Genomic DNA, 228372 nt, shown 5'->3' with positions numbered 1-228372 from the left:
CGGGCCCGCGAGCCGCGCGCCGAGCGCACCGCTGCCGGCCGCGAGCAGCACGCCATCGTTCGGGTCGGGCCACTGGCGCGTGTGATTGCGCCAGGCATAGATCGCGTCCTCGAAGTTGCCGACGATCGCGAAGCCGAGCGCGGTCAGGCGCGCCGGCACCCAATCGATCACGAAGAACGCGCGCTGCGCGAACGTCGAGAACGCCGCGGTGCGGTCGTCCGCCGGCACCGACCAGCTGCGCGACAGATATTCGGCGATCCGATACAGCACCGCGCCGGCCGGGCCGACCGGCAGCACGAACCAGAAAAACACGCCGAACACGTGCCGATGCGACGCGACGACCGCATGGATCAGCGTGTGGCGAACGATTTCGCTGACCGGCATGTCGACCGTGTCGATGCCCGTCCATTCTCGCAGGATGTCGCGCGCGCGCGGCACGTCGTCGTTGTTGAGCGCGAGATGGATATCGGTGAAGTAATGGCTGAACTGCCTGAACCCGAGCGTGAAGTACACGACGGCGATGTTCCAGAGGAACGCGAGCACGAAGCTCACCTTGTACAACAGGAAGTAGACGAGCCCGACGCCGAGCACCCAGGGCAGCACGACGACGAGCCACGCGAGCACGCCGTGCTTCTTTTTGCCGGCGTCGAAGCCGTGCGCAGCCGATTCCGCATGAGACTGAAACAGCGCGAACACCGGATTGCTCGGCGACAGCGCGCGGACCTGTTCGATGATGAGGGCAAGGAGAACCGAGAAGAAAGTCATGCGAAGGGCCGTGCCGTTCTGGGATGATTGATTTTTCGCGTAAAGATAGCACAGCGGGCGCGCCGGATGGCTCCGGCTTGCGCCGACTGTGGCGCCCGCCACTAGGCCGCGAGAAAGCGATACAGGTTGCGCAGCATGCCGGCCGTCGCGCCCCAGATGAAATACTGGCCGCCGACCGGTCCGCGCGGATACGGCATCGCGAAGAAACGCCGCTCGCCGCCCTCCCAGCGGAACACCCTCACCTGATGATGGGCGGGGTTCATCAGGAAATCGAACGGCACCTCGAAGATCTCGGCCACTTCGAGCGTATCCGCCTCCACCGTAAATGGCGGATGGACAAGCGCCACGACAGGCGTCACGCAAAAGCCCGTGCCCGTCAGATAGTCGGGCAGCGCGCCGAGCAATTCGACGCGCTCGTGCGAAAGCGCGATCTCCTCGCGCGCCTCGCGCAGCGCAGTGGCGTTCGCGTCGCGGTCGTCGGGCTCGCGGCGTCCGCCCGGAAAGCTGACCTGGCCGGCATGGTCGTTCAGGTGGTCCGCACGCTGCGTGAGCAGGACCGTCAGGCCGCGCTCGCGCACGACGAGCGGCACGAGCACGGCCGCGCTGCGCGGATCGATGCCGTCGGCAAGTTGTGCCTCGGCGGGCTCCTGAGTCCATACGGGCGGCTGCGCGAAACGATCGCGCAGCCCGTCCGGCGTCAGCAACGACGGCGGGACAGGAGCCAGGCCAGCGCCGGTCGTCTCGATCGGCAGCACTTCAGGGTCGATGATGGGGCGGCGGGTCAAGGGTCGCTCTGCTCGGAATGGATATGGCCATATTGTCGCGCCGAAAAGAAAAAAACGCCCGCCGGGGCCGCTCGCCGGACGGCCCCGCCGCCGGGGACCGCAGCATTTTACGTGTTCGCTCCGGCACGCTCGTCGGCCTGGATGCGTTGCGAGAGGGGCGAGCGCGATATCGGCAGTGGCTCGCCGGTCGAATGCATGCAAGCCGTCACGCACAACATCGCGCGAAATGCAATTGGCCGGATTCGGCGATTTGCTGCGGGCGGCGGCTCGGGGCGAGATCGGGGACTGGGGCGCGGCGGCGCAGACACGACCGAAATGTCGACCGTGGCTCGAATTTGCGGCGAGCGGCCGACGCCCCATTTGGGCATTCACGCGTGGCCCCTCGCGCATCGGACGATGCGTCATGCCGTTTGAATCACCCGTTCTCCGGTTGCAACGACTCACTGGAGCAGCACAGGTCGGCGGATGCGCGCCCGCCCCGGCCATCCACGCACCTCACCTCGACGCGATGTCGCTCTACGCGTCGACGTCGACGAGTGGCGAGGTCGTCAGCTACGCGGCGGTCGCGCGCAAGACGATCTCGTACGCGGGCAAGCGCTTTTCGATCGGCGGTTTGCGCTGGGTTGCGACCGATCCCGCGCACCGGCGCGCGGGTCTCGGCGCGCGCACGATCCCGGCGGCGACGCGCGAACGCCGCACCGCGACGCCTGGCGGCCATACGGAAGGAACGCGTGGAACGGTCAAGTCCATCTCCCGCGCCGGCCGGACGCAAAAAGGCCGCTGCCTCGCAGCGGCCCTCGACAGCCGGTCGAAAAAAAAGCGCCGTGCGGAAGCTTCCCGCACGGCGCCTTTCCACGCCAGGCGAAACGCGCACCGATCGATTTCCAGTGCGCGTTCCCGGCTGCGCTTACTGCTGCGCGGCAGCGGCGCGATCCTTCGACACCAGCTTTTCCTTGATTCGAGCCGACTTGCCCGAACGCTCGCGCAGGTAGTACAGCTTCGCGCGACGCACGTCGCCGCGGCGCTTCACGACGATGCTCGCGAGCAGCGGCGAGTACGTCTGGAACGTACGCTCGACGCCTTCGCCCGACGAGATCTTGCGGACGATGAACGACGAGTTCAGGCCGCGGTTGCGCTTCGCGATCACGACGCCTTCGTAAGCCTGAACGCGCTTGCGGTTACCTTCCACCACGTTCACGTTCACGATCACCGTGTCGCCCGGGGCGAATTCGGGGATCGTCTTGCCTGCGAGCGCGCGCTCGATCTCTTCCTGCTCAAGTTTTGCGATCAGATTCATCACTGACTCCTAAAACCATCTTGTCGGCGTTCGCGCCCGCCTGCTTCCAGGCTCGGCCCCGATAGAGGATGGATTCACATCAGGTGCCGCACACGCATGCTCGGCACCGCCAAATTCGCAAACAGAAAGCGCCGCCGCCTCAGGAGGCCTGCTTCGCTTCTTTCGCGAGACTTGCGAGCCACGCCTCGTCGGCCCGGCTCAGCAACTTTTCGCGACGCGCCCGCGCAATCAGGTCGGGGCGCTTCGCGACGGTGTTTCTCAACGCTTCCTGCCGGCGCCAGCGCTCGATCTCGGCATGATGCCCGCCGAGCAGCACGTCCGGCACGCGCACGCCCTCGTACTCCTCGGGACGCGTGTAATGCGGACAGTCGAGCAGCCCGTCGGCGAAGCTGTCCTGCACTGCCGATTGCGCATCGTTCAGCACGCCCGGCAGCAGTCGCACGACGGCGTCCATCAGCGCCATCGCCGGCAACTCGCCGCCCGACAACACAAAATCGCCAAGGCTCAGCTCCTCGTCGACGCAACGGTCGATCAGGCGCTGGTCGATCGCCTCGTAACGCCCGCACAGCAACACGACGCCCGGCTCCGCAGCCATCCGAGCGACGCGCTCGTGCGTGAGCGGCGCGCCCTGCGGCGACATCATCACCACGCGCGACGTCGCAACGCCTTGCGCCGCCTGTGCGGCCTTCGCCGCACCGATCGCCGCCTCGAGCGGCTTCGCGAGCATCACCATGCCGGGACCGCCGCCGTACGGACGATCGTCGACGGTGCGGTAGTTGTCGCTCGTGAAATCGCGCGGATTCCACGTGCGCAAGCCGAACCGCCCCTGCTTCACCGCGCGGCTCGTGATGCCCCAGTCGGTCAACGCACGAAACATCTCCGGAAAGAGTGTGACGACGTCGAACTGGATCGCGCGCTGCGTGGCTTCGTCCATTTCAGTAATCGGCTTCCCAGTCGACGACGATGCGTCCCGCCGCCTGCTCGACCGCCTTCACGTACACGCCGACGAACGGAATCAGCCGCTCGCCGGTCGTCGGCCGGCCATCCTTGCCGGTCGCCGGATATTCGACGCGCATGATCGAATGCACGCCGTTGTCAATCATATCGGCAACCTTGCCGAGCGCGACGCCAGCCTCGTTGACCACGTCGAGGCCAATCAGATCGACCCAGTAGAACTCGTCGGCGGCGAGCGCCGGGAAATCGCCGCGGCGCACGAATACGCGAAAGCCGCGCAGCGCAAGCGCCGTATCGCGATCGACAGAGCCGGCCGGATGCGCGACGACCGCGTCGCTGTGCAGCTTCGCCTGCGTGACGCGCGCGAACTTCCGCTCGCCCCCCTTTTGCAGCCACCAGTCGCGAGCCTTGAGCAGCGCATCGCCGCCCCGCCCCGCCCCGGCATGGGCCACGAGCTTGACCCAGCCCTTGAGGCCGTACGCATCGACCACCGCGCCGACCTCGACCGCATCGTCCGGCCACGGCTGCGCCGCATCGATGCGAATTGCTTCCGAATCAGCCGCGCCGTCGCCCGCCCCTTTCGTGGGCGCGCGCTCGACCGGCTTGCGGACGAATACGCCGAACGACGGCGACCGCCCGCGCTTCGCGCTACCGGAATCGTGACCAGCCATCAACGAACCTCACAGCCGGCAGTTCCGGCACGCCGCGCCATGTTAGGCAGCCGGCTGCGCCTTTTGCGCCTGCTTCACGAGACGCTCGACGGTCGGCGACAGTTGCGCGCCCACGCCTTGCCAGTACGTCAGACGGTCTTGAGCGATGCGCAGCGCTTCGCCCTTCGTCGCGACCGGGTTGTAGAAGCCGACGCGCTCGATGAAGCGGCCGTCGCGACGGTTGCGCGAATCGGTAGCGACGATGTTGTAGAACGGGCGCTTCTTCGAGCCGCCGCGAGCCAGACGGATGATGACCATATGAAATCCTTCGGGAAAACCGGGTTCGAAAACTACTGAAACGTGCGATTATAGCCCGAAACCGGTGGCACAACAAACACTTACCTGCCAAAAAACCCGCCCTCCGGCTGCGGAGGCCTACAATCGGCCTGTTGCGCGCCCCGCGCCCGCCCTGCCTTCGTCCGCCATGCGCCGCCTCATCGCCCTGTCTCGCATCGTTTCGTCCGGCCTGCCGACGTCGCTGCGCGCGGCGCCCGCCGCGTGTCTCCTTCTTGCCACAATAGCCGCCCCCGCCGCGTCGGCCGCACTGCCGATCGACGAACTCGGCGTGCCGCCCGGATTTCGGGTCCAGGTGCTCGCCGACGACGTGCCCACGGCGCGCGAAATGGCGTGGTCGCCCCGCGGCATCCTCTACGTCGGCAGCATGGACGGACGCGTCCATGCGCTCGTCGTGCGCGACGGCCACGTTCGCGAGCACCGCGTGATCGCATCGGGGCTGGAGATGCCGGTTGGGGTCGCGTATCGCAACGGCGCGCTCTTCGTGTCGGCCGTGTCGCGGATTCTACGCTTCGACCGAATCGACGAGCGAATCGCCACTCCGCCGAAACCCGCCGTCGTCACGAACACGCTGCCGGCCGACCGCCATCACGGCTGGAAATTCATCGCGTTCGGCCCCGACGGCAAGCTCTATGTGCCGACGGGCGCGCCATGCAACATCTGCATCGCCGATCGCGACCGCTACGCGATGATCGGCCGGATGAATGCCGACGGCAGCGGCTACGAGGTCTACGCACGAGGCGTCCGCAACACCGTCGGTTTCGCGTGGCATCCGGCGACGCACGAACTCTGGTTCACCGACAACGGCCGCGACCTGATGGGCGACGACCGCCCCGACGACAAGCTGAACCGCGCGCCGCGCGCGGGACTCGACTTCGGCTATCCGTTCTGCCACGGCGGCGACGTGCTCGATCCGCAGTTCGGGCGCGGTCACACATGTGCGAGCTACGCGCCGCCCGTGCTCAAGCTGGGCGCGCACGTCGCCGCGCTCGGCATGCGCTTCTATACGGGCGGCATGTTCCCTCCCGAATACCGCGACAACATCTTCATCGCCGAGCACGGCTCGTGGAACCGCAGCCGCAAGGTCGGCTACCGGGTCGTGCGCGTGATCGCGTCGCCCGACGGTCGCGCCGCGCGCCAGGAAACGTTCATCGACGGGTGGCGGCGGCCCGACGAAAGCGTGTGGGGGCGCCCCGCCGACGTATTGCCGCTGCCGGACGGCTCGCTCCTCGTCAGCGACGACTACGCGGGCGCGATCTACCGGATCACCTATGATGCGACGCATTGACGCAGTCTTGGCGTGACCACGCCGCGCCCCGCATCGTAGAATGCGAGCCGACCACCGCGCCCGGGCCTCGCCCGAGCGTCCACGAAGAAGACCCATTGCCCCCCGACATGTCCAGCAGCACGTCCACGCCGCCCCGCTTTCGCTCGAAGACGCTTACCGCACTGCTCGCCTTCCTGTTCGGCTCGCTCGGCGCGCACCGCTTCTATCTGTATGGCTGGAAGGACCTCGCCGGCTGGGCGCACCTGCTGGCGACGATCGTCGGCATTCCCGGCTTCCTGTTGCTCGCCGCATCGGGACGGGCCGCCGCGCTCGGCTGGTGGCTTGCCGTGCCCGGCGCGATATCGCTGCTCGCCGCGTTTCTCGCGGCGCTCGTCTACGGGCTGCGCGCCGACGACAAGTGGGACGCGCAATTCAATGCCGAGACGGGCCGCCACAGCCGCTCCGGCTGGGGTGTCGTGTTCGTCGTCATCTTTTCGCTGCTGATCGGCGCATTTCTGCTGATGACGGGGCTCGCGCTTGCGTTCCAGACGTATTTCGAATCGCAGGTCGAAGCCGCCAAGCAAATTTCGCAATGACGCATCCGCCGGCTCAGCCAGCGTGACACGACGCGCCGCCCGTGTCGCTCAGAACAGGCTGAGTTGCGGATGGTCTTTCGTTTGCGCCGCCTCGCGCGGCTGTGGGTGCGACCTCATCGGCGTCGATCGCTGCGGCGCGCAAAATTGCGAGAAATCGAGAATCCCTCGCGCGCGTTCGTTCAGCCCGCAACGCTTGACCGCCATCCGGAAGCGCTGCTTGAGCAGATCGGCCCACATCCCTTCGCCCTTCATCCGGCGGCTGAAATCCGCGTCGTAATCCTTGCCGCCGCGCATGTCCCGCACGCGCGCCATCACCCGCTCCGCGCGATCGGGGAAATGCGCGGCGAGCCATTCGGTGAAAAGCGGCGCGACTTCCCACGGCAGCCGCAGCACGATGTAGCTCGCGTGCGTCGCGCCCGCGTCCGCGCACGCCTCGAGCACGCGTTCGAGATCGGGTTCGGTGACGAACGGGATCATCGGCGCGACGCTCACGCCGACCGGCACCCCGGCGTCGCGCAACGCGCGGATCGTCCGAAGCCTGCGCGCCGGCGTCGCGGCGCGCGGCTCGAGCGCACGCGCGAGCTCGGGATCGAGCGTCGTGATCGTCACGGCCGCCATCACCTGCCGTCGCTCGGCCATCGGCACGAGCAGATCGAGATCGCGCTCGATCAGCGACGACTTCGTGATCGCGGCGAACGGCTGACCGTGGTCGCGCATCACCTGGATCAGTTGCCGCGTGATCCGCAGTTCTCGCTCGACCGGCTGATACGCGTCCGTATTCACGCCCAGTGCGATCGGCTCGGGCACGTAGCGCGGCCTCGCGAGCTCGCGCTCGAGCAACTCCGCGGCGTTCATCTTCGCGTAGATCCGGCTCTCGAAATCCAGCCCCGGCGACAGCCCGAGATAGCTGTGCGTCGGCCGCGCGAAGCAGTAAATGCAGCCGTGTTCGCAGCCGCGATAAGGGTTCAGCGACACGTTGAACGGAATATCCGGCGACGCATTGCGCGTGAGGATCGTCCTCGCTCGCTCCTCGAACACCTGCGTGCGCAACGGCACGGGCGGCTCGCCATCGTCGTCGCGCGCCCAGCCGTCGTCTACCGTCTCGCGCTCGACGGTCTCGTAGCGCCCCTGCAGGTTGCCCACCGCGCCGCGCCCCTTGCGGGGCGCGGGCGGCGCCACCGGATATTCGACGTCGGATCGTTCGCTCATCGTGCCTCTGGTACGCGGCCCGGGCCGCCAATGACAAAACCGCCAATTACTGTATAAACATACAGTAATTGGCGGTTTGTGCCAAGCGCTTCGGGCAGGCGTTCGCGCGCTCACTCGTCGACCGCGATCATCAGCGTCTCCTTGATCTCCTCCATCACGACATAGCTCTTCGATTGTACGGCGCCCGGCAACTGAAGCAGGATGTCGCCGAGCAGCTTCCGGTAATCGGCCATCTCGCCGATCCGCGCCTTGATCAGGTAGTCGAAGTCGCCCGACACCAAATGGCATTCGAGCACTTCGTCGATCTTCATCACCTCGCGGCGAAACTGCTCGAACATGTTGCCGTTCTTGTGATCGAGCGTGATCTCGACGAACACGAGCAGCGAGGCGCCAAGCTGCGAAGGATCGACACGCGCGTGGTAGCCGGTGATCACGCCGTCGCGCTCCATCCGCCGCACCCGTTCGATGCACGGCGTGACCGTCAGGCCGACGCGCTCGGCGAGGTCCTTCATCGCCATGCGCCCGTCCTCTTGCAGCAACTTCAGAATGCGCCGATCGAGCTTGTCGAGCGCGCGTACCGGCTGACGTTGAGTTCTCATCTCTTTTTACTGAAAATCAAAAAAATACAATAACAAAACCTGGTTGATCAACCATAACATAGCGCAAAAAACTAGGTCGAACGGAAATCGCAGAGCGCATCGGATGCGCCGCGCGCCGTCCGGCGTTTTCTCTATCCGGAGCAGCTATGCGTGTGGTTATTTTGGGCAGTGGCGTGGTTGGCGTGGCAAGCGCCTATTATCTGGCGCGCGCGGGCCATGAAGTCACGGTGATCGACCGCGAGGCCGGCCCCGCCCTTGACACGAGCTTTGCGAACGCGGGCCAGATCTCGCCCGGCTACGCGGCGCCGTGGGCCGCGCCCGGCGTGCCGCTGAAGGCCGTCAAGTGGATGTTCGAGAAGCACGCGCCGCTCGCGATCCGCCTCGACGGCACGCGCTTCCAACTGCAATGGATGTGGCAGATGCTGCGCAACTGCACGACCGAGCGCTATGCGCTGAACAAGGGCCGGATGGTGCGCCTTGCCGAATACAGCCGCGATTGCCTGCAGGCGCTGCGCGCGGAGACGGACATCCAGTATGAAGGCCGCACGGGCGGCACGCTGCAGGTCTTCCGCACGCAGCAGCAACTCGACGGCGCCGCGAAGGACATCGCCGTGCTGCGGGAAGCGAACGTGCCGTTCGAGCTGCTGTCGAGCGACGAACTGAAGAAAGCCGAGCCGGCGCTCGCCGCGGTGTCGCACAAGTTGACGGGCGGCCTGCGCCTGCCGGGCGACGAAACGGGCGACTGCCAGCTCTTCACGACGCGTCTCGCCGCGCTCGCCGAGCAGCTCGGCGTGAAGTTCCGCTTCAACACGCGCATCGATGCGCTCGCCGTCGCGGGCGGCAAGATCGCGGGCGTCCAGTGCGGCGGCGAAATGGTGCGCGCCGACGCCTACGTGGTCGCGCTCGGCGCGTTCTCGACGAACCTCGTCGCGAATCTCGTGAAGATTCCGGTGTATCCGCTGAAAGGCTATTCGATCACCGCGCCGATCGTCGACGCGGCGAAAGCGCCCGTGTCGACCGTGCTCGACGAGACCTACAAGATCGCGATCACGCGTTTCGACGAGCGGATTCGCGTCGGCGGAATGGCGGAGATCGTCGGCTTCGACAAGCGACTGCGCCAGGCGCGCCGCGACACGCTCGAAATGTGCGTGAACGACCTGTTCCCGGGCGGCGGCGACACGGCGAACGCGTCGTTCTGGACCGGCCTGCGGCCGATGACGCCGGACGGCACGCCGATCGTCGGCCGCACGCCCGTGCCGAATCTGTTCCTGAACACGGGCCACGGCACGCTCGGCTGGACGATGTCGTGCGGCTCCGGCCAGTTGCTCGCCGATCTGATGTCCGGCAAGAAGCCCGCGATCCGCGCGGACGATCTGTCGGTGCATCGCTACCTGAGCGAGACGGACGGCGAGCATCGCCCCGCGTACGCATGACGCGCTGACGCGCGACCGAGGCGGCCCGTGTGCAGCGGCCGCCTCTCCAAAAAGAACGGTGCCCGAGGGCGCCGTTCCGCGTTGCGGCGCCTGGCGGCCGCCCCGACGCTCAGAACTGGTCTTCCGTCAGCGCGAACACGCCCTGCCCGCCCTTCGCGCCGACGATCGCAGCTTCGAACCCGCTTGCCTGCGCGAGGATGTGCTCCGCATAGAATTGGGCGATCGCGATCTTCGCGTCGTAGAACTTCGGATCATCGGCGCGCTTTTGCTGCGCGACGAGCAGCGCACGCGCCATTTGCCAGCCGCAGAGCACGACGCCCGCCAGCTTCAGATACGGCACGCTGCCGGCGAACACCGCGTTCGGATCGCCCTTCACGTTCGCGACGACGAAGTCGACGACGGCCGATAGCGCACGCGCGCCGTTCTCCAGTTGCGCCTTCATTGCGGCGAACGCCGGGCCATCGTGCGCGCCGAGCGCTTCGGCCGTCTGACGGATCTCGCCGACGAGCGCCTTCGCGACCGCGCCGCCGTCGCGCACCGTCTTCCGGCCGACGAGGTCGTTCGCCTGGATCGCGGTCGTACCCTCGTAGATCGCGAGAATGCGCGCGTCGCGGTAGTACTGCGCGGCGCCCGTTTCCTCGATGAAGCCCATCCCGCCATGCACCTGGATGCCGAGGCTCGCGACCTCGTTGACCATCTCGGTGCTCCAGCCCTTCACGATCGGCACCAGATATTCGTAGATCGCCTGATGCTTCGCACGCACGCCTTCGTCGGCCGCGCGGTGCGCGTGATCGCTATGCGCGGCGGCCACGTAGGACAGCGCACGCGCGCCTTCCGTCAGCGCGCGCATCGTCGCGAGCATCCGGCGCACGTCCGGATGATGGATGATCGTCACCGACTGCTTCGCGGAGCCGTCGACGGGACGGCTTTGCACGCGCTCCTTCGCGAACTCGGCGGCCTTCTGGTACGCGCGCTCGGCGACGCCGATGCCCTGCATCCCGACGCCGAAGCGCGCCGCGTTCATCATGATGAACATGTACTCGAGGCCGCGGTTTTCTTCGCCGACGAGATAGCCGATCGCGCCGCCGTGGTCGCCGTACTGCAGCACCGCGGTCGGGCTCGCCTTGATGCCGAGCTTGTGCTCGATCGACACGCAGTGCACGTCGTTGCGCGCGCCGAGGCTGCCGTCGTCGTTGACGAGGAACTTCGGCACGATGAACAGCGAGATGCCCTTCACGCCTTCGGGTGCGTTCGGCGTGCGCGCGAGCACGAGGTGGACGATGTTGTCCGCCATGTCGTGTTCGCCCCACGTGATGAAGATCTTGGTGCCGAACACCTTGTACGAGCCGTCGGGCTGCGGCTCCGCGCGCGAGCGCACGAGCGCCAGATCGGAGCCCGCCTGCGGCTCCGTCAGGTTCATCGTGCCCGTCCATTCGCCGGAAATGAGCTTCGGCACGTAGCGGGATTTCTGTGCTTCGGTGCCGGCCGTGAGAAGCGCCTCGATCGCGCCGTCGGTGAGCAGCGGGCACAGCGCGAACGACAGGTTCGATGCGTTCAGCATCTCGATGCACGGCGTCGCGATCAGCTTCGGCAGGCCCTGACCGTCGTATTCGGTCGGATGCTGCAGCCCCTGCCAGCCACCCTCGACGAACTGGCGGAACGCCTCCTTGAAGCCGGGCGTCGCCGTGACGGCGCCGTCTTTCCAACTGCTCGGGTTCCTGTCGCCTTCGACGTTCAGCGGCGCGAGCACCTCGCCGCAGAACTTCGCCGATTCGTCGAGCACGGCCTGCGCCGTGTCGAAGCCGGCGTCCTCGTAGCCGGGCAGCTTCGCGACCGCGTCGATGCCGGCCAGCTCCTTCATCACGAACAGCATGTCCTTGACGGGTGCGGTATAGCTCATGTTGCTCCTCTCCTAGTCTGCTTATGGTGTGAAAAGGGGCGCTCGCCGCGCCCCTTTGTTCATGTTCGACTGGCTCGTGCGCTGAACGCGACGCGCGCCGGCTGCTGAACGTGTCAGCCGAGCTCGTTCACAAGTTCCGGCACGAGCGTGAACAGATCGCCGACGAGGCCGTAATCGGCCACGCTGAAGATCGGCGCTTCCGGGTCCTTGTTGATCGCGACGATCACCTTCGAATCCTTCATCCCCGCCAGGTGCTGAATCGCGCCCGAGATGCCCACCGCGATGTACAGCTGCGGCGCGACGATCTTGCCCGTCTGGCCCACTTGATAATCGTTCGGCACGTAGCCCGCGTCCACCGCCGCGCGCGATGCGCCCAGCGCCGCCTGCAGCTTGTCCGCCAGCGGCTCCAGCACCTTCGTGTAGTTCTCGCCGCTGCCGAGGCCCCGGCCGCCCGACACGATGATGCTCGCGCTCGTCAGTTCCGGACGATCGAGCTTCGTCACTTCGCGGCTCACGAACTGCGAGATGCCCGCGTCCGCCGCCGCGTCGATCTTCTCGACCGACGCGCCGCCGCCTTGCGCCGCGACCGGATCGAAGCCCGTCGCGCGCACCGTGATCACCTTGATCGGATCGCTCGACTGCACCGTCGCGATCGCGTTGCCCGCGTAGATCGGGCGCTCGAACGTGTCGGCCGAATCGACCGCCGTGATGTCCGAGATCTGCGCGACGTCCAGCTTCGCCGCGATGCGCGGCGCGATGTTCTTGCCGTACGCGGTCGCCGGCGCGAGGATGTGCGAGTAGTCCTTCGCGACGTTCAGCGCGGTCGCCTCGACGTTTTCCGCAAGACCGTCCGCCAGTTGCGGCGCGTCGGCCAGCAGCACCTTCGACACGCCCGCAATCTTCGCCGCCGCGTCCGCCGCGCCCTGCGCATTGTGGCCCGCCACCAGCACGTGAATGTCGCCGCCGATCTTCGTTGCCGCGGCCACCGTGTTCAGCGTGGCGGCCTTGATCGACGCGTTGTCATGTTCCGCAATAACCAGAATCGTCATCTCTTTGCGCTCCCCTTACAGCACCTTGGCTTCGGTCTTCAGCTTCTCGACCAGCGTCTTCACGTCCGCGACCTTCACGCCCGCCGCGCGCTTGGGCGGCTCGACCACCTTCAGCGTCTTCAGACGCGGCGCGACGTCCACGCCCAGGTCCTCCGGCTTCACCGTCTCCAACGGCTTCTTCTTCGCCTTCATGATGTTCGGCAGCGTCACGTAGCGCGGCTCGTTCAGGCGCAAGTCCGTCGTCACGACGGCCGGCAGCGTCAGCGACAGCGTTTCCGCGCCGCCGTCCACTTCACGGGCGACGGTCGCCTTGCCGTCCGCAACCGTCACCTTCGACGCGAACGTCGCTTGCGGCAGATTCGCGAGCGCGGCGAGCATCTGGCCCGTCTGGTTCGAGTCGTCGTCGATCGCCTGCTTGCCGAGAATCACGAGCTGCGGCTGCTCCTTGTCGACCAGCGCCTTCAGGATCTTCGCGACGGAAAGCGGCTGCACCTCGTCATTCGATTCGACGAGAATCGCGCGGTCCGCGCCGATCGCGAGCGCCGTGCGAAGCGTTTCCTGAGCCTGCGCGACGCCCACCGACACCGCGATCACCTCGGTCGCCACGCCCGCTTCCTTCAGGCGCACCGCTTCCTCAACGGCGATCTCGTCGAACGGGTTCATCGACATCTTCACGTTCGCGATATCGACGCCCGTGCCATCCGACTTCACGCGGACCTTCACGTTGTAATCGACCACTCTTTTCACTGGCACCAGGATTTTCATGCACACGCTCCAAAGTTACGAATACGACCAGCGGCCATTCTATAGCGTGGCTCGCCCACGCGGCGGCGACGCCGGTCATTCAATTTGCGGCTACGCCGAGGATAGCGCTCCGTTGCGGCATGCCGATAATAGCGAACGGTCGTTCTATTTTAAAAGAGAAAAAACCCGGACGCCAAGCCCGGGCTTTCGATCTCCACCTCTAATCAGCGGCGCGCCCTCTTGTTCGCCCTACCAGGCGGCGATCACCGCGCCGCCGAATTGGCGCGCGATGAAGCGCTTCACCTCGGGCGACCGGTATGCGGCAACGAGCTTCGCGACCCACGGCTTGTCCTTGTCCTCGGCGCGCACCGCGAGAATGTTCGCGTACGGACCGTTCGGACCCTCGATTGCGATCGCGTCCTGTTTCGGCTTCAGGCCGGCTTCCATCGCGTAGTTCGTGTTGATCGCGGCCGCGTCGACGTCGGCGAGCGAGCGCGGGATCTGCGCGGCATCGAGCTCGACGAGCTTCAACTGCTTCGGGTTGTCGACGACGTCGAAGCGCGTCGCCTTCAGGCCCGCGCCGTCGCGCAGCTTCAGCAGGCCCTGCTTCTGCAGCAGCAACAGCGCGCGGCCGCCGTTCGTCGGATCGTTCGGGATCGCAATCCGCGCCCCCGGCCGCAAATCCGCAAGCGACTTCACGCGCTTCGAATAGATGCCCATCGGGAACGTGACCGTATCCGCGACCTTGACGATCTTGTAGCCGCGATCCTTCACCTGCGCTTCGAGATACGGGCCATGCTGGTAGCTGTTCGCGTCGAGGTCGCCCGCCGCGAGCGCCGCGTTCGGCTGCACGTAGTCGGAGAATTCGACGATGCGGATGTCGAGCCCGCTCTTCGCCGCGACCTTCTTCACTTCCTCCATCACCTGCGCATGCGGGCCGCCCGTCACGCCGACCTTGATCGTCTGCGCCTGCGCCTGCGCGTGCGCGCTCGCGACGCACGCGGCCGCGCCGAGCACGGCGGCGAGCTTCAGCATCGTTCTTCGTTGCATCTTCGGATCTCCTCTGCGGTTGTGGCGCCGTCGCATGTCGAGACGCGCGGCGCTCGTTCGTCTTCGATTGTCGATTGCGTCACTTGTGGCTCAGGCGCCGCACGAGCCAGTCGCCGAACGACTGCACGATCTGCACGAACACGATCAGGATCGCGACGACCGTCCACATTACTTCGGGCAAATAGCGCTGATAGCCGTAGCGGATGCCGAGGTCGCCCAGGCCGCCGCCGCCGATCGCGCCCGCCATCGCCGAATAGCCGACGAGCGACACGAACGTGATCGTGAGCCCCGCGACGATGCCCGGCAGCGATTCGGGCAGCAGCACCTTGAACACGATCTGGCCCGTCGTCGCGCCCATCGCCTGCGCGGCCTCGATGAGGCCGCGGTCGACTTCGCGCAGCGCCGTCTCGACGAGCCGCGCGATGAACGGCGCCGCCGCGATCGTGAGCGGCACCACGGCCGCGGCCGTGCCGATCGACGAGCCGACGGCCAGACGCGTGAACGGAATCACCGCGACGAGCAGGATGATGAACGGCGTCGAGCGCACCGCGTTGACGACGCCGCCCAGCACGCGGTTCACCGCGAGGTTCTGCAGCACGCCCTGGCGGTCGGTCAGATAGAGCAGCACGCCGAGCGGCAGGCCGACGAGCGCGCCGACCGCTCCGGAGATGCCGACCATGATCAGCGTCTCCCAGAACGACTGCACGAACATATCGAACATTTCACTCAACATACGAAAGCTCCTCGACGACCACGCCCTGCTCGCGCAGATACGCGAACGCCTGCCCCACCTTGCCCGGCTCGCCCGTGGCGAGCACCGCGAGCGAACCGAACGCGCGGCCCTGAATCTCGTCGATCTGGCCGTGCAGGATGTTGAAGTCCAGCTCGTAGCGCCGGATCGTCTCCGACAGGATCGGCTGGTCGACGCCCGAGCCCGTGAACGCGAGGCGCAGCAGATGGCCCGAGCCCGTCTTCAGGCGCTCGGCGACGCGCGCCTTCATCGCGGGCGGCAGCTCCTGCGCGATCACGTCGCCGATCAGCGCGCGCGTGACTTCGTGATGCGGGCGCATGAACACGTCGATCACGTTGCCTTCCTCGACGACGCGCCCCGCGTCGAGCACCGCGACGCGATCGCACACGTCCTTGATCACTTCCATTTGGTGCGTGATGAGAACGATCGTGAGGCCGAGTTCGCGGTTGATGCGACGAAGCAAGTCGAGGATCGCGCGCGTCGTCTCGGGGTCGAGCGCGGACGTCGCTTCGTCCGACAGCAGCACCTTCGGCTTGCTCGCGAGCGCGCGCGCGATGCCGACGCGCTGTTTCTGCCCGCCGCTGATCTGCGCCGGATAGCGATCCTTCTGCGCGGCGAGGCCGACGAGATCGAGAAGCGGCAGCACGGTCGCCTCGATTTCCGCGCGCTTTACGCCGGCGAGCTCGAGCGGCAGCGCAACGTTGCCGAACACCGTGCGCGACGACAGCAGGTTGAAGTGCTGGAAGATCATCCCGATGTCGCGCCGCGCGCCGCGCAGCTCGCCCGCCGACAATTGCGTCAGGTCGCGCCCGTCGACGAACACGTTACCTTCGGACGGCCGCGTGAGCAGGTTGATCGTGCGCACGAGCGTGCTCTTGCCCGCGCCGCTGCGGCCGATGATGCCGAATACCTCGCCCTGCGGAATCGTCAGATTGACGTTGTGCAACGCTTCGATCCAGCCGCGAGGCCCCTCGAAACGCTGCGAAAGGTTGCGAATTTCGATCATGTAAAAAACGGCGGAACGGCGCAGCCGGATGTGCCGGGCTTCGCTGTCGGCCGCCGCCGCATCTAGGAAATAGCCCGCGAGTTTACCGCATTCGTCACATTTCCCTTAATAATCGATTTCCACCTTTTCATAACCAAAGGCGATTAGAGGACGACGCCCGCACGGGCGGTCACGGACGGCGTCTATGATCGAGCCCATCCTTCATCATGACACTCCGGAGACGCCCGTCATGGATGCCGCCGCTTCGACTTCGCCCGGTCTAGCCGCCGATCCCGGCTCCGCCCCTCGGCGCGGGCGCCTGCGCACCGCCGACGGGCTCGAGCTCGCGTCCTATCGTTGGCCCGCAGCCGGGCTCTCGCCCGCGGCGCCGCGGGCGACCGTCGCGCTCGTGCACGGGCTCGCCGAGCACGCGGGACGCTACCAGGCGCTCGCCGAGCGGCTGAATGCGGCGGGCATCGAGGTTGTCGCGATCGATTTGCGCGGGCACGGGCATTCGCCCGGCGAACGCGCGTGGGTCGAGCGCTTCGATCAATATCTGGAGGACGCGGACGCGCTCGTCGCAAGCGTCGCGCGCGACGACACGCCGCTCTTCCTGATGGGACACAGCATGGGCGGCGCGGTCGCCGCGCTCTATGCGGTCGAGCGCGCGGCCGTGCGTCGTCCGGGCTTGACGGGCCTGATCCTGTCGAGCCCCGCGCTCGCGCCGGGACGCGACGTGCCGAGGTGGATGCTCGCGATGAGCCGCTTCATCAGCCGCGTGTGGCCCCGCTTTCCGGCGATCAAGATCGACGCCGCGCTGCTGTCGCGCGATCCGGCCGTGGTCGCCGCGAATCGCGCCGACCCGCTCGTCCATCACGGCCCGGTGCCGGCGCGCACGGGCGCCGAGATTCTCGACGCGATGCGACGAATCGAGGCCGGCCGCGCGGCGCTGCGCGTGCCCGTCCTCGTCTATCACGGCACCGCCGACAAGCTGACCGAACCCGACGGCAGCCGCGACTTCGGCCGGCATGTCGGCTCGCCCGACCGCACGCTCACGCTGTACGAAGGCAACTATCACGAGACAATGAACGATCTGGAACGTGAGCGCGTGATCGGCGCGCAGATCGACTGGATCGCCGCGCGCGCGCCGGCGCGCGGTTGAGGCAGGGCCCGGGCCGGATGCGTCACGCGGAAACGAAGGCGAGGACGGAAAGAGATGCCGAGAAAGTCGCCGAACAGCGCGCCGACCGTTTCACGCGAAGGGAGGACGCGCACGGCGACCGCGCCATCGCGCCATCGCGCCGCCGCGTTGGCGGCCGTTCGGACACCCGCGCGTTCGAGCGCGGCGGCATGGAGGAAACGGGCACCGACGTGCGTCCCCGATGCTCGGCGACGCACGTCGGTCATGCGCCAACCTATGCTGACGCACGCCTACGCTCGGCGCCCGGCGTCGAACGTCGGCGCCGATGCCATCCGCGATGCGCGTCCGGGGGGCGCTCACACGCCTGCGAGCACGCGCAGATGCGCGACCACGCTGCGCCCGAGCGCGGACAGGTTGTAACCGCCTTCGAGGCAGCTCACGATCCGGCCTTGCGCATGCCGACGCGCGACTTCGCAGACCTGCTGCGTGAGCCACTCGTAGTCGGCCTCGACGAGCCCCATCCCGCCGATGTCGTCTTCGCGATGCGCGTCGAACCCCGCCGACACGAACAGCATCTGCGGCTTGAACGCATCGAGCCGCGGAAGCCACATCAGGTCGACCGCCTCGCGCACCGCCATCCCGTTCGTGCGCGCGGCCATCGGCAGATTGACCATGTTCGGCGCCTGATGGTCGACGCCCGAAAACGGATACAGCGGATGCTGAAAGAAGCTGCACATCAGCACCCGCTCGTCGTTCGCGAACGCGGCCTCGGTGCCGTTGCCGTGATGGACGTCGAAATCGATGATCGCCACACGCTCGAGACCGTGGATCTCGAGCGCATGGCGCGCGGCGATCGCGACGTTGTTGAAGAAACAGAAGCCCATCGCGCGCGCGGGCTCCGCATGATGGCCGGGCGGGCGCACGCTGCAGAACGCGTTGTCGTAGCGGCCTTCGAGCACCGCGTCCGTCGCCTCGACGGCCGCGCCCGCCGCGCGCAGCGCCGCGCGCCACGTGTAGCGGTTCAGCGACGTGTCGGGATCGATCTCGACGTACCCTTCCTTCGGAATCCGGCTGCGGATGTAGTCGATGTGCGCCTGCGTATGCACGCGGGCCAGCGCCGTCTCGCTCGCGAACGGCGCCGTCTCGTGGACGATCAGGTCGTCGATGCGGCTCGCGATCAGTTGATCCTGGATCGCCGACAGCCGCGCCGGCGACTCGGGATGCCACTCCCCCATCTCGTGCAGCAGGCAGTCGGGGTGCGTGTAAAAGGCCGTTGGCATAAGCTCGTTCCGCGACGCGGCCGGTGCGCGCCGCAGGTCTCCGTCAAGGATGTCCGCGATATCGTCTGGTGCGAAGTTCGCCGCTAACTTACCACATCGCGCCCCGCGCCGGGCCGGTGCGACGGGCGTGTCGGTTATACTGACCCGAAATCATCCGCCTCGTCCGCTTCGCCTCGACATGACCTTCAACCAGCCTGCCGCACCCGTCTCGCTCGCTTTCCGTCTTCGCTTCCCGCTCGCCGCGCTGTCGCTCGCCGCGACGCTCTTCGCGTCAGCCGCCGTCGCGCAAACGCAGCCCGCCGCGACCATCGTCGCGCAAGGGCAGCCGCAGCCGAGCGTGCCGCAAGGGCAAACGTTCGAAGAGGAAATCGTTCCGCAGCGCTACGCGAACAATGCGAAGATCGACGCGTTCATCGCCGACATGGTCGCGCGCCACGGCTTCGACGCAAACGCGCTGCATGCGCTGTTCGCGCGCGTGAGCTACTCGGCGACCGCCGCGAAGCTCGTGATGCCCGCGCCGTCGCCCGCCGTCAAGAATTGGCGCGTCTACCAGTCGCGCTTTCTCGACGCGGTGCGCGTGAACGCCGGCGTGAAGTTCTGGCGCGCGAACCAGGGCACGCTGCAGCGTGCGTCCACGGAGTTCGGCGTGCCGCCCGAGGTGATCGTCGGCATCATCGGCGTCGAGACGATCTACGGCCGCTACATGGGCAACTTCCGCACGCTCGATGCGCTGACGACGCTCGCCTTCGACTACCCGAACACGCCGAATCGCGACGCGCGGCAGGCGACGTTCCGCAAGAATCTCGAAGACTTTCTCGTCTGGACGCGCGACAGCCAGCTCGACCCGACGAGCGTGCTCGGCTCGTACACGGGCGCGGTCGGCATTCCGCAGTTCCTGCCGAGCAGCATCCGCGATTACGCGGTCGATTACGACGGCAATGGCCACATCGATCTGCGCGCGAGCGAGGCCGACGCGATCGGCAGCGTCGCGAACTACCTGAAGCAGCACGGCTGGGAAACCAGCCGGCCTGTGGTATGGAACATCGCGCCCGACACGGGCAGCCAGGGCGTCGCGCAAGCGGCGGCCGACGGCCGGCCCGAGCCGCACTGGGCGCTTTCACAGTTGCTGCGCGCGGGCCTCGTGCTCGACGAGGCGTCCGTCAACATCGCCTCGGAGGCGAGCACGCCCGTCACCGTGATCGATCTGCCGACGCCCGGCCGCGCAACCGAATACAAGCTCGGACTGCAGAACTTCTATGTGCTGACCCGCTACAACCGCAGCTTCTTCTATGCGCTTGCGGTCTACCAACTGGGCGAGCGCGTGAAGGCGCAAATGGAGGCAAGCGGCGAGCTGATGTCGGCGCCCGCCGACGCCGCCGCTGCGGCACCCGCGCCCGCCGCGCAGCCGCCGTCCGAATGACGCCGGCACGGCGCGAAGCGCGCAATGGCCCGAATGAGAAAAGCGCCGTAGATGCGGCGCTTTTTTTCGGGTGCCTGCGAGACGGCGCCGCGCGTTACGCGGGAAACACCCCCGTCGACAGATAACGGTCGCCGCGGTCGCAGACGACGAACACGATCGTCGCATTCTCGACCTGCCGCGCGACGCGCAGCGCGACTTCGCATGCGCCGCCCGACGAGATGCCACAGAAGATGCCTTCGACGGCCGCGAGCTTGCGCGCCATCGCTTCGGACGCGGCCTGGCTCACGTTCTCGACGCGGTCGATGCGGCTACGATCGAAAATCTTCGGCAGATACGCTTCCGGCCACTTGCGGATGCCCGGAATCCGCGAGCCCTCTTCAGGCTGCGCGCCGACGATCTCGACGGCCGGATTCCGCTCCTTCAGATACTGCGACGTACCCATGATCGTGCCCGTCGTGCCCATCGCGGACACGAAGTGCGTGATGCGGCCCTCGGTCTCGCGCCAGATTTCGGGGCCGGTGCCCTCGTAATGCGCAAGCGGATTATCCGGATTCGCGAACTGATCGAGGATCACGCCCTTGCCTTCGCGCTGCATCTGGTCGGCGAGATCGCGCGCGAATTCCATGCCGCCCTTCACCGGCGTCAGCACGATTTCCGCGCCGTACGCAGCCATGCTCTGACGACGCTCGACGGACAGATCCTCCGGCATGATCAGCACCATCTTGTAGCCGCGGATCGCCGCCACCATCGCAAGCGCGATCCCGGTGTTGCCGCTCGTCGCCTCGATCAGCGTATCGCCCGGCTTGATCCTGCCTCGCTCTTCCGCCTTGCGGATCATCGACAGCGCGGGACGGTCCTTCACCGAGCCCGCCGGATTGTTGCCTTCCAGCTTCGCGAGAATCACGTTGTTGCGGGCGCGAATCTCGTCGTCCGGCAAGCGGACGATTTGCACGAGCGGCGTATTGCCGATCGTGTCTTCGATAGTTTTGTAAGCCATGAACGTCACGTTTATCCGATGCCGATGAATTGATCGATTGTAAACCAGCGGAGAAACGTGCGCGCACGACGGCCGTCAAGCACGCCGCCGAGGAGGCCCGGCCTTCCGACACTCGGTGCACTCGGTGCGCGCGAGCCGCCCGGCATCGCGATCGCCGCCCCGGCGGAGCGCCGCGCGACGTCCGCGCGCGGGTATGCTGCGTTGCGCCCATGCAAAAAGCCCGCGGCATGCGCCGCGGGAATTCGCCGCCGAAGCGGCGCCTGAAGGAGGCATCACCCTGCCGCCGGCCGCTCGATTGCAGGGCCGCCGGCACCGGAATCGTCAGCAGCCCGGATTATTTCTTGCCGGCAGCCGCCGCTTTCCGCGGCGCCGCGGCTGCGGCCGGCGCGCGGGCCGCGCCGATCGCGAGGCCCTCGGCCTGCAGGCGCTCGACCGTCTTGCCGCCCATGCCCTTCACTCTGCGCGAGAGATCGGCCGCGTCCTTGAACGGGCCGTGCGCGCTCCGCTCGTCGACGATCGCTTTGGCCTTCGCCGGGCCGATGCCCCTGATGCCGCGAAGCGCATCGTCGTTCGCGACGTTGACGTCGACGGCAGCCCATCCGTGCGCGGCCGCGGCGCACAGCGCGACCGTCGCGAAAAGTTTCTTCAGCATCTGGATCTCCGTGGGAAAGCGGCCGGCGGCTGCCGACCGTGAGACCCAGTCTAAGGAGGCGGGCGCGCCGCTTACAGCTGGCCGAACAGCCAACGAACGTAGCGATCGACGCCTTCCTGCACCGTCAGGAACGGCGCATCGTAGCCGGCCGCGCGCAGCTTCGTCTGGTCGGCCTGCGTGAAGCACTGGTACTTGCCGCGCAGCGCGTCCGGGAACGGCACGTATTCGACGAGCCCCTGCTCGACCTGCTCGGCAAGCGTGAGCGCCGGCTGGCCTTCGAGCGCGCGCAGCGTGTTGACGACCGTCGCCGCGATGTCGTTGAACGGCTGTGCGCGACCGGTGCCGAGATTGAAAATGCCCGATTTCTCCGGATGATCGAAGAAATACAGGTTCACCTTCGCGACGTCCTCGACCGACACGAAATCGCGCGTCTGCTCGCCCGGGCCATAGCCGCTGTACTCGCCGAACAGCTTGACCTTGCCCTCGGCGCGGAACTGGTTGAAGTTGTGGAACGCGACCGACGCCATGCGCCCTTTGTGCGACTCGCGCGGCCCGTACACGTTGAAGTAGCGAAAGCCCGCGATCTGGCTTTTCGCGCCCGGCATCACGCGGCGGATCACCTGATCGAACAGGAACTTCGAATAGCCGTACACGTTGAGCGGCGCCTCGACCTCGCGCTCCTCGACGAAGCGGCTCGAGCCGCCGTAGATCGCGGCCGACGACGCATACAGGAACTGCGCGCCCTGCGCGAGGCACGCATCAAGCACCGCGCGGCTGTAGCGGAAGTTGTTGTCCATCATGTAGCGGCCGTCGGTTTCCATCGTGTCCGAGCAGGCGCCTTCGTGGAACACCGCGCGCACCTTGCCGAAATCGCCGCGTGCGAAGCGCTCGACGAATTCGGTCTTGTCGAGATAGTCGTCGATCTCGCAATCGACGAGATTCTTGAACTTGTCCGCGCGCGTCAGGTTGTCGACCGCGATGATGCGCGTCTCGCCGCGCTCGTTCAGCGCCTTGACGAGGTTCGCGCCGATGAAGCCGGCCGCGCCGGTAACGATGAGGGTCATGATCGTTCTGCCGATAAGAGTGTGCGCACGGCGCGCGGCGGTGCGCGCCGTCGCCGTTCAATGAAACAGTTCGCCGTACTCGACGGTCGCGGTGCCGAGCTTGCCGACAACGATGCCCGCCGCGCGATTCGCGAGCACCACCGCTTCGACGAGCGGCAGCCCCGCGCCGAGCATCGTCGCGACGGTCGCGATCACCGTGTCGCCCGCGCCCGACACATCGTACACTTCGCGCGCGAGCGCGCTCACGTGCAGTTCGCCGTCGTTCGAGAAGAGCGTCATCCCCTCTTCCGAGCGCGTGAGCAGCAGCGCGTCGAGCGCGAGTTCTTCGCGCAGCTTCGTGACGCGCGCGCGCAGATCGTCCTCGGACGTCCACTGCCCAACGACCTCGCGCAACTCCGCGCGATTCGGCGTGATCAGCGACGCGCCGCGATAGCGCGCCCAATCGGCGCCCTTCGGATCGACGAGCACGGGCTTGCCCGCCGCGCGCGCTTTCGCAATCATCGTCGTCACGTGCGTGAGGCCGCCCTTCGCGTAGTCGGACATCAGCACGACGTCGTACGACGGCAGCAGCGCATCGAAGCGCGCAAGCCCCGCGAGCAACACCTCGTGCGTCGGCGACGCCTCGAAGTCGACGCGCAGCAATTGCTGCTGCTGCGCGAGCACGCGCAGCTTGATCGTGGTCGGCAGCGCCGGATCTCGCTCGAGATACGGCGTCACGCCGCTCTCGCCGAGCAGCTCGACGATCCGCTCGCCGGGCTCGTCGCGCCCGACCACGCACAGCAGGCCTGCCTGGCCGCCGAGCGTCACCGCGTTGCGCGCGACGTTCGCCGCACCGCCCAAGCGCTCCTCCTGCCGCTGCACATGCACGACGGGCACGGGCGCTTCGGGCGAGATCCGGTTGACGTTGCCGAACCAGTAGCGATCGAGCATCACGTCGCCGACGACGAGCACGCGCGACTTCGCGATCTGCTCGCGCGGCACGGCCCGCGCGGTCGCGGCGAGCGCCGTGCGCTTATTCGCGCTCGGAAGAGAAGGGCACGACATAGGGGCGTCCAATAGCGTGGTAATCGATGCCGAGCTCGGCCATCGCGTCGGGTTCGTACAGGTTGCGGCCGTCGAAGATCACGGGCGCTTTCAGCACCGATTTCAGATGCGCGAAGTCCGGGCTCTTGAATTCCTTCCACTCCGTGACGATGACGAGCGCGTCCGCGCCCGCGAGCGCGTCGTCGGCCGAATCGACGAAGGCGAGCCGCGCGAGCGCGTCGGGCCCGTCATGCAGATCGAGCGCGAAAACACGCCGCGCCTCGTCGAGCGCGACGGGATCGTACGCGCGCACCGTCGCGCCGCGCGCGAGCAGCGACGCGATCAGGCGCCGGCTCGGCGCTTCGCGCATGTCGTCGGTGTTCGGCTTGAACGCGAGCCCCCAGACGGCGAACGTGCGGCCCGCCAGATCGGCGCCGTAACGCTGTTCGATCTTGTCGAGCAGCACGTTCTTCTGCGCGTGGTTCACGTCCTCGACCGCCTCGAGAATCTTGAGCGGCTGACCGTTCTCGCTCGCGGTGCGAATGAGCGCCTGCACGTCCTTCGGAAAGCACGAGCCGCCGTAGCCGACGCCTGCATACAGGAAGTGATAGCCGATCCGCGGATCGGAGCCGATCCCGCGCCGCACCGCCTCGATATCGGCGCCGACGCGATCCGCGAGATTCGACATTTCGTTCATGAACGAAATGCGCGTCGCGAGCATCGCGTTCGCCGCGTATTTCGAGAACTCGGCCGAACGCACATCCATGTAGATCGTGCGCTCGTGATTGCGGTTGAACGGCGCGTAGAGCTTCTTCATCTTCTCGCGGGCGATCGCGCCCGCCGCGTCGTCGTCGACGCCGATGATGATCCGGTCGGGCCGCATGAAATCGTCGACGGCCGCGCCCTCCTTCAGGAACTCGGGATTCGACACGACCGAGAAGCGATGCTCGGCGCTGCCCTCGAGGCCGCGCGCGGCGAGCACCTCGTCGACCACAGCGCGCACGCGCTGCGCGGTGCCGACGGGCACCGTCGACTTGTCGACGATCACCTTGTAGCCCGTCATGTGGCGGCCGATGTTGCGCGCCGCCTCGAGCACGTATTGCAGGTCCGCCGAACCGTCCTCGTCGGGCGGCGTGCCGACCGCGATGAACTGGATCTCGCCATGCGCGACGCTCGCCGCGACGTCGGTCGAGAACGTGATGCGCCCGGCCGCGCGGGTGCGCGCGATGATTTCCTGCAGTCCGGGTTCGTGAATCGGCATGCCGCCGTTGTTCAGGATGTCGATCTTGCGGGGATCGACGTCGAGACAGAACACGTCGTGGCCGATCTCGGCGAGACACGCGCCGGTGACGAGGCCCACGTAGCCCGTGCCGATGATGGTGATCTTCATAAATATTCCGATGATTCGCTCGAGCGGACGACGTCCGCCCGGTTCAGGCCGCGGGCGGTGTCGCGCCGGCCCGCGTGGCCTGCCCCATTACTGCCTCGTTACTGCCTCGTTACTGCCTCATTACGCAACGGCGGGTTCGACGCGCCGCGGCGCATAGGTTTCCCATCCGCTGCATCCGGGGCACTGCCAATAGAAGAGGCGCGCCCGGAAACCGCAATTCTGGCACGTATATCGTGGCAGATTCTTGGTGCGCTGCTTGACGAGCGCGCGCATCATCTCGAGCTCCGCGCGGCGCGGCTCGTCGGCCGCGGCGATCTGCGCGTCGAGCAGGTGCAGCATGCCGGAGAGGTTCGGCGCCTTTTCCATCTGCGAGCGCGCGAGCGCATGCGCGACGTCGTTGCCGCGCAGCTGCGCGACGTACTGATAGACGACGTCGAGCAGATCGTTCGACGGATAGCGCTGCGCATACCCCGTCAGCAGTTCGGCGCCTTCGGCCGCCCGATCGAGCGCCGTATACGACTTCATCAGCTTGTCGGCGACGAGCGGCAGGTATGCGGGATTCTGCGTTTCGATCCGCCGCCAGTGCTCGATCGCCGCGCGATGGTCGCCCGCCGCCGCGGCCGCATCGCCCGACAGGATCGCCGCGCGCGCATTCTGCGGATTCACCGCGAGCGCGTCGCGCAGATGCTCGGCCGCGAGTTCGGCGCTCTTGCGCTGCAGCGCGTCCTGCGCAAGCTCGCAATGGAACTGCGAGATCTCCGTCGCAAGACGCGGCGCGCCCATCGATTCAATCCGCGTCGCGGTGTCGATCGATTTGATCCAGTCCTTCTCGATCTCGTAGATCGTGAGAAGCGCGCGCTGCGCGTCGAGCGCGTAGTCGCCTTCGGAGAGCTTGTGGAACGCCTCTTCCGCGCGGTCGAGCAGGCCCGCCTTCAGGAAGTCCTGCCCGAGTTCGAAGAGCGCGTGGTCGCGCTCGTTCACGGGCAGATCGTTGCGGCTCAGGAGGTTCTGATGGACGCGGATCGCGCGGTCCGTCTCGCCGCGGCGGCGAAACAGGTTGCCGAGCGCGAAGTGCAGCTCCACCGTTTCGGGATCGAGCTTCGCGACTTCGATGAACGCGTCGATCGCTTTGTCCGGCTGTTCGTTCAGCAGGAAATTCAGGCCGCGGAAATAAGAGCGCGGCAGGTTCGCGCTCTCGGACAGCAGCTTGTTGAGGTCGTAGCGCGACGCCATCCAGCCGAGCGCGAACGCGACGGGAATGGCGAGCAGCCACCAAAAATCAAGATCCATGCGACGTGTCGAAAAAAACCTGGGCCGCGCATCGTGCGCGGCGTCGGCATCGTTAAATGACGGGCGGCATCGGCGGCTGGTCGACGACGGCCGGGTTCTCGCGCACGGCGCGCAAGTCGCGCTTCAGGCGGCCGTTCTCCATCCGCATCCGGAAGATCGCGGGCAGCGCCGACAGCAAACCCGCGATCAGCCCGACGCCGAAAAACGCGAGACCGATCAGGATCAGCGGAGCCTGCCAGTTGTAGCCGGCGAGGAAATTCAGCGTCGCGCTTTGCGTATTGGCCAACGCAAGCACGAGCAACAGCACGAACACCAGCACACGGATCAACCAGACGATGAACTTCATGACTCCCTCTCTTTGACTGAGATTGTTCGGCGGCGCATGCGACTCCCCTTCGCAGCGCCACGGGCGCCCCGTATTGTAAAGGAAGCGTTTCGCGCTTCGTGAATCGCTTGCGCCGGCACTTGACGCGCTTCGCGAAACGCACGCGGCGCACGCCAAAGAAAAAGCGCCCGCAAGGGGCGCTTTCTTTCAGCCATGCTGGTTCGACCTCGGCTGCGACGGAACCGTCACTGGCCGTCTTCCGGCTCGTCGTTCTTCAACGGTTCGCCGGCGCGGCCGTCGACACGCTCACGCAATTCCTTGCCGGGCTTGAAGTGCGGCACGTGCTTCTCGGGCACCTGCACCTTCTCCCCCGACTTCGGATTGCGCCCGACGCGCGCCGGGCGACGGTTCAGACCGAAGCTGCCGAAGCCGCGAATTTCGATGCGATGCCCTTTCGACAACGCGTCGGACATCGCATCGAGCATCGTTTTCACCGCGAAATCCGCATCCTTCAACACGAGCTGCGGAAATCGCGATGCCAGCTGGGCGACCAACTCGGATTTGGTCATACTTCAGCAGACCTCGCGAGGCTTACTGGTTCTGGCCGTCGAGCTTCGCCTTCAGCAGCGCGCCGAGGTTGGTCGTGCCCGTCGCAGCGGCGCTCGAATCGGCTTGCAGGCCGCGCATCGCTTCCTGCTGCTCGGCCGAATCCTTCGCCTTGATCGACAGGTTGATGCCGCGCGACTTGCGATCGATGTTGATCACCATCGCGTTGACCTTCTCGCCTTCCTTCAGCACGTTGCGCGCGTCTTCGACGCGATCCTGCGAGATTTCCGACGCACGCAGGTAGCCTTCGACGTCCGGCGTCAGCGTGATGACCGCGCCCTTCGCATCGACCGACTTCACGACGCCGTCGACGATCGAACCCTTGTCGTTCATCGCGACGTAGTTGCTGAACGGATCGCCTTCGAGCTGCTTGATGCCGAGCGAAATGCGTTCCTTCTCGACGTCGATGCCGAGCACGATCGCCTCGACTTCATCGCCCTTCTTGTACTTGCGAACGGCTTCCTCGCCGGCTTCGCTCCACGACAGGTCCGACAGGTGGACGAGGCCGTCGATGCCGCCCGGCAGGCCGATGAACACGCCGAAGTCGGTGATCGACTTGATCGCGCCCGTGATCTTGTCGCCCTTCTTGAAGTTGCGGCTGAAGTCGTCCCACGGATTCGGCTTGCACTGCTTCATGCCGAGGCTGATACGACGACGGTCTTCGTCGATCTCGAGCACCATGACTTCGACTTCGTCACCGAGCTGAACGACCTTCGACGGAGCGACGTTCTTGTTCGTCCAGTCCATTTCCGACACGTGGACGAGGCCTTCGATGCCCGATTCCACTTCGACGAACGCGCCGTAGTCGGTGATGTTCGTGACCTTGCCGAACAGGCGCGTGCCCGACGGGTAGCGGCGCGAGATGCCTTCCCACGGATCGTCGCCCAGTTGCTTGATGCCGAGCGACACGCGGTTCTTCTCTTGGTCGAACTTGAGGATCTTCGCGGTGACTTCCTGGCCGACCGAGAGGACTTCGCTCGGGTGACGCACGCGGCGCCATGCGATGTCGGTGATGTGCAGCAGGCCGTCGATGCCGCCCAGATCCACGAACGCGCCGTAATCGGTGATGTTCTTGACCACGCCGTTGACGATCGCGCCTTCCTTGAGCGTCTCGAGCAGCTTCGCGCGCTCTTCGCCTTGCGTGGCTTCGATCACCGCGCGGCGCGACAGCACGACGTTGTTGCGCTTGCGGTCGAGCTTGATCACGCGGAACTCGAGCGTCTTGCCTTCGTACGGGGTCGTGTCCTTGACGGGACGCGTGTCGACGAGCGAGCCCGGCAGGAACGCGCGGATGCCGTTGACCATCACCGTCATGCCGCCCTTCACCTTGCCGGTGATCGTGCCCGTGACGAGTTCGTTGTTGTCGAGCGCCTTTTCCAGCGACAGCCACGAAGCCAGACGCTTCGCCTTGTCGCGCGACAGGATCGTGTCGCCGTAGCCGTTTTCCAGCGCGTCGATCGCGACGGAAACGAAATCGCCCGCCTGAACCTCAACCTCGCCCTGATCGTTCAGGAATTCCTCGATCGGAATGTAGGCCTCGGACTTCAGGCCGGCATTGACGACCACGAAGTTGTGGTCGACACGCACGACTTCGGCGGAGATCACTTCGCCGGCGCGCATGTCTTGGCGGGTCAGCGACTCTTCGAACAGAGCCGCAAAGGATTCGGTATTCGGGTTGGAGGTTTGCAGGTCGGACATAAAAATCGGTTTGTGCGTGGTTTCGCTCTACCGCCCGCGCCGGCCGCAACGGCTGGCGACGCGCCCGCGAATCCACACGGGGTTAAGGGTTTAACACACGCCTCGCGCGACGCGCGAAGCACCTACTGCGCTTTTGCCCCCGATCAGGCGGGCTGGCCGAGTTCCCGGTACCACGCGAGCACCTGTTCGACCGATTGCTCGATCGTCAAGGCTGATGTGTCGAGGGGCTTGGCGTCTGCCGCAGGCTTGAGCGGCGCGGCCGCGCGATTGCTGTCGCGCGCGTCGCGCTCCCGCAAATCCTGGAGCAAGTTATCCATATTAGCAGAAAAACCTTTTTGCATCAATTGCTTATGCCGACGCGCGGCGCGCGCCTCGACGCTCGCCGTCAGGAACACCTTCAGCACCGCGTCGGGAAAGATCACCGTCCCCATGTCGCGACCGTCCGCGACGAGCCCGGGCGTCTTGCGGAACGCGCGCTGCCGCGCGACGAGCGCCGCGCGCACCGGCGCGTGGACGGCGATCGCCGACGCCCGGTTGCCGACCGCCTCGGCGCGGATCTCGTCGGACACGTCGACGCCGTCGAGCTGCGCGCAGCCCTCGCGGAACGTGATGTGCAGGCCGTCGACCAGCTTCGCGAGCGCGTCCGCGTCGTTCGGCTCGACCTGATAGCGGATACTCGCGAGTGCCGCAAGCCGGTACAGCGCGCCGCTGTCGAGCAGGTGAAAGCCGAGGTGCGCGGCGACGAGCGCCGCGACGGTGCCCTTGCCGGACGCCGTCGGGCCGTCGATCGTGATAACTGGGGTCGGGTGAAAAGGTCGGGTCGATTTCATCGGATCAGTACGGCGTCACGCGTTCGCGAGCGCCAGGAAACGGTCGAAATAGTCGGGAAACGTCTTGCCGACGCACTTCGGATCGTTGATGCGCACGGGCACGCCGCCCAGGCTCACGAGCGAGAAGCACATCGCCATCCGGTGATCGTCGTAGGTGTCGATCGATGCGTTCGGCGTGAGTCGCGCGGGCGGCGTGACGACGAGATAGTCGGCGCCCTCCTCGACCGTCGCGCCGATCTTGCGCAGCTCGGTCGCCATCGCGGCGATCCGGTCGGTCTCCTTCACGCGCCAGCTGCCGATGTTGCGCAGCGTGCTCGTGCCGTCGGCGAACAGCGCGGCGACTGCGATCGTCATCGCGGCGTCCGGAATCAGGTTGAAATCCATGTCGATCGGCGCGAGCTTGCCGTGATCGTGACCGATGCCGCGCACTTCGATCCAGTCGTCGCCCATCGTCACGTTCGCGCCCATCTGCATCAGCGCGTTCGCGAAGCCGACGTCGCCCTGGATGCTCGCGCGGCCGACGCCCTCGACGCGCAGCGGTCCGCCGCCCAACGCGCCCGCCGCGAGAAAGTAAGACGCCGACGACGCGTCGCCCTCGACCATGATCGTGCCGGGCGACCGGTAGCGCACGCCCGCCGGCACCGTGAAGCGCTGCCAGCCGTCGCGCTCCACCGTCACGCCGAAGCGCGCCATCAGCTTGATCGTGATCTCGATATACGGTTTCGAGATCAGCTCGCCGTCGATCTCGACGACGCTCGCGCCGTCCTTCGCCTTCACGAGCGGCAGCGTCATCAGGAGCGCGGTCAGGAACTGGCTCGACACGTCGCCGCGCACGCGGATCGGCGCGTCGACCGAAATCGTCGCGGGCCGAATTCTGAGCGGCGGGAAGCCCTCGTTGCCCTCGTAGTCGATCTGCGCGCCGATCTGGCGCAGCCCGTCGACGAGGTCGCCGATCGGGCGCTCGTGCATCCGCGGCACCCCATGAATCCGGTAATCGCCGCCGTTGACCGCGAGCGCCGCGGTCAACGGCCGTACCGCGGTGCCCGCGTTGCCGAGGAAAAGATCCGCGGTCTTCGCGGTGAATGCGCCGCGCGTACCGCCGACGACGCAGGTGTCGCCGTCGCGGGACAGTTTCACGCCGAGCTTCGTCAACGCGTCGAGCATCACGCGCGTATCGTCGGAATCGAGCAGGTTCGTGACGGTCGTCTCGCCCTCCGCGAGCGCCGCGAGCAGCAGCACGCGGTTCGAGATGCTCTTCGAGCCGGGCAGACGCACCGTGCCTCGCGCATGGGAGAACGGGCCGAGATCGAGATATTCCATGTGAGATCCTGTTCCAGGAGTGTCTGAGCGGACAGCGGGAGCGGGCTTCGCGCCGCGCTCGCGCCATGCGGCGCGCGCGGCGCGCGAACGCGCGAACACGGTCTCGAGCGCGGCGCCGTCGCCCGCGTCGATCGCCGCGCGCAGCCGCGCGAGCACGGCGGTGTACGCATCGAGCTCGTCGAGAAGCGCCGCGCGGTTCGCGAGGCAGACGTCGCGCCACATTTCCGGGCTCGATGCGGCGATGCGCGTGAAATCGCGGAAACCGCCCGCCGCATACGAGAACTTCAGCTCGGCGTCGGACTCGCCGAGAATCTGCTCGACGAGCGCGAACGACAGCACGTGCGGCAGGTGGCTCACCGCCGCGAACACGCGGTCGTGCTGCTCGGCGCTCATCGCGCGCACGTCGGCGCGCGCCGCGCGCCACATCGCCTCCACCCGCGCGAGCGCGTCGGGCGCGTTCTCCGGCAGCGCGCACAGCACGACATTGCGGCCGACGTACAGATCGGCGAGCGCCGCCTCGACGCCGCTCGATTCGCGTCCGGCGATCGGGTGGCCCGGCACGAACTGGCCGATCCGCGCGCCAAGCGCCGCGCGCGCGGCCGCGACGACGTCCGATTTCGTGCTGCCTGCGTCGGTGATGATCGTCGATGCGTCGAGAAACGGCGCGATCCGCGCAAGAAGCGGCCCCGTCTGCGCGACGGGCGCGGCAAGCAGCACGAGATCCGCGCCCGCGAGCGCATCGCGCAGTTGCGCGTCGTCGTCGAGCGCCGCCGCGCGGTCGATCACGCGCAACGCAAGCGCGCGTTCGATCGACGCCGCCGAGCGGCCGACGCCGACCACCTCGCGCCTGCCGCCCGCCGCGCCGTCGCGCAATGCGAGCGCGAGCGAGCCGCCGATCAGCCCGACGCCGAAAATCACCAGTTTGTCGAAAGAAAAGCCTGACACGACGAGAGCCAAGTAACGCGCGTCCGGGACGGGCCCGGGCGCGCAAGGGTCAATATCGAACGGTCGTCTGCCCGACGCCCCGCGCGTTTGCATGCGCAACGCACGGCGCGTCATCCGGCCGACGCGCGCAGCCCGGGCGAGAAGAAGTCTGCCGCCGTGCACCCGCATCCGCCGTCGCCCGCGCTCGTTGCTGCACCGGACGGCGCAGCCGGCGCCACCGCGGCGCCGCCGCCGCGCGACGCAACGCGACGCGTCACCGCGCGCGCGGATACGAACCGAGAATCTTCAGGAACGCCGCCTTCTTGCCAAGCTCCGCGAGCGCGCCCTGGACAGCGGCGTCGTCGCGATGGCCTTCGATGTCGATGTAGAAGTAATACTCCCACGTGCCGACCCGCGCCGGGCGCGATTCGAAGCGCGTCATCGACACGCCGTGCCGCGCGAGCGGCTCGAGCAGCTTGAACACCGCGCCCGGCTCGTTCTTCACCGATACGATGAGCGACGTCTGGTCATGTCCGCTCGGCCCGGCCGGCTCCTTGCCGATGACGGCGAAGCGCGTGCGGTTGTGCGGGTCGTCCTGGATCAGCGCGTACGCGATCTGCAGCCCGTAGTGGGTCGCCGCGCGGTCGCCCGCGATCGCGGCGACCGTCGCGTCGTCGGCCGCGAGCCGCGCGGCTTCCGCGTTGCTCGCGACCGCCTGCCGCTCGAGATGCGGCGCGTTCGACGCGAGCCATTGCTGGCACTGCGCGAGCGCCTGCGCGTGCGCGCAGACGCGCTTCACGCCGTCGAGCTTGCCCGTCCGCGTGAGCAGATTGTGGTGGACCGGCAGCGACAGTTCGCCGCCGATCAGAAGCTGCGTATGCAGCAGCAGATCGAGCGTGCGCGACACCGCGCCTTCCGACGAATTCTCGACCGGCACCACGCCGAACGTCGCGGCGCCCGCCTCGACCGAGCGGAACACTTCGTCGATCGACGGGCAAGGCAGCCCTTCGATCGACTGGCCGAAGTAGTCGAACATCGCCTGTTCGCTGTAGGTGCCGACGGGCCCCAGGAACGCGACGTGTATCGTCTGTTCGAGATCGCGGCTCGCCGCCATGATCTCGCGCCAGATCGCGCTGATGTGCTCGCTCGCGAGCGGCCCGGCGCTCATGTCCTGCAAGCGCGCGATCACCTGCTGCTCGCGCTCCGGCCGGAACACGGGCGCGTTGAAGTGTTTCTTGACCTCGCCGACCTCGAGCGCGACCGCCGCGCGCTGATTCAGCAGCGCGATCAGTTGCGTGTCGATCGCGTCGATGCGCTCGCGCAGAGGCTTCAGGCGGGAATTGAGTTCGTCGTCCATGAATTGACCAGCAATGCGTGAGGAGCGGCGCGCGTCACGCGCAGCGCCGCTCGAAATCCTTCATGTACTCGACGAGCGCCTGCACGCCCGCGAGCGGCACCGCGTTGTAGATCGACGCCCGCATGCCGCCGACGGACTTGTGGCCCTTCAACTGCAGCAGCCCGCGCTCTTTAGCGCCGGCGAGGAAGTCTTCGTTGCGCGATTCGTCGGCGAGGAAGAACGGCACGTTCATCCGCGAACGCGCCGATTTCTCGACCTTGTTCAGATAGAAGCTGCTCGCGTCGATCGCGTCGTACAGCAGCTTCGATTTTTCGACGTTGCGCTTCTCGATCTCGGCCAGGCCACCCTGCGCCTTGAGCCACTTGAACACGAGCCCCGCGATGTAGATCGCGTAGGTGGGCGGCGTATTGTAGAGCGAGTTGTTGAGCGCGACCGTCTTCCATTCGAATGCCGACGGGCAGATCGACAGCGCTCGGTCGAGCAAATCCTCGCGCACGATCACGAGCGTCACGCCCGCCATTCCGATGTTCTTCTGCGCGCCGCCGAAGATCGCACCATACTTCCCGATCTCGATCGGACGCGACAGGATGTGCGACGACACGTCGGCGACGAGCGGCACGCTGCCGAGATCGGGGATGTCGAACGTCTCGACGCCGTCGATCGTCTCGTTCGTGCACAGGTGCACATACGCCGGATCGTCGGACATCCGCCATTCGGAGAACGCCGGCACGCGCGTGTAGCCCGCGTCCGTCTTGCCCGTCGCGGCGAGATGCGGCGTGCAGTATTTCTTCGCCTCGTTGAACGACTTCTGCGACCACGAGCCCGTGATGACGAAGTCGGCCGTCGCGCGCGAGCCGAGCAGATTCATCGGCACGATCGCGTTCTCGGCGATCCCCCCGCCCTGCAGGAACAGAATCCGGTAGTTCGCGGGCACGTCGAGCAACTCGCGCAGGTCGGCGAGCGCCGCCTCGTGGATCGACATGAATTCCTTGCCGCGATGGCTCATTTCCATCACGCTCATGCCGCTGCCGTTCCAGTCGAGCATTTCGGCGGCCGCCTGGCGCAGCACTTCCTCGGGCATCGCCGCGGGACCGGCGGAGAAATTAAAGACGCGCATCGTGAAAAACCTCGGAAGGAACCCGGCCGCTTCGAATCGGCGCGAATGCCGCGCGGGAAAAGAAAATGGCCGCTTGCGCTGTTGCGCAAACGGCCATTATCGCACTGTCCTGACGAACCCGCCAAACGCGGGCGACGAACGCCGCCCTGGCCGGCGAGCCTCAGCCGATGCGGCTTACTTGCCCGGCTTGACTGCCGCGACTTCCTTGTCGGCCTGGTCGCGCGTCGCCTTGATCGCCTGCGGCATGTACTTTTGCATCAGGCCGTTCACGACGTCACGGCCGACCTGATCCTGCACCTGGATGAACTTGCGGCCCGTCGGGCTCTTGTAGAACGTCGTCAGATCCTTGATCTCCGACGTGCTGTAGTACTTCGCGTACGCGTCGTACTGAGCCTGCATCGCGTCGTTCGTGAACTGCTGCGTGCCGAACACCTTGCCCGCGCCGTCGACGAGCTTCGGCACCGCGTTCTTCTGCAGCGTCGGCACGGCGGCCTGCTTCTGCTTGTCGTTCAGCGTCTTGTTCTCCGACAGCGCGTCCGACAGGATCGCCGGCACGAGCTGCTTCGACTGCATCTCGGCGCTGTTCGCGATCGCCGACACGAGCTTCGGCGCGTCGATTGCGTCGAGCAGATCCTTGATCGCCGCCTTCTTGTCCGCGTCGATCGGAGCAGCGGCCGCCGGAGCCGCGGACTGGTTCGACAGCGACTGCGCCATCGCGAACGCCGGAACCATCGCCGCCAGCAGGACCAGTTGCTTGAATCGTTTTTGCATCATCACTCCCTCATGAAAATATGCACAGTTTATACGCCGCCCCCCTCACGCCACATCTTTGCGCGCGCGCCGGGCGGCGGCTCGACGGTCACAACCTGACTCAGGCGTCGCCGGCCTCCGACGCGTCGTCGTCGGCATCGGCGTCCGCCTCGGCGATCTGCTGCAGACCCGAAAGCTTGGTGCCTTCATCGAGACTGATGAGTGTAACACCTTGCGTCGCCCGCCCCATCTCGCGGATCTCCGATACGCGCGTGCGGATCAGCACGCCCGCCGTCGTGATCAGCATGATCTGATCCTCGGTGTCGACGAGCGTCGCCGCAACGACGCGGCCGTTGCGCTCGGACGTCTGGATCGCGATCATCCCCTTCGTGCCGCGCCCGTGGCGCGTGTACTCGGTGATCGGCGTGCGCTTGCCGTAGCCGTTCTCGGTCGCGGTCAGCACCGACTGCTCCTCGCTGCCCGCGACGAGCATCGCGATCACCTGCTGCCCGTCGTCGAGCTGCATCCCGCGCACGCCGCGCGCCTCGCGGCCCATCGGACGCACGTCGTTCTCGTCGAAGCGCACCGCCTTGCCGGCGTCGGAGAACAGCATCACGTCGTGCGCACCGTCGGTGATCGCCGCGCCGATCAGATAGTCGCCGTCGTCGAGGCCGACCGCGATGATGCCCTTCTTCATCGGGCGGCTGAACGCTTCGAGCGGCGTCTTCTTGACCGTGCCCAAAGCCGTCGTCATGAACACGTACTTGTCGGCCGAGAATTCCTTCACGGGCAGCACGACGTTGATCTTCTCGCCGTCCTGCAGCGGGAACATGTTGACGATCGGACGGCCGCGCGAGTTGCGCGAGCCCTGCGGCACCTCGTAGACCTTGACCCAGTACACGCGGCCGCGGTTCGAGAAGCACAGGATGTAGTCGTGCGTGTTCGCGATGAAGAGCGTCTCGATCCAGTCGTCTTCTTTCATCTGCGTCGCCTGCTTGCCGCGGCCACCGCGCTTCTGCGCGCGGTACTCGGACAGCGGCTGCGACTTCACATAGCCCGCGTGCGACATCGTGACCACCATGTCCTGCGGAGTAATCAGGTCTTCGGTGTTCAGCTCGGTCGCGTTCAGCTCGATCTTCGAGCGGCGCGCATCGCCGAACTCGGCCTTCACCGCAGCCAGTTCTTCGCCGATCATCACCGTGATCCGCTCGGGGCGGGCCAGGATATCCAGCAAATCCGCGATCTGCGCCATCACGTCGCGATATTCGCCGATGATCTTGTCCTGCTCGAGGCCCGTCAGGCGTTGCAGGCGCATCTGGAGGATTTCCTGCGCCTGCGTGTCGGACAAACGGTACAGGCCGTCGCCCTGCATGCCGAACGCCGGGCTCAGCCCTTCCGGGCGGTACGCCGCGCGCCCGCCCGCCGCCGCGTTCTCCGCCTCCGCGCGCGTGAGCATCTCGCGCACGAGCGACGAATCCCACGACTTCGCCATCAGCTCCTGCTTCGCGATCGGCGGCGTCGGCGCGGCCTTGATGATCGCGATGAACTCGTCGATGTTCGCGAGCGCGACGGCGAGACCTTCGAGCACGTGGCCGCGCTCGCGCGCCTTGCGCAGTTCGTAGACTGTGCGCCGCGTCAGCACTTCGCGCCGATGCGACAGGAAGCACTGCAGGATCTCCCTCAGATTCAGGAGCTTCGGCTGGTTGTCGACGAGCGCGACCATGTTCATGCCGAACGTGTCCTGCAGCTGAGTCGCCTTGTACAGGTTGTTCAGCACGACCTCGGGCACCTCGCCGCGCTTGAGCTCGATCACGACCCGCATGCCGCTCTTGTCCGACTCGTCGCGAATGTCGGAGATGCCCTCGAGCTTCTTCTCGTTGACGAGCTCGGCGATCCGCTCGAGCAGCGAGCGCTTGTTGACCTGGTACGGCAGCTCGTCGACGATGATCGCCATCCGCTGGCCGCGGTCGATCTCCTCGAAGTGCGTGGCCGCGCGCATCACGACGCGCCCGCGGCCGGTGCGGTAGCCATCGCGCACGCCGGCAACGCCGTAGATGATGCCCGCCGTCGGGAAATCGGGCGCGGGGATGATCTCGATCAGCTCGTCGACGCTCGCCTGCGGATTGTTCAGCAGGTACAGGCATGCGTCGACGACCTCGTTCAGGTTGTGCGGCGGAATGTTGGTCGCCATGCCGACCGCGATCCCCGACGAACCGTTGATGAGGAGGTTCGGAATCCGCGACGGCAGGATGAGCGGCTGCATCTCGCTGCCGTCGTAGTTCGGGCCGAAGTCGACGGTTTCCTTGTCGATGTCCGCAAGCAGTTCGTGGCCGATCTTGGCCATCCGGATTTCGGTGTAGCGCATCGCGGCCGCGTTGTCGCCGTCGACCGAGCCGAAGTTGCCCTGGCCGTCGACGAGCATGTAGCGCAGCGAGAAATCCTGGGCCATCCGGACGATCGTGTCGTAGACCGCAGTGTCGCCGTGCGGATGGTATTTACCGATCACGTCGCCGACGATACGCGCGGACTTCTTGTAGGGCCGGTTCCAGTCGTTGTTCAACTCGTGCATCGCGAACAGCACGCGCCGGTGCACGGGCTTCAAGCCATCGCGGACATCCGGAAGGGCACGTCCGACGATCACGCTCATGGCGTAATCGAGATACGACTTGCGCATTTCCTCCTCGAGGGAGGTGGGCAGGGTCTCTTTGGCGAATTGATCCATGTATCCGTATCTTTTCGGAGCGAAGACGGGGCCGCCTTTCGCGTGGGCGCCGCTCGCGCGACGCAACGTGCGATTCTAACATGCGCCCCAACCCGCCCCAACGCGGGGCCCTCTATATAAGAATGGCGAAACTTGCGCGAGCGGATCGCCGGCCGCTTCGCGCCCTGCCTGCCCGCCCTGGCCGCCGATACGCACACAAAAAAACACAAAAGGGCTAACGAAAGGTTCGCACTTCAAAAAATCTGCAATTCCCTGCCAATGGACTTGACAATTTTCTAAACATGCGGCAAGCGGTGTTGCACTCGCGCCACAATCGATAGACCGATGTTAGGGTGGGGAGGATTTTTTTTCGTGGGAAGGGAACGATATGGCAAAATGCCAACGCACTGAAAGTTAGACGCTGCTCGAAGTCTACACAGAGCGGTGCCGCGTTTTTTGTGCCGCACCAATGTTATACTTCGAGCAATGTATGACTTGTCATCGTCAACAGGCTCGCAGTAAACCTGCGGTAATCTCAATTTCGAGAGGAGAAATATGAATAAACTTTCAAAGCTCGCGTTCATTGCAGCTACCGCAGTTATGGCTGCATCCGCTTCGGCACAGTCGGTGCCGGCGTCGCGACAAGCCGTGAATGACAACTGGGTGAATGGCACGGGCGAATGGGTGTGGATGAACGGCACGAACGAGCTCTGCTGGCGCGATGCGTTCTGGACGCCGGCCACCGCCAACGCGAAGTGCGACGGCGCGCTGGTCGCCCAAGCACCGGCCCCGGCACCGGTCGCACCGGTTGCTCCGGCCATCACGAGCCAGAAGATTACGTACCAAGCCGATACGCTGTTCGACTTCGACAAGGCCATCCTGAAGCCGGCCGGCAAGCAGAAGCTTGACGAACTGGCCGCGAAGATCCAAGGCATGAACGTCGAAGTGGTCGTGGCCACGGGCTACACCGACCGCATCGGCTCGGACAAGTACAACGACCGTCTGTCGCTGCGCCGTGCGCAAGCCGTCAAGTCGTACCTCGTCAGCAAGGGCGTCCCGGCGAACAAGGTCTACACGGAAGGCAAGGGCAAGCGCAACCCGATCACGGGCAACACCTGCAAGCAGAAGAACCGCAAGCAGCTCATCGCTTGCCTCGCACCGGACCGCCGCGTGGAAGTCGAAGTGGTCGGCACGCAGGAAGTGCAGAAGACGACCGTTCCGGCGAAGTAAGCCGCGAATCGTTCGCATCTGCTTCAAAAGCCCCGCTTCGGCGGGGCTTTTTCATTGACGCGGCCCGACCGATCCGCGGCCGCACGCCTGGCGACCCCGCCCGCTTAGCTTATATACTCGTGGCTTGACGGGCGCGCCGCCGCCCTCTTTCCCGCATCCGCTTGCCGACATGACGAACGCCGATCCGCACGAACTCCAGAAATTCAGCGACCTCGCTCACAAATGGTGGGATCCGAACGCCGAATTCAAGCCGCTGCACGATCTCAATCCGATTCGCCTGAACTGGATCGACGCGCACGCGCACCTGCCCGGCAAGCGCGTGGTCGACATCGGCTGCGGCGGCGGCATCCTGTCGGAATCGATGGCGTCGCTCGGCGCGCAGGTCAAGGGCATCGATCTTGCGACGGAAGCGCTCGGCGTCGCCGATCTGCACAGCCTCGAAAGCGGCGTGAGCGTCGATTACGAGGCGATCGCGGCTGAAGCGCTCGCCGCACGCGAGCCGGGCGCATACGACGTCGTCACCTGCATGGAGATGCTCGAGCATGTGCCGTCGCCCGCGAACATCGTCGCCGCGTGCGCGACGCTCGTGAAGCCGGGCGGCTGGGTGTTCTTCTCGACGCTGAACCGCAACCTGAAGTCTTACCTGCTCGCCGTGATCGGCGCCGAATACATCGCGCAGATGCTGCCGAAGGGCACGCACGACTATGCGCGCTTCATCCGCCCGTCGGAGCTCGCTCACTTCGTGCGCGCGGCCGGCCTGCAACTCGTCGAGATCAAGGGCATCACCTACCATCCGCTCGCAAAGCGCTTCGCGCTGTCGAACGATACCGACGTCAACTATCTCGTCGCATGCCGCCGCAGCGTCTGACCCGCCACTTGCACCGATCGCATTCATGAGCTCTTCGTCGCCCTCCTTCGCCGCCTCGCAGTCCGGCGCGCCGCGCCTCGAAGCGTGCGAGGCCGTGCTGTTCGATCTCGACGGCACGCTCGCCGATACGGCGCCCGACCTCGCGGCCGCGGTCAACAAGATGCAGCGCTCGCGCGGGGCCGCCCCAACGCCCCTCGATGCGCTGCGCCCGCTCGCGTCGGCCGGCGCCCGGGGGCTCATCGGCGGCGCGTTCGGCATCGTGCCCGCGGATGCGGAATTCGATGCGCTGCGCGACGAATTCCTCGCCAACTACGCGACCGACCTGTGTGTGCACACGACGCTCTTTCCGGGCATCGGCGCGCTGCTGGACGACCTGGACGCGCGCGGCGTGCGCTGGGGCATCGTGACCAACAAGGCCGCGCGCTTCACCGACCCGCTCGTCGCACTGCTCGGCCTCGCGGCGCGCGCGGCATGCGTGGTCAGCGGCGACACGGCGTCGCACCCGAAACCGCATCCGGCCCCGCTGCTGCATGCCGCGCAGAGCCTGTCGCTCGCGCCCGAGCGGATCGTGTATGTCGGCGACGATTTGCGCGACATCCAGGCGGGCAGCGCCGCCGGCATGCCGACGGTTGCGGCCGCATACGGCTATTGCGGCGACGGCGTCGCGCCCGCCGATTGGCAGGCGCAGCATCTCGTCGAAACGACGGACGACCTGCAGCGACTATTGCGCGTGTTGCGCTATAATGATTGATCCGCTGGGGGCGACCTGGTTTCGACAGGGGTTGTGAAGCGGCTAGGGCATGTCGAGGACCCGTCACCTCGTTAATCAATGGGAAAAACGTAACTGCAAACGACGATACGTTCGCACTGGCAGCCTAAGGGCCGCCGTCCTCTGCCTAGTTCACTGACGGGCTAGTGTCGCAAGACCGGTAGCAATACCGACAGAGGTCATATACGTCAGTTAAGCCTGTCCGGCGTCACGACGGCCAGGTCGAAAATTGAGTGAATCGCCGTAACGGAGCGTGTTCGTCCGCGACGTCACGGTTAAATCAAACGACAGAACTAAACATGTAGAACTGGTCGTGGACCGCTTCTGGACGCGGGTTCGATTCCCGCCGCCTCCACCACCAAACACCCCAAAAGCCCTTGTTTCACAAGGGCTTTTTTTTCGCCGCCTTTTCTCCCGACCATTTCCGCGGCACGGCCTCATTGGCCGGCGCCGCAATCGCCCAGCGTGTGCGCCGCCGCTGCGCCGGCCGCCCATCCGCTTGCGATATCCATCGGTCACGCCGCACACTGCGTTACCCGGCTTGCGCGTCGTCGGTTCGCGTCATGCGCGAGCGCAACATAGCGGGTAATACATGATGGCCTGTGTTTTTGAACGTGGCAGGCTAGCTTGCCGGTCGTAGCGTCGGAACCGATTTCGTCCGAACGATGTCGCGATCCGCTTGTCGCTCAATTCCTCGGGAACAGATCATGCGAATCCCCGAACTCGCGCTCTTCCTGCGTGCCTGGCTGCGCAATCCGCGACAGGTCGGCGCGCTCGCGCCGTCCGGCCCCGCGCTCGCCGCCCTGATGACCGCCCAGATCCCTGGCGATAGCGCGCGCGTGATCGAGCTCGGCGCGGGCACGGGCGTCTTCACGCGCGAGCTGCTGTCGCGCGGCGTCGCGGCGGACCGGCTCGTGCTCGTCGAAGCCGATCCGGCGTTCGCCGCGACACTGCGCCGCCGCTTCCCCGCGCTGCGGGTCATGAACATGGATGCAGCCGAGCTCGGCATCACGCACGGCCTGTTCGGCGACGCGCGCGCGAGCACCGTCGTCAGCGGCCTGCCGCTCGTCGCGATGCCTGTCGAACAGGCAATCGCGATCGTGCACGGCGCGTTCGCAATGCACCTCGGCCCGGGCGGCGCGTTCTATCAGTTCACTTATCTGCCCCGCTGCCCGATTCCCGCCCGCCGGCTCGCGGCGATCGGCATTCGCGCGGAACGCATCGGCATCGCGTGGGCGAACGTGCCTCCCGCGGCCGTCTATCGGCTGCAGCGCCACGCGGACTTCTCGGGCTCCCCGTCGTCGCTCGGCCATCCGTGGCCAGGCGCGCGGCCACCTTCGACGGCCGCGTAACGTCATGCCGCGATGCGGCGACCACTGCTTGCGGCGTTCGTTCTTCGTCGCTCTGTCGCTCTGACGGATACGTCGCGCATGAACCCGCCGGGCGCGACGCGCGTCCGTCGAGATCTCGCGCGGCCGCTTCGCGCGCCGCGCGTGCGCCCCGTCAGTCCATCGGACACTTCAGGTTGCAGCCGTTCGGGTCGCCCATGTCGCCCTTCCTGCGCAGGTCCGATTTCTTGCCGCTCTGATATTTCTTCGTCGGCGCCGACGCGGCGAACTGCATCTGCGGATGCTCGTTCAGCCGAAACTGGTCGTTCAGGATGCCGCCCGGCAGGCCGGGCGAGTTCTGCGCGAACGCGGCCGTCGCGGCCGCGGCGAGCGCCCCCGCGACGGCGGACGCGACGGCGAGTTGGGTCAGGAGCTTCATCGATGTCGAACGCCTATCGGCGCTTTGGATCACACGAAAGGAAGCGGCAAGCGTAACGCAAATGCGCGCGCCTTGCAGCGCCGCTCGCGCCCCTTTTCGTTACCGCCGATGACCGTCGGCGCGCGCGTCATCGGCCGTGCCCGCGAGGCCCGCCGCCACATCGACGAGCGCGCCGCACGCGCCCGGATCGTAGCCGTCGAGCCGCGCGACGGCGGCATGGTATGCGTCGTCGCGCAGCAAAGCGAACGCGCCCGCGAGCGGCGCGTCGCCGAGCCGCGCGCGCTCGCACGCGAAGTAATAGTCCTCGTCGACGATCGGAATGAAGTCGAGTCCGAAATGGCGCGCCGCCGGCTCGACGCCGAAGCCGAGATCGGCCATCCCGCTCGCGACGAACGCGGCGATCGCCGAATGCGTGAGCTCCGCCGATGCATAGCCGTCAATCCGCTCCGGATCGACGCCGATGTCGCGCAGCGCGAGATCGAGCAGCATCCGTGTGCCGGAGCCCGGCTGCCGGTTGACGAAGCGAATGTCGCCGCGCGCGAGATCGGCGAGCCCCGCGATCCGCTTCGGGTTGCCGCGCGGCACGAACAGGCCCTGCTGGCGGCGCGTCAGGTGGATCAGCACGTGATCGGCGTCGTCGAGCCACGGCCGGTAGATCTGCGCGCAGGGCGCGCGAAACGCGCCGCGCGGCAGATGAAAGCCCGCCAGATCGCATTCGCCGCCCGCGAGCGCGCGCATCGCTTCGACGCTCTCGCGGTACTTGATGTCGACGGGCGAGCCGGCTTCGACGAGCGCGGACACGAGCGCCGCGACCGCGTAGCCGTGCGACGCGTGGATGCGCAACGCCCCGGCGTGACGCGCGAGCCGCCGGTTGAGCCCGCTCGCGACTTCCGCCGCGAGCGCGCGCAGGTTGCCGTCGAGACGCTCGCCCGCGAGGCGCTGCGCATCCACGACCGCCTGCCCGAGCTCGGATAGCGACGAGCCCTTGCCGCGCACGGTTTCGATCAGCGCGCCGCCGACGCACGCCTCGAGCGCGCGCAAGAGCCCCCATGCGTGCCGGTACGACAGCCCTTTCGCGTCGGCCGCCTGCGCGATGCTGCCCGTCGTCGCGACGAGCTCGAGGAGCGGCGCCACGTCGGTCAGGCTCGCCGTGCGGCCGTCGGTGTCGCGCACGACCAAATGCGCGTCGCATTCGACTCGAATCATTTATGCAATCCTATTTCCTATTGCGACCATCATTCTATCGATTTATCGTTGATACATATCAATATCTCAAAGTCCGTTTGCGCTCCATATGAATCATAAGCGCATATATGACTTCGGAGGAGGCAACTGGATGTCCCCCAATTCCGTCGTGCCCGACACGCTCGTGCGCGCGCATGCTCAACCCGGCCGGTCGCTCGTCGCGATCCTGCACGCGATCCAGGACGACGCGGGCTACGTGCCGCCCGCGTGCATCGAGCCGCTCGCGAAGGCGCTCAATCTGTCGCGCGCCGAAGTGCACGGCGTGCTGACCTACTACCACCACTTCCGCACCGCCCCGCCCGCGCGCGTGACAATCCGGCTCTGCCGCGCGGAAGCGTGCCGCAGCATGGGCGGCGAGGCGCTCGTCGCTCACGCGCAGGCCCGCGCCGGCTGCCGGATCGACGGCGAGCACGGCGGTGAGGTCGCGCTCGAATCGGTCTATTGCCTGGGCCTTTGCGCGCAGTCGCCATCGCTCACGATCAACGACGAGCCGCACGCGAAAATGTCGCCCGAGCGCTTCGACGCGCTCTTCGACGCGGCTGTCCGCACCAAGGAGCCCGCATGAGCACGCGCATCCATGTGCCGCGCGATTCCGCTGCGCTCGCGGTCGGCGCGGACGCGCTCGCGCGCGCGATCGAGGCGGAGGCGGCAAGGCGCGGCGTCGCGATCGAGCTCGTGCGCAACGGCTCGCGCGGGCTTCTGTGGCTCGAGCCGCTCGTCGAAGTGGGCACCGCGGCGGGCCGCGTCGGCTACGCGAATCTCTCGGCGGGCGACGTCCCCGCGCTCTTCGACGCCGGCTGGCTCGAAGGCGGCGAACATCCGGCGCGCGTCGGCATCGTCGACGAAATCCCTTATCTGAAGCGCCAGCAGCGGCTCACTTTCGCGCGCATCGGCATCACCGATCCCCTGTCGGTCGACGACTACGTCGCGCACGGCGGCCTCGAAGGCCTGAAGAACGCGCTCGCGCTCGACGGCGCCGCCGCGTGCGAGACGCTCGTCGAATCGGGCCTGCGCGGACGCGGCGGCGCCGCGTTCCCGGCGGGCATCAAGTGGCGGACCGTGCGCGACGCCGCGGCCGCGCAGAAATACATCGTCTGCAACGCGGACGAAGGCGATTCGGGCACGTTCTCCGATCGCCTCGTGATGGAAAGCGATCCGTACTGCCTGATCGAAGGGATGATCATCGCCGGCATCGCGACGGGCGCGACGATCGGCCATATCTACGTGCGCAGCGAATATCCGCACGCGATCGCGGCGCTCGGCGAGGCGATCGCCCGCTCGCGCGCGGCCGGCTGGCTCGGCGCGAGCGTGCTCGGCACCGCGCACGCGTTCGAGCTGCACGTCGCGAAAGGCGCCGGCGCGTACGTCTGCGGCGAGGAGACGGCGCTCCTCGAATCGCTCGAAGGCAAGCGCGGCGTCGTGCGCGCGAAGCCGCCGGTGCCCGCGCTGTCGGGGCTATTCGGTCAGCCGACCGTCATCAACAACGTGATCACGCTCGCGACCGTGCCGATCATCTTCGCGCGCGGCGCGGCGTTCTATCGCGATTACGGGACGGGCCGCTCGCGCGGCACGCTGCCGTTCCAGCTCGCGGGCAACGTGAAGCGCGGCGGGCTCGTCGAGCTCGCGTTCGGCGTCACGCTGCGCGAGCTGCTGTTCGACTTCGGCGGCGGCACCGCGAGCGGGCGTCCCGCTCGCGCCGCGCAGGTCGGCGGCCCGCTCGGCACCTACCTGCCCGACAGCCAGTGGGACATCCCGCTCGACTACGAGGCGTACGCGGCCGTCGGCGCCGTCGTCGGGCACGGCGGCATCGTGCTGCACGACGACACGTCGAACCTCGCCGCGCTCGCCGAATACGCGATGCACTTCTGCGCGCTCGAATCGTGCGGCAAGTGCACGCCGTGCCGGATCGGCTCGACGCGCGGCGTCGAGACGATCGCGAAGATCCGCGCGGGCGACACGTCGGAAAAGCAGGTGCGCCTGCTGCGCGAGCTCTGCGACACGATGACCGCGGGCTCGCTTTGCGCGATGGGCGGCATGACGCCGTACCCGGTGCTGTCCGCGCTCGATCACTTCCCCGAAGATTTCGGCCTCGCGCCGCCCGCGAGCGGCGCGGCGCCCGCCACGGCCTGACAGCAGGAGTTCCGATGACTTCTTCCGCATTCGATTCGTCCCGGCAAGGCTGCGGCTCCGGCCAGTGCGCGTGCAAGAGCGCCGCGCACGCGCGTCGCGCCGATCCGTTCGACGACACCGACTACGGCACCCCGCAGCGCCACGCCGACGCCGACGTCACGCTCGACATCGACGGCCGCGAGGTCACGGTGCCGGCCGGCACGTCGGTGATGCGCGCGGCGATCGAGGCCGGCATCAACGTGCCGAAGCTCTGCGCGACCGATTCGCTCGAGCCGTTCGGCTCATGCCGCCTGTGCCTCGTCGAGATCGAGGGCCGGCGCGGCTACCCGGCGTCGTGCACGACGCCCGTCGAGGCCGGCATGAAGGTGCGCACGCAAAGCGACCGGCTGCAGGATCTGCGCCGCAACGTGATGGAGCTCTACATCTCCGATCATCCGCTCGACTGCCTCACATGCGCGGCGAACGGCGATTGCGAGCTTCAGGACATGGCAGGCGCGGTCGGGCTGCGCGAGGTGCGCTACGGCTTCGACGGCAAGAACCATCTGAGCGACGCGAAGGACGAATCGAACCCTTACTTCAGCTACGACCCGGCGAAGTGCATCGTCTGCAATCGCTGCGTGCGCGCGTGCGAGGAGACGCAGGGCACGTTCGCGCTGACGATCGCCGCGCGCGGCTTCGACTCGCGCGTCGCGGCGAGCGCGGGCGACGCGTTCATGGATTCGGAGTGCGTGTCGTGCGGCGCATGCGTCGCCGCGTGCCCGACCGCGACGCTCATCGAAAAGAGCGTCGCGCGGCTCGGCCAGCCCGAGCACGAGGTCGTCACGACCTGCGCGTACTGCGGCGTCGGCTGTTCGCTGAAGGCAGAGATGAAAGGCGAGCAGGTCGTGCGGATGACGCCGCACAAGAACGGCCAGGCGAACGAAGGCCATGCGTGCGTGAAAGGCCGCTTTGCGTGGGGCTATGCAACGCACAAGGATCGCATCACGAAGCCGATGATCCGCGAGAAGATCACCGATCCGTGGCGCGAAGTGAGCTGGGACGAAGCGATCGGCCATGCGGCCGCGCAGTTCCGCCGCATCCAGGACAAGCACGGCCGCGATTCGATCGGCGGCATCACGTCGTCGCGCTGCACGAACGAAGAGACGTACCTCGTGCAGAAGCTCGTGCGCGCGGCGTTCGGCAACAACAACGTCGATACCTGCGCGCGCGTCTGCCATTCGCCGACGGGCTACGGCCTGAAGGTCACGCTCGGCGAATCGGCGGGCACGCAGACGTTCGCGTCGGTCGGCTCGGCCGACGTGATCGTCGTGATCGGCGCGAATCCGACCGACGGCCACCCGGTGTTCGGCTCGCGCCTGAAGCGCCGCGTGCGCGAGGGCGCGAAACTGATCGTCGCCGATCCGCGCCGGATCGATCTCGTCGACGGCCCGCACGTGAAGGCCGTCCATCATCTGCAACTGCGCCCCGGCACGAACGTCGCGCTCGTCAACGCGCTCGCGCACGTGATCGTCACCGAGGGCCTCGTCGACGAGGCGTTCGTCGCCGAACGCTGCGAGCCGCACGCGTTCGACGTGTGGCGCGCGTTCGCCGCGCGGCCCGAGAACTCGCCCGAGGCGACGGCGGACATCACCGGCGTGCCGGCCGACGCGGTGCGCGCCGCCGCGCGCCTGTACGCGACGGGCGGGCGCGCGGCGATCTTCTACGGGCTCGGCGTCACCGAGCACGCGCAGGGCTCGACGATGGTGATGGGCATCGCGAACCTCGCGATGGCGACGGGCAACCTCGGCATCGAGGGCGCGGGCGTGAACCCGCTGCGCGGGCAGAACAACGTGCAGGGCTCGTGCGACATGGGCTCGTTCCCGCACGAACTGCCCGGCTACCGGCATATCGGCGATGCGGCCGTGCGCGCGCGCTTCGACGAGGCATGGGCGACGACGCTGCAGCCGGAGCCCGGCCTGCGCATCCCGAACATGTTCGACGCGGCGCTCGACGGCAGCTTCAAGGGCCTCTACTGCCAGGGCGAGGACATCGTCCAGTCGGACCCGAACACGCAGCACGTCGCGGCGGCGCTATCGTCGCTCGAATGCCTCGTCGTGCAGGACATCTTCCTGAACGAAACCGCGAAGTACGCGCACGTGTTCCTGCCCGGCGCGACCTTCCTCGAGAAGGACGGCACGTTCACGAACGCCGAGCGCCGGATCTCGCGCGTGCGCCGCGCGATGAGGCCGCTTTCCGGCTACGCGGACTGGGAGGTGACGCTGATGCTGTCGCGCGCGCTCGGCTACGACATGCATTACGCGCATCCGTCCGAGATCATGGACGAGATCGCGCGTCTCACGCCGACGTTCGCGGGCGTGTCGTACGCGCTGCTCGACGCGCTGGGCAGCGTCCAGTGGCCGTGCAACGATGCGGCGCCGGAAGGCACGCCGACGATGCACGTCGATCACTTCGTGCGCGGCAAGGGCAAGTTCATGATCACGCAGTACATCGCGTCGCCGGAGAAGGTCACGCCGCGCTATCCGCTCATCCTGACGACGGGCCGAATCCTGTCGCAGTACAACGTCGGCGCGCAGACGCGCCGCACGGAAAACGTGCGCTGGCACGACGAGGACCGGCTCGAGATCCATCCGCACGACGCGAGCGATCGCGGCATCAAGACGGGCGACTGGGTCGGTGTCGAATCACGCGCCGGGCAGACGGTGCTGCGCGCGCTCGTCACCGAGCGGATGCAGCCGGGCGTCGTCTACACGACGTTCCACTTCCCGGAATCCGGCGCGAACGTGATCACGACCGACAGCTCGGACTGGGCGACCAACTGCCCCGAGTACAAGGTGACGGCCGTGCAGGTCGCGCCCGTCGCGCAACCGTCCGAGTGGCAGCGCGCGTACACGCGCTTTCGCGCGGAGCAGCTCGCGCTGCTCGAGCAGCGCACCGCCGCGAACGCGCCGGCAACCGCAACGGGCAAGTGAGGTCGACATGGAAAGCCGACACCTGATCGACATGGCGAACCAGATCGGTGCGTTCTTCGCGTCGATGCCGGATCACGACGAAGCGGTCGCGGGCATCGCCGATCACATCCGGCGCTTCTGGGAGCCGCGGATGCGGCGCGCGCTGCTCGCCGCGCTCGACGATCCGCATGACGACGCCGCGCAAGGCGTCGCGCCGATCGTCCGAGAGGCGATCGACAAGCACCGCGCGTCGCTCGAGCCCGCGCCCGCCGCGCCGCACGCCGCGTAGCGGACGGCGGGCGCCGCACCCATCGGCATGCGTGGGTCGATGCCGCGTCGCGCGGATCGACACGGCTGCGCACGCCGGCCGCTCCCCCGCCGCTCGCGTGCGGCGCCGCTCGGTCCGCAACGGGCCGCATCCGCGAGCCGGCCGCGCCCGTCTGGCGCGCCGTCGCGTTCACGCGTCGAGCCGCATTCCCGAGAACCACGTCTCGCAATGACGCAGCAGCGCGTTCGCATCCGTCGCCGGGCGGCCGCGCGCGGCGACGTAACCGTCCGGGCGCAGCAGGTAGAACACGGGCCGCGAGCGCCCGTACGCATCGATCAACAGCGGCGCGCCCTCGCCCTGCGCATCCGTCACGCGCCAGCAGCGCACCGCGCCCGGCATGATCCGCTCGAGCGCGTCGGCGAGCGCGCGGCCGTCCTCGCCCGGATCCGACGGCAACGTGTCGTCGATCGCCTCGCGCGGTTCGAGCACGAGCAGCGTGAAATGCGCGGGATCGTGCAGATCGAAGAGGCGCGCGACGCCGGGCGCCTTGCCGAGCGGCCCGTCGAGCACATGCAAGAGCGCGTCCGGTGCGCGCTCGCCCGCGCGCGGCCCGCCGTCGAGCACGCGTTCGAGCGTGAGCGGGCTCTTCCGATACTGGATCGCGAGCTCGCTGACCGAGCGACGCGCCGCGTCCCGCAACGGCCCGAACGACGCGAGGATCGGCACGACGTGGTTGCGCAGCAGCCTGAGCGGCCCGCGGTCCGCCTCGACGACCTGCGTCGCGAAGCTCGTCTGCCGAAGCACGTCGCGCTCGATCGGGTGACGCTCCTCGTGATAGGTGTCGAGCAACCGCTCGGGCGCGTTGCCGGCCAGCACGCGCGCGAGCTTCCAGCCGAGATTGAACGCCTCCTGAATGCCCGTGTTCATCCCCTGCGCGCCCGCCGGGCTGTGCACGTGCGCGGCATCGCCCGCGAAAAACACGCGTCCGACGCGCAGCTTCGCGACCATCCGGCTGTGCAGATGAAAATACGACGACCATGCGAGATCGCCGATCTTCAGATTGGGCGTCACGCGCGCGCGCACGATCTCGCGGCACAGCTCGAGCGACGGCCCGTGCTCGTCGTCGAGCGCGCCGTTGCGCGGCGGCCGATCGGCGACGAGCCGGTAGCGGCCGTTGCCCATCGGAAACAATCCGGCGATGCCGTCGCCCGTCGTGAACAAATGAATCTCGTCGTCGGGCCAGTCGGCGCCGACGTCGAGATCCGCGAGCAAGAATGTCTGCTCGAACGCATGCCCGACGAAATCGACGTCGAGCAGACGCCGGACGGTGCTGTGCGCGCCGTCGGCCGCGACGACGTACGACGGCTGCAGATGCTCGTCGCGACCGTCGCCGTGGCGCAGCCGCACGTCGAGCGCGCCTTCCGGCTCCGTGCAATGCGTGAGCGTCACGCCGCGCTCGACGTGGACGTCGAACGTCGCGAGATGCTCGGTCAGCAAACGCTCGGTGACGGTCTGGTCGAGAAACAGCAGGTACGGATAGCGCGTTTGCAGCGGATCGAAGTCGAGCTCGGCGATGCGCTGGCCGGCCGAGTACAGGATCGCGAGCCGCGCGCGATGGCCAAGCTCGACGAACCGGTCGACGACGCGCTGCTGCTCGAGGAGTTCGAGCGTTCTGGCCTGGATGCCGATCGCGCGCGAATGGTGCGCGGGCCGTGCCGCCTTGTCGACGATGCGCACCGGCACGCGGGCGCGCGCGAGGCAAAGCGCGGCGGCAAGCCCGGTCGGCCCGGCGCCGACGATCAGCACGGGAGGCGTGATGAGCGGAACGACTGCCATAAGGACCTCGTCGATACGCAACACCCGCAGTCTACGCCCGCCGCCGCGCCGCATCCATAGCGGGCGGGCCGCCTCGGTCGATTCGGCCGGCGCGGTTCGAGGTATGGGAAAATGCAGGGTTTCCCGTTTGTCCCGCGTCATGGAATCCGCTTTCGACCGCGCGTTCGCCGCGCACCGCGCAGGCCGGCTCGACGATGCCGAGCACGGCTACCGGGCGGCGCTCGCCACCAATCCCGCCAATGCCGACGCGCTGCACCTGTTCGGCGTGCTGCGCCATCAGCAGGGCCGGCACGAAGAAGCGGCCGATCTCGTCGGCCGCGCGGTCGAGTTGCGTCCGAACGACGCTGCGCTGCAACTGAACCTCGGCAACGCGTTCAAGGCGCTCGGCCGCCTCGACGACGCGATCGAGCGCTTTCGCAACGCGCTCACGCTCGCGCCGGAGTTTCCGCTCGCGCATTACAACCTCGGCAACGCATATGCGGCGCAGGAGCGGCACGACGACGCGGTCGACGCGTTTCAGCGCGCGCTCGCGCTCGCGCCCGGCGACGCGTCGATCCACAACAATCTCGGCAACGCGCTCAATGCGCTCGGCCGGCACGGCGACGCGCTTGCGGCGTTTCGCCGCGCGCTCGAACTGCGCCCCGGCCACGCGGGTGCGCACAACAACCTCGGCATGGCGCTCGCCGCGCTTGGCGACACTGAAGAAGCGATCGCGCATTTTCGCGCGGCGCTCGCCGCCGAGCCGCGCTTCGTCGCCGCGCATTTCAATCTCGGCAACGCGCTCGATGCGGTCGGCCGGCATGCGCAGGCGCTCAGCGCATTCGAATCCGCGCTCGCGCTGCAGCCGCGCTTTCCGCTCGCGCTGTTCGGGCTCGCGAACGCGCTCGCGGCGCTCGGCCGCCATCGCGACGCGCTGCCGCATTACGAGCGCGCGGTCGGGCTCGATCCGTCGTTCGTGCTCGCATGGCTCAACCTCGGCACCGCGCATCACGCGCTCGGCGCGCACGAGATGGCGCTGCGCGCGTTCGATCAGGCGCTGCGGCTCGATCCGTCGCACGCGCTCGCGCAAATGCACCGCGCGGTCACGCTGCTCACCCTGCGCGACTTCGCGCGCGGCCTGCCCGCGTACGAAGCGCGGCATGCGCTGCCGGGCGCGGCGCCGCTCGGGCCGCTGCCGCGCTGGCAAGGCGAGCCGATCGCGGGCCGCACGCTGCTCGTGCTCGCCGAGCAAGGCTTCGGCGACACGCTGCAGTTCGTGCGGCTCGTGCCGCTCGCGCGCGAGCGCTGCGCGCGGCTGGTCCTGCAGGTCCAGCCGGCGCTGTTGCCGCTCGTCGAGCCGATGGCCGCGCGCTGGCGCGTGAGCGTCGTGCCGGCCGATGCGGCGCAGACGCCCGCCGCCGATCTCGTCTGCCCGCTCTTGAGCCTGCCGTTCGCGCTCGGCCTCGCATACGATGCGATCCCGTCCCGCACGCCGTATCTCGACGTGCCCGACGCCGCGCGCCGCCGCTTTCGCGGCTCGCTGGGCGGACAGGCGAAGCGCAAGTTCGGCATCGCATGGTCGGGCAGCGCGCAGGTGCAGGAGAATCGAGCGTTGCCGCTCGATGCGCTCGCGCCGCTCTTCGCGCTCGCCGGCATCGACTGGATCGTGCTGCAGCCGATGCTGTCGGACACCGACCGGGCGGCGCTCGACGCGCATCCGGATGCGGCGCGCATCCACCGGCTCGACGGCCTGACCGATTTCGCGGCGACAGCCGCGCTCGTCGATCGGCTCGACGGCGTCGTCTCGATCGACACGGCGGTCGCCCACCTCGCGGGCGCGCTCGGCAAGCCGCTGTGGCTGATGCTGCCCGTCGCCGCCGACTGGCGCTGGAGCACGGGTGACGACAGCCCGTGGTATCCGCGCGCGCGACTCGTCCGGCAGTCGGAGCCGGGGCGTTGGGACGAGGTGGTCGAAACCGTCGCGAGCGAGATCGCGCGCGGATGACGGCTCGCGCGCGCATTCGTGCGCGCTTGCTTCGGTCTATTGAGCTTCGCGTCCGCCTGCGAATCGTCGCTCGTGCGACGCGCCCCTTTCGGCGGCGCTCACGGTCGGTCTCGCCTTCGGGCCTTCGGGCCTTCGAGCCTTCGAGCCTTCGAGCCTTCGAGCCTTCGAGCCGCAACATGGTCGATTCATCGATACCGCGATCGCGCGCCATCACGACTCCGGACTTGCCGCCCGCGTCTTCGCCGCGCGCCGCGCCAACGCTTCGCTCAAACAAAAAACGGAGCGCGGCGCGCTCCGTTTCCCGATTCGCCGTCGACGGCCCGTTCGCAGCAGGCCGCCCGTCCGCTCAAGTCGTCTTGTACTGATTGCGCGCTTGCGGCGACCGGTACAGCACGAGCGTCGCGATCAGTCCGCAGATCGCGGCAAGGCCGAGCCAGAGCCCCGGCGCCGCCTTGTTGCCGCTCTCGTGGATCAGCAGCGTCGAGATCGCCGGCGTGAAGCCGCCGATCGTCGTCGCGAGGCTGTACGCGAGCGAGAAGCCTGCGGTGCGCACGTCTGCCGGCATCACCTCGGTCAGCGCGACGACCATCGCGCCGTTGTACGAGCCGTACAGGAACGACAGCCACAGTTCGACGGTCAGCAGCCGCAGGAACGACGGCGAACCGACAAGCCACTGCATCGCCGGATACGCGGTGAGGATCGTGAGCGCCGTGAACGCGATCAGCACGGGGCGCCGGCCGATCCGGTCGGACAGCGCGCCCGACAGCGGCAGCCAGATCAGGTTCGACAGCCCGACACAGACGGTCACGACGAGCGCGTCGATCGCCGACAGGTGCAGCACTTCCTTGCCGAAAGTCGGCGTGTACGCGGTGATCATGTAGAACGACACGGTCGTCATGATGACCATCCCCATGCCGGCGAGCACGACGCCCCAGTTTTCGAGCATCGACTTCATGATCTCGCCCATGCTCGGACGGTGGCGCTTCGCGAGAAACTCGTCGGTCTCCTTCAGCGAGCGGCGGATCAGGAACAGGAACGGCACGATCAGGCAGCCGATCAGGAACGGAATGCGCCAGCCCCACGACGTCATCTGCTCGACGGGCAGCGCGCGGTTCAGCAGCACGCCGACGAACGCGGCGAACACGACCGCCACCTGCTGGCTGCCCGACTGCCACGACGTGTAGAAGCCCTTGTTACCCTTCGTCGCGATCTCGGACAGGTACACCGACACGCCGCCCAGCTCGACACCCGCCGAGAAACCTTGCAGCAGGCGGCCGAGCAGCACGAGAATCGGCGCGAGCACGCCGATCGTCGCATAGCCCGGAATCGTGGCGACCGTCAGCGTGCCGAGCGCCATCAGCGCGAGCGTCAGGATGAGGCCCTTGCGGCGGCCATGATGATCGATGTACGCGCCGAGCACGATCGCGCCGACGGGGCGCATCAGGAAGCCCGCGCCGAACACGGACAGTGACAGCATCAGCGACGCAAACGCGTTGCCGCTCGGGAAGTAGGTCTTGGCGATCGCGGACGCGTAGTAGCCGTAGACCATGAAGTCGTACATCTCCAGGAAGTTGCCGCTGACGACGCGGAACACGGTCCTGGCCTTGGATTCCTGCTGAATTGCGGGGGACGCGGTAGACATGTCTCTCTCGATAAGGCTGCGCCGCGGCCACCGGCAGGCGGCGCGCGGCGCGTATCACATCGTGCTTCTTTCCCCGGCGCGGCCGGGGGCCGCGCAGATCGATGATGCGCTGCGCGGCGTCCGCCATCTTACTGCGAACGATGGCGAGATGCGTCAAAGCGTCGCTTGCGAAGCAGCCCGAAAGGTATCTGAAACATTTCTTGTCGAGTCTTCTTATCAAGTCCTTTGAGATGCCTTTTGCCCCCCTTTTTGCGCGCCCTCTTCCGCGCAGGCGTGCGAACGAAGCGGCGTCGCGCCGAGCGATCGCACGATCGTCCGGCCGATGCTCCGGATGCCGAACGAACGACGGGCCGCACCGAAGTGCGGCCCGCCGCTTTCCTGCTTGCGTGGAAACCGCGTCTCGCGCCGGCTACAGCCGCGTCTCGCGCGCCGCGCGCAGGAACGTATCGAGAAGCGGCGTGCAGTCGAGCAGCTCCGGGCCGCCCGCGCGATGGAACTCCGGATGCCATTGCACGCCGACGACGAACGGCGCGCGGCGATAGCGAATCCCCTCGATGATCCCGTCTTCCGCCGACACGGCCTCGATGTTCAGATCGCGGCCGATGTCGCGAATCGCCTGATGGTGAATCGAGTTGACGATCGCCTCGCGGCGGCCGGGGAACATGTTCGCGAGCGTCGAGCCGTCAGGAAAGCGAATCGAATGCCGGTGCTGGTCGTAGTGTTCGCTCACGTGCGCGCCCGCGGTCGGCACGTCGGTCGCGATGTCCTGATAGAGCGAGCCGCCGAACGCGACGTTGATGAGCTGGCACCCGCGGCACACGCCGAGCACCGGCTTGCCCGACTCGATGAACTCGTGCAGCAGTTCGAGCTCGTACATGTCGCGCACGCGGTCGCCGGGCCATTCGGGACGCGCGTCGGTCGCCGCATAGGTCTGCGGCGAGACGTCGGCGCCGCCTTGCAGCAACAGGCCGTCGAGATGCTTCGCATAGTCGCGCAGCCGGATGTTGCTCGGATGCAGCATCCCCTGATGGCCGACCGTCGGGATCATGAACACGAGCACGTCGCGCGACATCACCCAGTGCGCGATCGATTCCTCCAGATACTGCAGCGTCTTGCCGCGCAGCCCCGGCGCGCCGGGCTCCGGATGGAAGATGCGCGCCGACACGCCGATGCGCAGCGTGCGCTGCGTGATCCGCTGGCCGGCTCGGTCGAAGAGCCGCCGCGCGCGCGCCGCGATGATCCGGCCGAACACCGACCACGGCGTGTCGCTCTGTTTCAGGTATGCGGGCGGCGCAGGTGCGGCCGCGCTCGCGGGCGGCGGGCGCGACGTCTCGAAATCGGGTTGCGCGCCGAAGCCCGGCGGCGGGGAGCCGGCTTTCGAGCGCGCGGCGGAACTGGCGGCGCCCGGCGCCGATGCGCCTGCGCTCGCCGCGCCCGAGGCAGCGGCAGACGCGCCGGACGTGGTTGCGCCGGCTGCGCCCGGCATGGCCGCAGCCGGGGCCGCCGCAACGCCGGGTGCGCCGGGCTCGGCGATCGTGCCTGTCGGCGCCGAGCCAGGGTCGCCGATGTCCTGCGCGGCCGCGATCTGCGCGGCGAACGCGCCGACGTGAACGGTCGCGCCCGCGGGCGGTTTGTCGGAGACGGAAGGCAAGGAAGCCGGAGCAGCGGGGCCGGAAGGTGTCGCTGCGGAAGCAGAGGAGGAAGAACCGGGCTGATCGGTTCTTGCGGACGTGTTTTCGCTCATGACGAAGGTCTGGCGCGTCGGTCACGCGGAGAATCAACAAGAATTCATTATGCTTCAGTACACGATCGGCGGCAAACCGACAGAATTTCGTCAATATTGTTGCAACACTGTCGCGAATTCACGCCGATATACGTTGCAATCGCGCAACGATGCGCACGATTCGACGTACGAATCGAAGTGCGGCGGCCTCGCGATGGCGGCGGCGCGGCAATGTGCGCCACGCGAGCGCATCGTCGCCGCGGTTTCGTCCTCGGCATCGCGCGGCGCCGCTCCGGCAGGTCGTGCGCGCGAACGGCCGCGCACGAAACGGCAACCCGGCGCGATATCGAGCACGGCGGTAAGCAAGCATGACGCTCATCGTTTTCACGCATCGCGCCGCAGCGCACCGGCACGCCCCGCTCGCCCCCACTCCCGCCCGCGCGGCCATGCGCCGTCCGGCGCGCAGCCGCGCGTTCGAAGCGGCGTGCGACGCGTACCGCCTCGCCCCCCCGCGGCGCACCGCTGTTCTACAATGCGCGAACCCGAGCGCTGCCCGCCGCCGCGCGGCTTCGCTTCACGAAGCGCCGAACCGTGCCGGGCCGCGTCGCACGGCGCTTCGGCAACCCGATCGAGCCTGATACCGCCATGACCACTTTCGCTCCCTTCCCGCCGCTCGCCCGGCTCGCCGCCGATCTCGCCGCCGGCGCGACGACGAGCCGCTCGCTCGTCGAAGCCGCGCTCGAACGCGCCGCCGATCCGGCGGGACAAGGCGCGCTCGCGTTCACCGAGATCGACGCGCAAGGCGCGCGCGCGGCCGCCGACGCGCACGACCGCCTGCGCGCGGCGGGCACCGTGCTGTCGCCGCTCGCGGGCATTCCGGTGTCGGTGAAGGATCTGTTCGACGTCGCGGGCCAGGTCACGCGCGCGGGCTCCCGCGTGCTCGCCGACGCGCCCCCTGCGGCGGCCGACGCGATCGCCGTCGCCCGCCTGAAGCGCGCGGGCGCCGTGCTCGTCGGCCGCACGAACATGAGCGAGTTCGCATTCTCCGGCCTGGGCCTCAATCCGCACTACGGCACGCCGCGCTCGCCGTACCGGCGCGGCGTGCCGGGCGACGAGCGGATCGCGGGCGGCTCGTCGTCGGGCGCGGCCGCATCGGTTGCGCACGGCATGGCGGCCGTCGCGCTCGCGACCGACACGGGCGGCTCGATCCGGATTCCCGCCGCGTTCTGCGGGCTGACGGGCTTCAAGCCGACAGCGAGCCGGATTCCGAAGCAAGGCGGCGTGCCACTGTCGACGACGCTCGATTCGTTCGGCCCGATCGGCGTTTCGGTCGCGTGCTGCGCGCTCGTCGACCGGATTCTCGCGGGCCTCGAGCCGCTCGTGAGCGCCGCGCGTCCGCTCGAAGGCGTGCGGCTCGGCGTGCTGACGAACTATGTGACGGACGGCGTCGACGCGCACGTCGCGGCATCGCTCGACGCCGCGCTCAAGCACCTGGAGGCGGCGGGCGCGATCGTGTCGGACGCGCGCTTCGCGCCGCTCGACACGCTGCCCGACATCAACCGCTACGGTTTTTCTTCGATCGAGGCGTACGCGTGGCATCGCCCGCTCGTCGCGCGCCACCGCGACGCGTACGATCCGCGCGTGCTCGCGCGCATCCTGAAGGGCGAGCCGGCGAGCGCCGCCGATTACCTCGACCTCGTCGCCGCGCGCGCGGCGCTCATCGACGAGGCGGCGCGCACCGTATGGCAGCGCTTCGACGCGCTCGTCGCGCCGACGGTGCCCATCGCGCCGCCGCGCATCGCCGAACTCGAACGGGACGACGACGCGTTCGCGCGCACGAACGCGCTCGTGCTGCGCAACCCGAGCGCGTTCAATTTCCTCGACGCGTGCGCGCTGTCGCTGCCGTGCCATCCGCGCGACACGGCGCCCGTCGGCCTGATGCTCGCCGCCGCGCCGCATCGCGACGACGCGCTGCTCGCGATCGGGCAGGCGGTCGAAGCGGTGCTCGCGACGATCCGCTGAGCGCCGCCTGCGTGCCGGATGCCGCGCCGTCGGAAAGCGGCGCGGCGTTCGCGTTAAAATCCGACGATTCATTTTCCCGAACGCTCGAAGGAATCCCGTTTCGATGAACAACCTGACGCTCTCGCTGCACCGCGAACGACGACTGCTCGTGCTGCTCGGCCTCGTATGCCTCGCGCTTCTGGCCGGCGCGCTTTATCTGCAGTACGTGAAAAACGAGGACCCGTGCCCGCTTTGCATCATCCAGCGCTATTTCTTCGTGCTGATCGCGGTGTTCGCGTTCATCGGCGCGGGCATGGCGAGCGGCGCGGGCATCGCGGTGATCGAGGCGCTCATCGTGCTGTCGGCCGCCGCGGGCGTCGGCACCGCGGCGCGCCACCTGTACGTGCAACTGAACCCGGGCTTCAGTTGCGGCTTCGACGCGCTGCAGCCTGTCGTCGACAGCCTGCCGCCCGCGCACTGGCTGCCGGGCGTGTTCAAGGTCGCCGGGCTGTGCGAGACAGTCTATCCGCCGATCTTCGGCATCCTGCTGCCCGGCTGGGCGCTGATCGCGTTCGCGCTGATCGTGGTGCCCGTCGCCGCGAGCCTGCTGCGCCACCGCGGCCGGCTGCGCTGATCGGCCCGGCGCGGTCGCACACTGCGCGGCCGCCCGCGCCGCCGGCCGGCGCTGCTCGTTTTCCCGGGCATCGCGGCCAGCGGGCCGGCGCGATCGGCGGCGCCGGCCCGCATCCGGCCCCGCCGGGACCCGCGCGCAGCAAAGGTTCCCGTCATCCGGCAACTTCGGCCGGGCCCGCGAATCCTATGCGCATCATGATCGCCACCGAATAGCCCGCATCATTGCCAGGCCATACCGCCGCCTTTTTGCGGTGCTATCTTCATTTCCGGATGGCGATCTACGTGCGCGAGGGGGCGCTTCTCGACCCTGCGTAACGCGCGCCTGATCCGCAATGTCCCGTGGATTCGCCATGACAACGCCAACCATCCGCCTGCCCCGCCGCCTCGTGCGCACCGCCCCGAGCGGCGATGCGCGACACCGCCAGCCAGCCGAACGCGCGCGCCATGCCGGCTCGCCGCGCGTCCGGACGTCCGAGGCAAGAACGTGCGTGTCGCACGCGGCGAATCTGCGCGCAGCCGCGTCCGCCCGCGCGCCGCGCACCGTTCACGCGGCAGCCGCCGCCCGCCCGGCCGTCACGGCCTGATGCACGATCAGGAGAACCGCCGGATGGAAACCTGGCTCACCGACCTGCAGCATCTGCTCGCCCGCGGCGACGCGGCCGTTCTCGTCACGGTCGCGCACGTCGACGGCTCCGCGCCGCGCGACGCGGGCACGAAGATGCTCGTCACGCGCGACGCCGCGCGCCACACGATCGGCGGCGGCCATCTCGAATGGAAGGCGATCGAGATCGCGCGGCAATTGCTGAAGGAAGGCGCGCACACGCCGCACGCGCGCCGGCTCGAGCGGCTCGCGCTCGGCCCGAGCCTCGGCCAGTGCTGCGGCGGCGCGGTCGTGCTCGCGTTCGAGCGGCTCGACATCGCCGATCTCGGCTGGGTCACGTCGCTCGCGAAACGCGCGGCGGCGGGCGCGCCGACCGTGCGCAGCGTGTCGTTCGGCGCCGATGCCGACACGATGATGCTGAGCGAGCCCGAGCCGGGCGCGACGCGCCCCGACTGCCTGCTGTGGGACATCGGCGGCGCACCGCTATTGACCGAGACGATCGCGCCGCGCGCGTTCTCGGTCGTGCTGTTCGGCGCCGGACACGTCGGCGCGGCGCTCGTGCGCGTGCTCGGCACGCTGCCGTGCCACGTGCGCTGGGTCGACGAGCGCGACGCGCAGTTCCCGCCGCCCGACACGCTCGCGGGCATCCGCAATCTGTCGCTCGACGCGAACGACGCGCCCGACGAAGCAATCGACGAGGCGCAGCCCGGTGCGTACTTCGTCGTGATGACGCACAATCACGCCCGCGATCTCGAGCTCGCTCACCGGATCCTCTCGCGCGGCGACTACGCGTACTTCGGCATGATCGGCTCGCGCACGAAGCGGATGCAGTTCGAGCACCGGCTCGCCGCGCGCGGCATCGATCCGCGGCAGATCGCGCGCATGCAATGCCCGATCGGCGTGCCCGGCATCGTCGACAAGGCGCCCGAGGCAATCGCGATCGCCGTCTCCGCGCAGATCCTGCAGACCGTCGACGCGCGCCGCGCGAACGGGCATCCGGCCGCATCGCCCGCGGCGCACGGCGCAGGCGCGAGCTGAATCGCCGCCATTCAAACCAGGACACGACCAAAGAAACCACGATGACCCCGACATTCCAAGACAAGATCGCCCGCGCGCCGAAGGCGGAGCTGCACATCCACATCGAAGGCTCGCTCGAGCCCGAGCTGATCTTCGCGCTCGCGCAGCGCAACGGCGTGAAGCTCGCATACGAATCGATCGACGCACTGCGCGCCGCGTACGCGTTCACCGATCTGCAGTCGTTCCTCGACATCTATTACGCGGGCGCGAGCGTGCTCCTCACCGAACAGGATTTCTACGACATGACGGCCGCGTACGTCGAGCGCGCGCTCGCCGATCACGTCGCGCACGCGGAGATCTTCTTCGATCCGCAGACGCACACCGAGCGCGGCGTGCCGATCGAGACGGTCGTCGCGGGCATCGATCGCGCGCTCTCCGATGCGCAGGCTCGCGGCTTCTCGAGCAAGCTGATCCTGTGCTTCCTGCGCCATCTGTCCGAGGAAGACGCACTTGCGACGTTCGAGGCGGCGCTGCCCCTCTTCGATCGCTACGCGCATCGCCTCGTCGGCGTCGGGCTCGATTCGTCCGAGCGCGGCAACCCGCCGTCGAAGTTCGCGCGCGTGTTCGCGAAGGCGCGCGAGCGCGGCCTGAAACTCGTCGCGCACGCGGGCGAGGAAGGCCCGCCCGAATACGTGACGCAAGCGCTCGACGTGCTGAAGGTCGATCGCATCGATCACGGCGTGCGCAGCGCGGAGGACACGGCGCTCGTCGCGCGCCTTGCCGGCGAGAAGATCGCGCTCACCGTCTGCCCGCTGTCGAACCTGAAGCTCTGCGTATTCGACGACCTGACGAAGCACACGCTGAAGGCGCTGCTCGATCGCGGCGTCGCGGTGACGATCAACTCCGACGATCCCGCGTATTTCGGCGGCTACGTCAACGAAAACTACTTCGCGACCGTCGACGCGCTACAGCTTGGCGACGACGACGTCTACACGGTGATCAGGAACGGCTTCGAAGCGTCGTTCGTGAGCGCCGACGAACGCGCGGCGCTGATCGCGAAGCTCGACGCGCACTGGCACGCGGCCTGACGGCCGCACGACGCGCGCGCCGCATGCGGCGGCGCGCGAAGCGCGCGCGTCCAGACGCGACGCGTTCGACACGAGACACTGAGGAGAGCTTAACGATGGACCTCTACCAAGGCACCGCCGCGCCTGCTGAGCGCTCGGCGCTCGAGCGCCACTTCGGCATCCGCGAGTCCGGCTCGCGGCTGCGCACCGAGATCGTCGCCGGCGTGACGACGTTCCTGACCGCGATGTACATCATCGTCGTGAATCCCGGCATCCTGTCGCAGGCGGGCGTGCCGTTTTCGGCCGCGCTGACGGCAACGGTGATCGTCAGCTTCCTCGGCAGCTGCGCGATGGGCCTGTACGCGCGCAACCCGGTGCTCGTCGCGCCGGGCATGGGGATGAACGCGCTCTTCACGTTCGTGATGGTCCACGGCGGCAAGATGCCCTGGCAGACCGCGCTCGGCTGCGTGTTCTGGGCGGGCGTGCTGTTCGCGACGCTCGCCGCGTTCAACGCGCGCAAGCTCGTCGTCGACGCGATTCCGGCGAACCTGCGGCACGCGGTGTCGTGCGGCATCGGCCTGTTCATCAGCCTGATCGGTCTCGTGAACGCGAAGTTCATCGTCGGCGATCCGGTGACGATCGTCCACGCGACGTCGCTCAACCCTGTGATCGTCACGTTTCTCGCCGGCCTCGCGATCACGACCGTGCTCGTCGTGCGCCGCGTCACGGGCGCGCTGATGCTCGGCATCGTCGCGACGACGCTGCTCGCGATCCCGATCGGCCGCGTGTGGGGCGACGGCAGCGCGTACTGGCCCGCCGCGATCGCAACGAAGACGCTCGTCAACTGGAACGGCTTCGTCGCCGCGCCGGACTTCTCGGCGATCGGTCAGCTCGATCTGCTCGGCTCGCTGAAGTTCGCGTACTGGCCGTTCATCTTCGTGATGCTGTTCACCGCGTTCTTCGACGCGCTGTCGACGTTCATGGCGATTTCGGAGGCCGGCGACCTGCGCGACGGCGACGGCAATCCGCGCAACATCCGCCAGTCGATGATCGTCGACGCGTTCTCGGCCGTCGTGTCCGCGCCGCTCGGCACGAGCCCCGCGAACGCGTACATCGAATCGGCGGCGGGCATCTCGGCGGGCGGGCGCACGGGGCTCGTCGCGGTGGTCGCGGGCTTGTGCTTCGTGCCGTTCCTGTTCCTGTCGCCGCTGCTCTCGCTCGTCCCGGCGATTGCGACGGCGCCCGCGCTCGTGCTCGTCGGCGTGTTCATGATGGAATCGATCACGAAGATCGAATGGCACCGCTTCGACGAGGCGATCCCCGCGTTTCTCGCGATGATCCTGATCCCGCTCACGTACTCGATCACCGAAGGCATCGCATACGGCTTTCTGGCATTCGTCGTGCTGAAGCTCTTCACCGGACGCCGCCGCGACGTGAAGCCCGCGATGTGGGTCGTGGCGGCGCTGTCGGTGCTACTCGTCGCGCAGCTCTGATTTCAATCGATACGGATTCCAAACGATGACCCAAACCGCTTTCCGCGCCCGCCTGCTGAGGTTCGACGGCGACCCCGCGCAATCGGACGACGCGATCGCGCACGACGAAGACGGCCTCCTCGTCGTCGACGACGACGGGCGCGTCGTTGCGGCGGGCGCCTATGCGGCGCTCGCGCCACGCCTCGCGCCCGACGCGACGCTCGTCGAAATGCGCGACAAGCTGATCGTGCCCGGCTTCATCGACACGCACGTCCACTATCCGCAGACCGAAATGATCGCGTCGCCGGCGCCGGGCCTGTTGCCGTGGCTCGACCGCTACACGTTCCCGACCGAGCGGCGCTTCGCCGATTCCGCGCACGCGCGCGACGTCGCCGAGTTCTTCCTCGACACGCTGCTCGCATGCGGCACGACGACGGCGCTCGTCTACTGCACGGTGCACAAGCAGTCGGCCGACGCATTCTTCGACGCGAGCGACGCGCGCGGCCTGCGAATGGTCGCGGGCAAGGTGCTGATGGACCGCCACTGCCCCGAGTTCCTGCGCGACACCGCGCAATCGGGCTACGACGACAGCGCCGAGCTGATCGCCCGCTGGCACGGCCGCGGCCGGCAGCTGTACGCGCTCACGCCGCGCTTCGCGCCCACGTCGACGCACGAGCAGCTCGAGGCGTGCGGCGCGCTCGCGAAGCTTCATCCGGACGTGTTCATCCAGAGCCACGTCGCGGAGAATCTCGACGAGATCCGCTGGGCAGCCGAGCTGTTCCCCGAGCGGCGCAGCTATCTCGACGTCTACGATCATTACGGCCTGCTGCGCCGGCGCGCGGTCTACGGCCACTGCATCCATCTCGACGACGACGATCGCCGGCGCTTCGCCGAAACGGGCGCGATCGCCGCGCACTGCCCGACGTCGAACCTGTTCCTCGGCAGCGGCCTGTTCGAGTTCGATCGCGCGAACGCGCGGCAGATGGCCGTCACGCTCGCGACCGACGTCGGCGGCGGCACGTCGTTCTCGATGCTGCAAACGATGAACGAGGCGCACAAGATCGCGCGGATGACGGGCCATCATCTGAGCGCAACCCGGATGTTCTGGCTCGCGACGGCGGGCGCCGCGCACGCGCTCGACCTGGCGGACACGATCGGCACGCTCGCGCCGCGCGCGGAAGCCGACTTCGTCGTGCTCGATCCGGCTGCGACGCCGCTGCTCGCACGCCGCACCGCGCGCGCGGAGTCGCTCGAGGAATTGCTGTTCGCGCTCGCGCTGCTCGGCGACGATCGTGCGGTCTATCGCACGTATGCGGCCGGCCGCTGCGTGCATCGGCGCGACGTCGCCGACGCGGGCTGAGCATGGTCTGAGCGCGTGAAGGCCGTCGAGGACGCGAGCCGCCCGGCGCGCCACGCGGCCGACGGGCCGGTCCGCACCGGTCCGCGCTCGCCCCCTGCCCGGCACCCCTCGCGTCGCGCTCGCCCGGGCATCGCCGCCACGCCCTCCGTGGTCGACGCGCCGCAACAATCGTTCCCTTCGTACAAAAAAGGCATGCTAGAATCCGCTCCTCATTGGGGAGTAGCCGCTCCGCTCAAGCCGACGCCGCCCGGCGCGCTCGTGACGGAGGCGTCCGTCAACAGACTTGGCCGTCGCGGCCATGGCGGACGCAGCCCGCAGGGCCTGGCGAGACCGATGATTCTCCACGCGCCGCAGATGGGCCCGGCGCGCGGCGAATCGTCGCTCGCGTTCAACCTGGCCCTGGGATATTCGTTCCGTGACTGAAGCCTTCCTGATCTCGACGGGCGCCGTCGCCCTCGCCGAAATCGGCGACAAGACCCAACTGCTCTCGCTCGTCCTCGCCGCACGTTACCGCAAGCCGCTGCCGATCATCGCCGGCGTCCTTGCCGCGACCCTGATCAACCACGGCTTCGCCGGCGCGCTCGGCGAGTGGCTCGGCGTCTATCTGACGCCGACGGTGATGCGCTGGGCGCTCGCGATCTCGTTCATCGGGATGGGCTTGTGGATTCTCGTGCCGGACAAGCTCGACGCCGACGAGGCGAACGCGAACCGCTCGCGGCTCGGCGTGTTCGGCGCGACGTTCGTCGCGTTCTTCCTCGCTGAAATGGGCGACAAGACGCAGATCGCGACCGTCGCGCTCGCCGCGCGCTTCCAGGATTACGTGGGTGTCGTCGCCGGCACGACGTTCGGGATGATGCTCGCGAACGTGCCGGCAATCCTGCTCGGCGACCGCTTCGCGCACCGGCTGCCGACGAAGCTCGTCCACGGCGTCGCCGCCGTGCTGTTCATCGCGCTCGGCGCGCTCGCGTTCATCCACGGCGGCGCCTGACGGCGCAAAGGGAGCCGCGTGCCCGCCTTCGGGACGCGCGCGCGGGCCATGCGCCCCCGCGCATGGCAGCCGCTCGCCACGCCGGCAGCGGCAATGACGACAGCGGCAACCGGCTGCCGCCCCCGCGGCGCGCCCGGCTCAGCATCGCGCCGACTCACGGGTTCGCCGGTTCGGCGTTTTTCCGGCTCCCCCTTTCACGGGTTCGCCGCCTCGTCGGCTCGCCGTCTCAATGCGCCGGCGCCGAGGCTGCGCCGGACGCGGGCGCGGCGGGCACCGCACGCTCGTTCGACGGCATCGGCGCGGGCGCGCCGTTCTTGTCGACCGGCAGCCGCACCGTGCGCACGGTGCCGTTGCCGAGCGGGAAATCGGCGAGCGCCGCGCGAGCGAGATACGGCATCGCCTGCAGCAGCGACGAGCCTTCGCCCGCGTTGCGCGCCGCGACGTTATAGACCTCCGTGCCCGTCGCGCGCTCGGTGATCCGGATCTCGAGCGAGCGCTGGAAAATCTGGTAGCTCTGATTCACGTAGCCCGTCGGGAACGGCCCCCACGGACCGTACGGCCCCCACGGTCCGCGCCAGTACGGGCCGGGGCCAAACCACGGATCGTAGTAGACGGGCTGCGGCACCGACACCCAGTCGCTCTTGATGCCGTACGCAAGCCGGACGAGATAGCGCGCATCCTTAGTCGGCACGCGCCTGAACGAATAAGTCGACAATTCGTTGCCGACGATCTGCTCGTAGGTCGACTGCTCGAGACTGTTCTGTTGCTCGGCGGTCCGCGCGAACGCGTACGTGCGCGTCGCGTCGTTGCCGCTCCAGTTCGAGAACGCCGTGACCTGTGTCGTGACGTAGGACGTGCAGCCGGACAGCAGCACGATCAGGGCACCCGCGACGAGCGCCGTGCCGCGAATGAAGGGAATGCGTTTCATGTTCGTCCTCTGGATCAATGGCGTCGCGCGGGCTGGCCGGACGGCGTGATGACCGGATGATACGCCGTCGCGCAAGCGCTGCGCCGATATCACGAAGACCGCCCGCGCCGCCGAAAAGTTCGTCCCGCGCGCCTTGCGCCAAGGCTTTGTACAATGGGCTCTTGCCGCCGCGCCGCGCGCCCGGCGCGGACCCAACCTTATCCTATGCCCACGATCGCCATGTCCGACACCGCCGCTCCCTCCGCCGTGATCCGCCGCAGCGACTACACGCCGCCTGCGTTCCTGATCGATACCGTCGCGCTCGAGTTCGATCTCGAGCCCGCGCGCACCATCGTCAAGAACACGATGCGCGTGCGCCGCAATCCGGATGCCGCGCCCGCGCCGCACTTCGAGCTGATGGGCGAGGCGCTCGTGCTCATCGGCGCGCATCTCGACGGCAAGCCGTACGACGCGGTGCGCGCGCACGAGCATGGCGTGACCGTCGAGAACGTGCCCGACGCGTTCGAGCTGACGATCGAGAACGCGTGCGCGCCCGAATCGAACACGACGCTCTCGGGCCTGTACGTCTCGAGCGGCAATTTCTTCACCCAGTGCGAGGCGGAGGGCTTCCGGCGCATCACCTACTTCGTCGACCGCCCGGACGTGATGGCGTCGTACACGGCCACGCTGCGCGCCGACAAGGCCGCGTATCCGGTGCTGCTGTCGAACGGCAATCTCGTCGATTCCGGCGATCTGCCGGACGGCCGCCACTTCGCGAAGTGGGAAGACCCGTTCAAGAAGCCGAGCTACCTGTTCGCGCTCGTCGCGGGCAAGCTCGTCAAGCTCGAGGAAACGATCAAATCGGCGAGCGGAAAGGACAAGCTGCTGCAGGTGTGGGTCGAGCCGCAGGATCTCGACAAGACCCGCCACGCGATGGATTCGCTGATCCATTCGATCCGCTGGGACGAACGGCGCTTCGGCCTCGAGCTCGATCTCGACCGCTTCATGATCGTCGCCGTCGGCGATTTCAACATGGGCGCGATGGAAAACAAGGGGCTCAACATCTTCAACACGAAGTACGTGCTCGCGAACCCGGAAACGGCGACCGACGTCGACTTCGCGAACGTCGAATCGGTCGTCGGCCACGAGTATTTCCACAACTGGACAGGCAACCGCGTGACCTGCCGCGACTGGTTCCAGTTGAGCCTGAAGGAAGGCCTCACCGTGTTCCGCGACCAGGAGTTCTCGGCCGACATGTCCGCGGGCGCCGAAGACGACGCCGCCGCGCGCGCGGTCAAGCGCATCGAGGACGTGCGCGTGCTGCGCCAGCTCCAGTTCGCCGAGGACGCCGGCCCGATGGCGCATCCGGTGCGGCCCGAGAGTTACGTCGAGATCAACAACTTCTACACGATGACCGTCTACGAGAAAGGCGCGGAAGTCGTGCGGATGTATCAGACGCTGTTCGGCCGCGACGGCTTTCGCAAGGGGATGGACCTGTACTTCCGGCGCCACGACGGGCAGGCCGTCACGTGCGACGACTTCCGCCACGCAATGGCCGACGCGAACGGCCGCGATCTCGCGCTGTTCGAGCGCTGGTACAGCCAGGCGGGCACGCCGCGCGTGACGGTTCGCACCGCTTACGACGCCGCCGCGAAGCGCTACGCGGTGACGCTGCGGCAAGGCTACGGCGATGCCGCGCGCGACACGCAGAAAGGACCGCTGCTGATTCCGTTCGCGATCGGCCTGATCGGCGCCGACGGCCGCGACCTGCCGCTGCGCCTCGAAGGCGAGGCGGCCACGTCGGGCACGACGCGCGTGCTCGATCTGACCGAGACCGAGACGACGTTCACGTTCGTCGACGTCGACGAAGCGCCGCTGCCGTCGCTGCTGCGCAATTTCTCGGCGCCCGTGATCGTCGAATACGACTACCGCGACGACGAGCTCGCATTCCTGCTCGCGCACGACGGCGATCCGTTCAACCGCTGGGAGGCGGGCCAGCGCCTCGCGACGCGCGCGCTGCTCACGCTCGCCGCGCGCGCGGCCGCGCAGCAGCCGCTCGCGCTCGACGACGCGTTCGTCGCCGCGTTCAAGCGCGTGCTGACGAACGACACGCTGTCGCCCGCGTTTCGCGAGCTCGCGCTCACGCTGCCGTCGGAAGCCTATCTCGCCGACCAGATGACGCAAGCCGATCCGGCCGCCGTTCATCGCGCGCGCCAGTTCGTGCGCCGTCAGCTCGCGAACGCGCTGCGCGCCGACTGGCTCGCGGTCTACGACCGCCATCAGACACCGGGCGCCTATGCGCCGACGCCCGACGACGCTGGCCGTCGCGCGCTGAAGAACCTCGCGCTCGCCTACCTCGCCGAGCTCGACGAACCGGCGGACGCGATCCGTCTCGCCACCGCGCAATACGACGCCGCGAACAACATGACGGATCGCGCATCCGCGCTCGTCGCGCTGCTGTCGGCCGCCGCCGCCTCGGCCGACGCGGCGCGCGCCGCCGATCGTGCGCTCGAGGACTTCTATCGCCGCTTCGAGAAGGAAGCGCTCGTGATCGACAAGTGGTTCTCGATGCAGGCCACCCGGCGCGGCACGCCCGAGCATCCGACGCTCGACATCGTGCGCAAGCTGCTCGCGCATCCTGCGTTCAACCTGAGGAATCCTAACCGCGCGCGATCGCTGATCTTCGGCTTCTGCTCGGCGAATCCGGCGCAGTTCCATGCGGCCGACGGCTCGGGCTACGCGTTCTGGGCCGATCAGGTGCTCTCGCTCGACGCGCTCAATCCGCAGGTTGCCGCGCGGCTCGCGCGCGCGCTCGAGCTGTGGCGCCGCTTCACGCCGTCGCTGCGCGACAAGATGCGCGAAGCGCTCGAACGCGTCGCCGCGAACGCGCAGTCGCGCGACGTGCGGGAGATCGTCGAGAAGGCGCTCGCCTGACGGGGCCGACGAGACCAACAGAACCTACACCAACAGGATCAACAGGCCTGATGGGCGATGCGCGCGGCCGCCGCGCCGTTCGTTGCTGCCGCAGACGAAAAAGCCGGCATCGCGTCACGCGATGCCGGCTTTCTTGTCGAACCGGCCGGCCGCACCGAACCAATCGCGTTCGCCTGAACCAGGCGTGGCCGCGTCGCGCTCGTGAACGGCGCACGCGTCGGTCGGCGGCCGCATCCAGCGCATACGCCGCGCTCGGCGCGCCTCGTTCACGCGCATTCGCGTCCGCACGCGCACGACCACGCCCCTCGCGCGCGCTCGCGCCGCATCAAGCCGGCACCGCCTGCTCGACCGTCTGCCGCACGCGCTTGGCCGCGTCGACCATCGCCGCGAGCGCCGCGTCGACCTGCCGCCACTCGCGCGTCTTCAGCCCGCAATCCGGATTCACCCACAGGCGCTGCGCCGGAATCCGCTCGAGCGCGAGCAGGATGAGCCGCTCGATCTCGTCGGCGTCCGGCACGCGAGGCGAATGGATGTCGTAGACGCCCGGCCCGATCTCGTTCGGATACTCGAACGTCTCGAACGCGTCGAGCAGCTCCATGTTCGAGCGGGTCGTCTCGATCGAGATCACGTCCGCGTCGAGCGCCGCGATCGACGGCAGAATGTCGCCGAACTCCGAATAGCACATGTGCGTGTGGATCTGCGTGTCGTCCGCGACGCCCGACGCCGCGATCCTGAACGCGCGCACCGCCCAGTCCAGATACTCGGCGCGATCGCGCGCCTTCAGCGGCAGCCCCTCGCGCAGCGCCGGCTCGTCGACCTGGATCATCCCGATGCCGGCCTTCTCCAGATCGAGCGTCTCCTGCCGCAGCGCGAGCGCGATCTGCAGCGCCGTCGTCGCGCGCGGCTGGTCGTCTCGCACGAACGACCATTGCAGCATCGTCACGGGCCCCGTCAGCATGCCCTTCACCGGCTTGGTCGTCAGGCTCTGCGCATACGACGCCCAGCCGACCGTCATCGGCTCCGGCAGATAGACGTCGCCGTAGACGAGGGGCGGCTTCACGCAGCGCGATCCGTAGCTCTGCACCCAGCCGTTGCTCGTGATCGCGAAGCCCCACATCAGCTCGCCGAAGTACTCGACCATGTCGTTGCGCTCCGCCTCGCCGTGCACGAGCACGTCGAGGCCGTACGAGAGCTGCTTGTCGATCGCGATGCGCACCTGCTCGCGCATCGCCTCCAGATAGCCGAGGTGATCGAGCACGCCCTGCCGGAACGCGGCGCGCGCGCGGCGGATCTCCGGCGTCTGCGGGAACGAGCCGATCGTCGTCGTCGGCAGCGGCGGCAAGTCGAAGCGCGCGCGCTGCGCGGCCGCGCGCGCCGGATAAGCGCTCGCGCGGCGCGCGTCGGCGTCGGTCAACGCGGCGACGCGGCGCTTGACGAGCGGATTGTGGATGCGCGCCGACGTGCGTCGCGCGGCCGCCGCCACAGCGGCGGCGTCGAACTCCGCCGCGACCGCCGCGCGCCCCTTCGCGAGCGCGTCACGCAGCGCGGCGACTTCGCGCGTCTTCTGCACGGCGAACGCGAGCCACGCCTTCAGTTCGTCGTCGAGCTTCGGTTCGTGCGCGAGATCGACGGGCGCATGCAGCAGCGAGCAGCTCGTCGCGATCCACAGCCGCTCGCCGAGCGTTTCATGCACCGGCGCGAGCCGAGCGAGCGAGCGGTCGAGATCGTTGCGCCACACGTTGCGGCCGTCGACGATGCCGCACGAGAGCACCTTGTCGGCCGGATAGTCCGCGACGAACGCGTCGAGCTGCGCATCGCCGCGCACGAGATCGACATGCAGGCCCGCGACGGGCAGCGCCTTCAACAGCGCCGCGTGCTCGCTCACATCGTCGAAATACGTCGCGACGAGCAGCTTCGGCGCGCCGGGCACGAGCGCTTCGTACGCGGGCCGCGCCGCGTCGCGCCACGCGGCGGGCAAATCGAGCGCGAAGATCGGCTCGTCGATCTGCACCCAGTCGACGCCCGCCTCCCTTAGCCGCGCGAGCAGCGCGCGATACGCGGGCACGAGGCGCGGCAGCAGTTCGAGACGATCGGCGAGCCCATCGCGCGCCTTGCCGAGCCACAGCAGCGTGAGCGGGCCGACGAGCGCCGCCTTCGGGCGATGACCGAGCGCGCGCGCTTCGCGCACCTCGTCGAAGAGCCACTCGACGCCCGGCCCGAACGTCGTCGCCGGCGAATACTCGGGCACGAGATAGTGGTAGTTCGTATCGAACCACTTCGTCATTTCCATCGCCGGCTGCGCGGCGTTGCCGCGCGCGGCCGCGAAGTAATCGGCGAGCGTGAGCGCGCGCGCGTCGAAGCCGAAGCGCCGCGGCAGGCCGCCGACGTGCGCGAGCGTCGTCAGCACGTGGTCGTACCACGCGAAATCGCCCACGGTCACGCAGTCGAGCCCGGCGTCTCGCTGCGTCTGCCAATGCGCGGCGCGCAGCGCGCGGCCGGTGTCGACGAGCGCGCGCTCGGCGTCGGCCGACGCGCCGTCGCGCCAATAGCGTTCAAGGGCGAACTTCAGTTCCCGTTGCGCGCCGATGCGCGGAAAACCCAGGATGTGTGCGGTGGTCATCTCGATCCTCCAGAAGTGACCGGCAGTATCGGATTTGCCCTATCATTACTCAAACGAAAGTTTTTGCCGCACAACATGAATATTTTTCAACATCAAATCTGGCCAGACGCACCGCGATGATCCGCTCCCCGCTCGAATTCCGGCATCTGCAAACGCTCGTCGCGCTGCGCGACACCGGCAACCTGTCGCGCGCCGCGCAGGTGCTGTGCCTCACGCAGTCGGCGCTGTCGCACCAGTTGAAGGCGCTCGAGACGCACTTCGGGCTGCCCCTCTTCGTGCGCAAGTCCGCGCCGCTCACCTTCACCGCGGCCGGCAAGCGGCTGCTCGCGCTCGCCGAGCAGGTCGTGCCCGCGATCGAGGAAGCCGAACGCGACATCGCGCGCCTCGCGCTCGGCACGGGCGGCGCGCTGCGCATCGCGGTCGAGTGCCATACCTGCTTCGACTGGCTGATGCCCGCGATGGACGCGTTCCGGCAGCGCTGGCCGGAAGTCGAACTCGACATCGTGTCGGGCTTTCACGCGGACCCGATCGGCCTCCTGCACCAGGATCGCGCGGATCTCGCGATCGTCGCCGAGGCCGATGCCGACGAAGCGGTCGGCTATCACCCGCTCTTTCGCTTCCAGATCGTCGGGCTCGTCGGCAACGACCACGCGCTCGCGCAAAAGCCGTCGCTCGCGGCCGCCGACTTCGCCGACGAGACGCTCATCACGTACCCGGTGCCCGACGAGATGCTCGACATCGTCCGGCAGGTTCTGAAGCCCGCCGGCATCGAGCCGAAGCGGCGCACGTCGGAGCTGACGATCGCGATCCTGCAGCTCGTCGCAAGCCGTCGCGGCGTCGCGGCGCTGCCGCTATGGGCGGTCGCGACCTATCTCGACAAGCGCTACGTGAGCGCGCGCCCGGTGCTGCGCGCCGACGGCTCGGCGCTGTCGGGCGAGCTCTATGCGGCGACGCTGCCCGCGTTCTCGACGCGCGCGTACGCAGCCGACTTCGTCGCGACGATGCGCGAGACGAGCGCGGCGTCGCTGCCCGAGATCGAGCTGCTGTAAGCGGCGCGCCGCGCGCCGCTCGCGCCCTGCGTCGCGGCCCGCGTTGTGGCGCGTTTTCGGCGAAAAACCGTCTGCGGCCAGCCGCCACGGGTAAAATCGAGCCTATTCCTATCCCAACATCCAACGCATTCGTCAGCCTCTCGGAGTTCCCCATGTCCATTACCCGACGCACCACGCTGTCCAAGTATCTGATCGAGCAGCAGCGTGAGACCCACAACCTCCCCGCCGACCTGCGCCTGTTGATCGAAGTGGTCGCGCGCGCGTGCAAGGCGATCAGCTACAACGTGAGCAAGGGCGCGTTGGGCGATGCGCTCGGCACGGCGGGCAGCGAGAATGTCCAGGGCGAAGTGCAGAAGAAGCTCGACATCCTGTCGAACGAGATCCTGCTCGACGCGAACGAATGGGGCGGCAATCTCGCCGCGATGGCGTCGGAGGAAATGGAGACGTTCTTCCCGATCCCGGCGAACTACCCGCGCGGCGAATACCTGCTCGTGTTCGATCCGCTCGACGGCTCGTCGAACATCGACGTGAACGTGTCGATCGGCACGATCTTCTCGGTGCTGCGCTGCCCGGACGGCCAGCAGGCGACCGAGCAATCGTTCCTGCAGCCGGGCACCGAGCAGGTCGCGGCGGGTTACGCGGTGTACGGCCCGCAAACCGTGTTCGTGCTGACGACGGGCAACGGCGTGAACTGCTTCACGCTCGACCGCGAAGTCGGCTCGTGGGTGCTCACGCAAAGCAACCTGCGGATTCCGGAGGACACGCGCGAGTATGCGATCAACGCGTCGAACGCGCGCCACTGGTACGACCCGGTGAAGCGCTACGTCGACGAGCTGAACGCGGGCGCCGAAGGCCCGCGCGGCGAGAACTTCAACATGCGCTGGATCGCCTCGATGGTCGCCGACGTGCACAGGATCCTGAACCGCGGCGGCATCTTCATGTACCCGGCCGACAAGCGCACGCCGGATCGTCCGGGCAAGCTGCGCCTGATGTACGAAGCGAACCCGATGTCGTTCATCGTCGAGCAGGCGGGCGGCGCGGCGACGACGGGCCTGAAGCGGATCCTCGACGTGCAGCCGACGGGCCTGCACCAGCGCGTGCCGGTGATCCTCGGCTCGAAGAACGAAGTCGAGCGCGTCGCGCGCTATCACCAGGAAGCGCAGTCTTAACGCCACGCAACGGCGGGCGTCGGGGCGCGGCCGCTCGGCGCGCCGCCCCGACCGCAGCGCACGGACGAGCGCGCCGGGCGGCGCACGCGAATGCGCTCGTCGAGCGAAGCGGGATCGAGGCATCGCCGCGCTGACGCGCACTCGCGATGCAAGCGTGCGCTCGCTCGATGTGAACCTGCCGAATGGCCGCCAACCGGCGCGAGCCGTTCGTGCAGAGTATCGACGAATCAAGCAGTTATCGGCGGCCCGAAAAACATCGAAAAAATTTTCGCCCACCCTCTTGCCAAGCCCTCAATAGCTCCCTATAATCTCATCTCTCTGTTGCCGGTGTAGCTCAGTTGGTAGAGCAGCGCATTCGTAATGCGAAGGTCGGAAGTTCGAGTCTTCTCTCCGGCACCAACAGATTCAAGGGCCGCGATGCGAAAGCATCGCGGCCCTTTTCAATTTCCGGCGTCGCGCTTTGCGCGGCGCACGCATCGCAATCCTCATTCGCCGCGACATCCTTTTGCTCGAGATCAGGCGATTGAACGATTCCCACGCTCGGCGGGCAAAACGCCGGCCTTCGAACGCCACTTCTTTCGGCATCCAAACGATATGCGCGGCTCGTTCGCGTTGGCCGTCGACGTCGCAATCGTGACTCGTTCGTCCGCGTGTCGCGCCGCGCGCCGTCGCACAATGGGACAATCGATCAGGCCCGGCCGGCCCGAAACCCGCGCATCCAGGCGCTCATCGATTGCCCCGCCTTCGATACGTTTCAACGCGAGCACACAGGCGTCTTCGATCGTCAGCGCGAACAGCGCCGCACCGTGAGTCCGCCCACTGTCCACTATCGTCAAAACCTTTCGCATTGCAAACGACTCGCCGTTCGCTGCGGCGCCGCACGCGTACCGCGCGCCAGGCCACGGCGTCATCACACGCGAATCGCGCACACATTTTGCTTACGCTTTTATTTCAATGTGTGCGCCAACATCCGTCCGACAAAAAATATTTGGTCAATCCGGACGAGATGCGTAACATTACTTAACGATCCTGACCCGCCTATTGCAGTAAATTGCGTGTGCGACGCTCCGGGATCGGCGTGCGATCCGCGTCACGTCACAGGCAGCGCCCGACGTCGGCTCATTCGTGGGAACTAACAAAGGAGAGGACCACCATGGCTCATGGCTTGATTATGTGGCTCATCATCGGCGCAATCGCCGGCTGGCTCGCCGGCCTGCTCGTGAAGGGCGGCGGCTTCGGGCTGCTCGTGGACATCATCGTCGGCATCGTCGGCGCCGTCATCGGCGGCTGGCTCGCCGGCATTCTCGGCATTCACATCGGCGGCGGCTTCATCAGTTCCGTGATCGTCGCCGTGATCGGCGCTGTCATCTTGCTGTTCGTGATCCGGCTATTCAAGCGAGCCTGACGTGTAACGACGTCGCCCGGCACGCCGCACGGCCGCCGGGCACTTCCCCGCTCCGTTCTCTCGCGGCCTCGCGCCGCGTTCTTCCGCCGTCCGGATCGTTCGCTTGCGCCGTCTCGCGCAAGGATCGCTTGCACGTCGCATTCCCGCTCGCCGTCCGCACCGAACAAACCGCATCACGCACGTCGTCGGCAAACGGCTGCGACACCCGTTCGCCGACGGCATCCACCGCGCATCGATCGTCAGGAATCCCGACGTTTCAGCCACGCATCGAGCACGTCCGGCGCGAGCAAGCCGCTCTTCGCGCGTCGCGTGCCGTCCGCGCCGATCCATAGCGTGCGCGGCAGTTCGCCGCGCCACGCCGGATCGAGCGCCGCGCGCAGCCGTTCCGGCATCGGCTCCGCGTTTGCGTACTGCCTGACCGTCGCGGGCAGCTTCATTTGCATGAGCGCGCCGGCAATCTCCTGGCCACGCTCGTCGAGCGAATCGAGCGCGACGAGCGCGATGCGCACCTGCGGATGCCGCCGCTGCCATTCGACGAGATGCGCGGCGTTCTCGCGGCAGTAGCCGCAGTCGAGCGACCACACTTCGACGACGAGCGGCGCACCGCTTCCGCTCGCATAGAGCGACGCGACATCCGACGCACGCAGCGGCTGCGGCAACCGCGATGCTCCCGCGACGCTCGACGCGACAATCGCGAACGCGGTAAGTGCGAAAACGATCCGTTTCATTGCAGCGCCCCCACGTCGATCAACCGATAGCCGTCGTTGCGCGTGCGCCACGACAGATAGACGCGCCCACTGTCGGTCAGCAACTGCGGGTTGTCGCTCGCGCCGGACGTCTGCGCGAGCGTGCGCGGTGCGCTCCAATGCGCGCCGCCGTCGTCCGACCGGCGCAGCTTGATGCGCATCGTATCGCCGTCGAACGCCTTCCACGCGAGCCACAGCGCGTCGCGCTGCGCGACGAGCGCCGCATGCGACGCCTGTTCGCCCGGCGCCGCCGGATCGTCGCCGAACGCGAACGGCGTGCCGAGCGGCTTGCCGTTCGCATCGAGTCGCGAATAGAACACGTCGGCCTTGCCGTCGACGACACCGAACCACGCGAGATGCCGCACGCCATCGGTCGTGATCGCGAGCGCAGGCCCGTGATCCGGGCACGCCTCGACATGCCAGTTCGAGAACGTCGCGCGCACGGGCTCGACCGCGCGGCCCGCCGACGCGGGCAGCACCGCCACCGCATGATCGCGGATCTGGCCGGGGAACACGTTGCGCCATGTGGCCTGCACGCGGCCGTCGGGATCGATCGTCATCGCAATCCGGCAGCATTCGCACGTGTGATCGGCCACCTTGCGCTCCGGCTCGAACGTCGCCCCGCCGTCGTCCGATACCGCGTAGTAGATCGCTGCGCCGTCGTAAGAACGCCCCGCCCGCTGCGCCGCGACGAGATCGCGCTTGTCGATCCACGCGACGAAGATGCGGCCTCGCGGATCGATCGTCAGCATGTCGAAACGATGCGTGATCGCCTGCCGGTCTCGATGCATGGTGACGGGCACCGTCCACGTCGCGCCGCCGTCGATCGAGCGCGAGAAGCGCACCATCCCGGTGTAAGGCGCATCGAGCGGCATCGACCAGGTCACGTAGATCGCGCGCCCGTCCGGGCTCGCGGCGATCTTCGGCCGGTTCTCGGCGCTCGTGTAGATCGGCTCGGGCAGCGCGTTGACCGCGACGGGCGCCGACAGCGTGTGCCCGGCGTCGTCCGAATGCGCGACGACGACATGCAGCCCTTCGACCCACGCGACCCATAGCCGATGGCGCGCATCGAATGCCGCGCCCGTCGCGAGCGGCGCCTTCTGCGTGGCACCGGACGCCGCGGCGTCCATCGCCATGTGCGCCGCGTGCGCGTTCGATGCGCCAGCGGCCGGCCGCGCGTCGTTCGCGAGCGCGCCGCACGCGAACGCGACGAGCGCAACGCCCGCCAATCGATGCTTCACAGCGACCATTTCAACTCTCCATAAAAAGTGCGGCCTGGATAAGGGTGAAACACGTAGTAGCGGCGATCGGTCACGTTGTCGATGCCGAACGACGCGAGCCAGTGCCGATCGAACCGGTAGCGCGCCTTGAGGTCGACGACCGCAAACGAACTGGTGCCGCCGTACACGTTCGGGTTCACGTCGCTGTTGTCGAGCGCGTTGTACTGCCGCCCCGAATAGCGCACGCCGACGCTCGTCATCCAGTGCTCGCCGAAGCGGTACGACGCGAGCAAGTTCGCGCGCATCCGTGGAATCCGCGGCCAACGCGCGCCGACGTAGTTCGGATTCGCCGCATCGGCGAGCGTCTGCGCATTCGTCGCGGACACGTTCGCGTCAACGTCGAGCCCCTTGATCGCGACGTCCTGCCCTGAAAACGCGAGTTCGACGCCGCGCACCCGCACGCGGTCGACGTTCGAGATGTTCGTGTACGTCGAAGCGCCCGCGACCGTCGTCTGGCTGTAGATCGAATTGCGCAGATCGCTCTGGAACACGCTCGTGCGCACGACGCCGAAGCCGACGTCGCGCTCGGCCGTGAAGTCCCAGTCGATCGCCTTTTCCGGTTGCAGGTTCGGGTTGTTGTTGACGATCGCGTTGTTCGAGATCGTGCCCTGGAACAGTTCGGCCACGGTCGGAAAGCGCGTGCCCGTCGCGAACGACAGCCGCAGGCGCCATGCGTCCGTTGGCTGCCATTCGAGCGCGAGCTTCGGCGACAGCGCGGTCGCGCCACGGCCGGCGTAGCCGAGCGTCGCGTTCGCGTTGCCGAGCTGGCCGCCGTATGCATCCCATCGTTCGTAGCGCAGGCCGAGCGTCGCGAGCCAGCCGGGCGCGAAACGCCACGCGTCTTGCGCGTACAGCGCCTGCGTGCGCGTGTTGCCGCGATAACGGTTCGCAAGCGTCGTCGGCACGGCGTTTTGCCAGTCCGCCGTGTTGTAGGTCGCGTTGCGCAGGAAATAGGTGTCGAAGTGATAGCCGAACGAGAAGCGGTGCCCGCGCACGTCGGGCGACTCCGCTCGCAAATCGACGGTGCGCCAGCCGGTGCCGTCGCCATGGAATACCGTGCCCGGGCCGCCGTCCCACGCGCCGGTCGGCGCGCCGGACGCGCTGCGCAGCACGTCGCGCGACACCTCGTACGCGGACGCGGTCGCCGACAGCTTCCAGCCTGATGCGAGACGCGCGTCGAGCCCGAGCCCGTACAGCCAGTTCTCCTGGTCGCCGGTCTGCGGCGCGAACGCGGTCGGCGACACCGTGTAGCTGCGCCCGCCGAACGACACGTTGCCGCCGTATACCGGGTTGCCCGCCGCGTCGCGCAGGAACGTGTCGCCGTGCTGCCGGTAGTGATTCTCCCAGTGGCCGAGCGTAACCGTCGCATCGACGTGGTCGGTGAACGCATAGCCGAAGCGCAGCGTCTCGTTGAGCTGCTCGGTGCGCTCGATCGTCTGCGCGCCGACGATCGTCCGAGGCCGGCCGTTCGGGCCGATGTCGGAAACGGCGCCCGTCACCGGCACGCTCGCGCCGAGCCGCGGATCGAACGTGCCATTCGGGCTCGCGTATTGCATCGGCTGGCTGTCGTTCTCGAGCCGGTCGAGCGACAGCGCATACCAGAAGCGCCCGACGCGGTCGGCGACGCGCGCGGTCTGGTGATTGCCGCCGAAGCTGTCGGCAAAGCCGTAGCCGTCGCGATAGCGCTGCGTGAAGAACTGCGTCGACACCGACGCCTCGAGCCGATCCGGCTTGCGCGTCGTGATCTGCACGGTCGAGCCGATCGCATTGCCCGGGTAGAGCGCGGAGAACGGGCCGTACAGCACGTCGACGCGCGCGATGTCGTCGGGCTGGATCAGCGACCAACGCGGCGGATACGAGTAACTGGAGCCGAGCAGATTCGACAGGAGGATGCCGTCCGCGTAAACGAGTCCGCGCGCGCTCTGCAACTCGTTGAAATCGCGGCCGGCGAACACGGAGTTGCGATCGCCGATATAGCGCCGGCGCACCATCAGGTTCGGCGCGTACTTGAGCGCGTCTTCGGTCGTCACGTTGACGTGCGAATCGATCTGCTCGCGCGTGAGCGCCTCGACGACGCCGGGCGTGTCGGACGCGAATGCGGGGCGCTGCGCGGTCACCCTGACGATATCCAGGGTTTTCCCGGATGCGGTCGTCTCGGCAGCGGCGGCGGACGTTGAATCGGCAGGGACGGCGGCGCCCGTCGTGACGGCGTGCGCGGCGGGCCAGGCGAACGCCGCGACGCAGGCGGCCGCGAGCCGCGTGCGCGCGACGTGCGCGGCAAGTTCATGGGACATGGAAAAGCGGATCCTGAAAACGAGGTCGGCGAATCGCCGCGCGGGCGAACGCCCGCCGCGCCCGTCCCCGCGGAAGGGCGGGCGCGACGCCGGACATCGCGCGCACGACGACGCTCACGCGTGGCGACGCGCGAGCAGGCTGCGGAAATCAGACCGGGACGGTTTCAGGCGGAGCCCGCGGCTGCGCGATGCGCACGCCGCGGCGAAAGAAGACGGCGGGCCGTTCGACGCGGCTCGCATACGCGAACGCGCGAACGAAACCGGGCAGCACGGGCGCGCTCGAGCCGAGCGCGACGTTCGCGGCGAAGCCGGGACAATAGACGCAATGCGCGACATGCGCGAGCGAACCGTCGTCCTGGCGCGTCTGCCCGCCGCTGCCGATGGCGATGCTCCGCGCGCCTGCCGCACTGCACAATTCGAGCGCGAACGGCGCGTCGTGCGCGTTCGCGGCGGCGCGCGCGTAGCCGATGACGGGCGATAGTACATTGAGTACCAGCGCCAGCCAGACGAGGCTCATCCATCGCGTCGAACGTTTCATTGCAGCTCGGGGAAAAGAGGCGCGCAGTATAACAAGGCGGTTTGCGATCGCGCTCCGAAGGATGCGCATCCGTGCCGGATCGCGCATTGCTGCAAATCAACGCAAACGCGTGTGCTGTTTAAGCAACAGAGACAAAATCTAACGATTGAACACTGGCATAAAACAAAGTGCGCATTCGATAATCGTCTCACCAAGGAGAGAGATCATGGACGAAAGGCCCACCCGCATTCCGCCTCCCGAGAAAGTGATGAGCCCGGACCCTGAGCCCGTGGCCGTCGAGTTTCTCGCCGAGTTGCCCGAGCACGTGCGTGCGTTCTTCGACGAACAGCGCAAGCTGTGCACGCCGAAGTGACGGTGCATTCGCTGACGGCGCGTTCGGGCCGGTGAATCGTCGCGTGTTCGCGAACGCTTCGGTGCGCCCCACCGCTTCGTCGCCCCGGCAAGCCGCGTGTCGGCGCGCCGCATTGAATCCGGCCCGCCGTCGCGAGCCGGGTCGGGACTGTTGCGCCCGCTGATCCCTCGCTTGCGCCGCGTCGCTGCGCAACGTCTTCGCTTATTCTTCTGTTTTTTCCATCTCCCGGCTCTCGCACGCCGGCATTGTCATTTTTCGCCATGAAACAGTCGCTTCGCGCAAGCCTGGTCGCCGCCCTGCTCGGCTGCGCCGCACTGAGCGCGCCCCGCATCGCCGCCGCCGACGGCGACGATACCGCGCTCACGAACCTCGTCGCGCTCGCGTCGCAGCGCCTCGCGCTCGCCGAACCCGTCGCCCACTGGAAATGGATCAACAGGAAGCCGATCTCGGACCCGCCGCGCGAAGCGGCGCTCCTGACCGACGTCGAGAAGCGCGCGACGGCGAACGGCGTCGATCCCGCGTACGCACGCACGTTCTTCGACGACCAGATCGCGGCGAGCAAGCAGTTGCAGAACGCGCTCTTCGCGACATGGCGCGCAACGCACGGCCCCGAAGGCCCGGCGCCCGATCTGGCGACGAGCACGCGGCCGCAGCTCGACCGGCTCACGCAATCGCTGATCGCCGCGCTCGCGCGCGTCGCGCCGCTGCGCGATGCGCCGGATTGCCCGTCTCGCCTCGCACGCAGCATCGCAAACTGGAAAACCTTGACGCGCTACGACTCCGCCCAGAAGGACGCGCTCGGCACCGCGCTGTCGCATGTCTGCGCCGCAGGCGGCGCCAGCGCCGTCGGCTAGGGCCCGGCCACGCTCATAACCGGCTTGCGCCGGCCCTACGCGGCGGCAGGCGCCGTGCCCGCGAGCGGAATCAGCTCGAGTCCGCGCGCGAGATGTGTCTGCAAAATGCGCCGCACCGCGCGCGTCGCGTCCGGCGAGCCTTCGCCCGCCGCGCGCGCGTCGGCCGCGAGCGTCGCCGCCTGTTCGATCGACGATGCCGCGCCGACGTAGCGCCAGCGATCGACCACGTGAAAGACGCTCGACTCCCCGCGCTCCTCGAACGCGACCGGCCCGACGAACGGCCAGTGCGCATCGCCCGCGGCGCTCCGGTCCGGACGCCGGTTGAACGATGGCGCGAGCGACGCGATCCAGTCCGCCTCGGCCAGCAGCGCGCCGAGTTCGCCCCCCGTCTCGCGCCATTCGACGCGCCGAACCAGTTGGGCAAGCCGCATTTCCTTCGCCGAGCGTCGCTCGCCCGTCAGCAGCGCGCGCAACCGCTGGCGGACCCGCACGCTGCGGCCGACATAGAGCGGCGCATCGTCGTCGCCGAACAGCGCATAGACGCCGCAGCCGGCGGGCGCGCTTTCCAGGTGCGCCTCCGTCAACGCCCCCGCGAGCCTGAACCGGCGCGTCGTGCGCGCGATTTGCTCGCGCAACTGCTCGGCCGGTATCGCGCCGTGCAATTTTTGCCAGAACTGCCAGATGAGATCCGCGTCGGCGAGCGCCCGGTGGCGCGCCGACGGCACGAGCGCGTGCCGCTCGATCAACGCGTCGAGCCCGTGACGCGACTCACGCGGAAACAGCGCGCGCGACAGCCGCACCGTGCAAAGCACATCCGGATTGAACGCAACGCCCGCGCGCTCGAACTCAGCGCGCAGGAAGCCGCGGTCGAAGCTCGCGTTGTGCGCGACGAAGAGCTTGCCGTCGAGCCGCTCGAGCAACGCGGGCGCGATGTCGGCAAACGTCGGAGCGCCGCGCACCATCGCGTCGGTGATGCCCGTGAGCTGCTGGATGAACGGTGGAATCGGCTGCTGCGGGTCGACGAGCGTCGTCCACGTCGACACGTGGTTCGCATTCACGACGACAACGCCGATTTCGGTGATGCGATGCTCGACGGCCGAGCCGCCGGTGGTTTCGAGATCGACGAACGCGAGCGGCGTATCGATCGCGGGATGAATCAGCGACGAGGCGGACATGGATGGGCGGAGGGCGCTTCGTATCGTGTCGGACGGAGGGCGGGAGCGCGGCTCCCGACGCTGGCAGTCCCTATTCTACCTGCCTGAAAAACCAAAACCCCCGCCTAGGCGGGGGTTTGCACGGCCCTCGGTGCGTTTCAGGCGTTCAAAGCGCCTGAATATTCGCGGCTTGCTTGCCCTTCGGACCGGTTTTCACTTCGAACGACACACGCTGATTCTCTTTAAGGGTCTTGAACCCCTCCATCCTGATTTCGGAGAAATGGGCAAACAAATCCTCGCCGCCATTGTCCGACGTAATAAAGCCGAAGCCCTTAGCATCGTTAAACCATTTCACGATACCGGTATCCATATTCCTAGTTCCCCACTAAATAAAAATAAAACACGGGCTACGCCCTTATACCGTCACACAAAGCTCCGACGCTTCCTCCACCCCCTCAGTCGATGTGCTGGAAGCACTGCAAGCTTGGTGCTGCTTTTATAAATGGGAGAATCCAATTCAGTCAAGAAAATTTTTGATGACCACTTATGCGATTTGATATGAATACAACTGGAATCGGTACACTAGGACCGAGAAATTAATTAACCGCAACAACACCTGTCATTATTACCGGGGTAAACGGCCGATTAAATCCGCAAAAGAAAAATCTACCGCAATCGAGCGAATCGGCCACGCCTCAGTATTTATCCGAGTTGCGGCGCGCAACAAGCTTTGCAATGCTGAGCAGCGCTCAGAAAGGCGCTGGAGACTGCCATGCTGAATGGCATCAAACGGTTCGCACACCGTCTTGGTATTGTGCGTCGCAACAATTCAACGGATCGCGCACCGGCGGCGCCCTCGACGTTTGCCGGCGAATTCGACTCCGGCTCCACTTGGCACGGCGACCATTGGCAGAACCTGCTCGCATCGCCGCTCGATGCGCGTCACTATGTGATGGAAGATTGGGCGCAGCCTGTCATGCCTGCGCGAGACGAACAGGCCGACGCATCGCCGCCCAAGCGCCGCAGGCGCTGGTATGAACAATAAGCGGGCAAAAAAAAGCGCGACCGGAAAGTCGCGCTGACAAAGGTTTGGAGATCTTTTCCGTCAACGAAAAAGTCTGCTTTGGTAAGCAGAAGCTGCAGTATAACGAGTTGACTCCCTTTCATTAGTCATACTCCTCACAAACCTCTATTGCCGAAGCGTCAACAATCGCATTCTTACGCACCCCACTCGGCCGCCTCTCCTCACCGATTGTCGCTGTCACGCAACGCTGCGACAGGTTCGGAGACGGAAAAATATTCCCTCTCTCCTGCTCGAAGCCTTGCCCCGCAAGGGTTTCCGTCACACCCCCAATTATTGCGCCAATGAAAATACATTATTTCTTAAATTGAATTCCGCGACTCTCGGCAACGCTCTTTTACACTGCGGATAGCTTGTAATGACGGGCGTCGGTACACGCCCGAGACATGCCCCGGCTCCGTTTCTCGCAGCAGCAGCCGGGAACATCGAAGAACAGGACAGATATCGTCATCCACCCTGTTTCGGACGGAGATAAACCCAATGAAAAAGACCCTCATCGTCGCTGCTCTCTCTGGCGTCTTCGCGACGGCCGCTCACGCGCAAAGCAGCGTGACGCTGTACGGCCTCATCGACGCCGGCATCACCTACACGAACAACCAAGGCGGCCACAGTGCATGGTCGCAGTCCAGCGGCTCGGTCAACGGCAGCCGCTGGGGCCTGCGCGGCGCCGAAGACCTCGGCGGCGGCCTGAAGGCGATTTTTGTGTTGGAAAACGGCTTCGGCATCAATAACGGCACGCTCAAGCAGAACGGCCGCGAGTTCGGCCGCCAGGCGTTCGTCGGTCTGTCGCACGATCAATACGGCTCCCTGACGCTCGGCCGTCAGTACGATAGCGTCGTCGACTACATCGGGCCGCTGTCGCTGACCGGCACGCAATTCGGCGGCGTGCAGTTTGCCCACCCGTTCGACAACGACAACCTGAACAACTCGTTCCGGATCAACAACGCGGTCAAGTACACGAGCGTGAACTGGGCCGGCCTGAAGTTCGGCGCGTTGTACGGCTTCTCGAACAGCAACGAGTTCGCGAACAACCGTGCGTATAGCGCGGGCGTGTCGTATAGCTACGCCGGCTTCAACGTCGGCGCCGGCTACCTGCAGTTGAACAACGACTTCGGCCCGACCGTGTCGAACGCTTCGGGCGCGGTCGCGCTCGACAATACGTTCGTCGGCAAGCGCCAGCGCGTGTTCGGCGGCGGCCTGAATTACACGTACGGCCCGGCGACGGCCGGCTTCGTGTTCACGCAATCGCGCGTCAATCGCGCGACGGCGATCAGCTCGGGCGCATCGGGCGTGTCGAGCGGCATCGCGCTCGACGGCACGTTCATGCGTTTCAACAACTACGAAGTGAACGCGCGCTACGCGATCACGCCGGCATGGACGGTCGCGGGCTCGTACACGTACACCGCCGGCTTCATCGAGAACCACCACCCGGGCTGGAATCAGTTCAACCTGCAAACGGCCTACGCGCTGTCGAAGCGCACGGACGTGTACCTGCAAGGCGTGTATCAGAAGGTCAACAGCGACGGCACGGGCCTCGGCGCCTATATCAACGGCGTCGGCGGCATGTCGTCGAGCGAGAAGCAGATCGCCGTCACGGCAGGCCTGCGTCATCGCTTCTAACCGGTTCTTCGGCACCGACCTAGAGCGCCCCGCTTGGGGCGCTTTTTTTGTCCGATCGTCTCCGGCCGGGCGAGCACGCGGCGGAGCACCGCGCGGCATGCGCGCCGCCGTCGCGACGGCCGACTGCGCATTCGCGACCTTATTCGGTCATACGCGCCGTTCGAATTCGTGCGCCGCAGGACGCGACGACGGCAAAACGCGCCGATACGCCTCGGTTCAAGCCGCGCCCGGCGACGGATAGCGGACGTCGAGCACGTCTATCGGCTCAGGACCGACAGGCGTCAGCAGCGTGACCGTGTCGCCGACGCGCGCCTTCAGCAGCGCACGCGCGATGGGCGAGATCCAGCTTACATGCCCGCGATCGAGATCGACCTCGTCGATGCCGACGATCGTCACCGTGTGCTCGATGCCGTCCTGCGTCGCGTAATCGACGGTCGCCCCGAAGAACACCTGGTCCGCGTTCTCCTGGCGGCTTGCATCGACGACTTCGGCAAGGTCGAGACGCTTCGTCAGAAAACGGATGCGCCGATCGATTTCGCGCAGACGCCGCTTCCCATAGATGTAGTCGCCGTTCTCCGAGCGATCGCCGTTCGACGCGGCCCACGACACGAGTTTCACCACTTCGGGACGCGCTTCGTCGATCAGATGCAGCAACTCGTCGCGCAGGCGCTTGTGGCCCGCCGGCGTGATGTAGTTCTTCGCGCCGGGCGGAATCGCCGCCTGCGCGTGTTCGAGGTCGTCGTCGTCTCCGTCCGACTCCTTCACAAACGCCTTGTTCATGATGCAATTTCAACGACTATCGGATGCTCCAAGGTTACACGAACGGCATCGTCCGATAAATCGTCAAGAAGGGCTTCCCTTTTTAAATCTGTTTGCTATAATCTCACTTCTGCGTGCGGCTGTAGCTCAGTTGGATAGAGTACTTGGCTACGAACCAAGGGGTCGTGGGTTCGAATCCTGCCAGCCGCGCCACTTTTTCGAGCGGCCTTCTCCCGAGAAGGCCCTTTCAGTTCAAGGTTGTACCGCTTTGCGTGCGGCTGTAGCTCAGTTGGATAGAGTACTTGGCTACGAACCAAGGGGTCGTGGGTTCGAATCCTGCCAGCCGCGCCATTTTATGAAGGGCCTTCCTCCGGGAAGGCCCTTTGTTTTTGCGCATTCGGGCAGCGCAGTCTCTATCAGGCCCCGCCGCGAGCCGGCCCATGCAGTTCGTCGCCCCTGCGCCTTCTCACGCCAATGAAAAAGGCGGCCCCGAGGCCGCCGTCGTTGTTGCAGTTGCCGACGCGCCCCATCGTCGGGCGCCGCACGCGCACTAGTAATCCTGCCGCTCGCGATCGATCCGCATCCCGCCATCGTGACGCGCATGCACGACATCGTCGCTCGAGCGCTCGCGCATGATCCGCATCACGTCCGGATTCGTGCGCACGCGACGCATCACGTTCGCGAGGTGCACGCGATCGCTCACCTGAATCACGAAACGCAGCACCGTCGACTCCTGCGTCAGATCCTCGTCCATCGCAATGTGGACAATGTTCGCGTCGGCCGACGTGATGTCGGCCGCGACGCGCGCGAAGATGCCCTTCGTGTTCTTCACGAGCGCCTTCACCGCAACGTCGAACAGGCGGCCCGGCTGCGGCGCCCATGCAACGTCGATCCAGCGGCCCGGATCGCGCCGGTGAATCCGCTGCGCGACGCGGCAGGCGGTCGTGTGGATCGCCATCCCGAGCCCGATGCCGATGTAGCCCATGATGTCGTCGCCCGGAATCGGACGACAGCACGCGGACAACTGCACCGACATCCCTTCCGTGCCGGTAATGACCACCGGCGGCGCGTGGTTCGTCGCCTGACGCTCGGCGCGCGGCAGATCGTCGTCCGCGTCGCGCCCGCTCATCAGCACCTCGATCCGCTTCGCCATCACGGCGGCCACGCGGCGGCCGAGGCCGATGTCCGCGAAGATCTCCTGGCGGCTCTTGTTGCCCGTCCACTGCACGAGCTTTTCCCACACCTCGGGCGTGACGTCGGCGAGCGCGAGCCCATAGCCCTTCAGGCTCTGGTCGACGAGCCGCTCGCCCAACTGCACCGATTCGTTCAGGCGCATCGTCTTCAGATAATGCCGGATCGCCGAGCGTGCCTTGCCGGTACGCACGAAGCCGAGCCACGCGGGATTCGGCTTCGAGTACGGCGCGGTGATCACCTCGACGATGTCGCCGCTCTTCAATTCCGTGCGCAACGGCAGCAGCTCGTTGTTGATCTTCACGGCGACGCATTGATTGCCGAGATCGCTATGGATCGAATACGCGAAATCGAGCGCGGTAGCGCCGCGCGGCAGCGCCATGATCTTCGACTTCGGCGTGAACACGTAGACCGCATCCGGAAACAGGTCGATCTTCACGTGCTCGAGGAATTCGCTCGAATCGCCCGCTTCGCTCTGGATGTCGAGGAGCGACTTGAGCCACTGGTGCGCGCGCTTTTGCACGTCGTTCAGATCCGCGCCGCCGTTCTTGTACAGCCAGTGCGCGGCAACGCCCGCTTCCGCGATCTCGTGCATCTTGCGCGTGCGCACCTGGAACTCGATCGGCGCACCGAACGGGCCGACGAGCGTCGTGTGCAGCGATTGATAGCCGTTGACCTTCGGAATCGCGATGTAGTCCTTGAACTTGCCCGGCACGGGCTTGTAGAGCGCGTGCAGCACGCCGATGCACGTATAGCAGTCGAGCGGATGTTCGACGACGATCCGGAAGCCGTACACGTCGAGCACCTGCGAGAACGACAATTGCTTGTCGCGCATCTTCTTGTAGATGCTGTAGATCGTCTTCTCGCGGCCGGTGATTTCGGCGTCGATCTTCGCGTCCGCCATCGCGCGCTGCACCGACTCGAGGATCTTGCCGATCACTTCGCGGCGATTGCCTCGCGCGGCCTTCACCGCCTTTTCGAGCGTCGCGTAGCGATGCGGATTGAAGTTCGCGAAGCTCATGTCCTGCAGCTCGCGATACGTATTGTTCAGGCCGAGGCGGTGCGCGATCGGCGCATAGATGTCGAGCGTCTCGCGCGCGACGCGGCGGCGCTTCTCCATCGGCACCGCGCCGAGCGTGCGCATGTTGTGCAGGCGGTCGGCAAGCTTCACGAGGATCACGCGCACGTCGCGCGCCATCGCAAGCAGCATCTTGCGGAAATTCTCCGCCTGCGCCTCCTCGCGGCTCCTGAATTCCATCTTGTCGAGTTTCGACAAGCCGTCGACGAGCTCGGCGACCTTCGGGCCGAAGCGCTCGGCGAGCTCGCTCTTCGTCACGCCCTGGTCTTCCATCACGTCGTGCAGGAGCGCGGCCATGATCGCCTGCGCGTCGAGCTTCCAGCCGGCGCAGATCTCCGCGACGGCTACAGGATGGGTGATGTAGGGCTCGCCGCTCTGGCGATATTGACCGAGGTGGGCCTCGTCGCTGAAGTGGAACGCGGCCTTGACCTCTTTGATTTCCTCGGGACTGAGGTAATCGGCAAGCGCGGCGGTCAGCTTCGCGATGGAAACGACGCCGTGCTTGCGGGGCTGCTCGGGTGTCGCGGTCGGCCCGAACAAATGACGAAACGACTGTTCGAGAACCGCGTCGATATATTGACGCGCGTGCGACGGTGCGGCGGCTTCGGCGTGCCCGGCCTCCGAGGAGGCGGACGATGGTGTAGTGCTCATTTTCGCCTCCTTGGTTCGCTCGTCGGTCGCGCGGGGGTCTACATGGCTGAAGAAACCGGGTGCGCCTTAAACGGGCACTTTCTTCAGCATTTCCACGCCGACCTGGCCGGCCGCGATCTCGCGCAGCGCGACGACCGTCGGCTTGTCGCGGCTTTCGATCTTCGGCGTGTGGCCTTGCGCAAGCTGCCGCGCGCGATAGGTGGCGGCGAGCGCCAGTTCGAAGCGGTTCGGAATCTGCTTCAGGCAGTCTTCAACGGTAATGCGAGCCATGTTGGGTCGTTCCTTCTGAATATGTTGCTTATTCTACCTTATGTGCCTCGTTCGCCGCCGTCACTCCGCATGCGGCAGATGAATGCCGAGCTCGACGAATAGTTCGGCATGCCGCGCATATTGCGACGTGAAGCGCAGGCGCGTCGCGGCGACGATGCATTCGAGCTCGGCAAGCGCGTGCTCGAAGGTCTCGTTGATCACGACGTACTCCGCTTCGGCCGCGTGCGCGATCTCGCTGCCTGCGGCGAGCAGGCGCCGCGTGATCACGTTCGGCTCGTCCTGCCCGCGCTTTTTCAGCCGCTCCTCGAGCGCCGCGAGCGACGGCGGCAGAATGAAGATGCCGACCGCGTTGCGAAACTGCTTCTTCACTTGCTGCGCGCCCTGCCAATCGATTTCGAGCAGCACATCGTGGCCGCTCTTCATCTGCTCTTCGATCCACACGCGCGACGTGCCGTAGTAGTTGCCGTGCACCTCCGCGCTCTCCAGAAACTCGTGGCTCGCGTGGCGCGCGCGGAAATCCTCGACGGTCGTGAAGTGATAGTGCTGGCCGTCCTGCTCGCCGGAACGCGGCTTGCGCGTCGTGTACGAAATCGACAGACAGATCTCCGGATCCTTCGACAGCAGCGCGTTGACGAGCGTCGACTTGCCCGCGCCCGACGGCGCGACGACCATGAAGAGATTGCCGGGATAGACGCCGGCGTGCAGCGAATGGGCTGCCGCGCCGCCGCGGTTCGAATCGGTCATGTTGCGTTACTCCAGGTTTTGCACTTGCTCGCGCATCTGCTCGATCAGCAGCTTGAGCGCCATCGACGCGTCCGCGAGTTCCTTCGCGGCCGCCTTCGAGCCGAGCGTATTCGCCTCGCGGTTCAGCTCCTGCATCATGAAGTCGAGACGCTTGCCGACGCGGCCGCCCTTCTCGATCACGTGGCGCGTCTCGTTCAGATGCGCGGTGAGGCGCGACAGTTCTTCCGCGATGTCGATGCGGATGCCGTACATCGTCACTTCCTGACGGATGCGCTCGGCCGCTTCCTCGCGCGACACGACGGGCGCGCCGCCTTCCGGCGCCGCGACGCCGAGCGCCTCCTGCAGCCGCTCGACGATCTTCTGCTGATGCTTGGCGATCAGCTCCGGCACGAGCGGCGCGATACGCGCGACGATGGCCTCCATTTCGGCCACGTTCGCGAGCAGCATCGTCGCGAGCTGCGCGCCCTCGCGCGAGCGCACGACGACGAGCTCGCCGACCGCTTCCTTGCCGCACGCGAGCACCGCTTCGCGCAGCGCGTCGGCCGACACGCCGCTCTCGGCGAGCACGCCCGGCCAGCGCAGGATCTCGCCCGCGCGCAGGCGGCCCACGCCCGGAAACGCGTCGAGCACCGCGCGCTCGAGCTCCGCGAGCTGGCCGAGCGCCGCATGGTTCAGCGCGCCCGCGTTCACGTTCTGGTCCCCGCGCTGCAGGTTGATGCGCACGTCGACCTTGCCGCGCGACAGCTTGTTCATCAGCATCTCGCGCAACGCCGGTTCGCACGCGCGCACATCGTCCGGCATCCGGAAATTCAGGTCGAGGAACCGCGAATTCACGGTCCGCAGTTCGACCGATACGCTCGTGCCGCCATTGCCGGAGGCGGTCGCGAGATCGCGCGTCGCGCTCGCGTAGCCCGTCATGCTGTAGATCATCGTTCGTCCCGTCGTTTGATGGCCCAGCGGGCCGGAAGGATTCGAGACGCCCGGCGCTTACGAGGCGCGGGGCGCGAAACATGCATTATCCCATTTTTGCGGGCCGGACCCGCCGGGCCGATGCGCCGCGGGCGCGGTAAAATCCGGGTTTCTCCCAGCACATTGCCCCGATGACGAATTCCTCCCCACGCCCGAGCGGCCGCCGCGCCGATCAACTGCGCGACGTGCGCATCACGCGCCACTACACGAAGCATGCGGAAGGCTCGGTGCTCGTCGAGTTCGGCGAGACGAAAGTGATCTGCACGGCGAGCGTCGTCGAGCGCGTGCCCGAGTTCCTGCGCGAGCGCGGCCAGGGCTGGCTCACCGCCGAATACGGGATGCTGCCGCGCGCGACCCACACGCGCAGCGACCGGGAAGCGGCGCGCGGCAAGCAGACGGGCCGCACGCAGGAAATTCAGCGCCTGATCGGCCGCGCGCTGCGCGCGGTATTCGATCTGAACGCGCTCGGCCCGCGCACGCTGCACCTCGATTGCGACGTGATCCAGGCCGACGGCGGCACGCGCACGGCGAGCATCACGGGCGCGTTCGTCGCCGCGCACGACGCGGTGACGAAGCTCGTCGCGGCAGGCAAGATCGCGCGCTCCCCGATCACCGATTACGTCGCGGCGATCTCGGTCGGCGTGTTCGGCGGCGCGCCCGTGCTCGATCTCGACTACGACGAAGACTCCGCGTGCGACACCGACATGAACGTCGTGATGACGGGCGCGGGCGGTTTCGTCGAGGTGCAGGGCACCGCGGAAGGCGTGCCGTTCTCGCGCGCCGAGATGAACGCGCTCCTCGACCTCGCGCAGGCCGGCATCGGCGAGCTCGTGCGGCTGCAGCGCGCCGCGCTGGAGGCCTGACGATGTCGCACGCATCGACCGAGGCCGTGGCCTCGCGCATCGTCCTCGCATCGAACAACGCCGGCAAGCTGCGCGAGTTCGCCGCCCTCTTCTCGACGGCCGGCATCGATGTCGTGCCGCAAGGCGAGCTCGGCGTGTCCGAGGCCGATGAGCCGCACGTGACGTTCGTCGAGAACGCGCTCGCGAAGGCGCGCCACGCGTCGCGCGCGACGGGCCTGCCCGCCGTCGCCGACGATTCCGGCCTGTGCGTGCCCGCGCTGCACGGCGCGCCGGGCGTCTACTCGGCGCGCTACGCGCAGCGCGCCGGCCGCGAGAAGAGCGACGCGGCGAACAACGCGTATCTCGTCGAGCAACTGCGCGGCGTCACCGATCGGCGCGCGTACTACTGCTGCGTGCTCGCGCTCGTGCGCCATGCGGACGATCCCGAGCCGATCATCGCCGAAGGCCGCTGGGCGGGCGAGATCGTCGACGCGCCGCGCGGCGCGCACGGCTTCGGCTACGATCCGCACTTCTTCGTGCCGGCGCTCGGCGCGACGGCGGCCGAGCTCGATCCGGCCGCGAAGAACGCGGCGAGCCATCGCGCGCTCGCACTGAAGGCGCTCGTCGCGCGGCTCGGAGAGATTCGATGAGCGACGCGGCAACCAACGGCGCGCGCGTCGTCGCGACATTCGCCGCGCCCGGCAAGATCCGGCTCGCGTCGCTGCCGCCGCTCGCACTGTACGTTCACTTCCCGTGGTGCGTGCGCAAGTGCCCGTACTGCGACTTCAATTCGCACGAATGGAAGGACGGCGGCGCGCTGCCCGAGCACGATTATCTCGACGCGCTGCGCGCCGATCTCGAACATGCGCTGCCGCTCGTCTGGGGACGCCAGGTGCACACGGTGTTCATCGGCGGCGGCACGCCGAGCCTGCTGTCGGCGGCGGGGCTCGACCGGCTGCTGTCCGACGTGCGCGCGCTACTGCCGCTCGACGCGGACGCCGAGATCACGCTCGAGGCGAACCCCGGCACGTTCGAGGCGGCGAAATTCGCGCAATTCCGCGCGAGCGGCGTCAATCGTCTGTCGATCGGCATCCAGAGCTTCAACGAAGCGCATCTGAAGGCGCTCGGGCGAATCCACGACGCCGCGCAGGCGCGCGCCGCGGTCGAGATCGCCGCGCGCACGTTCGAGAACTTCAATCTCGACCTGATGTTCGCGCTGCCGAACCAGACGCTCGACGAATGCCGCGCGGATCTCGAGACCGCGCTCACGTTCGCGCCGCCGCATCTGTCGCTTTATCACCTGACGCTCGAGCCGAATACGTACTTCGCGAAATTTCCGCCCGCCGTACCGGACGACGACGCGTCGGCCGACATGCAGGACTGGTTGCACGAGCGCACCGCGCAGGCGAGCTACGCGCGCTACGAGGTGTCGGCTTACGCGAAGCCGCATCGGCAGAGCAAGCACAACCTCAACTACTGGTGCTTCGGCGACTATCTCGGGATCGGCGCGGGCGCGCACACGAAGCTGTCGTTTCCGAACCGGATCCTGCGCCAGGCGCGCTACAAACATCCGGCGACGTTCATCGAACAGGCGAAAGCGGGTGCGGCGGTGCAGGAAGAGCGGGAGGTCGGCCCGCGCGATCTGCCGTTCGAGTTCATGCTGAACGCGCTGCGGCTCGTCGACGGCGTGCCCACCCACAGCTTCGCGGAGCGCACGGGCATGTCGCTCGCGTCGATCGGGCCCGCGCTCGCGCAAGCGCAGCAGCGTGGCCTCATCGTGCACGATCACACGCGCATCGCGCCGACGCCGCTCGGCCAGCGTTTCCTCAACGATCTGCAGGCGCTTTTCCTGCGCGACGAATGACAGGCGGTTGACGGGCGTGAGCCGACGCGTGCGTGCCCAGGCGCGCACGCGCGAGTCGAACGAGGCACCGCGACGATTCGTGCGCCGTTTCGGTTACAATGCTCGACCTTGGAAGCGTGGCCGAGTGGTTTAAGGCACTGGTCTTGAAAACCAGCGACGGGCAACCGTCCGTGAGTTCGAATCTCACCGCTTCCGCCACGACACGCTTTCCCCGCCTCTCAAGAAGTGCCGCAAAGCCAAGCCGGACAAGGGTTTGCGTGCCATCCGAGCTTTCGCGAGCCTCCAGGAAAAGTCGTAAACTCCCCAAATTCGTCGAGTGTTTTGGGGACCTGTGACGACCATGCCCGAGAGCCGCCTACGTGATCAGCCATGCCGCTCGGCATGCGGCCGTCGTGTCGGTGACGGCGAATGTCTTGCGCGACTAGTCAAGCCGAACAGCCAGAGATACCGACGATTCCGGCACATGAGACCGGACGGCCGCGAAGCGTTGATACACAACGGCACCGTATTCACGCGTCAGGCCGGAGGCCGCTGGAGCGGCACGAAACGTACATCGCGCAGCCGGCGCAATGCAGCGGCGATCCCGCGATGCTGCGCAAGCAGGGGGATGCCCGCCTCTAGGTCGGCGCAGCCCGCGCGCCGACCTTCAAGCAGTGCGCCACGGCGTTTATCGACGTATGCCGTGCGGAATCGGTGACCCCGAATCACACGCAACGGTGGACAAACGCCTTCGCGACCCACGCCCATCCCATCATCGCCGCACTGCTCCCCGCCGGCATCGACTCGGACCTCGTGCGGAAAGCGCTTGAGCCGATCTCGCTGACGAGGACCGACACCGCCATACACGTGCGCGGCCGAATCGAGACCAATGGCCATGGACGTCAACGTCGAAGGGTGATTTTTGCCCCGCTCCCTTTACGACCTTTTTACTTGTCTCCGGATGGCGGCTCAATAAAATACCCGTGTCATCCCACCAAGAGCTGGCGACATGACCATTCGATGTCCTCGTCCCCCGAGTTGCTTCGCTACCTGACAGGCAGGACGCCGGCTCTTTTCTTCGAGCGATCGTCCGGCCGACAGGCGGGCGGCGCGCACCCGTAGTGCCCGTTCCGAGTGCCCTTGCGCATCACCCGGACGCCGCGATTGCGGCGATTCGGGACGTGCGCTTCCGGCCGCGATAACCGACGCGCCCCTGCGTTTCGCCCGCCCTTTCGAACTTCACCTCATTTGCGTGCGGCAGACGATGCGAGCGCACGCGCGTCGCCTGCGACGAAGAAGAAAGGATGACCGATGAACGAGCTTCATGTAACCGCGACGCCGGCCGGCATGCCGCGACTGAGCGCGCATGAAATGGCGGCACTGATGCTGCTCGAACATTCGCCCGTCGAGATCGAGCAGGGGACGCTCGACATGACCGCGCTCCGCGACGCGGGGCTCGCGGAACTGATCGATCGGGAAACGGGCGAGCCCAAGTTCTCCATCACGCGAAAGGGCAAGGTCCTGTTGCGAATCCTGAGCGAACGGGTCCCACGGGAAGGCAACGTCTCCGCCGCGTTTCGATCCTGATCTCGCGAGCCGTTCGCGCAACCCTCGAGCCGATATCCCACCCGCATCCGCCCGACGCACCGAACGGCGCGAACAAGCTTTGATCCACGGGCATGCCCGCCTGCATGCAATGCACTGACGAACCGGAGTCTTGACATGTTTGAACTCAACAAGCATTACACGCGCGAATTCATTCACACGGCCTGCGGCGGCAGCAAGCAGGCCTTTCTGCCGACGAAGAACGGCAAGGTCGTGGCCGCTTGCCTGCGGACGGATCTCAATCCGCAAGCGCCGGACGTCATCGTTTGCGGCGGCAGCGCTTCGGCGCGCGCCGCCGGCAGGACCCTCGCCGCTCAAAACGGTACGATCCCCGTGTTCATCAAGATGGAGGCGGACGCGTTTCGTTTCGTCGGCCTGTTTGCGGTCAGCGAATCCCTGACCGCGCCGCTCGATTACACACCCTATGTGCGCAACAGCGGATTCACGATCGGCCAGGTTTCGCGCGTCCTGAAAATGAAGCGCTGCGAATAGGCGCGAGAGAAGGGGCGAGAGAAAGGGCGAGACAAGGCGGCGCGGCGGCAATTCGACGTCTGGCCGCCGGTCGCCTTCCGGTCGGCGGTTCGTGCAACGATCCGCGCCGTCATCGCGCAGGCGAGCCCGCCCTTCCGGTCGATCTCATGTTCGATCGACGCGTTGCACCGCGAGATATTCGACGCCGGCGTGGTCGAACGCGAAGCGATATCACCAAGCCGGCCCCCGATTCGGGACCGCGCGTCGACTGCATTCCCGACGACGATCGCGGCACCGCGCTCTACCGGCCGGGACGCGCGCCCTTCTCCGCGAACTCGGCGACGAGCGGACCATACTCCTCCATCGCCGGGAATCGGGCGAAGCCGTGCGCCGCGCCCGTCTTCGCCCAAGGCAGCGCCTCGCTGACATAGGTTTCGACATAGGGCTTGAACCATCCGCAATCGTCGAGCATCGTCGGGCGAACGTTGACGAAACCCATGCTGGGTTCGAGTTCGGTGAACACCCAGCTCTTGCACCAGTCGCAATGCCGATGATGAATCTCAGCGCCATGCGCGCCGCCGACGACCGGCTCGCCGGACGTCACGCGAAAGCCGCCTTCCGGAATCGCCATCGACAACGAAAAGGCGCTTGCGCTCATCCGCTGGCAGCCCCTGCAATGACACGCCATCGTCAGCAGCGGCGGCGCAGTGATCTCGAAGCGCAATCGTCCGCAGCGGCATCCTCCCGTCCAGGGCAATTTCCAGTCGTCCATCGCACGCTCTTTGGTAGTGGGCATTCGAAGAGACGAAATCATATTACGGATCGGAACACGCAATCAACGCGGCGCGCGTGCGCCGGCATCGACGCATCGCGGCTTCGCCGGCGAGCCGTCGACACGGTCGCAAGTGCGTCGCGTTCGATGCGACGACGCAAGCCGGCCCCCTATTTCCCGCGAGCCATCGATTGCACGCACCACGCGGCCCTCACCTTCCGGCGGCGGCATCGCGCCGCTCGATGAAAAGCGCCCCGTCGCGATATGGCCGTCGCGTCATGAAACCGGCACCGCGTCCGACAGAACGGCCTTTCGACTTGCGCCGATCACGATCCGGTCACATCTCAATTCGATGCGATCGCAAGCAAGCGAACGAACGAACGAACAAACGAACAAGCATATGCATGACGACGGTGCGGTGCCGCTTGCCATCGCCGCCGAATCGTCATCGCGGGGCGAGCGTCGTCGCATGAGCCCCTCGAATGAAACGACCGCGCACGTGCCGAAACCGTCCTCCGGAGCAGATCGTTTGTCCCGATGCACCGCGATACGTGCGGACCTATCATGAAATCGGCGCTCTGCCGAGCCTCAGGGAGGCGATCATGACGACTCGCTCCGAATTCCTCCGAATCCGGGCCGCTTCGCGCGGCGCTGCCCTGTCCGCATGCGCGGCCATGCTCGCGGCCTGCACGATCACGCTGCCGCCGCCGCATGGCGCGGTCGTCGTGCCGAGCGTGTCGTCGATGAGCGCGACCGAATACCGCGCGGCCATTGCACAACGCATCACCGACAGCAATTCGGATCGCATCCTGCACGGCACGCCGCAGGCGATGCTGCGCTCGCTCGTCGTCGTCGCGTTCACCGTCGATCGCAACGGGCGACTCGTGAAGTCGGCCGTCTATCGCAGCAACGGCGACGACGAGGCCGAAGGCATCGCGCTCGCTTCGCTGCGCCGCGCCGCGCCGTTGCCGCCGCCTCCCGTGAAGATGCTCGACGGGCGTGGCCAGGTCGACCTGATGGAAAGCTGGCTCTTCAACGACAACGGGCAGTTCCAGTTGCGCACGAAAGCGGCGCCGCAGGCGCAGACGCTCAACTGAACTCGCGCACGTACGCACGTACGCACGTACGCACGCGCGCTCCGCCGCGCTGTCGCACGCGGCGCGCGACGCCACGCGGCCGCGTCGCTATAATTTCCCGCATCCGCATTCGGCCACAAGGCCCGCTTGCGCGGCTCGCCTATCCGGCGGCCCGCGCAACGCATCGACGACACGCGGCCGCAACCGATGCGGCCGGCTCGCGGGCAAGCGACGGCCCGCTTGGGCGCAGCGTGCACGCTCGCATCGCCGCGCGCGAACCGCCGGCATGCGTCGCGTGCGGCGACACGCCCGACTCTCGATTCGAACAAAGGTGCAACGGCCGCCGACCGCGCGCAACGAGCGACGCGCGTCCTTGCGAGACCCGCGCCGCCACAACCGGAGACCCGCATGTCGGATACCCGTCTTTCCGCTTCCGCTTCCGCCGCCGCGCCGAGCGCCGCCGACACGACGAGCCACCGCCGCATCGTGTTCGCGAGCTTCATCGGCACGGCGATCGAGTTCTACGATTTCTACGTGTACGCAACGGCCGCCGCGCTCGTGATCGGCCCCGTGTTCTTCCCGCACGGCTCGGCCACCGCCCAGGCGCTGTCCGCGTTCGTCACGTTCGGCATCGCGTTCATCGCGCGGCCGATCGGCTCGTTCCTGTTCGGCCATTTCGGCGACCGGATCGGCCGCAAATCGACGCTCGTCGCGTCGCTGCTCGTGATGGGCGTGTCGACGACCGCGATCGGCTTCGTGCCCGGCTACGACGCGATCGGCGCGCTTGCGCCGGTGCTGCTCTGCGTGCTGCGGTTCGGCCAGGGCATCGGCCTCGGCGGCGAATGGGGCGGCGCAGCGCTCCTCGCGACCGAGCACGCGCCCGCCGGCAAGCGCGGCTGGTTCGGGATGTTCCCGCAGCTCGGCCCGTCGATCGGCTTTCTCGCGTCGAACGGCCTGTTCTTCGCGCTCGCGCTCACGCTGTCCGACGCGCAGTTTCGCTCGTGGGGCTGGCGCATTCCGTTTCTCGTGAGCGCGGCGCTCGTCGCGGTCGGCCTGTACGTGCGCCTGAAGATCGCCGAGACGCCCGCGTTCCAGGCCGCGCTCAACCGGCACGAGCGTGTGCGCATGCCGGTCGCGACGCTCATTGCGCACCATTGGCGGCCGACGCTGCTCGGCGCGCTCGCGATGGTCGTCTGCTACACGCTGTTCTACATCTCGACGGTGTTCTCGCTGTCGTACGGCGTGTCGACGCTGCATTTCTCGCGCCAGAGCTTCCTTGGCCTGCTGTGCTTCGCGGTGCTGTTCATGGCGCTCGCGACGCCGCTCGCCGCCGCAGCCGCCGATCGCTTCGGCCGCAAGCCGGTGCTGATCGCGGGCGCGATCGCCGCGCTGCTGTCGGGCTTCACGATGGCGCCCCTCCTCGGCAGCGGCTCGACGGCGCTCGTCGCGCTGTTCCTGACGATCGAGCTGTTCCTGATGGGCGTGACGTTCGCACCGATGGGCGCGCTGCTGCCGGAACTGTTTCCGACCCACGTCCGCTATACGGGCGCGGGCGTCGCGTACAACCTCGGCGGCATTCTCGGCGCGTCGATCGCGCCTTACATCGCGCAGTTGCTCGCCGCGCGCGGCGGGCTTGCGTGGGTCGGCGGATACGTGTCGGTGGCCGCGGCGATCAGCCTCGTCGGCGTGCTGCTGATGCGCGAGACGCGCGACGCGAAGCTGACGTGAACCGGGCGGCGCGAACGCACTGACTCGAGCAGGCGCGCGACCGCCGACGCGCTCCGGGCCGCCCGATCCCGCCTGAAAAGCGGCCGCCGGCCGGGGTTACGGCGCGCATCGTCCTGTCTATACTCGATGCACGGGCGCCTGCCGCGCGGCGGGCGCGCGTCACGCTTTCGGCATCAGCCGACAGGAGCCGTCACGATGGACCTGATCCGCCTGCAGAACTCCGATCTCGTATTGAGCCTTGCGCTGTCGCTCGGCGGCGCGCTGCTGCTGGCGATGCGCTTCAGGCCGAAAAGCTGGCTCGGCATCGCGGTCGAAGCGCTCGCGGCGAACCTCGCGGCCATTGCGGCCGTGATCGCGTTCGAATTATTGCTGTCCTGAGCGCGCCAGCGCCCGGCCCGCCGCCGGCGCACGCTCACATCGCGGCGACGCGCCGCGGCTGCTCGACGATGCCCATCGGATAGACGCGCTCGATCGCGCCGAGCACGTCGTCCACGCTCGGCGGCGCGCCCTCGTCGCCGATCGACAACGAGTGCGGCGCACCGCTCACGCCCAGATGCTGACGCGACGTCGCACGGAAGATCATGACGGTCGGCTTCTCGAGCGCATGCGCCATGTGCACGAAACCGGTATCGACTCCGACCACGAGCGTCGCGCGGTCGATCTTGCGCGCGACGTCGGCGAGCGTCAGCTTGGGCAGCACGACCGCGCCCGGCGCGCGCGCCGCGATCCGCTGCGCCTCTTCCCGCTCGTGCTCGCTGCCCCACGGCAGCAGCACATGCAGCCCGCGCGCGCGCATCTCGCACGCAACCGCACTCCAGTGATCGGTCGGCCAGCGCTTGTCGTCGTTCGACGTCGCATGAAAAAACAGCGCGTACGGCCCGGCCGGCTCCGCGAGCGCGGCGAGCGGCGCCGTATGCGGCTCGCGCGACTCCGGCGGCACATCGAGCAGATAGTCGGCGCGGCCTTGCGGCTCGTAGCCGAGCGCCTCGCCCGCGCTCACGCGCATGCCGTGCCACGCGTCGCAGGCGGGACGCGGACCGAAGCGGCCGTTGTACGCGAACATCGCGCCGAGTTCCCCGAGATCCTGGTTCCGGTAGCCGTAGCGCCGCCGCGCGCGGGCGAGAAATGAAATGATCGCACTCTTGTAGACACCGTGAAGATCGATCACCGCATCGTAGCGATACGCGCGCAACTCGCCGATCGAAGCCGCGATCGCCTTCAGGTCGGCCCGGCTGCGCGCTTTTTTGAAGCGGCGCAACGGCGCGCACAGCACACGGCTCACGCCGGTGTTCCAGCGCACGACGTCGGCGCACGACTCGTCGACGGCCCAATCCACCTGCACGCCCGGGAACGCGCGGTGGAGATCCGCGACGACGGGCAACGTCTGCACGACATCGCCCAGCGACGTGACCTTCACAATGAGAATACGTTTCATTTTTATGTGGATGTACCCAACCCAACTCGGTAGTTGGGCATTCTAAATAGACAGAACGTCACAAACACCACAAATTGCGAAGAATTTACATTTGCCCCGACCCCGGGATCGTGGTAGTCGGGCGTCTATAATGGCACTCTTTTGCGCGTCAACTCCCATGCAACGCACCCGCCTGTTCCCGACCCTCACGCGCCGCACGCAGCGCATCTGGCGCCAATACGGCGTGTTCTGGCTCGGCGCGATCGCGGTCGGCCTCACGGCCGTCACGTACGCACGGCTCATCGACTGGGGTTACGAAGCGTTCCGCTCGCTCGAGCGCGGCCGCCCGTGGTTGCCGTTCGTGCTGACGCCCGCGGTCGCCGCGCTGTCCGTGTGGCTCACGCGCCGCTTCTTTCGCGGCGCGGAAGGCAGCGGCATTCCGCAGGTGATCGCGACGCTGCACGCGCAGCCGAGCGCGTTCGGCTCGCGGCTGCTGACGCTGCGCATCCTGTTCGGCAAGATCCTGATCTCGTTGCTCGGCATCATCGGCGGCTTCACGATCGGCCGTGAAGGGCCGACCGTGCAGATCGGCGCGTCGCTGATGTTCAACCTGCGCCGCTTCTACCCGCGCTCGAACGCGCTGATCGAACGCCAGCTCGTGCTCGCGGGCGCGGCGGCCGGCTTGTCCGCAGCGTTCAACACGCCGCTCGCGGGCGTCGTGTTCGCGATCGAGGAACTGAGCCGCAGCTTCTCGGCGCGCGCGAGCGGCGTGCTGATCACCGCGATCATCATCGCCGGCGTGATCGCGCTCGGCATGAACGGCAACTACACGTACTTCGGCACGATCGAGATCGGCCAGCACTTTCCGAAAATGCTCGCGGCCGCCGTGTTGCTGACGGCGCTCGTCACGGGCATCGCAGGCGGGCTGTTCGGCTGGCTGCTGCTGCACACGGGCCGCTGGCTGCCGGCGCGGCTCCTCACGCTCTACCGCGAGCGGCCGATCGTGTTCGCAGTGGCGTGCGGTCTCGCGATCGCCGCCGTCGGCGCCGTGTCCGGCGGCACGACGTTCGGCAGCGGCTATGCGGAGGCGCGCGGGCTCCTCGACGGCCGCGAACAGTTGTCCGTGCTGTATCCGTTCCTGAAAATGATCTCGATGGTCGCGTCGTATCTGCCCGGGATTCCGGGCGGGATCTTCGCGCCGTCGCTGTCGATCGGCGCAGGCTTCGGCAATCTGCTGCACTTCGTGTTCAGCGGCATGCATCTGCCGATGCTGATCGCGCTCGCCATGGTCGGCTATCTTGCGGCCGTCACGCAATCGCCGATCACGTCGTTCGTGATCGTGATGGAGATGATCAACGGCCACGCGCTCGTGATCTCGCTGATGGCGACCGCGCTGATCGCGAGCCGCGTATCGCGCTTGTTCGTGCCGCCGCTCTACGAAACGCTCGCCGAACGCTATCTGAAGCCGCCGCAGCCGAAGCACGCGGCGGCGGCCGCGACCGGCGCGGCTCCGTCGCACGCCGGCATCGCGGCGGTCAAGATGCCGGAAGACGCCGAATCGGCGCCCGCCGATCCGCTCGACACGCTACGCGACGAGGCAACGAACGACGCGCAGGCAAACGCTACGAGCGCCGCCGGCGGCAATATCGACGCCCGCGCGGCGGTGCGCGCCGCCGATGCGCCGACGCCCGGCGGCGATGCCGCACACGCGGCCGCGCAGCCCCACGCCGGCGCGGCACCGACACCCGTCGAGGCCGGCGAGCCGAATGCGTGCGCGGCCGGCCCGGCGTCGCAATCGGGCGACACCGCACATCGCGAGCCGCCGCATCGTCCCGCTCAATAGATGACGACGGACGCCGGCCGGTAATACACCGGCCGCGCCGGCACGACGACGCAGCCGGCCAGCGTCAGCGCGACGAGCGCGAGGGCGAACAGGGTTCGTTTCATCGCTCGCGCCTCCTCAAGCCCAGTGGCCGCGAACCCAGACCCAGCCCGGGCCGCGCTGCGACCAGTGGCCCGGCGCCCAGTGCATGCCGACGCGCTCGACCTCCCAATGCCCAGCGATCCACACATAGCGGCCGTGCTCCCAGCGCCAGTGGCCGCGATCCCACACGTAGCCGGCGCGCGCCTCGGGCACGACCTCGTAGCGCACGGGCGGCGGCGCGCTCGGCGCGACGACGACGACTTCGCGCAGCGCAGGCTCGACGACGACACCAGGCGCCGCCCGCGCGACGACGATTTCGCCGGCGTTCGCGGCAAGCGGCGCGGCGACCGCGCATACGCCCGCGCCCGCGACGACGAACGGCAGCACGACACGATGAAGAGAAAAAGACATCACAACCTCCATGAACGATTGAACACGCGATGAGAGCGTATCCATTCAATGCTCAGGAGGGCGCAACGGCGGACAGGCGCTGCATTACCGGAGGACCGAAAGTGCAACGAGACGTAAAGGCGCGCGCGGCGGCGACGCGCCGCGCGCAATGAGGCGGAAAACGCGTCAGGCTTGCGGAATCTCGATCTTCACCTCGAGCACTTCCAGATCGTCCTGGCGCTCGAGGCTCACGCGGATGTCATCGTTCGAAATCTTCACGTACTTCGAAATGACCGCGACGAGTTCCTTTTGCAACGCGGGCAGATAATCGGCGGGCGGGCGGCCGCCCACGCGCTCGTGCGCGATGATGAGTTGCAGGCGCTCCTTCGCGACGGCCGCGGACTTCTTTTTCTCACCAAGCAGAAACGACAGAATCGACATGACGCGCCTCCGTTACTTGGAGCCGAAGAGGCGCTGCAGCAGGCCCGGCTTCTGATAATCGGTGAAACGCAGCGGCTTGTCCTCGCCGAGGAAGCGCGCGACGATGTCCTTGTACGCTTCCGCGACGTCGGTGCCGTCGAGATGGACGGCGGGCAGGCCCTGGTTCGACGCGTGCAGCACGGCCTCGGACTCCGGCACGACGCCGATCAGCTTGATGCGCAGGATCTCGCTGATGTCGTCGAGCGACAGCATCTCGCCTTCGGTCACGCGTTTCGGGTTGTAGCGGGTGATGAGCAGGTGCTCCTTGATCGGCTCCTTGCCTTCCGTCGCGCGCTTCGTCTTCGACGACAGGATGCCGAGAATGCGGTCCGAGTCGCGCACCGACGACACTTCCGGGTTCGTCACGACGAGCGCCTCATCCGCGAAGTACATCGCGTGCAGCGCGCCCGACTCGATGCCCGCGGGCGAATCGCAGACGATGAACTCGAAATCCATCCCGATCAGATCGTTGATGACCTTCTCGACGCCCTCGCGCGTCAGCGCTTCCTTGTCGCGCGTTTGCGACGCGGGCAGGATGTACAGGTTCTCGCACTTCTTGTCCTTGATGAGCGCCTGGTTCAGGTTCGCTTCGCCCTGGATCACGTTGACGAGGTCGTACACGACGCGGCGCTCGCAGCCCATGATGAGGTCGAGATTGCGCAAGCCGACGTCGAAGTCGATCACGGCCGTCTTGTGGCCGCGCAGCGCGAGACCGGAAGCGAAGCTCGCGCTCGTCGTCGTCTTGCCCACGCCGCCCTTGCCCGAAGTCACCACGATGATTTTTGCCATTTACCTACCCTGTGTTCGTCAATGAGGATCGACCGACCCGTTTGTTGCGCCACGCGTGTCACGTGAGGCGCAGCGGTTCGATCATCAGTTTTTCCTGTTCCAACCGGATCTGCACCGACTTGCCGAGCACGTCGGCCGGCAGCGGGTTCTCGGTGGTCCGATAGATACCCGCGATCGAGATCAGCTCCGGCTCGAGACACGTGCAGAAGATGCGCGCGTCGTGATTGCCGTGCACGCCCGCGAGCGCGCGGCCGCGCAACGGCGCGTAGATGTGGATGTTGCCTTCCGCGATGACCTCGGCGCCGTAACTGACCGGGCCGAGCACCACGAGATCTCCCTTCGCGTAAATCTGTTGTCCTGAGCGCAGCGGCTTGTCGATGACGAGCGTCGCCGACTGCGCCGCGACAACAGGTGCGGCGGCCACGGCCGGCGGCGCAACCGCATCGGCGCCGGACGGTCCGGCCTGCGCAAAGAGCGCGGCTTGCCCGGCGGCCGGCACGCGCGGCTCCTCCGGCTGCGCAGGCGCGTCATCCGCCGCCTTGGGCGACGGCGCGCGCCGGTCGCGCGCCTCGAGAAGCGGCAAGCCTGCGCCCGCCGCCCATGCGTGCTGCTCCGGTTGCGCGACGACGCCGATCGCACGCATCCGCACGTCGCTCAGCATCCCACGGATATCGTCGAGCGGGACGCGCTCGTTATCCGCGAGCCGACGCACGTCGATCGCGACGACATCGTCCGCAAAGAATTCGGGGGTCGCTTCGAAACGCTTGACCAACTCGGCGCGCAACGCATCGAGATCGGCGGTTTTCACGATGAACAGCAACGTGTCGACCGAACCGCTGCGCAGTTCGAAGAATGGCGATTTTTTAAGCGACATGGACGTTCTGCAAAAAAATTTTGCGTATTTTACAGGCGTCCACGCCCGGGGCCATCATTTTCGGGCGCGCGCGCGACGGTCCGCCCGCCCGCGTGCGCCCGTCCGGGCGCGACAAGGAAGGTCCGGGACCGGTCCGCACGCCGCTTACGCGTGCTCGCGCCAGACGAACAGCGATTTCATCGCACCCGGCACGCGGGTGATCGGCGCGCGCTCGCCGGTGTCGGCAAAGCCGACGTGCTCGTAGAAGCGGATCGCGCTGCGGTTCTGATCGGCGATCCATGCGTAGATCTCGACAGCGCCGCGCGTGGCGAGCCACGCGCGCGCCGTGTTAACGAGCAGCACGCCGCCGCGCAGATGACGGACCGCATGCGCGACCCACAGCTCGCTCACGAACGCGCGGCGCGCGGGCGTGCCGTCGAAATACGCGCCGATCATGCCGGCCGGATGGCCTTCGGTGTACAGCACGAACGTGGTCGATTCGTCGGACGTCGCGCGCTGCTGCGCGATCGCGGCCGCTCTCGCGGCGTCGACGGCCAGCTCGGCTTCCGGCGTCTCGCCGCTCGCATAGGGCTCGCGCAGCGAGGCGGCGCGCAGTTCGCGATACACGCCGCCCTGATCCGCGGCAATACGACGAACAGTCAAGGTCGAACTCATGCAGGCACAGCCCCCTTCGGACAGCAAGCCGTTAGCTTCAACCGAAAGCGGGGCATGAGTCAAATCGTAATTTTCGAACGGCTGCGAAATGTCGTCGATAAGCGCGATAACGAGCGCAATTTCGCGCTTATGCGGCAGCGCAGCAATGTGCGGCGAATCGGTCGACGGGACGTGTCGCGCGAAAACGGGCATCAACGTCGCATCAACGTCATTGGTTCGATCAGCCGACGCGGTCGCCTCGCACGTCGTGCGCGCATGGCTCCGATTGGTCGCGCCGTTCAGTTCTTATGCAGTCCGTTCGATCGGAGCGAATCGGGAAAACCTGCGCGCGCATCGGCGGCGGTTTTACCCTCCTGCCCCGGCCCGAGCCGCGTCTTTCGACATCGATCGAGCGGTCGAACGCGCCCACCCGCGCACCTCGGTTCATTCGCCTCGGTCACGGTGCTCCCGCATCTCCCATCGCCCAATACCTTCATCGAGGCGCACTCCGCACCGCCGAAAAAATCTCACGCCGATCCAAGGATCAGATCATCCCAATAATCGATCCCCTCGATCAATATGCCGCCGCCTCGTTGGCGCAGGCATATCTGTCCGACAACGATTACCGAAACGCCCTCCCGATGCGCCGGCGACGCACGACGATCTCCACTCGGATCTCGTGTCTGCTCGACATGCACACATGCCGACGACGAACATCAACGTTCCGTCGCGTCTTAAACTTCAAAGATTCGAGACGATTTTTCAGATTCCGGCATTGAGTCGAACTATAAACGGCAGTGGCATCGGTCCAATTTCGCAACCCCTTGCTCAATGGCCGGCATGGCTACCCAATCTGGGTGTTTAGTCTCGGATCGATTAATTTATTATTGTTTGCGGTCAATCTGCTATTACCCGCGCACTTCGATTGACCCAATCCTTTAACGAAGTTCAGAAAGAGAAATTTCGTTATGGGAATCCGACTAAAACAGCCTGATAGAACGAGGTGGAATCATAGCGATAAGCTTCAAAAACAGCGCATCGAACACGGTTGAAGTGTCGATCAATCACTGGGGAACGGACGGAGACACCAATCCGTTCAAGATGGCGCCCGGAGCCAGCGATTCCTGGAATTGCACCGACCTTCGCGGCTACGTCATGTATGTGCAGTTGGGCGGGTCGGCGACGCCGTACTATGTGCTGAGTACCAGCAATATCGTGATCTACGACGACAAGGTGACGGATAGCGGGCAAACGCTCCTTCCGGCAAACCAGCGTTTTGGCTGAGCGCGCGACAAGAAACCGGTCACATTGGCCTCTCAACGGCACCAGGGCGCCGATTGGCGCGACGCGCGGAACAAGCCGAGGCATCATCGACATTGACAGCTCACGGCGCTGCAACCACATTGCCCGATCGGAACGGACTGTTGATGCGCCGCTCAGCCACGATTCTCATGACGCAATAGAAAAACCCCCGCAAGCTGTTCGGCGTTGCGGGGGTTTCCTGTGTATCTGGCGGAAAGGGTGGGATTCGAACCCACGATACGGTATAACCGTATACCGGATTTCGAGTCCGGCGCATTCGACCTCTCTGCCACCTTTCCTTTTTCACTCACCGGCAGGTCGTCCCGGCGAAGCGAAGATTATAGAACAACCTTCCGCAAACTTCCAAGTATTTTCTTCAAATATTTTCGAAGCCGCCCGGAAGGCCGTTCAGGCCGCGCTCGAAGGCGCGGCGATCCGCTCGACGCCGCCCATGTAAGGCCGCAACGCGACGGGCACCGTCACCGAGCCGTCGGCGTTCTGGTAGTTCTCCAGCACCGCGACGAGCGTGCGGCCGACCGCGAGGCCCGAGCCGTTCAGCGTATGCACGAGCTCGGGCTTGCCCTGCGCGTTGCGGAACCGCGCCTGCATGCGGCGCGCCTGGAACGATTCGGTATTCGAGCAGCTCGAGATCTCGCGATACGTGTTCTGCGCGGGCAGCCACACCTCGAGGTCGAACGTCTTCGCCGCCGAGAAACCCATGTCGCCCGTGCATAGCGCGACCACGCGGTACGGCAGTTCGAGCGTCTGCAGGATCGCCTCCGCGTGGCCGACCATCTCGTCGAGCGCCGCGTACGATGCTTCCGGCGCGACGATCTGCACCATCTCGACCTTGTCGAACTGGTGCTGGCGGATCATCCCGCGCGTGTCGCGGCCGTACGAGCCCGCCTCCGAGCGGAAGCACGGCGAATGCGCGGTCAGCTTGATCGGCAGCGCGGACGCGTCGACGATCGAATCGCGCACGGTGTTCGTCAGCGAGATCTCCGAGGTCGAGATCAGGTATTGCGTGACCGTGTTCTCCGCGCCGCCCTTCTCGACGCGGAACATGTCCTCCGCGAACTTCGGCAACTGGCCCGTGCCGTACAGCACGTCCGGATTCACGATGTAAGGCGTGTACGTCTCGCTGTAGCCGTGCTGCTGCGTGTGCGTGTCCAGCATGAACTGCGCGAGCGCGCGATGCAGGCGCGCGATCGGCCCGCGCAGCACCGTGAAGCGCGCGCCGGAGAGCTTCGCGCCCGTCTCGAAATCGAGGCCGAGCGGCGTGCCCACATCGACGTGGTCCTTCACGTCGAAATCGAACTGGCGCGGCGCGCCCCAGCGGCGCACTTCGACGTTCTCCGTCTCGTCGCGGCCGACGGGCACGCTCTCGTGCGGCACGTTCGGCATCTCCAGCATCAGCTCGGACAGGCGCGCCTGAATCTCGTCGAGCTTCACCGCCGAGGCCTTCATCTCGTCGCCGATGCCGCCCACCTCGGCCATCACCGCCGACGTGTCCTCGCCCCGCCCCTTCATCGCGCCGATCTGCTTCGACAGGCTGTTGCGGCGCGCCTGCAGTTCTTCCGTGCGTGTCTGGATCGCCCGGCGTTCCGCTTCGAGCGCGGAAAACGCGGCGACGTCGAGGGTGTAGCCGCGATCGGCGAGGCGTTTCGCGACGCCGTCGAGGTCTTTGCGCAGCAACTGGATGTCGAGCATGGGAGGACAGGAAAATCGTTGTGTAAGGGGGGAATTCTAACGCACCGCGCGCCCGCTACGGCGTCGGCCAAACGGCCGGTGTCGCAAACCGGCCGTCCGTGGCAGTATCGCGTTGCCGGCATGCGCGCCGGTCGACATCCGCATCACTGGAGAATCGATGGCCATCGAATTGGACAAGGACGTGCGCGAGCGCGCCATCGCGTCGCTGCAACGCTATTTCACCGAAAACCTGGAAGAGCCGATCGGCAATATCCAGGCCGGCGCGCTGCTGCATTTCTTCGTCGAGGAAATCGGGCCCGCGATCTACAACCTCGCGGTCGCCGACGCGCAGTCGAGCCTGCACACGCGCGTCGCCGAACTCGACATCGATTGCCATCAGGAGCCGTTCGGCTACTGGAAGCAGCAGCCGGCGCGCAAACGCTGAACCGACGGACGGCGACGCCCGCCCCCCCGCGTCGGCGCCGCTAGTCGTTCTTGCCCGCTTCGCGGTCGAGCTCGCGCAACCAGGCGAGCTTGTCCGCGATCTTCGTCTCGAGCCCGCGCGGCACCGGCTTGTACCAGCGCGGCTCGCCCATGCCGTCCGGCAAGTACGTCTCGCCCGCCGCGTATGCGTTCGGCTCGTCGTGCGCGTAGCGGTACGCGTGGCCGTAGCCGAGTTCCTTCATCAGTTTCGTCGGCGCGTTGCGCAGATGCACCGGCACCTCGCGCGACTTGTCCTGCCGCACGAACGCCATCGCCTCGTTGTACGCGTTGTAGCCGGCGTTGCTTTTCGCCGCGCACGCGAGGTAGAGCACCGCCTGCGCGAGCGCGAGCTCGCCCTCCGGCGAGCCGAGCCGCTCGTAGGTCTGCGCCGCATCGTTCGCGATCTGCATCGCGCGCGGATCGGCCAGGCCGATGTCCTCCCACGCCATCCGCACGACGCGCCGCGCGAGGTACTTCGGGTCCGCGCCGCCGTCGAGCATCCGGCACAGCCAGTACAGCGCGCCGTCCGGGCTCGATCCGCGCACCGACTTGTGCAGCGCGGAGATCTGGTCATAGAAGTTGTCGCCGCCCTTGTCGAAGCGGCGCGCGTTCATCGTCATCGCGCTCTCGACGAACGCCGCGTCGATCGTCGTCACGCCCGCGGACGAAGCCGCCGTCTGGGCCTGCTCGAGCAGGTTCAGAAAGCGCCGCGCATCGCCGTCCGCGTAGCCGACGAGCGTGTCGACCGCCTTGTCGTCGAACGCGAGCCCGTCGAGCGCCGTGTCCTGCGCGCGCTTGAGCAGTTGGCGCAGCTCGTCTTCCGTCAGCGACTTCAGCACATACACCTGCGCGCGCGACAGCAGCGCCGAATTCACCTCGAAGCTCGGGTTCTCGGTCGTCGCGCCGATGAACGTGACGAGCCCCGATTCGACGAACGGCAGCAGCGCGTCCTGCTGCGCCTTGTTGAAACGATGGATTTCGTCGACGAACAGGATCGTGTGGCGGCCGGTGCGGTTCAGCGTGTCGCGCGCCTGCTCCATCGCCTCGCGGATGTCCTTCACGCCGCCCAGCACCGCCGACAGCGCGATGAACTCGCAATCGAACGCGAGCGCGGTCAGGCGCGCGAGCGTCGTCTTGCCGACGCCGGGCGGCCCCCAGAGAATCATCGAATGCGGCTTGCCCGATTCGAACGCGAGCTTGAGCGGCTTGCCTTCGCCGAGAAGATGCGTCTGCCCGATCACGTCGGCGAGCGTCTTCGGGCGCAGCGCCTCGGCGAGCGGCCGGCGCGGTTCGACTGCAAACAGGTCGGACATGGACCTTGGCTCCCACGAAAAAAGCGATGGCGGCGCGCATTCGCCGCCCGACCGGACATTATGACAGCCGCGCGGCGCAACGCCACGGCGGCCCGAACCGCGGCGCGGCGGCCGGCGCCTGCGGCCTCCCTCACGGCGCAACGCGACTCGGGCGCGCCGAAACGAACCGGGCCCGCCATCGCTGGCGGGCCCGGTCGCGGATCGAAGCGCCCGGCGGCGCTCAGCCGGTGACGACGTCGGCGCCCTTCGGCACGACGAACTTGAACTGATCGGCCTTGAGCGGCGGATTCGTCTGAATGTTCGTGAACGTGAGGAGCGTCACGTTGCCGAACACGTCGTGCAGTTCCATCGCGGCGAGCATGCCGTTCCTGAAACCGATGCCGATCCGCTGGAACTGCGTGTCCTGCGCCTTCGGCACCATCTCGAGCCAGTCGATTCCGCCCTTCTCGCCCGCATCGCGCAGCGTGTAGTTCTTGTCGATGTCGTTGCTGCCGAACAGGATCGCGGCCGGGCTCGCGCCGAGCGCGCCCGCGAGCTTGCGCTCGGTGACCTGGTTCAGATCCTTGTCGTACACATAGAGCTTGTCGCCGTCGGCCTGCAACACCTGCTGGTAAGGCTTCTGATACGTCCAGATGAACTTGCCGGGCCGCGAGAACACGAAGCTGCCGCTCGAGTTGTCGGTGGGCTTCACGGTCGGCACCGCGCCGCTCGCCGCCTTCGACGGCGCCTTGACGATCTGCTGCGTGAAATCGCCCTTCGCCGCATGAACCTTCGCGACGAACGCCTTCAGTTGCTCGGTGCCGCCCGCGCATGCGTGCGACGCGACGAGCGCGAGCGCGGCGCCCGCGAGCGCGGCGCGCAGCGTGCGCGCGAACCCGCGCTTGGGCGCGGAACCCGAACCGGTATGAACTGCCAACGACTGATGCTGCATGCTGTGGTTTTCTCCGTAGACGGCCGGCGCGCGTTCGACTGGCGCGCCGGCGCGGATTCACTGCGCGAATTTCACTCGGCGTCGCGCGCGGGCGTGAGGATTTCGCGGTTCCCGCTCGACGACATCGCCGACACGAGCCCCGACTGCTCCATCTGCTCGAGCAGCCGCGCCGCGCGGTTGTAGCCGATCCGCAGGTGGCGCTGCACGAGCGAGATCGACGCGCGCCGGTTCTTGATGACGATCTCGACCGCCTGGTCGTACAGCGGATCAGACTCGCCGTTCGCATCGCCCGTTCCCGCGGCCGAGCCTTCGTCGCCGTCGATCGTGCCGCCCTCGAGGAGGCCCTCGATGTAGTTCGGCTCGCCGTGCTCCTTCAGCTTCTCGACGACGCGGTGCACCTCGTCGTCCGACACGAACGCGCCGTGCACGCGCACCGGCAACCCGCTGCCGGGCGGCAGGTACAGCATGTCGCCCTGGCCGAGCAGCGATTCGGCGCCCATCTGGTCGAGGATCGTGCGCGAATCGATCTTCGACGACACCTGGAACGCGATCCGCGTCGGCACGTTCGCCTTGATGAGGCCCGTGATCACGTCGACCGACGGACGCTGCGTCGCGAGGATCAGGTGGATGCCGGCCGCGCGCGCCTTCTGCGCGATTCGCGCGATCAGCTCCTCGACCTTCTTGCCGACGACCATCATCAGATCGGCGAGCTCGTCGATCACGACGACGATGTTCGGCAGCCGGCCGAGCGGCTCGGGATCGTCCGGCGTCAGACTGAACGGATTCGGGATCTTCTCGTCGCGCTTCTTCGCGTCTTCGATCTTGTTGTTGTAGCCGGCGAGATTGCGCACGCCGAGCTTGCTCATCAGCTTGTAGCGGCGCTCCATCTCGGCGACGGTCCAGTTCAGCGCGTGGCCCGCCTGGCGCATGTCGGTGACGACCGGGCACAGCAGATGCGCGATGCCTTCGTAGACGCTCATTTCGAGCATCTTCGGATCGATCAGGATCAGGCGCACCTGCTCGGCGCTCGCCTTGTAGAGCAGCGACAGGATCATCGCGTTGATCCCGACCGACTTGCCCGAGCCCGTCGTGCCGGCCACGAGCAGGTGCGGCATCTTCGCGAGATCCGCGCACACCGGCTTGCCGCCGATGTCCTTGCCGAGGCCGAGCGTGAGCATCGACGGCGCGTCCGCGTAGACCTCGGAGCCGAGAATCTCGGACAGCCGCACCGTCTGGCGGCGCTGGTTCGGCAACTCGAGCGCCATGTAGTTCTTGCCGGGAATCGTCTCGACGACGCGGATCGACACGAGCGACAGCGAGCGCGCGAGATCCTTCGACAGATTGACGATCTGGCTGCCCTTCACGCCCGTCGCGGGCTCGATCTCGTAGCGCGTGACGACCGGGCCCGGATACGCGGCGACGACGCTCACCTCGACGCCGAAATCCTTCAGCTTCTTCTCGATCAGGCGCGACGTGAATTCGAGCGTGTCCGCGGAAATCGTCTCCTGCGACTGCGGCGCGGGGTCGAGCAGCGAGATCGCGGGCAGCGTCGAGTCGCCCGGCAGATCGGTGAAGAGCGGCTGCTGGCGCTCCTTCTCCGCGCGCTCGGATTTCGCGGGCGTGACGACGGGCGGCACGATCGTGACGGGCTCATGCTCTTCGATGCGCACGCGCTCCTCCTCGACCTTGCCCTCGCGCTTGACGGCCGCCGCCTCGCCGAGCTTGCGGTCGCGCTCGGCCTCGCGGCGCAGCTTCGCGAGCGTGAACGCGTTGATGATCGCGTCGCCGACGCGCTCGGCGACCGACAGCCACGAAAAGCGGAAATACAGCGACAGCCCGATCGCGAGCGCGATCAGCAGCGCGAGCGTGCCGCCCGTGAAGCCGAGCGCGTGCGACACGCCGCGCGCGACCGTCTCGCCGACGACGCCGCCCGGCGCGCGCGGCAGTTGCACTTTCAGCGACCACATCCGCAGCGCCTCGATGCCGTCGCTCGCGAGCAGCACGAGCGCGAACGCGAAGCCTTCGGCGAGCCAGCCGGCCGGCTTTTCCGGCTCGCCGGGCAGCGCGTCGTGCCGGGTGATGCGCCGATAGTTCGCGGCGACGCGCCGGCCGAGCAGCACGATGAGCCAATACGCAGAGAGGCCGAAGAGGAGCAGCATGATGTCGGCCGTCCATGCGCCGACCCGCCCCGCCCAGTTCGCGATGTGGTCGACCTGCGCGGCGTGCGTCCAGCTCGGGTCGCGCCGGCTGTAGCTCAGGAGCGCCATCAGCAGGAAGGCGAACAGCGCGACCTGGAGAATCCAGCGGATCTCGGTCAGTAGGCGCGACATCCGGTGCGGCAGCGCTTGGGCCTGAGCGGTGTAAGGTGCTTTTGCCATGAATCCGTCAAAAGGGGCGATGAGGCGGCCGCGTGCGGCAAAAAACCGCCGGCGGCCCGCCGATCGTTCGATCCGATCTATTGTAAACGCTGCGCCGCCGCGCCAAGTGTAAATGACGGTAACGCCCGGCCGGCCGGCACAGGGAATGTGCACGCGGCGCCACAGTTGCGCCGTGCGACGCTATCGCGCCGATTGAAAAGTCCATTCGGCGGCGCAGCAGGCAGCCCTTTATAATGCGAGCTTTGCACCCATCTGCGACGGCATCCCGCTCGCAACGGGCCGCCCGGCAGCGTCGTCCGCCCGGCCGGCCGCTTTTTACGGATCCTGCTCATGTCCACGCCCAAACACGCGAAAGTCCTGATTCTCGGCTCCGGCCCCGCCGGCTACACGGCGGCCGTCTACGCGGCCCGCGCGAACCTGTCGCCCCTCTTGATCACGGGCATCGCGCAAGGCGGCCAACTGATGACGACGACCGACGTCGAAAACTGGCCGGCCGATCCGAACGGCGTGCAGGGCCCCGAGCTGATGCAGCGCTTTCTCGCGCACGCGGAGCGCTTCAACACCGAGATCGTGTTCGACCACATTCATACGGCCAAGCTGCACGAGAAGCCGATCCGCCTCGTCGGCGACTCGGGCGAATACACGTGCGACTCGCTGATCATCGCGACGGGCGCGTCCGCGCAATACCTCGGCCTGCCGTCGGAAGAGGCGTTCATGGGCCGCGGCGTGTCGGCGTGCGCGACCTGCGACGGCTTCTTCTATCGCGGCCAGAACGTCGCGGTCGTCGGCGGCGGCAACACGGCCGTCGAGGAAGCGCTCTACCTGACGGGCATCGCGAAGAAGGTCACCGTGATCCATCGCCGCGACAAGTTCCGCGCGGAGCCGATCCTCGTCGATCGTCTCCTCGAGAAGGAAAAGGAAGGCACCGTCGAGATCAAGTGGGACCACGTGCTCGACGAGGTGACGGGCGACGATGCCGGCGTGTCGGGCGTGCGCATCAAGCACGTGACGACGGGCGCGACCGAGGACGTCGCGGTGCAGGGCCTGTTCATCGCGATCGGCCACAAGCCGAACACCGACATCTTCAAGGGCCAGCTCGAGATGAAGGACGGCTACATCATCACGAACGGCGGCCTGTCGGGCAACGCGACGGGCACGAGCGTGCCGGGCGTGTTCGCGGCGGGCGACGTGCAGGACCACATCTATCGCCAGGCGATCACGAGCGCGGGCACGGGCTGCATGGCCGCGCTCGACGCGCAGCGCTATCTCGAAAGCCTGCACGACCACAAGTAAGCGGCGCGGCGGCGCGGCGCTACAATGACGACGCCGCGCACCGCCTGACGGGTTCGACACACCGCAGCCGCTGCGCATCGCGCAGCGGCTTTTTCATGCCCGCCGGCCCGAACCGCCGCACGCCGCGCCCGCCCCTCGGGGTATCCGATCGTATCGATTCATCATGGCGAAGAACCAGCCTCACCCGAGCGACCCCGCGAAGCGGCAAGCCGCCGCCCGCGCAGCCGAACCGGCGCCCGCGCCCGCGAGCCCGCCCCCCGCGCCCGCCGCGCTGCGCGGCCAGGGCCTCGCCGGGCTCGGCTCGCTGCGCGCCGCGCTCGCCGGCGAATCCGAGCGCCGCGCGCGCGAAGCGACGCAGGCGCAGCAGTCGGCCCGCCAGGCCTCGGCCGACGCCGACCTGTTCCGCCGCGAGATCGGCGAGATCAAGCCGCTCGCCGCGCCGCCGCGCGCCGCGAGCGGCCGCCTCGCGCCCGCGCCCGTGCCGAAGCACACGCGGCAGGACGAGGAGGCGGTGCTCTCCGAGACCTTGTCCGACGAATTCGATCCGGAAACGCTGCTCGATACCGACGAGACGCTGTACTACCACCGCCCCGGCGTGAGCCGCGACGTCGTGCGCAAGCTCAGAAGCGGCGCGTGGATCGTCCAGGCGCAACTCGACCTGCACGGAATGCGGCGCGACGAGGCGCGCGAGGCGCTCGCCGAATTCATCCGCGAATCGGGCAAGAAAGGCCTGCGCTGCCTGCGCGTGATTCACGGCAAGGGGCTCGGCTCGATCGGCAAGGAACCGGTGCTCAAGGGCAAGGTGCGCGCGTGGCTCGTGCAGAAGGACGAGGTGATCGCGTTCTGCCAGGCGCGCGGCCACGACGGCGGCGCGGGCGCCGTGCTCGTGCTGCTGCAGCCGTCCTAGACGAACGACGGCGACGGGAAGCCGCGTGCATCCGAGACTCACACTCGCGATCGCGGTCCTCGAGGCAATCGCGACGCTCGCGTTCGCGATCTCGGGTTTCGTCGAAGCGCGCAAGAACCGGCTCGATTCGGTCGGCATGTTCGTCGTCGCGCTCGCGACCGCGTTCGGTGGCGGCACGATGCGCGACGTGCTGCTCGAGCGGCGTCCGTTCTACTGGGTCGAGCACCAGGGCTACGTGATTGCGATCTTCGGCCTGTCGCTCGTCGCGCCGCTCGTGCTCCGGATGGCGTCGCGGCTTTCGGCCGAACGGCTGCTGCTCGCAGCCGATGCGATCGGCCTCGGGATCTTCAGCATCTCCGGCACGTCGATCGCGCTCGACGCGCAAATGCCGTGGTTCGTCGCCGCGATGATGGGCGTGACGACGGGCGTGTTCGGCGGAATCATCCGCGACGTGCTGTGCAACGACATCCCGCTGATCCTGCGCGACTCGCGACCGTACGCGACCTGCGCGTTCGCCGGCTGCTGGGTCTATCTGCTGCTCGTGTGGCTGCAATTCGATTCCGTCTACAGCGTGCTCGCGGCGACGGGTTTCATCCTCGTCACGCGGCTCGTCACGTACAAGCTCGACATCCGGCTGCCGCACTAGGCGCTGTTCACGCTCATGACGGGCTGGCGCGGGCTGCGCATCGCTCGCGACATGAAAAAGGGCGGCCCGCGCAAGCGCGGCCGCCCTTCTCTCTTTTCCTTCGTCGATTCCGCCATCGTCCGGATGGATCGCCCGAAGCATCCCGGTCGATCGCCGGCGCCCGTCGCCTCGTCGTGAACGGCGGCTGGGCGACGTCACGCATTCGCCCGCGCGCGCCACGCCGCGGTCCGGCATCGCCGGCCGCGCGGCATCGCGCGCAATCACGCGATCCGCGCCTCCGTCGACGGATCGAACAGCACCGCCTTCGACACGTCGAACAACAGCGACAGCTTCTGCTGCGGCTGCGGGTTCGCGGCCGGATGCACGCGGCTCACGATCCGCTTGCCGTTGACCTGCGCGAACACGTGCGTGTCGGGGCCCGTCGGCTCGGTCACGTCGACCGTCACGTCGACGGGCTGCAGGCGCGCGCCTTCGCCGCTGTGCGCGCTGCGCGCATCGGTGATCCGCTCCGGCCGCAGGCCGAGGATCACGTCGCGGCCGACGTGGCCGTTCATCCGCTTCGCGTCGAACGGCAGGTTCAGCACGCCGCGCATCGCGCCCGTATCGAGCTCGATGCCGACGCCGCTGCCCTGCTCGACGAGCTTGCCGTTGATGAAGTTCATCGGCGGCGCGCCGATGAAGCCCGCGACGAACAGGTTCGACGGCGAATCGTAGATGTCCTGCGGCGCGCCGAACTGCTGGACGACGCCGTCCTTCATCACCGCGATCCGGTCGCCGAGCGTCATCGCCTCGATCTGGTCGTGCGTCACGTAGACGATCGTCGTGCCGAGGCGCTGATGCAAGAGCTTGATCTCGGCGCGCATCTCGATGCGCAGCTTCGCGTCGAGGTTGGACAGCGGCTCGTCGAACAGGAAGAGCGCGGGGTCGCGCGCGAGCGCGCGGCCCATCGCGACGCGCTGACGCTGGCCGCCCGACAGCTGCCCCGGCTTGCGCTCGAGCAGGTGCTCGATCTGCAGCATCGCGGCGACGCGATCGACGATTTGCTTCTGCTCGCTCTTCGGCACCTTGCGGATGTTCAGGCCGAACGAGATGTTCTCGCGCACCGTCATCGACGGATAGAGCGCGTACGACTGGAACACCATCGCGATGTCGCGATCCTTCGGCGACAGATCGTTGACGACCTTGTCGCCGATCCGGATCTCGCCCTTCGTCACGGTCTCGAGGCCCGCGATCATGTTGAGCAGCGTCGATTTCCCGCAGCCCGAACCGCCGACGAGAATCAGGAACTGACCGTCCTCGATGTCGATGTCGACGCCCTTCAGGACGGGCACGCCGTTCGGGTAGGTCTTGTACACGTCACGGATGGAAAGGCTTGCCATGCTGTGAATCCTCTGTCTCATTGCGGCGCGCGTGCGCCGCGTCGTGTCTCGTATCGTTGCGCCGCGCGCGGCGCCTCGCGTATTCGCGTCGTGCGTGTGCCGACGTCACCCCTTGACCGCGCCCGCCGTGAGGCCGCGCACGAAGTAGCGGCCGGCGATCACGTAGACGAGCAGCGTCGGCAGCGCGGCGATGATCGCGCCCGCCATGTCGACGTTGTATTCCTTCACGCCCGTCGACGTGTTGACGAGGTTGTTCAGCGCGACCGTGATCGGCATCGAATCGACGCCCGAGAACACGATCCCGAACAGGAAGTCATTCCAGATCTGCGTGAACTGCCAGATCAGGCACACCATGAAGATCGGCAGCGACACCGGCAGCAGGATCTTCGTGAAGATCGTGAAGAAGCCCGCGCCGTCGATGCGCGCCGCCTTCACGAGCTCGGCCGGCACGCTCACGTAGAAGTTGCGGAAGAACATCGTCGTGAACGCGATGCCGTAGACGACGTGCACGAACACGAGGCCCGGAATCGTGTTGGCGAGCCCGAGCATCCCCTGCAGGCGCGCCATCGGCAGCAGGATCACCTGGAACGGAATGAAGCAGCCGACGAGCAGCATCGTGAACAGCGCATCCGCGCCGCGAAAGCGCCAGTGCGTGAGCACGTAGCCGTTGAACGCGCCGATCAGCGACGAGATCAGCACGGCCGGGATCACCATCTTGATCGAGTTGAAGAAGAACGGCTTCATCCCGTCGCAGCGCACGCCGGTGCATGCCTCGCCCCACGCCTTCACCCACGGCGCGATCGTCCAGCTCGACGGCGGCGTGAGCAGGTTGCCGGTGCGAAGCTGGTCGAGATCCTTGAACGACGTCGACAGCATTACGTAGATCGGGAACAGGAAGTACAGCGCGAACAGGATCAGCGCCGCGTAGATCACTGCCCGGCTGATCGTCATCTTAGGCTGCATTGCGGGTGCTCCTCGATTCCAGATACATCAGCGGCACGAGTACCGCCACCACGGTGGCGAGCATCATCACCGACGACGCCGCGCCAACGCCGAGTTGCCCCCGGTTGAACGAGAACGTATACATGAACATCGCGGGCAGCGACGACGACGTGCCGGGCCCGCCCGCCGTCAGCGCGACGACGAGGTCGAAGGTCTTGATCGTGATGTGGCAGAGAATCAGCAGCACCGAGAAGAACACCGGGCGCATGCTCGGGATCACGATCTTGCGGTAGATCGTCGGCAACGTCGCGCCGTCAACCTGCGCGGCCTTGAAGATCTCGCTGTCGACGCCGCGCAGGCCGGCGAGGAAGAGCGCCATCACGAAGCCCGTCGATTGCCAGACGGCCGCGATCACCACGCAGAAGATCGCCTTGTCCGGATCGTCGAGCCAGCCGAACGAGAAGCTCGTGAACCCCCAGTCGTGCATCACTTTCTCGAGGCCGAGGCCCGGATTCAGGATCCACTGCCATGCGGTGCCCGTGACGATGAACGACAGCGCCATCGGATACAGGAACACCGCGCGCAGCGCGCCTTCGTTGCGAATCTTCTGGTCGAGCAGGATCGCGAGGAAGAGGCCCAGCACGACGCAGATCACGATGAACGGCAGGCCGAACCAGCCGAGGTTCGCGGCCGACGTCCACCAGACGTCGTTCTGGAACAGGTCGGAATAGCGGCCGAAGCCGTCGAAGTCGTAGTTCGGCAACAGCCGCGAATTCGTCAGCGACAGATAGCCGGTGACGGCGATGAAGCCGTAGATGAAGATCAAGGCGATCGCGACGCTCGGCGCGAGCACCAGTTTCGGAATCCAGCGGTCGGCGAACGCCGACAGCGGCGATGTGCGGTGCGCGGCAGCCGCGCTGGTTCCGTTTCCGCTAAGAGGGGCAGCCACGTGTTTCGACTCCTGGAACGAGGTCGCCGCGCGCGGGCACGAAGCCGGCGCGGACGGCGGGTACGGCGCGGGCCGGCTCGCGGCCCGTTTGCAGCGCTTGCAGCACGAAGCGCCCGGCGCGCACGATGCGCGCATCCGGGCGCTCGCGCCGTGCGTTACTTCACCTTCGCGGCACGCGCGAGTGCGGCGACCGCGCTCTTCGCGTCCTGCTGCGAGTTCATGAACTTCGTCACGACGTCGGAAATCGCGCCCGCCGTCGCGTCGCCCTGCGCCATGCCGTGCGCGAGCGACGGCACGTAGCCGCCGGACTTGATCGCCGTCTGCTCGTCAGCGTAGGACTTCTTCGCGCAATCGTCGAACTTGTCCATCTTCACGCCGAGGCGCACCGGGATCGAACCCTTCAGCAGGCTGAACTGCTCCTGGAACGCGGGCGTCATGATCGTCTTCGCGAGCGCGATCTGGCCGGGCGTCGCCGCCTTCTGACCCTTCTGCTGGAAGAACACGAACGAATCGACGTTGAACGTGTACGCATTCGCCGTGCCCGGCACCGCCGCGCAGATGTAGTCCTTGCCCGGCTTCTTGCCGGCCGCCTCGAACTCGCCCTTCGCCCAGTCGCCCATGAACTGCATGCCGGCGCGGCCGTTGATGACCATCGCCGTTGCCAGGTTCCAGTCGCGGCCGTTGCGGCCCGAATCGAAGTAGCCTTGGATCTTGCGCACCGTGTTGAACACGTCGAGCATCTTGTCCGACGTGAGCGTCTTCTGGTCGAGATCGACGAGCGCCTTCTTGTAGAAGTCGGCGCCTTGCGACAGCACGACGTCTTCCCACAGCGTCAGGTCCTGCCACGGCTGGCCGCCCATCGCGACCGGCTGGATGCCCGCCGCCTTCAGCTTGTCGGCGATCTGGAAGAATTCAGGCCACGTCGCGGGCGGCTTCGCGCCGATCTTGTCGAGCGCGGCCTTGTTGATGTAGAGCCAGTTGACGCGGTGCACCGAGAACGGCGCCGCGACGGTGTTGCCCTTGTACTTGATGATCTTGTCGATCTCGGGCGGCAGGTTCTGCTTCCAGTCGCCCGCGGCGGCGTCGATGTTCACGAGCACGCCCTGGTCCGCCCACTCCTGGATGAGGGGCCCCTTGATCTGCGCGGCCGACGGCGCGTCGCCGCTGATGACCTTCGTCTTCAGCGCGGTCATCGCCGCCGCGCCCGCGCCGCCCGCGACCGCGAAGTCCTTCCAGACGTAGCCCTGCTTCTGCAGGTCGTCCTTCAGCGCGCCGACCGCCTTGGATTCGCCGCCCGACGTCCACCAGTGCAGCACCGTGACATTCTCTGCCGCTTGCGCCGCGGCAGCGCCGAACAACAGGCCTGCGGCGCCGAGCGCGCCCATGATCGCGCGAATTTTCATCAGTTATCTCCTCCAGATTTGGATCGATTCGTCAGGCTTTTTACCGCGCGGATGCGCGAAAGCCGGCTTTGCTACGGAACGACACGGGAAATCGAGCCGCGAACGACGCATGATCGATGCGTTCGGGCCGATGCCGGCCGCGGGCTCTTAGGAACTGAGTGACTCGAGATTCAACGACCGTCTCCTCTTTTGGGCTATCCGGTTCCGCCGCCGCACGGCTCGAACCCGGGGCAGCGACGCGCGCGAACATGCGCTTCATCAATGTCCGATAACATTTCCGCGTGCGGCGCATGCGCCGCACGGCCCGTTCGAAGAGCGCGCCTCTTCATGCCGTGCGCTTCTTTTCTTCGTCCAGGTGCTACCCCTTGCGGCGGATTGTAGTTAAACTACAATTCAGTGTCAAAAATATTTTTATCGCACTACGGCCCGCGTCGCGGGCATCCCCAAACGGCGGAGACACATGCATACCGATTCGAGCTTCACCTTCGTTCTCTTCGGCGGCACCGGCGATCTGTCGATGCGCAAGATCCTCCCCGCGCTCTTCGAAGCGCATCGCGCGAACATGCTGTCGGAAACCGGCAGGATCGTCGCCGTGGCCCGCCATGCGGCGGACCGCGACGGCTACCTGCAGTGGGTCGAAGAGCACGTGAAGCCGCATGCGGCGAAGGCGGCGGGCCGCGCGTTCGACGAAGCGGCCTGGCGAAGCTTTCTCGAGCGCATCGTCTACGTGAAGCTCGACCTCGGCCGCGCGGAAGATTACGCGCTGCTGCGCGACACGGTCGGCGGGCTCTCGGGCATCCGCGTGTTCTACCTGGCGACGGGCCCGTCGCTCTTCGTGCCGATCTGCAAGGCGCTCGCCGCCGTGGGCCTGAACGAGGGCGCGCGGATCGTGCTCGAGAAGCCGCTCGGCTACGATCTGCGCTCGTCGAACGCGATCAACGACGCGGTGGGCGAGATCTTCGCCGAAGATCAGATCTACCGGATCGACCACTATCTCGGCAAGGAGCCGGTGCAGAACCTGCTCGCGCTGCGCTTCGGCAATGCGCTGTTCGAGCCGCTGTGGCGCCGCGAATGGGTGGAGAGCATCCAGATCACGATCGCCGAGGAACTGGGCGTCGAGGCGCGCGGCGATTTCTACGACAATACCGGCGCGCTGCGCGACATGGTGCAGAACCACCTGCTGCAGTTGCTTTCGATCGTCGCGATGGAGCCGCCGCACTCGATGGATTCCGATTCGGTGCGCGACGAGAAGCTGCGCGTGCTGCGCGCGTTGAAGCCCGTCGATCCGCGCGACATCGGCAAGGTGGCGGTGCGCGGCCAATACCACGCGGGCGTGATCAAGGGCGCGCAGGTGCCCGCGTACGCGACCGAGCCCGGCGTGAAGGCGGACAGCCAGACCGAGACGTTCGTCGCGCTGAAGGTCGAGATCGAGAACTGGCGCTGGGCCGGCGTGCCGTTCTTCCTGCGCACCGGCAAGCGCCTCGCCGACCGCGTCGCGGAGATCGTCGTCAACTTCCGCCCGGTGCCGCACTCGGCGCTCGGGCCCACCGCGCTGCGCGCGGGCGCGAACCGCCTCGTGATCCGGCTGCAGCCGAACGAATCGATTCGCCTGTACTGCCTCGCGAAGCAGCCGGGCGAAGGGATGAATCTGGCGAGCGTGCACCTCGACCTCGCGTTCGACCAGTTCTTCAAGGAAGGCCAGATGGAGGCGTACCAGCGCCTGTTGCTCGACGTGATCAACGGCCGCCTCGCCCTCTTCGTGCGGCGCGACGAGCAGGAAGCCGCATGGCGCTGGGTCGAGCCGATCCTGAACGAATGGGCGCGCTCGACGAAGCCGCCGAAGCCGTACGCGGCCGGCACCTGGGGGCCCGCGGCCGCGAGCGCGATGCTCGCGCAGCACGGCACCTGCTGGCTCGAGGAAGAAAACTGATGCGACGCGGCGCGCGGGCGGCTTCGTCCGCGCGCCGGCCGGTGGTCCCCACCGAATTCAATCCATTCTATAAAGGCAGTCTGGAGGAGAAGTGATCGAGGTTCACGCTTTCGAAACCCCGCGCGCGCAAACCGAAGCGCTCGCGCAAGCGGTCGGCGAAGCGCTCGCGGCCACGCTCGCGCAACGCGCGCGCGCAACGCTCGCGGTGTCGGGCGGCACGAGCCCGCGGCCGTTCCTGCAAACGCTGTCGGGCGCCGCGCTCGACTGGCCGCGGATCGACGTGACGCTCGTCGACGACCGCTGGGTGTCCGACACCGACGACGCGAGCAATGCGAAGCTCGTGCGCGAGACGCTGCTGCGCAACGCGGCCGCGCACGCGCGCTTCGCGCCGCTCGTCGACATGCGCGAGTCGCTCGACGCGCAAATCGCCGCGCTCAACCAGAGCCCCGCGCACCCGCTGCCCGACGTCGCCGTGCTCGGCATGGGCGAGGACGGCCACACCGCGTCGATCTTCGCCGACGCGCCCGAATGGGATCACGCGATCGCGACGACCGAGCGCTTCGTCGGCGTCCATCCGGGCGCGGCGCCCCATGCGCGCGTGAGCCTGTCGCTCGGCGCGCTCAAGCGCATCGAGCGCCTGTTCCTGCTGATCGCGGGAAGCCGCAAGCGCGAGGTGCTCGAGGCGGCCGCGGCCGCGCCGCAGAAGAACGCGATTTCGCAACTGGCCAACGACAAGGGGACGAAGCTCGATGTCTACTGGTGCGCAAACTAAGGCCGCCGAGGCGAGCCAGCACGCGGACGGGCCGCGCCTATTGGCCGACGTCGGCGGCACGAACGCGCGCTTCGCGCTCGAGACGGGGCCTGGCGAGATCACGCAGATCCGCGTGTACCCCGGCGCCGAGTATCCGACGCTCACCGACGCGATCCGCAGGTATCTGAAAGACGTGAAGATCGGCCGCGTGAATCACGCGGCGATCGCGATCGCGAACCCCGTCGACGGCGATCAGGTCCGGATGACGAATCACAACTGGAGCTTCTCGATCGAGGCGACGCGCCGCGCGCTCGGCTTCGACACGCTGCTCGTCGTCAACGATTTCACCGCGCTCGCGATGGCGCTGCCCGGCCTGACCGACGCGCAGCGCGTGCAGATCGGCGCCGGCGCGCGCAGGCAAAACAGCGTGATCGGCCTGATGGGGCCGGGCACGGGGCTCGGCGTGTCGGGCCTCATCCCCGCCGACGACCGCTGGATCGCGCTCGGCAGCGAAGGCGGCCACGCGACGTTCGCGCCGATGGACGAGCGCGAGGATCTCGTGCTGCAGTACGCGCGCCGCAAGTATCCGCACGTGTCGTTCGAGCGCGTGTGCGCGGGCCCGGGCATGGAGATCATCTACCGCGCGCTCGCCGCGCGCGACAAGAAACGCATCGCCGCGAACGTCGTCACGGCCGACATCGTCGAGCGCGCGCACGCGGGCGATGCGCTCGCGCTCGAGGCGGTCGAGTGCTTCTGCGGAATTCTCGGCACGTTCGCGGGCAACCTCGCGGTGACGCTCGGCGCATTGGGCGGCATCTATATCGGCGGCGGCGTCGTGCCGAAGCTGGGCGAGCTCTTCATGCGCTCGCCGTTTCGCGCGCGCTTCGAGGCGAAGGGCCGCTTCGAGGCGTATCTCGCGAACATCCCGACCTACCTGATCACCGCCGAATATCCGGCGTTCCTCGGCGTGTCGGCGATCCTCGCCGAGCAGTTGTCGAACCGCACGGGCGGCGCGTCGTCGGCCGTGTTCGAGCGCATCCGCCAGATGCGCGACGCGTTGACGCCCGCCGAGCGGCGCGTCGCCGATCTCGCGCTCAACCACCCGCGCTCGATCATCAACGATCCGATCGTCGACATCGCGCGCAAGGCCGACGTGAGCCAGCCGACCGTGATCCGCTTCTGCCGCTCGCTCGGCTGCCAGGGGCTGTCGGACTTCAAGCTGAAGCTCGCCACAGGCTTGACGGGCACGATCCCGATGAGCCACAGCCAGGTGCATCTCGGCGATACGGCCACCGATTTCGGCGCGAAGGTGCTCGACAACACCGTGTCGGCGATCCTTCAGTTGCGCGAGCACCTGAACTTCGAGCACGTCGAGCAGGCGATCGACATCCTGAACAACGCGCGGCGCATCGAGTTCTATGGGCTCGGCAATTCGAACATCGTCGCGCAGGACGCGCATTACAAGTTCTTCCGCTTCGGGATTCCGACGATCGCGTACGGCGACCTGTACATGCAGGCCGCGTCGGCCGCGCTCCTCGGCAAGGGCGACGTGATCGTCGCGGTGTCGAAGTCCGGACGCGCGCCGGAGCTGCTGCGCGTGCTCGACGTCGCGATGCAGGCGGGCGCGAAGGTGATCGCGATCACGTCGAGCAACACGCCGCTCGCCAAGCGCGCGACGGTGGCGCTCGAGACCGACCACATCGAGATGCGCGAGTCGCAGTTGTCGATGATCTCGCGAATCCTGCATCTCGTGATGATCGACATCCTCGCGGTCGGCGTCGCGATCCGCCGCGCCTCGCCGAACGCGGAGCTCGCGGAGGCGATGGCGCGCGCGAAAGCGCGCGCGGGTGCGAGCGCGGGCGACGAAGCCGCGGACGTGCTCGACTGGCTGAGCCACGGCGCGGCGCCCGCGGCGAAGGAGTGACGCGCGCGTTGCGCGTCGCAGCTTGCAGCCATGCCGGAGCCTTCGCGCTCCGGCATTTTTTTGGGCGATCCGAAACGGATTCCACACTGCTCCCGCCCTTTGCCTGCTGCCCCCCGTTCATATCCGATTGCGCCCGGTTGCGCTCACGGCAGCGCGCTTGCGCAACCTTCGCAAACGGTAGAAAAACTTTCCATGCCATGCTGTAAATCCGTACTTCTTTGGAAACATTTTCCATTTTGGCGAAATTAAGCTTGCCGTCACTCGACCCGCATTTGCAGCGTGTCGAACGGCACCCTCGCCGCGCGCCCGCCACGGAATCGGCACTCGCGGCGAGCGCCGGCATGACGACGCGGTCACGAAATCGCTCGCTCGGCTTATCCCCACGGAGATCGAAGATGAAGGCATTCAAACCGATGTTCACGTCAGCACTCGTTGCCGCGCTGCTCGGCATCGCGACCGCATCCGCGCACGCGGCCGATTTGCTCGACAGCGTCAAGCAGGCCGGCGTGCTGAAGATCGCGCTCGAGGGCACCTATCCTCCGTTCGACTACCGCAACGCCGACGGCCAGCTCGAAGGCTTCGACGTGGACGTCGCAAAGGAAGTCGCCGCGCGGCTCGGCGTGAAGCCGCAATTCGTCACCACCGAGTGGAGCGGAATTCTCGCGGGCCTGCAGGCGGGCAAGTTCGACGTGATCGTCAACCAGGTCGGCATCACGCCCGCGCGCCGGCAGGCGCTCGACTTCAGCCAGCCGTACGTGTACTCGGCCGCGCAGTTGATCCAGCGCGCCGACGACAAGCACGACTACGGCGCGCCGGGCGCGCTGCAGGGCAAGCGGATCGGCGTCACGCTCGGCACCAACTTCGCCGATCTCGCGAAGACGCTGCAAGGCGTCGACGTGAAGACCTATCCGGGCGCGCCGGAGAAGCTGCGCGACGTCGCCGCGGGCCGCATCGACGTCAGCATGGACGACCGGCTGATGCTGCCGTATCTGATCAAGAACGCGCACATGCCGCTGCGGCCCGGCGCGACGATCAAGGGCGGCGAGACGCAGATGGGCATCCCGTTCCGCAAGGGCAATCCGAAGTTCGCGAAGGCGCTCGACGACGCGCTCGCGTCGATGCGCGCGGACGGCACGCTCAAGAAGATCTCGGTGCACTGGTTCGGCGTCGACACGTCGACGCCGAGCGCGCAATAAGCGGCTGGCCGCCCCGCCCGCGCCGCGCGCGCGTCGGCGCGCATGCCGCCGCCGGCGCGCGCGCCAACGATCTGGAGACAAGTTCATGCAAGCGTTCGATCTGGTCGTGCATACCCTCCCCATCCTCGCGAGAGGCGCGGTTCTCACGATGAAGTTCGCGGTCGCGTCGATGGTGCTCGGATTGATCGTCGGCCTCGTCGTCGCGATCGTGCGAATCGGCAACAACCGGTTCCTTTCCGCGATCGCGCAAGGCTACGTGAGCCTGATGCGCGGCACGCCGCTCCTCGTGCAAATGTTCGTCGTCTACTACGGGCTGCCCGACATCGGCATCTCGCTCGACCCGACGTCGGCCGGCATCTTCACGCTGACGCTCAACGCAGGCGCGTACCTGTCCGAAAGCATGCGCGGCGCGATCCTCGGAATCGGCCGCGGCCAGTGGGCCGCGTCGCACAGCCTCGGCCTCACGCACGCGCAGACGCTGCGCTACGTGATCTGCCCGCAGGCGCTGCGCCTCGCGGTGCCGAGCCTCGGCAACACGCTGATCAGCCTCATCAAGGACACGTCGCTCGTGTCCGTCATCACCGTCACGGAACTGTTGCGCTCGACGCAGGAAGTGATCGCGTCGACGTTCCAGCCTCTGCCGCTGTATCTCGCCGCCGCCGCGATCTACTGGGTGCTGAGCACGCTGCTCGCTCGGCTCCAGGGCCGCATCGAAACGCGCTGCGCGCTGCCGTCGACACATTGAACGCGCGCCGGAGCGCCGGTTCCGGCCGCGCCCGCCGCAATTCACGAAGCACCCCGACATGATCACGCTCGACAACGTATCGAAGTGGTACGGCCCGCATCAGGTCCTCGCCGATTGCAGCGCGACGGTCTCGAAAGGCGAAGTGGTCGTCGTCTGCGGGCCGTCCGGCTCCGGCAAGTCGACGCTCATCAAGACGATCAACGGCCTCGAGCCGTTCCAGAAAGGCAGCATCACCGTCGACGGCGCGCGGCTCGGCGATCCGTCGGTCGAGCTCGCGCGGTTGCGCGCGCGCATCGGCATGGTGTTCCAGCATTTCGAGCTGTTCCCCCATCTGTCCGTGCTCGACAACCTGATGCTCGCGCAAACCAAGGTGCTGCGCCGCGAGCGCGACGAAGCGCGCGACATCGGGCTGCGCCTCATCGATCGCGTCGGCCTGAGCGCGCACGCGCGGAAGTTTCCGGGGCAACTGTCGGGCGGACAGCAGCAGCGCGTCGCGATCGCGCGCGCTCTCTCGATGAATCCCGTCGCGATGCTGTTCGACGAGCCGACCTCCGCGCTCGATCCCGAGATGATCAACGAGGTGCTCGACGTGATGGTCGAGCTCGCGCGCGAAGGGATGACGATGGTCTGCGTCACGCACGAGATGGGCTTCGCGCGCAAGGTCGCGCATCGCGTGCTGTTCATGGATCGCGGCGCGATCGTCGAGGACGCGCCGAGCGACGCGTTCTTCGCCGCGCCGCGCTCCGAGCGCGCGCGCGAATTCCTCGACAAGATCCTGCACTGAGCCGCTCGCCGCGCCCGCCGGCGGCGTTACGCGACGTCGGCGCTGCCGAGCCTGCCCTTCACCGGCCGGCCGTGCCAGCGCAGCACGAGCACGCGCCCGCCAAGGCACAGCAGGCCGGTCGCGCCGATCGTCACGCCCATCGCGAACGGCGTGCCGTCCGCGAGCGCGCCGATCGCGACGCTTGCGAGCGCGCCGAGCGCGAGCTGCATCGCGCCGAACACGGCGGCCGCGGCGCCCGCGTTGTGCGGATAGCGCAGCATCAGGTCGGTCGTGCAGTTCGCGGACAGGATGCCGACCACGCTGACGACGAAGAACAGGCTCGCGACGATCGACCACAATCCGCCCAGCCCCGTCAGCGCGAAGAACGCGACGCAGAACGACGCCGCGCCGCTCAGCAGCGACGCGCCCGCGATGATCTTCAGCGAGCCGACTCGGCCGACGAGGCGCGTGTTCAGGAAATTGCCGATCATGATGCCGACGACGTTCAGCCCGAACAGCAGCCCGTAATGCTGCGGCGACACGTGGAAGTAGTCGATATAGACGAACGGCGTCGCGGTGATGTACGCGAACATCGACGCGAACGCCATTCCGCCGCACAGCATATGGCCCCATGCGACCGGATCGGCGAGGATGCGTCCATACGCGGCGAACGAATTCAGCACGGCCGAGCTCGCGCGCTTTTCGCGCGGCCAGGTCTCGGGCACGCGCAGGAACGCGGCCGTCGCGCAGACCGCGCCGAACAGCGTGAGCACGACGAACACGCCGCGCCAGCCGGAAAAGCGCAGCACCTGCCCGCCGATGAGCGGCGCGAGAAGCGGCCCGATCGCGGTGACGATCGCGACCATCGACAGCACCTTCGCGGCGTCGGACGGCTCGTGCGCGTCGCGCGCGATCGCGCGTGCGAGCACTGACGCGGCACCCGCGCCGAACGCCTGCAGAAAGCGGACGACGATCAGCATGTCGATCGACGTGGCGACGAAGCAGCCGATGCTCGCGAGCGTGAACAGCGCGATGCCGCCGAGCAGCACGGGGCGGCGGCCATAGGTATCGGACAGCGGGCCGTAGAGCAGCATGCCGATCGAAAAGCCGGCCATGAAGCTCGTCAGCGTGCGCTGCGCGGCGGCGGCGGTCACGCCGAAGCCGTCCGCGATCGCGGGCAGGCTCGGCAGATACATGTCGGTGGCGATCGGCCCGCACGCTGCGAGCGCGCCGAGCAACAGGATCAGCCGGCCGTCGGGCCGGCGTCTTGCGACGTGAGGCATTGGAATTCCACGGAAGCGGCCGCCTCGCGCGGATGGCGCACGAGACGGGCGGGCAAGGAGGACGGCGGCCGGTCGGGTCGACGCCGAAACGACCAGATTGTACGCGTGCCTTCGCCCGGCCGCCGGACGCGCCGCCGACGCGTATATCGCGGGTTCGGCACGAAGAGCGGCGGGAGCATCGCGATGCAAGGCGACGGACAGGCACGCCGGATGCTGACGAGCGACGATATCCGCAAGGACGCGCCCAATTTCGGAACGCTCGGCACGCTGACAGGCGCCGCTCAGCTCGTCGGCTTTCGCTGCTTCGACAAGGCCGACCGGGGCACGAAACTCCTGTTCGAGCACATCGGTTCGACACGCTCGTCCTCGCGCTGATAGTCGTGTGGCTCGTCCGCGGTCCGGCCGAGTGGCTGCGCATCGAGCGCAAACGGAAATGTCCGCGGCTCGACACGCTGATCGCGCACGTCGCGCAACGGGCGGCGCCGTTCGCCGTGACCGCCGCGTCGGTCGTCGCCGGCGTGGCGGTGGTGGCCGCGCCGTCGGGCAGCCCCCGCCATGCCATCGGGTTTGCCTTTTTCTGCGCCGACCTGCGGTCCATCGGGGAAGCGGCGGCCAACCCGCTCATCGCGCCCGGGCAGTCGCGCCTGAAGCGCGTCGCGATGGGCATCCGGATCGGCGTGCCACCCGGGTTCCAACTGATGGGCCGACGATCTGCCCGCGCGCGGGCTTGCCGGCGCATCGGTTAAGCTCGCGCTTGCCGTTCAATTCATCCGTTCGAGTCGCCGACATGACCGCCTTCCTGCTGATCTGGAGCCCCAAGAAATGGCCGTGGCCCGAGTTGCCCGAAATGGCCGCGCGCGTGAAGGCGGGCGAAGCGGTCGCGGATGTCTGGGGTTGCGGCTTCGCGCGCGGCATCCTGCCGGGCGACCGCGTATTCCTGCATCGCGTCGCGAAGGAGCCGAAGGGCGTGTTCGGCTCCGGCTACGTGACGCGCGGGCCGTACGAGGTGCCCGATCCGCAGACGAAGCGCGGCTACCGGCTTTGCATCGACTTCGTCTACGACTGGCTCGTCGACGGCCACCGCGAAGTGGCGATCCCGCGCGACGCACTGCGCGCGCACCCGTTCTCGGTCCAGACATGGGACGCGCAGACATCCGGCATCTCGATCAAGCCGGTCGCCGAAGGCGCGCTCGAAAAGCGCTGGGCCGAACTCACCGGCAAGCGCAAGCCGCCGACGCGCGCGTAGCCCGCGCGCGTCGAGCGCAGGCGGGGGCCTCGCGCACCGCACGTCCGCGCCTCCCGACGTCCCGCCGCGCTCCCCGGGCCACGCCGCGCCCGCGCGCCGAACCGCCGCAGCCCCCGCGAAACCCGCTCCTCGCGTCTCCGGTACAATCGACCGATCGATACGCCCGACGCGAGCCGCGGCGCTTCGCCGCTCGCGCGCACTCTCTCGCAGGTCCAATTCATGTCGAACAATCAAACTCTCTTCGAACGCGCCCAGCGAACCATCCCGGGCGGCGTCAATTCGCCGGTGCGGGCATTCCGCTCGGTCGGCGGCACGCCGCGCTTCGTCGCGCGCGCGCAAGGCGCATACTTCTGGGACGCGGACGGCAAGCGCTACATCGACTACATCGGCTCGTGGGGCCCGATGATCGTCGGCCACGTGCACCCGGACGTGCTCGCCGCCGTGCAGCGCGTGCTCGCCGACGGCTTCTCGTTCGGCGCGCCGACCGAAGCCGAAATCGAGATCGCCGAGGAAATCTGCAAGCTCGTGCCGTCGATCGAGCAGGTGCGGATGGTGTCGAGCGGCACCGAAGCGACGATGAGCGCGCTGCGCCTCGCGCGCGGCTTCACCGGCCGCAGCCGGATCGTCAAGTTCGAGGGCTGCTATCACGGCCATGCGGACAGCCTGCTCGTGAAGGCGGGCTCCGGCCTCCTCACGTTCGGCAATCCGACGTCGGCCGGCGTGCCCGCCGACGTCGCGAAGCACACGACCGTGCTCGAGTACAACAACGTCGCGGCGCTCGAGGAAGCGTTCGCCGCGTTCGGCGACGAGATCGCCGCGGTGATCGTCGAGCCCGTCGCGGGCAACATGAACCTCGTGCGCGGCACGCCCGAATTCCTGAACGCGCTGCGCGCGCTCTGCACGAAGCACGGCGCCGTGCTGATCTTCGACGAAGTGATGTGCGGCTTTCGCGTCGCGCTCGGCGGCGCGCAGCAGCACTACGGGATCAAGCCGGACCTGACCTGCCTCGGCAAGGTGATCGGCGGCGGCATGCCGGCCGCCGCGTTCGGCGGCCGCGGCGACATCATGTCGCACCTCGCGCCGCTTGGCGGCGTCTACCAGGCCGGAACGCTGTCGGGCAACCCGGTCGCGGTCGCGGCGGGCCTGGCGACGCTCAGACTGATCCAGGCGCCGGGCTTTCACGACGCGCTCGCCGACAAGACCCGCCGGCTCGCCGACGGCCTCGCGGCCGAGGCGCGCGCGGCGGGCGTGCCGTTCTCGGCCGACGCGATCGGCGGAATGTTCGGCCTCTACTTCACCGAGCAGGTGCCCGCGAGCTTCGCAGACGTGACGAAGAGCGACATCGAGCGCTTCAACCGCTTCTTCCATCTGATGCTCGATGCCGGCGTGTACTTCGCGCCGTCCGCGTACGAAGCGGGCTTCGTGTCGAGCGCGCACGACGACGCGACGCTCGACGCGACGCTCGACGCCGCGCGCCGCGCGTTCGCGGCGCTGCGCGCCTGACCTGCCGCACGACTGACAGGACGAACCGATGTTCTCGGAAAACGACTTCACCCACATGCAGCGCGCGCTCGCGCTCGCCGCGCGCGGGATGTACACGACGACGCCGAACCCGCGCGTCGGCTGCGTGATCGTCAAGGACGACGTCGTGATCGGCGAGGGCTTCACGCAGCCGGCGGGCCAGGATCACGCGGAAGTGCAGGCGCTGAAGGACGCGCGCGCGCGCGGCAACGATCTGCGCGACGCAACCGTCTACGTGACGCTCGAGCCGTGCAGCCACTTCGGCCGCACGCCGCCATGCGCGCACGCGCTGATCGACGCGCGCGTCGGCAAGGTCGTCGCGGCGATGGAGGACCCGAATCCGCAGGTGTCCGGGCGCGGCCTCGCGATGCTGCGCGATGCGGGCATCGACGTGCGCTGCGGCCTGCTCGCGCACGAGGCGCACGAGATGAACATCGGCTTCGTGTCGCGGATGACGCGCGGCCGCCCGTGGGTGCGGATGAAGACGGCCGCGTCGCTCGACGGCCGCACCGCGCTCGCGTCCGGCGAGAGCAAATGGATCACGGGCGACGCCGCGCGCGACGACGGCCACAAGTGGCGCGCGCGCGCGTGCGCGATCCTCACGGGCATCGGCACCGTGCGCGAAGACGATCCGCAGCTCAACGTGCGCGGCGTCGACACGCCGCGCCAGCCGCGCCGCGTGCTGATCGACAGCCGCCTCGACATCCCGCTCACCGCGCGCCTGCTCGAAGGCGGCTCGCTCCTCATCTTCTGCGGCGCGCTCGACGCGCAAAGCGAAGCGCGCGCTCAAGCGCTGCGCGCGCGCGGCGCGGAAATCGTGCCGCTCGCGAACGTGCGCGGCAAGGTCGATCTGCCCGCGATGCTCGCCGCGCTCGGCGAGCGCGGCATCAACGAACTGCACGTCGAGGCGGGCCACAAGCTGAACGGCTCGCTGCTGCGCGAGCGCTGCGTCGACGAGCTGCTCGTCTATCTCGCGCCGAGCCTGCTCGGCGCGGACGCGGCCGCGATGTTCGATCTCGCCGCGCCGGCGTCGCTCATCGACCGCACGCGGCTCGCGTTCCACAGCGTCGAGCGCGTCGGCGACGACCTGCGCATCCTCGCGCGCTTCGCGAGCGCTCACGCGAGCGCCTCCCCCACTCATTCATAACGGAATCCGACACGATGTTTACCGGAATCGTCGCGGCGGTCGGCCGCATCGAAACGATCGAGCCGATCGCCTCCTCGCCCGAGGCGGGCGTGCGCCTCACGCTGCGCGCGGGCGCGCTCGACCTCGCCGACGTCGCGATCGGCGACAGCATCGCGATCCAGGGCGCGTGCATGACGGTCGTCGCGAAGACGGCCGATACGTTCGACGTCGAGGTATCGCGCGAAAGCCTGAACAAGACCGTCGGCCTCGCCGAAGCGGGCGACGTGAATCTCGAAAAGGCGCTGCGCGCGCACGACCGCCTGGGCGGCCACATCGTATCGGGGCATGTGGACGGGCTCGGCACCGTCACGCGCTTCGCGCCCGTGGGCGAATCGCACGAGTTGCGCGTGCTCGCGCCGCGCGAGCTCGGCCGCTATCTCGCGTACAAGGGCTCGATCACCGTCAACGGCGTGAGCCTCACCGTCAATTCGGTCGAAGACCGCGACGACGGCTGCGAATTCTCGATCAACCTGATTCCTCATACGGTCGAAGTGACGACCCTGCGGCATCTGACCGCCGGCGCGAAGGTCAATCTCGAGATTGACATGATTGCGCGGTACACCGAAAGGATGCTGTCATCGGCGTCCCCCAAGGGACGCTCGTAAGTGGTTAAACCAGCGCGCGCTTCGAGTTTTATCGTCCACCGACTTACTCGGCGATCCGCTGCCGGAACCACGCCGCCAGCGCAGCTTCGTCCAGCGCGCCAGCGGCAACCATTTCCATGGTCCTAACGGCATCGGCCGGATCAAACTTCAGCCGATAGCCGTTGTCTGCCAGGAAAAGGCGCGCAACTACCCAAGCTGTTCTCTTGTTGCCGTCCGCAAAGCCATGATTCCGCGCCAACCCATAGGCATATGCGGCGGCGAGCGCGGCCGCGTCTGCACTCGCATAAACATCGAGATTCTGCGGTCGTGCCAGTGCCGACTCCACCGCTCCCTTGTCGCGCACACCATCGAGCCCGCCATGCTCTGCGAGCTGGCGATCATGGATTGCGTAAGTCAGGTCCGCACGCACCCAGCGCCATGCTGTCATTTGGCTAGCGCCCGCAAAATATCGCGGTCATCGTGCATGATCTCTTCCGCCAGCTTCATCTGGCGTTCAAAATCCGGGTTGTACGGCGTAATCCGATAACCACCTTCGGGGGCCTCGGTCAGATACACGGTATCGCCCTTCTGCACCTTGAGCCGTGCCATCGCCTCCTTGGTAAGAATGAAACCGGCAGAAGCCCCGACAGTTGTGACCTTAAATGTAAGCATGGCACCCTCCTCGCTATATAATTGTCATTATATAGCAACCACCTACCCAAAGGACAAGGATTGAACGACTCTCCAACAGTTCGTGTTCGGGGACGGAAAGGTGGCCATCCCGTTCGCGACGCCGACACAACGCCAGAGATTAGCGAACTGGCACGTTTGCGCGCCGAAAATGCACGGCTCCGTGCCGTGCTCGATGCGCACGGCATCGACTTCCAATGGTCGTTGGCCGAGCCAGCAGCCCCGCAGCAGACTGAGGTGTGCCGGCTGAGTATGGACGAGAAAGTCGCTTTGTTTCGCCGGCTGTTTCAGGGTCGTACCGATGTTTATCCAATCAGATGGCAAAGCAAGGCTGGCAAATCAGGCTACTCACCCGCTTGTGCCAACGAGTGGAGACCCGGTATTTGCGAGAAACCCCGAATCACATGCTCCGACTGCGGCCACCGCCTCCTGATACCGTTGTCCGACCAGATCCTATGACCACCTTGCTGGTAGGCACACGATTGGCGTCTACCCCTTGCTGGCTGACGATACCTGTCATTTTCTCGCCGTCGATTTCGATGATGCCGACTGGCGGGAAGATGCTCAGGCTTTCAGGTCGTCATGCACCGAATTAGGCGTACCGGCTGCGCTGGAAATCTCGCGATCCGGCAATGGCGCACACGTCTGGATTTTCTTCCGGTCGGCCGTACCTGCTCGGGATGCGCGACGCCTGGGCACCGCGATCATCAGCCGTACATGCGTGCGAACCCGGCAACTGAAGCTGGCATCCTACGACCGCCTCTTCCCTAACCAGGACACGATGCCGAAAGGTGGCTTCGGCAATCTGATAGCACTTCCTTTGCAAAAGACGCCGCGCGAGCAGGATTGCAGTGTTTTCGTCGACGAGGACTTCCAACCCTACACGGACCAGTGGGCTTACCTGGCTTCGATCCAATCGATGGCGACCGACTCTGTCGAGCAAGCCATCACGGATGCTACGGGCGGTGCGCATCCTCTCGACGTTACCTTCATTACCGAGGAGGATCAGACGGAACCGTGGAAAGTGCGTAAACGCCAGCAAGATACACTGCCGGGTCCGATGCCGACTTCGCTCTCTGTCACCGCAGCCGATCTCGTCTATTTTGAGAAAGCATGCGTCCCCCAACCTCTGCTCAACCGACTGATCCGCCTCGCCGCATTTCCGAATCCCGAATTTTTGGTTCATCGTGGAATTCCGGGGAATGCGGCGCGGATCTTGAGGAAGAAGTACTCCTCGTCGCGGTACCCATAAGCCCTGCGCTTGATGACCTTGATGGTGTTGTTGATGCCTTCAACGACGCTGGTGTTGAGCGGATGACGACAGCGAGTCACGATTCCGTGCCAGTACCCCTGCAAGCGCTGGGCGAACTTTTGTAGGGCGGCAATCCCGCTTTGCTGAGCCTGCTCGAACCATTGCCCCCAGGCCTTTTCCGCCCAGGCTGGCTTTCGGTAGAACCAGAGCCGTTTGAGTTCGTCGCGCAGCACGTAGACGCATAACAGCGACTGATTGGCGGCCAGTAACTCCTTCAGGTGCACGGCCTGATCCGGCTTCAGATTGTGGCGGTTGCGCAGCAGCAGCCAACGACTGGACTTCAGGACCTTCCGCGCCGGCTTGTCATGTCGGAGTTGATTGGCCTGATCCACCCGTTGGAACGGCCCCCTGAATCTCCGGACACAGTCTCCCGCTTAAACTAACGGGTAGGCATAGGACTGTGTTTTTGACTAACACCAGGCAGGAAGTGATGGAAGTGTTGACGGGCCCGGAGCGTCGGCGGCGCTGGACGGCGGAACAGAAGCTGGCGATGGTTCGCGAGAGTTTGGAGCCGGGGACGTCGGTTTCGATGGTCGCGCGCCAGCACGGCGTGAACCCGAACCAGCTGTTCCACTGGCGCAAGCTGTACCAGGACGGGAGCCTGTCAGCAGTCAAGGCTGGCGAGGAAGTAGTTCCGGCATCGGAGCTGGCCGACGCGCTCAAGCAGATTCGCGAGCTGCAACGGATGCTCGGCAAAAAGACCATGGAGAACGAGATTCTCCGGGAAGCAGTCGAGTACGGCCGAGCAAAAAAATGGATAGCGCACTCGCCCTTGCTGCCGGAGGACGGCCAGTGAAACTGGTTTGTGAAGTTCTCGGCGTGTCGCGCTCGAACGTATCGGCACGACTGTCGCGCCCGGCGACGTGGCGCGATGGCCGTCAATCGAGACAGGCCGACGATGCGAGCGTGGTCGAGGAAATCCGCCGTGTCGTCGGCGATTTGCCCAGCTATGGCTATCGCCGGGTTTGGGGCACGTTGCGCAACGAGCGTGTTGCCGTTGGGCTGGTGCCGTTCAATGCCAAGCGCATCTATCGCGTCATGCGTACGCACGGGCTACTGATGCAGCGCCGACCGATTCCACCTCGGCCGCAACGTCGCCATGACGGCAAGGTGGCTGTCGGTCGCAGCAATCAGCGATGGTGCTCCGACGGCTTCGAGTTTCGCTGCGACAACGGCGAGCCGCTGCGCGTAACGTTCGCGCTGGACTGCTGTGACCGCGAGGCGATGAGTTGGGCGGCCACGACGGCAGGCCATAGCGGCGACATCGTGCGCGACGTGATGCTGGCTGCGGTGGAAAATCGTTTCGGCAATGCGTTGCATACGCCATCCGAAATCGAGTGGTTGAGCGACAACGGTTCGGGCTACACGGCCGACGACACGCGCCGGTTTGCGATGGACATAGGCCTGAAGCCGTTGACCACGCCGGTGTGCAGCCCGCAAAGTAACGGCATGGCTGAGAGCTTCGTGAAAACCATGAAGCGCGATTACGTCGCCTTCATGCCGAAGCCGGACGCGGCGACCGCTGCACACAATCTGGCCATCGCGTTCGAGCATTACAACGAGAAGCATCCCCATAGCGCGCTGAAATACCGCTCGCCTCGCGAGTTCCGGCGCTCGATGGATTCAGCAACCTTAGTGTGAAGCTGTGTCCGGGATTACAGGGTCAATTCCACCCGTACCCGGTCGATCACTTCGCGCCCGTACTTGGCCACGACGTGGTACAGGTCGAAGACGATTTCCGCCTGCGGGCACTGCTCCTTGATCTCCAACTCGTAGGCCGTGGTCATGTCGATCGCAACCGCTTCGATACGCTCGGCCACGCCTTCAGGGAGTTGTTCGAAGAAGGCTCGCGCCGTTTCCCGTGAGCGTCCTGGTCCGACCCAGAGCACCTGCCGGCCGATCGGATCGACCACCACCGTGGCGTAGCGATGGCCTTTATGGAGCGCGAACTCGTCCATCGCCAGATAGCGGATCGTCGACCAGTCCGGCTCGGCCACGCGCGCTCGCAAGCGCATCTTGTCGATCGATTTCACCGTGTGCCAACCCAACTCGTAGAAGGCTGCGACCGCTTGCACGCTGGCCGCTTGTAGCAGCTTCTCGCAGGCCTTGGCGAACCGCTCCGTCACGCGCTGGTAGCGGCCCAGCCACGCCAGCTTCTCCAGTCGCGGGCCACCGCAGTGCTCACACCAGACCCGGCGACGAGGCACATGCAACACCACCCGGTATTCGAACAGCGGCAGATCGCGCACTCGACGAACGGTCGTCTCGTGGATCTGCTGGCAGCGCGCCCCGCATTGCTCGCAGTACATGACCTTGCTGACCGGCTTCAGATACAGCGATAGCGTGCGCTCTTCTCCTTGCGGCCACTCCACCCGTTCCAACCGGTAGCCGGTCCAGCAGCCCAGTGCCTGAAGTGCCTTTCGATCGAGCAATTGCTTCCTCCGACATCCTTAGAATCAGGTGTCAGATTATGCAATCACTCGAAAACCCTCCACGGTTTCCTGCGTTGAACCTTTTTTAAGGCCCAGGCTATGCGCTTCCCTGTCTGGGACAAACCACGAATTATTGGTTGTGCAGATAACCACCCGAAGCATATCGCGTTACCGCGCGGATGTCTCGACGCCGCCCGCAAGTTGCTTCGTGACAACGGAATTCGGTGCGAAGTTCACGACGAGCGGTTTTCAGGCAAACCCCTTGATGTCACCTTTTCAGGTACGTTGCGAGCCGATCAGGAAGAGGCTGTCGCGGCGATGCTTCGACACGATACCGGGGTGCTATGCGCTCCAACCGCATTCGGCAAAACGGTGACCGCGGCAGCCCTGATCGCGCGACGTGGGGTCAATACGCTAGTCCTTGTACACCGAACCGAACTGCTCAGGCAGCATCCGATCATATTCATGCAGTGCGGACCAATCCGACATACTGCCTCGCGACCGGACACGGCGCCACGCGACCTTGAGGTCATTCCCCGAATCCAATCTTCGACGATTGATTTACCCGCCAAAGCAGGTATTCAGGACGTCTTCCGGCATGTCGCTACCGCCCCCCCCACCGTACGGCGGTCATCGGGGACGAGGTGGTCGCCGCGCTTTCCAGCGGGCGCAAGGTTCTCGTTCTGACCGAGCGCACCGAACACGTCGCGGCCATAGAAAAAGTTCTGACCGGAAGCGTGGAGAAGATTTTCATACTGCATGGCCGCATGTCGAAGAAACAACGAAGTCTCGTAATCGCCGAACTCGAAGCCTTACCGGCAAATGCTCCGCGGGTGGTTCTGGCAACCGGCAAACTCGTGGGCGAAGGTTTCGACCATCCCCCGCTTGATACACTCGTCCTCGCAATACCCATCTCATGGAAAGGCACGCTTCAACAATACGCTGGAAGACTACACCGCGAGCATGCAACGAAAGCCGATGTTCGCATCCTCGATTTCGTCGACACAGGACATCCGGGCTTGCTCCGGATGTGGGACAAGCGCCAGGCAGGTTATCGGGCAATGGGATATAGGGTAGAACACCCCAACCCGACTCATCGGCTTCTATAGCAGCCGATCAACGGCAGGAAAGTTCAGCGAACCACAACCTGGCGCGGCAACTGCTTCCCCCGACATGAAGATTGAAACGTGAGCGAATACCAATACTACGAATTTGCCGCAATCGACCGACCGCTTACCGGACAGCGGCAGGCCGAGTTGCGAAGCCGCTCTACGCGAGCGACGATCACGGCCTCGAGCTTCATCAACGAATATCACTGGGGCAATCTCAAAGGCGAACCGCTCGACTGGGTAGCGCTACTTCGACGCCCATGTCTACTCCGCCAACTGGGGAAGCTGCCGCCTTCTGTTGCGACTGCCGCGGACAACATTCGATGCTCGGTCGCTGCTCGATTACACAGGTCGCGAGAGGCGCGCGGCACGGCCGCAGTTTGCGAAAGCGTTCGATGCCATCGACACTGGCGAACATTGCCTCCTCGACTGGTGGTTCAACGACGACGCTGGAGAACACGTTCGCTTCTCCGAAGAAGCTGACGGCACAGGGTGGATGGCACGACTGCTGCCCATCCGCGATGAACTGCTCAGAGGCGACACACGTCCGCTTTATCTCGGCTGGCTAGCCCGACTAGGTAATCGCGAGTTAAGCGCCGATGACCGTGAACCACCATTGCCGGACGGACTCAAGACACTGACGCCCGCGCAGAATGCCCTCGCTGAATTCCTGATGCTCGATCCGGACTGGCTCGCCGCCGCGGCAGAAAAGAGCCCCCCATTCTCTGCCGGCCCTGACGATAACGACCGATTCGATCCGTGGTTGTCCGAGTTGACGGAAGATGAAATGCGTACTGCGCTGCGCATGCTGCTCGAAGGACGACACCAGGAGGCCGAGCGAACCCTTCGGCGTAGGTTCCGCGCCTGGGAACAGGAGCGGCTTCCCAAGCGCGTTGCGAGCCTAGTAGTGCCCCGATGTGTAAGCGAAATTGAGGCACGAGTCAGTCTTCATCGTCTCGCTCGCGAACAGCAGGAACGCGATGCACACGAGGCTGCAGAAGCGCGACGCAAGGCAGAGCGCTCAGGCTACCTTACCTCGCTCCTTGAAGACGAAGACAGTGCGTGGTCCGCCATCGACTCAAAGCTCCAGCGAGGATCCGGATCGTCCTACGACCAGGCTTTCAGGGCGCTGCAGGATCTTGCCGAAGCGTATGCAGGTGCCAAACGCGATGCGACATTTCGACGTCGGCTCGTACGACTGATGGCGCAGCATGGAAAACGCGGTGCCTGGGTTGCCCAGTTGACGAAGGCTGGATATACGTGGGAGCCAAAGCGATGAGCGAACGGAATAGTCATCGCCCTCGGCGCAGGCGGAGTGAAGCGAGACCCATTGCATCTTGTGAAGCGTCTCGTGGCGTCCATCGCAGTCTCGATACAATCACGATCAGGCAACGGTATTTCTGACAGAATACACATGCACCGGCAACACCCTCGCCTTGTGGGGCAAGCGTTTGTGACCAGGCTCAACATAATCGCGCGGTACGTCGAACGGATGACGAACGCGCCGAAATAACCGCTGATCGCCGCGGCGCGCGTGTCGGGCTGGCGGCATTGCCGCAGCCCGACGCACGCTCGGCCGCCCCGATCATCCGGACGATCGATCGGACGGGCGAATCATCGGGCGAGCGGCGCTCCGGCCCGCGCATCGCGCCTGTTCACGCTCGTTTCGTGCCCGTTGCGGGCTCGCCTCGCGGCGGTTCGTGACCCGTTCCCCATCTTCTTTGCAGTGTTCTCGCGCTCTTTTCGCATCACCGGCGCGCGACCGCCGCGTCGCCGCCGCGCCGGAAAACGCGTCCGGATGCCGCGCAAACATCCGCCGACGCCTGCCGGAGGGCCGCCGCCCGGCGATCCCGCCACGCCGCCGAAGGTCCCGCCGTCGGCCGTCCGGCCAACGCGGCCGCCCGTCGCGTCGCGTCCGGCTAAAACCCGCCGCGCGTGGCGTAAAATACGCGCTTTCCCTTCCCCCTGATCCTTTTATGACGCTCGCCTCCACGCCCGACATCATTGCCGAGCTCAAAGCCGGCCGGATGGTGATCCTGGTCGACGAAGAAGACCGCGAAAACGAGGGCGACCTCGTGCTTGCCGCCGAGTTCGTCACGCCGGAAGCGATCAACTTCATGGCCCGCTACGGCCGCGGCCTGATCTGCCTCACGCTCACGCAGGAGCGCTGCAAGCAGCTCAACCTGCCGCTGATGACGTATCGCAACGGCACCCAGTACGGCACCGCGTTCACGGTCAGCATCGAAGCGGCCGAAGGCGTGACGACGGGCATCTCGGCCGCGGACCGCGCGCGCACGATCGCGACCGCGGTCGCGCACGACGTGCGCCCGGAGCACATCGTGCAGCCGGGCCACGTGTTCCCGATCATGGCGCAGCCGGGCGGCGTGCTGGTGCGCGCGGGCCACACCGAGGCGGGCTGCGATCTCACGGCGCTCGCGGGTCTCACGCCCGCCGCCGTGATCTGCGAGATCATCAAGGACGACGGCACGATGGCGCGCCTGCCGGACCTGATCGAATTCGGCAAGGAACACGGCCTGAAGATCGGCACGATCGCCGATCTGATCCACTACCGCAGCCGGACCGAATCGATCGTCGAGCGCGTCGCCGAACGCACGATGCAGACCGCGCACGGCCCGTTCAAGGCAGTGCTGTATCGCGATCACCCGACGGGCTCGCCGCACATCGCGCTCGTGCGCGGCACGCCCGCGCCGCACGACGAGACGCCCGTGCGCGTGCACGAGCCGCTGTCCGTGCTCGACCTGCTCGAAACCGGCGTGTCGACCCATTCGTGGACGCTCGACGCCGCAATGAAGGAAATCGCCGCGCGCGAGCTCGGCGTGGTCGTGCTCCTGAACTGCGGCGACACGAAAGAGCACCTCGTCGACGTGTTCCTCGCGTTCGACGAAAAGGAAAAGGCGGCCGAGCTCAAACGCCGGCCGGTCGATTTCAAGACGTTCGGCATCGGCGCGCAAATCCTGCGCGACGTCGGTGTCGGCAAGATGCAGGTGCTGTCGAATCCGCGCAAGCTCGGCAGCATGTCGGGCTACGGCCTCGAAGTCACCGGCTTCGCGCCGATGCCGGGGAGCGCAACGTCCGCGTCCGACGCCGCATAACGGGTTTCGCGTCATCGCCGTACCGTTGTCAGCCTGTGCTGCAGCCCCTATCACCGCTCATCCACTCTACGGAAAGAACATGGAAATCGGACAATATCAACCGAACCTCGAAGGCGATGGCCTGCGTATCGGCATCGTTCAATCGCGCTTCAACGAGCCCGTCTGCAACGGCCTCGCGGACGCATGCGTCGAGGAGCTGGAGCGCCTCGGCGTCTCCGGCGAAGACGTGCTGCTCGTGACCGTCCCGGGTGCGCTCGAAATCCCGCTCGCGCTGCAAAAGCTCGCGGAAAGCAACCAGTTCGACGCGCTGATCGCGCTCGGCGCGGTGATCCGCGGCGAGACGTATCACTTCGAGCTCGTGTCGAACGAGAGCGGCGCGGGCATCACGCGCATCGCGCTCGACTTCAACACGCCGATCGCGAACGCCGTGCTCACGACCGAGACGGACGAGCAGGCGATCGCGCGGATGACCGAAAAGGGCCGCGACGCCGCGCGCGTCGCCGTCGAGATGGCGAACCTCACGATGACGCTCGATCAATTGAGCGACGACGAAGAGGACGAGGAAGACGAGGACGACGAAGACGAAGAGGAGCGCGCATGAAGAAGAGCGCCCGCCGACAATCGCGCGAGCTGGCGACGCAGGGCCTGTATCAGTGGCTGCTGTCGAACGCGGCGCCGGGCGAGATCGACGCGCAATTGCGCGGCGCGCTGGGTTACGACAAGGCCGACAAGACGCTGCTCGACACGATCCTGCATGGCGTGATCCGCGAGCATGCGACGCTTGCCGAAGCGATCTCGCCGAGCCTTGACCGTCCAATCGATCAGCTCTCGCCCGTCGAACGGGCAGTGCTGCTGATCGCGACGTACGAGCTCACGCATCAGATCGAAACGCCGTACCGCGTGATCATCAACGAAGCCGTCGAGCTCGCGAAGACGTTCGGCGGTTCGGACGGCTACAAGTACGTCAACGGCGTGCTCGACAAGCTGGCCGTCAAGCTGCGCCCGGCCGAGACGCAAGCGCGGCGCGGCGCGTAACCTCCGTTCGCGGGCGCGCGGCGCGCGCCCGCTTTTCGCCTTCCCCACCGTTTTGATTCGACGATGAATACCGCTGCCGATTCGCTCCTGAGGCTCGCGTCGCGCGTCGACGCGATCGAGCCGTTCTACGTGATGGAAATCGTCAAGGAAGCCGCCGTGCTCGAGCGCGCCGGCCGCGACATCATTCATATGAGCATCGGCGAGCCGGATTTCACGGCGCCGGAGCCCGTCGTCGACGCGGCCGCCGCGGCGCTGCGCCGCGGCGTCACGCAATACACGAGCGCGCTCGGCATCGCGCCGCTGCGCGAAGCGATCGCCGCGCACTATGCGCGCGCGTACGGGCTATCGATCGGGCCGGAGCGAATCGTCGTGACGGCGGGCGCTTCGGCCGCACTGCTGCTCGCGTGCCTCGCGCTCGTCGGCCGTGACGACGAAGTGCTGATGCCAGACCCGTCGTATCCGTGCAACCGCCACTTCGTCGCGACGGCCGAAGGCCGCGCGGTGCTCGTGCCGAGCGGCCCTGAAGCCCGCTTCCAACTGACCGCCGACGACGTGAGAACGCGCTGGGGCGAGCGCACGCGCGGCGTGCTGCTCGCGTCGCCGTCGAACCCGACAGGCACGTCGCTCGAGCCCGCCGAACTCGGCCGGATCATCGATGCCGTTCGCGCACGCGGCGGCTTCTCGATCGTCGACGAGATCTACCAGGGCCTGAGCTACGACGGCGCGCCCGTGTCGGCGCTGTCGTTCGGCGACGATGTCGTCACCGTCAACAGCTTCTCGAAGTACTTCAACATGACGGGCTGGCGGCTCGGCTGGCTCGTCGTGCCGCCGGCCCTCGTCGGCACGTTCGAAAAGCTCGCGCAGAATCTGTTCATCTGCCCGTCCGCCCTCGCGCAACACGCGGCGCTCGCGTGCTTCGAGCCGCATACGCTCGCGATCTACGAGGCGCGCCGCGCCGAATTCAAGCGTCGCCGCGATTTCATCGTGCCGGCGATCGAATCGCTCGGCTTCAAGGTGCCCGTGATGCCGGATGGCGCGTTCTATGTATACGCGCAATGCGGCGGCGTCGCGCATCCGGCGGCAGGAGACAGCGCCGCGCTCGTGAACGCGATGCTGCACGATGCGGGCGTCGTGCTCGTGCCGGGGATGGATTTCGGCGTTCATGCGCCGCGCGACTATATTCGACTGTCCTATGCGACCGCGTACTCGCGGCTCGAAGAGGCGGTCGAGCGTCTCGGCAAGCTGTTCGGCCGATAAACGGCGGGCCGCCTCGGCGCCCGCCCGCGCGGCCTCCAACCGATGCGTTGGAGGCCGACGTTCGTTGCCGCCGATTTCGCTCGTCGCGCCCCCACCTTGTCATATCGCACGCCCCGCTTCATTCGCGGCGGCATTTCATCGTTGTCCGTTTGGGTCTTTGCCGGGTCACTTCAGTCGCCGCAGCGTTCGCTCAACTGTGCACCGCGCTGCATTGGCGGCCAAGTATGGCGTTCGGCATGTCCGGTTTGAGATTCCGATTTCGGCCCCAAGATCAGCGCTCCTGACTCGGACTTCAGCCTAATCCGCGAACCAGCCGCGACGCCACCACAGACTCAACGATTCGTCGCCATCCGTCGCAGCCGCCAGCGCCCATCTTGCCGTTAGTTGCGCCAAACACTGCCCCGCAAACACCGCTCCCTCAAACGGAAAAAGCCGGCGCCTGCTCGACGCAGGCCCGGCCTTTTCAATGATGTCCAATATTCGATGTCCGGCTCACGACCGCAGCGACCGCAGCCGCTGAAGCGACCGACTGCTCCGGCACGCGCCGATCCGCTTCGTCAGGTGCCGAGCTCCGCGGCGACGGTTTCATGCTTCGACGCCGAGTCGACGCTCACGTCGTCCTGTTGCGGCGCCTTCGGCGCGGCGGCAGCCTTGATGGTCAGCGGATGCGCGCCGTCGAGCGTCGCGCGCACGCGCTTTTGCGTCGCGCCCGACGCCGATACCGTCGCCACCGTCACCGCGCCTTGCGCCGGCTGCTGCGACGCATAGATCGACACCTTGCGGCCGCGCGCGACATCGCGCAGCCGGTCGCGTTCGCCGATCACCTTTGCGCCGTAGCCGCCGTCATCGGGCGTCGTCGCGCCGACGTACAGACGCAGCCCGCCCGCGAGCGAGCCGCCGCGCGCGATGCAGTCCTTCAGCACGAGCGCGCCGACCTGGATGTTGACGACCGGCTGCAGCGCCGCGTCGGTGCCGCCGAAATACTCGAACTTGTCCGAATGCACCTTCGACATCACCTGCATCAGCCCCTGCGCCCCGACGCCACTTTCGGCATACGGATTGAAGCCGGATTCGATCGCCATCACGGCGAGGATCAGGAGCGGGTCGAGCCCGACGTCGCGCCCCGTCTGGAACGCCGCCTTGACCAACTGGCCGACGGGCTCCTGCGCGACACGATAACGGCGCGCGAGATAGGTGGCGACGAGCGCCTGCTCACGGTTCGACGCGAGCACGCGGTCGTCGCGCGCGTCGGCGGCGACGCGCTGCGTCGGAATGAGCTTCGCGAGCGACACGGGCGACGGGCCGTTGCGCGTCGCGTCGAGCGTCGCGCCGGCATCGGCCGAAGCGGCCGTCGCCGAAAGCGTCGCGTCCGCGTTGAGCGACTCGCCCTCGTCGGCGTTCGCCGGACCGAATGTCGGCAGCGGATGGCCGCTCAGCAGGCGCGCCGGGCCGGCCTGAACCGCGGCCGACACGAACGGCATCACTTTCGCCGCAAGCGTGCCGCGCACATTGGGCAGGAGCCACAGCGCCAGCGCGATCGCTACCGCACAGCAACCGACCACGCTGAATAGATGGTGACTGACACGCGTCCCGCGACGCAGCACTGCGCGCAACATCTGCGCATGCCGCTCATTGGGACGCCACGTTAACCAAGCGTTCATTCAGATCCTCCATGGACATGATTCGTGCGGCTCGCTCGTTGCTCGAAGCGAGACATGGCGCGCTGCCGCGGAATCAAGACACCGAGCGTCTTGGTCGGACCGCATCGGTATCGGAGAAACGGTATAAGTACCGTTCGGAGCCACGTCGAAACAGGGCCTGCACTTGCGGCAGGCGGACGCGCGAGGCTCCCACGCAAAAAACCAGCGTCGACTGGGCGCTGGCTAGGACAACAAACAACCGTCAGAAGGCCGTGCAGGTATCGGCGGACGGTGACGCGTTGCGTCTATAGGGCCGGGGATTAATGGTTCAACTACAGGGGCCTGCAACCAATGTGAGCGGATTCTAGCAGGGTTTTATAGATCGTCAACACTATAGAAATACAATGTCATAACAAAAAGTAATGATTTGTTACGAGCCGGAATCGAAAGCCGCGTGCCGTCTAGCGTTCGGATCCGCCTCCATTTTTTACATTTTCATCGCCTGGCCGTCCGGCCGGGTAAAATCGGCGCTCGCTTCCGGGCGTGCTCCATGCGCCGCCCCCATCGCCGCCGCCTGTCGCGCGCGGCCCGGACATCCTTCATGAAATACAAAGACTTACGCGATTTCATCCACAGCCTCGAGCAGCGCGGCGAATTGCGACGCATCACGCAGCCCGTGTCGCCCGCCCTCGAAATGACCGAACTCTGCGACCGCGTGCTGCGCGCGGGCGGTCCCGCACTGCTGTTCGATGCGCCGGACGGCTACCGGTTTCCGGTGCTCGGCAACCTGTTCGGCACGCCGCGGCGCGTCGCGCTCGGGATGGGCGTCGACGCCGACGACAACGCGACGCTCGCGTCGCTGCGCGACATCGGCCGCCTGCTGTCCGCGCTCAAGGAGCCCGATCCGCCGAAGAGCCTGAAGGATGCCGGCAAGCTGCTATCGCTCGCGAAGGCCGTGTGGGACATGGGCCCGAAGACGGTGTCCGCGCCGCCGTGCCAGGAGATCGTCTGGGAAGGCGACGACGTCGATCTGCACAAGCTGCCGATCCAGACCTGCTGGCCAGGCGACGCCGGGCCGCTGCTCACGTGGGGCCTGACCGTCACGCGCGGACCGAACAAGACGCGCCAGAATCTCGGCATCTACCGGCAGCAACTGATCGGACGCAACAAACTGATCATGCGCTGGCTCGCGCATCGCGGCGGCGCACTCGACTTCCGCGAATTCGCGCTGAAGCATCCGGGCCAGCCCTATCCCGTCGCCGTCGTGCTCGGCGCCGATCCGGCGACAGCGCTCGGCGCCGTCACGCCCGTGCCCGACACGCTGTCCGAATACCAGTTCGCGGGCCTGCTGCGCGGCGCGCGCACCGAGCTCGCGAAATGCCTGACGCCCGGCGTCGACACGCTGCAGGTGCCGGCGCGCGCGGAAATCGTGCTCGAAGGCTTCATTCACCCGCAGCAAGGCGCGCCCGCGCCGGCGCCCGAGGGCGCGCCGCCAAGGCCGACGGCGGGCGCCGCAGCCGGCTACGAGCATGCGCTCGAAGGCCCGTACGGCGACCACACCGGCTACTACAACGAGCAAGAGTGGTTTCCGGTCTTCACGGTCGAGCGGATCACGATGCGCCGCGACGCGATCTATCACTCGACGTACACCGGCAAGCCGCCCGACGAGCCGGCGGTGCTCGGCGTCGCGCTGAACGAGGTGTTCGTGCCGCTGCTGCAGAAGCAGTTCTCCGAGATCACTGACTTCTATCTGCCGCCCGAGGGATGCAGCTACCGGATGGCGATCGTCCAGATGAAGAAGAGCTACGCGGGCCACGCGAAGCGCGTGATGTTCGGTGTCTGGAGCTTCCTGCGGCAGTTCATGTATACGAAGTTCATCGTCGTCGTCGACGAGGACGTGAACGTGCGCGACTGGAAGGAAGTGATCTGGGCGATCACGACACGCGTCGATCCCGCGCGCGACACGGTGCTCGTCGAGAACACGCCGATCGACTACCTCGATTTCGCGTCGCCCGTCGCCGGCCTCGGCTCGAAGATGGGGCTCGACGCGACCAACAAGTGGCCGGGCGAAACCCAGCGCGAATGGGGCCGGCCGATCGAGATGGACGCCGCCGTGAAAGCGCGCGTCGATCGTCTGTGGACCGAAATCGGCCTGTCGTGAACGCGTGGGCGCCGAACATGTTCAACAACAACCGCACATGATGAGCTTCGCCCCCACGTCGATGTTGTCCGACGGCTTTTTCCTGTCGCTTTCCCTGTGTCTCGACATCGGCCTCGTGAACGTCGCGATGCTGTCGCTCACGCTATCGCACGGATTCAAGCCGGGCTTCTGGCTCGGCGTCGGCTCGTGCGTCGGCGACCTCGTCTATGCGGCGCTCGCGCTCGCCGGCATGGCCGTGCTGCTGCGGTTCGAGGCCGTGCGCTGGGTCGTGTGGCTCGGCGGCGGCGCGATGCTGCTGTTCCTCACGTGGAAGATGGCGCGCGAGGCGCTCTTTCCCGAGCCGGCGCGCGACATCGGCGACGACGCGCCCGCCGCCCTTGCCCGAAAGGGCACGTGGCGCAACTTCGCGCGCGGCATGCTGCTCGCGATGTCGTCGCCGTCGGCGATCCTGTGGTTCGCGGCGGTCGGCGGCGCGTTGATCGCGAAGGCCGGCGCGACGACGCCCGCGAGCGCATCGGTGTTCCTGTCGGGCTTCTTCCTCGGCGGGCTCGCGTGGACGCTCTTTCTCTGCACGCTCGCGAGCCAGGGCCGCAAGCGCGCGGGCGCGGGGCTGATGCGCGCGTGCCACGTCGTGTCGGCGCTGCTTTTTGCTTACTTCTCGTATAGCGTGATCGCCGGCGGTTATCGCGACCTGATTCTGAACGCGGCGGCTTGAGGCAACGCGGCGCGGCTTGACGCCCTCGCGGGCGGGCGACGCGTTGCGCGCCGCCGCGCCGTCCGCATCCACGCTCACCCGCGCAGGAACTCGCCGTAGCGCGCGAGATCGACGTTGCCGCCGCTCAGGATCACGCCGACGCGCTTGCCCGCGACGGGCAGCACGCCGTCGAGCACTGCCGCCGCGCCGAGACAGCCGGTCGGCTCGACGACCATCTTCATCCGCTGCGCGAAGAAACGCATCGTGTCGACGAGTTGCGCGTCGCTCGCCGTGACGATCCGCTTGACGAGCCGCTGGATGATCGGAAAGTTGTATGCACCGACGTGCGTGGACGCCGCGCCGTCCGCGATCGTCCGCGGCACCGGAATGTGCACGACCTCGCCGCGCTCGAGCGACTGCTGCGCATCGTTGCCCGCCTCCGGCTCGACGCCGATCACCGCGCAGCCCGCCGACAGCGCGGCCGCCGACAACGCGGTGCCCGCGATCAGCCCGCCGCCGCCGAGCGGCGCGACGAGCATGTCGATCTCGCCGACTTCGTCGATCAACTCTTTCGCGGCCGTCCCCTGCCCGGCGATCACGTGCGGATGGTCGTACGGCGGCACGAGCGTCATGCCGCGCTCCTGCGCGAGCCGCGCGCCGATCTCCTCCCGGCTTTCCGTGTAGCGATCGTAGGTGATGACTTCGCCGCCGTAGCCCTTCGTCGCCGCGACCTTCGCGGCGGGCGCGTCGTGCGGCATCACGATCGTCGCGTGAATGCCCGCGAGGCGCGCGGCGAGCGCGATCGCCTGCGCATGGTTGCCCGACGAATACGTGAGCACGCCCGCACGGCGCTGCTCGGCGTCGAAGTGCGAAATCGCGTTGTACGCGCCGCGAAACTTGAACGCGCCCATCCGCTGGAAGTTCTCGCATTTGAAGAAGATCGTCGCGCCCGTGCGCGCGTCGGCCGTGCCGGACGTGAAAACGGGCGTGCGATGCGCGACGCCGGCGAGCCGGGCGGCTGCGTCGGTCACGTCGTCGAAGGTCGGGAGAACGAGGTCGGAGGCGGGTTGAGCAGACATGGCAGCGAGTGCGAAAACGCATTGGACAAAGAAGCGGTCATTGTCCCAGCTTCGCCCGACTCGCGCAGCGGCCGAAAAAGAAAACGGCGCGGCACGGCCATCGCCGTGACGCGCCGTAGCGTCGGCCCCGCCGCCGGCCGGGCGGCGCGCCGACGTCGTCAATCAGTAGCGCCAGTACGGACGGCCGTAGTAGCCGCGGTGGTGACGCCAGTACGGGCGGCCGTAATAGCCGCCGCCGACCACGACGGCAGGCGGCCCATAGTACACGGGCGCCGGCGCGTAGACGACGGGCGGCGGGGGCGGTGCGTAATAAACGGGCGGCGGCGCGGCGTAGACCGGGTACGCCGGCGCGATCGGCACCCCGATGCCGACACCGATCGACACGTGCGCCTCGGCGGCGCTCGCAGCCCCGAGGCCCAGTGCCGCGACGGCGATCAACGAAACGAGCTTGTTCACTTTGGTTCTCCTGACGGCGGGCGGCAGCGCTCGCCGTATCGACAGCGACGGCATCTTTGCCGCATGAGACGAATGTAGCGAAATCCGGAATCGCGAGCCACGCCCATTTGTTGCAAATTGCAATTGCACAAAGCCTGGAGGCGCGGCGGCGCGCACGGCCGGATGCGGCGATGCGGGCGCGGCCCGGCGGCCGTTCGACGGATCGCGAGAAATCGCGGGCGGCGGCGCGCGCGCCGCCGCGCCGCCCGTTCGGCTCGCGGTAATGAACGATTACAAATTAGAGACAGTATGTGGACGGCGCGACACGCCGGGACGCGGCCTCGCGCTCCGCCCCCATCATCGAAGCCGCTTTGGGGGTCAGACAGAACGCCGTCGCGGCCGAATACGCGATACTGACGGTTTCCCGCAGATGACGGATCGCTTCCATGCCCCTTTCCGCTACGCCCCGCATCGGCTTCATCGGCGCCGGCCGCCTGGCGCGCTGCGTCGCCCGCCGCTTCGCGCGCGCCGGGTATGACGTCGCGGCGATCGCGAGCCGCTCGGGCGCGTCCGCCGCCGCGCTCGCGGCGCAAATCGACGCCGAACGAACCGCACACGATGGCGCCCTACGTGACGCCCCGCCGGCCGCCGCGCCCGCCGGCCGCGCGCGCTGCGCCGCGCTCGATTTGCCGCAGGCGGTCGTCGACGCCGCCGACCTGATCTTCGTCGCCACGCCCGACGACGCGCTCGGCCGAATCGCCGCCGAGCTGCGCTTCGCGCCGGCTCGCGCCGGCGGCCAGGCGCTCGTGCATTGCAGCGGCGCGTCGAGCGTCGATCTGCTCGATTCCGCACGCGCGCAAGGCGCGGCGACGGGCGGCTTCCATCCGCTCTACCTGTTCGGCGGCGGCGGCGCCGATCTCGCGCGAATCGACGGCTGCTCGGTGACGATCGAAGCCGACGGCGCGCTGAAGCACACGCTCGTCGCGCTCGCCGCGGCGCTCGGGTGCCATCCTCTGTCGATCCCGGCGGGCGGCCGGATGCTCTATCACGCGGCCGCGAACTATGCGGCGAGCTTCGCGCTCTGCAACCTCGCCGAATGCGTCGAGCTGTGGCGCACGCTCGGCTTCGCCGAGGACGACGCGCTGCGCGCGCTGTTGCCGATGCTCGCCGGCACGGTCGAGACCGCGCGCGACAAGGGGCTCGCGAACGCGCTCGCGGGGCCCGTGTCGCGCGGCGACGTCGGCATCGTCGAGCGGCAGCTCGCGCTGCTCGAATCGCGCGGCGGCGATCACGCGGCGTTCTACGCGCTCCACACTCGCCGCGCGGTCGCGCTCGCGCGCAGGCGCGCGTCGCCGCCCCCGTCGCTCGACGCGCTCGAGCACGCGCTCGACGCATCGCTCGCCCGTTCGCTCGACCTCGCACGCCCCGCCCGCGACGAGCCGTGATAAGGTGACGCCCGATGCACGCCGCCCGAGAGGGCGGCGTTAGCACGCTACCCGACTGGACTGGATAACGAAAAGGATTCAAAGATGTTCGGCGAGATCGCCCGTTTTCTGCTCAATACCGTCTTCACATTGTTCGGCGCCGCATTGATCCTGCGCGTCTGGCTGCAGGCCGTGCGCGTGCCGCCGTACAACCCCGTCACGCAAGCCGTGCTGCAAGTGACCAACTGGCTTGTGCTGCCGCTGCGGCACATTGTCCCGGGCGTGCGCGGAATCGACTGGGCGAGCGTCGTCGCGGCCGTCGTCACGTCGCTCGTCTATGTCGTGCTGATGGTGACGATGGCGGGCGTCGACGCGCTCGCGATCATCCCGACGATCCTCGTCGTCACGCTGCTGACCGTCGTCAAGTGGGCGCTCAACCTCGTGCTGTGGCTGACAATCCTGATGGCGCTGCTGTCGTGGCTGAATCCGCGCTCGCCCGCGATGGCGATCCTGTATCAGTTGACGGCGCCGTTCCTGAACCCGCTGCGCCGGCTGATTCCGCATCTGGGTGGCATCGATCTGTCGCCGATCCTGCTGTTCGTGATCGTTCAGGTGCTGATCATGATCGTCACGCGCGCGGCGGTGTCGCTCACGCTGTTCGGCATCTGACCGCCGTCCGGCGCGCTACCCCTCTTGCGGCCCGGCGCCGGGCGCGCCGTCGCCGAGATTGTCGATCACGCCGAGGTGCGCGGGAATCGTCGCGTAGAACGCGCGCACCTTCTCGCGCGACACGCGCTCGATGAGCCGCCGCGCCTCGTCCTCCGTGACGACGAATTCGACCTCGATCGCAAGCGACCCCTGCAGCTCGAAGAAGCGATCCTCGTGCAGCACCCGGTGCTGGCCGAATCCCGCCATCGCGCGAAACGCGGAGCCGCCCGCGATGCCCATCCGGTTTGCTTCCTCGAGCAGCCACTCCCAGAGTGGCTTCCAGTGCAGCCGGTGATTCTCGTGTACGTAGAAACGCAGAAAGACCCCGTCCATGGCCGCCTCCCCCGGGCCGGATCAGGCCGGCGCGAGCCATGCCCGCGCGGTCCACATGCCGAGCCCCGTCAACGTGAACGAACCTATCAAGTGTAGGGCAGCCACGGCGAGCGCCCAGCCGAACTCGCCCTGAGTCGCGTGCGTCATCACTTCGACCGAGTACGTCGAGAACGTCGTGAGCCCGCCCATGAAGCCCGTGATCACGAAAAGCCGCCATTCGGGCGGCAGGCCCGCCCGCGTCGCGAACGCGACGACCGCGATGCCGATCAGATAGCCGCCGATCAGGTTCGATACGAGCGTGCCGAGCGGCACTTCGGGCAGGAGCGCATTGAGGCCGATGCTCAGGAACCAGCGCAGCAGCGCGCCGAGCCCGGCGCCGACGAAAATCGCGACGATCGAATAGAACAAGGCGGCACCTCACGATTGACGAAGACAAGCTGCGCGACGCTCGCCGGGCCCGAGCCCGGCGTCATGCCGGCGCGGCTGCGTGGCCGCATGGCTTCCGACGCGCCCGACCGGCAACGCACATGCTCAACTTTATGCGGATTTCCGCGCGCCCGGCAATCTGCCGGCTCGCCGCGCAGCGGCGCGCGGGCCGATTGCCGGCGCCGTTTCGCCCGCCGGCCGCTTCGCCGCTTCGTCTTCCCAGTCGCCCGTAACCATTACGCCAATCCCCAAATAAAACTTCCGTTCGTTCTATTTTCAACAATCCGAATAAAACGAAAACGATAAACATCAAACCCATTATTCCGATTATTTAGAATCAGCGATTCGGGTTATACCGGGCGCCGAATCCGCGAATCGCTCGAATCGTTCGAATCGCCTCGCACTCGCGCGGATCAGCCATCACCCCTTATCCGGCCTGCCGAACCATCGATTCGATGGGGCGCAACGATTCCCCTTTTCAACGCTCGAAAACAGGCTCGGGGAATTCCCTCGTCACGCCGATTCTTATTTAAAAAGTCATTTCCGCTCCGTAGAATTCAAACAGACCACTCCATTTATTGATATGGAGAATGCAGCATGAAAAACAAATCCCTGCTGTCCATCCTGACAACGGCCGCCTGCATTCAGGCATTCGCGGCGACGGCCTCGCTCGCGCAAGGCTCCGCGCATCCGCCGTCGTACGTCGAAGGCACTCGCGCGCCGAAAGGCTTCGCGCGACCTCCGTTCCACACGAATCCGGCGCGCTTCTCGGCAACGACCGCCTCGGGCCAGTCGCCCGCCGCCGTGCGGCACGCGTACGGCTTCGACTCGATCGCGAACCAGGGCGACGGCATGATCGTCGCGATCGTCGACGCATACGACGATCCGAAGATCGAATCCGATCTCGGCGTCTTCAGCAAGCATTTCTCGCTGCCGCCCTGCACGACGTCGAACGGCTGCTTCAAGAAGCTCTACGCGAACGGCAAGAAGCCGCGCGCCGACGCCGGCTGGTCGCTCGAGATGTCGCTCGACGTCGAATGGGTGCACGCGATCGCGCCGAAGGCGAAGATCGTGCTCGTCGAAGCGGCGTCGAACAGCTTCAACGATCTGATGACCGCGGTGGACGCGGCGGTCGGCGCCGGCGCCTCCATCGTGTCGATGAGCTTCGGCGGCAGCGAATTCAGCTCGGAAACCGGCTTCGACAGCCACTTCAGCGCGCCGTCGCATGTCACGTTCGTCGCATCGTCCGGCGACAGCGGCAACGGCACCGAATATCCGGCCGCGTCGCCGTACGTCGTCGCGGTCGGGGGCACGACGCTCGCCGTCGACGCATCCGGCAACTACATCGGCGAAACCGCGTGGAGCGGCAGCGGCGGCGGCGTCAGCACGTACGAACCGGAGCCGTCGGGCCAGGCGCTGTGGCCGATTCCGTACGCCGGCAGCCGCGGCGTGCCCGACGTCGCGTACGACGCGAATCCGAGCTCGGGCTTCGCCGTGTACGACTCCGTCACCTATCAAGGGCAATCGGGCTGGTTCGTCGTCGGCGGCACGAGCGCGGGCGCGCCGCAGTGGGCGGCCCTCTTCGCGATCGCGAACTCGATGCGCGCCGCGGCCGGCAAGGCGACGCTCGCCGGCCCGTACAACCAGCTCTATACGGTCGGCAAGCTGGCGTACGGCAGCGACTATCACGACATCACGTCGGGCACCAATGGCGGTTGCGGGACGATCTGCACCGCGAGCGGCAGCTACGACTATGTGACGGGATTGGGCTCGCCGCAGGCGCTCAACCTGGTTCAGGCGCTCGTCGCGCAGCCCTGACGCGTTCGCCGGCCGACCGACGCCACGCGGCCGGCGGCCCCGCGCGGAGCATTCCGTCGCGCGGGCCGATCGCGCACGAGCGGGCGTGTGAGGCAACCCAAAGCGGCGGTGCGCGCGGGCGCCGCCTCTTTCGCTTTTACCTGCGGCGCTGCGCTCGCCGCCGAAATTCCGTCAATCGTTCGCCCAACGGCCGGCAACGGCACGGACCGGCACGCGCAAGCGTGCGAATCGCCCGCACGGTAGCGGCCGTCGCGCGCGTGGTCGGCCGTCAATCCCGCCGCCACGCTTCGTCGAGCGCGCGCAGCGTCTCGAGCGCGCCGCCGGGCAATCCGATCACGTCGCCGCGCCGCGCGTGCGCTTCACGGACGTTGATTCGGATCACGTCGTCGCCGATGCGTTCGCTGAAGACGCGCACCGTCGGTACCGCGGTGCCGGCGCCGATTTCGACCACCGCCACGCGCCCCGCACGCGCGAACCAGTCGCGCAGCGCATCGTGCTGCGCGTCGTAGCGCGCGCCGAGCCAGCCCGCGTCGTCGAACATCAGGATGTTCGGCCGCGCGATGCCGCCGCAATGCGGACACGCGGGGACGTCGCCGACGAGGCTGCACGCCGGCTCGTCTACGACAGGCGCGAACGATCCCGCATCCCATGTGTGCGCCGAGCAAGGGCTCAGGCACTGCATCGCATGAATCGAGCCGTGGACTTCGACGATCCGCTCGGGATCGAAGCCCGCCGTCTGGAACTGGCCGTCGACGTTGCTCGTGAACACGAAGCCGCCGTCGCGCATCGCGCCGATCCAGCGCCGCAGAATGCGAAACCCTTCGTGCGGAACGGTTGCCCGGTACATCGCGAGCCGATGGCCGTAAAAGCCCCACGCGAGGCGCGGACGCTCGCGAAACGCGCGCGGCGACGCGATCTCGTGGAACGCGTAGCCGACATGGCCGAGCGCCGGATACGCGCGCCACAATCCCTCGACGCCCCGGAAATCCGGCAGCCCGGAATCGATGCCCATGCCTGCGCCCGCCGTGACGAGCAGCGCATCGGCGCGCGACAGCGCACGAACGGCCGCGTCGATGAGCTCGGCGGCGACGGGCGATGCGGCTGCGCGCATCTCGGAAGGCGGGTTCGAAGGCGGGCGGCGTGAATCGGACATGGCGCGGCGTTCTCGCTTCAAATTTCGTTCGAAGTCGGGACGATCATACGCTCGCGCGGCGTGCCGCCGGAAACGTTTTGGACTTTGAGCGACGAGCGACGAGTGGCGAGTGGCGAGTGGCGAGTGGCAAGTCGCAAGCGCAGGCACGATCGATCGATGCGCGTCCTCAGGCGCACCCGCCGCGCGATCAGCGCGCCGCCGCGCTCGACCGCTGCAACGCGGGCGTGCGCTGCACCCGCTCGGCGATGAAATCCATCACGGCGCGAATCGGCGGCGACGCCTTCAATTGCCGATGCACGACGAGCCAGATGTCGCGCGCGAACGGCTCGGCGTCGACGTCGAGCTCGACAAGATCGTCGCTCGCGGCCGGCAGGAACCGCGGCAGCATTCCGATTCCGGCGCCGGCGCGCGTCGCCGCATATTGGCTCGTGATGTCGCCGAGCCGGCATGCGATCGCCCGCTTGCCCGCGACCTTCTTCAGCCATCGCTGCTGCGGCATATCGTCGAACGGATCGTCGTAGCCGACGAATTCCCAGCGCGCCGGCTCCTGCAGATACGGATAGCGCCGCGCCGCATAGAGCGCGAACTCCATCGCGCCGATGCGACGCACGACGTTGTCCGCCTCCTTCGGGCGCACGAGCCGCACCGCGACGTCCGCCTCGCGGCGGCTCAGCGACACGCTCTGCGCCTGCCCCGACAGCGCGAGCTGGATGCCCGGATAGCGCTCGCGAAACGCGGTCGTCTCTTTTGCGAAGAAGTTCGTGACGAGCACGGGCGGCGCGCTGACGACGACCATGCCCGTCAGTTGCGAGCGCTCCGCCTGGACCGTGCGCTCGATCGCGAACGCGCCCGCCTCCATTGTCGACGCGATCTCGAACATCCGCCGGCCGACGCCCGTCAGCGTGCAATGCCGCGCAAAGCGCTCGACGAGGCGCGTCTGCAATTCGGTTTCGAGCATCGTCACGCGCCGGCCGACAGTCGCATGGTCGGCGCCCAGCTCGCGCGCCGCGCCCGACAGCGTGCCGACGCGCGCGACCGCCAGAAAGTGCCGCAGGTTTTCCCAATCGAACATCGGTGCGATTTTCCACAGGTGCAGTGCAGATTCGGGGAATTTACACCGGATCGCGTCGGGCCATAACCTTGGCTCCGATGCGCGTCTCCGCGCCTTGCTACCCGTTCCGTTCATCACGTGGGAGAACACACCATGACGCTTGCGATGGCGATCACGCAAACCGGCGGCCCCGAAGCACTGAAGGCGATCGAAATCGACGTTCCCGAACCGGGGCCGCTCGATGTGCGCATCAGGCAATCGGTGATCGGCGTGAACTTCGTCGATACGTATTTCCGCAGCGGGCTGTATCCGGTCGCGTCGCTGCCGGCCGTGCTCGGCTTCGAAGGCGCCGGCGTCGTCGAAGCCGTGGGCAGCGAGGTCACGCGGCTGCGGCCGGGCGACCGCGTCGCCTACACGGGCGCGCCGATCGGCGCTTATGCCGAATCGCGCGTGCTGCCCGCCAGCCGTCTCGTCAGGATTCCCGATGCGCTGTCGTTCGAGACGGCCGGCAGCTCGATGCTGCGCGGCCTCACAGCACACATGCTGCTGCACAAGGTGCATCCGACGACGCGCGGCGACTGGATTCTCGTGCACGCGGCGGCGGGCGGGCTCGGGCAGATCGTCGTGCGATGGGCGAAGCGGCTGGGCGCTCAAGTGATCGGCACGGTGGGCTCGGCGGGCAAAATCGAGCTGGCGCGCGTAGCGGGCGCCGATCACGTGCTGCTCCACGCCGATCCGGGCTGGGCCGACGAAGCGGTGCGCATCGCGGAGCGCCGGGGCGTGCATCTTGCGGTCGACGGCATCGGCGGGAGCATGGTCGCGCAGACGCTGCGCGTCGTTCGCCCGTTCGGCGTCGTCGCGAGCCTCGGCCAGCCGGCGGGGCCGATACCGCCCGTGCGCGTCGAGGATCTCGGCTTCGCGCGCTCGATCGGCCTGATGCGGCCCAGCTCGCTTGCGTACGCGAATGATCCGCAGTTGTATGCGCGCGGCACGAGCGATCTGCTCGACGCGCTCGCCGACGGGATGGTCGCGCCGGTCGGCGCGCGCTATGCGTTGAGCGATGCGGCGCGCGCGCACGCCGAGCTCGAAGCGGGGAAGACGGTGGGGAGCGTGATATTGACCGTGTGATGCACGCGACGACGTCGCGCCATGCACATCGCGCATGCAGACACGCGCGTCGCCTCCTGCGCGCCCCGGGTTTCATGCGCATCGCACGGCGACGCGCATGACGAGACATCGACATGGACCGCCGGCGGCGGCCGGCGCCGTTCACGCCACATCGACGGGAACGTGCCGGCCGCCTCCCGGCGACACCGTCACATGAAGAGTTGCACTTCCTCCCGCTTCGCGTTCTTGAGCGGAAACGCCGTGACGACCATGCCGTTCTGCCGCAGCACGATGCGAACGTTGCGGAACACGGCCACGCGAGCGCCGTCGCGGAACGTGAAGCGGCCATAGGTACGCACGACCTTGCCGTCCGCCGTTCGCGTTTGCACATATTGCGCGTCGACATCGGTCAGCGCCGCCATGACGACTCGGGTCAGCGTATCGCGAGAATCGACCGACAATGCGCGCCAATCGTTTCGATGGCCGTCATCGCCGCCACCGCCGCCCGGCGCCCAGATATGCTCGAGCCCATACCCGAAGCGCTGCCCGGGCCTGCCTCTCGGGTCGTTCAGATAGACGATGCCGAGGTTATCTCCCGTCGCCGCGCCATCGTGCGCGATCGCGGCCGTCTGCGACGCGAATTCGTCGCGACGCATGCCGGCGGGCATCTCCGTCCTTTGCCGGTCGAACGAGCGCACGAGCGCGTCGAATTCGCGGTTGTCGGCCATTCGACTCGCCAGATAATAGCGGCCGCCCGTCTGCAACTGCGGCGGCACCGCGATCGCATCGTCTTGCCGCTTGATCTTGCGCTTCGCTTTCTTCACGCATTCCCAACCCTGCTCCGCCGCTTCGCGCGCTGCGTTGTTGTCGGCACAGCTCGCCTTGACGACCTTCTTCTTGCGTTGCCTCAGGTTGGACGGCTCGTTCGGCTTCGCCCGGCTATCCGATACCTGGACGATGTTTTCCGCGGCACTGAGCGCATTCGCCGCGCGCTCGGTATCGGCGAGCAGCCACCCATCCAGCCGCGCATTGCCGGTCGTCAAACGAAGCGGCGCCGCCGCACCGGACGCGCTATCGACGTTGTACGCGTTGATCTGTTGAAGCAGCGAGCGAATCGTGGACGGCGGCAGTTCGCCGACAGCCGCGATCGCCTCGCGGTCCTGCATCGTGCAGGCTTGCGGCCCGCTTTCCTGTCGCATGTTCGGCCGATCGCGGCAGAACAGGACGCCCATCGCGACATCGAAATCCGGCGCGTCGCCGCCACCGATCTCGTCCGCCTCGTACACGGTCAGATCGATGTTTGCCGGCAACGGCTGCGTCGTGACGAGGTCGATCTGCGTATCGGGCATCGGGCCGCTCGCGCTGGTCGAGCAAATGCTGGGCGCACCGAACAGACGCTCCCACCACCACGCGGATAGCGACGTGATGCCCTGAATGAAATCCTCGAAGCAGCGCTTGCTGCGATGATGCGAATTGGAACCGTCGGCAAGCGGCACCGTACGCTGTTCGACGAATGCCAGCGTGCGATTGTCGCGCTGAACGGACGACACATCGATCGCGGATCGGGCAAACGCGTCGAGGCCGTCGCGCGAAAGCGCCGAGCGGATCGGGTCGGCGATCTCCCGCCCCGCCACGATGCTCGAGCCTTGCACGACGGCCTCATTGGCGGTCACGATCACGCTGTCGGACCATTCCGATTGCGCGCTCGTCTTCGGCACCACGTACGCCGTGAATATCAAATATTTGACGTCCTTAGGAATAGGCCGCCACAAGAGCTTCGATTCGGTGCTTTCAGACAGCGCCGACGGCGCGCTGTTGCCGAACGTCACCGCGATCGCCGACGGCGACACGCGTGCGGCGATGCTGGCGTTGGCCGCGCGCAGCGTGAACAGGTTGGTGTTGCTGTCGTCGCGCTCGACGAGCACCTTGACCGAGCGCACGGCGTCGGTTTGCCCGAGACGCGCTACCGAGAGGTGACTCACGCTCTTCACGTCGCCGCGAAAATTCGGGAACACCATTGTGTTCGCGATTTGCTCGACAAGGCCACCGTCGCCCGCGGTCTGACGCTCCTCCACGAAACCGAGCGACTGGGCGCCTGCCGCCGCCGACCAACCGATCAGCGCGGAGAGCACCGACGCCGCGATCAACCGCTTTGCGCAAATCCGATTAGGCATGCAATTCCCCCAAATAGTTAGGAACACGAATCGAAATTCGTAAATTACAATTACATTACCAATGAAACTTGTCAATAACCCATACTCATTTCGCGTGTATTAATGCGATCGTTCACTTGAGCTTGAGCCATTCGACAAAAGCTCGCCGCATACATGCAGAGCGCGACTCACGCTTCGAGCAAGGAGAAAAATCCTGCTATTTATCAGGTGCATACGAGCAATCACAACACCGCGCGAAACCTGTATTCGTTGAACTGCCGCAGCGCGATTCCGCGACGACAAAAAGACACAAAACACAGAATGACTGGAAAGATCGGCATTCGAATGGCAACGGGCAGGCAGGCTCGCCACGCGTCGCCCAAAGCGCGGCGATGCGGAAAATTCATCAGGGCTTCCACTGCTACCGCCCATCACTTGCGATGCCGACAAGGACCGGATATCGCATCGAAATAGCGTACTCGCCGGCGGCCGATACGCGTGATGCGCGTCAGCGAGCGATTCGTCTCGAACGCCGGCACATCGGGCAGGAATCATCACGCGCGTCACGCCGAGGCGGCGATATCGGTCGCTCTTCTCGCCATGACGGCGTTCGGGTGATCGCCATTCCCGATAATCACCCCGATATCCGATTCAGATCGCATGCGTCGATTACCGTCAGCGCACCGATCCATGGCCTGTCACGACAATCGGTCTCCTTCAACTGTTCGCCCACCGCCGATGCGCATGCCAACCAGCATGATTCTTCCCGCTGCTCCATCAATCGGCAGCGGCAACAGACGGGGGTCGTTGCAGAAAGAGATCGGCGCCGGAGTTTCCGGTTTACGGGAATCAGGACGCGATCGGGCCAGCTCGCAGACCGCTTGCCATCCGATTACGCGTTCGATCACTTCCGATTCGATGCGCGCCATCTCCTCGACGCCGTACCGAGCGCCGACGATCGCAGCGAGCGCACCGCGAGCCGGTTCATCTGCGTTGCTGGAAGACGAATGAGGTATTGGTCGATGAACCGCGCCGCCGCCGTCCGGTCCGTTGCGAAATGCCCCCGAACATTCCGGCGCCGCGAACGCCCGCGTCACGCATTCCGCATTTCGGTATCGCACTATTGCGCCTTATTGCCATCCCCCCCAAACCCTGTAGAATTCCCAGTTCCGCGGGCGTCGTATAATGGCCATTACCTCAGCTTCCCAAGCCCCAGCGCGTTAATCAAAACCACTATTCACGCGCCTTCTCACGTCGTATTTCCTCCTGAGTCCACGAAGAACCGCTGTTCATGCGGGGCTCCCGGCGATGCCAGTTTTCATGCCAGCGCCAATCTCAAGAAGCTGACGATATAGCGGCGCATATTGCATCAATTCGCCGACCACATCGAACCCAAACACGGGCCGTCATCGCTCATCGGATCGACAATTCAGTTCAGTCCCAAGAAATTACGAGCCACCGGTGACAACTTGGCGAGATCGATCCCGAGCCCTTCACCATAGATTCTTCGAAGTACCCGCTGCTCCAGCTTACCCAACTCGCGATCGAGATCTCCAACGTTATGGCACATGTCGTAAGCCGCTAGATATCCATTTCGCCGCAGCATAAGCACGCTACCTACTGCACGCACCTCAAATCAACATACCGAAAGACATATCTCCGATCTCACCACTGCCAGCGATGCCACCGCTCCAGCATCGAGCGATGCCAGTTTCGCTACCACCGCCCAAAACCACCCGCTTGCCATCCCCACGTCAAACCCTGTACAATTGCGCGTTCTGCGGGCGTCGTATAATGGCCATTACCTCAGCTTCCCAAGCTGATGACGTGGGTTCGATTCCCATCGCCCGCTCCACTTTCCCGGCTATGGATGCCATCCGCAGCCGAAGCACGCGAAGCCGCCTCGTCGAAGGCGGCTTTTTCGTATTTCATACGCAGTAAGGGCGGCCCGTCCAGCACGACGCCGTCGCGCGCCGCGCATCCGGCCCGCCCCTCGCCTTTCATTCATTGTCACGATGAACCACGACGACCCGAACGCCTCCGGCGTGCCGCACGACGACGCCAATGACGCCGCCCCCGCTTCGGCAAGCGACGCCGCTCGAGCCACCGGCCACGCCGACGACGAATCGAGCCCGCTTCATCTGCGCCGCATCCGCAGCTTCGTCACGCGCGCCGGCCGCGTATCCACCGGCCAGCGCCGCGCGATCGACGAGCTCGGCCCGCGCTTCGTCGTCCCGTACGACAATGCCCAGCCGGACTGGGACACGGTCTTCGGCCGCCGCGCGCCGCGCGTGCTCGAGATCGGCTTCGGGATGGGCGCGTCGACGGCCGAGATCGCCGCGCATCGCCCGGGCGACGACTTCATCGGCGTCGAGGTGCACGAGCCGGGCGTCGGCGCGCTGCTGAAACTGATCGGCGAGCAGCAACTGTCGAACATCCGCATCATCCAGCACGATGCGGTCGAGGTGCTCGAGCACATGATCGCGCCGGACAGCCTCGACGGCGCGCACATCTTCTTCCCGGACCCGTGGCACAAGGCGCGCCATCACAAGCGCCGGCTGATCCAGCCGCCGTTCGTCGCGCAGCTTGCCGCGCGGCTCAAGCCGGGCGCGTACCTGCATTGCGCGACCGACTGGCAGAACTATGCGGAGCAGATGCTCGAGGTGCTGGGCGCGGACCCGTCGCTCGAAAACACCGCGCAAGACTATGCGCCCCGCCCCGACTATCGCCCGGTGACGAAGTTCGAGCGCCGCGGGCTGCGGCTCGGGCACGGCGTATGGGATCTCGTGTTCAGGAAGAAGCGCGCGGGCTGACGCGCGACGCCGCGCCGACTGCGCGCGGGGTCGGCCGGACTGCGCCCGGGCGCATCGAAGGTTCGAATTGAAGGTTCGACACGGCGGCGCGCGCGCCGCCGCGATCGGCAAGTATCCGGGCGAAGCAGCGGAGAACGGCCGCCGCCGCGACGCCGGACCTCAGATCCACTCGATCCAGCCGCTATACCCTACAAGCAGCACGAACAGCCCGAACACGATCCGGTACCACGCGAACGCCGTGAAATCGTGCGACGCCACGTAGCGCAGCAGCCAGCGCACGCACGCGAACGCGCTGACGAACGCGGCAGCAAGGCCGATCGCGAACAGCCCGATCGAATCGACGTTGAACGCGTGCCAATCCTTCGCGGTTTCGTACAGTGTCGCGCCGAAGATGACCGGAATCGCGAGAAAGAACGAGAACTCGGTCGCGACGCGCCGCTCGAGGCCGAACAGCATCCCCCCGATGATCGTCGAGCCGGACCGCGACACCCCCGGAATCAACGCGAAGCACTGCGCGAGACCCACCTTCAGCGCATCGAGCGGCGTCAGCGCGTCGATCGACTGCACGCGCGACGGCTTGCCCCGTTCGCGCTGCCGCCCCTCCACCCACAGGATCACCGCGCCGCCGACGACGAGCGCGACGGCAACAGGCACCGGCGCGAACAGCACCGACTTGATCGTTTTCTCGAACAGCAGCGCGAGCGCGATAGCCGGGAGGGTCGCGATTACGACGTTCATCGTGAATCGCCTCGCTTCGCGCTGCGCAGGCAGCCCGGTCACGACGTCGACGATCCTGCGGCGATATTCCCAGCACACCGCGAGAATCGCGCCGAACTGGATCACGACGTCGAACGTCTTCGCCTGCTCGGGATGAAAGCGCAGGAAGCTGCCCGCGACGATCAGGTGCCCGGTGCTCGACACCGGCAGGAATTCAGTCAGCCCCTCGACGATGCCGAGCGCCAGCGCTTTGCAAATCAGTATCCAGTCCATCCGTGGCCCGCTTTCGAAGTGAATCAACCGAGGCCGCGGAACCGCCGCGGCCGCTGCGGCCGCGGGCGACACGACGTCATTTCTCGACGATCGCCACGCGTATGCCGTTTGTAAGAATTGTGATTGTACCGGGTTCGTAATTCACGCCGGCGAATTGCAGCTGTTCCGGCTTGAACGTGTAGATCGGATAGTTGGTCAGCAACTGGGTCGCGAGCAGGCCCGCCGCCGCGCTGATCTGCTGCGTGTACAACTGCGCGTCGCCGTCGACGTTCACGCTGTCGACGGCGGGCGCCTTCAGCACGACGGAGCGGCTCGGCTCGTCGTACGCGAGCTGGCCCGACACGGTGAACTTGCCGTTGACGGGCGCGCGCAGGAACGGGCTCTCGAAGCGCGCGTCGAGCCGCACCGCGACGCGATTCTGGTCCGGCAGCAGCCCGACGACCGGATTCGCGAGCGCGACGTCGATCACCTGCGCGACCGTCTTCTGATACGGAAACTTGCGGGCGACCGCACGCTGCACGTCGCCTTGCGAGAACGTGTAGTGATCGGGGATGAACGGAAACGTCGACGCGCACGCGGCCAGCGAAACGGTGACGCCCGCGGCCGCGCACGCGGCAATCAGGAAGCGGCGCCGCCCGGGCGCGCTCGTATGGGTCATGCTGAATCTCCTGCAGAGGCAAACAGTGCGGCGGGCCGCGTGTCGGCTTCGAGCCGGGCGAGCCATGCGAGCGCGTCCGCGCGCGACGCACCGCACATCTCGTCGCTCGGCCGCAGTCCCGAGCAGCACGCGGGGCGCTCCGGCCGGCCGAAGATCGCGCAGCGCTCGCCGTCGAGCAACTGTGCGCAGCGCACGCCGGCGGGCTTGCCATTCGGCATGCCGGGAATCGCGCTCGAGATCGACGGCGCGATGCAACACGCGCCGCAGCCTTCGCGGCACGCATGCGCGGACGCACTCCCCGAACTCACGGCAATTTCGCCAATCATCACATCAAGTATCCAAAATCCACGTCAATCGCCACGCAACGCCCGGCAGGCGGCCGCATGCGGAATCCGTATTGTGCCATTCGCCGCTGCGACGTTATTACACAATTCAATGAAACCGACGGTTCCTATACTGGTCGACGTCATAGAGCACGACTTCGAGCTTCCAGCATGACGCAGCCGATTCCGTCCGAGGCGCTGTTTCGCCCCGATCTGCTCGCCAAGTACACGGCGAACGGCCCTCGCTATACGTCCTACCCCACCGCCCCTCAGTTCCGCGAAAATTTCGATCCCGCCGACTACATCCGCGCGGCGGCCGACCCGGGCGCGTCCGCCAGCGATCTGTCACTCTATTTCCACATCCCGTTCTGCGCGACCGCGTGCTTCTACTGCGGCTGCAACAAGATCGCGACGCGCAACCGCAAGCGCGCGCGGCCGTATCTCGATCAGTTGAAGCACGAGATCGCGTTGCAGGCCGCGCTCTTCGATCCGGAGCGGACCGTCACGCAGCTCCACTGGGGCGGCGGCACGCCGACCTTCCTGTCGCAGGCCGAGACGACCGAACTGATGGCGGCCACGCGCGAGTACTTCACGCTTGCGTCGGATCGCACCGGGGAATTCTCGATCGAGATCGATCCGCGCGCCGCGTCGCCCGCGACGCTCGTCCATCTGCGCACGATCGGCTTCAATCGCGTGAGCCTCGGCGTGCAGGACTTCGACCCCGACGTGCAACGCGCGATCAACCGCGTGCAGCCGCTCAAGATGACGTCCGACCTCGTGCGCGCCGCGCGCGCAACGGGCTATCACTCGATCGGCATCGATCTCATCTACGGGCTGCCGCACCAGACGGTATCAAGCTTCGCGCGCACGCTCGACACGGTCGTCGAGCTCGAGCCCGACCGGCTCTCCGTGTTCGGCTACGCGCACATGCCGCATCTGTTCAAGATGCAGCGCCAGATCGACGCCGCCGCGCTGCCGCCCCCCGCGACACGCATCGCGCTGCTCGGCCTCGCGATCGAGCAGCTCACCCGCGCGGGCTACGTGTACATCGGCATGGACCATTTCGCGCGGCCGGACGACGAGCTCGTGCGCGCGCAACGCAACGGCACGCTGCAGCGCAACTTCCAGGGCTACAGCACGCGCGCGGACGCCGACCTGATCGGCATCGGCGCGTCGTCGATCGGCAAGGTCGGCGACGTCTACGCGCAGAACGCGAAGGACTTGCCGCGCTACGGCGCGGCGCTCGCCGACCAGCGGCTGCCGATCGTGCGCGGCGTGAAGCTCTCGGCGGACGACCGGCTGCGGCGCGACGTGATCACGCACCTGATGTGCAACCTCGTGCTGCCGTTCTCGCACGTCGAGGCCGCGTACGGCATCCGCTTCGCGAACAAGTTCTCGAGCGAGCTCGACACGCTGCGCGGCTTCGAGCGCGACGGCCTGCTGTCGATCGGCGCAGATCGTCTGACGATTCATCCGGCCGGGCGTCTCCACGTGCGCAACATCGCGATGGTGTTCGACGCGTATCTGTCGGGCGCATCCGAAAACCGCTACTCGAAGACCGTCTGAGCGCGGCCGCGCCGCGCGCTCGGCGCGCGTTGTTGATAAAGTGGCGGTTTCATCGCACTTTCGTTTTTGACGCACGATGCGCACCACGCAAGCGACCCGCGCGGTCGAACGCCTGAGAACCCGCACCGGGAACCCGCAGTATTCGGCGGTAGGCATGCCGGGCGGCCTCTTCTACCTCGTCGACCGCTCGGGCGGCGCCGCCGAGAAGCTCTGCACGCCGCTGCCGCTCGAGGATTTCGTCGCGTTCGTCGACGGCCTCGGCCCGAAGAAGCCGCGCAAGGCCAGCAAGCTCGACGTCGCGTTCGAGCAGCAGATCAAGAACAGCAAGCGCTAGCCGCCTCGGACCGCAGGCGTTCTGAAGGCAAGACCTCGACCCCGTTTGGTACAATCCGAGAGTTTTTCGTCCCCCCGCTGACGGCCGTCCAGGCCCGCATGACACCATGAATATCGAAAAAGCACGTTTCAACATGATCGAACAGCAGATCCGGCCTTGGGATGTACTGGATCAGGACGTCTTGAGCCTGCTGTCGGTCGTCAAGCGTGAGAACTTCGTGCCGGCCGCGTATCGCGACCTGGCGTTCGCCGACGTCGAGCTGCCGCTGCCGAATGGCCAGAAGATGCTGTTCCCGCGCGTCGAGGCGCGCGTCCTGCAGGAGCTCGCGGTGAAGAAGCACGAGAACGTGCTCGAGATCGGCGCGGGCTCCGGCTACATGGCGGCGCTGCTGGCCGCGCGCGGCCAGCGCGTGACGACGGTCGAGATCGATCCGGACCTCGCGAAGTTCGCCGAGGAGAACCTGAAGAAGAACGGCGTGACGAACGCCGAGGTCGTGCTCGGCGACGGTTCGCGCGGCTGGCCCGCGAAGGCGCCGTACGACGTGATCTGCGTGTCGGGCGGCCTGCCCGTCGTCCCGCAGGAGCTGCTCGAGCAACTGAAGGTGGGCGGCCGCCTCGCGGCGTTCGTCGGCGGCCGGCCGGTGATGAAGGCGCAGATCATCACGCGCATCGACGACAAGCAGTATCGCGTCGCCGACGTGTTCGAAACCTACGTTGACCACCTCGTCAACGCGATGGAGCCGTCGCGCTTCAAGTTCTGAGACGATTCGCACCGATGCAGATCCTGACCGCCACTGCCCTCGCCGAATGGCTGCGTGATCCGGCGCGCCCGGCGCCCGTCGTGCTCGACGTGCGCGAGCCGTGGGAGATCGCGACCGCAAAGATCGACGGCAGCGTGTCGATTCCGATGCAGCAGATCCCCGCGCGCAGCGAGGAGCTCGACGACGAAGCGCCGATCGTCTGCGTGTGCCATCACGGAATGCGCAGCGCGCAAGTCGCGATGTTCCTCGAATCGCGCGGCTTCACGAAGCTCTACAACCTGCAAGGCGGGATCGACGCGTGGTCGCGCGACGTCGATCCTTCGGTGCCCCGCTATTGAGCACGCATCGAAGCGGCGCACGCGATGCGCGCCGCTTCGTCTGAGCACCGCGCCCGTGCGCCCGCTCCCGCCTACTCCGTTTCCTTCAGCGCCTGCGCGACGATCGAGAACAACTCGACGATCTGCGCCTCCTCGACGATGAGGGGCGGCGAGAAAGCGAGGATGTCGCCCGTGTAGCGAATCATCGCGCCGTTCGCGAAGCACTTGACGAACACTTCGTACGCACGCGCGCCCGGCTTGCCGTCGCGCGGCTTCAGCTCGACGCCGCCGACGAGGCCGAGATTGCGCACGTCGATCACGTGACGCGCGTCCTTCAGCTTGTGGATCTCGCGCTCGAAGATCGGCGCGATCTGCGCGGCGCGCGTCAAGAGCCCTTCGCGCTCGTACAAGTCGATCGTCGCGACGGCCGCCGCCGCCGCGAGCGGGTGCCCCGAATACGTATAGCCGTGAAAAAGCTCGATGCCGGCCGGCGCGCCGTCCACGATCGCGTCGTGGATCGCGCCGCTCGCCGCCACCGCGCCCATCGGCACCGCCGCGTTGTTCGTGCCTTTCGCCATCGTCAGCAGATCGGGCGTCACGCCGAAGAACTGCGACGCGAACGGCGCGCCGAGCCGCCCCCAGCCGGTGATCACCTCGTCGAAGATCAGCAGGATGCCGTGCTTGTCGCACAATTCGCGCAAGCGCTCGAGATAGCCTTGCGGCGGAATCAGCACGCCCGTCGAGCCCGCGACGGGCTCGACGATCACTGCGGCGATCGTCGATGCGTCGTGCAGCGCGACGAGCCGCTCCAGTTCGTCCGCGAGATGCGCGCCCCAAGCGGGCTGCCCTTTCGAGAACGCGGCCTCCTTCAGGTTCAGCGTGTGCGGCAGATGATCGACCGACGGCAGCAGCGCCCCCGAATACGCCTTGCGGTTCGGTGCGATGCCGCCCACCGAGATGCCGCCGAAGCCGACGCCGTGATAGCCGCGCTCGCGGCCGATGAAGCGCGTGCGCTGCCCTTCGCCGCGCGCGCGGTGATACGCAAGCGCGATCTTCAGCGCGGTGTCGACCGCCTCCGAGCCGGAGTTCGTGAAGAAGATATGCTTCAGGTCGCCCGGCGTGTGGCGCGCGATCTTCGTCGCCGCCTCGAACGCCTTCGGGTGTCCCATCTGAAACGTCGGCGCGAAATCCATCTCCCGGGCCTGCGCCTGCACCGCGGCGACGATCTCGTCGCGTCCATGCCCCGCGTTCACGCACCAGAGGCCCGCGGTGCCGTCGAGGATGCGGCGGCCGTCGTGCGACGTGTAGTACATCCCCTTCGCCGCGACGAGCAGGCGCGGCGCTTCCTTGAACTGCCGGTTCGCGGTGAACGGCATCCAGAACGCGGAGAGGTCGGGGGTCTGCGAAACGTGCTCGGTCATGGAAAGCTCCTCGGAAATCGATCGAACGATATCTGGAAGATGTCGCGATGCGCGCTGACGGGGGCGGCGCGCGAGCGCCGCATCGATGGAAATTCGCCTTGAGAGTGTAAGCACGCGGCTCGCGATGCACAACCATGCAGCATGCGCGTGCACGGTGCTGCACCGCGACGGACCATGCGATGCGCGCACGCGGGCGTCGCAGGCACCGCGCCGCATCGCCGAAAGCCCCGCCGACGGGCGCGCGCACGCGCGCCGGCACGCATCTGGCACATGCCTTGCGTAACCGGTTCGCCGCGCGTCCGCTCCGGTGCGCGCCCACACTCCAACAGGCAAGGGGAACTCGATGAAACGTCGCAGTCTTTTGAAGTTCGGATCGATGGCAGGCGTCATGGCGCTCGCCGGGCAAAGCCCCCTCGCGCGCGCGGCGGATTCGGGCAAAGGCCCGATCAAGGTCGGCATCCTGCATTCGCTGTCGGGCACGATGGCGATCTCCGAGACTTCGCTCAAGGACACCGCGCTGATGACGATCGCCGACATCAACAAGAACGGCGGCGTGCTCGGGCGGCAGCTCCAGCCCGTCGTCGTCGACCCCGCGTCGAACTGGCCGCTCTTCGCCGAGAAGGCGCGCCAGTTGCTCACGCAGGACAAGGTCGCGTGCGTGTTCGGCTGCTGGACGTCGGTGTCGCGCAAATCGGTGCTGCCCGTGTTCGAGGAGCTGAACGGCCTGCTCTATTATCCGGTGCAGTACGAGGGCGAAGAGATGTCGCGCAACGTGTTCTACACGGGCGCCGCGCCGAACCAGCAGGCGATTCCGGCCGTCGAGTACATGATGAGCGCCGAAGGCGGCGGCGCGAAGCGCTTCTTCCTGCTCGGCACCGATTACGTCTACCCTCGCACGACCAACAAGATCCTGCGCGCGTTCCTGAAATCGAAGGGCGTGAAGGAATCCGATATTCAGGAAGTCTACACACCGTTCGGGCATAGCGATTACCAGACGATCGTCGCGAACATCAAGACCTTCGCGCAAGGCGGCAAGACCACCGTGATCTCGACGATCAACGGCGATTCGAACGTGCCGTTCTACAAGGAGCTCGGCAATCAGGGGCTCAAGGCGACCGACGTGCCCGTCGTCGCGTTCTCGGTCGGCGAGGAGGAACTGCGCGGCATCGACACGAAGCCGCTCGTCGGGCACCTGGCCGCGTGGAATTACTTCATGTCGGTGAAGGGGCCGGCGAACGCGAAATTCAAGGAGCAGTTCGCCGCGTGGGTGAAGTCGCAGAACCTGCCGGGCGGCGCGAAACGCGTGACCAACGATCCGATGGAAGCGACGTTCGTCGGCATCCACATGTGGAAGCAGGCGGTCGAGAAGGCGAAGAGCACCGACGTCGACCGCGTGCGCGCGGCGATGATCGGCCAGAGCGTGGCCGCGCCGTCGGGCTTCACGCTGACGATGGACGGCAACCATCATCTGCACAAGCCGGTGATGATCGGCGAGATCCGCGGCGACGGCCAGTTCAACGTCGTCTGGAAGACGAAGACGGCGATTCGCGCGCAACCGTGGAGCCCGTTCATCGCGGGCAACCAGGGCAAGCCCGATGTGGTGAGCTCGATCCCCGCGTTCCTGCGCCGCGCTCGCGCGGCGCTCGCCTGACGTCCGTGCGGACGCCGCGCGAGCGCGCGGCGCCGTCATCGCGCGCGGCCGCGCCGCGCGCCTTCTTCTCCTTTCACGAGGACATACCGATGCCCACGCCTTTGAGCCGCGCCGCTCGCGCGCTCGCGGCGCTCGCCGTCTGCGCGGCGCTGTCGCTCGGCGCGCCGAGCGCGGCGCACGCGGTCACGGCCGCCGACGTCGCCGCGCTCGCCGGCGACGACTTCGATGCGAAGAGCGCCGCGATCGACCATCTCGCCGCCGAGCGCGACGCCGCCGCCGCCGCGCTGCTGAATGCGCTCGCGAACGGCGACGCGCTCGCGACCGACGCGGGACGCATCCTCGTCCAGCACGGCGACGCCGCGCGCGACGCGCTGACGAACGCGCCCGCGCAGGCGGGCGACGCGCAGCCGGTGATGCTCAACAACCTGCTGCGCACGAAGATCGCGAACGCGCTGTCGGGGCTCGATCTCGCGTCGCCCGCTATCGACACGCGCCGCCGCGCGATCGATGCGCTGCTCAAGAGCCCGGATGCCGCGCTCAAGCCGATGATCGACGCCGCGCGTGCGAAGGAAACCGATCCGGTGCTCAAGCGCCGCCTCGACGCGCTATGGGCGATCGCCGCGCTGCGCGACGCCGATCCCGCGAAGCGCCTCGAAGCGGTGCGGCTCGTGGCCGCGCGCAGCGATCTCGACATGATCGAGCAGTTGCGCCCGCTCGTCGCGAAGCGCTCCGACGGCAGCGATGCGGAACCCGATGCCCGCGTGCGCGAAGCCGCGCAGCACGGGCTCGACGCGCTCTATGCGATCCAGCGCCGCGGCGAGATCGCGGGCACGCTGTTCGCGGGGTTGTCGCTCGGCAGCGTGCTGCTGCTCGCCGCGCTCGGCCTCGCGATCACGTACGGCCTCATCGGCGTCATCAACATGGCGCACGGCGAGTTCCTGATGATCGGCGCGTATGCGACCTACGTCGTGCAAACGCTCGTGCAGCGCTATCTGCCGGGCGCGTTCGACTGGTATCCGCTCGCCGCGATTCCGGCGTCGTTTCTGGCGGCGGCCGCGCTCGGCGTCGTGCTCGAGCGCACGGTGCTCAGGCACCTGTACGGCCGCCCGCTCGAGACGCTGCTTGCGACGTTCGGCGTGAGCCTGATCCTGATTCAGGCGACGCGAACGATTTTCGGCGCGCAGAACGTGCAAGTCGTCAATCCGTCCTGGATGAGCGGCGGCGTGACCGTGATGCAGAACCTGATCCTGCCGTACAACCGCCTCGCGATCCTCGCGTTCGCGCTCGCCGTCGTCGGCGTCGCGTGGGCGGTGTTGACGAAGACGCGCCTCGGCCTGTTCGTGCGCGCGGTCACGCAGAACCGCCGGATGGCCGCCTGCGTCGGCGTGAAGACGGCGCGTGTCGATTCGTATGCGTTCGCGTTCGGCGCGGGCATCGCGGGGCTCGGCGGCTGCGCGCTATCGCAGATCGGCAACGTCGGCCCGGATCTCGGCCAGAGCTACATCATCGATTCGTTCATGGCGGTCGTGCTGGGCGGCGTGGGCCAGATCGCGGGCACGGTGCTCGGCGGCTTCGGGCTCGGGCTCGTCAGCAAGGCGATCGAGCCGTTCTGGGGCGCGGTGCTCGCGAAGATCGCGGTGCTCGTGATGATCGTGCTGTTCATCCAGAAACGCCCGCAAGGGATGTTCGCCCTGAAGGGCCGCAGCGCGGAGGCGTGACATGACTTCGACAATCCGTTCTTCCCTTGCCGTCGCGCGCGGCGCGTCGCCCGCTTCATCCACGGCATCCGCCGCATCCGCTTCACCCGCCGCGCCGCGCTTCGCGCTCGGCCTGCCGCCGCGCCCCGCGCTGCTCTCGCGCCGCGCGTGGCTCGCGCTCGTCGCGCTGTGCATCGCGGTCGGCATCGGCGTGCCGCTCGCCGCGCTCGTCGCGCCCGAGTCGAGCGCGTTTCATCTGTCATCCTACGCAATGACGCTCGCGGGCAAGCTGATGTGCTACGCGATCGCCGCGCTCGCGCTCGATCTCGTCTGGGGCTACTGCGGCATCCTGAGCCTCGGGCATGGCCTGTTCTTCGCGCTCGGCGGCTATGCGATCGGCATGTACCTGATGCGCGCGATCGGCCGCGACGGCAAGTACGGCAGCGATCTGCCCGACTTCATGGTGTTCCTCGACTGGCACCGGCTGCCGTGGTACTGGAGCGGCACCGAGCATCTCGCGTATGCGCTCGCGCTCGTCGTGCTCGCACCCGCCGCGCTCGCGTGGGTGTTCGGCTTCTTCACGTTCCGCTCGCGCGTGAAGGGCGTGTATCTGTCGATCATCACGCAGGCGACGACGTTCGCCGCGATGCTGCTCTTCTATCGCAACGAGACGGGCTTCGGCGGCAACAACGGCTTCACCGATTTCAAACGCATCGCCGGCTTCGCGATCACGTCGCCCGGCACGCGCTGCGCGCTGTTCCTGATCACGTTCGCGGCGCTCGTCGCATCGTTCGTCGCCGCGCGCGCGATCGTCACGAGCAAGCTCGGCCGCGTCGTCACCGCGATCCGCGACGGCGAGACGCGCGTGATGTTCCTCGGCTACAGCCCGCTCGCGTACAAGCTGTTCGTGTGGGTTGTGTCGGCCGTGCTGTGCGGCATCGCGGGCGCGCTGTACGTGCCGCAGGTCGGCATCATCAATCCGAGCGAGATGTCGCCCGCGAACTCGATCGAGATGGCGATCTGGGTCGCGGTGGGCGGCCGCGGCACGCTGATCGGCCCGATCGTCGGCGCGTTCGCCGTCAACGGCGCGAAGAGCGTGTTCACCGCGTACTTCGCCGAATACTGGCTGTTCTTCCTCGGCCTCATCTTCGTGCTCGTGCCGCTCGTGCTGCCGCGCGGCATCATGGGCCTCGTCGAAGCCGTCACGCGCAAGGCAACGTCACGATGAACGAGAACGTTACGATTCCCAAGCTCGCGCTGCCGGACGGCGGCGATCGGCTCGCCGTCAGCGGCACGGCGCAGATGTCGCACGTCGTCACGCCTGGCGCGATCGACACGTCGCACGGCGCGATTCTCTATCTAGAGGACATCGAAGTGAGCTTCGACGGCTTTCGCGCGCTCAGGAAGCTGTCGCTCGCGATCGACGTCGGCGAGTTGCGCTGCGTGATCGGCCCGAACGGCGCCGGCAAGACGACGATGATGGACGTGATCACCGGCAAGACGCGGCCGGACTCGGGCCACGCGTTCCTCGGCCAGACGCTCGACCTCGCACGGATGACCGAGCCGCAGATCGCGCGCGCGGGCATCGGCCGCAAGTTCCAGAAGCCGACGGTGTTCGAGCAGCATCCGGTGTGGGAGAACCTCGAGCTCGCGATGGCGGCCGACAAGCGCTGGTTCGCGTCGCTGCGCGCGCGGCTCGATCGCGCGGCGCAGGCGCAAATCGAGGAGACGCTCGCGCTGATCGGGCTCGAGGACAGCGCGTACCGGCTCGCGGGCGAGCTGTCGCACGGGCAGAAGCAGCGGCTCGAGATCGGCATGCTGCTGATGCAGCGCCCCGCGCTCTTGCTGCTCGACGAGCCCGCAGCCGGCATGACCGACCACGAGACGATGGAGCTCGCCAAGCTGCTGAACACGCTGCGCGGCACCTGCTCGATGATGGTCGTCGAACACGACATGGAGTTCGTCGCGGCGCTCGCAGGCGACACGGGGCGCGTGACGGTGATGGCGGAAGGCGCGGTGCTCGCGCACGGCACGCTCGCTCAGGTGAAGCGCGACGAAGCGGTGATCGAGTCTTACCTCGGACGATGACGCGATGCTGACAATCGAATCGCTGAACCAATACTACGGCGGCAGCCACATCCTGCGCGACGTGAGCCTCACCGCCGAAACGGGCCGGCTCACCGTGCTGCTCGGGCGCAACGGCGTCGGCAAGACGACGCTGCTGCGCTGCCTGATGGGCGTCGTGCCGACGAAAAGCGGCAGCATCGCGTGGCGCGGCAAGCCGCTCGGCGCGCTGCCTCCCCACGCGCGCGTCGCGTCGGGCCTCGCCTATGTGCCGCAGGGCCGCGACATCTTCGCGCGGCTCACCGTCGAGGAGAATCTGCTCGTCGGCGCGGCGAGCCGCAAGGCGCCGTCCAAAGTGCCCGACCGGATCTACACGCTCTTTCCGGTGCTCAAGGACATGCGCGCGCGACGCGGCGGCGACCTGTCGGGCGGCCAGCAGCAGCAGCTCGCGATCGGCCGCGCGCTGATGAGCGAGCCGCAATTGCTGATCCTAGACGAGCCGACGGAAGGCATTCAGCCGTCGATCATCCAGGACATCGGCCGCACGCTGCGGCAGCTCGTCGACGAAACGAAGATGACCGTGCTGCTCGTCGAGCAGTACTACGATTTCGCGCGTTCGATCGCCGATCGCTACTGGGTGATGAGCCGCGGCGAGATCGTCGCGGGCGGCGCGGGCAGCGAGATGGACGCGCACGGCGTGCGCGAGCTGATCGCGGTCTGAGCGTCGGTCTGAGCGTCGGTCGGCGCGCGGGGCGGGCGACGCCCGCCGGCTCGCGCGGGGCGGATCGCGAACGGCGGCTGCACCGCGCACGCCACGCGCGCGCGGTGCGCGCGCGCACACGCGCCTTCCACACCCGTGCGCGGCTGCAAGCGCTATCCTGTGGCATTACCGCGCCCGCTTCTCCGATTCGACCGATGTCCGCCCACGACCCCCACGCCTCGCTCGCCCGCCCCGCCGCCAAGGCATGGCACGCCCGCCTCGAACTCGGCTTCGAGCGGCAGCCGGGCGGGCGCACGGCGCTCGCGCATCGGCGGCATGTCGGCCCGCTGCGCGTGCAGCGCGCGCTCTATCCGGAAGGCGACGCGATCTGCCACGCGGTGATCGTGCATCCGCCCGGCGGCGTCGCGGGCGGCGACCGGCTCGAGATCGACGTGAAGCTCGACGCCGGCACGCACGCGGTGCTCACGACGCCCGGCGCGACGAAGTGGTACAAGTCGAACGGGCTCGACGCGCGGCAGCGGATCGACATCGACGTCGGCGCGCGCGCGAAGCTCGACTGGCTGCCGCAGAACAATCTGTTCTTCGACGCCACGCATGCATCGCTCGAGTTCGTGCTGAAGCTCGGCGACGGCGCGAGCGTGCTCGGCTGGGACGCGGCGCAGCTCGGCCGCCAGGCCGCGGGCGAAGCGTGGTCGACGGGCAGCGTCGCGTCGTTCTCGAAGATCGTCGGGCCGTCGGGACGAGCGCTATGGGTCGAGCGCGCGCGACTCGATGCCCGCGATCCGCTGCGCGCCGCGCCGCAGGGGCTCGGCGGCTTTCCCGTGTACGGCACGCTCTGGGCGCTCGGCCCCGCCTGCACGAACGCGCTCGCCGAATCGATCGCGCCCGCGCTGCCGTTCGACGACGCGCTGCGCGCGGGCGTCACCTGCATCGCGCCCGGCACGATGCTGATCCGCGCGCTCGCGCATTCGATGGAAGCGCTGCAGCATCTGTTCGCCGAGCAATGGCTCGCGCTTCGCCCGATCGTCCACGGCATCGACGCGAAACCGCTGCGCCTCTGGCAGACCTGATCTCCGCACTTTCCTGACGCACACCTTTCGAAAAACGCGCCAACACGGTGCGCGCCGCACCGTCGCGCGGCACGAACGCGCGCAAAAAACGCATGGCACGTGCCTTGCTCCCTTACGCTCGAAGGCTTCGCCGCACGCGCACGTTCGCGGTGCTACGATAACTTGCCGATCGCCGCGATGCGCGCCTCGCATATATTACGTTTTCCAAAATGTTTCTTTCATGAAACTGACTCCCCGAGAAAAAGACAAGCTGCTGATCTTCACGGCCGCGCTCCTTGCCGAACGCCGCCGCGCGCGCGGCCTCAAGCTCAACTACCCGGAGACGATCGCGTTCATCACCGCCGCGCTGATGGAAGCGGCGCGCGACGGCAAGACGGTCGCCGAAGTGATGCATTACGGCACGACGCTGCTCACGCGCGACGACGTGATGGAAGGCGTGCCCGAGATGATTCCCGACATCCAGGTCGAAGCGACGTTTCCCGACGGCACGAAGCTCGTGACCGTCCACCACCCGATTCCGTGAAGGCGCGTCATGATTCACCGCATGGTTCATTTCCTCCCGCACTCCGGCAACGGAATCCGCGCCCTTCGCCAGCGCCGCCGGAGGGCCGCATGATTCCCGGCGAACTCGTGACCGGCGACGGCGAGCACGAACTGAACGCCGGCCGCCGCACGATCGAGCTCGTCGTCGCGAACACGGGCGATCGCCCGGTGCAGGTCGGCTCGCACTATCACTTCCACGAAGTCAACGATGCGCTGTCGTTCGATCGCGCGGCCGCGCGCGGCTTTCGGCTGAACATCGCGGCCGGCACCGCGGTGCGCTTCGAGCCGGGCCAGACGCGCACGGTCGAGCTCGTCGAGCTCGCGGGCGCGCGCGCCGTCTACGGCTTCCAGGGCAAGGTGATGGGGCCGCTCTGAGCGCCGGCGCCGCGCTGCGTTCCGCTGACACGCCCGCACGGGCATCCGAAGGATTCGACGACATGACATTACGTTTGAGCCGCCGCGCGTATGCGGAAATGTACGGGCCGACGACGGGCGACCGCATTCGCCTCGCCGACACCGAGCTGCTGATCGAAGTCGAGCGCGACTACACGATCTACGGCGAGGAAGTGAAGTTCGGCGGCGGCAAGGTGATCCGCGACGGAATGGGCCAGTCGCAGCTGAGCGCGGCCGACGTGGCGGACACGGTGATCACGAACGCGGTGATCCTCGACCACTGGGGCATCGTGAAAGCGGACATCGCGATCAAGCACGGGCGCATCGCGGCGATCGGCAAGGCCGGCAATCCGGACATCCAGCCGGGCGTGACGATCGCGATCGGCGCGGCAACCGAGATCATCGCGGGCGAAGGCCTGATCGTGACGGCGGGCGGCATCGATACGCACATCCACTTCATCAGCCCGCAGCAGATCGACGAGGCGCTCGCGTCGGGCGTGACGACGATGATCGGCGGCGGCACGGGCCCCGCCACCGGCACCAACGCGACGACCTGCACGCCGGGGCCCTGGCACATGGAGCGGATGCTTCAGGCGGCCGACGGCTGGCCGATCAACCTCGGCTTTCTCGGCAAGGGCAACGCAAGCCGGCCGCAGCCGCTCGTCGAGCAGATCGAGGCGGGCGCGATCGGCCTCAAGCTGCATGAGGACTGGGGCACGACGCCCGCCGCGATCGACAACTGCCTGACGGTGGCGGACGACACCGACACGCAGGTCGCGATCCACACCGACACGCTGAACGAAGGCGGCTTCGTCGAGGCGACGGTCGCCGCGTTCAAGGGCCGCACGATCCACACGTACCACACCGAAGGCGCGGGCGGCGGCCACGCGCCCGACATCCTGAAGGTATGCGGCGAGCCGAACGTGCTGCCGTCGTCGACGAATCCCACGCGCCCGTACACGATCAACACGCTCGACGAGCATCTCGACATGCTGATGGTCTGCCATCACCTCGACCCGTCGATCGCCGAGGATCTCGCGTTCGCCGAATCGCGGATTCGCCGCGAGACGATCGCGGCCGAGGACATCCTGCACGATCTTGGCGCGCTGTCGATGCTGTCGTCCGATTCGCAGGCGATGGGCCGCGTCGGCGAAGTGATCATCCGCACGTGGCAGAGCGCGCACAAGATGAAGATGCAGCGCGGCGCGCTCGCCGAGGACAGCGCGCGCAACGACAACTTCCGCGCGAAGCGCTACGTCGCGAAGTACACGATCAATCCGGCACTCACGCACGGCATCGCGCACGAAGTCGGCTCGATCGAGCCGGGCAAATGGGCGGACCTCGTGCTGTGGGAGCCCGCGTTCTTCGGGGTCAAGCCCGCGATGATCATCAAGGGCGGGATGATCGCGGTCGCGCAGATGGGAGATCCGAACGCGTCGATCCCGACGCCGCAGCCCGTTCATTACCGCGAGATGTTCGCCACCCGCGGCGGCGCGCTCGCGCGCACGTCGCTCACGTTCGTGTCGCAGCTCACGCTCGACGCGGGCATCGGCGCGCGCTATGGGCTCGCGAAGCGGCTCGTGCCGGTGCGCGGCTGCCGCACGGTGACCAAGCGCGACATGATCCACAACGCGTGGCAGCCGGCCATCAGCGTCGACCCCGAAACCTACGACGTCGTCGCCGACGGCGCGCTGCTCACCTGCGAGCCCGCCGCCGTGCTGCCGATGGCGCAACGCTACTTCCTGTTCTGAAGTTCTGACGAATCAACATGCGCACGATCGACAAACGCATCGCCCCGAACGTGAAGCTCGCCACCGCGCTCGTCGCGCGCGCGCCGACGCTCACGCTCGCCTATGACGCGCGCTGCAAGAGCCGGCTCGCCGCGACGCTCGATACGGGCGAGGAAGTCGCGCTCGTGCTGCCGCGCGGCACCGTATTGCGCGACGGCGACGTGCTCGTCGCCGACGACGGTGCGCTCGTGCGCGTCGCCGCCGCGCACGAAGCCGTGCTGCTCGTGCGCGCGCCCGACGCGCTCACGCTCACACGCGCCGCGTATCATCTCGGCAACCGCCATACGCCCGTCGAAGTCGGCGCCGGCTGCCTGAAGCTCGAATACGATCCCGTGCTCGCCGACATGCTGACTCGGCTCGGCGCGACGATCGAGCGCGCGAACGCGCCGTTTCAGCCGGAAGCCGGCGCGTATGGCGGCGGGCACCGTCACGGGCACGATGCGACGTTCGCCGAGGATTACGCGCTCGCGCAGCAGGTGTTCGACGAGCACCACGGCCGCTCGCACTCGCACTCGCACTCGCACTCGCACGATCACGATCACGATCACGATCACGATCACGATCACGATCATCAGCATGGCCCGTCCTGCTCGCACGGTCACGGTCATGGACACCGCTGAGCTCGTCGCGCTGCTTCATCTCGCGTCGCCGGCATTGCCGATCGGCGCGTTCAGCTATTCGCAGGGACTCGAGGCGGCGCTCGACGCGCCGCTGATTCGCGACGCCGACGGCGCGCGTGACTGGATCGCGAGCGGCCTCGCCGACGTGCTCGCGCACGGCGAGCTGCCGTTCCTCGCGCATCAGCTCGCGCGCTGGCGCGCGCACGACGCGACGGCGCTTGCCGACGCGAACGAGGAATTCATCGCGAGCCGCGAATCGTCCGAGCTGCGCCGCGAGACCGAGCAGATGGGCTGGTCGCTCGCGCAGCTGTGCGCGTCGCTCGAATGGGGCGACGCCGCGCGACGCGCGACGCTCGCGTCGATCTCGCCGATCGCGCTGCCGAGCGCGTTCGCGTTCGCCGCCGCCGCGCACGGCGCGACGCCCGACGCGACGCTCGCCGCATACGCGTTCGGCTGGGTCGAAAACCAGACGGCCGCCGCGATCAAGGCGGTGCCGCTCGGCCAGCTCGCCGGCCAGAAGATCATCGTCGCGCTGCGCGAGCCGATCCGCGACGCGGTGCGCCGCGCGCTCGCGACGCCGCCCGACGAAATCAACACGTTCGCGCCGCAGCTCGGCATCCTGTCCGCGCGGCACGAATCGCAGTATTCGCGCCTGTTCCGCTCATAAGCATCCCAGAACATCGTCACGCACCGAATCATGCACGCACCTCACACCGCGACGGCGCTCCGCCGCACGAAGAAGCTCCCGCCGCTGCGCGTCGGCATCGGCGGCCCTGTCGGCTCCGGCAAGACGACGCTCCTCGAAATGCTCTGCAAGGGCATGCGCGAGCGCTACGACCTCGTCGCGATCACGAACGACATCTATACGAAGGAAGACCAGCGCCTCTTGACGATCGCGGGCGCGCTGCCCGAAGAGCGGATCATGGGCGTCGAGACGGGCGGCTGCCCGCACACCGCGATTCGCGAGGACGCGTCGATCAATCTCGAGGCGGTCGAGCGGATGCTCGCGCGCTTTCCGGATGCGGACATCGTGTTCATCGAATCGGGCGGCGACAACCTCGCGGCGACGTTCAGCCCCGAGCTGTCGGACCTGACGATCTACGTGATCGACGTCGCGGGCGGCGAGAAGATTCCGCGCAAGGGCGGCCCGGGCATCACGAAATCGGACCTGCTCGTGATCAACAAGACGGATCTCGCTCCGCTTGTCGGCGCCAACCTCGACGTGATGGCATCCGACACGAAGAAGATGCGCGGCGAGCGTCCGTACGTGATGTGCAACCTGAAGGCGCTCGACGGCGTGGCCGACGTGATCGCGTTCATCGAGAAGAAAGGATTGCTGACGGTCTGAGCGTCGAGCGCTCGACGCCACGCGATCGCAAAGCCGCACCGTCGCCGCACGACGCCGCAGCCGCCGGCAGCAATGGCAACTTCGTCGATCGCGCCGACGCCACCGCCCTCCTGCACGACGCCGCACACCGGCCGCGCGGCGCTCAGTCGATCGCCGTTCCCGCGTCGAGCCCGCCCGCCTCGCCTTCGTCATTCGCCGACGACGCGACGCGCGGCGGCGGCAGCAGCGCGTTCAGCACGTCGACGGTGCGCGCCGTCGCGCCGCGATGCCGCGCGGCGAATGCGGCGCCTGCCGCGCCCATCGCGGCGCGGCGCGCATGATCGGCGAACAGCGCGTCGAGCGTGCGCGCGAGGTCGGCCGGGTCCTGCACTTGCGCGCACGCGCCCGCCGTGACCGCATCGGCCGTCGCCTGCGTGAAGTTGAACACGTGCGGGCCGATCAGCACCGGCACGCCGACCGCGCAAGCCTCGATCAGATTCTGGCCGCCGAGCGGCAGCAGGCTGCCGCCGATGAACGCGACGTCGGCGGCCGCATAGTACGCGCCCAGCTCGCCCATCGAATCGCCGAGCAGCACCGCGACGTCCGGCGGCAGCGCCGGCGCGGCCGGCCCGCCCGCCGCGGCGGCGGCCGCGTCGGCCGCCCATTCGGTACGGCGCGCGTGGCGCAGCCCGCGGCGCTCGACGAGCGCCGCGACTTCGGCGAAGCGCTGCGGATGACGCGGCACGAGAATCAGCAGCGCATCCGGCGTCCGCAGCGCGGCGAACGCGTCGAGCACGAGCGCCTCTTCGCCGTCGCGCGTGCTCGCCGCCACCCATACCGGCCGCTCGCCGATCGCCGCGCGCCACGCGCGCCCGCGCGCGGCGAGTTCGGGCGGCGTCGTCATGTCGAACTTCAGATTGCCGAGCACCGCGACGTTGCGCGCGCCGAGCGCGGTCAAGCGCTCCGCGTCGGCCGGGCTTTGCGCGAGCACGCGCGAAAAACCGCCGAACACTTCACGAGCCGCTGCGCCGAACTTCGCCGCTCGCCCGAACGAGCGCGCCGACATCCGCGCATTCGTCAGCACGAGCGGCACGTCGGCGCGACGGCATTCGTCGATGAGCGTCGGCCACACCTCGGTCTCCATCACGAGCCCGAGCGACGGCCGCCATGCGCGCAGGAAGCGCCGCACGGCGTGCGGCAGATCGTACGGCAGATAGCAGCGCGACACGCGCTCGCCGAAGATCTGCTCGCCCGTCGCGCGGCCGCTCGGCGTCATGTGCGTGAGCAGCACATGCACGTCGGGCCGCGCGCGCAGCAGCGCGTCGACGAGCGGCTGCGCGGCGCGCGTCTCGCCGACCGACACCGCATGCACCCAGACCACCGGCGTCGCTTCGTCGATGCGGCGCGCGAGCGCGCGCCCCGGCCCGAAGCCGAAGCGCTCGCCGATGTGCTCGCGATAGCCACGCTCCTTGCGCGAGCGCCACACGAGGCGCAGCACCGCGAGCGGCGCGACGAGCCACCACAGCGCGCGATAGATCGCCCTCAGCATCGCGCGGCGGCTCCGGCGAAGAAAACGTCGCGCGCGCTCAAACGAGGGCCCTGCCCTGCAGGCGCTCGAGAATGCCGAGCGGCGCGCGCTCCGGGCGAACCATCGCGCCGACCGGCAGGAAGAAGGTCTGCTCGAGCATGAACTGGCCGGACATCACCGCGTGCGACGCCTGATCGGAGAAGCACACCCATACGCTGCCGGACGGAAACGGTATCGTCTGCTGCGGGCTGCGCTTCTGATAGTCGAGATCGGCCTTCATGCTGTCGTGCAGGTTCAGCATCAGGTGGTCGTACGCGCTTCTGCGCGACTTCGTCACGTGCAGCAGGTGAAGCAGCCACGCGGCGCCCGGCAACTGCGGCTTGATGTGCGGCAAGAAGCGCTTCGCGACGTCCTCGAACGGCTCGCCGACGCGCCACACGCGCGGCACGCCCGCCGGATTCACGTTCGTGAACACGCGCAGGATCCGCTCGCCGTAGTTCGGCCGCGACGGAAACGCATCGACGTGCAGCCGGCTGTCGTCCTTGCGCCACGACGTCTGGCGGGTTTCGACCTGCATCAGGCGCAGGCTCGTCGGCGCGACGCGCAGCTTGCCGCGATACTCGGGAAAGAGCCCGTCGACGAGCGTGCCCGCCTGCTGCTGGAAGCGCGCGATCAGCGCGCGCACGGCCGACTGCGTGACCGCGTCGCCCGCCACGCCCGCGAGCGCGCCGCCGTTCGGCGCGAGACTGATGTTCTTGCGTTTCGGATCGGCGAGCGCCGGATCGAGCAGCGCTTCCTCGCCGCCTTCGATCGCGAAGCGCAGATGCGGGAAGAACAGCACCTTGCCGTCCTCGAGGCCGGCGAGCAGTTGCTCGCGCGGCACGGACAGTTGTTGGCCGCTCCAGTCGGCGGACGCAATTTCGATGATCTGGGATTCGCTCATGATCGCCTGTCGGGATTACAAGAGGCCGAACGACGCGAGGGCGTCCTTCGTCTGCGAAAGGGATGGCGGCGCGCCGGCGGTGCCGAGGTTGACGACGTTGGCCGACCAGTAGCCGCCCGTGCGCCAGGCTGTCGCGAAATTGTACAGTTCGACGGTCGGGCGCTTGAGCGCCGCCGCGATGTGGACGAGGCCGGTATCGACGCCGACCGTCGCGGCCGCACCGTCGATCAAGCCGACGACCGCGGGCAGCGACAGCTTCGGCGGCACGATCGCCGCCGCGCCGAACGCCTTCGCGAGCCGCTCGCTCGTCGCGCGCTCGGCGTCGCTGCCCCACGGCAGCACGAGCGACGCGCCGCGCCGCACGAGCGCCTCGCCCAGGCCGATCCACGCGTCGTCGGGCCACTGCTTGTCGGCGCGCGACGTCGCATGCACGAACACGACGTAAGGCACCGGCAGGTTCAAATCGAGCGACGCGAGCGCGCGCGCCGCGCCGTGCGTGTCGAGGCCGAAGTCGATCGGATCGTCGGGCGCCGGCGCGGGGTCTCCCAGCGCCGCCGCGACGAGTTGCCGCGAGCGCTCGACGACGTGCGTGCGCGGCGCGATCGGCACGCGCTTGTCGTAGAAGAAGCGCACCGGCCATTCGTAGCCGGCGCCGTCGGTGCGGTTGCCGAGGCCGACGAGCGGCCCGCGCGCCCAGCTCGCGACCCACGCGGTCTTGATGAGCCCCTGGCAGTCGATCACGAGGTCGTAGCGCTGTTCGGCGAGACGCCGCCGGAATGCGCGGATCTCGCGCCACGTCTGCGATGCGCTCAGGCGCTTGCGCCAGCGCCGCAGCGAGAACGGCAGCACGTTGCGCACGCCGTCGACGAGCCGCACGAGATCGGCGAAGCCTTCCTCGACGAGCCAGTCGATCTGCGCATCGGGATGGCGCCGGCGAATATCGGCGATCACCGGCATGTTATGCACGACGTCGCCGAGCGACGACACGCGCACGATCAGAATTTTTTGCACGCTGAGAAAAATGGCCGGCGGCGGCCGGCACAGACCGAAAGGACGGATTTTATCGCGCCGGGCGGCCGGCACAGACAAAAAGCGGCGAACGCACGAATGCGTCGCCGCTTTTTCGACGAGGCTTGCGTCAGCGCAAGGTCGGACGAACCGTCCCCGCCGCGCGACGCGTCGCCGTCAAGCTCAGAACGGCAGGTTCGCGCCCGGCTTCGCCGCCTTCAGCGCGCGCCGGAAATCGTCCTGGATTCGCGCGAGCGCCGCGTCGGACGTCGCCTCGAAGCGCAGCACGACTACGGGCGTCGTGTTCGACGAGCGCGCGAGGCCGAAGCCGTCCGGATACTCGACGCGCAGGCCGTCGATCGTCACGACTTCGTCCGCGCCGTCGAACTTCGCGTCGGCGCGCAGCTTGTCGATCAGCTTCACGTTCTCGCCCTCTTCGAGCTTGAGCTGAAGCTCGGGCGTCGACACCGCGTTCGGCAGGCCGTTCAGGAGCGCGCTCGGGTCCGCCACGCGCGCGAGGATCTCGAGCAGGCGCGCGCCCGTGTAGAGACCGTCGTCGAAGCCGTACCAGCGATCCTTGAAGAACACGTGGCCGCTCATCTCGCCCGCGAGCGGCGCGCCGGTTTCGCGCAGCTTCGCCTTCACGAGCGAGTGGCCCGTCTTCCACATCAGCGGCTCGCCGCCCTTCTCGCGCACCCAGCGCGCGAGATTGCGCGTGCACTTCACGTCGTAGATGATTTGCGCGCCCGGATTGCGCGACAGCACTTCCTCGGCGAACAGCATCAGCTGGCGGTCCGGATAGATGATCTGGCCGTCCTTCGTGACGACGCCGAGGCGATCGCCGTCGCCGTCGAACGCGAAGCCGATCTCGGCGTCGGTCGCCTTCAGCTTCGCGATCACGTCCTGCAGGTTCTCCGGGTGCGCCGGGTCCGGGTGATGGTTCGGGAAGTTGCCGTCGATGTCGGTGAACAGCTCGACGAGCTCGCAGCCGAGCGCCTTGAACAGGCGCGTCGCGAGCGGGCCCGCGACGCCGTTGCCCGCGTCGACGACGAGCTTCAGCGGCCGCGTGAGCTTGATGTCGCCGACGATGCGCTCGACGTACTGATCGGCAACGTCGTATTGCTCGTACGAGCCGCTGCCGGTCTCGAAGCGCGCGTCGACGATGCGCTTGTACAGGCCCTGGATCTGGTCGCCGTAGATCGCGGCGCCGCGCAGCACCATCTTGAAGCCGTTGTAGTCGGGCGGATTGTGGCTGCCGGTGACGACGATGCACGAGTCGACGCGGCGCTCGCCGCCCGACAGCGCGAGCGGCACGCTCGCCGCGAAGTAGCCGACCGGCGTCGGCACCATGCCGACGTCGACGACGTCGACGCCCGCCGCGCGCAGCCCGTCCGCGAGCGCGCCGACGAGTTCGGGGCCCGACAGACGGCCGTCGCGCGCGACGACGACCGCGTCGCCGCCCTGCGCGCGCACTTCGCTGCCGAATGCGCGGCCGATCGAGCGCGCGACGTCGGCGTCGAGCGTCTTGCCGATCACGCCCCGAATATCGTATGCCTTGAAGATGGATTGGGAGATCATCGATTCACTCTCTGTGTCGTCCATAAAAGATTTGGCCGCCTCAACGCGAATGCGTAAAAAATTATCGCCCGAACGGACCGACGAGGGGCAACGCAGGGCCCTGCGGATGCCGGAAGCGAATCCGATCCAACTTATAATCGCTGGTTTCAGCTACGCCGATCGCGCCCATTTTAATGCCTGAATGCTTCATCGCAGCAAAACCGCTCCCGCGGTCGGCCGGCCCGGTCATCTCGCGCACGTTGCCGCGCCGCGCGCCATGCTGAAATCCAGGCTTTCGAACCCCGACGTCGCGAAGGCCGTCGCGAACCTCGCGTGGCTCGGGCTCGAGCGGCTCACGCAGATCGGCGTCGCGATCGTCGTGAGCGGCCTGCTCGCCCGCTACTTCGGCCCCGACGCATTCGGCAAATGGCAATACGCGAACACGCTCCTGCTCGTCCTCGCGCCGCTCACGTGGGTGTGCGGCGCGGAGATCCTCGTGCCGACGATCGTCCAGCGCACGGGCGCGCGACTGGGCGCCGTGCTCGGCAGCGCGTTCGCGCTGCGCTTCACCGTATCGGTCGCGGCGCTCGCGCTCACGTGGGCGGCGATCGCCCTGGGTGCGTTCGATCCGCTCGTCGGCGCGATGCTCGCCGGGCTCGCCGTGACGCTCGCGCTGCGCGAGCCGTTCGTCGGCATCGTCAACGCGTGGCTGCAAAGCATGACGTACAGCAAGCCGCAACTGCTCGCGAGCATCGCGGCCGCGCTCGCGAAGATGGCGCTCGTGTGGCTCTTCGTGCGCGCGGCCGCCGCGCCCGCGCGCTTCGGCTGGCTTTGGGCGCTCGAAGCCGCGGCGATCGCGGCCGCGCTGATGTGGTATTACCGCGACCGCAACGGCGGCGCGCTCGGCTGGCGCGTCGAGCGGCCGCTCGTGCGCGAGTTCGCGACGACGGGCACCGTGTTCTGGCTCGGCCTCGTGTGCATGTATCTGTTCCTGAAGCTCGACCGGCTGATGCTCGAGCGCTACGTGTCGTTCGCCGAGCTCGGCCGCTACGCGGCCGCGCAGCAACTGAACGAGAACTGGATCACGCTCGCGCTGATGCTCGCGCAGACGATCGCGCCCGCGTTCGTCTATCGCGTGCAGGACGCGCGGCAACTGCGCCGCAACGTCTGGCGTCTGATCGGCATGACGGCCGCGCTGATGGTCGCGGGCGCGCTCGTGCTCGACCTGCTCGCGGGCCTCATCATCCGCAACGTGTTCGGGCCCGGCTTCGACACGTCGGTCGACGTGTTCCGCTGGGCGGTGTGGCTGTCGGTGCCGGCCGGCATCGAGGCGATCGGCAATCTCGTCGTGCTCAAGTACCAGGCGAAGTTCGTGCTGCTCGCGAAGTGGTCGATGGCGCTCGCGCTCGCCGCGCTCGTCAACCTGATCGCGATCCCCGCGCTCGGCCTCTATGGCGCGCTCGCGGGCCTCGCCGCCGGCTACCTCGCCGCCGCGTCGGTCAATTTCTACTATATTCGCGTGAAGCTGCGCCCATGACGCCCTCTTTCGCCCCGCCCGGCGCCGCCCGTTCGCTCGACGACGTCGCCGTGCTGATCCCCGCGTACAACGCGCACGACGATCTGCTGCGCACGCTGATGTCGTTGCGCGAGGACGCGCCCGTGCACGTGCTCGTCGTCGACGACGGCAGCACGCCGCCCATCGCCGCGCCGGAACTGCCGGGGCTGTCGGTCGACGTGCTGCGGATGCCTCGAAACGGCGGGATCGAGCGCGCGCTCGCGGCCGGCATCGAAGCGCTCGCCAAGCGCGGCTTCCGTTATGCGGCGCGCCTCGACGCGGGCGACCTCGCCGCGCCCGGCAGGCTCGCGAAGCAGCGCGCGTATTTCGACACGCACCCGAACGTCGCGGGCCTCGGCATGTGGACGCAGGTCGTGTCGCGCGACGGCCGGCCGCTTTTCATGCTGACCCCGAGCGCCGATCCGGCGACGCTGCGCCGCACGCGCTTCCTGCGCTCGCCGTTCGTCCATCCGTCGATGATGCTCGACGTGGCGGCGGTGAAGGAAGTCGGCAACTATCGGATCAAATATCGCGCGGCGGAAGACCTCGATCTTTTTTTACGGTTAATGGAACGCTACGATTGCGCGAACTTGCCGGAGCTCGGCTTGTATTACGAATTGAACGAGGGCGGCATCAGCGCGACGAAGCGGCGGCGGCAGATCGCGTCGACGCTCGCGCTCGCGCTGCGCTACTTCGATCCGCTCAATCCGTGCGATTGGCTCGGCGTCGCGAAAAACCTGCTTCATTTTGTAACGCCCTACTCCACGCTGCAGCGCGCGAAGCGCCTGCTGTTCGCGCCGCGCGGCGCGGCATGACGCGCCGCGCGCCGTCGCGTTCGCGCGCGCCCGATTATTTTTTTCAGTCCGACATGAGTTCCGCTTCCGCCCCGCGCATCGTTCTCGTCTGCAATACTGCCTGGGCGATCTACACATACCGGCAAGGCCTGCTTCGCATGCTGATCGCGCGCGGCGCGCAGGTGACGGTGCTCGCGCCGCGCGACCGCACCGTCGAGCCGCTCGTGCGGATGGGCTGCCGCTACGCGGAGCTGCCCGTCGCGTCGAAAGGCACGAGCCCGCGCGAGGACCTGCGCACGCTCGTCGCGCTCTATCGGCACTATCGCGCGATCCGGCCCGATCTCGTGTTCCATTACACGATCAAGCCGAACATCTACGGCTCGATCGCCGCGTGGCTCGCGCGCGTGCCGTCGATCGCGGTGACGACGGGCCTCGGCTACGTGTTCATCCAGCAGAGCCACGCCGCGCGCGTCGCGAAGCACCTGTACCGCTTCGCGTTCCGCTTTCCGCGCGAAGTCTGGTTTCTGAACCGCGACGATCTCGATACGTTTGCGCACGAGCAGCTCCTCGCGCATCCGGCGCGCGCGCGCCTGCTGCACGGCGAAGGCGTCGACCTCGAGCAGTTCGCGCTCGCGCCGCTGCCCGCGCGCGACACGTTCACGTTCGTGCTGATCGGCCGGCTGCTGTGGGACAAGGGCGTGCGCGAATACGTCGACGCGGCGCGCGCGCTGCGCACGCGCTATCCGCACGCGCGCTTCGCGCTGCTCGGCCCGGTCGGCGTCGACAACCCGAGCGCGATCTCGCGGGCCGACGTCGACGCATGGGTGCGCGAGGGCGTGATCGATTATCTCGGCGAGGCGCACGACGTGCGGCCGCACATTGCCGGCGCCGACTGCGTCGTGCTGCCCTCATATCGCGAGGGCGTGCCGCGCACGCTGATGGAGGCGTCCGCGATGGGGCGGCCGATCGTCGCGACCGACGTGCCCGGCTGCCGCGACGTCGTCGCCGACGGCGAAACGGGCCTGCTATGCGCGGCCCGCGACAGCGCGAGCCTCGCCGCGCAACTCGCGCGGATGCTCGACATGAGCGCGGCCGAGCGGCGCGCGATGGGCGAACGCGGGCGGCGGAAAGTCGTCGCGGAATTCGACGAAGCGAAGGTCGTCGAACGTTATCATCAGACAATTTCCGCCCTGACGGGCATCACATTTTGACGGAGCAATCAGCAATGAGCACGAAGGGCACGATCCTCGTCACCGGCGGCGCGGGCTATATCGGTTCGCACACCGCCGTCGAACTGCTCGAGCACGGCTACGACGTCGTGATCGCCGACAACCTCGTCAACAGCAAGCGCGAGGCGATCGCGCGGATCGAGCAGATCACCGGCAAGACGCCCGCGTTCCACGAAGCCGACGTGAGCGACGAACGCGCGCTCGCGCGGATCTTCGACGCGCATCCGATCACGGCCGCGATTCACTTCGCGGCGCTGAAGGCGGTGGGCGAATCGGTCGCGAAGCCCGTCGAGTACTACCGCAACAACCTCGACAGCCTGCTGTCGCTGCTGCGCGTGATGCGCGAGCGCGGCGTGAAGCGGATCGTGTTCAGCTCGTCGGCGACCGTGTACGGCGTGCCCGAGCGCTCGCCGATCGACGAGACGTTCCCGCTTTCGGCGACCAACCCGTACGGCCAGACGAAGCTGATGGCCGAGCAGATCCTGCGCGACGTCGAAGCCGCCGATCCGTCGTGGCGCGTCGCGACGCTGCGCTACTTCAATCCGGTCGGCGCGCACGAGAGCGGCCTCATCGGCGAGGACCCGGCCGGCATTCCGAACAACCTGATGCCGTACGTCGCGCAGGTCGCGGTGGGCAAGCTCGAAAAGCTGCGCGTGTTCGGCAGCGACTACGCGACGCCCGACGGCACCGGCGTGCGCGATTACATCCACGTCGTCGACCTCGCGCGCGGCCACATCGCGGCGCTCGACGCGCTCGAGCGCCGCGACGCGAGCCTCACCGTCAACCTCGGCACGGGCCGCGGCTACAGCGTGCTCGAAGTCGTGCGCGCGTTCGAGAAGGCATCGGGGCGGCCCGTGCCGTACGAGCTCGTCGCGCGCCGCCCGGGCGACGTCGCCGAGTGCTACGCGAACCCCGCCGCGGCGGCCGAGGTGATCGGCTGGAAGGCCGAGCGCGACCTCGAGCGGATGTGCGCGGACCACTGGCGCTGGCAGGAGAACAACCCGCGCGGTTTTGTATAATCCGCTGTCCAATTTCCGGGCACACCCATGCTCAGCTTCGCCGTCGGCTTCATCGTCTCGCTTCTCGTCACGCTGCTCATCGTCCGCTATGCGCACCTGCACGAGAAATTCTCGATCGACAACGACCTTGCCGGCGTGCAGAAATTCCATGCGCGGCCGGTGCCGCGCGTGGGCGGCATCGGCATCCTGATCGGGCTCGTCGTCGCGACAGCGCTGCTGTCGCGACGATACCCGGCGATCGCGGGCGGCATCCTCGGGCTCGCCGCGTGCGGGCTGCCCGCCTTCGCGTCCGGGCTGATCGAGGACCTGACGAAGAAGGTGACGCCCGCGGCGCGGCTCGTGTGCACGATGGCGGCCGCAGCGCTCGCGTTCGCGCTGATGGGCATCGCGATCACGCGCATCAGCGTGCCGCCCCTCGATTTCCTGCTCGGCTACACGGCGATCTCTGCCGCGGTCACGGTGCTCGCCGTCGCCGCGCTCGCGAACGCGGTCAACATCATCGACGGCTTCAACGGGCTCGCTTCGATGGTCGCGTTCATGATGTTCGCATCGCTCGCGTACGTCGCGTTCCAGGTCGGCGACCCGGTCGTGATGTCCGGCTCGATCGTGATGATGGGCGCGATCATGGGCTTCTTCATCTGGAACTTCCCGGCGGGCCTGATCTTCCTCGGCGACGGCGGCGCGTACTTCATCGGCTTCATGCTCGCCGAGCTCGCGATCTCGCTCGTGATGCGGCACCGCGAAGTGTCCGCGTGGTATCCGGTGCTGCTGTTCATGTACCCGATCTTCGAGACCTGCTTCTCGATCTACCGGAAGAAGTTCGTTCGCGGGATGTCGCCGGGCATCCCGGACGGCGTGCACCTGCACATGCTCGTCTACAAGCGGCTGATGCGCTGGGCGGTCGGCACGCGCGCCGCCCATGAGCTGACGCGCCGGAATTCGCTGACGTCGCCGTATCTGTGGCTGCTCTGCCTCATCGCGGTGATTCCCGCCACGCTCTTCTGGCAGCACACGATTCATCTGTTCGCGTTCGTGATCGTGTTCGCGCTCACTTACGTGTGGCTCTATGTGAGCATCGTCCGGTTCAAGTCGCCGAGATGGATGGTCATTCGCAAGCAGCAGCCGAAGCGGTAACGCGGCGGCGGCGTGGCGGCGGGCAACAAAAAAGCGCGAATCGGTCTTCGATTCGCGCTTTTTGTTGGACTTCGCGCTTGCCTGCGGGCAGGCCGCTTCGACCTGCCGAAGCCCTCGGCCTTGCCGCCGCCCGGGCGGCGGACGTGCGGGCCGACTTCGACAGCATCCCGGCCGGAACCGTCTCGCCTTCCTTGTGCCTTCCTTGTAGCGTCAGGCGTCGCGACCGAGGCCGGCGACCAGCCCGCTGCCGGTCGGCACGCTCTGCAGCGTCGGGCCGACGGCGGGTTGATACTCGGGCACCCAGCGCCGCAGATCGCGCCGCACTTCGTCATCGCTCAGCACTCGGTGCTGCATCAGCCACGGCAGCAGTTCGTCGAGCAGATGATCCGGCACCTCGCGCGCACGCGCCGTGCGCAGCTTCGGATGCGGCGTGCGGGTTGTCGTCTCGTCGTCGGCGAGCAGTTCCTCGTAGAGCTTCTCGCCCGGACGCAGCCCGCTGAACTCGATGCGGATGTGGTCCTCGGTAAAGCCGTAAAGGCGGATCAGGTCGCGCGCGAGATCGACGATCTTCACCGGCTCGCCCATGTCGAGAATGAAGATCTCGCCGCCCTGCCCCATGCTCGACGCCTGCAGCACGAGCTGCGACGCCTCGGGAATCGTCATGAAGAAGCGCGTGATCTCCGGATGCGTGACCGTCACCGGGCCGCCCTTCGCGATCTGCTGCTGGAACTTCGGAATCACGCTGCCCGCGCTGCCTAGCACGTTGCCGAAGCGCACCGTCTCGAACTGCGTGCGCGCGCTCGTCTGCTGCAGCGCCTGACACGCCATCTCGGCCAAGCGCTTGCTCGCGCCCATCACGTTCGTCGGGTTCACGGCCTTGTCGGTCGAGATCAGCACGAAATGCCGGACGTCGTGGCGAATCGCCGCGCGCGCGACGCGATAGGTGCCGAGCACGTTGTTGCGCAACGCCTGCCACGCGTTGAGCTCCTCCATCAGCGGCACGTGCTTGTACGCGGCCGCATGGAACACGATGTGCGGCGCGTAGCGCGACATCACCTGGTCGAGCAGCAGCGAATCCTTCGCATCGCCGATGATCGGCACGACGGGCAGATCGGGGAAGCGCTCGCGCAACTCTTCCGTGAGACGGTACATCGCATATTCGGACAGGTCGAACGCGATCAGTTGCGCGGGCTGGAACTTCAGGATCTGGCGGCACAGCTCCGAGCCGATCGAGCCGCCTGCGCCCGTCACCATCACGACGCGGCCGCGCAACAGCGCTTCGACGTGCGGCGTGTCGATCGTCACGGCCTCGCGGCCGAGCAGGTCTTCGAGGTCGATCTGGCGGATCTGCGACAGGATGCCTTGGCCGGGCATCAATGCGGTCAGCGACGGCAGCACCATCGCCTTGACGCCGGCGCGCACGCAGAGGGTGGCGACGCGGCGTTGCGTCTCGACCGATGCGGATGGAATCGCGATGATCGCGTATTCGGCTTTTGCTGCCTCGGCCCAGTGCGCGACTTCGCTGATGGGGCCAAGGACTTTGTAGCCGTAGACTTCACGGCCGTGTTTTGCGGGATCGTCGTCGAGCAAACCGGCAAGGCGCCATTCGCCGGAACGAGACAGCTCACGGGCGAGACTCGCGCCGGCGTTGCCCGCGCCGAGAATCAGCACCGGCTTGCCCTGCCCGATCAAGCCGCCGTATAGATAGAACTCCTTCGTCGCCCGATAGAGCGCCCGCGCGCCGCCCATCGCGAGAAACAGCAGCATCGGCGACAGGACAAGCACCGAACGGGGAATGATCGGAACCGGCTGTAGCATTACCGCGCCGATCATTACGATCAGGCTGCCGCCCACCACGGCCTTCGAGATGCGCAGCAGATCCGGCAGGCTCGCGAATACCCAGAGGCCGCGGTACAAGCCGAAAACATGAAACAGCAGACCGTACAACGGAACCACCCATACGAGCGCGACGAAGGCGCCGCTCAGGAATTGGGGCGGTATTACACCGTTGAATCGAACCACGTATGCGATCAACCATGCGCATACGACCGCCATCAAGTCGAACAGGAAGGCGCCCAGGGAAAGCCATGAAGCCTTGGGGCGAAACGTTCGCGTCATATTGCGTTTATTTTGATGTGAGTATTTGGAAGCGGCTCCAGCGAACGTCGATGGCTGCCCCAATGAGAAATAGAATCAATCCCCAAATGGCGATGCTCATCCACTGGATCGCGGGAGAACTCGTCAACACTGAAAGCGACACAACGGCGCCAACCAGCATGATTGCGTACCAATACAGTGCTGTCCGCGCGTGCCCGACGCCTAAACGCACCATGCGCTGATAATAATGCTCACGGTGCGCTTGCCAGAACTTTTCGCCTCGTAACAAACGTCGCAATAGTGTTACAGATGCATCGACAATAAAAGGGGCAAAAACCACGAGTGGGAACCACAGCGGCCAGACCTCGTGGCGCCATCCCCAATAGCCGAACGTGCCAGCCAGAAAACCAAGCGAAATCGAGCCCGCGTCGCCCAGGAAAAGCTTGGCCGGATGAAAATTGAGGAGCAGAAATCCCGCTGCCGCACCGGCAATCGCGGCGCATGCCCAACCCAATCCGATGGACGGATGAGGTCCTGCGAGCGCTGCAAACGCATAGCCACCGAAACCGAAGAAAGCCATACCACCAGCAAGGCCGTCCGCCCCGTCCATGAAGTTGTACAGGTTGATCAACCATGCAAGCGCCACCACGAATACCGGGACCCAGAACCACGCCAGGCCGCTCGAATACGCAACGACCACCGCGACGGATGCAATGATGTGGGCGGCGAATCGGACCCGTGCCGGCAATCCGCGACGGTCATCGACGTGAGAGACGATCGCGAGAAACAGCATCGCCACGGCAATCCCCCACAGATAGGGCGCCGCGAGCCCGATCGCAAGTGCACCGACGGGTACGATGCCCCATCCGCCCATACGCGGCGTCGGCTTGGTATGCATCGAGCGATCGTTCGGCACGTCGGTCGCAAGCCGCCATGCCCACCCGCTCGCAAGCAGCCATCTGAGAATCAGCGCGGAGGCGATCGCGGCGGCCGAGGCAAACGCAACGGCCCATGTGATGGTCGAATTCAACTGGAACATCGTGTGTCTTCCAACGACTGGCATCGATCAAGCGACTGGAACCAACGAGTCGTTTCCGCAAGCCCTTCTTCGCGCGAGTATGGCGGCCGCCAGCCGAGCACCGCGCGAATGTGCGCCGTGTCGAGTCGCAAATCGTTCGTCAAACGATCTATCTGCGCAGTACGCCCCGTCATCGCCCCCACAACGCGTAGCAACGGTTCGGGTATAGGCAACAAACGTGCTGACCGCCCGAGATGGCGCGCGATGTCATTCACCAACTCGGCGATGGTTGGCGCGCCATCGTCCGCGACATGGAAGCACCCTTGCATGGCGGCCGGCTCGATTGCGCAATGCATCACCGCGTCGGCGAGATTGTCGACATACACCATACTCCGGCGCGCTCGCACGGCCCCCAGCGGCAACGGCACCCCTTGCGCGACCGCACGCATCAGACTCAGGAAATTGGCGCGAACTTCGGGACCATACACGAGCGGCGGCCGAATGATGACCGTATCGAAGCTCGCCCCGTCGCGCAGCTGCTCGAGCGCGCGTTCGGCTTCGAGCTTCGAGCGTCCGTAAGCGTCCTGAGGCGCCGGTATCGAATCCTCGCGCAGCGGCGCGCCGCCGTCGGCTTCAGCAATCGCCTTGATACTGCTCAAGAACACAAATCGCCGTGCGCCTTGCTGCCGGGCGGCTCGAGCAACGCGCAGCGTCGCCGCAACGTTCGATGTGCGAAACGCCGTGTCAGGATCGAGTACGCGGTCCCGCATCACATGGACGCGTGCGGCAAGATGCACTACGACGTCCGCCTGGAGGCTCGAAGGCCAACGATCGGCGACGCCGACGAAGTCATCGGCCTCGTGCACCCACTCCGATACGCCGTCGATGCAGCCTCCCCTGCGACGCACCAGCCCCGTCACTTCGTGCCCGGCCGCGAGCAGTACACGACAGAGCGCGCGCCCGACGAAACCGTTCGCCCCGGTAACGACGATCCTGCTCATAGCCACTTCCAGCCGAAGCGGTTGAAGAAACGGAATGCCGACGTCGCGAACAAGCGAACATGGCGCATTCCCTTGCGGGCGGCACCGCCACCGTAGTGGCGAATCATGATCGCAGGCACATAGGCGACTCGCGCGACGTCATGCGTACGCAAGCTCAGGTCGTAGTCCTCGAAATACAGGAAGTAGCGCGAATCGAACCCGCCCAACGCCTTCAACACGTCCGTTCGAAACAGCATGAAGCAACCGCTGACGATTTCCGGCTCCCAAACGACGTCGGTCGCGTTGACCACATCCCGCATCTCGTAGCGTGCCAGCCGCCGAGAAAACAGGCCTCGGATGCCGGCAGGCATGAATCCCCGCACAAAAAGGTCAAACAATGCCGGATAACGCCTGCACAAGTACTGCGTATGCCCGCGCTCGTCGTCCACATGCGGCGTGACGAGACCAACGTCCGGATGAGCGTCAAAAAAATCGATCGCCGCCACGAGCGCATTTTCGTCCAGATCGACATCGGAGTTCAAGATCAGGTGGTAGCGGCTCGCAGCTCGCTGGACGGCATAGTTGTGGCCGCGTCCGTAACCCACATTGCCGTGACCGCCGATGAAGATGCATTCGATGCCGCGCGAACGCATCTCGCCAAACAGCGGCAACGAAACCGGCGCGCCGCCGTTATCGACGAGGTAGAGGACCGTGCGCGCGCCCGGCCGGCTCACCTCGAGCCTCTCCAATGCGACAAGCAGACTGGAAAGTGTCTGCATCAGCAGTCGCACGTCCGGCTTGTAGACGACGATCGATACGGTCAGTAATTTCGGTTCGAAATGAGGCACCCGCGGACAACCCTGTAGAACGGAGGATATTGCTTGTTGTGAGCGGACGGACCGGCGCCCCCCCGCCCAGCATCAGGAGCGCGGAGACATCCGGCGATACAGCGCTCTCACGCGCCGGCGCCACCCAGCCTGGCTCGACAACAAAGCCCGCATGAACGGCACTTGCACGAGCAGCTTTCGCGCGGTCTGCCTCGAGACGTGAACGATAGCATGCCGGCGGGCCTGTTCCTCCGCCATGGCGGCGACGTCGAACGGACTCAGCGTCACCCGCATCGTCCGCTGTCGCTCCAGTGCGACGACATAGGCGTCATGGAGTCGGGCCTGGCGCTCGACGGCGACCTTGGCTGCCATCGGAACCCGGTAGCGGGATGTGACCCGCATGAAAGAACAAAAGTCGGTCGCGCAGGAATAGCGAACCCATAGCACCCAGTCCTCAAGTTGATCCAAGTCCTCGTCGAATCCGCCGAATTCTTCATACAAGCTTCGATGGAACAGGACCGCTTGAATCGGAGCTAAATTCTCCTGCCACATTGCCAAGCGCGAATACGGTCGATACTTGAGCGATGCCGGCCCTTCGCGATATATCGCTTCCCCTTGCGTCAGCCGCACAAATTCGGTCGGTATCTCGTGCGACGCGCCATAGACCGCTCGGTTCGCACCACTTCCCGCAACCTGCATCATTGCTTCAACGTGGTCGGCGTAGAACTGGTCGTCGTCGTCGAGAAACCCGAGCCATTCTCCGGCTGCGAGCGAAAGACCGAGATTGCCTGCGGCACTCCTGCCAACGGGCACGCCCGTCGCCTGGTAGCGAATGTCGAGGCGACTAGCGAACTCCTGCTCGATCATGGCGCGACTCTCCGGCTCGCCGTCTTCGACGACGATGACTTCGACGCGCGGATAAGTTTGATGCGACAGCGACATCAACGCCTCTCGCAACAATGCCGGTCGGCGGTGCGTTCGCACGATGATCGAAACGAGCGGCACAGTGCTCGCATCGAGTTCCTCGACGGCAAAGGCAAAAAAAGCGCCATCGCGCCGATCGCCATATCCCCAAAAACGAAAGTCAGGACGGAATCCACCTGTGCGATACCGCGCACCCGTGCGCCTGAAGTACGCGGCGCTTCGAAGATAACGCACCAGCATCGTCAGATGCTTGCGTCGCGCATGCGGGAAGCGCGCCGGTCTCGCGAGCTCGGCGACCCAGCAGCCGAGGCCGCGTGCGATATCGGCCCAGGACCCGAACCTCGTGCGCAATTGCAACGACGCGAGCACGCCGCCCGTAATCTGGAGCGGCTTGGCCTCCATTGGTTTCGCATACGTCCGGTGCACAACGGCCGCTTGCGGCACATACCGTAATGTCCAGCCCACCGCACGCAAACGCCACGACAGGTCGACATCTTCCCCGTACATGAAGATACGCGGCTCGAAACCGCTCACCTGCTCAAGCGCCGCTCGCCGGAACACGACGGCGGCGCCTGTCACCCAGTCCGTTCCTAGCGAAACGGGATCGTACAGTTTCGGATGCTCATACGGCAGTTGCCGCAACTCCCATGCGCCAACGTCGCCGGCCGACGCGTCTATCGCCTTCCGCAACGCCGCGACTGCATTCGAATGCAGTCGCGCATCCGGGTTCAAGACAAAGAAGAACGGGGCGTCGCCCATTTCGAACGTCGCATTGTGCGCAAGGCCGAAGCCCACGTTCTGCGGGGAATGCGAAATCGAGACGTCGAACGGATACCGCGGCCGATCGTGCACGAACCGATCCCACCGCTCGGCGTCGGCGGGATCGTTGTTGCGCAACCATACCCGGACCACAGTATCCGGGCATGCTACTTGAGCGGCGAGGCTGTCGAGAAGACCGGCGAGGGTTTCCTCCGTCTCTCGATACACCACGACGGATATATCAAACCGCATCTCTATTCCTGCCTTCGTGACACACGACACGCACCCGCCGGCATCGACGAATTACCCCAAGCGCCGAACGATTCTCCGAGCGACGATCTTCGAATTGTCGTAGGTCATCCGCACCATCCGGTACAGACGAGGATGCCTGATAAAGAACCGGCGCAACGCATCGAGCTTTGCCGCGCCCTGCAGCACGGCAATATCGTGCTCGAGCTTCTTAATCCAGTTGCGCTGATCGACAATGAGCTTGATCGTGCCTGGGGGAAACACGTGATACTCGGCGTTGTGCTTCGCTACGATCCTTTCGTAATCGCGCCGCCATTCGTCCTGCGAATGGATCGAAAAGGACGATTCGCCGGAACGCCACTTTCGGTAGATACCGGTAATTTCCGGGCTGCTCTCGACGCCACAGACGAAGGCTGTGCGCATTTCGAAGTCCCAGTCCTCCGCCGTATCCAGCTCTTCGTCGAACCGGATGCCCAACTCTTGAAAAGCCGCTCGCGGAAACGCGAGCGATACAGGCGGCGAATAATTTTGTGATAGATGCTCGAAAAGGTCGAAGTGCGACGGGTACGGCGTCGTGATCGCCGAAACGGTCCGATAGCCGAGCGCCCCGTCCGGCCGCACGCCCGTCGACACGATGTCTTGCTCGGCGGCCGTCGCGCGCAGCACACAGCCAGCCGCCTTCTCGCTCATCTTCTTGAACGTCTCGACCCAGTGCGCGAAGACCAACTCATCGTCGTCCAGAATCGCGACGTAATGCCCTCTCGCGGCGGCGAAACCGTCATTCAGCGGCGCGGTGCGGCCACCCCGATCACAACGAAGCACACGCGCACGATTGCGAATCGACTCGGGCAAATCTTCGACGATCCGCCTGACGGCATAGTACGGATCGCCGTCCACTTTGTGCGTCACGACGAGGATTTCGAAGTCCTGACAAGTCTGTGCGGTGAGGCAAAGCAGGACATCGCGCAGATTGCCAAGCCGCTTGGCTTGCGTACGCGTGACGATTGACAGAAACGGCCGTGCCTCTTTCGGATCGGCGAGCAGAGGAACGTCATGACGCGCGCCCGGCAAGTAAGCCCGCACCAATTCGTTCACTGTCCCGAAAGCATCCGAAGCGCGACGGATCTGCTGCAGATAGCGTGACGCCGCCGTGTTTCCCGTCAACAGCGGATGAGCCGGAGGGAACGCCTGATCGCTGGATTCGAGCTCATAGTCGCGCGCCCCCACTTCGTGCCAGCCGGCACGCTTGGCCATCGCCGCCAGCAGGCGATCGGTATGGTGAATGACGTGCGTATGATCGAGAAGGCCGACCTCCGTATAATCCCAATGCCCGGCAAGCAGCTTTGCGCCGAGATCGCGATGCCCGCCGTTCGGCACGCTGATCACAAGCAGAATCGAACGCTGTTCGGCAAACTCCCGCAGACGGTCGAGCAATGCCGGCCCATTTGTAATGTGCTCCAGCGTATCGATAATTGAAATCGACACCACATTGCGGCCGTTGACGGCGGCGGCAATCTCCGCGAACACGTCGTCCAGACGGTGCAAGTCAATTCGCTTCGCCTCGAAGCCTCGCGATTGCAAATCCCGCAGCGAATCCTCGTCGGCATCGAAACCGATGTACGTGAGCCCGAGGTCGCGAACGGGTTCCGCGATCGCGCCGTATCCGCAGCCGATGTCGAGATGCACGCCATCTCGCGCGCCGAATTCCGTGATCAGCTCGACGACATTGCTGTACACCGAATACTCGTGATAGTGGAACTGATAAGTTGCAGAATTCATAGTTTAGAAGCGGTGTTTCGCGTAGAAGCCATCGACGAATTGAGCCACGCGATGCCCGGGATCGATCTGGGCTGGCAGTTTCCCGGCATCCTTGAGATCCCGATACTTCCTGGCGGCCTTTTTTTCGACCTCGCTGCCGTGGGCGAGGAGCTGGCGCTCGATACGATCGGCCAACGCGCTATTCGAGTACTTGTGCGCGAGGATGAGCGCGGCCTCCGCCGAATAATATTCCTCGGCTCCACCGACAATCCATTTGCCCGCCGTCGAAAGGCGTTTGTCGTGAAACAGCGCCGCCGACGGCTGAAACACCACCTTGTAACCGGCAAGACGCACTCGCCACGAAAAATCCACGTCGTCGCAGTACAGGAAGAATGCGTCCGAATCAAAGCCGTTGACTTCCTTTGCGACCGCTGACGAAACGAGGGCGCAAGCGGTCGCCGCCCAGCTCGTCTCGCCCGTGACCGGATCGTAATCCTTCGGGTGCTCGATCGGCACCTGCCTCGCCTCGACGATGCCCACCCCTGGCTTGCGCATCGGCCGCACCAGTTCGCCGAAGATATTGGGCGCCACCACCGTGTCCGGATTCAGGATCAACACGAGATCGGTCTGCAAATCGGCGAGCAGGCGATTCTGTCCGGCGGCTGATCCGAGATTCGCGTCGAAGAACGTGTACTGAATCCGCGTAACGCCTTGCGGACGCAGTTTGGCGCTGCGCGCCTCGATCTCTTCAGGCGTAAAGACGGGTTCCGGCGAGCAATCTCCCAACGCGATTTCCACCGATGACAAAGCACCGGACGCAATCGCCAGATCGGCGGCACGACCGATGCTCTCGAGAGCCGTATCGATGTGCTGCTGACTGTTGTTATACAGGACCGACTGAATCCGCAAGGACGCGGGACCGATGATTGTCGTATCGTGCAGTGGCACTTGTAACCTCTGATGTATGACTAGTTCTTGCGATCAAGCTCTTGCGCGATCCAGGTCTGCAATTCGCCGATCCCGCGTTCGAGCGACCACTGCGGCTTCCATCCGAGATTCGCCAACGATTCGCTCAGATCGCACGCCGCGTGGCGCACATCTCCGTCGCGGAATGCGCCGTTGACCTGCGGCTCGGGAGCACCGTAATGCGCCGCGATGATTCGAGCCATGTCGAGAATGCTCGTCGCTTGCCCGGAGCCGATATCGAAAAGGGAGAGCGCTTCCGGCTCGCGCGCCAACGTCGCGACAATGGCGTCGGCAACATCGTCGATGCTGACGAAATCGCGCGTCACATTGCCGTCTTCGTAGAGCGGAATCACCTTCTTTTCTCGAGCAAGCCGAGAGAAAAGCGCGACGATGCCGGTATAGGAGTTGGTCAACGATTGACCGGGGCCATAAACGTTCTGCAGACGCAAAATCGATAGCGGCGTTTTCGTCGCGAGCGACCATGCACGAAGTACGTGTTCCTGCGCAAGCTTCGTCGCCCCATAGACGCTCGTCGGCCGCGGCTCGGTACGGTCCGCGCGCGAAGGCAGCATCGTCATCCCCGGGAAATCCCATTGCGCGGCCTCGAGTTGGGCACGCCCGCGTTGGCCGGGATAGACGATCGTGCCATCTGCCTTCTGCCATGCGCCTTCGCCATAGACTGCTCGGCTGCTCGTCAGCAGGATGTGCTCGACCGCGATGCCATGCTTGACGATCGCGTCCGTCAGCCGCGTGGTGCCGACGACGTTGACGAGTGCATGCCGGCTCGCTTCCGTCAACGATTGGCCAGTGCCCGTTTCGGCGGCCAGATGTATGATGATTTCCGGTTGGAAATCGCTCAGCAGCGCATCCCATGCACCGGCGTCCGTGACGTCGGCAACGACGAGTTCCGCTTTCTCGTGAAGCGCGACAGGACGAACCGCGTTCGCATGGATCTGCGGATGCAAGTTGTCCATTACGACGTAGCGGCTTGCACGCGCTGCGAGTCGCTCCGATATCGCGCAGCCGATAAAGCCAGCCCCACCGGTCACGAGGATCTTCTTCCCGTCAACCAAGCTTGCATTCACGTCGCTCATCACACTCCCTCTTTCTTCATAGTCAATCTAGCCAAACAGTACTTCCATCCTTGTCCGGGCCCCCAATCCTTCAACGCCAGTGCGCGTTTCTCGATCAGATGCCAACTGAACCATGCGCAGATGAAGGTAAAGAACACCGAGGCGGCAAGATAAAAAACAAAACCGTACTTGTATGCCCCCACGTATGCCAAGACCTGCTGAACGAGGAAACCGAACACGTAGATCCCATACGAGTAGTCGTTCCGGGAGCCGATCCGGCGCGCCCAGCGCGGCAGACGGCAAGCAAGCCAGAGGATCGCGTATACCATCGCCGGATAGCCAAGCAGCAGATATCCGCCCTTGAACAATGAAATCAGATAAATGACGACAGCAAACGCTCCCAGCTTGTCCGAAATCGGCAGACTCTTCGAGTACGCCGCGGCACTCGATCCGATCAGGAAAATCGTCCCGTATTGGACGAGATGGCGATCTCCAGCCCACGGGACGAGTTGAGCGGAGAATGCCGGATTGATGGTCTGGACCGCGAGGACTAACCACGAGACAACCGTTACAGCAAGCAACACCCGGCGGTGCTCCGTAAGAAGTCCGAACACCGCAAAAAGGCCAACCAACACATAGCATTTCGCCTCGTATATCAACGTCCAAATCGAGCCGTTGAACACGCTCTCCGAAATCGAACGCCCATAGGGCGTGGTGTCCCGCAGCAGATCGTTGATTCCGTACTGTCCGATCGTGAGCCGCCAGTTGTTCACGATATAGCCCAGCGGACCACCAAGTGCCGCATTCCAATATCCATGCAGCGTTCCGGCCTGCACATAGTGAATGATCGGCCCGACACCGAGCGCGGTGACGATCAGCACCGCCCAGTACGCCGGGAAGATCCGCACACATCGGCGCCACGCAAACTGCAACGCATCCGCTCGCATGCCGCTCTTCGCGATGAGGAATCCGCTGATCGCGAAGAAGCCGGAAACGCAGATGCCGCCCATCGAATCCTGATTGAGCGTCAGGCGCCACATCGGGTCGGCACCGAAGCCCCCAAGTGGAAACGCATGGTCCCAAAGCACCATCGTCGCGAACAGCAGACGAAGCAACCCGAAGCCGTTATCGTGGGTCGAGAGCCGGTCAGCGGGATTCGCAAGCGTCGACCGATCCGCGACGCGGGTGGGCTGTGCCCCCCCCAGCACGTCGGCCGTATTGAATCGCTCAGGCACGGTGACAGGTATTTCAGATTTCATTGCGCCGCCCCAATCTCGCTCAGCGTATCCCGCTCAAGCACGATTTCATGCATTGGAATACCTATTAACCCCGTACTAACACTCGTCGAATGCGACTTCAACAGCACCGCATCGTGCAGCCATTGGTGGATCACATGGTCGCTTTGCGATCCGTCGGCAACGGCGACCGTCACCGAATAATCACCCACCGGCAGAACCGGCATCCTGAACCCGAATCGAACCGAAAAGCTCTCGCCCGCCGCTACAGCGAACGGTTCGTTGAGCGTCGTGAGATACGTGTTGTCGCCGAACAGATTTTGCCCGAGCCGATCCCGGACAATGAACCCGACAATGGCGCGCTGCAGGTTCTGCAACGCCTTGACGGCAATACGGATACAGACGATCTCGCCTCCCACTACCCAGTTCAGCGACGCTCCCGTGCCGTCCTCGATGCCGACGTGCTCGATCGATGCGCCGCCAAGACCGAAATTCTTCGCGTCCGCAGTGAACTGGAACAACTCCACGTCGTTTCGCAGCTTCGACGCATTGACGAGCAGTGCGCGCTGATCGCGCATATCGCCTTCGGCTATCGCGCGCACGACGCTGCTGCGCTCAGGCGCGTGAGCGCTTCGTCCCGATGCGCGATGCTGCTCTTCATAGAAAGCCTCGAGATACGAATCGCAAACGTCCTTTGCCGGACCGATTTCGCGAACACGCCCCTTGTCGAGCCATACGACGCGGGTACAGAGATTGACGACCGCGTTCGTATCGTGGCTGACAAATAGAACGGTGCCCCGCTCCATGAATGCGCGTAGGAAACGCATGCATTTTTGGGTGAAGAATGCGTCCCCGACGGCCAACGCTTCATCGATCACGAGCACGTCGGCGTCGACGTGCGCAATGACTGCAAAAGCAAGCCGCACGTACATGCCGCTCGAATAGGTCTTGACCGGTTGATCCACGAAGTCGCCGATATCCGCAAAAGCGAAGATAGCGTCGAGCCGCTCTTCGATCTGGGCTTTCGAGAGCCCGAGCAACGCCGCATTCATGAATACGTTCTCGCGGCCAGTGAACTCCGGATTGAAGCCTGCTCCGAGTTCGAGCAGCGCGGCAACGCGCCCATTGATCGCGACCCGGCCACCCGACGGCGTGAGCGTCCCGCAGATAATCTGCAGCAACGTCGACTTTCCCGAGCCGTTGCGGCCGATGATTCCGATCGTCTCGCCCTTTTGCACGTGAAACGACACATGCTGCAGCGCATGAAACTCGCTCGCACCTTCCGTTCCGAGCAAACGAGCAGGAACCAACTTCGCGAGTCCGCCGATGCGATGTCGAACTGCGGCCTTCAGGCGGTCGGCCGGTTTGGCAAATACGCGAAAGTGCTTGCTGACGTCTTGGACGCTGATTGCCGGTAATTCAGAGGACATCGGCAAACCCCTTGCGCATCAACTGAAAATACTTGAAGCCCGCGCATGCGACGACCACGCCCCCGAGGAGCGCGAGACCGAGCGGATGGAAATCCGGCACTCTGCCTTCGAGCAGTATCCCGCGTGACTGCTCGATGAACAGCGTCAGCGGATTGAGCTCCAGCCAGAAACGATACTTTTCCGGCAACGCAGATGCCGGATAAAACACCGGAGACAGGAACATCAGCACCATCGTGAACAAGCCCGTAATCTGCCCAACATCCCTCACGAACACGCCCGTGGCAGCAAGAAACCAGGCCACGCCAAGCGACATCAGCATCAATGGCAACAGAACGATCGGCAAAAACAACGCACTTGCGAAAATGAAATGCTTGAACAGGGCAAAACCCAACAGCAGTACAGCCAGACTGACGAGGGTATGAAAGAAGGCGGACAGAAGCGCGACGATAGGCAGTATTTCCAGCGGAAACACGATCTTCTTCACATAGCTCGGATTATTCAGAATCAGACTCGGCGCTCGATTGACACATTCGGCGAACAACCCGTGAATCGTCATACCGACGAACAGCATCATCGCAAATTGCGCACGCCCGTGATCTTCTGCTCCGCCTCCCCATCTCGACTTGAAGACAAAGGAAAAAACGAACGAATACACCGCAAGCATCAGCAGCGGATTGAAGAAGGACCAAGCCAAGCCGAACACGGACCCGCGATAGCGGCCGACGACTTCCCGCTTCGTCATCTGCCAGATGAGCGAAGCGTTCCGCGCGACCGAGCTTACGAGATCGCGCGGAGCAGAGGTAAAGACACTAATTATCGACATCGCGTGAAGCCGGGTTGCTTCTCTTATCTCATTGGGAAAGCAGATCTCTGACGCACAGCCCTACTGCATACCGCCAGTCAGGCAGTTCGATACCGAACCGCTCTTTCAGAGCCTCGTTCGACAGCACCGAATTTGCCGGGCGCCGTGCCGGCACGGGATAGGCACTCGTCGGAATCGGCACGATCCGGCTGACGGCGAGCGGCGCCGCCCCCGGAACCGCTCGCCACGATGCGACAATGGCGTCCGCGAAACCGTGCCATGAAGTCTGCCCCGCGGATGTCATGTGATAGACACCGGACGTAAACGCACCTGCCGCGCGTTCACGCATCGCAGTCGCGAGCGCGTGAGCCGTCCCGTCGGCAATCGATCGCGCCCAGGTCGGCGCGCCGAACTGATCGGCCACGATCTTCATCTCTTCACGCTCCTTGGCAAGACGAAGCATCGTTCGCAGAAAATTCTTGCCGCGTGCGGCGAACACCCACGTGGTGCGAAACGTCAGCCAATCGCCGCCCGTCTCCGCAACGGCCAACTCTCCCAGCAACTTGCTGGCGCCGTAAGCATTGACGGGACACGTCGGATCCGTCTCGATGTATGGCGACGATTTGGTGCCGTCAAAAACGTAGTCCGTCGAATAGTGAACGAACAAGCCGCCGACACGCTTCGTCGCAGCGGCCAGCACGCCTACCGCCTCACCGTTGACCACCTTAGCTGCAGCGCCATCGGATTCGGCGGCATCGACCGCCGTATAGGCCGCCGCATTGACGACGACATCCGGCTTCGCATCCTCAACGATTCGTGCAAGCGTCTCGGGGCGGCCGAGGTCGGCCTCGTCACGCGCCAGCGGGACAACTTGCCCCAATACCGCCAGACTCCGAGCCAGTTCCCAACCCACCTGGCCGTTTGCCCCCGTCACCAAAATCTTCATGCATAGACCTCGGCTTCGCTCAGCGTCTTGCCTGCCGCATCCTTCGCGGCAACAAGCGGCTCCCGATCAATCGGCCATTCGATACCGATTTGCTCGTCGCTCCAAAGGATGCTGCGCTCGAACTCCGGATACCAATAGTCGGTCGTCTTGTACAGAAAATCCGCCGATTCGCTCAGTACAACGAAGCCATGCGCGAAGCCCGCCGGCACCCAAAGCTGCCGCTTGTTCTCCGCAGAGAGCCGTACGCCGACCCACTTGCCGAAATTGGGCGAACTCCTGCGGACGTCGACCGCAACGTCGAACACTTCGCCGTCGACTACACGCACGAGTTTCCCTTGCGCGTGCTGAATTTGATAGTGCAGACCGCGAAGCACGCCGCGGGCGGATCGGGAATGATTGTCCTGAACGAATTCGACGCCCGGCTCGACGAGTTCCGAAAATTCCCGAGCATTGAAACTCTCGAAAAAGAACCCGCGAGCGTCGCCGAACACCTTCGGCTCGATGATCTTGACTTCCGGTAAAGCGGTAGCAGTTACTTGGATGGCCATGCGACTTGGTCCGTGAGAATGTTTTTCAGATACTGGCCATAGCCGTTCTTCGACAAAGGCTGTGCGAGCTTGAGCAGTTGCTCTTGATCGATCCACTGCCGCCGGTACGCGATCTCCTCCGGGCACGCGACGACGAGCCCCTGGCGCTTCTGCAGCGTCGCGATGAACGTCGCCGCCTCGATCAGCGAATCGTGCGTGCCGGTATCGAGCCAAGCGTAGCCGCGGCCCATGATCTCGACGTCGAGCGAGCCCGCTGCGAGATAACGGGAATTCACGTCCGTGATCTCCAGCTCGCCGCGCGGCGACGGCTTGATGTCCGCCGCGATGTCGCACACCTGGTTGTCGTAGAAGTACAGCCCCGTCACCGCGTAGTTCGAGCGCGGCTTCGCGGGCTTCTCCTCGATCGACAGCGCACGGAATTCGCGGTCGAACTCGACGACGCCGTAGCGCTCCGGATCGTGCACGTGATACGCGAACACCGTCGCGCCCGCCTGCCGCGCCGACGCCCGCTCGAGCTGCTTCGCGAGATCGTGGCCGTAGAAGATGTTGTCGCCGAGAATCAGCGTCGACGGATCGTTGCCGACGAATTCCCGGCCGATGATGAACGCCTGCGCAAGCCCGTCCGGCGACGGCTGCACCGCGTAGCGGATGCTCATCCCCCATTGACTGCCGTCGCCCAGCATCGTCTCGAAGCGCGGCGTGTCCTGCGGCGTCGAGATGATCAGCACGTCGCGAATGCCCGCCACCATCAGCGTCGACAGCGGGTAGTAGATCATCGGCTTGTCGTAGACCGGCAGCAATTGCTTCGACACGGCATGCGTGATCGGATACAGCCGCGTGCCGGAGCCGCCGGCGAGAATAATGCCCTTGCGCGCCATCGATTCAGCCTTTACGCGCGTTGCGCGTAGTTCGTTTCGACCCACTTGCGATAATCGCCCGATGCCACCTCGTCGACCCACTCCTGGCTGTCGAGATACCAGCGCACGGTCTTCGCGAGGCCGGTCTCGAACGTCTCGGCCGGCTTCCAGCCGAGCTCGCGCTCGAGCTTGCGCGCGTCGATCGCATAGCGGCGATCGTGGCCGGGACGATCGGTCACATACGTGATCTGATCGCGGTACGAGCCGGCCGCCTTCGGCCGCGCTTCGTCGAGCAGATCGCACAGCGTGTGCACGACGTCGAGGTTCTTCTTCTCGTTCCAGCCGCCGACGTTGTACGTCTCGCCCGGCACGCCGCGCGCGAGCACCTCGCGAATCGCGCTGCAGTGATCGCCGACGTACAGCCAGTCGCGCACGTTCTGGCCGTCGCCGTAAACGGGCAGCGGCTTGCCGCCGAGCGCGTTTGCAATCATCAGCGGAATCAGCTTCTCGGGGAACTGATACGGGCCGTAGTTGTTCGAGCAGTTCGTCGTGAGCGTGGGCAGCCCGTACGTGTGGTGATACGCGCGCACGAGATGGTCGGAGCCCGCCTTCGTCGCCGAGTACGGGCTGTTCGGCGCGTACGGCGTGGTCTCGGAGAACTGCGGATCGGCGGGCGACAGCGAGCCGAACACCTCGTCCGTCGACACGTGCAGGAAGCGGAACGCCGCCTTCGCGTCGGCGTCGAGCGCGCTCCAGTATTGGCGCGCGGCTTCGAGCAGCGTGAAGGTGCCGACGACGTTCGTCTGCACGAAATCGGCCGGACCGTGAATCGACCGGTCCACATGGCTCTCGGCGGCAAAGTGCAGGATCGCGCGCGGCTTGTACTGCGCCAACAGCGCGTCGATTGCGGCGCGGTCGCAGATGTCTACGCGCGCGAACACGTGCTTCGGATTCCCCTGCAACGACTTCAACGTGCCGAGGTTGCCCGCGTACGTCAGCTTGTCGACGTTCAGCACCGCCTCGTCGGATTGAGCCAGCCAGTCAAGCACGAAGTTGGCGCCGATGAAACCGGCGCCGCCCGTTACCAAGATCATGGAATTCCTTTGCTGAAATTGGGAGTCGGTCAAACAACCGGCGTGATGCGGCATGGCCGGCATGGTCGGGAGAATGCCGTTGGTCGCTCGAATGTCACCGCCGGTTGCGGCCGCGTGGCTCGATCGAACCATGCGCCCAAGTCGGCAGTGCACAGCGACTGCCCCACAAGGCCGCAATTATACGGGCAAGGAAGTGAAAAAACATCCCTCTAACATCTTGAAACAGCTCGTGAAGTTTGCTATCGATCCACCGTTTTCGAGAACGTTTCTACTACAGAGACCGATGCCGGATCGAATTTTATCCATCGCCGATCCGCTCGGATCGATGTGGTTTCTTGTGATACCGTGAACTCGGTTTCGTCACGAATGCAAAGGAATGACAAATTTCTCCAGCAGCCCGCCGATCGCTTTCGGCGACCTCCAAGGCTGCCACGCCGCGTATCGGCAGCTCTTCGCCCAGCTCTCGCCGGCGGCCGACACCCCGCTCTGGTTCGCGGGCGACCTCGTCAACCGGGGCCCCGCGTCGCTCGCGACGCTGCGCGAGATCGTCGGGCTCGGCGAACGCGCGGTCGCCGTGCTCGGCAATCACGATCTGCACCTGCTCGCGGTCGCGGCCGGGATTCGCACACTGAAGCCGGGCGACACGATCGGCGAGATCCTCGACGCGCCCGACGCCGACGATCTGATCGAGTGGGTGCGCCACCGGCCGTTCGCGCACTTCGAGCGCGGCATGCTGATGGTGCACGCGGGCCTGCTGCCGCAATGGGACGCGGCGCTCGCGCTCGAGCTCGCCGACGAATTGCAGCGCGCGCTGCGCGCGCCGAACTGGCGCGACACGTTGCGCGGCCTGTACGGCAACGACCCCAATTGCTGGAGCCCTGATCTGAAGAAAGCGGACCGGCTGAGGGTCGCGTTCAACGCGTTCACGCGCATTCGCTTCTGCACGCCGGAAGGCGCAATGGAATTTCGGGCGAACGGCGGTCCGGCGTCCGCGCCTGCCGGCTACCTGCCGTGGTTCGACGCGCCCAGCCGAAAAACCGCTGACGTGACGGTCGTGTTCGGTCACTGGGCCGCGTTGGGGCTGATGCTGCGCGAGAACCTGGTCGCGCTGGATTCGGGATGCGTATGGGGCAATCGGCTGTCGGCCGTGCGGCTCGCCGACGATCCGGCCGCGCGCGAAGTCGCGCAGGTCGCATGCGAGCGCTGCGGGGCGGCGGAAGAATAGCCGCGCGGGCGGGTGCGCCCGACACATGCCTGCCTCGCCCGCATCCGCCCGCACGCGTTTGAAGTGCGCGCCGGCCGACGTGTCGGCGTGCGCCGCAACTACCCTTCGCGGCGCGAAATCGCGTCGACGCCGACTTCGGGCTCGCCCACGGCTTCGGGTTCGCCCGCCGGCGCCTCGGGCGTCGAGTACGCGACGGCCGCGAGCCGCGCGAGATCCGCGTCGAGCGGGCGCTCGACGTTCCGCTGCATGTGCGCGAGCGCATCCGCAACCGCGGCGCGCGCGCGCGCGGCCATCTCGCGCCGGTCACCCGTCGCGGCGATCGGCTCGCCTACATACAGGTGCGCGGTGAGCGGCCCGTTCGCCAATACCATGTCGAGCGACTTGCCGAGCGGCAGATCGCCGACATAGGCGGGCGCGACCGACTGTCGCCCGCGCGCGTCCTCGTACATCAGGCAGATCGGCTGCACCGAGCAGCCCGCCGACACCACCGCCTGGAACATGTTCGAATGAAACGGCAGCAGCCCGAGGCCGTCGGATGTCGTGCCCTCCGGAAACACGCACATCAGCTCGCCGTTGCCGAGACGCTCGGACAGCTCGTGCATGATCCGCTTCGCCTCGCTGCGCTTCTCGCGCTGGATGAACACGGTGCCGAGGCGCTCCGCCAGCCAGCCGACGACGGGCCACGCGCGCACCTCGGCCTTCGACACGAACGGCGTCGGCCGCCACGCGTTGATCACGTAGATGTCGAGCCACGACACGTGATTGCCGACAACGAGCGCGCGTGCATCGAGCCGCGCCGCATCGTTGTGCACGACGAGTCGCATCCCGCAGAGCTGCAGCATCTTCAACGTCCAGCGCCGCGTGATCTCCTGGCGGCGCTCGGGCGCCACACGCTCGAAGAGCAGCGCGACAAGCGCCATCCCGCGCAGCAGATGCAGGACGAGGCGCGCCTTGCGTAGGGCTCTCATGATTCGGCTCTCGGTCAGCGGCGCTCGAACGCGACCTGCCCCGCGACGAGCGTCGCGCGCACCTGCGCGGGCAGCTCGTAGCCGAGGAACGGCGTGTTGTGGCCCTGGCTCTTCAGCGCGCGGGGCTCGACCCGCCAGTGCGCATTCGGATCGAACACGCACAGGTCGGCCGGTGCGCCCTCGCCGACGCGGCCGGCGGGCAGCTTCAGCACGTCGGCGGGCGCCGAGGTGATCGTTGCGAGTGCGCGCGCCAGCGGCACGCCCGCCTCCCGCGCCCACTTCACGGTCAGCGACAGCAGCAGCTCGAGGCCCGTCGCGCCAGGCGTCGCCTCGGCGAACGGCAGCAGTTTCTCGTCGTCGTCGACGGGCGTGTGGTCCGAGCAGATCGCGTCGATCGTGCCGTCGGCGAGCGCGGCGCGAATCGCTTCGCGGTCGCGCTCGGCGCGCAGCGGCGGATCGAGCCGGAACTGCGCGTCGAAGTAGCCGATGTCGACGTCGATCAGGTGCAGGTGATTCGCGCCGACGTCACAGGTCACGGGCAGGCCCTCGGCCTTCGCCGCGCGCACGAGCGCGACGCCCGCGGCGGACGACAGCCGCGCCACATGCACGCGCGCGCCCGTCACGCGCATCAGCTCGAAGAGCGTGTGCAGCGCGATTGTCTCGGCCGCGACCGGCACGCCTGACAGGCCGAGCCGCGACGCGACGGGCCCGCTCGCCGCGACACCGCCCTTCGCGAGAAACGCGTCGAGGGGGCGCAGCCACACCGTGTAGCCGTAGGTGCTCGCGTACTGCAGCGCGCGCAGCAGCACCTGCGTGTCGGTGACGGGCACGTTCGCCTGCGTGAAGCCGATGCAGCCCGCCTCGGTCAGTTCGACCATCTCGGTGATGACCTGCCCTTTCAGGCCGACCGTCAGCGCGCCGAGCGGATACACGTGCGCCTGATTCCGGTTGCGCGCGCGAAACTTCAGCATCTCGACGAGGCCCGGCTCGTCGAGCACCGGATCGGTGTCGGGCGGGCACACGAGGCTCGTCACGCCGCCCGCGACCGCCGCGGCCATCTCGGATTCGAGCGTCGCCTTGTGCTCGTAGCCGGGCTCGCGCAGCCGCGCCGACAAGTCGACGAAGCCCGGCGCGACGATCATCCCGGTCGCGTCGATCGTCTTCGCCGCGTTGAAATCGGCCGGAGCCGCGCCGATCGCGGCCACCTTCCCGGCCGCGACGAACACGTCGGCCTGCCGCTGCGTGCCGGCCGCCGGATCGATGAGCGTGCCGCCTTTGATATGAATCTTCATGCGCTGTCTGTTGATGCGTTGATTGCGTTGATTTCGCCGAAACCGATGCGCGGCGCCCCAGGCGTTTCGCGGCGCCGCGCCGCGTCAGTCGTTCGTGCCCGCGACGATCCCCATCACGGCCATGCGCACCGCAATGCCGAACGTCACCTGGTTCAGGATCACCGATTGCGGGCCGTCGGCCACTTGCGAATCGATCTCGACGCCGCGGTTCATCGGCCCGGGGTGCATCACGATCGCGTCGGGCGCGGCGAGCGCGAGACGCTCGGGCGTCAAGCCCCAGCTCTTGAAGTACTCCTGCGCGGACGGCAAGAGCGCGCCGCTCATCCGCTCGTTCTGCAGACGCAGCATGATGATCACGTCGACGTCCTTCAGGCCTTCGTCGAGGTTGTGGAACACGCGCACGCCCATCTGCTCGAGCCCGCCCGGCAGCAGCGTGCGCGGGCCGATCGCGCGCACCTCGGGCACGCCGAGCGTCGTCAGCGCGTGAATGTCCGAGCGCGCGACGCGCGAATGGAGAATATCGCCGACGATCGCCACGCGCAGCTTCGTGAAGTCGCGCTTGTAGTGGCGAATCGTGTACATGTCGAGGAGGCCCTGCGTCGGGTGCGCATGACGGCCGTCGCCCGCGTTGATCACGTGCACGTGCGGCGCGCAGTGCTCGGCGATCAGGTACGGCGCGCCGCTCGATGCGTGGCGCACGACGAAGAGATCGGCGTGCATCGCCGACAGGTTGTTGATCGTGTCGAGGAGCGACTCGCCCTTGCTCGTCGACGACGCGTTGATGTTCAGGTTGATCACGTCGGCGGACAGCCGCTTCGCGGCGATCTCGAACGTCGTGCGCGTGCGCGTCGAATTCTCGAAGAACAGGTTGAACACCGATTTGCCGCGCAGGAGCGGCACCTTCTTCACTTCGCGGTCGGTCACGCTGACGAACTGCTCGGCGGTGTCGAGAATCTGGTTGAGGATTGCGCGCGGCAGCCCTTCGATCGTCAACAGATGCTTGAGCTCGCCGTTCTTCGTGAGCTGCGGGTTGCCCTTCAGGAAGCCGTAGCGAAAGCGCTCGGCGGGCGCGGCCGCGGCGGGAGCGCCGGTGCGGCCGGAGGTGTCGGTCGTCATGATGTGCGTGATTCCAACGTGTTGCCAAACGGCGCCCGGATGCGCGATGCGCGCGGGCGGCCGGAATGCGTCGCGCGCGTCAGCCGGCGCGCGCCTCGGTGCGAAGCGTGAATCGTCCCGCGTCCGCGCGCTCGAGCACGAGCGTCGCGTCGGCGTCGACGGCGAGCGTGCCGCCCACGAAGCGCGCCGCGACCGGCAGCTCGCGCCCGCCGCGATCGGCGAGCACCGCGAGCTCCACGGCCGCCGGCCGCCCGTAGTCGTACAGCTCGTTGAGCGCCGCGCGCACCGTGCGCCCGGTGTACAGCACGTCGTCGACGAGCACGATGCGCCGCCCTTCGACCTCGAACGGCAGCGACGTCGGGCTCGCCTGGCTGTGCAGCCCCTTCTTCGCGTAATCGTCGCGATGCAGCGCGACGTTGACGACGCCGAATTCCGGCGCGCCGAGGTCGCGCGCGAGGCGCTCGGCGAGCCACGCGCCGCCACTGTGGATGCCGGCGAGCACGGGGCCGCCGGCATCGGCGAACGCGGTGCCGCCATAGGCGCCGCGAATCTGGTCGAGCAGGACGCGATAAAGCGCCTCGGCGTCAATTGAACTCATGTTGATCGGGCAATCCGTCGAGGAATTGTTGAAGAATGACGCGGGCGGCTTCGGCGTCGACGCGATTCGCGGCGTCGCCGCGCGCGCGCAGGCCGGCGCGCGCCTCGACCGACGAGTAGCGTTCGTCGACCCAGCTCACCGGCAGGTTGAAGCGGCCATTCAGCTGATTGCCGAAGCGCAACGCCCGCTGCGTCATCTCGTGCGGCGCGCCGTCCGGATGCAGCGGCAGGCCGACGACGAGCGCATCCGGCTTCCATTCGGCGATCAGCTCGCCGACCGCCTTGAAGCGGTGCTCGCGATTCAGATTGGGCACGATGACGAGCGCACGGGCCGTGCGCGTCAGCAGATTGCCGATCGCCACGCCGATGCGCTTTTCGCCGTAATCGAACGCCAGGAGCGTCGCGTCGCGCGAAAGCGCCGCGCTCATGCGTGCCCTGCCTCGCCGGAAAGCATCGACGAACTCACGCCGAGCAGCCCGAGCGCCGCTTCGAAGCGCTCCTCGGCGGGCGTGTCGAACACGATCCGCGGATCGGCCGCGACCGTGAGCCAGCCGTTCTTCGAAATCTCTTCCTCGAGCTGGCCCGCGCCCCAGCCTGCATGGCCGAGCGTCAACAGGAAGCGCTTCGGACCCGTGCCCGTCGCGACCGCCTCGAGCACGTCCTTCGACGTCGTCATCTCGAGCCCGCCTTCGACCGTCATCGACGAGTTGTACGAACTGCCCTCGACCGGCTCGTGCAGCACGAAGCCGCGCTCGGTCTGCACCGGGCCGCCGAAGTACACGGGGATGTGCAGCAGCGGCTCGATTTCGAGCTTCAGGTCGATGCGATTGAACAGCGACTCGAGATCGATGTCGGTCGGACGATTGATGACGAGGCCGAGCGCGCCGCGCTCGCTGTGATCGCAAAGATAGACCACCGTTCCCGAAAACGTCGGATCCGCCATGTTCGGCATGGCGATCAGGAACTGGTTGGTGAGGTTGATGCGATCGGAACTCTTTGACATGGTTTGAATTTTAGCAAAGACCTCGCGGCGCGAAGGACGCCGCATGTCGCGGCCTCGTACGCCGCGCGGGTCGACACGACATATCGCTCACTCTATCACGCGTTCGCGACCAATCGGCACGCGCGCCGCGCGCGATTGCGCCGCATCGGCCGAAAGCAAGAATCCGGCCGTGCGGCACGCCCCGCCGCGTGCCCCGTCATGCGCCGCGGGCCGCTCCCGACAACGCGCCCGCGAGCGACGCGCACGCGTCGGACAGATCGGGCGGCGCCATCCCCGCCGCGATCCTGTGCAGCGCGGCGCGCAACGCTTCGGCCGCCTGCCTGCATGCCGCGGCACATGCGTCGCCCATCGCGCCGAGATGCGCGTGGCGACGCCAGGCGAGCCCGAGCGCATCGGAGAGAAGCGCCGTATGCCCGAGACCGAGCGCGCACGCAGCCGAGCCGACGCGATACGCGGCCTGCGCCGCCCGCAGCGCGGCGCCCGCGTCGGCCGCGCGCGGATCGAGCGCCAGTTCGCTCATCGACGCATCGGCGGTCTGCAGGAAATCGTCATACGCCTGGGCGTTGACCGTGACGACGCCGAGCTCGCGCGTCGCAGCGGCCCGCACCGCATCCGCCTCGGCGCGCGCGGCGTCGGCCTCCCACAGGGCCTCGGACGCCTGCGTGCCCGCAACGTGCCACGCGACGGTCAACCCGTAGTCGTGCAGCAGTTCGACGTCGGCGACGTCCTCGGCCGCCGCGCCATACAGCGCGTAGTCGCGCCAGAAAAGCGCGAGCGCCTCGTCGACGAGCGCCGCGGGCGCGATCCGCAATCCGCGCGCCTGCTCGCCGAGCAACAGATTGCAGCGTGCGAGAAAGCGCTTGAGCTCGACGCCGCCGCGCACGCGCAGCACCCGCATGCACGCGCCGGCGAGGCGCCAAAAGTCATAGGGAGACGGACCGGCGAGTTCGGCCGCGCAATCGGCGAGCCCGTCGAGCGCCTTGTCGGTCGCCGTCTCGGACGCACGCAGCGCCCCAAGGAGCGCTTGCTCGTAGCGCGCGCGCAGATGCGCGAGCGCATGCGGCGACAGCGCATACAGCGTCGCGGGCGGCACCGGCCGGCCGGCAAGCGCGAGCACGCCGTGCGGCGTATCCATGCGCAAGTCGCTCGCAGCCTGCGCGCGCAGCGCGCAGTAATGCTCGAAGAGAAGCGGCGAGCAGGCGAGCTCGCGCAAATTGTGCCGCTCGAGCGCCGCGCGGAAATCCCGCAGCGCGGCCTCGAATGCGATCGGCTGCAACTCGATCGCGGCGATTGGCGCGGCATGGGCCAACGCGACGACAAAGCGTTGCGCGGCGAGCCACCCCGCCTCCCTCAGCGCCGCTGCTGCGGCGGCAAGCGACCCGGCCGGATCGGCTCGCCGCTCGAACGCCTGTTGCGCGGCGCGCAGCGCCGCCTCGGCCGCGGGCACTGCGCCGCCTCGCGGATTGGGCAAGGCGTCGAGAACCGGAACCGTTGCGATTTCTGAGGTAATGGGCACGAGCGTCAGCACCAGAAACGAAGCCGCGCCGCGAGCGGCGCCTCAACCCGTCGATGCCGCCGCGCCGGCGCCGCCGGTTCGCTCAATGCCGAACCGCCGACGCGAGACGGTCAGATCTGGACCATCTCGAAATCTTCCTTGCGCGCGCCGCACTCCGGGCATGTCCAATTGATGGGAACGTCTTCCCAGCGTGTGCCTGGGGCGATGCCCTCCTCCGGCAACCCAGCTTCTTCGTCGTAAATCCAGCCGCAGATCAGGCACATCCAGCTTTTATATTCCATCTTAAGCCGCGTAAAGGAAAGTCCGTTGATTTGAGAGCCATGATGGTACCGTGTCGGCGGCGGACTGCCTAGCAATCGGCCTCTAGTCGCGTTTGCTCGCTGCAACGCGATAAAAAAACGCTTCGGGCAGGCCGAATCCGCCGCATAATTGACTGCGCGGGCGCACCGAGCTGGTGCACCCCGCCAACCGGCTTCATCGTTTCCTCATTCCCCATTTTCATGTCCAGCAACACCCCTCCGATCGTCCTCACTTTCGGCCTGTCCGATCCAACGGGCGGCTCCGGCCTGCAGGCCGACCTGATGACTCTGGCGAGCATGGGCTGCCACGGCGTATCCGTGCTGACTGGCTACACGGTGCGCGACTCCGCCGCGTGCGACGAGGTCACCGGCCTAGACCCCGACACCGTCGCCGCTCAGGCGCGCATGCTGCTCGAGGACATGCCCGTCGCGGCGTTCAAGATCGGCGCGGCGACACGGGCGGAAGTCGTGAGCGCGATCGCCGAAGTGGTCGCCGACTACGACGGCGTGCCGCTCGTCCTCGCACCGGACTTCACGCTCGACGACGAGCACGTGCTCGCCGCCGACGACTTGCGCGAATCGATCGCCGACCTGCTCGCGCCGCAAACGACGCTTCTCGTCGCCGACCACGCGACGCTCATCGCACTCGCGCAACCCGACGGCGACGCCGAGGCGCCGAACCTCGACGCCGCGCTGTCGCATCTGCTCGGCCAGGGCTGCGAGTACATTCTGGCGACCGAGACCGGTTCCCACCGGCTCGTCAATACCCTGTACGGCGAGGAAGGCCAGATCAGGCAGGACTTGTGGGAACGCACGCCGCACCGGTTGATGGGCATCACCGACACCCTCGGCGCGGCGATCGCCGCGCTGCTCGCGAATGGCCAGGAACCGCCGGAGGCGGTGCGCGAAGCGCAGGAATATCTGTACCAGGCGGCGCGCGACGCGTTTCGTCCCGGGATGGGCGCTTACCTGCCGGATCGCTTCTTCTGGGCCCGCAGCAACGAAGACGAGTCGCCCGCGCCGGCCGGGATCGCCAAGCGGACGAACTGACGCGACGATGCGCAGGCCGGGCTCCGGCTCGGCCTGCGCCGGGGCGCGCGGCAATTCGGCGGATGAACGGCGGTTCGGCGGGTTGCGGGTTGCGGCTTCCCGCATCTCGCTACGCGCCGGCGCACACTGGCTTCCGGCATCCGACTCTCGACCGCGAGCCATCGGCCCGAGCCATGCCTGTCGCGCCGCCGACATTCGGCCACGCCGCCCCAAACGAAAACACCCGCAGCGCTGCGGGTGTTTTCGTTTGGGAGAACGCGCGTCGCCGCGCGTCCTTCGATGCAATCGGCGTCTAGCCGATTACATGTCCATGCCCATGCCGCCCATGCCGCCCGGCATGCCGCCCGGCATCGGAGCGTCTTCCTTCGGCAGTTCGGCGACGGCTGCGTCCGTCGTCAGCAGCAGGCCTGCGACCGAAGCCGCGTTCTGCAGCGCGGTGCGCGTGACCTTCGTCGGATCGACGACGCCGGCCTCAACCATGTCGACGTACTCGCCCGTCGCCGCGTTGTAGCCGTAGTTGCCCTTGCCTGCAGCAACTGCCGCCACCACGACGCTCGCTTCTTCGCCGCCGTTCGTGACGATCTGGCGCAGCGGCTCTTCCATTGCGCGCAGCACGATCTTGATGCCGGCGTTCTGGTCGGCGTTCACGCCGGTCAGTGCAGCGATTGCGGTGCGTGCGCGGATCAGCGCGACACCGCCGCCCGGGACGATGCCTTCTTCAACGGCCGCGCGGGTTGCGTGCAGCGCGTCTTCGACACGTGCCTTCTTTTCCTTCATTTCGACTTCGGTCGCCGCGCCGACCTTGATCACTGCAACACCGCCGGCCAGCTTGGCCACGCGCTCTTGCAGCTTTTCACGGTCGTAGTCCGACGTCGCTTCTTCGATCTGCGTGCGGATTTGCTTGACGCGCGCTTCGATGTTCACGGCTTCGCCAGCGCCGTCGATGATCGTCGTGTTTTCCTTGCCCACTTCGATGCGCTTCGCCTGGCCCAGTTCTGCCAGCGTTGCCTTCTCGAGCGTGAGGCCGGTTTCTTCCGCAATGACTTGGCCGCCCGTCAGGATCGCGATGTCTTCCAGCATCGCCTTGCGACGGTCGCCGAAGCCCGGCGCCTTGACCGCAACGGTCTTCAGGATGCCGCGGATGTTGTTGACGACCAGCGTCGCGAGCGCTTCGCCTTCGACGTCTTCAGCGATGATGAGCAGCGGACGGCCAGCCTTCGCGACTTGCTCGAGCACCGGCAGCAGATCGCGGATGTTCGACACCTTCTTGTCGTGCAGCAGCACGAACGGGTTCTCGAGGACGGCGACTTGCTTGTCCGGGTTGTTGATGAAGTACGGCGACAGGTAGCCGCGGTCGAATTGCATGCCTTCGACGACGTCGAGCTCGTCGGCGAGCGACTTGCCGTCTTCGACGGTGATCACGCCTTCCTTGCCGACCTTGTCCATCGCTTCAGCGATGCGATCGCCGATCGACGAATCGCTGTTCGCCGAGATCGAGCCGACCTGTGCGATTTCCTTGTTCGTCGTGCACGGCTTGCTGATCTTCTTCAGCTCTTCGACAGCCGCTGCGACTGCCTTGTCGATGCCGCGCTTCAGGTCCATCGGGTTCATGCCCGATGCGACGTACTTCATGCCTTCGCGGACGATCGATTGCGCGAGGACGGTTGCCGTCGTCGTGCCGTCGCCTGCGTTGTCGCTGGTCTTGGAAGCGACTTCCTTGACCATTTGCGCACCCATGTTCTGGAGCTTGTCCTTCAGCTCGATTTCCTTCGCGACCGACACACCGTCCTTGGTGACCGTCGGGCCGCCGAAGCTGCGCTCGAGCACCACGTTGCGGCCCTTCGGACCCAGCGTGACCTTCACAGCGTTGGCGAGAATGTTCACGCCTTCGACCATCTTCGCGCGTGCGGAATCGCCGAATACGACGTCTTTAGCTGCCATCTTCTAACTCCTTGAAATCTCTGAGATTGTGATCCGTTGGTGAACGCTTACTGAGCGTTGACCACGGCCATGATGTCTTCTTCGCGCATTACGAGCAGTTCCTGGCCGTCGACCTTGACGGTTTGGCCAGCATACTTGCCGAACAGAACACGATCGCCGACCTTCACGTCGAGTGCGATCGGAGCGCCCTTGTCATCGCGCTTGCCCGGGCCGATGGCCAGGACTTCGCCTTGATCCGGCTTTTCCGCAGCTGCATCGGGAATGACGATGCCCGACGCAGTCTTGGTTTCCTGATCCAGGCGCTTGACGATCACGCGATCGTGCAACGGACGAAGGTTCATATTCACTCCTCTCTTGATTGAGACTGAAGAACGCTGAGGGAAACTACCGAGCGGCTCGCCGCCCGGCAGGAATTGTTAGCACTCTCGTGCAGCGAGTGCTAATTATATGGACGGGTTTTGACAAATTCAAGAAGTGCCGACACGCGCGATTCGTGTCGAGATTCAGCCAACTTGGAACATCATCCACTTAAGTTTGAATTCGGCAACGCGCCGCACGCCCCAATGAGTAAATTTTTTACCTAAAAAAACAATAGGTTACGATGACGCCCCGGCTCCAGTGCAACCTTCATCGACCGTGATCCCGCGACGCACTAGCGCCAGTTCAGCCTTGCGCGCACGCTTCCATGCCCAATCTGGGGAATCCCCTTATGTCTCAAGCTAGTTTCCGGCGAAGGGGTCAAATCACTTTGAATTTTCTGCCTCGCCAACGAGGCAATTGCAAGCCGCAGCGCTGCACTGATCGAAGCTGGAGGCGTGACTGAAGCAACAGGCTCTGTGAAGCCGTTACCAACGAGTCAACCGCCCCTCTTCGAACATTCACACCCCCAGTCTGGAGCCGCTCCCCAACCCTCGTAGTTGTACGGGCCGCTTGCGGCCGACCGCCACCTGACGCGCCGCCTCTCTTCCACCCGTAGCGGCCAGTCGAGCAACCAGAGCTTCAATGGCAGAAATCGCCGCGATACCAGTCCCTTGGCGCAGAAGATGCCGCACTCGCTTGTTCTCGAGATGATGCTGGGTGACGCTAGAGCTCTTTCGGGTGAGGCTCAGAAACACCAGTGCGAGGATGCTACGCCATCTCGAGGGCTTGGCTGGCCCTGAGGCGCCCTGCCTCGGTCAGCCGAAATTCATTCTCGTTGCCTTGAGGCCCACGTTGCTCGAGCAAGCCGGAGCGCGCCATCAGATTGAGCGCCCGGTGCAACAGGTCCGACATGATGTCAATGTTTATCAAGTCGCGCTCCGTGTTCAGGTTCCGCTCAAGCCCCTGGTCGCCCATGATGAACCTGTACCGGTCCCGGGGATTGCGCTCCCACTCGGTTCGCTCGCGGACGACCCGGAAATGGAGGTTGACCACATAATCCCGCACAACCTGCGCCACGAAATCTGCCGGTGAGGCGTTCGAGAAGTCAGCAAAGAGCTGCACGAGTTCGGTCAAGGGCAGCCGGTCCCCGTCTACGGTCATCCGGAACCCCTGACGGTCTTGCCAGACCGTCGCATCGAGGGCGCAGTAGACGAGAGCCTCACAGGCGAGCGCGCCGACTGCCTGTAGCGCTGCATAGACGGCGTTGATTCCTTTTGAAGAAGCCAGCCGAATGGACCAGCCGGCGGACAACAGCGCTGCCATTCGAGTCTTCATGTCGAGCGCAGGAACACGCATCCCACTCCGATAGAGCGACTCCTCCCCCCTGAGCAGGCTGCTGCGCAATCTCGAAGCCACATCGGCCAGTACAACATCGGTCGGCAACCCGGCAGAAGAGTATGCGCCCACTGCGGCCGAAACGGCAGTCACCTCTCGCGCGCTGTTCCCGAGCACGGAATTGTGGACCACAAATTCGGTGGCACGAAAGAGCGTTTCCAGCGCGAGCTTGAGGTACTGGCGATATTGGAGGGATGTCCAGTACCCAGCAATGTCCTCCAGCGTCTCGTCCGCAAGCTCCCGTCCATTCGGCGCGAGTCTGCTACCCATCGTGTGGCGGATTGCGTCTACAGGGACAAAGCCTTCGGACGCCTCGAAGTTGCTCTCCGCAGTCTCGATGGCTCGCAGCGCGAGCGTGAGCCCCTTGTGCCTATGACGCCAACGCGGCACGGACGGCGACGCGTCAGGCGGAGGGAAGTAATGCGCAAGGAACGCCTCACGTTCGTCCACCGCGGCCTCCCTGACGTTCAACACAGGGTTCCACAAGGCTTTGACCTCGGCCTGCGTGATAGTCGTTGCGGTGGGGTCCGCCAACCAGTCAGCGAGGGGATGCTGGGACTTATCGAGCATCGCCTGGAATGCGGCGGCGAGTTCCATGCCCCCCTGCGTCAACTGCCACATCCCAGCAATACCGGTGACCGCCAGAAACCGTAGTCCATTCACTGCACTCGGCCGGTACTCCGGCGCACTTAGGAACCGCGCACTGTTGGAGAAGTCAATATCCACCTTGCCCGCCTTGACGGCCTTGTCCTGCTCTTCTCCCATCAAGACGTCAAAGCGCAGCTCAACCTTCCGGGCAGGGTCCGTTGGCCAAAGCCGTCGACTCCCAGGCATCCCGTCCACACCGTTGAGGGTGTTGGACCACGTCAACAGGAGCTCCATTTTCTCCATGCCGCGCGTCGAAATCTCGAGCGCCTCCTCCTGGGTCGCACCACGTGCAACAGCGGCCTCGTCTATTTTCAGGACCATCCAGCTCAACGCCGAGTAGACACGAATGTACTGTGCGACATTGTTGATGCCGGGGAACACCGAACGATAGAGCGCCATGTTGACGCTCTGTGTGCCGAGAGGGTCTGGTGCGAGCGACGTCGGAGCCGGAGCGGTAAATGAAGGTGCAGTAATCACGAACGTTTCTCCGGCAGAACAACACCAAACTCAATATTCGACGGAAGCGCAGCACGAAGCGCAGACACGTCCAGTCCCAAGAATATGACGCGTTGACAGTTATGGACGAGTGCCTGCGTGGAACGAAGTGCGCCCAGTTCGGCCGTGTCCTTGATATTCACAAAACAACCCGGGCATCCGAACGGTGCGTTTGCGCTTTTAACAACGCCGAAGACCCTCTTGTTCTTCCCGATGGGTGGCTTTTTGCGATACGCCTCCAGGCGCTGGATTACGGGCCCGTACGTGTCGACCGGAAGGTCGGGCCGCGCCTTGTCCGTGAAAATCGCCACAATCAGCTGCTCGAGCTGCTCACGCGTGGTCAGCGCCTTCGCGATGAGCGCTGCCGTCTGCGCAACGCCAACCCGGTCTTCCACCGGCACACGGACAAACGGCAGTGTTGGTAGTGTCAGCTGGACGCGCTGTGTCCACGCTGCTTCATCCGGAACATACCCCACCAGCACCCGCACCGCTTCCTTGACAGTCCCACAGACGATCTGGGAGGTCGCGGGTTTCGCGTAGTACACCGCGCAGCACGCCAACGTACAGAAGGCGGAAATCAGTCGCTGACGATTGCCATCGCCGTAGTCGAATGCGCTGAATCGTGTCAGCCACGAATCCAGTCCGTATGCGAGGTCACTGCCGGCGAAAAAGGAATTGCCGCTGGTCGCAAGTCCGCGCCGGCGCGCAAACGCCCGCTTGAGTGCCTCGCTGGCGGCGAGCGTAACTGCACCTGTCAGGAGCGGATGTGTCGCGTCCCGCGCGAGCGAGTCCGGGAGAACATCGAGCATAGCGGCCTGTGCATCTTCGAGGGTATCGGCGCCTTCCGTGGTGTTCGTTCCGGGAGCGGTAGCGTCATCGCCGAACTCGTCACCCGCGTTACGAAGGAGCACGAGCTCAGCAGACTTGTGGCCAGCACTCGGACCGCCACCGCGCGCCAGGTCTCCATTCAGGTGCTTGAAAGCCGCAGTCAGACATTGCATCTCAAGGGGATTGGATGCCCCCATCTGCGTAAAATCGATGTCGCTCCACCCAACGTACGTCGTGGTGCTCGCTTTTTGAACGACCGGCTCGACATTTTTGGCCACAGTTGAATGGCGCGGTGTTGAACCACCCATGGACGGCGTTCTCATAGCCTCGCGCAGCACATCGTAAATGGCCCAAAGGTCCTGGCCCGTTGCCATTCCTGCCGAAACCCGGGCGGCAGCTCGTACGAGCTGCCTGTCGCGCGGTGACATCCGCAGTTCTGTTTCGACGTTCAGCCAGCCCTTGGCTACGAAGGATCCAGCCTTGAGCTTGAGCAACCGGCCGCCTGGCGCATCGCTGGATTGCAGCGAGCCCGTCGCAAAATCTCCGTCAGCAGCCACGGTAACAGTGGCTTCATGTTCACAGGCCACACCGTTCCAGACTTCGAGCGAACATTGAGAAGCCGGAGGCATCGGCGTAACCACACCTGAGATGACGCCATCAGGCCGCCAGATGGCGTCGAGCGCTGGCAAGTGTATGGCAAGCTCACTAACGTCGTACTCGTTCGGGACGAAATCTTCCGGAGTTGCTTTATTCCACTGGAACGGTGTCGTTGCCACCCTGCGAATAAGAGCCACCTCAACGTTGTCTGGAACGGCCCCCTGAATCTCCGGACACAGTCTCCCGCTTAAACTAACGGGTAGGCATAGGACTGTGTTTTTGACTAACACCAGGCAGGAAGTGATGGAAGTGTTGACGGGCCCGGAGCGTCGGCGGCGCTGGACGGCGGAACAGAAGCTGGCGATGGTTCGCGAGAGTTTGGAGCCGGGGACGTCGGTTTCGATGGTCGCGCGCCAGCACGGCGTGAACCCGAACCAGCTGTTCCACTGGCGCAAGCTGTACCAGGACGGGAGCCTGTCAGCAGTCAAGGCTGGCGAGGAAGTAGTTCCGGCATCGGAGCTGGCCGACGCGCTCAAGCAGATTCGCGAGCTGCAACGGATGCTCGGCAAAAAGACCATGGAGAACGAGATTCTCCGGGAAGCAGTCGAGTACGGCCGAGCAAAAAAATGGATAGCGCACTCGCCCTTGCTGCCGGAGGACGGCCAGTGAAACTGGTTTGTGAAGTTCTCGGCGTGTCGCGCTCGAACGTATCGGCACGACTGTCGCGCCCGGCGACGTGGCGCGATGGCCGTCAATCGAGACAGGCCGACGATGCGAGCGTGGTCGAGGAAATCCGCCGTGTCGTCGGCGATTTGCCCAGCTATGGCTATCGCCGGGTTTGGGGCACGTTGCGCAACGAGCGTGTTGCCGTTGGGCTGGTGCCGTTCAATGCCAAGCGCATCTATCGCGTCATGCGTACGCACGGGCTACTGATGCAGCGCCGACCGATTCCACCTCGGCCGCAACGTCGCCATGACGGCAAGGTGGCTGTCGGTCGCAGCAATCAGCGATGGTGCTCCGACGGCTTCGAGTTTCGCTGCGACAACGGCGAGCCGCTGCGCGTAACGTTCGCGCTGGACTGCTGTGACCGCGAGGCGATGAGTTGGGCGGCCACGACGGCAGGCCATAGCGGCGACATCGTGCGCGACGTGATGCTGGCTGCGGTGGAAAATCGTTTCGGCAATGCGTTGCATACGCCATCCGAAATCGAGTGGTTGAGCGACAACGGTTCGGGCTACACGGCCGACGACACGCGCCGGTTTGCGATGGACATAGGCCTGAAGCCGTTGACCACGCCGGTGTGCAGCCCGCAAAGTAACGGCATGGCTGAGAGCTTCGTGAAAACCATGAAGCGCGATTACGTCGCCTTCATGCCGAAGCCGGACGCGGCGACCGCTGCACACAATCTGGCCATCGCGTTCGAGCATTACAACGAGAAGCATCCCCATAGCG

209 protein-coding genes, 6 tRNA genes, 1 other RNA gene, 6 pseudogenes and 1 riboswitch (2 of these 223 running past the window's edge) are annotated in these 228372 nt (G+C 66.6%); of the genes and pseudogenes, 107 read left to right on the top strand and 115 right to left on the bottom strand.

Annotated features, from left to right (window positions below; all coding sequences use genetic code 11):
• Both BTH_RS20705 and BTH_RS20700 read right to left on the bottom strand, forming a co-directional pair.
• Positions 1–765 carry the 5' portion of a CobD/CbiB family protein gene (locus BTH_RS20705; protein WP_009889901.1) on the bottom strand. It extends 174 nt beyond the left edge of the window, so 765 of the gene's 939 nt are visible here — the first part of the coding sequence; the start codon lies at positions 763–765; the stop codon falls past the left edge of the window.
• Positions 766–866: 101 nt separating this feature from the next.
• Positions 867–1550 (bottom strand): CoA pyrophosphatase, encoded by a 684-nt coding sequence (locus tag BTH_RS20700; RefSeq protein ID WP_009889899.1) that lies wholly within the window; start codon positions 1548–1550, stop codon positions 867–869.
• A gap of 472 nt (positions 1551–2022) precedes the next feature.
• Here BTH_RS20700 and BTH_RS20695 point away from each other — a divergent pair.
• Positions 2023–2238: pseudogene (locus tag BTH_RS20695) on the top strand (GNAT family acetyltransferase); the annotation flags it as partial.
• A 219-nt stretch (positions 2239–2457) separates the two neighbouring features.
• Here BTH_RS20695 and rplS read toward each other — a convergent pair.
• The 4 genes from rplS to rpsP form a co-directional block, all read right to left on the bottom strand.
• Positions 2458–2847 carry a 50S ribosomal protein L19 gene (rplS, locus tag BTH_RS20690; protein WP_004189360.1) on the bottom strand — a complete coding sequence of 130 codons (390 nt, stop codon included), beginning with the start codon at positions 2845–2847 and terminating at the stop codon, positions 2458–2460.
• 139 nt (positions 2848–2986) lie between these two features.
• Complete coding sequence (trmD, locus tag BTH_RS20685; RefSeq protein WP_009889893.1) at positions 2987–3781, bottom strand: tRNA (guanosine(37)-N1)-methyltransferase TrmD; 795 nt, start codon at positions 3779–3781, stop codon at positions 2987–2989.
• A 1-nt stretch (position 3782) separates the two neighbouring features.
• On the bottom strand, positions 3783–4472 hold the full coding sequence (rimM, locus tag BTH_RS20680; RefSeq protein ID WP_009889891.1) for a ribosome maturation factor RimM: 690 nt from the start codon (positions 4470–4472) through the stop codon (positions 3783–3785).
• A 42-nt stretch (positions 4473–4514) separates the two neighbouring features.
• Entirely contained in the window at positions 4515–4769 is a 255-nt protein-coding gene (rpsP, locus tag BTH_RS20675; protein ID WP_004189402.1) for a 30S ribosomal protein S16, read from the bottom strand.
• 166 nt (positions 4770–4935) lie between these two features.
• On the opposite strand from rpsP, the gene BTH_RS20670 reads away from it, so the two are divergent.
• Positions 4936–6093 carry a PQQ-dependent sugar dehydrogenase gene (locus BTH_RS20670; protein ID WP_009889886.1) on the top strand — a complete coding sequence of 386 codons (1158 nt, stop codon included), beginning with the start codon at positions 4936–4938 and terminating at the stop codon, positions 6091–6093.
• Between the two features lie 107 nt (positions 6094–6200).
• A complete protein-coding gene (locus tag BTH_RS20665) occupies positions 6201–6668 on the top strand; it encodes an NINE protein (RefSeq protein ID WP_009889885.1) in 468 nt (155 codons plus the stop codon).
• A gap of 48 nt (positions 6669–6716) precedes the next feature.
• Here the strand turns inward: BTH_RS20665 and BTH_RS20660 are convergent, their stop codons facing one another.
• Positions 6717–7877 (bottom strand): PA0069 family radical SAM protein, encoded by a 1161-nt coding sequence (locus BTH_RS20660; protein ID WP_009889883.1) that lies wholly within the window; start codon positions 7875–7877, stop codon positions 6717–6719.
• Between the two features lie 110 nt (positions 7878–7987).
• Positions 7988–8476, bottom strand: coding sequence for an Lrp/AsnC ligand binding domain-containing protein (locus BTH_RS20655; RefSeq protein ID WP_004522368.1), 489 nt, complete (start codon positions 8474–8476; stop codon positions 7988–7990).
• A 146-nt stretch (positions 8477–8622) separates the two neighbouring features.
• Between BTH_RS20655 and BTH_RS20650 the strand changes: the two genes are divergently transcribed.
• Positions 8623–9909 (top strand): D-amino acid dehydrogenase, encoded by a 1287-nt coding sequence (locus tag BTH_RS20650; protein WP_009904409.1) that lies wholly within the window; start codon positions 8623–8625, stop codon positions 9907–9909.
• A gap of 109 nt (positions 9910–10018) precedes the next feature.
• Here BTH_RS20650 and BTH_RS20645 read toward each other — a convergent pair whose 3' ends face one another.
• The 6 genes from BTH_RS20645 to BTH_RS20620 all read right to left on the bottom strand — a co-directional run bounded on the left by BTH_RS20645 (position 10019) and on the right by BTH_RS20620 (position 16409).
• Positions 10019–11809, bottom strand: coding sequence for an acyl-CoA dehydrogenase (locus tag BTH_RS20645; RefSeq protein WP_009889880.1), 1791 nt, complete (start codon positions 11807–11809; stop codon positions 10019–10021).
• Positions 11810–11922: 113 nt separating this feature from the next.
• Positions 11923–12858, bottom strand: a complete 936-nt coding sequence (locus tag BTH_RS20640) for an electron transfer flavoprotein subunit alpha/FixB family protein (RefSeq protein WP_009889878.1) — start codon at positions 12856–12858, stop codon at positions 11923–11925.
• A gap of 15 nt (positions 12859–12873) precedes the next feature.
• Entirely contained in the window at positions 12874–13623 is a 750-nt protein-coding gene (locus tag BTH_RS20635; RefSeq protein WP_004189750.1) for an electron transfer flavoprotein subunit beta/FixA family protein, read from the bottom strand.
• A gap of 228 nt (positions 13624–13851) precedes the next feature.
• Complete coding sequence (locus BTH_RS20630) at positions 13852–14652, bottom strand: MetQ/NlpA family ABC transporter substrate-binding protein (protein ID WP_011402125.1); 801 nt, start codon at positions 14650–14652, stop codon at positions 13852–13854.
• A 79-nt stretch (positions 14653–14731) separates the two neighbouring features.
• Positions 14732–15385, bottom strand: a complete 654-nt coding sequence (locus BTH_RS20625; protein WP_004522364.1) for a methionine ABC transporter permease — start codon at positions 15383–15385, stop codon at positions 14732–14734.
• Entirely contained in the window at positions 15375–16409 is a 1035-nt protein-coding gene (locus BTH_RS20620; protein WP_009889868.1) for a methionine ABC transporter ATP-binding protein, read from the bottom strand. The genes BTH_RS20625 and BTH_RS20620 overlap by 11 nt, the downstream gene beginning before the upstream one ends.
• Before the next feature lie 298 nt (positions 16410–16707).
• Between BTH_RS20620 and BTH_RS20615 the strand changes: the two genes are divergently transcribed.
• Positions 16708–17550: an alpha/beta hydrolase gene (locus tag BTH_RS20615; protein WP_025404108.1), complete on the top strand. Its 843-nt coding sequence runs from the start codon at positions 16708–16710 to the stop codon at positions 17548–17550.
• 335 nt (positions 17551–17885) lie between these two features.
• On the opposite strand, the gene BTH_RS20610 is transcribed toward BTH_RS20615, so the two are convergent.
• Complete coding sequence (locus tag BTH_RS20610) at positions 17886–18809, bottom strand: histone deacetylase family protein (RefSeq protein WP_009889864.1); 924 nt, start codon at positions 18807–18809, stop codon at positions 17886–17888.
• A gap of 178 nt (positions 18810–18987) precedes the next feature.
• Here BTH_RS20610 and mltB point away from each other — a divergent pair, with 178 nt between their 5' ends.
• A complete protein-coding gene (gene mltB, locus BTH_RS20605) occupies positions 18988–20229 on the top strand; it encodes a lytic murein transglycosylase B (RefSeq protein WP_009889862.1) in 1242 nt (413 codons plus the stop codon).
• Positions 20230–20323: 94 nt separating this feature from the next.
• Here the strand turns inward: mltB and cysM are convergent, their stop codons facing one another.
• The 16 genes and pseudogenes from cysM to gyrA form a co-directional block, all read right to left on the bottom strand.
• Positions 20324–21226, bottom strand: coding sequence for a cysteine synthase CysM (cysM, locus tag BTH_RS20600; RefSeq protein WP_009904404.1), 903 nt, complete (start codon positions 21224–21226; stop codon positions 20324–20326).
• 334 nt (positions 21227–21560) lie between these two features.
• The gene (locus tag BTH_RS20590) at positions 21561–21878 is read right to left on the bottom strand and encodes a ComEA family DNA-binding protein (protein ID WP_009889858.1); all 318 of its coding nucleotides are present in this window, start codon (positions 21876–21878) and stop codon (positions 21561–21563) included.
• A 71-nt stretch (positions 21879–21949) separates the two neighbouring features.
• Positions 21950–22942 (bottom strand): ADP-glyceromanno-heptose 6-epimerase, encoded by a 993-nt coding sequence (rfaD, locus tag BTH_RS20585; protein WP_009889856.1) that lies wholly within the window; start codon positions 22940–22942, stop codon positions 21950–21952.
• Positions 22943–22999: 57 nt separating this feature from the next.
• Positions 23000–23986 (bottom strand): D-glycero-beta-D-manno-heptose-7-phosphate kinase, encoded by a 987-nt coding sequence (gene rfaE1 / locus BTH_RS20580; protein ID WP_009889854.1) that lies wholly within the window; start codon positions 23984–23986, stop codon positions 23000–23002.
• Positions 23955–25355, bottom strand: coding sequence for a UDP-glucose dehydrogenase family protein (locus tag BTH_RS20575; protein WP_009889852.1), 1401 nt, complete (start codon positions 25353–25355; stop codon positions 23955–23957). Before BTH_RS20575 ends, rfaE1 begins: the two co-directional genes overlap by 32 nt.
• Positions 25356–25475: 120 nt before the next feature.
• Positions 25476–26645 carry a lipopolysaccharide assembly protein LapB gene (gene lapB, locus BTH_RS20570; protein WP_009889850.1) on the bottom strand — a complete coding sequence of 390 codons (1170 nt, stop codon included), beginning with the start codon at positions 26643–26645 and terminating at the stop codon, positions 25476–25478.
• 52 nt (positions 26646–26697) lie between these two features.
• Positions 26698–26991, bottom strand: a complete 294-nt coding sequence (locus BTH_RS20565) for a LapA family protein (protein ID WP_004195986.1) — start codon at positions 26989–26991, stop codon at positions 26698–26700.
• Between the two features lie 224 nt (positions 26992–27215).
• Positions 27216–27539 carry an integration host factor subunit beta gene (locus tag BTH_RS20560; RefSeq protein ID WP_009889848.1) on the bottom strand — a complete coding sequence of 108 codons (324 nt, stop codon included), beginning with the start codon at positions 27537–27539 and terminating at the stop codon, positions 27216–27218.
• Positions 27540–27561: 22 nt separating this feature from the next.
• Positions 27562–29274: a 30S ribosomal protein S1 gene (rpsA, locus tag BTH_RS20555; protein WP_004189285.1), complete on the bottom strand. Its 1713-nt coding sequence runs from the start codon at positions 29272–29274 to the stop codon at positions 27562–27564.
• Between the two features lie 143 nt (positions 29275–29417).
• Positions 29418–30104: a cytidylate kinase CmK gene (gene cmK / locus BTH_RS20550; RefSeq protein ID WP_009889839.1), complete on the bottom strand. Its 687-nt coding sequence runs from the start codon at positions 30102–30104 to the stop codon at positions 29418–29420.
• A gap of 15 nt (positions 30105–30119) precedes the next feature.
• Complete coding sequence (gene aroA, locus BTH_RS35740; RefSeq protein ID WP_009889838.1) at positions 30120–31424, bottom strand: 3-phosphoshikimate 1-carboxyvinyltransferase; 1305 nt, start codon at positions 31422–31424, stop codon at positions 30120–30122.
• A gap of 105 nt (positions 31425–31529) precedes the next feature.
• Positions 31530–32462: pseudogene (locus BTH_RS35735) on the bottom strand (prephenate dehydrogenase/arogenate dehydrogenase family protein); the annotation flags it as partial.
• 160 nt (positions 32463–32622) lie between these two features.
• On the bottom strand, positions 32623–33705 hold the full coding sequence (pheA, locus tag BTH_RS20540; RefSeq protein WP_009889837.1) for a prephenate dehydratase: 1083 nt from the start codon (positions 33703–33705) through the stop codon (positions 32623–32625).
• Between the two features lie 34 nt (positions 33706–33739).
• A complete protein-coding gene (gene serC, locus BTH_RS20535) occupies positions 33740–34822 on the bottom strand; it encodes a 3-phosphoserine/phosphohydroxythreonine transaminase (RefSeq protein ID WP_009889835.1) in 1083 nt (360 codons plus the stop codon).
• 174 nt (positions 34823–34996) lie between these two features.
• The gene (locus BTH_RS20530; RefSeq protein WP_009904400.1) at positions 34997–35593 is read right to left on the bottom strand and encodes a DUF2059 domain-containing protein; all 597 of its coding nucleotides are present in this window, start codon (positions 35591–35593) and stop codon (positions 34997–34999) included.
• A 100-nt stretch (positions 35594–35693) separates the two neighbouring features.
• Positions 35694–38294: a DNA gyrase subunit A gene (gene gyrA / locus BTH_RS20525; protein ID WP_009889832.1), complete on the bottom strand. Its 2601-nt coding sequence runs from the start codon at positions 38292–38294 to the stop codon at positions 35694–35696.
• A gap of 534 nt (positions 38295–38828) precedes the next feature.
• Between gyrA and ompA the strand changes: the two genes are divergently transcribed.
• From ompA to BTH_RS20505, 5 genes are all read left to right on the top strand, one after another.
• Positions 38829–39503: an outer membrane protein OmpA gene (gene ompA, locus BTH_RS20520; RefSeq protein WP_011402120.1), complete on the top strand. Its 675-nt coding sequence runs from the start codon at positions 38829–38831 to the stop codon at positions 39501–39503.
• 169 nt (positions 39504–39672) lie between these two features.
• Positions 39673–40371, top strand: a complete 699-nt coding sequence (gene ubiG, locus BTH_RS20515; RefSeq protein WP_009889828.1) for a bifunctional 2-polyprenyl-6-hydroxyphenol methylase/3-demethylubiquinol 3-O-methyltransferase UbiG — start codon at positions 39673–39675, stop codon at positions 40369–40371.
• Between the two features lie 25 nt (positions 40372–40396).
• Positions 40397–41122 carry a phosphoglycolate phosphatase gene (gene gph, locus BTH_RS20510; RefSeq protein WP_009889827.1) on the top strand — a complete coding sequence of 242 codons (726 nt, stop codon included), beginning with the start codon at positions 40397–40399 and terminating at the stop codon, positions 41120–41122.
• A 6-nt stretch (positions 41123–41128) separates the two neighbouring features.
• Positions 41129–41498, top strand: a transfer-messenger RNA (tmRNA) gene (gene ssrA / locus BTH_RS31635).
• A 349-nt stretch (positions 41499–41847) separates the two neighbouring features.
• A complete protein-coding gene (locus BTH_RS20505) occupies positions 41848–42492 on the top strand; it encodes a class I SAM-dependent methyltransferase (protein ID WP_009889826.1) in 645 nt (214 codons plus the stop codon).
• A gap of 151 nt (positions 42493–42643) precedes the next feature.
• Here BTH_RS20505 and BTH_RS20500 read toward each other — a convergent pair whose 3' ends face one another.
• The gene (locus BTH_RS20500; protein WP_009889824.1) at positions 42644–42907 is read right to left on the bottom strand and encodes a hypothetical protein; all 264 of its coding nucleotides are present in this window, start codon (positions 42905–42907) and stop codon (positions 42644–42646) included.
• 99 nt (positions 42908–43006) lie between these two features.
• Positions 43007–44113: a substrate-binding domain-containing protein gene (locus tag BTH_RS20495; protein ID WP_011402118.1), complete on the bottom strand. Its 1107-nt coding sequence runs from the start codon at positions 44111–44113 to the stop codon at positions 43007–43009.
• A gap of 130 nt (positions 44114–44243) precedes the next feature.
• Between BTH_RS20495 and BTH_RS20490 the strand changes: the two genes are divergently transcribed.
• Genes BTH_RS20490 through BTH_RS20475 form a run of 4 tightly spaced genes read left to right on the top strand, consistent with a single transcriptional unit; the run spans position 44244 to position 49519 of the window.
• The gene (locus BTH_RS20490) at positions 44244–44717 is read left to right on the top strand and encodes an NAD(P)H-dependent oxidoreductase subunit E (RefSeq protein WP_009889820.1); all 474 of its coding nucleotides are present in this window, start codon (positions 44244–44246) and stop codon (positions 44715–44717) included.
• Positions 44714–46282, top strand: a complete 1569-nt coding sequence (locus tag BTH_RS20485) for a formate dehydrogenase beta subunit (protein ID WP_009889818.1) — start codon at positions 44714–44716, stop codon at positions 46280–46282. The genes BTH_RS20490 and BTH_RS20485 overlap by 4 nt, the downstream gene beginning before the upstream one ends.
• Positions 46283–46296: 14 nt before the next feature.
• Entirely contained in the window at positions 46297–49251 is a 2955-nt protein-coding gene (gene fdhF / locus BTH_RS20480; RefSeq protein ID WP_009889817.1) for a formate dehydrogenase subunit alpha, read from the top strand.
• Positions 49252–49258: 7 nt separating this feature from the next.
• Complete coding sequence (locus BTH_RS20475; protein ID WP_009889814.1) at positions 49259–49519, top strand: formate dehydrogenase subunit delta; 261 nt, start codon at positions 49259–49261, stop codon at positions 49517–49519.
• Positions 49520–49687: 168 nt separating this feature from the next.
• On the opposite strand, the gene BTH_RS20470 is transcribed toward BTH_RS20475, so the two are convergent.
• Positions 49688–51334 carry an FAD-dependent monooxygenase gene (locus BTH_RS20470; RefSeq protein ID WP_009889813.1) on the bottom strand — a complete coding sequence of 549 codons (1647 nt, stop codon included), beginning with the start codon at positions 51332–51334 and terminating at the stop codon, positions 49688–49690.
• A gap of 139 nt (positions 51335–51473) precedes the next feature.
• Between BTH_RS20470 and BTH_RS20465 the strand changes: the two genes are divergently transcribed.
• Complete coding sequence (locus tag BTH_RS20465) at positions 51474–53318, top strand: tetratricopeptide repeat protein (RefSeq protein ID WP_009889812.1); 1845 nt, start codon at positions 51474–51476, stop codon at positions 53316–53318.
• Positions 53319–53664: 346 nt separating this feature from the next.
• Here the strand turns inward: BTH_RS20465 and BTH_RS20460 are convergent, their stop codons facing one another.
• Positions 53665–54960, bottom strand: a complete 1296-nt coding sequence (locus tag BTH_RS20460; protein WP_009889811.1) for an MFS transporter — start codon at positions 54958–54960, stop codon at positions 53665–53667.
• Here BTH_RS20460 and BTH_RS33810 point away from each other — a divergent pair.
• Positions 54959–55189 carry a hypothetical protein gene (locus tag BTH_RS33810; protein WP_127446398.1) on the top strand — a complete coding sequence of 77 codons (231 nt, stop codon included), beginning with the start codon at positions 54959–54961 and terminating at the stop codon, positions 55187–55189. The two genes, BTH_RS20460 and BTH_RS33810, sit on opposite strands and share 2 nt — an antisense overlap.
• A gap of 180 nt (positions 55190–55369) precedes the next feature.
• Here the strand turns inward: BTH_RS33810 and BTH_RS20455 are convergent, their stop codons facing one another.
• A complete protein-coding gene (locus BTH_RS20455) occupies positions 55370–56704 on the bottom strand; it encodes a gamma-glutamyl-gamma-aminobutyrate hydrolase (RefSeq protein WP_011402116.1) in 1335 nt (444 codons plus the stop codon).
• Positions 56705–57328: 624 nt separating this feature from the next.
• Here BTH_RS20455 and BTH_RS20445 point away from each other — a divergent pair.
• The 7 genes from BTH_RS20445 to BTH_RS20415 all read left to right on the top strand — a co-directional run bounded on the left by BTH_RS20445 (position 57329) and on the right by BTH_RS20415 (position 65822).
• On the top strand, positions 57329–58705 hold the full coding sequence (locus tag BTH_RS20445) for an amidase (RefSeq protein ID WP_025369843.1): 1377 nt from the start codon (positions 57329–57331) through the stop codon (positions 58703–58705).
• A 103-nt stretch (positions 58706–58808) separates the two neighbouring features.
• Positions 58809–59318 (top strand): disulfide bond formation protein B, encoded by a 510-nt coding sequence (locus BTH_RS20440; protein WP_009889807.1) that lies wholly within the window; start codon positions 58809–58811, stop codon positions 59316–59318.
• 606 nt (positions 59319–59924) lie between these two features.
• Entirely contained in the window at positions 59925–60956 is a 1032-nt protein-coding gene (gene xdhC, locus BTH_RS20435; RefSeq protein ID WP_011402115.1) for a xanthine dehydrogenase accessory protein XdhC, read from the top strand.
• 41 nt (positions 60957–60997) lie between these two features.
• On the top strand, positions 60998–62023 hold the full coding sequence (locus tag BTH_RS20430) for an adenosine deaminase (RefSeq protein WP_009889805.1): 1026 nt from the start codon (positions 60998–61000) through the stop codon (positions 62021–62023).
• Positions 62024–62118: 95 nt separating this feature from the next.
• Positions 62119–63495: an NCS2 family permease gene (locus tag BTH_RS20425; protein WP_009889804.1), complete on the top strand. Its 1377-nt coding sequence runs from the start codon at positions 62119–62121 to the stop codon at positions 63493–63495.
• A gap of 25 nt (positions 63496–63520) precedes the next feature.
• On the top strand, positions 63521–64834 hold the full coding sequence (gene guaD, locus BTH_RS20420) for a guanine deaminase (RefSeq protein WP_009889803.1): 1314 nt from the start codon (positions 63521–63523) through the stop codon (positions 64832–64834).
• Between the two features lie 202 nt (positions 64835–65036).
• Positions 65037–65191: riboswitch (yybP-ykoY riboswitch) on the top strand.
• Positions 65192–65249: 58 nt separating this feature from the next.
• On the top strand, positions 65250–65822 hold the full coding sequence (locus BTH_RS20415; protein ID WP_009889801.1) for a TMEM165/GDT1 family protein: 573 nt from the start codon (positions 65250–65252) through the stop codon (positions 65820–65822).
• A gap of 226 nt (positions 65823–66048) precedes the next feature.
• Here BTH_RS20415 and BTH_RS20410 read toward each other — a convergent pair whose 3' ends face one another.
• Entirely contained in the window at positions 66049–66750 is a 702-nt protein-coding gene (locus BTH_RS20410; protein ID WP_009889795.1) for a DUF4136 domain-containing protein, read from the bottom strand.
• Positions 66751–66969: 219 nt separating this feature from the next.
• On the opposite strand from BTH_RS20410, the gene pepN reads away from it, so the two are divergent.
• Positions 66970–69663, top strand: coding sequence for an aminopeptidase N (pepN, locus tag BTH_RS20405; protein ID WP_009889793.1), 2694 nt, complete (start codon positions 66970–66972; stop codon positions 69661–69663).
• Positions 69664–69988: 325 nt separating this feature from the next.
• On the opposite strand, the gene metE is transcribed toward pepN, so the two are convergent.
• Complete coding sequence (gene metE / locus BTH_RS20400) at positions 69989–72283, bottom strand: 5-methyltetrahydropteroyltriglutamate--homocysteine S-methyltransferase (RefSeq protein WP_009889789.1); 2295 nt, start codon at positions 72281–72283, stop codon at positions 69989–69991.
• A gap of 116 nt (positions 72284–72399) precedes the next feature.
• On the opposite strand from metE, the gene BTH_RS20395 reads away from it, so the two are divergent.
• The 3 genes from BTH_RS20395 (at position 72400) to BTH_RS20385 (ending at position 74900) form a co-directional block, all read left to right on the top strand.
• The gene (locus BTH_RS20395) at positions 72400–73332 is read left to right on the top strand and encodes a LysR family transcriptional regulator (protein ID WP_009889787.1); all 933 of its coding nucleotides are present in this window, start codon (positions 72400–72402) and stop codon (positions 73330–73332) included.
• 152 nt (positions 73333–73484) lie between these two features.
• Entirely contained in the window at positions 73485–74501 is a 1017-nt protein-coding gene (locus tag BTH_RS20390; RefSeq protein ID WP_009889785.1) for a class 1 fructose-bisphosphatase, read from the top strand.
• 323 nt (positions 74502–74824) lie between these two features.
• Positions 74825–74900, top strand: a tRNA-Thr gene (locus tag BTH_RS20385).
• Between the two features lie 116 nt (positions 74901–75016).
• Here BTH_RS20385 and BTH_RS35265 read toward each other — a convergent pair.
• Positions 75017–75349, bottom strand: coding sequence for a hypothetical protein (locus BTH_RS35265; RefSeq protein ID WP_227739563.1), 333 nt, complete (start codon positions 75347–75349; stop codon positions 75017–75019).
• A gap of 305 nt (positions 75350–75654) precedes the next feature.
• Here BTH_RS35265 and BTH_RS20380 point away from each other — a divergent pair, with 305 nt between their 5' ends.
• Entirely contained in the window at positions 75655–75906 is a 252-nt protein-coding gene (locus tag BTH_RS20380) for a GlsB/YeaQ/YmgE family stress response membrane protein (protein ID WP_004197795.1), read from the top strand.
• A 239-nt stretch (positions 75907–76145) separates the two neighbouring features.
• Here the strand turns inward: BTH_RS20380 and BTH_RS20375 are convergent, their stop codons facing one another.
• The 4 genes from BTH_RS20375 to BTH_RS20360 form a co-directional block, all read right to left on the bottom strand.
• On the bottom strand, positions 76146–76634 hold the full coding sequence (locus BTH_RS20375) for a TlpA disulfide reductase family protein (protein WP_009889771.1): 489 nt from the start codon (positions 76632–76634) through the stop codon (positions 76146–76148).
• Entirely contained in the window at positions 76631–77881 is a 1251-nt protein-coding gene (locus BTH_RS20370) for a sialidase family protein (RefSeq protein ID WP_025404109.1), read from the bottom strand. The genes BTH_RS20375 and BTH_RS20370 overlap by 4 nt, the downstream gene beginning before the upstream one ends.
• Before the next feature lie 8 nt (positions 77882–77889).
• Positions 77890–80226, bottom strand: coding sequence for a TonB-dependent receptor (locus BTH_RS20365; protein ID WP_009889768.1), 2337 nt, complete (start codon positions 80224–80226; stop codon positions 77890–77892).
• A 148-nt stretch (positions 80227–80374) separates the two neighbouring features.
• Positions 80375–80764, bottom strand: a complete 390-nt coding sequence (locus tag BTH_RS20360) for a DUF2946 domain-containing protein (RefSeq protein WP_009889766.1) — start codon at positions 80762–80764, stop codon at positions 80375–80377.
• Positions 80765–80969: 205 nt separating this feature from the next.
• On the opposite strand from BTH_RS20360, the gene BTH_RS34590 reads away from it, so the two are divergent.
• Positions 80970–81116 (top strand): hypothetical protein, encoded by a 147-nt coding sequence (locus BTH_RS34590; protein WP_009889764.1) that lies wholly within the window; start codon positions 80970–80972, stop codon positions 81114–81116.
• A gap of 260 nt (positions 81117–81376) precedes the next feature.
• Positions 81377–81970 (top strand): chorismate mutase, encoded by a 594-nt coding sequence (locus tag BTH_RS20350; protein ID WP_009889762.1) that lies wholly within the window; start codon positions 81377–81379, stop codon positions 81968–81970.
• 35 nt (positions 81971–82005) lie between these two features.
• Here BTH_RS20350 and BTH_RS20345 read toward each other — a convergent pair whose 3' ends face one another.
• A complete protein-coding gene (locus tag BTH_RS20345; protein ID WP_009889761.1) occupies positions 82006–83145 on the bottom strand; it encodes an exonuclease domain-containing protein in 1140 nt (379 codons plus the stop codon).
• A gap of 145 nt (positions 83146–83290) precedes the next feature.
• Positions 83291–83494: a cold-shock protein gene (locus BTH_RS20340; RefSeq protein ID WP_004522324.1), complete on the bottom strand. Its 204-nt coding sequence runs from the start codon at positions 83492–83494 to the stop codon at positions 83291–83293.
• A 402-nt stretch (positions 83495–83896) separates the two neighbouring features.
• Between BTH_RS20340 and BTH_RS20335 the strand changes: the two genes are divergently transcribed.
• A complete protein-coding gene (locus BTH_RS20335; protein WP_011402108.1) occupies positions 83897–84169 on the top strand; it encodes a hypothetical protein in 273 nt (90 codons plus the stop codon).
• Positions 84170–84685: 516 nt separating this feature from the next.
• On the top strand, positions 84686–85825 hold the full coding sequence (locus BTH_RS20330; RefSeq protein ID WP_009908891.1) for a porin: 1140 nt from the start codon (positions 84686–84688) through the stop codon (positions 85823–85825).
• Between the two features lie 216 nt (positions 85826–86041).
• On the opposite strand, the gene greB is transcribed toward BTH_RS20330, so the two are convergent.
• Positions 86042–86605: a transcription elongation factor GreB gene (gene greB, locus BTH_RS20325; protein ID WP_009908889.1), complete on the bottom strand. Its 564-nt coding sequence runs from the start codon at positions 86603–86605 to the stop codon at positions 86042–86044.
• Between the two features lie 115 nt (positions 86606–86720).
• Between greB and BTH_RS20320 the strand changes: the two genes are divergently transcribed.
• Positions 86721–86797, top strand: a tRNA-Arg gene (locus BTH_RS20320).
• A 61-nt stretch (positions 86798–86858) separates the two neighbouring features.
• Positions 86859–86935 (top strand) — tRNA-Arg (locus BTH_RS20315).
• 199 nt (positions 86936–87134) lie between these two features.
• Here BTH_RS20315 and BTH_RS20310 read toward each other — a convergent pair.
• The 4 genes from BTH_RS20310 to BTH_RS20295 form a co-directional block, all read right to left on the bottom strand.
• A complete protein-coding gene (locus BTH_RS20310) occupies positions 87135–89504 on the bottom strand; it encodes a RelA/SpoT family protein (protein WP_009889758.1) in 2370 nt (789 codons plus the stop codon).
• A 66-nt stretch (positions 89505–89570) separates the two neighbouring features.
• The gene (rpoZ, locus tag BTH_RS20305) at positions 89571–89774 is read right to left on the bottom strand and encodes a DNA-directed RNA polymerase subunit omega (RefSeq protein WP_006025620.1); all 204 of its coding nucleotides are present in this window, start codon (positions 89772–89774) and stop codon (positions 89571–89573) included.
• A gap of 60 nt (positions 89775–89834) precedes the next feature.
• Positions 89835–90518, bottom strand: coding sequence for a guanylate kinase (gene gmk / locus BTH_RS20300; RefSeq protein WP_009889748.1), 684 nt, complete (start codon positions 90516–90518; stop codon positions 89835–89837).
• 6 nt (positions 90519–90524) lie between these two features.
• Entirely contained in the window at positions 90525–91448 is a 924-nt protein-coding gene (locus tag BTH_RS20295; protein WP_009889747.1) for a YicC/YloC family endoribonuclease, read from the bottom strand.
• A 170-nt stretch (positions 91449–91618) separates the two neighbouring features.
• On the opposite strand from BTH_RS20295, the gene rph reads away from it, so the two are divergent.
• The 7 genes from rph (at position 91619) to BTH_RS20260 (ending at position 96269) form a co-directional block, all read left to right on the top strand.
• Complete coding sequence (rph, locus tag BTH_RS20290; protein WP_009889746.1) at positions 91619–92350, top strand: ribonuclease PH; 732 nt, start codon at positions 91619–91621, stop codon at positions 92348–92350.
• A gap of 2 nt (positions 92351–92352) precedes the next feature.
• A complete protein-coding gene (gene rdgB, locus BTH_RS20285; RefSeq protein ID WP_009889745.1) occupies positions 92353–92979 on the top strand; it encodes an RdgB/HAM1 family non-canonical purine NTP pyrophosphatase in 627 nt (208 codons plus the stop codon).
• The gene (gene hemW / locus BTH_RS20280; RefSeq protein ID WP_009889744.1) at positions 92976–94193 is read left to right on the top strand and encodes a radical SAM family heme chaperone HemW; all 1218 of its coding nucleotides are present in this window, start codon (positions 92976–92978) and stop codon (positions 94191–94193) included. The genes rdgB and hemW overlap by 4 nt, the downstream gene beginning before the upstream one ends.
• Positions 94194–94303: 110 nt before the next feature.
• A tRNA-Ser gene (locus BTH_RS20275) sits at positions 94304–94391 on the top strand.
• Between the two features lie 495 nt (positions 94392–94886).
• Complete coding sequence (locus tag BTH_RS35905) at positions 94887–95294, top strand: hypothetical protein (RefSeq protein ID WP_373365262.1); 408 nt, start codon at positions 94887–94889, stop codon at positions 95292–95294.
• Between the two features lie 189 nt (positions 95295–95483).
• A complete protein-coding gene (locus BTH_RS20265; RefSeq protein ID WP_009889738.1) occupies positions 95484–95759 on the top strand; it encodes a hypothetical protein in 276 nt (91 codons plus the stop codon).
• A 135-nt stretch (positions 95760–95894) separates the two neighbouring features.
• On the top strand, positions 95895–96269 hold the full coding sequence (locus BTH_RS20260) for a hypothetical protein (protein ID WP_009889736.1): 375 nt from the start codon (positions 95895–95897) through the stop codon (positions 96267–96269).
• A gap of 280 nt (positions 96270–96549) precedes the next feature.
• Here the strand turns inward: BTH_RS20260 and BTH_RS20255 are convergent, their stop codons facing one another.
• Positions 96550–96972 (bottom strand): GFA family protein, encoded by a 423-nt coding sequence (locus BTH_RS20255; protein ID WP_009908885.1) that lies wholly within the window; start codon positions 96970–96972, stop codon positions 96550–96552.
• Between the two features lie 650 nt (positions 96973–97622).
• Between BTH_RS20255 and BTH_RS20250 the strand changes: the two genes are divergently transcribed.
• From BTH_RS20250 to BTH_RS20240, 3 genes are all read left to right on the top strand, one after another.
• A complete protein-coding gene (locus BTH_RS20250) occupies positions 97623–98117 on the top strand; it encodes a TonB family protein (protein WP_011402106.1) in 495 nt (164 codons plus the stop codon).
• Positions 98118–98504: 387 nt separating this feature from the next.
• Entirely contained in the window at positions 98505–99824 is a 1320-nt protein-coding gene (locus BTH_RS20245; protein WP_009889732.1) for an MFS transporter, read from the top strand.
• 195 nt (positions 99825–100019) lie between these two features.
• A complete protein-coding gene (locus BTH_RS20240; protein WP_009904327.1) occupies positions 100020–100202 on the top strand; it encodes a hypothetical protein in 183 nt (60 codons plus the stop codon).
• 34 nt (positions 100203–100236) lie between these two features.
• On the opposite strand, the gene waaC (BTH_RS20235) is transcribed toward BTH_RS20240, so the two are convergent.
• Positions 100237–101259, bottom strand: coding sequence for a lipopolysaccharide heptosyltransferase I (waaC, locus tag BTH_RS20235; protein ID WP_009889729.1), 1023 nt, complete (start codon positions 101257–101259; stop codon positions 100237–100239).
• Positions 101260–101389: 130 nt separating this feature from the next.
• On the opposite strand from waaC (BTH_RS20235), the gene BTH_RS20230 reads away from it, so the two are divergent.
• Complete coding sequence (locus BTH_RS20230; protein WP_011402104.1) at positions 101390–103081, top strand: chloride channel protein; 1692 nt, start codon at positions 101390–101392, stop codon at positions 103079–103081.
• A gap of 117 nt (positions 103082–103198) precedes the next feature.
• On the opposite strand, the gene BTH_RS20220 is transcribed toward BTH_RS20230, so the two are convergent.
• The 5 genes from BTH_RS20220 to BTH_RS20200 all read right to left on the bottom strand — a co-directional run bounded on the left by BTH_RS20220 (position 103199) and on the right by BTH_RS20200 (position 106337).
• Positions 103199–103618, bottom strand: a complete 420-nt coding sequence (locus BTH_RS20220) for a YXWGXW repeat-containing protein (RefSeq protein WP_019254550.1) — start codon at positions 103616–103618, stop codon at positions 103199–103201.
• A 120-nt stretch (positions 103619–103738) separates the two neighbouring features.
• Positions 103739–103993 (bottom strand): cell division topological specificity factor MinE, encoded by a 255-nt coding sequence (minE, locus tag BTH_RS20215; RefSeq protein WP_004186076.1) that lies wholly within the window; start codon positions 103991–103993, stop codon positions 103739–103741.
• A gap of 12 nt (positions 103994–104005) precedes the next feature.
• Complete coding sequence (minD, locus tag BTH_RS20210) at positions 104006–104821, bottom strand: septum site-determining protein MinD (RefSeq protein WP_009904322.1); 816 nt, start codon at positions 104819–104821, stop codon at positions 104006–104008.
• A gap of 58 nt (positions 104822–104879) precedes the next feature.
• On the bottom strand, positions 104880–105695 hold the full coding sequence (gene minC, locus BTH_RS20205) for a septum site-determining protein MinC (RefSeq protein ID WP_009889717.1): 816 nt from the start codon (positions 105693–105695) through the stop codon (positions 104880–104882).
• 144 nt (positions 105696–105839) lie between these two features.
• Entirely contained in the window at positions 105840–106337 is a 498-nt protein-coding gene (locus BTH_RS20200; protein ID WP_025404110.1) for a GNAT family N-acetyltransferase, read from the bottom strand.
• A 66-nt stretch (positions 106338–106403) separates the two neighbouring features.
• Between BTH_RS20200 and BTH_RS34580 the strand changes: the two genes are divergently transcribed.
• Positions 106404–106889, top strand: a complete 486-nt coding sequence (locus BTH_RS34580) for a hypothetical protein (RefSeq protein WP_161654579.1) — start codon at positions 106404–106406, stop codon at positions 106887–106889.
• Positions 106890–107339: 450 nt separating this feature from the next.
• Complete coding sequence (locus BTH_RS20195; protein ID WP_025404111.1) at positions 107340–107612, top strand: hypothetical protein; 273 nt, start codon at positions 107340–107342, stop codon at positions 107610–107612.
• Between the two features lie 226 nt (positions 107613–107838).
• Here BTH_RS20195 and BTH_RS20190 read toward each other — a convergent pair.
• Positions 107839–107929: transfer RNA gene (locus BTH_RS20190), tRNA-Ser, on the bottom strand.
• Between the two features lie 109 nt (positions 107930–108038).
• Positions 108039–109340 carry a serine--tRNA ligase gene (gene serS, locus BTH_RS20185; protein ID WP_009908876.1) on the bottom strand — a complete coding sequence of 434 codons (1302 nt, stop codon included), beginning with the start codon at positions 109338–109340 and terminating at the stop codon, positions 108039–108041.
• A gap of 157 nt (positions 109341–109497) precedes the next feature.
• Between serS and BTH_RS20180 the strand changes: the two genes are divergently transcribed.
• Positions 109498–109764, top strand: coding sequence for a DUF2164 domain-containing protein (locus BTH_RS20180; RefSeq protein WP_009889710.1), 267 nt, complete (start codon positions 109498–109500; stop codon positions 109762–109764).
• 40 nt (positions 109765–109804) lie between these two features.
• Here the strand turns inward: BTH_RS20180 and BTH_RS20175 are convergent, their stop codons facing one another.
• The 3 genes from BTH_RS20175 to BTH_RS20165 form a co-directional block, all read right to left on the bottom strand.
• Positions 109805–111115 carry a replication-associated recombination protein A gene (locus BTH_RS20175; RefSeq protein ID WP_009889709.1) on the bottom strand — a complete coding sequence of 437 codons (1311 nt, stop codon included), beginning with the start codon at positions 111113–111115 and terminating at the stop codon, positions 109805–109807.
• A gap of 220 nt (positions 111116–111335) precedes the next feature.
• Entirely contained in the window at positions 111336–112046 is a 711-nt protein-coding gene (gene lolA / locus BTH_RS20170; protein WP_009889706.1) for an outer membrane lipoprotein chaperone LolA, read from the bottom strand.
• A gap of 71 nt (positions 112047–112117) precedes the next feature.
• Positions 112118–114424 carry a DNA translocase FtsK gene (locus BTH_RS20165; RefSeq protein WP_009889704.1) on the bottom strand — a complete coding sequence of 769 codons (2307 nt, stop codon included), beginning with the start codon at positions 114422–114424 and terminating at the stop codon, positions 112118–112120.
• 330 nt (positions 114425–114754) lie between these two features.
• Between BTH_RS20165 and trxB the strand changes: the two genes are divergently transcribed.
• From trxB to BTH_RS34575, 4 genes are all read left to right on the top strand, one after another.
• Complete coding sequence (trxB, locus tag BTH_RS20160) at positions 114755–115717, top strand: thioredoxin-disulfide reductase (protein WP_009889703.1); 963 nt, start codon at positions 114755–114757, stop codon at positions 115715–115717.
• A 163-nt stretch (positions 115718–115880) separates the two neighbouring features.
• Entirely contained in the window at positions 115881–116624 is a 744-nt protein-coding gene (locus BTH_RS20155) for a Smr/MutS family protein (RefSeq protein WP_009889702.1), read from the top strand.
• Between the two features lie 25 nt (positions 116625–116649).
• Positions 116650–117270 carry a trimeric intracellular cation channel family protein gene (locus BTH_RS20150; protein WP_009889701.1) on the top strand — a complete coding sequence of 207 codons (621 nt, stop codon included), beginning with the start codon at positions 116650–116652 and terminating at the stop codon, positions 117268–117270.
• 15 nt (positions 117271–117285) lie between these two features.
• Positions 117286–117447 carry a hypothetical protein gene (locus tag BTH_RS34575; protein ID WP_009889696.1) on the top strand — a complete coding sequence of 54 codons (162 nt, stop codon included), beginning with the start codon at positions 117286–117288 and terminating at the stop codon, positions 117445–117447.
• A gap of 83 nt (positions 117448–117530) precedes the next feature.
• On the opposite strand, the gene BTH_RS20145 is transcribed toward BTH_RS34575, so the two are convergent.
• The 4 genes from BTH_RS20145 to BTH_RS20130 form a co-directional block, all read right to left on the bottom strand.
• Positions 117531–118649, bottom strand: a complete 1119-nt coding sequence (locus BTH_RS20145; RefSeq protein ID WP_009889694.1) for an ABC transporter ATP-binding protein — start codon at positions 118647–118649, stop codon at positions 117531–117533.
• 105 nt (positions 118650–118754) lie between these two features.
• Positions 118755–119612 carry a carbohydrate ABC transporter permease gene (locus BTH_RS20140; RefSeq protein WP_009889693.1) on the bottom strand — a complete coding sequence of 286 codons (858 nt, stop codon included), beginning with the start codon at positions 119610–119612 and terminating at the stop codon, positions 118755–118757.
• Positions 119602–120540, bottom strand: coding sequence for a carbohydrate ABC transporter permease (locus BTH_RS20135; RefSeq protein WP_009889690.1), 939 nt, complete (start codon positions 120538–120540; stop codon positions 119602–119604). Before BTH_RS20135 ends, BTH_RS20140 begins: the two co-directional genes overlap by 11 nt.
• Before the next feature lie 155 nt (positions 120541–120695).
• Positions 120696–121943, bottom strand: coding sequence for an ABC transporter substrate-binding protein (locus tag BTH_RS20130; RefSeq protein WP_009904308.1), 1248 nt, complete (start codon positions 121941–121943; stop codon positions 120696–120698).
• Positions 121944–122403: 460 nt separating this feature from the next.
• Here BTH_RS20130 and zwf point away from each other — a divergent pair, with 460 nt between their 5' ends.
• From zwf to BTH_RS20100, 6 genes are all read left to right on the top strand, one after another.
• Positions 122404–123873 carry a glucose-6-phosphate dehydrogenase gene (gene zwf, locus BTH_RS20125; RefSeq protein ID WP_009889689.1) on the top strand — a complete coding sequence of 490 codons (1470 nt, stop codon included), beginning with the start codon at positions 122404–122406 and terminating at the stop codon, positions 123871–123873.
• A 91-nt stretch (positions 123874–123964) separates the two neighbouring features.
• Positions 123965–124645, top strand: coding sequence for a 6-phosphogluconolactonase (gene pgl, locus BTH_RS20120; protein ID WP_009889688.1), 681 nt, complete (start codon positions 123965–123967; stop codon positions 124643–124645).
• Positions 124623–126548 (top strand): bifunctional transcriptional regulator/glucokinase, encoded by a 1926-nt coding sequence (locus BTH_RS20115; protein WP_011402098.1) that lies wholly within the window; start codon positions 124623–124625, stop codon positions 126546–126548. The genes pgl and BTH_RS20115 overlap by 23 nt, the downstream gene beginning before the upstream one ends.
• Before the next feature lie 395 nt (positions 126549–126943).
• Complete coding sequence (locus BTH_RS20110) at positions 126944–127744, top strand: transporter substrate-binding domain-containing protein (protein ID WP_009889686.1); 801 nt, start codon at positions 126944–126946, stop codon at positions 127742–127744.
• An 85-nt stretch (positions 127745–127829) separates the two neighbouring features.
• Entirely contained in the window at positions 127830–128489 is a 660-nt protein-coding gene (locus BTH_RS20105; protein ID WP_009889685.1) for an amino acid ABC transporter permease, read from the top strand.
• Positions 128490–128547: 58 nt separating this feature from the next.
• Positions 128548–129273, top strand: coding sequence for an amino acid ABC transporter ATP-binding protein (locus BTH_RS20100; protein WP_009889682.1), 726 nt, complete (start codon positions 128548–128550; stop codon positions 129271–129273).
• 26 nt (positions 129274–129299) lie between these two features.
• Here BTH_RS20100 and BTH_RS20095 read toward each other — a convergent pair whose 3' ends face one another.
• Entirely contained in the window at positions 129300–130535 is a 1236-nt protein-coding gene (locus BTH_RS20095) for a Bcr/CflA family multidrug efflux MFS transporter (protein ID WP_009889680.1), read from the bottom strand.
• Between the two features lie 210 nt (positions 130536–130745).
• Here BTH_RS20095 and BTH_RS31575 point away from each other — a divergent pair.
• The 5 genes and pseudogenes from BTH_RS31575 to BTH_RS20065 all read left to right on the top strand — a co-directional run bounded on the left by BTH_RS31575 (position 130746) and on the right by BTH_RS20065 (position 135093).
• Positions 130746–131281: pseudogene (locus BTH_RS31575) on the top strand (hypothetical protein).
• A gap of 41 nt (positions 131282–131322) precedes the next feature.
• Positions 131323–131781: a hypothetical protein gene (locus tag BTH_RS20080; protein WP_009889679.1), complete on the top strand. Its 459-nt coding sequence runs from the start codon at positions 131323–131325 to the stop codon at positions 131779–131781.
• Between the two features lie 79 nt (positions 131782–131860).
• Positions 131861–133284 (top strand): annotated as a pseudogene (hemL, locus tag BTH_RS20075) (glutamate-1-semialdehyde 2,1-aminomutase); the annotation flags it as partial.
• A 28-nt stretch (positions 133285–133312) separates the two neighbouring features.
• Positions 133313–134449 (top strand): bifunctional diaminohydroxyphosphoribosylaminopyrimidine deaminase/5-amino-6-(5-phosphoribosylamino)uracil reductase RibD, encoded by a 1137-nt coding sequence (gene ribD, locus BTH_RS20070; RefSeq protein WP_011402095.1) that lies wholly within the window; start codon positions 133313–133315, stop codon positions 134447–134449.
• A gap of 14 nt (positions 134450–134463) precedes the next feature.
• Positions 134464–135093: a riboflavin synthase gene (locus tag BTH_RS20065; protein WP_009889675.1), complete on the top strand. Its 630-nt coding sequence runs from the start codon at positions 134464–134466 to the stop codon at positions 135091–135093.
• Between the two features lie 43 nt (positions 135094–135136).
• On the opposite strand, the gene BTH_RS20060 is transcribed toward BTH_RS20065, so the two are convergent.
• The gene (locus BTH_RS20060) at positions 135137–135520 is read right to left on the bottom strand and encodes a type II toxin-antitoxin system death-on-curing family toxin (protein ID WP_009889673.1); all 384 of its coding nucleotides are present in this window, start codon (positions 135518–135520) and stop codon (positions 135137–135139) included.
• Entirely contained in the window at positions 135517–135744 is a 228-nt protein-coding gene (locus tag BTH_RS20055; protein ID WP_009889671.1) for a transcriptional regulator, read from the bottom strand. The genes BTH_RS20060 and BTH_RS20055 overlap by 4 nt, the downstream gene beginning before the upstream one ends.
• Positions 135745–136014: 270 nt before the next feature.
• Here BTH_RS20055 and BTH_RS35900 point away from each other — a divergent pair, with 270 nt between their 5' ends.
• Both BTH_RS35900 and BTH_RS34825 read left to right on the top strand, forming a co-directional pair.
• Positions 136015–136221: a TOTE conflict system archaeo-eukaryotic primase domain-containing protein gene (locus BTH_RS35900; protein ID WP_373365271.1), complete on the top strand. Its 207-nt coding sequence runs from the start codon at positions 136015–136017 to the stop codon at positions 136219–136221.
• 37 nt (positions 136222–136258) lie between these two features.
• Entirely contained in the window at positions 136259–137014 is a 756-nt protein-coding gene (locus BTH_RS34825) for a TOTE conflict system archaeo-eukaryotic primase domain-containing protein (RefSeq protein ID WP_186363343.1), read from the top strand.
• On the opposite strand, the pseudogene BTH_RS20050 reads toward BTH_RS34825, so the two are convergent.
• A pseudogene (locus tag BTH_RS20050) lies at positions 136945–137409 on the bottom strand (ISL3 family transposase); the annotation flags it as partial. The gene BTH_RS34825 and the pseudogene BTH_RS20050 sit on opposite strands and share 70 nt — an antisense overlap.
• 95 nt (positions 137410–137504) lie before the next feature.
• On the opposite strand from BTH_RS20050, the gene BTH_RS20040 reads away from it, so the two are divergent.
• Positions 137505–138715, top strand: a protein-coding gene (locus BTH_RS20040) for an IS3-like element ISButh2 family transposase (protein WP_085952878.1) whose coding sequence is annotated in 2 segments (ribosomal slippage) — positions 137505–137820 and positions 137820–138715 — 1212 coding nt in all. Because the reading frame shifts where the segments join, the coding sequence is not laid out codon by codon here.
• A 26-nt stretch (positions 138716–138741) separates the two neighbouring features.
• Here BTH_RS20040 and BTH_RS20035 read toward each other — a convergent pair.
• Positions 138742–139506: pseudogene (locus tag BTH_RS20035) on the bottom strand (ISL3 family transposase); the annotation flags it as partial.
• A gap of 99 nt (positions 139507–139605) precedes the next feature.
• On the opposite strand from BTH_RS20035, the gene BTH_RS35730 reads away from it, so the two are divergent.
• The 7 genes from BTH_RS35730 to BTH_RS20005 all read left to right on the top strand — a co-directional run bounded on the left by BTH_RS35730 (position 139606) and on the right by BTH_RS20005 (position 146020).
• Positions 139606–140193, top strand: coding sequence for a DEAD/DEAH box helicase family protein (locus BTH_RS35730; protein WP_009889666.1), 588 nt, complete (start codon positions 139606–139608; stop codon positions 140191–140193).
• Positions 140151–140615, top strand: a complete 465-nt coding sequence (locus BTH_RS35725) for a DEAD/DEAH box helicase (protein ID WP_009889663.1) — start codon at positions 140151–140153, stop codon at positions 140613–140615. The genes BTH_RS35730 and BTH_RS35725 overlap by 43 nt, the downstream gene beginning before the upstream one ends.
• 496 nt (positions 140616–141111) lie before the next feature.
• Positions 141112–141894, top strand: a complete 783-nt coding sequence (locus BTH_RS31555) for a hypothetical protein (protein ID WP_227739564.1) — start codon at positions 141112–141114, stop codon at positions 141892–141894.
• Positions 141895–142591: 697 nt separating this feature from the next.
• Positions 142592–143728 (top strand): bifunctional 3,4-dihydroxy-2-butanone-4-phosphate synthase/GTP cyclohydrolase II, encoded by a 1137-nt coding sequence (gene ribBA, locus BTH_RS20020; RefSeq protein WP_009889661.1) that lies wholly within the window; start codon positions 142592–142594, stop codon positions 143726–143728.
• Between the two features lie 79 nt (positions 143729–143807).
• Positions 143808–144329, top strand: coding sequence for a 6,7-dimethyl-8-ribityllumazine synthase (ribH, locus tag BTH_RS20015; protein WP_004186056.1), 522 nt, complete (start codon positions 143808–143810; stop codon positions 144327–144329).
• Positions 144326–144763: a transcription antitermination factor NusB gene (gene nusB / locus BTH_RS20010; protein WP_004185707.1), complete on the top strand. Its 438-nt coding sequence runs from the start codon at positions 144326–144328 to the stop codon at positions 144761–144763. Before ribH ends, nusB begins: the two co-directional genes overlap by 4 nt.
• Before the next feature lie 63 nt (positions 144764–144826).
• On the top strand, positions 144827–146020 hold the full coding sequence (locus tag BTH_RS20005; protein ID WP_009889658.1) for a pyridoxal phosphate-dependent aminotransferase: 1194 nt from the start codon (positions 144827–144829) through the stop codon (positions 146018–146020).
• 557 nt (positions 146021–146577) lie between these two features.
• Here BTH_RS20005 and BTH_RS20000 read toward each other — a convergent pair.
• The gene (locus BTH_RS20000; RefSeq protein ID WP_009908851.1) at positions 146578–147681 is read right to left on the bottom strand and encodes a lytic transglycosylase domain-containing protein; all 1104 of its coding nucleotides are present in this window, start codon (positions 147679–147681) and stop codon (positions 146578–146580) included.
• A 580-nt stretch (positions 147682–148261) separates the two neighbouring features.
• Here BTH_RS20000 and BTH_RS19995 point away from each other — a divergent pair.
• Together BTH_RS19995 and BTH_RS19990 are read left to right on the top strand one after the other, a co-directional pair.
• On the top strand, positions 148262–149821 hold the full coding sequence (locus tag BTH_RS19995; protein WP_009889656.1) for a UbiD family decarboxylase: 1560 nt from the start codon (positions 148262–148264) through the stop codon (positions 149819–149821).
• Positions 149822–149861: 40 nt separating this feature from the next.
• Entirely contained in the window at positions 149862–150536 is a 675-nt protein-coding gene (locus BTH_RS19990; RefSeq protein ID WP_038707902.1) for a LysE family transporter, read from the top strand.
• Between the two features lie 74 nt (positions 150537–150610).
• Here BTH_RS19990 and BTH_RS19985 read toward each other — a convergent pair whose 3' ends face one another.
• Together BTH_RS19985 and BTH_RS19980 are read right to left on the bottom strand one after the other, a co-directional pair.
• Complete coding sequence (locus BTH_RS19985; RefSeq protein ID WP_009889653.1) at positions 150611–151594, bottom strand: threo-3-hydroxy-L-aspartate ammonia-lyase; 984 nt, start codon at positions 151592–151594, stop codon at positions 150611–150613.
• A 162-nt stretch (positions 151595–151756) separates the two neighbouring features.
• On the bottom strand, positions 151757–152050 hold the full coding sequence (locus tag BTH_RS19980; RefSeq protein WP_009904286.1) for a hypothetical protein: 294 nt from the start codon (positions 152048–152050) through the stop codon (positions 151757–151759).
• Between the two features lie 425 nt (positions 152051–152475).
• On the opposite strand from BTH_RS19980, the gene BTH_RS19970 reads away from it, so the two are divergent.
• Both BTH_RS19970 and BTH_RS19965 read left to right on the top strand, forming a co-directional pair.
• Positions 152476–153474, top strand: a complete 999-nt coding sequence (locus BTH_RS19970) for a Rossmann-like and DUF2520 domain-containing protein (protein WP_009889646.1) — start codon at positions 152476–152478, stop codon at positions 153472–153474.
• 84 nt (positions 153475–153558) lie between these two features.
• Positions 153559–154122, top strand: a complete 564-nt coding sequence (locus BTH_RS19965; RefSeq protein ID WP_009889645.1) for a YggT family protein — start codon at positions 153559–153561, stop codon at positions 154120–154122.
• A gap of 15 nt (positions 154123–154137) precedes the next feature.
• On the opposite strand, the gene BTH_RS19960 is transcribed toward BTH_RS19965, so the two are convergent.
• The gene (locus tag BTH_RS19960) at positions 154138–154494 is read right to left on the bottom strand and encodes a DUF190 domain-containing protein (RefSeq protein ID WP_009889644.1); all 357 of its coding nucleotides are present in this window, start codon (positions 154492–154494) and stop codon (positions 154138–154140) included.
• Positions 154495–154515: 21 nt separating this feature from the next.
• Positions 154516–154902 carry a fluoride efflux transporter CrcB gene (gene crcB, locus BTH_RS19955; protein ID WP_009889642.1) on the bottom strand — a complete coding sequence of 129 codons (387 nt, stop codon included), beginning with the start codon at positions 154900–154902 and terminating at the stop codon, positions 154516–154518.
• A 615-nt stretch (positions 154903–155517) separates the two neighbouring features.
• Here crcB and BTH_RS19950 point away from each other — a divergent pair.
• Positions 155518–156738, top strand: a complete 1221-nt coding sequence (locus BTH_RS19950) for a S53 family peptidase (RefSeq protein WP_009889641.1) — start codon at positions 155518–155520, stop codon at positions 156736–156738.
• 268 nt (positions 156739–157006) lie between these two features.
• On the opposite strand, the gene BTH_RS19945 is transcribed toward BTH_RS19950, so the two are convergent.
• Both BTH_RS19945 and BTH_RS34570 read right to left on the bottom strand, forming a co-directional pair.
• Entirely contained in the window at positions 157007–158038 is a 1032-nt protein-coding gene (locus BTH_RS19945; RefSeq protein ID WP_011402091.1) for an SIR2 family NAD-dependent protein deacylase, read from the bottom strand.
• A gap of 40 nt (positions 158039–158078) precedes the next feature.
• The gene (locus BTH_RS34570) at positions 158079–158963 is read right to left on the bottom strand and encodes a LysR family transcriptional regulator (RefSeq protein ID WP_009889637.1); all 885 of its coding nucleotides are present in this window, start codon (positions 158961–158963) and stop codon (positions 158079–158081) included.
• Between the two features lie 132 nt (positions 158964–159095).
• Between BTH_RS34570 and BTH_RS19935 the strand changes: the two genes are divergently transcribed.
• Positions 159096–160070, top strand: a complete 975-nt coding sequence (locus tag BTH_RS19935) for a quinone oxidoreductase family protein (RefSeq protein ID WP_009889635.1) — start codon at positions 159096–159098, stop codon at positions 160068–160070.
• A 188-nt stretch (positions 160071–160258) separates the two neighbouring features.
• Here BTH_RS19935 and BTH_RS19930 read toward each other — a convergent pair whose 3' ends face one another.
• Entirely contained in the window at positions 160259–162298 is a 2040-nt protein-coding gene (locus BTH_RS19930; RefSeq protein WP_230589000.1) for a hypothetical protein, read from the bottom strand.
• A gap of 41 nt (positions 162299–162339) precedes the next feature.
• Here BTH_RS19930 and BTH_RS34565 point away from each other — a divergent pair, with 41 nt between their 5' ends.
• The 3 genes from BTH_RS34565 (at position 162340) to trmB (ending at position 165015) form a co-directional block, all read left to right on the top strand.
• A complete protein-coding gene (locus BTH_RS34565) occupies positions 162340–163557 on the top strand; it encodes a hypothetical protein (protein ID WP_154660001.1) in 1218 nt (405 codons plus the stop codon).
• Positions 163558–163982: 425 nt separating this feature from the next.
• Positions 163983–164057: transfer RNA gene (locus BTH_RS19925), tRNA-Gly, on the top strand.
• 160 nt (positions 164058–164217) lie between these two features.
• Positions 164218–165015 carry a tRNA (guanosine(46)-N7)-methyltransferase TrmB gene (trmB, locus tag BTH_RS19920; protein ID WP_009889630.1) on the top strand — a complete coding sequence of 266 codons (798 nt, stop codon included), beginning with the start codon at positions 164218–164220 and terminating at the stop codon, positions 165013–165015.
• Between the two features lie 159 nt (positions 165016–165174).
• On the opposite strand, the gene BTH_RS19915 is transcribed toward trmB, so the two are convergent.
• From BTH_RS19915 to BTH_RS31535, 4 genes are all read right to left on the bottom strand, one after another.
• On the bottom strand, positions 165175–166005 hold the full coding sequence (locus BTH_RS19915) for an undecaprenyl-diphosphate phosphatase (protein ID WP_009889629.1): 831 nt from the start codon (positions 166003–166005) through the stop codon (positions 165175–165177).
• A 76-nt stretch (positions 166006–166081) separates the two neighbouring features.
• Positions 166082–166663 (bottom strand): DUF1439 domain-containing protein, encoded by a 582-nt coding sequence (locus BTH_RS19910; RefSeq protein WP_009889628.1) that lies wholly within the window; start codon positions 166661–166663, stop codon positions 166082–166084.
• Entirely contained in the window at positions 166660–166989 is a 330-nt protein-coding gene (locus BTH_RS19905) for a YkgJ family cysteine cluster protein (protein ID WP_009889627.1), read from the bottom strand. The genes BTH_RS19910 and BTH_RS19905 overlap by 4 nt, the downstream gene beginning before the upstream one ends.
• Before the next feature lie 24 nt (positions 166990–167013).
• On the bottom strand, positions 167014–167133 hold the full coding sequence (locus BTH_RS31535; protein WP_080511476.1) for a coproporphyrinogen III oxidase: 120 nt from the start codon (positions 167131–167133) through the stop codon (positions 167014–167016).
• 24 nt (positions 167134–167157) lie between these two features.
• Here BTH_RS31535 and hemN point away from each other — a divergent pair, with 24 nt between their 5' ends.
• From hemN to BTH_RS19885, 4 genes are all read left to right on the top strand, one after another.
• Positions 167158–168552, top strand: coding sequence for an oxygen-independent coproporphyrinogen III oxidase (hemN, locus tag BTH_RS19900; RefSeq protein ID WP_009889626.1), 1395 nt, complete (start codon positions 167158–167160; stop codon positions 168550–168552).
• A gap of 76 nt (positions 168553–168628) precedes the next feature.
• The gene (locus BTH_RS19895) at positions 168629–168886 is read left to right on the top strand and encodes a hypothetical protein (RefSeq protein WP_009889625.1); all 258 of its coding nucleotides are present in this window, start codon (positions 168629–168631) and stop codon (positions 168884–168886) included.
• Positions 168887–168992: 106 nt separating this feature from the next.
• Positions 168993–169646, top strand: coding sequence for a protein-L-isoaspartate O-methyltransferase family protein (locus BTH_RS19890; protein WP_009889624.1), 654 nt, complete (start codon positions 168993–168995; stop codon positions 169644–169646).
• A gap of 14 nt (positions 169647–169660) precedes the next feature.
• Positions 169661–169984: a rhodanese-like domain-containing protein gene (locus tag BTH_RS19885; RefSeq protein WP_009889623.1), complete on the top strand. Its 324-nt coding sequence runs from the start codon at positions 169661–169663 to the stop codon at positions 169982–169984.
• 71 nt (positions 169985–170055) lie between these two features.
• Here the strand turns inward: BTH_RS19885 and BTH_RS19880 are convergent, their stop codons facing one another.
• Positions 170056–171384, bottom strand: coding sequence for an aspartate aminotransferase family protein (locus BTH_RS19880; RefSeq protein ID WP_009889622.1), 1329 nt, complete (start codon positions 171382–171384; stop codon positions 170056–170058).
• 343 nt (positions 171385–171727) lie between these two features.
• Between BTH_RS19880 and urtA the strand changes: the two genes are divergently transcribed.
• The 12 genes from urtA (at position 171728) to ureG (ending at position 183281) form a co-directional block, all read left to right on the top strand.
• Positions 171728–173035 (top strand): urea ABC transporter substrate-binding protein, encoded by a 1308-nt coding sequence (gene urtA, locus BTH_RS19870; RefSeq protein WP_011402088.1) that lies wholly within the window; start codon positions 171728–171730, stop codon positions 173033–173035.
• Positions 173036–173124: 89 nt separating this feature from the next.
• A complete protein-coding gene (gene urtB / locus BTH_RS19865; protein ID WP_011402087.1) occupies positions 173125–174753 on the top strand; it encodes an urea ABC transporter permease subunit UrtB in 1629 nt (542 codons plus the stop codon).
• A 1-nt stretch (position 174754) separates the two neighbouring features.
• Complete coding sequence (urtC, locus tag BTH_RS19860) at positions 174755–175960, top strand: urea ABC transporter permease subunit UrtC (RefSeq protein WP_009889619.1); 1206 nt, start codon at positions 174755–174757, stop codon at positions 175958–175960.
• Positions 175957–176820, top strand: a complete 864-nt coding sequence (urtD, locus tag BTH_RS19855; protein ID WP_009889618.1) for an urea ABC transporter ATP-binding protein UrtD — start codon at positions 175957–175959, stop codon at positions 176818–176820. Before urtC ends, urtD begins: the two co-directional genes overlap by 4 nt.
• A gap of 4 nt (positions 176821–176824) precedes the next feature.
• The gene (urtE, locus tag BTH_RS19850; protein ID WP_009889617.1) at positions 176825–177517 is read left to right on the top strand and encodes an urea ABC transporter ATP-binding subunit UrtE; all 693 of its coding nucleotides are present in this window, start codon (positions 176825–176827) and stop codon (positions 177515–177517) included.
• A 194-nt stretch (positions 177518–177711) separates the two neighbouring features.
• Positions 177712–178587, top strand: coding sequence for an urease accessory protein UreD (locus tag BTH_RS19845; RefSeq protein WP_009889616.1), 876 nt, complete (start codon positions 177712–177714; stop codon positions 178585–178587).
• Between the two features lie 220 nt (positions 178588–178807).
• Positions 178808–179110 carry an urease subunit gamma gene (gene ureA / locus BTH_RS19840; RefSeq protein WP_009889615.1) on the top strand — a complete coding sequence of 101 codons (303 nt, stop codon included), beginning with the start codon at positions 178808–178810 and terminating at the stop codon, positions 179108–179110.
• Between the two features lie 89 nt (positions 179111–179199).
• Positions 179200–179505, top strand: coding sequence for an urease subunit beta (locus BTH_RS19835; RefSeq protein ID WP_009889614.1), 306 nt, complete (start codon positions 179200–179202; stop codon positions 179503–179505).
• Positions 179506–179567: 62 nt separating this feature from the next.
• On the top strand, positions 179568–181274 hold the full coding sequence (ureC, locus tag BTH_RS19830) for an urease subunit alpha (protein ID WP_025404114.1): 1707 nt from the start codon (positions 179568–179570) through the stop codon (positions 181272–181274).
• 17 nt (positions 181275–181291) lie between these two features.
• The gene (gene ureE, locus BTH_RS19825; protein WP_009889612.1) at positions 181292–181933 is read left to right on the top strand and encodes an urease accessory protein UreE; all 642 of its coding nucleotides are present in this window, start codon (positions 181292–181294) and stop codon (positions 181931–181933) included.
• Positions 181920–182600: an urease accessory protein UreF gene (locus BTH_RS19820; RefSeq protein WP_009889611.1), complete on the top strand. Its 681-nt coding sequence runs from the start codon at positions 181920–181922 to the stop codon at positions 182598–182600. Before ureE ends, BTH_RS19820 begins: the two co-directional genes overlap by 14 nt.
• 30 nt (positions 182601–182630) lie before the next feature.
• Positions 182631–183281 carry an urease accessory protein UreG gene (ureG, locus tag BTH_RS19815; protein WP_009889610.1) on the top strand — a complete coding sequence of 217 codons (651 nt, stop codon included), beginning with the start codon at positions 182631–182633 and terminating at the stop codon, positions 183279–183281.
• Positions 183282–183423: 142 nt separating this feature from the next.
• On the opposite strand, the gene waaA is transcribed toward ureG, so the two are convergent.
• The 4 genes from waaA to BTH_RS19795 all read right to left on the bottom strand — a co-directional run bounded on the left by waaA (position 183424) and on the right by BTH_RS19795 (position 188341).
• On the bottom strand, positions 183424–184809 hold the full coding sequence (waaA, locus tag BTH_RS19810) for a lipid IV(A) 3-deoxy-D-manno-octulosonic acid transferase (protein WP_009889609.1): 1386 nt from the start codon (positions 184807–184809) through the stop codon (positions 183424–183426).
• A 37-nt stretch (positions 184810–184846) separates the two neighbouring features.
• Complete coding sequence (locus BTH_RS19805) at positions 184847–185731, bottom strand: Kdo hydroxylase family protein (protein ID WP_009889608.1); 885 nt, start codon at positions 185729–185731, stop codon at positions 184847–184849.
• 15 nt (positions 185732–185746) lie between these two features.
• Positions 185747–186814 carry a lipopolysaccharide heptosyltransferase I gene (waaC, locus tag BTH_RS19800; RefSeq protein WP_011402084.1) on the bottom strand — a complete coding sequence of 356 codons (1068 nt, stop codon included), beginning with the start codon at positions 186812–186814 and terminating at the stop codon, positions 185747–185749.
• A gap of 108 nt (positions 186815–186922) precedes the next feature.
• Positions 186923–188341, bottom strand: a complete 1419-nt coding sequence (locus BTH_RS19795) for a phosphomannomutase/phosphoglucomutase (protein WP_009889606.1) — start codon at positions 188339–188341, stop codon at positions 186923–186925.
• A gap of 157 nt (positions 188342–188498) precedes the next feature.
• Between BTH_RS19795 and BTH_RS19790 the strand changes: the two genes are divergently transcribed.
• From BTH_RS19790 to BTH_RS19770, 5 genes are read left to right on the top strand one after another with little or no spacing between them, the layout of a single operon-like run.
• The gene (locus BTH_RS19790; protein WP_009889605.1) at positions 188499–189833 is read left to right on the top strand and encodes an oligosaccharide flippase family protein; all 1335 of its coding nucleotides are present in this window, start codon (positions 188499–188501) and stop codon (positions 189831–189833) included.
• Positions 189830–190666, top strand: coding sequence for a glycosyltransferase (locus tag BTH_RS19785; RefSeq protein WP_009889604.1), 837 nt, complete (start codon positions 189830–189832; stop codon positions 190664–190666). Before BTH_RS19790 ends, BTH_RS19785 begins: the two co-directional genes overlap by 4 nt.
• Before the next feature lie 53 nt (positions 190667–190719).
• Complete coding sequence (locus BTH_RS19780; RefSeq protein WP_009904233.1) at positions 190720–191856, top strand: glycosyltransferase family 4 protein; 1137 nt, start codon at positions 190720–190722, stop codon at positions 191854–191856.
• 14 nt (positions 191857–191870) lie between these two features.
• Positions 191871–192893 (top strand): UDP-glucose 4-epimerase GalE, encoded by a 1023-nt coding sequence (gene galE, locus BTH_RS19775; protein WP_011402082.1) that lies wholly within the window; start codon positions 191871–191873, stop codon positions 192891–192893.
• A 27-nt stretch (positions 192894–192920) separates the two neighbouring features.
• Complete coding sequence (locus BTH_RS19770; RefSeq protein ID WP_009904229.1) at positions 192921–194027, top strand: MraY family glycosyltransferase; 1107 nt, start codon at positions 192921–192923, stop codon at positions 194025–194027.
• A gap of 210 nt (positions 194028–194237) precedes the next feature.
• Here BTH_RS19770 and BTH_RS19765 read toward each other — a convergent pair whose 3' ends face one another.
• From BTH_RS19765 to rfbB, 15 genes are all read right to left on the bottom strand, one after another.
• Positions 194238–196145, bottom strand: coding sequence for a nucleoside-diphosphate sugar epimerase/dehydratase (locus BTH_RS19765; RefSeq protein WP_009889602.1), 1908 nt, complete (start codon positions 196143–196145; stop codon positions 194238–194240).
• A 7-nt stretch (positions 196146–196152) separates the two neighbouring features.
• Positions 196153–197163, bottom strand: coding sequence for an MraY family glycosyltransferase (locus BTH_RS19760; protein ID WP_009889601.1), 1011 nt, complete (start codon positions 197161–197163; stop codon positions 196153–196155).
• A complete protein-coding gene (locus BTH_RS19755) occupies positions 197151–198143 on the bottom strand; it encodes a UDP-glucose 4-epimerase family protein (RefSeq protein ID WP_009889600.1) in 993 nt (330 codons plus the stop codon). The genes BTH_RS19760 and BTH_RS19755 overlap by 13 nt, the downstream gene beginning before the upstream one ends.
• Positions 198140–198970 (bottom strand): glycosyltransferase family 2 protein, encoded by an 831-nt coding sequence (locus BTH_RS19750; RefSeq protein WP_009889599.1) that lies wholly within the window; start codon positions 198968–198970, stop codon positions 198140–198142. The genes BTH_RS19755 and BTH_RS19750 overlap by 4 nt, the downstream gene beginning before the upstream one ends.
• A 72-nt stretch (positions 198971–199042) precedes the next feature.
• Complete coding sequence (locus tag BTH_RS19745; RefSeq protein ID WP_009889598.1) at positions 199043–200884, bottom strand: glycosyltransferase family 2 protein; 1842 nt, start codon at positions 200882–200884, stop codon at positions 199043–199045.
• A 51-nt stretch (positions 200885–200935) separates the two neighbouring features.
• Complete coding sequence (locus tag BTH_RS19740) at positions 200936–202660, bottom strand: methyltransferase domain-containing protein (protein WP_009889597.1); 1725 nt, start codon at positions 202658–202660, stop codon at positions 200936–200938.
• A gap of 3 nt (positions 202661–202663) precedes the next feature.
• A complete protein-coding gene (locus tag BTH_RS19735) occupies positions 202664–203587 on the bottom strand; it encodes a glycosyltransferase family 2 protein (RefSeq protein ID WP_011402078.1) in 924 nt (307 codons plus the stop codon).
• Between the two features lie 20 nt (positions 203588–203607).
• Complete coding sequence (gene wbiB, locus BTH_RS19730) at positions 203608–204699, bottom strand: dTDP-L-rhamnose 4-epimerase (protein ID WP_009889595.1); 1092 nt, start codon at positions 204697–204699, stop codon at positions 203608–203610.
• Positions 204699–205937: an acyltransferase family protein gene (locus BTH_RS19725; protein ID WP_009889594.1), complete on the bottom strand. Its 1239-nt coding sequence runs from the start codon at positions 205935–205937 to the stop codon at positions 204699–204701. The genes wbiB and BTH_RS19725 overlap by 1 nt, the downstream gene beginning before the upstream one ends.
• Positions 205934–207343 carry an ABC transporter ATP-binding protein gene (locus BTH_RS19720; protein ID WP_011402077.1) on the bottom strand — a complete coding sequence of 470 codons (1410 nt, stop codon included), beginning with the start codon at positions 207341–207343 and terminating at the stop codon, positions 205934–205936. Before BTH_RS19720 ends, BTH_RS19725 begins: the two co-directional genes overlap by 4 nt.
• Positions 207333–208166 (bottom strand): ABC transporter permease, encoded by an 834-nt coding sequence (locus BTH_RS19715; protein ID WP_009889588.1) that lies wholly within the window; start codon positions 208164–208166, stop codon positions 207333–207335. Before BTH_RS19715 ends, BTH_RS19720 begins: the two co-directional genes overlap by 11 nt.
• 28 nt (positions 208167–208194) lie before the next feature.
• On the bottom strand, positions 208195–209091 hold the full coding sequence (rfbD, locus tag BTH_RS19710) for a dTDP-4-dehydrorhamnose reductase (RefSeq protein WP_009889586.1): 897 nt from the start codon (positions 209089–209091) through the stop codon (positions 208195–208197).
• Positions 209088–209639 carry a dTDP-4-dehydrorhamnose 3,5-epimerase gene (gene rfbC / locus BTH_RS19705; RefSeq protein ID WP_009889585.1) on the bottom strand — a complete coding sequence of 184 codons (552 nt, stop codon included), beginning with the start codon at positions 209637–209639 and terminating at the stop codon, positions 209088–209090. Before rfbC ends, rfbD begins: the two co-directional genes overlap by 4 nt.
• Entirely contained in the window at positions 209624–210517 is an 894-nt protein-coding gene (gene rfbA, locus BTH_RS19700; protein WP_009889584.1) for a glucose-1-phosphate thymidylyltransferase RfbA, read from the bottom strand. The genes rfbC and rfbA overlap by 16 nt, the downstream gene beginning before the upstream one ends.
• 11 nt (positions 210518–210528) lie before the next feature.
• On the bottom strand, positions 210529–211590 hold the full coding sequence (gene rfbB, locus BTH_RS19695; RefSeq protein WP_009889583.1) for a dTDP-glucose 4,6-dehydratase: 1062 nt from the start codon (positions 211588–211590) through the stop codon (positions 210529–210531).
• Between the two features lie 376 nt (positions 211591–211966).
• Here rfbB and BTH_RS19690 point away from each other — a divergent pair, with 376 nt between their 5' ends.
• Positions 211967–212815, top strand: coding sequence for a symmetrical bis(5'-nucleosyl)-tetraphosphatase (locus BTH_RS19690; protein WP_009889582.1), 849 nt, complete (start codon positions 211967–211969; stop codon positions 212813–212815).
• A gap of 98 nt (positions 212816–212913) precedes the next feature.
• Here BTH_RS19690 and BTH_RS19685 read toward each other — a convergent pair whose 3' ends face one another.
• From BTH_RS19685 to BTH_RS19650, 8 genes are all read right to left on the bottom strand, one after another.
• Positions 212914–213783 (bottom strand): lysophospholipid acyltransferase family protein, encoded by an 870-nt coding sequence (locus BTH_RS19685; RefSeq protein WP_009889579.1) that lies wholly within the window; start codon positions 213781–213783, stop codon positions 212914–212916.
• A 14-nt stretch (positions 213784–213797) separates the two neighbouring features.
• On the bottom strand, positions 213798–215075 hold the full coding sequence (locus BTH_RS19680; RefSeq protein WP_009889577.1) for a dihydroorotase: 1278 nt from the start codon (positions 215073–215075) through the stop codon (positions 213798–213800).
• A gap of 84 nt (positions 215076–215159) precedes the next feature.
• Positions 215160–216191 carry an aspartate carbamoyltransferase catalytic subunit gene (locus BTH_RS19675; RefSeq protein ID WP_009889576.1) on the bottom strand — a complete coding sequence of 344 codons (1032 nt, stop codon included), beginning with the start codon at positions 216189–216191 and terminating at the stop codon, positions 215160–215162.
• Positions 216192–216270: 79 nt separating this feature from the next.
• Entirely contained in the window at positions 216271–216789 is a 519-nt protein-coding gene (pyrR, locus tag BTH_RS19670) for a bifunctional pyr operon transcriptional regulator/uracil phosphoribosyltransferase PyrR (RefSeq protein WP_009889575.1), read from the bottom strand.
• On the bottom strand, positions 216776–217216 hold the full coding sequence (ruvX, locus tag BTH_RS19665) for a Holliday junction resolvase RuvX (protein WP_009889574.1): 441 nt from the start codon (positions 217214–217216) through the stop codon (positions 216776–216778). The genes pyrR and ruvX overlap by 14 nt, the downstream gene beginning before the upstream one ends.
• Positions 217213–217791, bottom strand: a complete 579-nt coding sequence (locus tag BTH_RS19660) for a YqgE/AlgH family protein (RefSeq protein WP_009889573.1) — start codon at positions 217789–217791, stop codon at positions 217213–217215. Before BTH_RS19660 ends, ruvX begins: the two co-directional genes overlap by 4 nt.
• Positions 217792–217987: 196 nt before the next feature.
• On the bottom strand, positions 217988–219238 hold the full coding sequence (locus tag BTH_RS19655; protein WP_009889572.1) for a hypothetical protein: 1251 nt from the start codon (positions 219236–219238) through the stop codon (positions 217988–217990).
• 179 nt (positions 219239–219417) lie between these two features.
• Positions 219418–219588, bottom strand: a complete 171-nt coding sequence (locus BTH_RS19650; RefSeq protein WP_004186709.1) for a rubredoxin — start codon at positions 219586–219588, stop codon at positions 219418–219420.
• Positions 219589–219807: 219 nt separating this feature from the next.
• Here BTH_RS19650 and thiD point away from each other — a divergent pair, with 219 nt between their 5' ends.
• Complete coding sequence (thiD, locus tag BTH_RS19645) at positions 219808–220656, top strand: hydroxymethylpyrimidine/phosphomethylpyrimidine kinase family protein (RefSeq protein WP_004186397.1); 849 nt, start codon at positions 219808–219810, stop codon at positions 220654–220656.
• Positions 220657–220956: 300 nt separating this feature from the next.
• Here the strand turns inward: thiD and groL are convergent, their stop codons facing one another.
• The 4 genes from groL to BTH_RS19625 all read right to left on the bottom strand — a co-directional run bounded on the left by groL (position 220957) and on the right by BTH_RS19625 (position 227117).
• Complete coding sequence (groL, locus tag BTH_RS19640) at positions 220957–222597, bottom strand: chaperonin GroEL (protein WP_009904192.1); 1641 nt, start codon at positions 222595–222597, stop codon at positions 220957–220959.
• 47 nt (positions 222598–222644) lie between these two features.
• The gene (gene groES, locus BTH_RS19635; protein WP_009889537.1) at positions 222645–222938 is read right to left on the bottom strand and encodes a co-chaperone GroES; all 294 of its coding nucleotides are present in this window, start codon (positions 222936–222938) and stop codon (positions 222645–222647) included.
• A 787-nt stretch (positions 222939–223725) separates the two neighbouring features.
• A complete protein-coding gene (locus BTH_RS19630; RefSeq protein ID WP_009889532.1) occupies positions 223726–225399 on the bottom strand; it encodes a hypothetical protein in 1674 nt (557 codons plus the stop codon).
• A 74-nt stretch (positions 225400–225473) separates the two neighbouring features.
• Entirely contained in the window at positions 225474–227117 is a 1644-nt protein-coding gene (locus BTH_RS19625; protein ID WP_011402071.1) for a hypothetical protein, read from the bottom strand.
• 106 nt (positions 227118–227223) lie between these two features.
• Here BTH_RS19625 and BTH_RS19615 point away from each other — a divergent pair.
• A protein-coding gene (locus BTH_RS19615) for an IS3-like element ISButh2 family transposase (protein WP_085952878.1) occupies positions 227224–228372 on the top strand; the annotation gives its coding sequence in 2 pieces (ribosomal slippage) (positions 227224–227539 and positions 227539–228372; 1212 coding nt in all); it runs 62 nt beyond the window's last position.

This window comes from Burkholderia thailandensis E264 (assembly GCF_000012365.1).
GTDB lineage: Bacteria > Pseudomonadota > Gammaproteobacteria > Burkholderiales > Burkholderiaceae > Burkholderia > Burkholderia thailandensis.
Note: the sequence above shows the minus strand (reverse complement) of the source record. Positions and strands in the feature narration are given on the sequence as shown.

Bases quoted from the DNA above. Each gene is read 5' to 3' on its own strand.
- rplS (WP_004189360.1), bottom strand. From the start codon at position 2,847: ATGAATCTGATCGCAAAACTTGAGCAGGAAGAGATCGAGCGCGCGCTC.
- trmD (WP_009889893.1), bottom strand. From the start codon at position 3,781: ATGGACGAAGCCACGCAGCGCGCGATCCAGTTCGACGTCGTCACACTC.
- rimM (WP_009889891.1), bottom strand. From the start codon at position 4,472: ATGGCTGGTCACGATTCCGGTAGCGCGAAGCGCGGGCGGTCGCCGTCG.
- rpsP (WP_004189402.1), bottom strand. From the start codon at position 4,769: ATGGTCATCATCCGTCTGGCTCGCGGCGGCTCGAAGAAGCGCCCGTTC.
- BTH_RS20670 (WP_009889886.1), top strand. From the start codon at position 4,936: ATGCGCCGCCTCATCGCCCTGTCTCGCATCGTTTCGTCCGGCCTGCCG.
- BTH_RS20665 (WP_009889885.1), top strand. From the start codon at position 6,201: ATGTCCAGCAGCACGTCCACGCCGCCCCGCTTTCGCTCGAAGACGCTT.
- BTH_RS20660 (WP_009889883.1), bottom strand. From the start codon at position 7,877: ATGAGCGAACGATCCGACGTCGAATATCCGGTGGCGCCGCCCGCGCCC.
- BTH_RS20655 (WP_004522368.1), bottom strand. From the start codon at position 8,476: ATGAGAACTCAACGTCAGCCGGTACGCGCGCTCGACAAGCTCGATCGG.
- BTH_RS20650 (WP_009904409.1), top strand. From the start codon at position 8,623: ATGCGTGTGGTTATTTTGGGCAGTGGCGTGGTTGGCGTGGCAAGCGCC.
- BTH_RS20645 (WP_009889880.1), bottom strand. From the start codon at position 11,809: ATGAGCTATACCGCACCCGTCAAGGACATGCTGTTCGTGATGAAGGAG.
- BTH_RS20640 (WP_009889878.1), bottom strand. From the start codon at position 12,858: ATGACGATTCTGGTTATTGCGGAACATGACAACGCGTCGATCAAGGCC.
- BTH_RS20635 (WP_004189750.1), bottom strand. From the start codon at position 13,623: ATGAAAATCCTGGTGCCAGTGAAAAGAGTGGTCGATTACAACGTGAAG.
- BTH_RS20630 (WP_011402125.1), bottom strand. From the start codon at position 14,652: ATGCAACGAAGAACGATGCTGAAGCTCGCCGCCGTGCTCGGCGCGGCC.
- BTH_RS20625 (WP_004522364.1), bottom strand. From the start codon at position 15,385: ATGTTGAGTGAAATGTTCGATATGTTCGTGCAGTCGTTCTGGGAGACG.
- BTH_RS20620 (WP_009889868.1), bottom strand. From the start codon at position 16,409: ATGATCGAAATTCGCAACCTTTCGCAGCGTTTCGAGGGGCCTCGCGGC.
- BTH_RS20610 (WP_009889864.1), bottom strand. From the start codon at position 18,809: ATGCCAACGGCCTTTTACACGCACCCCGACTGCCTGCTGCACGAGATG.
- mltB (WP_009889862.1), top strand. From the start codon at position 18,988: ATGACCTTCAACCAGCCTGCCGCACCCGTCTCGCTCGCTTTCCGTCTT.
- cysM (WP_009904404.1), bottom strand. From the start codon at position 21,226: ATGGCTTACAAAACTATCGAAGACACGATCGGCAATACGCCGCTCGTG.
- BTH_RS20590 (WP_009889858.1), bottom strand. From the start codon at position 21,878: ATGCTGAAGAAACTTTTCGCGACGGTCGCGCTGTGCGCCGCGGCCGCG.
- rfaD (WP_009889856.1), bottom strand. From the start codon at position 22,942: ATGACCCTCATCGTTACCGGCGCGGCCGGCTTCATCGGCGCGAACCTC.
- rfaE1 (WP_009889854.1), bottom strand. From the start codon at position 23,986: ATGTCGTGCCCTTCTCTTCCGAGCGCGAATAAGCGCACGGCGCTCGCC.
- BTH_RS20575 (WP_009889852.1), bottom strand. From the start codon at position 25,355: ATGAAGATCACCATCATCGGCACGGGCTACGTGGGCCTCGTCACCGGC.
- lapB (WP_009889850.1), bottom strand. From the start codon at position 26,645: ATGGATCTTGATTTTTGGTGGCTGCTCGCCATTCCCGTCGCGTTCGCG.
- BTH_RS20565 (WP_004195986.1), bottom strand. From the start codon at position 26,991: ATGAAGTTCATCGTCTGGTTGATCCGTGTGCTGGTGTTCGTGCTGTTG.
- BTH_RS20560 (WP_009889848.1), bottom strand. From the start codon at position 27,539: ATGACCAAATCCGAGTTGGTCGCCCAGCTGGCATCGCGATTTCCGCAG.
- rpsA (WP_004189285.1), bottom strand. From the start codon at position 29,274: ATGTCCGACCTGCAAACCTCCAACCCGAATACCGAATCCTTTGCGGCT.
- cmK (WP_009889839.1), bottom strand. From the start codon at position 30,104: ATGAAATCGACCCGACCTTTTCACCCGACCCCAGTTATCACGATCGAC.
- aroA (WP_009889838.1), bottom strand. From the start codon at position 31,424: ATGGAATATCTCGATCTCGGCCCGTTCTCCCATGCGCGAGGCACGGTG.
- pheA (WP_009889837.1), bottom strand. From the start codon at position 33,705: ATGGACGACGAACTCAATTCCCGCCTGAAGCCTCTGCGCGAGCGCATC.
- serC (WP_009889835.1), bottom strand. From the start codon at position 34,822: ATGCGCGTCTTTAATTTCTCCGCCGGTCCCGCGGCGATGCCCGAGGAA.
- BTH_RS20530 (WP_009904400.1), bottom strand. From the start codon at position 35,593: ATGCAAAAACGATTCAAGCAACTGGTCCTGCTGGCGGCGATGGTTCCG.
- gyrA (WP_009889832.1), bottom strand. From the start codon at position 38,294: ATGGATCAATTCGCCAAAGAGACCCTGCCCACCTCCCTCGAGGAGGAA.
- ompA (WP_011402120.1), top strand. From the start codon at position 38,829: ATGAATAAACTTTCAAAGCTCGCGTTCATTGCAGCTACCGCAGTTATG.
- ubiG (WP_009889828.1), top strand. From the start codon at position 39,673: ATGACGAACGCCGATCCGCACGAACTCCAGAAATTCAGCGACCTCGCT.
- gph (WP_009889827.1), top strand. From the start codon at position 40,397: ATGAGCTCTTCGTCGCCCTCCTTCGCCGCCTCGCAGTCCGGCGCGCCG.
- BTH_RS20505 (WP_009889826.1), top strand. From the start codon at position 41,848: ATGCGAATCCCCGAACTCGCGCTCTTCCTGCGTGCCTGGCTGCGCAAT.
- BTH_RS20500 (WP_009889824.1), bottom strand. From the start codon at position 42,907: ATGAAGCTCCTGACCCAACTCGCCGTCGCGTCCGCCGTCGCGGGGGCG.
- BTH_RS20495 (WP_011402118.1), bottom strand. From the start codon at position 44,113: ATGATTCGAGTCGAATGCGACGCGCATTTGGTCGTGCGCGACACCGAC.
- BTH_RS20490 (WP_009889820.1), top strand. From the start codon at position 44,244: ATGTCCCCCAATTCCGTCGTGCCCGACACGCTCGTGCGCGCGCATGCT.
- BTH_RS20485 (WP_009889818.1), top strand. From the start codon at position 44,714: ATGAGCACGCGCATCCATGTGCCGCGCGATTCCGCTGCGCTCGCGGTC.
- fdhF (WP_009889817.1), top strand. From the start codon at position 46,297: ATGACTTCTTCCGCATTCGATTCGTCCCGGCAAGGCTGCGGCTCCGGC.
- BTH_RS20475 (WP_009889814.1), top strand. From the start codon at position 49,259: ATGGAAAGCCGACACCTGATCGACATGGCGAACCAGATCGGTGCGTTC.
- BTH_RS20470 (WP_009889813.1), bottom strand. From the start codon at position 51,334: ATGGCAGTCGTTCCGCTCATCACGCCTCCCGTGCTGATCGTCGGCGCC.
- BTH_RS20465 (WP_009889812.1), top strand. From the start codon at position 51,474: ATGGAATCCGCTTTCGACCGCGCGTTCGCCGCGCACCGCGCAGGCCGG.
- BTH_RS33810 (WP_127446398.1), top strand. From the start codon at position 54,959: ATGTCTCTCTCGATAAGGCTGCGCCGCGGCCACCGGCAGGCGGCGCGC.
- BTH_RS20460 (WP_009889811.1), bottom strand. From the start codon at position 54,960: ATGTCTACCGCGTCCCCCGCAATTCAGCAGGAATCCAAGGCCAGGACC.
- BTH_RS20455 (WP_011402116.1), bottom strand. From the start codon at position 56,704: ATGAGCGAAAACACGTCCGCAAGAACCGATCAGCCCGGTTCTTCCTCC.
- BTH_RS20445 (WP_025369843.1), top strand. From the start codon at position 57,329: ATGACCACTTTCGCTCCCTTCCCGCCGCTCGCCCGGCTCGCCGCCGAT.
- BTH_RS20440 (WP_009889807.1), top strand. From the start codon at position 58,809: ATGAACAACCTGACGCTCTCGCTGCACCGCGAACGACGACTGCTCGTG.
- xdhC (WP_011402115.1), top strand. From the start codon at position 59,925: ATGGAAACCTGGCTCACCGACCTGCAGCATCTGCTCGCCCGCGGCGAC.
- BTH_RS20430 (WP_009889805.1), top strand. From the start codon at position 60,998: ATGACCCCGACATTCCAAGACAAGATCGCCCGCGCGCCGAAGGCGGAG.
- BTH_RS20425 (WP_009889804.1), top strand. From the start codon at position 62,119: ATGGACCTCTACCAAGGCACCGCCGCGCCTGCTGAGCGCTCGGCGCTC.
- guaD (WP_009889803.1), top strand. From the start codon at position 63,521: ATGACCCAAACCGCTTTCCGCGCCCGCCTGCTGAGGTTCGACGGCGAC.
- BTH_RS20410 (WP_009889795.1), bottom strand. From the start codon at position 66,750: ATGAAACGCATTCCCTTCATTCGCGGCACGGCGCTCGTCGCGGGTGCC.
- pepN (WP_009889793.1), top strand. From the start codon at position 66,970: ATGTCCGACACCGCCGCTCCCTCCGCCGTGATCCGCCGCAGCGACTAC.
- metE (WP_009889789.1), bottom strand. From the start codon at position 72,283: ATGACCACCGCACACATCCTGGGTTTTCCGCGCATCGGCGCGCAACGG.
- BTH_RS20395 (WP_009889787.1), top strand. From the start codon at position 72,400: ATGATCCGCTCCCCGCTCGAATTCCGGCATCTGCAAACGCTCGTCGCG.
- BTH_RS20390 (WP_009889785.1), top strand. From the start codon at position 73,485: ATGTCCATTACCCGACGCACCACGCTGTCCAAGTATCTGATCGAGCAG.
- BTH_RS35265 (WP_227739563.1), bottom strand. From the start codon at position 75,349: ATGCGAAAGGTTTTGACGATAGTGGACAGTGGGCGGACTCACGGTGCG.
- BTH_RS20380 (WP_004197795.1), top strand. From the start codon at position 75,655: ATGGCTCATGGCTTGATTATGTGGCTCATCATCGGCGCAATCGCCGGC.
- BTH_RS20375 (WP_009889771.1), bottom strand. From the start codon at position 76,634: ATGAAACGGATCGTTTTCGCACTTACCGCGTTCGCGATTGTCGCGTCG.
- BTH_RS20365 (WP_009889768.1), bottom strand. From the start codon at position 80,226: ATGTCCCATGAACTTGCCGCGCACGTCGCGCGCACGCGGCTCGCGGCC.
- BTH_RS20360 (WP_009889766.1), bottom strand. From the start codon at position 80,764: ATGAAACGTTCGACGCGATGGATGAGCCTCGTCTGGCTGGCGCTGGTA.
- BTH_RS34590 (WP_009889764.1), top strand. From the start codon at position 80,970: ATGGACGAAAGGCCCACCCGCATTCCGCCTCCCGAGAAAGTGATGAGC.
- BTH_RS20350 (WP_009889762.1), top strand. From the start codon at position 81,377: ATGAAACAGTCGCTTCGCGCAAGCCTGGTCGCCGCCCTGCTCGGCTGC.
- BTH_RS20345 (WP_009889761.1), bottom strand. From the start codon at position 83,145: ATGTCCGCCTCGTCGCTGATTCATCCCGCGATCGATACGCCGCTCGCG.
- BTH_RS20340 (WP_004522324.1), bottom strand. From the start codon at position 83,494: ATGGATACCGGTATCGTGAAATGGTTTAACGATGCTAAGGGCTTCGGC.
- BTH_RS20335 (WP_011402108.1), top strand. From the start codon at position 83,897: ATGCTGAATGGCATCAAACGGTTCGCACACCGTCTTGGTATTGTGCGT.
- BTH_RS20330 (WP_009908891.1), top strand. From the start codon at position 84,686: ATGAAAAAGACCCTCATCGTCGCTGCTCTCTCTGGCGTCTTCGCGACG.
- greB (WP_009908889.1), bottom strand. From the start codon at position 86,605: ATGAACAAGGCGTTTGTGAAGGAGTCGGACGGAGACGACGACGACCTC.
- BTH_RS20310 (WP_009889758.1), bottom strand. From the start codon at position 89,504: ATGAGCACTACACCATCGTCCGCCTCCTCGGAGGCCGGGCACGCCGAA.
- rpoZ (WP_006025620.1), bottom strand. From the start codon at position 89,774: ATGGCTCGCATTACCGTTGAAGACTGCCTGAAGCAGATTCCGAACCGC.
- gmk (WP_009889748.1), bottom strand. From the start codon at position 90,518: ATGACCGATTCGAACCGCGGCGGCGCGGCAGCCCATTCGCTGCACGCC.
- BTH_RS20295 (WP_009889747.1), bottom strand. From the start codon at position 91,448: ATGATCTACAGCATGACGGGCTACGCGAGCGCGACGCGCGATCTCGCG.
- rph (WP_009889746.1), top strand. From the start codon at position 91,619: ATGACGAATTCCTCCCCACGCCCGAGCGGCCGCCGCGCCGATCAACTG.
- rdgB (WP_009889745.1), top strand. From the start codon at position 92,353: ATGTCGCACGCATCGACCGAGGCCGTGGCCTCGCGCATCGTCCTCGCA.
- hemW (WP_009889744.1), top strand. From the start codon at position 92,976: ATGAGCGACGCGGCAACCAACGGCGCGCGCGTCGTCGCGACATTCGCC.
- BTH_RS20265 (WP_009889738.1), top strand. From the start codon at position 95,484: ATGAACGAGCTTCATGTAACCGCGACGCCGGCCGGCATGCCGCGACTG.
- BTH_RS20260 (WP_009889736.1), top strand. From the start codon at position 95,895: ATGTTTGAACTCAACAAGCATTACACGCGCGAATTCATTCACACGGCC.
- BTH_RS20250 (WP_011402106.1), top strand. From the start codon at position 97,623: ATGACGACTCGCTCCGAATTCCTCCGAATCCGGGCCGCTTCGCGCGGC.
- BTH_RS20245 (WP_009889732.1), top strand. From the start codon at position 98,505: ATGTCGGATACCCGTCTTTCCGCTTCCGCTTCCGCCGCCGCGCCGAGC.
- BTH_RS20240 (WP_009904327.1), top strand. From the start codon at position 100,020: ATGGACCTGATCCGCCTGCAGAACTCCGATCTCGTATTGAGCCTTGCG.
- waaC (WP_009889729.1), bottom strand. From the start codon at position 101,259: ATGAAACGTATTCTCATTGTGAAGGTCACGTCGCTGGGCGATGTCGTG.
- BTH_RS20230 (WP_011402104.1), top strand. From the start codon at position 101,390: ATGGCACTCTTTTGCGCGTCAACTCCCATGCAACGCACCCGCCTGTTC.
- BTH_RS20220 (WP_019254550.1), bottom strand. From the start codon at position 103,618: ATGGATACGCTCTCATCGCGTGTTCAATCGTTCATGGAGGTTGTGATG.
- minE (WP_004186076.1), bottom strand. From the start codon at position 103,993: ATGTCGATTCTGTCGTTTCTGCTTGGTGAGAAAAAGAAGTCCGCGGCC.
- minD (WP_009904322.1), bottom strand. From the start codon at position 104,821: ATGGCAAAAATCATCGTGGTGACTTCGGGCAAGGGCGGCGTGGGCAAG.
- minC (WP_009889717.1), bottom strand. From the start codon at position 105,695: ATGTCGCTTAAAAAATCGCCATTCTTCGAACTGCGCAGCGGTTCGGTC.
- BTH_RS34580 (WP_161654579.1), top strand. From the start codon at position 106,404: ATGAGTCAAATCGTAATTTTCGAACGGCTGCGAAATGTCGTCGATAAG.
- serS (WP_009908876.1), bottom strand. From the start codon at position 109,340: ATGCTCGACATCCAGTTGCTGCGCAAAGACCTCGACGGCGTCGCGAAA.
- BTH_RS20180 (WP_009889710.1), top strand. From the start codon at position 109,498: ATGGCCATCGAATTGGACAAGGACGTGCGCGAGCGCGCCATCGCGTCG.
- BTH_RS20175 (WP_009889709.1), bottom strand. From the start codon at position 111,115: ATGTCCGACCTGTTTGCAGTCGAACCGCGCCGGCCGCTCGCCGAGGCG.
- lolA (WP_009889706.1), bottom strand. From the start codon at position 112,046: ATGCAGCATCAGTCGTTGGCAGTTCATACCGGTTCGGGTTCCGCGCCC.
- BTH_RS20165 (WP_009889704.1), bottom strand. From the start codon at position 114,424: ATGGCAAAAGCACCTTACACCGCTCAGGCCCAAGCGCTGCCGCACCGG.
- trxB (WP_009889703.1), top strand. From the start codon at position 114,755: ATGTCCACGCCCAAACACGCGAAAGTCCTGATTCTCGGCTCCGGCCCC.
- BTH_RS20155 (WP_009889702.1), top strand. From the start codon at position 115,881: ATGGCGAAGAACCAGCCTCACCCGAGCGACCCCGCGAAGCGGCAAGCC.
- BTH_RS34575 (WP_009889696.1), top strand. From the start codon at position 117,286: ATGACGGGCTGGCGCGGGCTGCGCATCGCTCGCGACATGAAAAAGGGC.
- BTH_RS20145 (WP_009889694.1), bottom strand. From the start codon at position 118,649: ATGGCAAGCCTTTCCATCCGTGACGTGTACAAGACCTACCCGAACGGC.
- BTH_RS20140 (WP_009889693.1), bottom strand. From the start codon at position 119,612: ATGCAGCCTAAGATGACGATCAGCCGGGCAGTGATCTACGCGGCGCTG.
- BTH_RS20130 (WP_009904308.1), bottom strand. From the start codon at position 121,943: ATGAAAATTCGCGCGATCATGGGCGCGCTCGGCGCCGCAGGCCTGTTG.
- zwf (WP_009889689.1), top strand. From the start codon at position 122,404: ATGCATACCGATTCGAGCTTCACCTTCGTTCTCTTCGGCGGCACCGGC.
- BTH_RS20115 (WP_011402098.1), top strand. From the start codon at position 124,623: ATGTCTACTGGTGCGCAAACTAAGGCCGCCGAGGCGAGCCAGCACGCG.
- BTH_RS20110 (WP_009889686.1), top strand. From the start codon at position 126,944: ATGAAGGCATTCAAACCGATGTTCACGTCAGCACTCGTTGCCGCGCTG.
- BTH_RS20105 (WP_009889685.1), top strand. From the start codon at position 127,830: ATGCAAGCGTTCGATCTGGTCGTGCATACCCTCCCCATCCTCGCGAGA.
- BTH_RS20100 (WP_009889682.1), top strand. From the start codon at position 128,548: ATGATCACGCTCGACAACGTATCGAAGTGGTACGGCCCGCATCAGGTC.
- BTH_RS20095 (WP_009889680.1), bottom strand. From the start codon at position 130,535: ATGCCTCACGTCGCAAGACGCCGGCCCGACGGCCGGCTGATCCTGTTG.
- BTH_RS20080 (WP_009889679.1), top strand. From the start codon at position 131,323: ATGACCGCCTTCCTGCTGATCTGGAGCCCCAAGAAATGGCCGTGGCCC.
- ribD (WP_011402095.1), top strand. From the start codon at position 133,313: ATGTTCTCGGAAAACGACTTCACCCACATGCAGCGCGCGCTCGCGCTC.
- BTH_RS20065 (WP_009889675.1), top strand. From the start codon at position 134,464: ATGTTTACCGGAATCGTCGCGGCGGTCGGCCGCATCGAAACGATCGAG.
- BTH_RS20060 (WP_009889673.1), bottom strand. From the start codon at position 135,520: ATGACAGCATGGCGCTGGGTGCGTGCGGACCTGACTTACGCAATCCAT.
- BTH_RS20055 (WP_009889671.1), bottom strand. From the start codon at position 135,744: ATGCTTACATTTAAGGTCACAACTGTCGGGGCTTCTGCCGGTTTCATT.
- BTH_RS35900 (WP_373365271.1), top strand. From the start codon at position 136,015: ATGGACGAGAAAGTCGCTTTGTTTCGCCGGCTGTTTCAGGGTCGTACC.
- BTH_RS35730 (WP_009889666.1), top strand. From the start codon at position 139,606: ATGCGCTTCCCTGTCTGGGACAAACCACGAATTATTGGTTGTGCAGAT.
- BTH_RS31555 (WP_227739564.1), top strand. From the start codon at position 141,112: ATGGCACGACTGCTGCCCATCCGCGATGAACTGCTCAGAGGCGACACA.
- ribBA (WP_009889661.1), top strand. From the start codon at position 142,592: ATGACGCTCGCCTCCACGCCCGACATCATTGCCGAGCTCAAAGCCGGC.
- ribH (WP_004186056.1), top strand. From the start codon at position 143,808: ATGGAAATCGGACAATATCAACCGAACCTCGAAGGCGATGGCCTGCGT.
- nusB (WP_004185707.1), top strand. From the start codon at position 144,326: ATGAAGAAGAGCGCCCGCCGACAATCGCGCGAGCTGGCGACGCAGGGC.
- BTH_RS20005 (WP_009889658.1), top strand. From the start codon at position 144,827: ATGAATACCGCTGCCGATTCGCTCCTGAGGCTCGCGTCGCGCGTCGAC.
- BTH_RS20000 (WP_009908851.1), bottom strand. From the start codon at position 147,681: ATGAACGCTTGGTTAACGTGGCGTCCCAATGAGCGGCATGCGCAGATG.
- BTH_RS19995 (WP_009889656.1), top strand. From the start codon at position 148,262: ATGAAATACAAAGACTTACGCGATTTCATCCACAGCCTCGAGCAGCGC.
- BTH_RS19990 (WP_038707902.1), top strand. From the start codon at position 149,862: ATGAGCTTCGCCCCCACGTCGATGTTGTCCGACGGCTTTTTCCTGTCG.
- BTH_RS19985 (WP_009889653.1), bottom strand. From the start codon at position 151,594: ATGTCTGCTCAACCCGCCTCCGACCTCGTTCTCCCGACCTTCGACGAC.
- BTH_RS19970 (WP_009889646.1), top strand. From the start codon at position 152,476: ATGCCCCTTTCCGCTACGCCCCGCATCGGCTTCATCGGCGCCGGCCGC.
- BTH_RS19965 (WP_009889645.1), top strand. From the start codon at position 153,559: ATGTTCGGCGAGATCGCCCGTTTTCTGCTCAATACCGTCTTCACATTG.
- BTH_RS19960 (WP_009889644.1), bottom strand. From the start codon at position 154,494: ATGGACGGGGTCTTTCTGCGTTTCTACGTACACGAGAATCACCGGCTG.
- BTH_RS19950 (WP_009889641.1), top strand. From the start codon at position 155,518: ATGAAAAACAAATCCCTGCTGTCCATCCTGACAACGGCCGCCTGCATT.
- BTH_RS34570 (WP_009889637.1), bottom strand. From the start codon at position 158,963: ATGTTCGATTGGGAAAACCTGCGGCACTTTCTGGCGGTCGCGCGCGTC.
- BTH_RS19935 (WP_009889635.1), top strand. From the start codon at position 159,096: ATGACGCTTGCGATGGCGATCACGCAAACCGGCGGCCCCGAAGCACTG.
- trmB (WP_009889630.1), top strand. From the start codon at position 164,218: ATGAACCACGACGACCCGAACGCCTCCGGCGTGCCGCACGACGACGCC.
- BTH_RS19915 (WP_009889629.1), bottom strand. From the start codon at position 166,005: ATGGACTGGATACTGATTTGCAAAGCGCTGGCGCTCGGCATCGTCGAG.
- BTH_RS19910 (WP_009889628.1), bottom strand. From the start codon at position 166,663: ATGACCCATACGAGCGCGCCCGGGCGGCGCCGCTTCCTGATTGCCGCG.
- BTH_RS19905 (WP_009889627.1), bottom strand. From the start codon at position 166,989: ATGATTGGCGAAATTGCCGTGAGTTCGGGGAGTGCGTCCGCGCATGCG.
- BTH_RS31535 (WP_080511476.1), bottom strand. From the start codon at position 167,133: ATGACGTCGACCAGTATAGGAACCGTCGGTTTCATTGAATTGTGTAAT.
- hemN (WP_009889626.1), top strand. From the start codon at position 167,158: ATGACGCAGCCGATTCCGTCCGAGGCGCTGTTTCGCCCCGATCTGCTC.
- BTH_RS19895 (WP_009889625.1), top strand. From the start codon at position 168,629: ATGCGCACCACGCAAGCGACCCGCGCGGTCGAACGCCTGAGAACCCGC.
- BTH_RS19890 (WP_009889624.1), top strand. From the start codon at position 168,993: ATGAATATCGAAAAAGCACGTTTCAACATGATCGAACAGCAGATCCGG.
- BTH_RS19885 (WP_009889623.1), top strand. From the start codon at position 169,661: ATGCAGATCCTGACCGCCACTGCCCTCGCCGAATGGCTGCGTGATCCG.
- BTH_RS19880 (WP_009889622.1), bottom strand. From the start codon at position 171,384: ATGACCGAGCACGTTTCGCAGACCCCCGACCTCTCCGCGTTCTGGATG.
- urtA (WP_011402088.1), top strand. From the start codon at position 171,728: ATGAAACGTCGCAGTCTTTTGAAGTTCGGATCGATGGCAGGCGTCATG.
- urtB (WP_011402087.1), top strand. From the start codon at position 173,125: ATGCCCACGCCTTTGAGCCGCGCCGCTCGCGCGCTCGCGGCGCTCGCC.
- urtC (WP_009889619.1), top strand. From the start codon at position 174,755: ATGACTTCGACAATCCGTTCTTCCCTTGCCGTCGCGCGCGGCGCGTCG.
- urtD (WP_009889618.1), top strand. From the start codon at position 175,957: ATGAACGAGAACGTTACGATTCCCAAGCTCGCGCTGCCGGACGGCGGC.
- urtE (WP_009889617.1), top strand. From the start codon at position 176,825: ATGCTGACAATCGAATCGCTGAACCAATACTACGGCGGCAGCCACATC.
- BTH_RS19845 (WP_009889616.1), top strand. From the start codon at position 177,712: ATGTCCGCCCACGACCCCCACGCCTCGCTCGCCCGCCCCGCCGCCAAG.
- ureA (WP_009889615.1), top strand. From the start codon at position 178,808: ATGAAACTGACTCCCCGAGAAAAAGACAAGCTGCTGATCTTCACGGCC.
- BTH_RS19835 (WP_009889614.1), top strand. From the start codon at position 179,200: ATGATTCCCGGCGAACTCGTGACCGGCGACGGCGAGCACGAACTGAAC.
- ureC (WP_025404114.1), top strand. From the start codon at position 179,568: ATGACATTACGTTTGAGCCGCCGCGCGTATGCGGAAATGTACGGGCCG.
- ureE (WP_009889612.1), top strand. From the start codon at position 181,292: ATGCGCACGATCGACAAACGCATCGCCCCGAACGTGAAGCTCGCCACC.
- BTH_RS19820 (WP_009889611.1), top strand. From the start codon at position 181,920: ATGGACACCGCTGAGCTCGTCGCGCTGCTTCATCTCGCGTCGCCGGCA.
- ureG (WP_009889610.1), top strand. From the start codon at position 182,631: ATGCACGCACCTCACACCGCGACGGCGCTCCGCCGCACGAAGAAGCTC.
- waaA (WP_009889609.1), bottom strand. From the start codon at position 184,809: ATGCTGAGGGCGATCTATCGCGCGCTGTGGTGGCTCGTCGCGCCGCTC.
- BTH_RS19805 (WP_009889608.1), bottom strand. From the start codon at position 185,731: ATGAGCGAATCCCAGATCATCGAAATTGCGTCCGCCGACTGGAGCGGC.
- BTH_RS19795 (WP_009889606.1), bottom strand. From the start codon at position 188,341: ATGGACGACACAGAGAGTGAATCGATGATCTCCCAATCCATCTTCAAG.
- BTH_RS19790 (WP_009889605.1), top strand. From the start codon at position 188,499: ATGCTTCATCGCAGCAAAACCGCTCCCGCGGTCGGCCGGCCCGGTCAT.
- BTH_RS19785 (WP_009889604.1), top strand. From the start codon at position 189,830: ATGACGCCCTCTTTCGCCCCGCCCGGCGCCGCCCGTTCGCTCGACGAC.
- BTH_RS19780 (WP_009904233.1), top strand. From the start codon at position 190,720: ATGAGTTCCGCTTCCGCCCCGCGCATCGTTCTCGTCTGCAATACTGCC.
- galE (WP_011402082.1), top strand. From the start codon at position 191,871: ATGAGCACGAAGGGCACGATCCTCGTCACCGGCGGCGCGGGCTATATC.
- BTH_RS19770 (WP_009904229.1), top strand. From the start codon at position 192,921: ATGCTCAGCTTCGCCGTCGGCTTCATCGTCTCGCTTCTCGTCACGCTG.
- BTH_RS19765 (WP_009889602.1), bottom strand. From the start codon at position 196,145: ATGACGCGAACGTTTCGCCCCAAGGCTTCATGGCTTTCCCTGGGCGCC.
- BTH_RS19760 (WP_009889601.1), bottom strand. From the start codon at position 197,163: ATGTTCCAGTTGAATTCGACCATCACATGGGCCGTTGCGTTTGCCTCG.
- BTH_RS19755 (WP_009889600.1), bottom strand. From the start codon at position 198,143: ATGAGCAGGATCGTCGTTACCGGGGCGAACGGTTTCGTCGGGCGCGCG.
- BTH_RS19745 (WP_009889598.1), bottom strand. From the start codon at position 200,884: ATGCGGTTTGATATATCCGTCGTGGTGTATCGAGAGACGGAGGAAACC.
- BTH_RS19740 (WP_009889597.1), bottom strand. From the start codon at position 202,660: ATGAATTCTGCAACTTATCAGTTCCACTATCACGAGTATTCGGTGTAC.
- wbiB (WP_009889595.1), bottom strand. From the start codon at position 204,699: ATGAGCGACGTGAATGCAAGCTTGGTTGACGGGAAGAAGATCCTCGTG.
- BTH_RS19725 (WP_009889594.1), bottom strand. From the start codon at position 205,937: ATGAAATCTGAAATACCTGTCACCGTGCCTGAGCGATTCAATACGGCC.
- BTH_RS19720 (WP_011402077.1), bottom strand. From the start codon at position 207,343: ATGTCCTCTGAATTACCGGCAATCAGCGTCCAAGACGTCAGCAAGCAC.
- BTH_RS19715 (WP_009889588.1), bottom strand. From the start codon at position 208,166: ATGTCGATAATTAGTGTCTTTACCTCTGCTCCGCGCGATCTCGTAAGC.
- rfbD (WP_009889586.1), bottom strand. From the start codon at position 209,091: ATGAAGATTTTGGTGACGGGGGCAAACGGCCAGGTGGGTTGGGAACTG.
- rfbC (WP_009889585.1), bottom strand. From the start codon at position 209,639: ATGGCCATCCAAGTAACTGCTACCGCTTTACCGGAAGTCAAGATCATC.
- rfbA (WP_009889584.1), bottom strand. From the start codon at position 210,517: ATGGCGCGCAAGGGCATTATTCTCGCCGGCGGCTCCGGCACGCGGCTG.
- rfbB (WP_009889583.1), bottom strand. From the start codon at position 211,590: ATGATCTTGGTAACGGGCGGCGCCGGTTTCATCGGCGCCAACTTCGTG.
- BTH_RS19690 (WP_009889582.1), top strand. From the start codon at position 211,967: ATGACAAATTTCTCCAGCAGCCCGCCGATCGCTTTCGGCGACCTCCAA.
- BTH_RS19685 (WP_009889579.1), bottom strand. From the start codon at position 213,783: ATGAGAGCCCTACGCAAGGCGCGCCTCGTCCTGCATCTGCTGCGCGGG.
- BTH_RS19680 (WP_009889577.1), bottom strand. From the start codon at position 215,075: ATGAAGATTCATATCAAAGGCGGCACGCTCATCGATCCGGCGGCCGGC.
- BTH_RS19675 (WP_009889576.1), bottom strand. From the start codon at position 216,191: ATGACGACCGACACCTCCGGCCGCACCGGCGCTCCCGCCGCGGCCGCG.
- pyrR (WP_009889575.1), bottom strand. From the start codon at position 216,789: ATGAGTTCAATTGACGCCGAGGCGCTTTATCGCGTCCTGCTCGACCAG.
- ruvX (WP_009889574.1), bottom strand. From the start codon at position 217,216: ATGAGCGCGGCGCTTTCGCGCGACGCGACGCTCCTGGCGTTCGATTAC.
- BTH_RS19660 (WP_009889573.1), bottom strand. From the start codon at position 217,791: ATGTCAAAGAGTTCCGATCGCATCAACCTCACCAACCAGTTCCTGATC.
- BTH_RS19650 (WP_004186709.1), bottom strand. From the start codon at position 219,588: ATGGAATATAAAAGCTGGATGTGCCTGATCTGCGGCTGGATTTACGAC.
- thiD (WP_004186397.1), top strand. From the start codon at position 219,808: ATGTCCAGCAACACCCCTCCGATCGTCCTCACTTTCGGCCTGTCCGAT.
- groL (WP_009904192.1), bottom strand. From the start codon at position 222,597: ATGGCAGCTAAAGACGTCGTATTCGGCGATTCCGCACGCGCGAAGATG.
- groES (WP_009889537.1), bottom strand. From the start codon at position 222,938: ATGAACCTTCGTCCGTTGCACGATCGCGTGATCGTCAAGCGCCTGGAT.
- BTH_RS19630 (WP_009889532.1), bottom strand. From the start codon at position 225,399: ATGGCGCTCTATCGTTCGGTGTTCCCCGGCATCAACAATGTCGCACAG.